The organism is Bradyrhizobium sp. C9, from assembly GCF_002532045.1.
In the GTDB taxonomy this organism is placed as follows: domain Bacteria; phylum Pseudomonadota; class Alphaproteobacteria; order Rhizobiales; family Xanthobacteraceae; genus Bradyrhizobium.
This window is the reverse complement of the sequence record NZ_NWTG01000005.1, coordinates 167,797-398,482: the sequence shown is the minus strand read 5'-3', so window position 1 is coordinate 398,482 and position 230,686 is coordinate 167,797. Positions and strand designations below refer to the sequence as shown.

Annotated in this window: 200 protein-coding genes; 115 read left to right on the top strand and 85 right to left on the bottom strand. The window is 64.2% G+C overall.

The features are described 5' to 3' along the window. Positions 1-16 precede the first annotated feature (16 nt). Positions 17-1,357: a polysaccharide biosynthesis/export family protein gene (locus CO675_RS14700; protein ID WP_158231244.1), complete on the bottom strand. Its 1,341-nt coding sequence runs from the start codon at positions 1,355-1,357 to the stop codon at positions 17-19. A gap of 272 nt (positions 1,358-1,629) precedes the next feature. Between CO675_RS14700 and CO675_RS14695 the strand changes: the two genes are divergently transcribed. The 7 genes from CO675_RS14695 (at position 1,630) to CO675_RS14665 (ending at position 11,695) form a co-directional block, all read left to right on the top strand. Then, a complete protein-coding gene (locus tag CO675_RS14695; RefSeq protein ID WP_097672610.1) occupies positions 1,630-2,610 on the top strand; it encodes a UDP-glucuronic acid decarboxylase family protein in 981 nt (326 codons plus the stop codon). Continuing rightward, a complete protein-coding gene (locus tag CO675_RS14690; RefSeq protein WP_245452758.1) occupies positions 2,592-3,425 on the top strand; it encodes a WecB/TagA/CpsF family glycosyltransferase in 834 nt (277 codons plus the stop codon). Before CO675_RS14695 ends, CO675_RS14690 begins: the two co-directional genes overlap by 19 nt. Positions 3,426-3,438: 13 nt before the next feature. Continuing rightward, positions 3,439-5,724 (top strand): hypothetical protein, encoded by a 2,286-nt coding sequence (locus tag CO675_RS14685; RefSeq protein ID WP_143279011.1) that lies wholly within the window; start codon positions 3,439-3,441, stop codon positions 5,722-5,724. Beyond that, positions 5,721-6,524: a polysaccharide deacetylase family protein gene (locus CO675_RS41425; RefSeq protein WP_097672607.1), complete on the top strand. Its 804-nt coding sequence runs from the start codon at positions 5,721-5,723 to the stop codon at positions 6,522-6,524. The genes CO675_RS14685 and CO675_RS41425 overlap by 4 nt, the downstream gene beginning before the upstream one ends. Then, positions 6,521-7,723: a glycosyltransferase family 4 protein gene (locus tag CO675_RS14675; protein WP_097672606.1), complete on the top strand. Its 1,203-nt coding sequence runs from the start codon at positions 6,521-6,523 to the stop codon at positions 7,721-7,723. Before CO675_RS41425 ends, CO675_RS14675 begins: the two co-directional genes overlap by 4 nt. A gap of 28 nt (positions 7,724-7,751) precedes the next feature. Further along, entirely contained in the window at positions 7,752-10,667 is a 2,916-nt protein-coding gene (locus CO675_RS14670; RefSeq protein ID WP_158231243.1) for an HAD hydrolase family protein, read from the top strand. A gap of 83 nt (positions 10,668-10,750) precedes the next feature. Next, the gene (locus CO675_RS14665; RefSeq protein WP_158231242.1) at positions 10,751-11,695 is read left to right on the top strand and encodes a GumC domain-containing protein; all 945 of its coding nucleotides are present in this window, start codon (positions 10,751-10,753) and stop codon (positions 11,693-11,695) included. A 14-nt stretch (positions 11,696-11,709) separates the two neighbouring features. Here the strand turns inward: CO675_RS14665 and CO675_RS39940 are convergent, their stop codons facing one another. Together CO675_RS39940 and CO675_RS14660 are read right to left on the bottom strand one after the other, a co-directional pair. Next, a complete protein-coding gene (locus CO675_RS39940) occupies positions 11,710-12,018 on the bottom strand; it encodes a hypothetical protein (protein ID WP_143279010.1) in 309 nt (102 codons plus the stop codon). A gap of 179 nt (positions 12,019-12,197) precedes the next feature. Further along, a complete protein-coding gene (locus tag CO675_RS14660) occupies positions 12,198-13,118 on the bottom strand; it encodes a LuxR C-terminal-related transcriptional regulator (RefSeq protein ID WP_097672603.1) in 921 nt (306 codons plus the stop codon). 534 nt (positions 13,119-13,652) lie between these two features. Here CO675_RS14660 and CO675_RS14655 point away from each other — a divergent pair. The 6 genes from CO675_RS14655 (at position 13,653) to CO675_RS14630 (ending at position 19,874) form a co-directional block, all read left to right on the top strand. After that, the gene (locus tag CO675_RS14655) at positions 13,653-14,306 is read left to right on the top strand and encodes a LuxR C-terminal-related transcriptional regulator (RefSeq protein ID WP_245452756.1); all 654 of its coding nucleotides are present in this window, start codon (positions 13,653-13,655) and stop codon (positions 14,304-14,306) included. 430 nt (positions 14,307-14,736) lie between these two features. Further along, positions 14,737-15,687: a PDR/VanB family oxidoreductase gene (locus tag CO675_RS14650; RefSeq protein WP_097672601.1), complete on the top strand. Its 951-nt coding sequence runs from the start codon at positions 14,737-14,739 to the stop codon at positions 15,685-15,687. Between the two features lie 18 nt (positions 15,688-15,705). Continuing rightward, positions 15,706-17,046, top strand: coding sequence for an aromatic ring-hydroxylating dioxygenase subunit alpha (locus CO675_RS14645; RefSeq protein ID WP_097672600.1), 1,341 nt, complete (start codon positions 15,706-15,708; stop codon positions 17,044-17,046). Continuing rightward, a complete protein-coding gene (locus tag CO675_RS14640) occupies positions 17,043-17,519 on the top strand; it encodes an aromatic-ring-hydroxylating dioxygenase subunit beta (RefSeq protein ID WP_097672599.1) in 477 nt (158 codons plus the stop codon). The genes CO675_RS14645 and CO675_RS14640 overlap by 4 nt, the downstream gene beginning before the upstream one ends. 7 nt (positions 17,520-17,526) lie before the next feature. After that, entirely contained in the window at positions 17,527-19,143 is a 1,617-nt protein-coding gene (locus CO675_RS14635; RefSeq protein ID WP_097672598.1) for an ATP-dependent acyl-CoA ligase, read from the top strand. 2 nt (positions 19,144-19,145) lie between these two features. Further along, positions 19,146-19,874, top strand: a complete 729-nt coding sequence (locus tag CO675_RS14630; RefSeq protein ID WP_097672597.1) for an SDR family NAD(P)-dependent oxidoreductase — start codon at positions 19,146-19,148, stop codon at positions 19,872-19,874. Between the two features lie 11 nt (positions 19,875-19,885). On the opposite strand, the gene CO675_RS14625 is transcribed toward CO675_RS14630, so the two are convergent. The 4 genes from CO675_RS14625 to CO675_RS14610 are packed head-to-tail and all read right to left on the bottom strand — an operon-like array spanning position 19,886 to position 24,597. Then, complete coding sequence (locus CO675_RS14625) at positions 19,886-20,368, bottom strand: MarR family winged helix-turn-helix transcriptional regulator (protein WP_097672596.1); 483 nt, start codon at positions 20,366-20,368, stop codon at positions 19,886-19,888. Next, positions 20,368-20,865 (bottom strand): MarR family winged helix-turn-helix transcriptional regulator, encoded by a 498-nt coding sequence (locus tag CO675_RS14620; protein WP_245452755.1) that lies wholly within the window; start codon positions 20,863-20,865, stop codon positions 20,368-20,370. Before CO675_RS14620 ends, CO675_RS14625 begins: the two co-directional genes overlap by 1 nt. Continuing rightward, positions 20,862-22,427 (bottom strand): indolepyruvate oxidoreductase subunit beta family protein, encoded by a 1,566-nt coding sequence (locus tag CO675_RS14615; RefSeq protein ID WP_097672595.1) that lies wholly within the window; start codon positions 22,425-22,427, stop codon positions 20,862-20,864. Before CO675_RS14615 ends, CO675_RS14620 begins: the two co-directional genes overlap by 4 nt. A gap of 10 nt (positions 22,428-22,437) precedes the next feature. Next, entirely contained in the window at positions 22,438-24,597 is a 2,160-nt protein-coding gene (locus CO675_RS14610; protein WP_097672594.1) for a thiamine pyrophosphate-dependent enzyme, read from the bottom strand. A gap of 116 nt (positions 24,598-24,713) precedes the next feature. Between CO675_RS14610 and CO675_RS14605 the strand changes: the two genes are divergently transcribed. From CO675_RS14605 to CO675_RS14585, 5 genes are all read left to right on the top strand, one after another. After that, entirely contained in the window at positions 24,714-25,742 is a 1,029-nt protein-coding gene (locus tag CO675_RS14605; RefSeq protein WP_097672593.1) for a carbon-nitrogen hydrolase family protein, read from the top strand. Positions 25,743-26,318: 576 nt separating this feature from the next. Then, positions 26,319-27,425: a cupin domain-containing protein gene (locus CO675_RS14600; protein WP_097672592.1), complete on the top strand. Its 1,107-nt coding sequence runs from the start codon at positions 26,319-26,321 to the stop codon at positions 27,423-27,425. A 44-nt stretch (positions 27,426-27,469) separates the two neighbouring features. Beyond that, the gene (locus CO675_RS14595; protein WP_097672591.1) at positions 27,470-28,378 is read left to right on the top strand and encodes a fumarylacetoacetate hydrolase family protein; all 909 of its coding nucleotides are present in this window, start codon (positions 27,470-27,472) and stop codon (positions 28,376-28,378) included. After that, positions 28,378-28,809: an acyl-CoA thioesterase gene (locus tag CO675_RS14590; RefSeq protein WP_097672590.1), complete on the top strand. Its 432-nt coding sequence runs from the start codon at positions 28,378-28,380 to the stop codon at positions 28,807-28,809. The genes CO675_RS14595 and CO675_RS14590 overlap by 1 nt, the downstream gene beginning before the upstream one ends. After that, complete coding sequence (locus tag CO675_RS14585) at positions 28,806-29,537, top strand: EthD family reductase (RefSeq protein ID WP_097672589.1); 732 nt, start codon at positions 28,806-28,808, stop codon at positions 29,535-29,537. Before CO675_RS14590 ends, CO675_RS14585 begins: the two co-directional genes overlap by 4 nt. 168 nt (positions 29,538-29,705) lie before the next feature. On the opposite strand, the gene CO675_RS14580 is transcribed toward CO675_RS14585, so the two are convergent. Genes CO675_RS14580 through CO675_RS14565 form a run of 4 tightly spaced genes read right to left on the bottom strand, consistent with a single transcriptional unit; the run spans position 29,706 to position 34,419 of the window. Then, the gene (locus CO675_RS14580; protein ID WP_097672588.1) at positions 29,706-30,419 is read right to left on the bottom strand and encodes an ABC transporter ATP-binding protein; all 714 of its coding nucleotides are present in this window, start codon (positions 30,417-30,419) and stop codon (positions 29,706-29,708) included. Further along, positions 30,416-32,185, bottom strand: coding sequence for a branched-chain amino acid ABC transporter ATP-binding protein/permease (locus CO675_RS14575; RefSeq protein ID WP_097672587.1), 1,770 nt, complete (start codon positions 32,183-32,185; stop codon positions 30,416-30,418). Before CO675_RS14575 ends, CO675_RS14580 begins: the two co-directional genes overlap by 4 nt. Beyond that, positions 32,182-33,225 (bottom strand): branched-chain amino acid ABC transporter permease, encoded by a 1,044-nt coding sequence (locus CO675_RS14570; RefSeq protein ID WP_097672586.1) that lies wholly within the window; start codon positions 33,223-33,225, stop codon positions 32,182-32,184. Before CO675_RS14570 ends, CO675_RS14575 begins: the two co-directional genes overlap by 4 nt. 42 nt (positions 33,226-33,267) lie before the next feature. Beyond that, positions 33,268-34,419 (bottom strand): ABC transporter substrate-binding protein, encoded by a 1,152-nt coding sequence (locus tag CO675_RS14565; RefSeq protein ID WP_097672585.1) that lies wholly within the window; start codon positions 34,417-34,419, stop codon positions 33,268-33,270. A gap of 628 nt (positions 34,420-35,047) precedes the next feature. Between CO675_RS14565 and CO675_RS14560 the strand changes: the two genes are divergently transcribed. From CO675_RS14560 to CO675_RS14540, 5 genes are all read left to right on the top strand, one after another. After that, entirely contained in the window at positions 35,048-35,830 is a 783-nt protein-coding gene (locus CO675_RS14560; RefSeq protein WP_198964602.1) for an aspartate/glutamate racemase family protein, read from the top strand. 136 nt (positions 35,831-35,966) lie between these two features. Beyond that, entirely contained in the window at positions 35,967-37,145 is a 1,179-nt protein-coding gene (locus tag CO675_RS14555) for a thiolase family protein (RefSeq protein WP_097672583.1), read from the top strand. After that, complete coding sequence (locus tag CO675_RS14550; RefSeq protein WP_097672582.1) at positions 37,142-38,383, top strand: SDR family NAD(P)-dependent oxidoreductase; 1,242 nt, start codon at positions 37,142-37,144, stop codon at positions 38,381-38,383. Before CO675_RS14555 ends, CO675_RS14550 begins: the two co-directional genes overlap by 4 nt. A gap of 33 nt (positions 38,384-38,416) precedes the next feature. Continuing rightward, positions 38,417-39,199 (top strand): cyclase family protein, encoded by a 783-nt coding sequence (locus CO675_RS14545; RefSeq protein ID WP_097672581.1) that lies wholly within the window; start codon positions 38,417-38,419, stop codon positions 39,197-39,199. 57 nt (positions 39,200-39,256) lie between these two features. After that, positions 39,257-40,414, top strand: coding sequence for an ABC transporter substrate-binding protein (locus CO675_RS14540; RefSeq protein ID WP_097672580.1), 1,158 nt, complete (start codon positions 39,257-39,259; stop codon positions 40,412-40,414). 85 nt (positions 40,415-40,499) lie between these two features. On the opposite strand, the gene CO675_RS14535 is transcribed toward CO675_RS14540, so the two are convergent. Next, positions 40,500-41,006: a MarR family winged helix-turn-helix transcriptional regulator gene (locus CO675_RS14535; RefSeq protein ID WP_097672579.1), complete on the bottom strand. Its 507-nt coding sequence runs from the start codon at positions 41,004-41,006 to the stop codon at positions 40,500-40,502. Between the two features lie 409 nt (positions 41,007-41,415). Here CO675_RS14535 and CO675_RS14530 point away from each other — a divergent pair, with 409 nt between their 5' ends. The 11 genes from CO675_RS14530 to CO675_RS14480 all read left to right on the top strand — a co-directional run bounded on the left by CO675_RS14530 (position 41,416) and on the right by CO675_RS14480 (position 52,493). Continuing rightward, positions 41,416-42,204, top strand: coding sequence for an SDR family NAD(P)-dependent oxidoreductase (locus CO675_RS14530; RefSeq protein ID WP_097672578.1), 789 nt, complete (start codon positions 41,416-41,418; stop codon positions 42,202-42,204). Between the two features lie 14 nt (positions 42,205-42,218). Then, positions 42,219-43,013 (top strand): MoaF C-terminal domain-containing protein, encoded by a 795-nt coding sequence (locus CO675_RS14525; protein WP_097672577.1) that lies wholly within the window; start codon positions 42,219-42,221, stop codon positions 43,011-43,013. 16 nt (positions 43,014-43,029) lie between these two features. Continuing rightward, positions 43,030-43,419, top strand: a complete 390-nt coding sequence (locus tag CO675_RS14520) for a nuclear transport factor 2 family protein (protein ID WP_097672576.1) — start codon at positions 43,030-43,032, stop codon at positions 43,417-43,419. A 249-nt stretch (positions 43,420-43,668) separates the two neighbouring features. Then, the gene (locus tag CO675_RS14515; protein WP_097672679.1) at positions 43,669-44,934 is read left to right on the top strand and encodes an ABC transporter substrate-binding protein; all 1,266 of its coding nucleotides are present in this window, start codon (positions 43,669-43,671) and stop codon (positions 44,932-44,934) included. 3 nt (positions 44,935-44,937) lie between these two features. Then, positions 44,938-45,801, top strand: coding sequence for a branched-chain amino acid ABC transporter permease (locus tag CO675_RS14510; protein ID WP_097672575.1), 864 nt, complete (start codon positions 44,938-44,940; stop codon positions 45,799-45,801). Positions 45,802-45,807: 6 nt separating this feature from the next. Further along, on the top strand, positions 45,808-46,839 hold the full coding sequence (locus CO675_RS14505; RefSeq protein ID WP_097672574.1) for a branched-chain amino acid ABC transporter permease: 1,032 nt from the start codon (positions 45,808-45,810) through the stop codon (positions 46,837-46,839). Further along, positions 46,836-47,555 (top strand): ABC transporter ATP-binding protein, encoded by a 720-nt coding sequence (locus CO675_RS14500; protein WP_097672573.1) that lies wholly within the window; start codon positions 46,836-46,838, stop codon positions 47,553-47,555. Before CO675_RS14505 ends, CO675_RS14500 begins: the two co-directional genes overlap by 4 nt. Then, complete coding sequence (locus CO675_RS14495; protein WP_198964601.1) at positions 47,552-48,262, top strand: ABC transporter ATP-binding protein; 711 nt, start codon at positions 47,552-47,554, stop codon at positions 48,260-48,262. The genes CO675_RS14500 and CO675_RS14495 overlap by 4 nt, the downstream gene beginning before the upstream one ends. A gap of 135 nt (positions 48,263-48,397) precedes the next feature. After that, positions 48,398-49,354: a helix-turn-helix domain-containing protein gene (locus CO675_RS14490; protein WP_097672572.1), complete on the top strand. Its 957-nt coding sequence runs from the start codon at positions 48,398-48,400 to the stop codon at positions 49,352-49,354. Positions 49,355-49,455: 101 nt separating this feature from the next. After that, entirely contained in the window at positions 49,456-50,862 is a 1,407-nt protein-coding gene (locus CO675_RS14485) for an aldehyde dehydrogenase family protein (RefSeq protein ID WP_097672571.1), read from the top strand. Between the two features lie 41 nt (positions 50,863-50,903). Then, entirely contained in the window at positions 50,904-52,493 is a 1,590-nt protein-coding gene (locus CO675_RS14480; RefSeq protein WP_097672570.1) for a GMC family oxidoreductase, read from the top strand. Between the two features lie 65 nt (positions 52,494-52,558). Here the strand turns inward: CO675_RS14480 and CO675_RS39935 are convergent, their stop codons facing one another. The 3 genes from CO675_RS39935 to CO675_RS14470 all read right to left on the bottom strand — a co-directional run bounded on the left by CO675_RS39935 (position 52,559) and on the right by CO675_RS14470 (position 55,516). Then, entirely contained in the window at positions 52,559-52,936 is a 378-nt protein-coding gene (locus CO675_RS39935) for a hypothetical protein (protein ID WP_143279009.1), read from the bottom strand. A 183-nt stretch (positions 52,937-53,119) separates the two neighbouring features. After that, complete coding sequence (locus tag CO675_RS14475; protein ID WP_097672569.1) at positions 53,120-54,331, bottom strand: ABC transporter substrate-binding protein; 1,212 nt, start codon at positions 54,329-54,331, stop codon at positions 53,120-53,122. Between the two features lie 45 nt (positions 54,332-54,376). Next, positions 54,377-55,516 (bottom strand): acyl-CoA dehydrogenase family protein, encoded by a 1,140-nt coding sequence (locus tag CO675_RS14470; protein ID WP_097672568.1) that lies wholly within the window; start codon positions 55,514-55,516, stop codon positions 54,377-54,379. Positions 55,517-55,596: 80 nt separating this feature from the next. Here CO675_RS14470 and CO675_RS14465 point away from each other — a divergent pair, with 80 nt between their 5' ends. The 4 genes from CO675_RS14465 to CO675_RS14450 are packed head-to-tail and all read left to right on the top strand — an operon-like array spanning position 55,597 to position 60,776. Next, on the top strand, positions 55,597-56,463 hold the full coding sequence (locus tag CO675_RS14465) for a FadR/GntR family transcriptional regulator (RefSeq protein ID WP_097672567.1): 867 nt from the start codon (positions 55,597-55,599) through the stop codon (positions 56,461-56,463). Between the two features lie 56 nt (positions 56,464-56,519). Continuing rightward, positions 56,520-57,329: an enoyl-CoA hydratase/isomerase family protein gene (locus CO675_RS14460; RefSeq protein ID WP_245452754.1), complete on the top strand. Its 810-nt coding sequence runs from the start codon at positions 56,520-56,522 to the stop codon at positions 57,327-57,329. Positions 57,330-57,343: 14 nt separating this feature from the next. Beyond that, entirely contained in the window at positions 57,344-59,572 is a 2,229-nt protein-coding gene (locus CO675_RS14455) for an acyl-CoA dehydrogenase family protein (protein ID WP_097672565.1), read from the top strand. 10 nt (positions 59,573-59,582) lie between these two features. Then, the gene (locus CO675_RS14450) at positions 59,583-60,776 is read left to right on the top strand and encodes a CaiB/BaiF CoA transferase family protein (RefSeq protein WP_097672564.1); all 1,194 of its coding nucleotides are present in this window, start codon (positions 59,583-59,585) and stop codon (positions 60,774-60,776) included. A gap of 9 nt (positions 60,777-60,785) precedes the next feature. On the opposite strand, the gene CO675_RS14445 is transcribed toward CO675_RS14450, so the two are convergent. Continuing rightward, on the bottom strand, positions 60,786-61,280 hold the full coding sequence (locus CO675_RS14445; RefSeq protein WP_097672563.1) for a MarR family winged helix-turn-helix transcriptional regulator: 495 nt from the start codon (positions 61,278-61,280) through the stop codon (positions 60,786-60,788). Between the two features lie 195 nt (positions 61,281-61,475). Here CO675_RS14445 and CO675_RS14440 point away from each other — a divergent pair, with 195 nt between their 5' ends. Genes CO675_RS14440 through CO675_RS14410 form a run of 7 tightly spaced genes read left to right on the top strand, consistent with a single transcriptional unit; the run spans position 61,476 to position 68,377 of the window. Next, positions 61,476-61,802, top strand: a complete 327-nt coding sequence (locus tag CO675_RS14440) for a hypothetical protein (protein WP_097672562.1) — start codon at positions 61,476-61,478, stop codon at positions 61,800-61,802. Positions 61,803-61,815: 13 nt separating this feature from the next. Next, complete coding sequence (locus tag CO675_RS14435) at positions 61,816-63,135, top strand: Rieske 2Fe-2S domain-containing protein (protein ID WP_097672561.1); 1,320 nt, start codon at positions 61,816-61,818, stop codon at positions 63,133-63,135. 12 nt (positions 63,136-63,147) lie between these two features. Next, a complete protein-coding gene (locus CO675_RS14430) occupies positions 63,148-64,110 on the top strand; it encodes a PDR/VanB family oxidoreductase (protein ID WP_097672560.1) in 963 nt (320 codons plus the stop codon). 28 nt (positions 64,111-64,138) lie between these two features. Next, on the top strand, positions 64,139-65,362 hold the full coding sequence (locus CO675_RS14425; RefSeq protein WP_097672559.1) for an ABC transporter substrate-binding protein: 1,224 nt from the start codon (positions 64,139-64,141) through the stop codon (positions 65,360-65,362). Positions 65,363-65,415: 53 nt separating this feature from the next. Next, positions 65,416-66,699, top strand: coding sequence for a CaiB/BaiF CoA transferase family protein (locus tag CO675_RS14420; protein WP_097672558.1), 1,284 nt, complete (start codon positions 65,416-65,418; stop codon positions 66,697-66,699). After that, positions 66,696-67,892: a thiolase C-terminal domain-containing protein gene (locus CO675_RS14415; RefSeq protein WP_097672557.1), complete on the top strand. Its 1,197-nt coding sequence runs from the start codon at positions 66,696-66,698 to the stop codon at positions 67,890-67,892. The genes CO675_RS14420 and CO675_RS14415 overlap by 4 nt, the downstream gene beginning before the upstream one ends. Further along, on the top strand, positions 67,889-68,377 hold the full coding sequence (locus tag CO675_RS14410) for a Zn-ribbon domain-containing OB-fold protein (protein WP_097672556.1): 489 nt from the start codon (positions 67,889-67,891) through the stop codon (positions 68,375-68,377). The genes CO675_RS14415 and CO675_RS14410 overlap by 4 nt, the downstream gene beginning before the upstream one ends. A gap of 200 nt (positions 68,378-68,577) precedes the next feature. Here CO675_RS14410 and CO675_RS14405 read toward each other — a convergent pair whose 3' ends face one another. From CO675_RS14405 to CO675_RS14390, 4 genes are all read right to left on the bottom strand, one after another. Continuing rightward, on the bottom strand, positions 68,578-69,456 hold the full coding sequence (locus tag CO675_RS14405; RefSeq protein ID WP_097672555.1) for an ABC transporter permease: 879 nt from the start codon (positions 69,454-69,456) through the stop codon (positions 68,578-68,580). Position 69,457: 1 nt separating this feature from the next. Then, on the bottom strand, positions 69,458-70,339 hold the full coding sequence (locus CO675_RS14400) for an ABC transporter permease (RefSeq protein ID WP_097672677.1): 882 nt from the start codon (positions 70,337-70,339) through the stop codon (positions 69,458-69,460). A gap of 72 nt (positions 70,340-70,411) precedes the next feature. Continuing rightward, positions 70,412-71,704: an ABC transporter substrate-binding protein gene (locus CO675_RS14395; protein ID WP_097672554.1), complete on the bottom strand. Its 1,293-nt coding sequence runs from the start codon at positions 71,702-71,704 to the stop codon at positions 70,412-70,414. Positions 71,705-71,722: 18 nt separating this feature from the next. Beyond that, complete coding sequence (locus tag CO675_RS14390; RefSeq protein ID WP_097672676.1) at positions 71,723-72,757, bottom strand: ABC transporter ATP-binding protein; 1,035 nt, start codon at positions 72,755-72,757, stop codon at positions 71,723-71,725. Between the two features lie 357 nt (positions 72,758-73,114). On the opposite strand from CO675_RS14390, the gene atzD reads away from it, so the two are divergent. After that, positions 73,115-74,251, top strand: a complete 1,137-nt coding sequence (atzD, locus tag CO675_RS14385; protein ID WP_097672553.1) for a cyanuric acid amidohydrolase — start codon at positions 73,115-73,117, stop codon at positions 74,249-74,251. 76 nt (positions 74,252-74,327) lie between these two features. On the opposite strand, the gene upp (CO675_RS14380) is transcribed toward atzD, so the two are convergent. Next, the gene (gene upp, locus CO675_RS14380) at positions 74,328-74,963 is read right to left on the bottom strand and encodes a uracil phosphoribosyltransferase (protein WP_097672552.1); all 636 of its coding nucleotides are present in this window, start codon (positions 74,961-74,963) and stop codon (positions 74,328-74,330) included. Between the two features lie 265 nt (positions 74,964-75,228). Here upp (CO675_RS14380) and CO675_RS14375 point away from each other — a divergent pair, with 265 nt between their 5' ends. From CO675_RS14375 to pucL, 6 genes are all read left to right on the top strand, one after another. After that, positions 75,229-76,476 carry a GTP cyclohydrolase II gene (locus CO675_RS14375; RefSeq protein ID WP_097672551.1) on the top strand — a complete coding sequence of 416 codons (1,248 nt, stop codon included), beginning with the start codon at positions 75,229-75,231 and terminating at the stop codon, positions 76,474-76,476. Positions 76,477-76,484: 8 nt separating this feature from the next. Further along, positions 76,485-77,729, top strand: a complete 1,245-nt coding sequence (locus CO675_RS14370) for a URC4/urg3 family protein (RefSeq protein ID WP_097672550.1) — start codon at positions 76,485-76,487, stop codon at positions 77,727-77,729. A gap of 14 nt (positions 77,730-77,743) precedes the next feature. Then, entirely contained in the window at positions 77,744-78,373 is a 630-nt protein-coding gene (gene upp / locus CO675_RS14365; RefSeq protein WP_097672549.1) for a uracil phosphoribosyltransferase, read from the top strand. 512 nt (positions 78,374-78,885) lie between these two features. Then, positions 78,886-79,170 carry a hypothetical protein gene (locus CO675_RS14360; RefSeq protein ID WP_097672548.1) on the top strand — a complete coding sequence of 95 codons (285 nt, stop codon included), beginning with the start codon at positions 78,886-78,888 and terminating at the stop codon, positions 79,168-79,170. Between the two features lie 101 nt (positions 79,171-79,271). Further along, complete coding sequence (gene uraD, locus CO675_RS14355) at positions 79,272-80,153, top strand: 2-oxo-4-hydroxy-4-carboxy-5-ureidoimidazoline decarboxylase (protein WP_097672547.1); 882 nt, start codon at positions 79,272-79,274, stop codon at positions 80,151-80,153. A gap of 223 nt (positions 80,154-80,376) precedes the next feature. Next, entirely contained in the window at positions 80,377-81,219 is an 843-nt protein-coding gene (pucL, locus tag CO675_RS14350; protein ID WP_198964600.1) for a factor-independent urate hydroxylase, read from the top strand. 48 nt (positions 81,220-81,267) lie between these two features. On the opposite strand, the gene CO675_RS14345 is transcribed toward pucL, so the two are convergent. Continuing rightward, positions 81,268-83,988, bottom strand: coding sequence for a molybdopterin-dependent oxidoreductase (locus CO675_RS14345; protein ID WP_097672545.1), 2,721 nt, complete (start codon positions 83,986-83,988; stop codon positions 81,268-81,270). Then, positions 83,985-84,806 carry an FAD binding domain-containing protein gene (locus CO675_RS14340; protein WP_097672544.1) on the bottom strand — a complete coding sequence of 274 codons (822 nt, stop codon included), beginning with the start codon at positions 84,804-84,806 and terminating at the stop codon, positions 83,985-83,987. The genes CO675_RS14345 and CO675_RS14340 overlap by 4 nt, the downstream gene beginning before the upstream one ends. Positions 84,807-84,936: 130 nt before the next feature. Between CO675_RS14340 and CO675_RS14335 the strand changes: the two genes are divergently transcribed. Beyond that, entirely contained in the window at positions 84,937-86,286 is a 1,350-nt protein-coding gene (locus tag CO675_RS14335; protein ID WP_097672543.1) for an 8-oxoguanine deaminase, read from the top strand. 54 nt (positions 86,287-86,340) lie between these two features. Here CO675_RS14335 and CO675_RS14330 read toward each other — a convergent pair whose 3' ends face one another. The 4 genes from CO675_RS14330 to CO675_RS14315 all read right to left on the bottom strand — a co-directional run bounded on the left by CO675_RS14330 (position 86,341) and on the right by CO675_RS14315 (position 91,042). Next, a complete protein-coding gene (locus tag CO675_RS14330) occupies positions 86,341-87,420 on the bottom strand; it encodes a BMP family ABC transporter substrate-binding protein (RefSeq protein ID WP_097672542.1) in 1,080 nt (359 codons plus the stop codon). A gap of 71 nt (positions 87,421-87,491) precedes the next feature. Next, positions 87,492-88,409, bottom strand: a complete 918-nt coding sequence (locus CO675_RS14325; RefSeq protein ID WP_097672541.1) for an ABC transporter permease — start codon at positions 88,407-88,409, stop codon at positions 87,492-87,494. Then, the gene (locus CO675_RS14320; protein WP_097672540.1) at positions 88,396-89,487 is read right to left on the bottom strand and encodes an ABC transporter permease; all 1,092 of its coding nucleotides are present in this window, start codon (positions 89,485-89,487) and stop codon (positions 88,396-88,398) included. Before CO675_RS14320 ends, CO675_RS14325 begins: the two co-directional genes overlap by 14 nt. Then, positions 89,471-91,042 (bottom strand): ABC transporter ATP-binding protein, encoded by a 1,572-nt coding sequence (locus tag CO675_RS14315; protein ID WP_097672539.1) that lies wholly within the window; start codon positions 91,040-91,042, stop codon positions 89,471-89,473. The genes CO675_RS14320 and CO675_RS14315 overlap by 17 nt, the downstream gene beginning before the upstream one ends. 543 nt (positions 91,043-91,585) lie before the next feature. On the opposite strand from CO675_RS14315, the gene CO675_RS14310 reads away from it, so the two are divergent. Continuing rightward, complete coding sequence (locus tag CO675_RS14310) at positions 91,586-92,680, top strand: hypothetical protein (protein ID WP_097672538.1); 1,095 nt, start codon at positions 91,586-91,588, stop codon at positions 92,678-92,680. A gap of 108 nt (positions 92,681-92,788) precedes the next feature. On the opposite strand, the gene CO675_RS14305 is transcribed toward CO675_RS14310, so the two are convergent. From CO675_RS14305 to CO675_RS14270, 8 genes are all read right to left on the bottom strand, one after another. Beyond that, complete coding sequence (locus CO675_RS14305; RefSeq protein WP_097672537.1) at positions 92,789-93,289, bottom strand: nucleoside deaminase; 501 nt, start codon at positions 93,287-93,289, stop codon at positions 92,789-92,791. Between the two features lie 424 nt (positions 93,290-93,713). Then, positions 93,714-94,886, bottom strand: a complete 1,173-nt coding sequence (locus tag CO675_RS14300) for an ABC transporter substrate-binding protein (RefSeq protein ID WP_097672675.1) — start codon at positions 94,884-94,886, stop codon at positions 93,714-93,716. Positions 94,887-95,005: 119 nt separating this feature from the next. Next, positions 95,006-95,725 (bottom strand): enoyl-CoA hydratase/isomerase family protein, encoded by a 720-nt coding sequence (locus CO675_RS14295; protein WP_245452753.1) that lies wholly within the window; start codon positions 95,723-95,725, stop codon positions 95,006-95,008. Positions 95,726-95,803: 78 nt separating this feature from the next. Then, on the bottom strand, positions 95,804-97,804 hold the full coding sequence (locus tag CO675_RS14290) for an acetyl/propionyl/methylcrotonyl-CoA carboxylase subunit alpha (protein WP_097672535.1): 2,001 nt from the start codon (positions 97,802-97,804) through the stop codon (positions 95,804-95,806). Positions 97,805-97,820: 16 nt separating this feature from the next. Continuing rightward, complete coding sequence (locus tag CO675_RS14285) at positions 97,821-99,428, bottom strand: carboxyl transferase domain-containing protein (protein WP_097672534.1); 1,608 nt, start codon at positions 99,426-99,428, stop codon at positions 97,821-97,823. Between the two features lie 166 nt (positions 99,429-99,594). Further along, on the bottom strand, positions 99,595-100,011 hold the full coding sequence (locus tag CO675_RS14280) for a Zn-ribbon domain-containing OB-fold protein (protein WP_097672533.1): 417 nt from the start codon (positions 100,009-100,011) through the stop codon (positions 99,595-99,597). Then, positions 100,011-101,192, bottom strand: a complete 1,182-nt coding sequence (locus tag CO675_RS14275; protein ID WP_097672532.1) for a thiolase C-terminal domain-containing protein — start codon at positions 101,190-101,192, stop codon at positions 100,011-100,013. Before CO675_RS14275 ends, CO675_RS14280 begins: the two co-directional genes overlap by 1 nt. Continuing rightward, the gene (locus tag CO675_RS14270; protein WP_097672531.1) at positions 101,189-102,730 is read right to left on the bottom strand and encodes a class I adenylate-forming enzyme family protein; all 1,542 of its coding nucleotides are present in this window, start codon (positions 102,728-102,730) and stop codon (positions 101,189-101,191) included. Before CO675_RS14270 ends, CO675_RS14275 begins: the two co-directional genes overlap by 4 nt. A gap of 132 nt (positions 102,731-102,862) precedes the next feature. On the opposite strand from CO675_RS14270, the gene CO675_RS14265 reads away from it, so the two are divergent. Further along, positions 102,863-103,672, top strand: a complete 810-nt coding sequence (locus CO675_RS14265; protein WP_097672530.1) for an enoyl-CoA hydratase/isomerase family protein — start codon at positions 102,863-102,865, stop codon at positions 103,670-103,672. A gap of 100 nt (positions 103,673-103,772) precedes the next feature. On the opposite strand, the gene CO675_RS14260 is transcribed toward CO675_RS14265, so the two are convergent. After that, the gene (locus CO675_RS14260; RefSeq protein ID WP_097672674.1) at positions 103,773-105,719 is read right to left on the bottom strand and encodes an AMP-binding protein; all 1,947 of its coding nucleotides are present in this window, start codon (positions 105,717-105,719) and stop codon (positions 103,773-103,775) included. A 69-nt stretch (positions 105,720-105,788) separates the two neighbouring features. Here CO675_RS14260 and CO675_RS14255 point away from each other — a divergent pair, with 69 nt between their 5' ends. After that, the gene (locus tag CO675_RS14255) at positions 105,789-106,601 is read left to right on the top strand and encodes an enoyl-CoA hydratase/isomerase family protein (RefSeq protein ID WP_097672529.1); all 813 of its coding nucleotides are present in this window, start codon (positions 105,789-105,791) and stop codon (positions 106,599-106,601) included. Between the two features lie 7 nt (positions 106,602-106,608). On the opposite strand, the gene CO675_RS14250 is transcribed toward CO675_RS14255, so the two are convergent. Further along, the gene (locus tag CO675_RS14250; RefSeq protein WP_158231241.1) at positions 106,609-107,367 is read right to left on the bottom strand and encodes a TetR/AcrR family transcriptional regulator; all 759 of its coding nucleotides are present in this window, start codon (positions 107,365-107,367) and stop codon (positions 106,609-106,611) included. Between the two features lie 560 nt (positions 107,368-107,927). On the opposite strand from CO675_RS14250, the gene CO675_RS14245 reads away from it, so the two are divergent. The 3 genes from CO675_RS14245 (at position 107,928) to CO675_RS39920 (ending at position 121,617) form a co-directional block, all read left to right on the top strand. Next, on the top strand, positions 107,928-108,596 hold the full coding sequence (locus CO675_RS14245) for an invasion associated locus B family protein (protein WP_158231240.1): 669 nt from the start codon (positions 107,928-107,930) through the stop codon (positions 108,594-108,596). 337 nt (positions 108,597-108,933) lie between these two features. Continuing rightward, entirely contained in the window at positions 108,934-120,681 is an 11,748-nt protein-coding gene (locus CO675_RS14240; RefSeq protein WP_158231239.1) for a hypothetical protein, read from the top strand. 618 nt (positions 120,682-121,299) lie between these two features. Then, on the top strand, positions 121,300-121,617 hold the full coding sequence (locus CO675_RS39920) for a hypothetical protein (protein WP_143279006.1): 318 nt from the start codon (positions 121,300-121,302) through the stop codon (positions 121,615-121,617). A gap of 117 nt (positions 121,618-121,734) precedes the next feature. Here the strand turns inward: CO675_RS39920 and CO675_RS14230 are convergent, their stop codons facing one another. After that, the gene (locus CO675_RS14230; protein ID WP_143279005.1) at positions 121,735-122,190 is read right to left on the bottom strand and encodes a PIN domain-containing protein; all 456 of its coding nucleotides are present in this window, start codon (positions 122,188-122,190) and stop codon (positions 121,735-121,737) included. A gap of 287 nt (positions 122,191-122,477) precedes the next feature. On the opposite strand from CO675_RS14230, the gene CO675_RS14225 reads away from it, so the two are divergent. Both CO675_RS14225 and dusA read left to right on the top strand, forming a co-directional pair. Further along, the gene (locus CO675_RS14225) at positions 122,478-122,933 is read left to right on the top strand and encodes a hypothetical protein (RefSeq protein ID WP_097672523.1); all 456 of its coding nucleotides are present in this window, start codon (positions 122,478-122,480) and stop codon (positions 122,931-122,933) included. Between the two features lie 185 nt (positions 122,934-123,118). Further along, a complete protein-coding gene (gene dusA, locus CO675_RS14220) occupies positions 123,119-124,105 on the top strand; it encodes a tRNA dihydrouridine(20/20a) synthase DusA (RefSeq protein ID WP_097672522.1) in 987 nt (328 codons plus the stop codon). A 9-nt stretch (positions 124,106-124,114) separates the two neighbouring features. Here dusA and CO675_RS14215 read toward each other — a convergent pair whose 3' ends face one another. The 5 genes from CO675_RS14215 to CO675_RS14195 all read right to left on the bottom strand — a co-directional run bounded on the left by CO675_RS14215 (position 124,115) and on the right by CO675_RS14195 (position 128,576). Beyond that, positions 124,115-125,032 carry a LysR family transcriptional regulator gene (locus CO675_RS14215; RefSeq protein WP_245452751.1) on the bottom strand — a complete coding sequence of 306 codons (918 nt, stop codon included), beginning with the start codon at positions 125,030-125,032 and terminating at the stop codon, positions 124,115-124,117. Positions 125,033-125,197: 165 nt separating this feature from the next. After that, on the bottom strand, positions 125,198-126,376 hold the full coding sequence (locus tag CO675_RS14210) for a muconate/chloromuconate family cycloisomerase (protein WP_097672520.1): 1,179 nt from the start codon (positions 126,374-126,376) through the stop codon (positions 125,198-125,200). A 68-nt stretch (positions 126,377-126,444) separates the two neighbouring features. Further along, on the bottom strand, positions 126,445-127,314 hold the full coding sequence (locus CO675_RS14205) for an intradiol ring-cleavage dioxygenase (RefSeq protein WP_097672519.1): 870 nt from the start codon (positions 127,312-127,314) through the stop codon (positions 126,445-126,447). A 72-nt stretch (positions 127,315-127,386) separates the two neighbouring features. Beyond that, entirely contained in the window at positions 127,387-127,911 is a 525-nt protein-coding gene (locus CO675_RS14200) for a flavin reductase family protein (RefSeq protein ID WP_097672518.1), read from the bottom strand. Then, positions 127,908-128,576: a nucleotidyl transferase family protein gene (locus tag CO675_RS14195; protein ID WP_245452750.1), complete on the bottom strand. Its 669-nt coding sequence runs from the start codon at positions 128,574-128,576 to the stop codon at positions 127,908-127,910. The genes CO675_RS14200 and CO675_RS14195 overlap by 4 nt, the downstream gene beginning before the upstream one ends. Before the next feature lie 236 nt (positions 128,577-128,812). On the opposite strand from CO675_RS14195, the gene CO675_RS14190 reads away from it, so the two are divergent. Beyond that, entirely contained in the window at positions 128,813-130,390 is a 1,578-nt protein-coding gene (locus CO675_RS14190; protein WP_097672516.1) for a 4-hydroxyphenylacetate 3-hydroxylase N-terminal domain-containing protein, read from the top strand. A 108-nt stretch (positions 130,391-130,498) separates the two neighbouring features. After that, the gene (catC, locus tag CO675_RS14185) at positions 130,499-130,789 is read left to right on the top strand and encodes a muconolactone Delta-isomerase (protein ID WP_097672515.1); all 291 of its coding nucleotides are present in this window, start codon (positions 130,499-130,501) and stop codon (positions 130,787-130,789) included. Positions 130,790-130,808: 19 nt separating this feature from the next. On the opposite strand, the gene CO675_RS14180 is transcribed toward catC, so the two are convergent. The 5 genes from CO675_RS14180 to CO675_RS14160 form a co-directional block, all read right to left on the bottom strand. Continuing rightward, positions 130,809-131,792, bottom strand: coding sequence for a cysteine synthase A (locus CO675_RS14180; protein WP_097672514.1), 984 nt, complete (start codon positions 131,790-131,792; stop codon positions 130,809-130,811). 235 nt (positions 131,793-132,027) lie between these two features. Next, on the bottom strand, positions 132,028-132,612 hold the full coding sequence (locus tag CO675_RS14175) for a TIGR02281 family clan AA aspartic protease (RefSeq protein ID WP_097672513.1): 585 nt from the start codon (positions 132,610-132,612) through the stop codon (positions 132,028-132,030). A gap of 25 nt (positions 132,613-132,637) precedes the next feature. Beyond that, the gene (locus tag CO675_RS14170) at positions 132,638-132,841 is read right to left on the bottom strand and encodes a DUF1289 domain-containing protein (protein ID WP_097672512.1); all 204 of its coding nucleotides are present in this window, start codon (positions 132,839-132,841) and stop codon (positions 132,638-132,640) included. Between the two features lie 256 nt (positions 132,842-133,097). Further along, positions 133,098-134,702: a sensor histidine kinase gene (locus CO675_RS14165; protein ID WP_097672511.1), complete on the bottom strand. Its 1,605-nt coding sequence runs from the start codon at positions 134,700-134,702 to the stop codon at positions 133,098-133,100. A gap of 582 nt (positions 134,703-135,284) precedes the next feature. Further along, on the bottom strand, positions 135,285-136,157 hold the full coding sequence (locus tag CO675_RS14160; protein ID WP_097672510.1) for an NAD(P)-dependent oxidoreductase: 873 nt from the start codon (positions 136,155-136,157) through the stop codon (positions 135,285-135,287). Between the two features lie 204 nt (positions 136,158-136,361). On the opposite strand from CO675_RS14160, the gene CO675_RS14155 reads away from it, so the two are divergent. From CO675_RS14155 to CO675_RS14130, 6 genes are all read left to right on the top strand, one after another. Then, entirely contained in the window at positions 136,362-136,799 is a 438-nt protein-coding gene (locus CO675_RS14155; RefSeq protein WP_097672509.1) for a VOC family protein, read from the top strand. 108 nt (positions 136,800-136,907) lie between these two features. Beyond that, on the top strand, positions 136,908-138,032 hold the full coding sequence (locus tag CO675_RS14150) for an Mrp/NBP35 family ATP-binding protein (protein ID WP_097672508.1): 1,125 nt from the start codon (positions 136,908-136,910) through the stop codon (positions 138,030-138,032). A 200-nt stretch (positions 138,033-138,232) separates the two neighbouring features. Further along, positions 138,233-138,469: a hypothetical protein gene (locus CO675_RS14145; protein WP_097672507.1), complete on the top strand. Its 237-nt coding sequence runs from the start codon at positions 138,233-138,235 to the stop codon at positions 138,467-138,469. Positions 138,470-138,796: 327 nt separating this feature from the next. Next, entirely contained in the window at positions 138,797-139,885 is a 1,089-nt protein-coding gene (locus CO675_RS14140; RefSeq protein ID WP_097672506.1) for a TRAP transporter substrate-binding protein, read from the top strand. 223 nt (positions 139,886-140,108) lie between these two features. Further along, positions 140,109-141,197: a TRAP transporter substrate-binding protein gene (locus CO675_RS14135; protein WP_097672505.1), complete on the top strand. Its 1,089-nt coding sequence runs from the start codon at positions 140,109-140,111 to the stop codon at positions 141,195-141,197. An 85-nt stretch (positions 141,198-141,282) separates the two neighbouring features. Then, positions 141,283-141,612 carry a hypothetical protein gene (locus CO675_RS14130; protein ID WP_097672504.1) on the top strand — a complete coding sequence of 110 codons (330 nt, stop codon included), beginning with the start codon at positions 141,283-141,285 and terminating at the stop codon, positions 141,610-141,612. Between the two features lie 49 nt (positions 141,613-141,661). On the opposite strand, the gene CO675_RS39910 is transcribed toward CO675_RS14130, so the two are convergent. The 4 genes from CO675_RS39910 to CO675_RS14115 form a co-directional block, all read right to left on the bottom strand. Continuing rightward, a complete protein-coding gene (locus CO675_RS39910) occupies positions 141,662-141,994 on the bottom strand; it encodes a hypothetical protein (protein ID WP_143279003.1) in 333 nt (110 codons plus the stop codon). Between the two features lie 302 nt (positions 141,995-142,296). Then, a complete protein-coding gene (locus CO675_RS14125) occupies positions 142,297-143,892 on the bottom strand; it encodes an efflux transporter outer membrane subunit (RefSeq protein ID WP_097672503.1) in 1,596 nt (531 codons plus the stop codon). Continuing rightward, positions 143,892-147,149: an efflux RND transporter permease subunit gene (locus CO675_RS14120; protein ID WP_097672502.1), complete on the bottom strand. Its 3,258-nt coding sequence runs from the start codon at positions 147,147-147,149 to the stop codon at positions 143,892-143,894. The genes CO675_RS14125 and CO675_RS14120 overlap by 1 nt, the downstream gene beginning before the upstream one ends. Positions 147,150-147,194: 45 nt before the next feature. Further along, entirely contained in the window at positions 147,195-148,394 is a 1,200-nt protein-coding gene (locus CO675_RS14115; RefSeq protein WP_245452749.1) for an efflux RND transporter periplasmic adaptor subunit, read from the bottom strand. Positions 148,395-148,785: 391 nt separating this feature from the next. Here CO675_RS14115 and CO675_RS14110 point away from each other — a divergent pair, with 391 nt between their 5' ends. Then, a complete protein-coding gene (locus CO675_RS14110; RefSeq protein ID WP_097672501.1) occupies positions 148,786-149,460 on the top strand; it encodes a response regulator in 675 nt (224 codons plus the stop codon). Between the two features lie 2 nt (positions 149,461-149,462). Then, a complete protein-coding gene (locus CO675_RS14105; protein ID WP_097672500.1) occupies positions 149,463-150,797 on the top strand; it encodes a sensor histidine kinase in 1,335 nt (444 codons plus the stop codon). A 42-nt stretch (positions 150,798-150,839) separates the two neighbouring features. Here CO675_RS14105 and CO675_RS14100 read toward each other — a convergent pair whose 3' ends face one another. The 6 genes from CO675_RS14100 to CO675_RS14075 all read right to left on the bottom strand — a co-directional run bounded on the left by CO675_RS14100 (position 150,840) and on the right by CO675_RS14075 (position 157,364). Next, positions 150,840-152,129, bottom strand: a complete 1,290-nt coding sequence (locus tag CO675_RS14100; RefSeq protein WP_097672499.1) for a M20/M25/M40 family metallo-hydrolase — start codon at positions 152,127-152,129, stop codon at positions 150,840-150,842. 122 nt (positions 152,130-152,251) lie between these two features. After that, entirely contained in the window at positions 152,252-153,856 is a 1,605-nt protein-coding gene (locus CO675_RS14095) for a TRAP transporter large permease (protein ID WP_097672498.1), read from the bottom strand. After that, positions 153,853-154,392: a TRAP transporter small permease subunit gene (locus CO675_RS14090; RefSeq protein WP_097672497.1), complete on the bottom strand. Its 540-nt coding sequence runs from the start codon at positions 154,390-154,392 to the stop codon at positions 153,853-153,855. The genes CO675_RS14095 and CO675_RS14090 overlap by 4 nt, the downstream gene beginning before the upstream one ends. 349 nt (positions 154,393-154,741) lie before the next feature. Further along, positions 154,742-155,776, bottom strand: coding sequence for a GTP 3',8-cyclase MoaA (gene moaA / locus CO675_RS14085; protein WP_097672496.1), 1,035 nt, complete (start codon positions 155,774-155,776; stop codon positions 154,742-154,744). Between the two features lie 279 nt (positions 155,777-156,055). Then, positions 156,056-156,523 carry a hypothetical protein gene (locus tag CO675_RS14080; RefSeq protein WP_097672495.1) on the bottom strand — a complete coding sequence of 156 codons (468 nt, stop codon included), beginning with the start codon at positions 156,521-156,523 and terminating at the stop codon, positions 156,056-156,058. 160 nt (positions 156,524-156,683) lie between these two features. Beyond that, complete coding sequence (locus CO675_RS14075; protein ID WP_097672672.1) at positions 156,684-157,364, bottom strand: HAD hydrolase-like protein; 681 nt, start codon at positions 157,362-157,364, stop codon at positions 156,684-156,686. Positions 157,365-157,440: 76 nt separating this feature from the next. Between CO675_RS14075 and CO675_RS14070 the strand changes: the two genes are divergently transcribed. From CO675_RS14070 to CO675_RS14045, 6 genes are all read left to right on the top strand, one after another. Beyond that, the gene (locus CO675_RS14070; protein WP_097672494.1) at positions 157,441-158,274 is read left to right on the top strand and encodes an SDR family NAD(P)-dependent oxidoreductase; all 834 of its coding nucleotides are present in this window, start codon (positions 157,441-157,443) and stop codon (positions 158,272-158,274) included. A 142-nt stretch (positions 158,275-158,416) separates the two neighbouring features. Further along, the gene (gene rpiA / locus CO675_RS14065) at positions 158,417-159,115 is read left to right on the top strand and encodes a ribose-5-phosphate isomerase RpiA (RefSeq protein ID WP_097672493.1); all 699 of its coding nucleotides are present in this window, start codon (positions 158,417-158,419) and stop codon (positions 159,113-159,115) included. A 23-nt stretch (positions 159,116-159,138) separates the two neighbouring features. Then, on the top strand, positions 159,139-159,672 hold the full coding sequence (locus CO675_RS14060; RefSeq protein ID WP_097672492.1) for a DUF2059 domain-containing protein: 534 nt from the start codon (positions 159,139-159,141) through the stop codon (positions 159,670-159,672). A 67-nt stretch (positions 159,673-159,739) separates the two neighbouring features. Then, positions 159,740-161,125 (top strand): glutathione-disulfide reductase, encoded by a 1,386-nt coding sequence (gor, locus tag CO675_RS14055; RefSeq protein WP_097672491.1) that lies wholly within the window; start codon positions 159,740-159,742, stop codon positions 161,123-161,125. Between the two features lie 477 nt (positions 161,126-161,602). After that, on the top strand, positions 161,603-161,812 hold the full coding sequence (locus tag CO675_RS14050) for a DUF2934 domain-containing protein (protein WP_097672490.1): 210 nt from the start codon (positions 161,603-161,605) through the stop codon (positions 161,810-161,812). A gap of 57 nt (positions 161,813-161,869) precedes the next feature. Then, positions 161,870-162,256, top strand: a complete 387-nt coding sequence (locus tag CO675_RS14045) for a cupin domain-containing protein (RefSeq protein ID WP_245452748.1) — start codon at positions 161,870-161,872, stop codon at positions 162,254-162,256. A 132-nt stretch (positions 162,257-162,388) separates the two neighbouring features. Here the strand turns inward: CO675_RS14045 and CO675_RS14040 are convergent, their stop codons facing one another. After that, positions 162,389-162,646 (bottom strand): hypothetical protein, encoded by a 258-nt coding sequence (locus tag CO675_RS14040; protein ID WP_097672489.1) that lies wholly within the window; start codon positions 162,644-162,646, stop codon positions 162,389-162,391. A 920-nt stretch (positions 162,647-163,566) separates the two neighbouring features. After that, on the bottom strand, positions 163,567-164,493 hold the full coding sequence (locus tag CO675_RS14035; RefSeq protein ID WP_097672671.1) for an alpha/beta hydrolase family protein: 927 nt from the start codon (positions 164,491-164,493) through the stop codon (positions 163,567-163,569). Positions 164,494-164,639: 146 nt separating this feature from the next. Here CO675_RS14035 and CO675_RS14030 point away from each other — a divergent pair, with 146 nt between their 5' ends. The 4 genes from CO675_RS14030 (at position 164,640) to CO675_RS14015 (ending at position 169,415) form a co-directional block, all read left to right on the top strand. Next, a complete protein-coding gene (locus CO675_RS14030) occupies positions 164,640-166,028 on the top strand; it encodes a class II 3-deoxy-7-phosphoheptulonate synthase (RefSeq protein WP_097672488.1) in 1,389 nt (462 codons plus the stop codon). A 43-nt stretch (positions 166,029-166,071) separates the two neighbouring features. Further along, positions 166,072-166,431 (top strand): diacylglycerol kinase, encoded by a 360-nt coding sequence (locus tag CO675_RS14025; RefSeq protein WP_097672487.1) that lies wholly within the window; start codon positions 166,072-166,074, stop codon positions 166,429-166,431. Further along, the gene (locus CO675_RS14020; protein WP_198964599.1) at positions 166,428-167,573 is read left to right on the top strand and encodes an NAD(P)/FAD-dependent oxidoreductase; all 1,146 of its coding nucleotides are present in this window, start codon (positions 166,428-166,430) and stop codon (positions 167,571-167,573) included. Before CO675_RS14025 ends, CO675_RS14020 begins: the two co-directional genes overlap by 4 nt. Before the next feature lie 90 nt (positions 167,574-167,663). Beyond that, positions 167,664-169,415 (top strand): NAD+ synthase, encoded by a 1,752-nt coding sequence (locus CO675_RS14015; protein ID WP_097672486.1) that lies wholly within the window; start codon positions 167,664-167,666, stop codon positions 169,413-169,415. A gap of 2 nt (positions 169,416-169,417) precedes the next feature. Here CO675_RS14015 and CO675_RS14010 read toward each other — a convergent pair whose 3' ends face one another. Together CO675_RS14010 and CO675_RS14005 are read right to left on the bottom strand one after the other, a co-directional pair. Then, on the bottom strand, positions 169,418-170,566 hold the full coding sequence (locus CO675_RS14010) for a DUF2865 domain-containing protein (protein ID WP_245452747.1): 1,149 nt from the start codon (positions 170,564-170,566) through the stop codon (positions 169,418-169,420). A gap of 144 nt (positions 170,567-170,710) precedes the next feature. Further along, positions 170,711-171,019: a hypothetical protein gene (locus CO675_RS14005; RefSeq protein WP_097672484.1), complete on the bottom strand. Its 309-nt coding sequence runs from the start codon at positions 171,017-171,019 to the stop codon at positions 170,711-170,713. 295 nt (positions 171,020-171,314) lie between these two features. On the opposite strand from CO675_RS14005, the gene cysS reads away from it, so the two are divergent. The 4 genes from cysS (at position 171,315) to CO675_RS13985 (ending at position 175,313) form a co-directional block, all read left to right on the top strand. Beyond that, positions 171,315-172,730, top strand: a complete 1,416-nt coding sequence (cysS, locus tag CO675_RS14000) for a cysteine--tRNA ligase (protein ID WP_097672483.1) — start codon at positions 171,315-171,317, stop codon at positions 172,728-172,730. Further along, complete coding sequence (locus tag CO675_RS13995; RefSeq protein ID WP_097672482.1) at positions 172,727-173,233, top strand: GNAT family N-acetyltransferase; 507 nt, start codon at positions 172,727-172,729, stop codon at positions 173,231-173,233. The genes cysS and CO675_RS13995 overlap by 4 nt, the downstream gene beginning before the upstream one ends. Next, positions 173,230-174,828 carry a citramalate synthase gene (gene cimA / locus CO675_RS13990; RefSeq protein WP_097672481.1) on the top strand — a complete coding sequence of 533 codons (1,599 nt, stop codon included), beginning with the start codon at positions 173,230-173,232 and terminating at the stop codon, positions 174,826-174,828. Before CO675_RS13995 ends, cimA begins: the two co-directional genes overlap by 4 nt. Positions 174,829-174,935: 107 nt before the next feature. Continuing rightward, a complete protein-coding gene (locus CO675_RS13985) occupies positions 174,936-175,313 on the top strand; it encodes a VOC family protein (RefSeq protein ID WP_097672480.1) in 378 nt (125 codons plus the stop codon). Positions 175,314-175,483: 170 nt separating this feature from the next. Here the strand turns inward: CO675_RS13985 and CO675_RS13980 are convergent, their stop codons facing one another. Beyond that, positions 175,484-176,089, bottom strand: a complete 606-nt coding sequence (locus CO675_RS13980; protein ID WP_097672479.1) for an LOG family protein — start codon at positions 176,087-176,089, stop codon at positions 175,484-175,486. 213 nt (positions 176,090-176,302) lie between these two features. Here CO675_RS13980 and CO675_RS13975 point away from each other — a divergent pair, with 213 nt between their 5' ends. The 4 genes from CO675_RS13975 to CO675_RS13960 all read left to right on the top strand — a co-directional run bounded on the left by CO675_RS13975 (position 176,303) and on the right by CO675_RS13960 (position 181,087). After that, positions 176,303-178,291, top strand: a complete 1,989-nt coding sequence (locus CO675_RS13975) for an ABCB family ABC transporter ATP-binding protein/permease (RefSeq protein ID WP_245452746.1) — start codon at positions 176,303-176,305, stop codon at positions 178,289-178,291. A gap of 53 nt (positions 178,292-178,344) precedes the next feature. After that, entirely contained in the window at positions 178,345-179,043 is a 699-nt protein-coding gene (locus CO675_RS13970) for a phosphatidylserine decarboxylase (RefSeq protein ID WP_050404685.1), read from the top strand. 179 nt (positions 179,044-179,222) lie between these two features. After that, positions 179,223-180,101 carry a CDP-diacylglycerol--serine O-phosphatidyltransferase gene (gene pssA, locus CO675_RS13965; protein WP_097672668.1) on the top strand — a complete coding sequence of 293 codons (879 nt, stop codon included), beginning with the start codon at positions 179,223-179,225 and terminating at the stop codon, positions 180,099-180,101. Positions 180,102-180,370: 269 nt separating this feature from the next. Continuing rightward, a complete protein-coding gene (locus tag CO675_RS13960; protein ID WP_097672478.1) occupies positions 180,371-181,087 on the top strand; it encodes an RraA family protein in 717 nt (238 codons plus the stop codon). Between the two features lie 62 nt (positions 181,088-181,149). Here the strand turns inward: CO675_RS13960 and CO675_RS13955 are convergent, their stop codons facing one another. After that, positions 181,150-181,770 carry a TerC family protein gene (locus CO675_RS13955; protein ID WP_097672477.1) on the bottom strand — a complete coding sequence of 207 codons (621 nt, stop codon included), beginning with the start codon at positions 181,768-181,770 and terminating at the stop codon, positions 181,150-181,152. 168 nt (positions 181,771-181,938) lie between these two features. Next, positions 181,939-182,232, bottom strand: coding sequence for a hypothetical protein (locus CO675_RS13950; protein WP_245452745.1), 294 nt, complete (start codon positions 182,230-182,232; stop codon positions 181,939-181,941). Positions 182,233-182,549: 317 nt separating this feature from the next. Between CO675_RS13950 and CO675_RS13945 the strand changes: the two genes are divergently transcribed. Further along, a complete protein-coding gene (locus tag CO675_RS13945) occupies positions 182,550-183,377 on the top strand; it encodes an SDR family NAD(P)-dependent oxidoreductase (RefSeq protein ID WP_097672667.1) in 828 nt (275 codons plus the stop codon). On the opposite strand, the gene pdxR is transcribed toward CO675_RS13945, so the two are convergent. Beyond that, complete coding sequence (pdxR, locus tag CO675_RS13940; RefSeq protein WP_097672475.1) at positions 183,355-184,809, bottom strand: MocR-like pyridoxine biosynthesis transcription factor PdxR; 1,455 nt, start codon at positions 184,807-184,809, stop codon at positions 183,355-183,357. The genes CO675_RS13945 and pdxR overlap by 23 nt on opposite strands. Positions 184,810-184,897: 88 nt before the next feature. Between pdxR and CO675_RS13935 the strand changes: the two genes are divergently transcribed. Both CO675_RS13935 and CO675_RS13930 read left to right on the top strand, forming a co-directional pair. Beyond that, entirely contained in the window at positions 184,898-185,305 is a 408-nt protein-coding gene (locus CO675_RS13935) for a cupin domain-containing protein (protein ID WP_097672474.1), read from the top strand. Beyond that, positions 185,302-185,769, top strand: a complete 468-nt coding sequence (locus CO675_RS13930; RefSeq protein WP_097672473.1) for a carboxymuconolactone decarboxylase family protein — start codon at positions 185,302-185,304, stop codon at positions 185,767-185,769. The genes CO675_RS13935 and CO675_RS13930 overlap by 4 nt, the downstream gene beginning before the upstream one ends. 30 nt (positions 185,770-185,799) lie before the next feature. Here the strand turns inward: CO675_RS13930 and CO675_RS13925 are convergent, their stop codons facing one another. The 6 genes from CO675_RS13925 to CO675_RS13900 form a co-directional block, all read right to left on the bottom strand. Then, positions 185,800-186,717: a DMT family transporter gene (locus tag CO675_RS13925; RefSeq protein ID WP_097672472.1), complete on the bottom strand. Its 918-nt coding sequence runs from the start codon at positions 186,715-186,717 to the stop codon at positions 185,800-185,802. Between the two features lie 81 nt (positions 186,718-186,798). Then, entirely contained in the window at positions 186,799-187,350 is a 552-nt protein-coding gene (locus tag CO675_RS13920) for a GrpB family protein (RefSeq protein ID WP_097672471.1), read from the bottom strand. Positions 187,351-187,407: 57 nt separating this feature from the next. After that, complete coding sequence (locus tag CO675_RS13915; RefSeq protein WP_158231238.1) at positions 187,408-188,004, bottom strand: DUF2889 domain-containing protein; 597 nt, start codon at positions 188,002-188,004, stop codon at positions 187,408-187,410. 126 nt (positions 188,005-188,130) lie between these two features. Beyond that, on the bottom strand, positions 188,131-189,000 hold the full coding sequence (locus CO675_RS13910) for a dienelactone hydrolase family protein (RefSeq protein ID WP_097672469.1): 870 nt from the start codon (positions 188,998-189,000) through the stop codon (positions 188,131-188,133). Positions 189,001-189,174: 174 nt separating this feature from the next. Continuing rightward, the gene (locus CO675_RS13905) at positions 189,175-190,731 is read right to left on the bottom strand and encodes an acyl-CoA synthetase (RefSeq protein WP_097672468.1); all 1,557 of its coding nucleotides are present in this window, start codon (positions 190,729-190,731) and stop codon (positions 189,175-189,177) included. Next, the gene (locus CO675_RS13900; protein WP_097672467.1) at positions 190,661-191,425 is read right to left on the bottom strand and encodes a TetR/AcrR family transcriptional regulator; all 765 of its coding nucleotides are present in this window, start codon (positions 191,423-191,425) and stop codon (positions 190,661-190,663) included. Before CO675_RS13900 ends, CO675_RS13905 begins: the two co-directional genes overlap by 71 nt. 94 nt (positions 191,426-191,519) lie before the next feature. On the opposite strand from CO675_RS13900, the gene CO675_RS13895 reads away from it, so the two are divergent. The 5 genes from CO675_RS13895 (at position 191,520) to CO675_RS13875 (ending at position 195,778) form a co-directional block, all read left to right on the top strand. Continuing rightward, positions 191,520-192,704 (top strand): lipid-transfer protein, encoded by a 1,185-nt coding sequence (locus CO675_RS13895; protein WP_097672466.1) that lies wholly within the window; start codon positions 191,520-191,522, stop codon positions 192,702-192,704. 7 nt (positions 192,705-192,711) lie between these two features. Then, positions 192,712-193,167 (top strand): MaoC family dehydratase N-terminal domain-containing protein, encoded by a 456-nt coding sequence (locus CO675_RS13890; protein ID WP_097672465.1) that lies wholly within the window; start codon positions 192,712-192,714, stop codon positions 193,165-193,167. Then, entirely contained in the window at positions 193,164-193,571 is a 408-nt protein-coding gene (locus CO675_RS13885; RefSeq protein ID WP_097672464.1) for a MaoC family dehydratase, read from the top strand. The genes CO675_RS13890 and CO675_RS13885 overlap by 4 nt, the downstream gene beginning before the upstream one ends. Before the next feature lie 221 nt (positions 193,572-193,792). Next, positions 193,793-194,620 (top strand): SDR family NAD(P)-dependent oxidoreductase, encoded by an 828-nt coding sequence (locus CO675_RS13880; RefSeq protein WP_097672463.1) that lies wholly within the window; start codon positions 193,793-193,795, stop codon positions 194,618-194,620. Between the two features lie 12 nt (positions 194,621-194,632). After that, positions 194,633-195,778 (top strand): acyl-CoA dehydrogenase family protein, encoded by a 1,146-nt coding sequence (locus tag CO675_RS13875; RefSeq protein WP_097672666.1) that lies wholly within the window; start codon positions 194,633-194,635, stop codon positions 195,776-195,778. Positions 195,779-195,801: 23 nt separating this feature from the next. Here CO675_RS13875 and CO675_RS13870 read toward each other — a convergent pair whose 3' ends face one another. Further along, complete coding sequence (locus tag CO675_RS13870; RefSeq protein ID WP_097672462.1) at positions 195,802-197,292, bottom strand: methyl-accepting chemotaxis protein; 1,491 nt, start codon at positions 197,290-197,292, stop codon at positions 195,802-195,804. Between the two features lie 898 nt (positions 197,293-198,190). Between CO675_RS13870 and CO675_RS13865 the strand changes: the two genes are divergently transcribed. After that, complete coding sequence (locus CO675_RS13865; protein ID WP_097672461.1) at positions 198,191-199,846, top strand: thiamine pyrophosphate-binding protein; 1,656 nt, start codon at positions 198,191-198,193, stop codon at positions 199,844-199,846. A gap of 85 nt (positions 199,847-199,931) precedes the next feature. Further along, complete coding sequence (locus CO675_RS13860) at positions 199,932-201,203, top strand: NAD(P)/FAD-dependent oxidoreductase (protein ID WP_097672460.1); 1,272 nt, start codon at positions 199,932-199,934, stop codon at positions 201,201-201,203. A gap of 10 nt (positions 201,204-201,213) precedes the next feature. On the opposite strand, the gene CO675_RS13855 is transcribed toward CO675_RS13860, so the two are convergent. Then, on the bottom strand, positions 201,214-201,447 hold the full coding sequence (locus tag CO675_RS13855) for a hypothetical protein (protein ID WP_097672459.1): 234 nt from the start codon (positions 201,445-201,447) through the stop codon (positions 201,214-201,216). Positions 201,448-202,453: 1,006 nt separating this feature from the next. Next, entirely contained in the window at positions 202,454-203,434 is a 981-nt protein-coding gene (locus tag CO675_RS13850) for an NADPH:quinone oxidoreductase family protein (protein WP_097672458.1), read from the bottom strand. A 375-nt stretch (positions 203,435-203,809) separates the two neighbouring features. On the opposite strand from CO675_RS13850, the gene CO675_RS13845 reads away from it, so the two are divergent. The 8 genes from CO675_RS13845 to CO675_RS13810 all read left to right on the top strand — a co-directional run bounded on the left by CO675_RS13845 (position 203,810) and on the right by CO675_RS13810 (position 213,424). After that, entirely contained in the window at positions 203,810-204,583 is a 774-nt protein-coding gene (locus CO675_RS13845; RefSeq protein ID WP_076860523.1) for a motility protein A, read from the top strand. A gap of 28 nt (positions 204,584-204,611) precedes the next feature. Continuing rightward, positions 204,612-205,442 carry an OmpA/MotB family protein gene (locus CO675_RS13840; protein WP_097672457.1) on the top strand — a complete coding sequence of 277 codons (831 nt, stop codon included), beginning with the start codon at positions 204,612-204,614 and terminating at the stop codon, positions 205,440-205,442. A gap of 112 nt (positions 205,443-205,554) precedes the next feature. Next, a complete protein-coding gene (locus tag CO675_RS13835) occupies positions 205,555-207,477 on the top strand; it encodes a potassium transporter Kup (protein WP_097672456.1) in 1,923 nt (640 codons plus the stop codon). A 154-nt stretch (positions 207,478-207,631) separates the two neighbouring features. Beyond that, the gene (locus CO675_RS13830; protein WP_097672455.1) at positions 207,632-209,557 is read left to right on the top strand and encodes a potassium transporter Kup; all 1,926 of its coding nucleotides are present in this window, start codon (positions 207,632-207,634) and stop codon (positions 209,555-209,557) included. A 137-nt stretch (positions 209,558-209,694) separates the two neighbouring features. Then, positions 209,695-210,024, top strand: a complete 330-nt coding sequence (locus tag CO675_RS13825; protein ID WP_097672454.1) for a rhodanese-like domain-containing protein — start codon at positions 209,695-209,697, stop codon at positions 210,022-210,024. Positions 210,025-210,032: 8 nt separating this feature from the next. Next, a complete protein-coding gene (locus CO675_RS13820; RefSeq protein WP_198964598.1) occupies positions 210,033-211,202 on the top strand; it encodes an aminotransferase in 1,170 nt (389 codons plus the stop codon). A 45-nt stretch (positions 211,203-211,247) separates the two neighbouring features. After that, the gene (locus tag CO675_RS13815) at positions 211,248-212,318 is read left to right on the top strand and encodes a polyamine ABC transporter substrate-binding protein (RefSeq protein WP_245452767.1); all 1,071 of its coding nucleotides are present in this window, start codon (positions 211,248-211,250) and stop codon (positions 212,316-212,318) included. Positions 212,319-212,479: 161 nt separating this feature from the next. Next, a complete protein-coding gene (locus CO675_RS13810; protein WP_097672451.1) occupies positions 212,480-213,424 on the top strand; it encodes a pyridoxal-phosphate dependent enzyme in 945 nt (314 codons plus the stop codon). A 22-nt stretch (positions 213,425-213,446) separates the two neighbouring features. Here CO675_RS13810 and CO675_RS13805 read toward each other — a convergent pair whose 3' ends face one another. The 7 genes from CO675_RS13805 to CO675_RS13775 all read right to left on the bottom strand — a co-directional run bounded on the left by CO675_RS13805 (position 213,447) and on the right by CO675_RS13775 (position 219,174). Next, on the bottom strand, positions 213,447-214,382 hold the full coding sequence (locus CO675_RS13805; protein WP_097672450.1) for a lipid A biosynthesis lauroyl acyltransferase: 936 nt from the start codon (positions 214,380-214,382) through the stop codon (positions 213,447-213,449). Positions 214,383-214,399: 17 nt separating this feature from the next. After that, a complete protein-coding gene (locus CO675_RS13800; protein WP_097672449.1) occupies positions 214,400-215,677 on the bottom strand; it encodes a beta-ketoacyl-ACP synthase in 1,278 nt (425 codons plus the stop codon). Between the two features lie 27 nt (positions 215,678-215,704). Continuing rightward, positions 215,705-216,889 carry a beta-ketoacyl-ACP synthase gene (locus tag CO675_RS13795; protein WP_097672448.1) on the bottom strand — a complete coding sequence of 395 codons (1,185 nt, stop codon included), beginning with the start codon at positions 216,887-216,889 and terminating at the stop codon, positions 215,705-215,707. After that, on the bottom strand, positions 216,882-217,358 hold the full coding sequence (locus tag CO675_RS13790; protein ID WP_097672447.1) for a 3-hydroxyacyl-ACP dehydratase FabZ family protein: 477 nt from the start codon (positions 217,356-217,358) through the stop codon (positions 216,882-216,884). Before CO675_RS13790 ends, CO675_RS13795 begins: the two co-directional genes overlap by 8 nt. Before the next feature lie 9 nt (positions 217,359-217,367). Next, positions 217,368-217,667, bottom strand: a complete 300-nt coding sequence (locus tag CO675_RS13785; protein ID WP_021081038.1) for an acyl carrier protein — start codon at positions 217,665-217,667, stop codon at positions 217,368-217,370. 181 nt (positions 217,668-217,848) lie between these two features. Next, on the bottom strand, positions 217,849-218,205 hold the full coding sequence (locus CO675_RS13780) for a hypothetical protein (protein ID WP_097672665.1): 357 nt from the start codon (positions 218,203-218,205) through the stop codon (positions 217,849-217,851). A gap of 87 nt (positions 218,206-218,292) precedes the next feature. Continuing rightward, a complete protein-coding gene (locus CO675_RS13775) occupies positions 218,293-219,174 on the bottom strand; it encodes an ion channel (RefSeq protein ID WP_097672446.1) in 882 nt (293 codons plus the stop codon). Positions 219,175-219,261: 87 nt separating this feature from the next. Between CO675_RS13775 and CO675_RS13770 the strand changes: the two genes are divergently transcribed. Continuing rightward, positions 219,262-219,888, top strand: a complete 627-nt coding sequence (locus tag CO675_RS13770; protein WP_097672445.1) for a ParB-like protein — start codon at positions 219,262-219,264, stop codon at positions 219,886-219,888. Here the strand turns inward: CO675_RS13770 and CO675_RS13765 are convergent. From CO675_RS13765 to CO675_RS13755, 3 genes are all read right to left on the bottom strand, one after another. Next, complete coding sequence (locus CO675_RS13765) at positions 219,849-220,361, bottom strand: MgtC/SapB family protein (protein ID WP_097672444.1); 513 nt, start codon at positions 220,359-220,361, stop codon at positions 219,849-219,851. The genes CO675_RS13770 and CO675_RS13765 overlap by 40 nt on opposite strands. 8 nt (positions 220,362-220,369) lie before the next feature. Further along, entirely contained in the window at positions 220,370-220,948 is a 579-nt protein-coding gene (locus tag CO675_RS13760; RefSeq protein WP_097672443.1) for a peroxidase-related enzyme, read from the bottom strand. Between the two features lie 98 nt (positions 220,949-221,046). Then, the gene (locus CO675_RS13755) at positions 221,047-222,795 is read right to left on the bottom strand and encodes an ATP-binding protein (RefSeq protein ID WP_097672442.1); all 1,749 of its coding nucleotides are present in this window, start codon (positions 222,793-222,795) and stop codon (positions 221,047-221,049) included. A 397-nt stretch (positions 222,796-223,192) separates the two neighbouring features. Between CO675_RS13755 and CO675_RS13750 the strand changes: the two genes are divergently transcribed. From CO675_RS13750 to CO675_RS13720, 7 genes are all read left to right on the top strand, one after another. Further along, a complete protein-coding gene (locus CO675_RS13750) occupies positions 223,193-225,085 on the top strand; it encodes a putative bifunctional diguanylate cyclase/phosphodiesterase (RefSeq protein WP_502693382.1) in 1,893 nt (630 codons plus the stop codon). 88 nt (positions 225,086-225,173) lie between these two features. Beyond that, positions 225,174-225,359, top strand: a complete 186-nt coding sequence (locus tag CO675_RS13745) for a hypothetical protein (protein ID WP_097672440.1) — start codon at positions 225,174-225,176, stop codon at positions 225,357-225,359. A 155-nt stretch (positions 225,360-225,514) separates the two neighbouring features. Beyond that, complete coding sequence (locus CO675_RS13740; RefSeq protein WP_097672439.1) at positions 225,515-226,471, top strand: catechol 2,3-dioxygenase; 957 nt, start codon at positions 225,515-225,517, stop codon at positions 226,469-226,471. Positions 226,472-226,616: 145 nt separating this feature from the next. Continuing rightward, complete coding sequence (soxC, locus tag CO675_RS13735) at positions 226,617-227,894, top strand: sulfite dehydrogenase (protein ID WP_097672438.1); 1,278 nt, start codon at positions 226,617-226,619, stop codon at positions 227,892-227,894. A gap of 34 nt (positions 227,895-227,928) precedes the next feature. Further along, complete coding sequence (locus tag CO675_RS13730; protein ID WP_245452766.1) at positions 227,929-228,426, top strand: c-type cytochrome; 498 nt, start codon at positions 227,929-227,931, stop codon at positions 228,424-228,426. 201 nt (positions 228,427-228,627) lie between these two features. Continuing rightward, positions 228,628-228,933, top strand: coding sequence for a BA14K family protein (locus CO675_RS13725; protein WP_097672436.1), 306 nt, complete (start codon positions 228,628-228,630; stop codon positions 228,931-228,933). 171 nt (positions 228,934-229,104) lie between these two features. Next, positions 229,105-230,592 (top strand): amino acid permease, encoded by a 1,488-nt coding sequence (locus CO675_RS13720; protein WP_198964606.1) that lies wholly within the window; start codon positions 229,105-229,107, stop codon positions 230,590-230,592. The last annotated feature ends 94 nt before the right edge of the window (positions 230,593-230,686 follow it).

Here is a 230,686-nt window from a genome sequence, read left to right as displayed (position 1 = left end):
ATGGTAACGCCACTTGCTATCTGGAAATCGGGCTGGTGAGGTCCTGGCCGCTCGCTTGTTCAGTCCCGGAGGGGGGTGATCTAAGCAGTTCCGCGGTGGCCCGGTCGTTTGACGTGATGCCGGCCGGCATCTCATTCTTGACGTCGATGACGTCTCCGGGCTCAACGGGCGTCGTCTCGTCGGCATCCGATACGACGGCGTGACCGTTCCGCATGCGGGTGATGCTGATCAGGTGCTTGGCGCCGGTGCCGCCGCCGACGTTGCGCCATCTGGCGTCGCGGACAGCGATGGCCGCGGGCAGCGTAATGTCGAGGTCGTTGAGCAGATCGCGTGTCTGCTGCAGTTCGGTCGCGACCTGGCGCTTGAATGCCGCGTCAACCTCCTTGATCCTGAAATCGACGTTTCCCGCATCGACCTGCAGCCGGGAGACGTCCGAGAGCAATCGCCAGACCGTTGCTTCCTGGTTTGCCTCGAGGACGCGGTAATTGAAGTCGTTGTTCTGTGTCCCCAATCCTTGTCGGAGAAGGTTGCCATATCGATCGATTTGCTGACGGATCAGGTCGAGCTGCTTCTTGCCGGCGTTGCCCTGTTCGCTGTTGGCCTCGATCTGTTCCTTTAGCAGCGGCTTTTGCGACCGAAGCAAGTCGATCTGGCCCTGCAGGATCGTAGCCTGGATCCTGAAGACGTCCTGTTCGCTGCCGATGATCCGGAGCGTGTCCTTGTCGTTGGCCGCGTTGCCGAGATCCGGCGGAGCGAAGCTGTCTTTTCCGTCGCGTTGCGCCTCGAGACGAGCCTGGCGGACGAGCATGGTGCGCTTCTGGTTCGTAAGCTGGCGGACACGCTCTTCCGCCAACAGATAGTCGGAGAGTGCGGTCTGGCGCAGTGCGTCGACGGGGCCATATCCTCCAGCGAGCGCCACGGCGCTTTGCGTCGTACTGCCGTAGCGGAAGGGATAAGCGCCCGGCAGCCGCACGTCGCCCAGCACATAGAGCGGCCGCAGTTCGGCGATGCGCACGCCGACCGATCGTGTCCGAAGAAGGCCTTCGGCAAGGAGTTTGTCGTTGATCCGCTCCTGGCATTCAAACACTGTCAGGTCCTTGACCTCGATGGCCGCAGCAAGGGGAAGGCTGATGGTGCCGGCATCATCGATCAGGACGTCACCCGAGAGTTCAGGCTGCCCGAAGACGGTTACCGTGATGCGGTCACCTGGAGCAAGACGGTAGGTTGTCTGTCCCGCCGGCGCCACACCTGCGCACAACAGGACGGAAAGGCACGCCGCCGACAGCGATGTCAGCAAGCGTCGGATCGGCGTCGCCGGGTTGGTACCGGAAGCAATCGGTCGCTGATCACTGTCCACGAAGAACTCCACGCGTGGCCAGCCGGAGTCTGCAGACGCTCCATGGCTGGCAGCTTCAAGACTAGTGGTTGCGTGGGCTGAGTGCAGAAAAACACGGGCTAATGTCGCGCGCGTCAGCGGTACTTCACTGGTGGTACCTCCGGATTCGAGCCGGATAGCTCCTATTCGTTGCGGCTTATCCATGAGCGCAACTGTTGGCGGCGTGCTGGCTCCCTCAAGATCGGGAATGCCGGAGACCTTCCGGCGGACATGCAAACCGGCGGAGACGCAGCTTGAAAAGACGTGTTCTGGTCACCGGGGGGGCTGGATTCCTCGGCTCACATTTGTGCGCGCGACTGCTGAAGCAGGAATGCGAGGTGCTTTGCGTCGACAATTTCTTCACCGGGATGCGCCGGAACATCGAACCGCTTCTCGGCGAGCCGGCATTCGAGGTCATGCGGCACGACGTCACGTTCCCACTCTATGTCGAGGTCGACGAGATCTACAACCTCGCGTGCCCGGCATCGCCAATTCACTACCAGCGCGACCCGATCCAGACCACGAAGACGAGCGTGCTTGGCGCGATCAATATGCTGGGCCTCGCCAAGCGGCTGCATGCCCGTATCCTTCAGGCGTCGACCAGCGAGGTCTATGGCGATCCGGACGTCCATCCCCAGACCGAGGATTACTGTGGCATCGTCAACATCGCCGGACCGCGAGCCTGTTACGACGAGGCCAAGCGCTGCACGGAGACGCTGTTCTACGATTACCGGCGGCAGCATCGGCTGGATATTCGCGTCGCCCGCATCTTCAACACCTACGGTCCGAACATGCATCCGCAGGACGGCCGCGTCGTATCCAGCTTCATCGTGCAGGCGCTCAGGGGCGAGCCGATCACGGTCTTCGGGACGGGAATGCAAACGCGATCATTCTGCTACGTCGACGACTTGATCGATGGTTTGACGCGGTTGATGAACGCGCCGGCGGACATTGAAGGATCGGTCAATCTCGGCAATCCGACCGAGATGACCATGTGCGAACTCGCCGAGCTCATCATCTCGCTGACGGGGTCGCGCTCCAGGCTCGAGTTCCGACCGTTGCCGCAGGACGATCCGCGTCAGCGCCGGCCCGACATTTCCCGCGCGCGTGAGCTTCTGCATTGGGCGCCGGTCGTGAGCGTGAAGGAGGGACTGAGCAGGACCATCGCCTATTTCGACAACCTGCTGTCCGACCCGCGCGAAGCTGACAAGCTCGTGTGGAAGATGCCGCAGTGATTCCCAGGGCCGACCCAGCGCTTGATCGTGGCGACGTGCTCGGTGTCAGCGTGAGCGCCATTACCATGGACGACGCAGTTGCAACGCTCGAGCGCTGGATCGAAGAGCGGCGCCGCGAATATGTCTGTGTCACGGGGGTGCACGGCGTGATGGAATGCCGGAGCGATCCGTCGCTGCGCAAGATCCACGATGAGGCCGGCATGGTGACCCCGGACGGGATGCCGCTCGTGTATTTCCTGCGTCTTGTCGGCAAAAAGCGCACGCGACGGGTCTATGGACCGGACCTGATGCGAGCGATGACGGCAGTTTCCGCAACGCGAGGTTATCGGCAATTCTACTATGGCGGGGATGTCGGCCTTGCCGAGAAGCTCAAGGAAACCCTGGTTCGCTCCGCCTCCGGACTGCAGGTGGTGGGCACCTTCTCGCCGCCGTTTCGCGCACTGACGCCGGAGGAAGACCGCGCGATCGTCGACATGATCAATGCCGCGCGGCCGGACATCGTCTGGGTCGGCCTGAGCACGCCGAAGCAGGAGCGGTGGATGGCAGCGCATCGCGGGCAGATCGACGCGCCGGTGATGATCGGCGTCGGCGCGGCATTCGACTTCCTCGCGGGAACCAAGCGTCAGGCGCCGCTGTGGATGCAGCGTCATGGCCTCGAATGGCTGTTCCGGTTGTGCTCCGAGCCGAAGCGTCTGTGGCGACGCTACGCCTACATCGTCCCGGGATTCTCCTGCCTTGCGGCGGGTGAGCTATTGCGACGCGCCATGCAAGGTCGAAAGTCGGCCGGCGCGATGCCGTCCCGTGAGGCCGGGTGAGTCGAAGGTTGGAATGCGGAAAATCGGAGTGAAAGACCGCCCCTTGGTGCTTGGTGTGGACCGCAATGCGCTCCCGCATCCGGAGCGCCACGTTCTGCAGGAACCCGCAAGCCGGAGCGCCACAGCGTGGGCGGCGATCACGCGCATCATCTTCGGTACGCACGCCCTGGCGTTGGCGGACCAGGCGGTCGTGAGCGGCACCAGCCTTCTGTCGACGGTGCTGGTCGGTCGTTTCACCCAGCCCAGCCAACTCGGCATCTACGCCATTGGTCTGTCCGTGTTGGGATTTGTGCTCGCGTTGCAGGACGCCCTCATCCTGATGCCGTACACGATTCAGCGGCACCGCTCGTCGCGAACCCCCGCGCAGCATGTCGGGCTCGCGCTGCTGCACAATGTGTGGTTGTCCGTGATCGCCATTGTCGTGCTGGCCATCGTGGCCGTCGCGATGATCGCGCTATGGGCCACGAACGATTTGACCTGGCTGGTCTGCACGTTGGTGCTGACCGTCCCGTTCGCATTGCAGCGGGAGTTCAACCGAACGTACGCATTTGCACATTTGAATGTGGCGAATGCCCTGATCCTGGATGCCGGCGTGGCAGCGGTGCAACTGCCTGTGCTGGCTTGGCTCGGATGGACCGACAGGATGTCCGCTGTCAATGCCTCCCTCGCACTGGCGGGTGGCTGCGCGTTGACGAGCCTCGTCTGGCTCTACCTGGCACGACGGAATTTCTCGATTCCGACGGGCCGCGTGCGGCAGGCGACCGCGGAGAGCTGGCGACTTGGCAAATGGCTGTGTGCCGGACAGATCACGGTCACGATCCAGAGCTATGTCAGCTACTGGGTGCTGCCGCTGTTGGTCAGTTTGGCGGAAACCGGCGTTTTCGCAGCCTGCAACAGCATCGCGTCTGTGGCCAACCCATTGTTGAGCGCATTTCGCAACACGCTGACGCCGCGCTCGGTCCTTGCTTTCAAGGAGGGGGGAGTCGAGAGGCTGCGCCGTCAAGCGTCGCGTGACGCGCTGCTGCTCGTCGGTGTCATGTCGCTCTTCTGGGTCGTGATTCTTTTCAGCGGCGACTTCTTGATGAGGCTGGTCTACCACGATCACGGATACGACGGGCGGGGCGACGTCGTGACGATCCTGGCGCTGGCCGTGCTTGCGACTGCCGCCGGGGCGTCGGCCTCGAACGCAATGGCAAGCATGGAACGGCCACGGGCGGTCGTGGTGGCGACGTCGGTCGGAGCCTTCGTCACGGCGACGGCGGTCTGGGCGTTTACCGCCGAATGGGGATTGCTCGGAGCTGCTTACGGGATATTGGCCGGGAGCGTTGCGGGATCGGTGGCCCGCTGGGTCGCATTCCTGACGGTCGCAGCCCGGCCCGGTCCTGCGGATCACGTTCGCGCTCCTATCGTGCAGGTCCTGCAGCAACTCGCGCAACCGAATCCGGCTGTCGATTGGGACATCAGGCAGATCGGAGAAGGATTCCAGGGCCGGATCTACGGCATCCGTACAGGCGGGGACGATGCGGTCTGGCAAGGATATCGCGATCTGGCGGTCAAGCTCTATCCCGACGAGCCGGCCGCGGTCGAAACGGCAAGACGGCAGTTCGATGCCCAGGTGCGGCTGCACGGCTCGGTCGACGGCAGGACGGTTCATGACTGGACGTTGCGCGCGCCATTGCCGCTTCATGTCTCCGAAGCGCCGCCGGCCCTGGTGATGACGATGGCCGCCGGCACGGACCTCAACAAGTCCCTTGCCGCCCATAGCGATCAGCCTCCGGAAGTGCTGGCGGCCATGGCCCGGGTTCTTGTCACCGTGTTGCGGCCGCACTGGGCCACGGGCAGTTCGCACGGCGATCTCTGCCTTCAGAACATCCTTTACGATCCCGCACGACGCGTTCTCACCCTCGTCGATGCCGACAAGCCGGCTTGCGTCGGTGTCGTATTCAACCAACGCTACCCGGCGGCCTATGACCTGGCCGGCCTGCTTTGCGATGTGGCGACCGATATTCGTACCATCGATCGGCGCGTGGCCCTGAGCAAGCGGACGTTTGTGGAAAGCGTGTTGTCGGCCTTCCTGACCATGATGGAAGCACCGGAGCAGGAGCCGGAGCTGATCGCGGAAATCCGCGCCTTTGCGCGAGCAGAGCTCAAGTTGCTCGACCTGCGATGGTCGCCGCGAGGGCTTTTCCGCTTGATTCAGCGTAGCATCGCGATGCCCCGCATTGATCGGATGCTCGCCGCCGCTCAGGCGGACGTCCGGATGGGTCATCGCTTGAGTGTGGTGGGAGGCGGGTCATGACGTTACCGGCCTACATCACGACCAGTTGGGATGATGGTCATCCCCTGGATCATCGCGTGGCCGCATTGCTCTCGAAGTACGGACTGGAGGGTACCTTCTACGTACCCGCGACGACGATCGAACGACAGACCATGTCCGCCATGCAGCTGCGCGCGCTGGGCAAGGGCTTCGAGATCGGCGCGCACACGCTCCATCATGTCGATTTGACGTCCGTGACGACGGAAACGGCCGCGCAGGAGATCGCCGATTCCAAGGCCTGGATCGAGGACAGCACGGGTGTTCGCTGCGAGTGCTTCTGCCCGCCGATCGGCCGCTACCGCAAAGAGCATGTGCGCATGGTCCAGCGAGCGGGATATATCGGCCTGCGCACCGTCGAGCTGCTTGCGCTCGGCTTTCCGCGACCGTTAGCCGGCCTGTTGCACATACCGACGACCGTCCAGGCGTTTCCGCACCGCCGTTCCGGTCTGGCGAGGAACGCGATCAAGCGGATGGCCTTGGGCAACCTTTGGCGCTACATCCGTCACGGCCGCGCCGCAGAATGGCCCGCGCTCGCGGAATCGCTGCTGTCTCAGGTCGTCGCGCGCGGCGGCGTCTTCCATCTCTGGGGACATTCCTGGGAGTTGGAGGAGTTCGACCAATGGCAGCGGCTGGAAGGTGTGCTGCGCCTCATGGGGCAGTTCACCCGGCAGGCGCCAGCGGTCAGCAATGGACAGCTCTGCCGCTTGCCGATGCCGCCCGCCGCCGCGTCCGACCAGGCGGTGGCCGCCGCGGAAGCTGCAGCTGCAGGAGGACGTCGATGAACATTCTCGTGGCGCACAATTTCTACAAGCTCGCCGGCGGCGAGGACCAATGCGTCGCGGCCGAGGTTTCGCTGCTCAGGGCGCACGGCCACGAGGTGACGCAGTATTGCCTCTCCAACGACACGATCGACGACATGGGGCGTCTGCAGCTCGCGGGCCGCACGATCTGGAGCCGGCAGACCATTGCCGAACTGCGGCGATTGATCCGTCTGCATCGACCGCAGGTCGTTCACTTCCACAACACGTTTCCACTGATGTCTCCGGCCGCCTATTACGCCGCGCATGCCGAGCGCGTTCCCGTGGTGCAGACGCTGCACAACTTCCGTCTTGTTTGCGTCAATGCGCTGCTGTTTCGCGATGGCAAGCCTTGTGAGGATTGCCTCGGCAAGGCGACGCTCTGGCGTGGCGTTGCGCACAATTGCTACCGACATAGCACGGCGGCGAGCGCGACCGTCGCGGCGATGCTTGCGACCCATCGTCTGCTGGGGACCTGGCAGCACGCCGTCGATGCGTATGTCGCCCTGAGCGGATTCAGCCGCCGGAAGTTCATCGAAGGGGGGCTTCCCGCGGACAAGATCGTGGTGAAGCCCAACTTCCTCTATCCCGAGCCGCGCGTCGGCGTCGGCGACGGCGGCTATGCTGTCTATGTCGGCCGGCTTTCCGAGGAAAAAGGCATTCAGGCGCTTCTCGAGGCCTGGCGGGGACTCGAAATGCCGCTGAAGATCGTGGGCGACGGCCCGCTCGACGGGCTGGTTCGCGAGGCGGCCGCCCGTAACGCGGCGATCGAATGGTTGCACGGCGTGCCCCACGACGACGTCTACGAGCTGATCGGCGCCGCGTCGGTATTGATCCTGCCGTCGCAATGCTACGAGGGAGCTCTTCCTCGTGTCGTGATCGAAGCGTTCGCCAAGGGCACGCCCGTTATCGTTCCCCGGCATGGCGCGATGGCCGACATTGTCGATGGGCGCAACGGCGCGTGCTTTGCAGCAGGCGATGCAGACGATCTCGCGGCATGTGTACGCTCCCTCTGGTCGGAGGTATCCGCACTGACGGAGATGCGCCGCGCTGCGCGGGAGACGTTTGACCGGTATTTCACCGCCGAAGCCAACTACCAGGCGCTGATGGCGGTCTATGCACGCGCGATCGATCAATATGCCCGACATGATTTGTCCGAAATCGAGGCGGGTTCGGCAGCGTAACCAGTCAGGAACCGGAGCCGAAATAGCGATGTTGGTGCTGGAGCGGCAGGCGATAATCGAGCGATCGGCGGTGGCGCTGGACCCGTTGCTGGCCGAGACCGAGTTCTATTCCGCCTATGATTGGTGCCTCGATCCTCATCTGACGGTCGGCGAAGTGAGCGAGCGTCTTGCCGCGGAGCTTGATCGGCTCGGTTATGTCGAGCCGGGATGGCAGGCGAGGGAAGTTGCCACAAACATATATCTACTTTCATCCTCGCTGTTGAATGGCGTCGAGGAATATCTGCGCGGACACACGCTGCGCGTACCCTCGCAGTTGGCAAAAGGCCGGCTCGGGCGTTTCGCGTTATCGACCTCCGACAAAGTCGCGCAGAAGTGGCCGCAACGGCACAGGACCCAGCTTCGCCGCTGGAAGGAGGAATGGCAGAACGGGCTCGAGGTACTCCTTGCCGGTCTGATGCGATCGGAAGGCGAGGCGGCGCCGTTCGCGGAGGTCACCGGGAAGCTGTCAGCGTTGTTGCGCCGGCAGCTGCCGTCCGGACTGCTCGACGTTCGCCTCGGCATACCGTCCGCGTTCAACCGGCTCGACCTCACACCTGTCGACGTGTTCGAACTGGGGCGACGGTTCATGCGGGGCGTTGCCGACAGGTCGCATCCGGTTCTCGTCCTGGGGCTACGAACGGCTGGTACCTACTTTTCCACTCTGTTGTGCTCCTTCTTCAAGGCCGAAGGTTACGGCCGGGTCGCTGCCCTTACGGTGCATCCGAAGAAGGGCCCGAGCGATTGGGAGCGCAGGCAGCTGTCGGAGCACGCCCGGAAGGGCTTCACGCTGGTAATTGTGGACGATCCGCCCAATTCGGGAGGCACGATCGTTCTTGCCGTCGATATCGCGCGTCAGGCAGGCTTCGACCTTTCCAAGATAAAGGTGCTGGTGCCGACACATCCGGCAACGCCCGGCTGGGCTGCGGCGTTGCCTGACGGCCTGGTGATCACGCTCGAGCCGGAGCGCTGGCGAAAGCAGCAGCTACTGGATCCCCGGATGGTCGCGGAAAGATTGGCCGAATATCTTGCGCCGCGCGGGTTCTCCGATGTTCAGGTGCTCGATAGCTGGCGGGCGGAGGAGCTCGACGGTGGTGTGCAGCACAGCGCGAGCGGCAAGCGAGGCGCGACGCTGCGGCGGATATTCAAGGTGCAGCTGCAGACTGCGCAAGGCGACCGCGAGGTCCGTCACTTCGTGGCGAAGAGCGTTGGACTGGGATACCTCGGTTACCCGGCGTTCCTTGTCGCGCAGCGGCTGTCCGAGTTCGTTGCGCCGGTCCTTGGGCTGCGTGACGGCATCCTGTACAGCGAGTGGCTGCCGCAGCAGCAGGCCGCCATGGACATCGGATTGAATCGCGATTCCTGGATCGACAGGGTGGCCTGCTACGTTGCTGCGCGCACTCGTCTCCTGGCCCTGCCGAAGTCGCGTGTCGCAGGCAAGGCCGTGCACGAGAACGGTTGGACGCTGCTGGCCGAGGCGTTCGGCCGCGCATATGGCGATTTCGTGCTCGATGTACCGATGCGGTCATTGATCCAGCAGCAACTTTATCGATTGCATTGCCCGTGTCCCACGCTGATCGATGGCAACATGGGTGGTGCCGAGTGGATCGTGGGCAGGACGGGTTTGTTGAAGACGGGCTATTTTGGGCATGGCCTCGGCAAGACCCTGCTGAACAGCGTCGATCCGGCTTACGACCTCGCGGACGCCATCTTGAGCTTCGAGCTGTCGCCCGACGAGGAGGAGCGATTGGTCCGCCGTTACGTCGAGCATTCCGGCGACGCATCGGTTGCAGACCGGCTCTTCATCAACAAGCTGCTGGCCGGCGTGTGGGCAATGGAGACGGCGCAGGAGAACCTCTTCAGTGTCGTGCAGTGCGGCAAACAGCAGCAGGAGCAGCACCGGCGCTTCCTCGGCGCGTGGGATTTCTTGACTGCACAGACCGCCCAGTTCTGCGGTGCGCGATGTCGGCCGTCGCGAGCGCTGTCTTGGCACTCGCCGCTTGTCTTCCTCGACATTGACGGCGTCATGGACCGGCGCATCTTCGGTTATCCCAGCACGACGGCGGCCGGCATCGAGGCTCTTTCCCTGCTGTCGAAGCATGACTGTTCGGTCGCGCTCAACACGGCGAGGTCGGTCTACGAGGTCAAGGACTATTGTGAAGCGTACGGGCTGGCCGGTGGCGTGGCGGAGAACGGCGCTTATTTGTGGGACGCCGTTGCCGGGCACGGATTGCCGCTGATCGATCAGGACACGCTGGTTCAGCTCGATGAACTCAGGAGAGCGCTGCGGCAACTTCCTGGCGTTTTTCTCGACGAGCGCCATAGATATTCCATCCGGGCCTACATGATCGAGAAGAAACCCCAGAGCCTGCTATCGCGGATGCGCCGCTTCAGCATCGGTCAGGGCGTTCCGGTCCCGCTGCCAACGCTGATCGTGCGTGATCTGATCGCGACGCTCCAGCTCGACCGGCTCTGCTTCCGCCAAACCACGAGCGATACCGCCGTAGTGGCAAAGAACGTCAACAAGGGGACGGGCCTGACGGCCCTGCGCGATCGGGTCTTGGGACCGGACGTCGAGACCATTGCGATCGGCGACACCGAAGCCGACCTGCCGATGTTTCGGTCGGCTACGCGCAGCTTTGCTCCGGCACAAATCCGCTGCAAGCAAGAGGCGCGGCTGCTAGGCTGCACGATCTCGCGTTATTCTTATCAGCGGGGTCTGCTCGATATCGTCGGCGCTCTTGTCGACCGAAAGGCTGACGGGAGCGCTGGCCGGATAGAACCAGCCGGCCAATCCGACGGCGAGCACCTGTTTCTGGATCTGCTCAGGGTAGCCGACCGCCTTCAGGCCCGCGCGCTGGTCGGTGCGCTTTTCAACAGGGCCGCTTTCAGGATTTTCATACGATGACGTCACTGAGCCATCGGCTACTGGCCAACCGCCTTGGCCACGCGCAAAGATCGGGAGCTCGCACCCGTTCGGGAGATCAGGAAATGTTTGTCGAGACAGGCGCGATCAACGCCCCCCGCATACATTATGAGCAGGTCGTACATGATGCGCTGGGTGTCGTATGGAGGCACCGGCAGCTCGTCATGATAACTGTCGTGCTTGCGCAGGCAGCCTTTCTGGTCGCGTTCATGTTTATGGCATCGCGATACACCGGCGAAGCCACCATTCAGCTCGATTTTGTGCGTAACGAAAATGTTGCCGGCGAGAGACTGCAATCGACGGCGGCCGTCGATGCGGCTGCCGTCGTTGACAGTTCGGCGCGCATCATCCGGTCGCGCGGCACCGCAAGCGCGGTCGTGTCGGCGCTGCGGCTCGACCAGGATCCCGACTACGCGCGCCCGGGCCGCCTGGAGCGAGCGCTCTCCCATGTCTGGCCGTATCTCGGGGCTCATCCCGCGCCAACGCCGCGCGAACTCGCGATCACACGCCTCATGAAGCAGATCACCGTGACCAACGATCCGCGGTCTTACTTGATCGCGATTGCGGTGACCACGTCGAACCCGCAGCGCGCGGCCAACCTGGCGAATTGGGTTGCGTCCGAATATCTGCGCGGGCGGCTGCGCGCACAGGCGACGGAGGCGTATGCTGCGGCCGAGCGGGAATTGGCCGGGCTTTCGGCCGTATTGGGTCCGCGTCATCCCACCTATGTCGGCGCTCAAGCCAAACTCGAACGTCTGAAGGAGGTAATGGAGGGCGCGGAGAAGAATCCGGCGTTCGACAACCAGGACAGCGCGCCGGCGCGTGACATGGTCAGGTTCGCTGCTGGTCAAACGCTACTGCCAGCGGAAGCGGTGATGGTACCCTCCGGTCCCAACGGTCCGCTGCTGTTCGCGCTGACGCTCCTCGCTGCATTGGCGCTCGGTGGCCTGCTGTCGCTGCTCGCCGAAAGGCGCCAACGACGACGGCTTGCCCGTCGGCAGGGCCATTGAGGAGGTTGCTTCTATCAAGCAATCACTTCGCATGGCCCGGTGACGTCAACGAGCGACGAACGCCCGGGGTCGTCAGCAACGACGGCGATCATTGAGCGATCCTGATCGCCGTGATCGTCGCATCCGCGTCCGTCGGCGGGGGATAGACCAAATCGAGGCGAACGGGCTCGAGCACGGGCGATGCGTTGATGCGCGATCATTCGTGAATCCCGCTTGCGTCGTTCGGTTGCACGCAGACGCAGGTGAAGGATGAGCTGGCCAAGCTCAGTCCTGGCATGGTGACGGTTGAGATCAAGACGGGCAGCCGTCGGATCATCAGTCACCTGCTTCTTACCGCCGGTGAGGCAATGGCATGAAACATTGTGGTAAGGATAGAGCAGCCGTCTGCGTGGGCGCTGACCTCGGCATCGGTCATCGCGCATCGCATTCCGTTGATGCGACTCGCCGCCCGACGGACATCCCGCCGAGGTTACCCGGCGAGATGTCAACGGGAAGGATTCAGCTATTTGCGAAGCCGGATCGCCCCGTCGATCTTCGAACTGCCGTTGTGGCCGTGGCCGTTCGTAAGCGGCACTTCGAAATAGTTCGTCGCGTGTTCGATCGCGCCAAGCGGCGCCGGCCGGCCCGCTCTTGCGATCTTGGGAATTTCCCGCTTCGGCGGGAGCGGTCGCTCGGCATCGTTCGCGTGGGGCGCCGAGCCGTGGCTATTCGGCCATGCCGCAGGGCGATGGTGCAAGCCCCAGATCGCGGCCTGCGTTCTGTTCTGCACCCTGATCTTGCGAAGGATCGCCTTGATGTGAACCTTCACCGTGGCTTCGGCAATATTGATCTTGCGGGCGATGCACTTGTTGGAATCGCCCTCGATCAGGCACTGCAGAATCGAGATTTCCCGAGGCGAAAGTTGCCGAGCGAGCCTGTCGTCGGCTTCTGCGGCGGCAGGATCGTCATCGTGGTGGGCGGGCGTATCCTCCGCGTCGCGTTCTTCGGCATCGAGTGCGGACGTCAGGAACGCTGGCGGGAAGACTGTGCCGCCCATCATGACCAGTTCGATGGACTTGATGAACGCATCGCAATTCATCACGTCGATGAAGTATCCCGTGGCACCGGCCCGAAGTGCGGCTGCCAGGTCGCTCACACGATATTGATCCGCGACGACGGCTACGCGTCCGTCGGCGTGGCGGCGCTTGAAGGAGTCGATCTGCTCGATTGTCGGGCGGAAATCGTCGCCGGTGTGAACGATGAGGAGCAGCAATGCCTGACTGGCGGTGGCCTCCTGGAGCGCTTCGACGCCAAGCAAATCGTTGGCATCGGATATCGAAGTCAGGACTTGAAAACTCTCTGAATTCAGAATTCTGGCAAGACCTTCCTTACGAAGACTATTTTCGCCAATAAGTACAATGGAAAAAGGATATCGCCGTCTCATGGAAAGACTCCTGGACGCTACAATGAAACAATGGGCGGGTCGGTTGATTCCGGTTCATTTTGTTGATCATCCACCCAGCTAAAAAAGAACAACGTATGCAAAACGCTTCCTCGGAATTGGCCGATCGGACCAACGAATCTGAGGACGAAAAAGTCTTGAGCCCGCACTAAATATTTAAGAATGTTAGATGCTAATCCCCAATATCCCTATATACCTTTGGTTATAGTCATTGCCTCGGATGTCGTCCGTCGTTTCAGATGTCGATCATCATGAGAAAGAGCCGTCACCCTCAGGACGCGCGCTCCGGGCACCTTTGAGAAACACCCGCTCTGGGTGAGTCGGCCGGCCGCTTCGATCATGCGTTGCCGAAACTACGCCTTTCGGCGCGCTTAGGGCCGTAAATTCACGGGGCGTCCGCGACAACAAAACCTTACGGAAAAGTGTCGTATTGGAGTAGCTTATTAATCAATTGGGGCGGAGCCGAACTGGAGGGCCTACGGAGCTGAACTGGAGGGACTGAGGGATTGGTCGTAAATGCATTTCAGTCGTGTGGTGATTGCTAGCAGATATCCAGTTGTTTTATTGGGTCTGAATTTCCTGCTCGAAGCAGAACGTGATTTCAAGGTTGTCGCTCGTTGCAATGATGCTGCGAGTTGTTTCGAAGCAGTACGGGGTCTAGCGCCCGATATAGCTATTTTGGACATGTCGATGCCTGACATTTTTGAGCAGGCAACGATCGACGTTGGAAATTCCGCGACGCCTGCCGCGCGCCTCGTCTTTCTCGCTACCTCGGTTGAGGATCGGGATCTGGCGATGCTGGCGGCGACCGGAGCGTACGGCGTTGTGCTCCACGACGAGGAGCCGGAGACGCTTATCCAAACATTGCGGCAGGTCGCGGATGGTCAGAAGATGCTGCCGCCGCCTGCGTGCGAGGAAGCTCTCTCCCGTGCTCAAACCGCGATGTCGGAGAAGTATCTTGCAACGCTGACGGAGCGCGAGCGTCAGATCATGAACCTGGTGTCGGAGGGGCTGTCGAACAAGGAGATCGGCCGCCGTCTGAAGGTGGCCGACGGCACCATCAAGGTTCACTTGCACCACATCTTCCGTAAACTCGAGATCAGTAACAGGACAGTTCTGGCGACGCTCGCCGTCTCACATGCCGGGCCAGGCGGCTCTCCATCCAGCTGACACCGGCCTTGTGAGCGGCGATCAGATGCGGCGATGACGAAGGTCTATCGATCGCGGTCGTTGACTTGTCAGAACCGGGCGGCCCTACGTCCTTGCCGCTGAAGCGATCGCCGCCGGTCGTCACCATCGCTTGAACGCCGATGTGTCGATGACGGTCGCCCGCGATGGTCGACCGGGTCGGCCGCCCGCATGATCCAGACACATTGCTACCCTGACCGGCCCGAGAGCGATCGCGCTCACGTCTTGCGGTTTTCTCAGGCCAGGGACCGGAGGCGTCTTGCCCGCCGAACGGATCGTGCGAGCAGCGATCGCCGCGGATGATCTGGCGGGCGCGGCCGGTCGTGTTTCAGTTTCCCCGCCGCAGCGACGATTGACAGGCAATTATTATATGTATAAAACTATGCAAATTCATATAATATGAGATGCCCGAATGGACGCGCATCCGCTCAAGCTCAAAGTGCAGTCGATCTTTGCGGAGACGGCGGTCGTTCGCAGCGTCGTGTTCGGCGTGGAGGGCGGCGTCGCGCCGGAGTGGCAGGCGGGTGCGCACATCCGCGTGTTGCTGCCGAGCGGGGCAGACCGGCCGTACTCCCTGATGGCATTGCCGGACTTGCCTGAAGGCGCAGTGGCGCTCGGGGTGCTGCGGGAGGAGATGTCGACCGGCGGCTCGCAGTTCATGCATGCCCTTCAGGTCGGCGACGTCGTCAGCGCGACCGCGCCGCTCAACAATTTCGGTCTTCACGAGGGCGCCGCGCCGGCGTTGCTGTTTGCCGGCGGCATCGGCGTTACGCCGATCCTGTCCATGGCGTCGGTGCTGAAGGCACAGGGAACCCCATTTCGCCTGCACTATGCCGGACGCATGCCCGGGCTGCTGGCATTCCTGCCGCAGTTGCAGGCGATCTGTTCGGAGCGCCTGGCGGTCCACTACGACAGCGATGCGTCCCGTCTCGATATCGCGGCAGCGCTTGGCGATGCGCCCGCAGATGCCCACGTTTATGTCTGTGGGCCCGCTGGCATGATCGACGCGGTGAAGGCAGGAGCGCTCGCCAGCGGCATCCCGGCCGACCGCATCCATTTCGAGCTGTTCAAGGCGGAGCAGCCCAGCTCCCCGAACCAGCCGTTCGAGGTCGAGCTCAAGTCGACCGGGCAGGTCATCACGGTCGCGACCGATCAGAGCATCATCCAGGCGTTGGAAGCGGCGGGGCTCGACGTGCTCTATGATTGCCGGCGGGGCGATTGCGGCATCTGCCAGTGCGGGGTGATCGCAGGTGTGCCTGATCATCGCGACGTCATTCTCAGCGACGACGAGAAGGCGTCCAACAAGGTCATGCAGATCTGCGTGTCGCGTGCGAAGTCGGACCGGCTGGTGTTGGATCTCTGAGAGGAGGCAAGAGGCGCCATGGCGAAATACGGAAAGGATCCTCGCGCGATCGGCGCCCTGGTGCGCGACGCCGAGGTGCATCGCGACGTCTATATCGATCCCGAGGTGTTCGAGCTCGAGATGGAGCATCTGTTCCCAAACAGCTGGATCTATGTCGGGCATGCCAGCCAGTTGTCGAAGGCCGGCGATTTCATCACCGCCAATATCGGCCGGCAGCCGGTGGTGGCCAGCCGCCATACCGACGGCTCGATTCACCTGTTCTACAATCGCTGTCCGCACAAGGGCGTCAAGATCGCCTCCGAGCCGTGCGGCAATACCGGAAAGTTCTTCCGCTGCCCCTATCATGCCTGGTCGTTCAAGACCGACGGCTCGCTGCTCGCGATCCCGCTGAAGAAGGGCTACGAGGGCACCGGATTCACCGACACCCAGGCGAGCGGCGGGCTGTCGCGGATCAGGAATGTCGTCGTCTACCGGGATTTCATCTTCGCGCGCCTCAGCGAAAACGGCGTCGGCTTCGAAGATTATTTCGGCGAAAGCCTCTCGACCATCGACAACATGGCCGACCGTTCGCCGGAGGGGAAGCTGGCCGTCGAGGCCGCGCCGATCCGCTACATGCACACCTGCAATTGGAAGATGCTGGTCGAGAACCAGACCGACACCTGCCATCCCATGGTGGCGCATGAGAGCTCGGCCGGCACCGCCATCAAGGTCTGGCAACGCGAACAGGGCGAGTCCACCGAGAAGCCGATGGCGGTGCAGCTCTATGGCCCGTTCATGAGCCCGTACGAGTTCTACGAGCAGAGCGGCATCCGGATCTGGCCCAACGGCCATGGCCATACCGGCGTCGCCAATTCCATCCATTCGAACTATTCGGACGTCGAGGGCTATCTCGACCGGATGGTCGCAGCCTATGGCGAGAAGCGGGCCCACGAAATCCTGGGCGAGGTCCGGCACAACACCGTCTATTTCCCGAACATCATGGTCAAGGGTGCGGTGCAGATCCTGCGCAACTTCATCCCGATCGCGGTGGACCGGACACTGGTGGAGAGCTGGGTCTATCGTCTGGTCGGAGCACCCGACAAGCTCTACGAGCGCGCGCTGATGTATAATCGATTCATCAACGCGCCGACCTCGATCGTCGGGCACGACGATCTCGAAATGTACGAGCGGGCCCAGGAAGGGCTGAAGTCGAACGGCAATCAATGGGTCAATCTGCGCCGGCTCTACGAGAGCAACGAGGAGCCCGACGTCACCGCGGTCATCAACGGCACCTCGGAGCGTCAGATGCGCAACCAGTTTCATGCCTGGGCCAAATTCATCACCATGGACATGGACCAGGGCGTCGAGGCCGCGGAATGATCAGCGAAAAGACCATCACCGATTTCATCTATCGGGAAGCCGACCTGCTCGACACCATGCAGTGGCAGGCGTGGCTCGACCTGTTCCACCCGGAAGGGCGCTACTGGATGCCGCTGGAATGGCAACAGCAGGACCCGGTGCTGCAGCCGTCGCTGATGTACGAAGACCTGATGCTGATGAAGGTGCGGATCGAGCGACTGGCCGGCGAACGCACCTTCAGCCAGAAGCCGAAGAGCCGCTGTCATCATCTGCTTCAGGCGCCGCAGATCCTCGTGTGCGATCCGGCGGCCGGCATATTCAGGGCAAAGACGTCCTACATCTACACCGAGACGCGCGGCGATACGCTGGAGCGCTTTTCGGGCTGGGCGTCGCACGATCTCGTCCAAGTCGGCGACGAACTCAAGATCAAGCTCAAGCGCATCGATCTCGTGAACTTCGACGCGCCGTTCGGCAATATCCAGCTTTTCATGTGAGTGCGCCTTGACCACAGCGACCACCGTCTACGCCCGCTTCCGCGAGATCGCCCTCCAGCGGGGTGAAGTGGGCTTCCTCAATGTCCTGCCCGAGACGGCCGAGATCTACGGCATCGCGGCCGGGGAGATCTCGTACCGTGCCATGTTTGAGAGGGTGGAGCGCTGGCGTACAGCGTTCGCTGACCACGGCTACGGCAGAGGCCATCGGGTCGGGCTGCTGCTGCAGAACCGGCCGGTGTTCGTCGAGCTGTGGTTTGCGTTGAACGCGCTCGGTGTGTCGGTGGTGCCGATCAACCCGGATCTGCGGGTCAGCGAGCTCGAATACATCATCGCGCATTCCGAGATGAACGCCGCATTCGTCCTTGCCAAGCGATGCGACGAGGTCGAGACGGCGGCGCGCCAGGCCGGCCGGCCGATTCCGGTGGCGATCGACGGCGGCGAGATTCCGGTCCCGTTCGGCGGCGCACGGGCTGCGAATGCCGGCGACGGCGCGAGTGAATGCGCGCTGCTCTATACGTCGGGGACGACGGGCCAGCCCAAGGGCTGCGTGCTGACCAACACCTATTTCCTGTATTCCGGAGACTGGTATCGCGACGTCGGCGGATTGATCGATCTCAGCGGCGATGGCGTGCGCATGCTCACGCCGCTGCCGCTGTTTCACATGAACGCGATGGCGGTGTCGCTGATGGCGATGCTGACGGTCGGCGGCAGCCTGACGATGCTCGATCGCTTTCATCCCCGCAGCTGGTGGAAATCGGTGCGCGACAGCCGCGCGACCTGCCTGCATTATCTCGGTGTCATGCCGTCGATGCTGATGAGCGCGCCGCCGACGGATGATGACCGCGCACACAGCGTGCGGTTCGGCTTCGGAGCCGGGGTCGACAGGCTGCTGCACGCGCCGTTCGAAGAGCGCTTCGGCTTTCCGCTGCTCGAGGCCTGGGCGATGACCGAGACCGGAAGCGGCGGCGTGATCGCTGCCAATATCGAGCCGCGCAAGATCGGCACCAGCTGTTTCGGCCGTCCGGCGCCGGAGGTCGAGGTTCGGATCGTTGGCGACGACGGCCGCGATGCGGCGGCGGGAATGCCGGGCGAGCTGTTGGTGCGGCACGCGGGGGCCGATCCCCGTTTCGGCTTCTTCAGGGAGTACCTGAAGAACCCGGAGGCGACCGCCGAGGCCTGGAAGGACGGCTGGCTGCATACCGGCGATATCGTCTCGCGCGATGCCGATGGCGATCTTCATTTCGTCGACCGCAAGAAGAACGTGATCCGCCGCTCCGGCGAGAACATCGCCGCGGTCGAGGTCGAATCCGTTCTCAACCGCCATCCGGCGATCCGGCAGGCCGCAGTGGCGGCGACGCCCGATCAGGTGCGCGGCGACGAGGTCGCGGCTGTCATCATCGCTGAAAATCCGGGAGCAGACCGCGCGCTGGCCGAGGACATCGTGCGCTGGAGTCTGGAGCAGATGGCCTATTACAAGGCGCCGGGCTGGATCTCGTTCGTCGATCAGCTGCCGCTGACCGCGACCGAGAAGATCCAGCGCGGCGGATTGAAGGACTTCGTCGCGAGGCTGATGCGCGATGGCGCGTTCTTCGATCTTCGCGACCTCAAGCGGCGGCAGGAGTGATCATGAGCCAGACCCGCACCACACTCATCACCGGCGGCAATTCCGGCATCGGCGAGGCGCTGGCGAAAAAGCTCGTCGGCGAGGGACAGCGGGTCGTCGCGGTCGGCCTCGAGAAGCCGGACTGGACGCACGATCTGCTCACCGCCTATCGCGCGGACCTGACCGGCATCGCGGAGACAAGGGCCATTGCCGAGGAGATCTGCCGGGATCATGCGATCGACTGCCTCGTGCACAATGCCGGAATCATCCTGCCGAACCTCTTGGCCGATGCGAAACCGGAGGACATCCTGACGCTGGCGCAGTTGCATCTGGGCGCACCGATGCTGCTGACCCAGGCGGCGACGGAGGGGATGCGGTCGCGGCGGTTCGGGCGGATCGTGTTCGTGAGCTCGCGCGCCGCCATGGGCGCGGCGACGCGTTCGGCCTATTCGGCGACCAAGGCCGGCGTGCACGGCATGGCCCGGACGTGGGCGCTGGAGCTGGCGTCGAGCGGGATCACGGTGAACGTAGTCGCGCCAGGCCCGATCCTGACCGACAACTTCTGGGGCGTCGTCCCGAAGGACTCCGAGCAGCAGGAGCGGATGGCGCAGAGCGTTCCAGTCGGGCGGCTCGGGACGCGCGAGGACGTCGCGCACGCGATCGGCTTCTTCCTCGACGAGCGCTCGGACTTCGTCACCGGACAGGTGCTCTATGTCTGCGGCGGCACCAGCCTTGCAGGCCTCAGTCCCTGATCGCGAGTCGATCAGATCTGGTTCTGGCGGATGTTCTCGACCATCTTGGCCAGCACGCGGGCGCACACCTCGATCTCGTCGGGATCGATGCCGACGGTCAGCCGGTCGTAATTGTTCTCCATGATCGGCCAGATCTTGCGCAGCAGGGCCTCGCCGTCCGCCGTCAATCCGACGACGCGGCGGCGCTGATCCTCTTCCGCGATCTCGCGCTTGACGAGGCCCGATGACACCATCGACTCGATCATGCGGCTCGCGGTCGACTGCTCGGTGACGGCCAGAACGGCGATCTCGTTGACCGTCAGGGTCTTGTAGATGAACAGCACCGACAGCGTCCGGAACACGACGTTGTTGATGTTGTGCTCGCTGAGATCGCGGTTCTGATCCAGGTTCCAGCGGTTGGCGAGCCGGTTGAAGAGATAGGGAATGTAGCTTTGCAGCTGGTCCCGGGTCCGCGGTGGACCGGATTTCCATCTGCTTCTGGAGTCTTTGGCCATTATCTCTTGCGACCCTGCTTCTTGCTTTCGCTGCCGAGTTTCGAGGAGAGCGACCGCAGCACCGATAGTGCAGCCTCCAGCTCCGGGGCGGGAATACTTTCGAGCCGTTCGCTGAGGTGCCGCTTGTGCACGTCAGCCGCCTTCCTGAACAGCGCTTCGCCTTTCGGCGTCAGGCGCACGATGAAGGACCGGCGGTCTTCGCTCGACATCTCCTTGCTGATCAGGTCGTCGGCCAGCAGGCGCTGCACCAGGCCCGAGACGTTACCGCCGGACACTTTCAGGTTCTGCGACAACTGCCCGAGCGCCATTCCGTGCGGGTAACGATCCAGCTGAGCCAGCACGTCGAACTTGGCCAGCGACAAGCCGAACTCCGAGCTCAGCATGGAATTCAGCGACGCAAACAGCTCACCATGCAGCGACAGCAGTTGCAGCCACAGCCGGGTTTCAATCTGCCCGAATACGGCAGCCGTGCTCTCCTTGAGGGCTGCCGGCATCATGCAAAACTCTTGATGGTCTCGATCACGCCGTCGAGCTCCTTGCCCGCGCTGTCCTTCAGCGCGGCTTCCCGCAGCCGGCGCGCCCAGTCGGCGGCATCGTCGCGCGGCGCGACCAGCTTGATCGCGGCCAGCGTCTTGTCGAATTTCGACAGGCCGCGGCTGTGGGTGTCGGAATAGCCTTTGACGAGGCGCCGGCATTGCAGGATCTCGACGCCCAACTGATAGTTCGCTCGCACGGCCTCCGTCGCGGCCGTGAGCCATTGGTCCCGATGAGCGGTCTCGATGGCGTGACGCAGCGAGCGGCGACGCATGCCGCGAAGTCCCCCGACGGCATAGAGCGCAAGGAACCAGGGCAGCGAGTAGGTCCGTATCCGGCGCCCCTTGTTGACGCGGCGGTCGAGCCAGCCGAGCAGGCGCGGCTTGGCTTGAAGCCAGCGGCCAAGGCCCACCGGCAGCATGCCCATCACCTCTTCCATACGGGGATGCATGAACTCGGTGGTCTGCAGCACCTGGCCTTCGGACAATTCGAGCTCGCCCTCGATCCGCGCCCGGCGGCCGGATCTGGTCTTGAGGTCGGCAACGCGGATGACGTCATCATAGGTCATGGCGTTGGCGAGATATTTCGCGGCGGCCTGGGTGAAGGCGAAATCGCGCCCGGCGCCACCGGCGCTCCGATCGGCGGCGTGGAGCTTGCCGAGGATGTCGAGATATTCGCCGCCATAGGCGACGTCCTGGAAATCGACGACCTTCTTCAGCCCGGCGCGGCCGATGGCCTGAACGGAAGCGGGCAGCTCCTGCGCCAGCCGCGTGGCGAGGCCGGCCAGACGGGGATCCAGAGCTCCCGGGGAGGGGGCGGTGTCAGCCGCCTCCGATTGCGCCGGTGGCGCCGGGTCCGGGGATTTCGACTGCACACGGTCAAACGCCGCCTCGAACGCGCGGACGCTGGCCTGTGCGCCCTTGCCGCCGGTGCGGATCACGTCGAGATAGCTCTCGCGGCCAAAACTCAGCACGCCGGCGCCCGCGAGCGCGCCGAACATCGCGGCCGAGATCACGCTGCCGTTGGCGATCGCCAGCGCGTTCATGTCGAAGATGATCTCGGTCTTGGCGGCGACCCCGATGGCGCCGGTCACCGCGTCCCCGTCGGCAATGCCGTTGCCCGGCGCGATCTTCTCGCCGATCGCGAACGTCCGGTGGTTGGACGCGATCAGCGTGGTGCGGTCCGGCGTCACCAGGCCGCGCAGGATCGAGCGACCGGCTTCCATGAATTCCGCCGCCATCACGACGTCGACGTCGCCCGGCGTCGGCATCAGCGACAGGATCGGCTTGCGGCCGTCGAGCGGCGGCATCGCCTCGATGTAGTAGATCGTGGCGCCGGTGCGCTGGGCAACTCCGGGTACCGAGGTCGACTGCGCGACCCAGCCATGGTTCTCGGCGAGCTGGACGATCCAGTCGGTGAGGACGCCGCCGCCCTGGCCGCCCATCGCGACGATCGCGATCGAGATCGGCCGCTCGGTCGCATCACCTGCGGCGGGAAGCGCCAGCTGGACCGTCTCGTCTCTCATGACAAAGCTCTCATGCTAGCGCCTCGAGCGCCGGACGCCGGCGATCGCGCCGCCGCTGCAGCCAGCCGATCACGGCCATGGCGACCTTCGACTTGAACTTGTCCCAGCCGGTCGGATTGTGAATGACGTCCGCGCGATAGAACGACGGACACAGCACCGCGGCGTCTGCGACCTCGCCGCAATTGCCGCATCCGACGCAGGAATTGTCGATCGCCGCGACGGGATCGTCCCGCAACGGATCGTCGAGCTGCTTGACCGAGAGCGACGGGCAGCCGGAGAGGCGGATGCAGGCGTGGTCGCCGGTGCAGACGTCCTCGTCGACGCCGAAGCGTTCCTTGACGGTGCGAACGCCGTCCTTGATCGCCTTGCTGATCTGCGGCTTCACCCGGCGCTGCTTGTTCAGCATGCATTCGGAGGACGCGACGATGACCTTCGGGCCTTGCTCGTTGGTCGTCAGCGCTTCCTTCAGCGTGTCGCGCATCCGGCCGACATCGTAGGTGCGGTCGATCTGCCGGACCCATTGCCCGCCGATGCCCTTCACGGCCTGCACGATCGAGTTGTTGGTGTTTCGCCGCTTGCTCGTCGCACGCGACGACAGGATGTCCTGACCGCCGGTCGCCGAGGTGTAGTAATTGTCGACGATGACGAAGACGCCGTCATGCTTGTTGAAGACGGCGTTGCCGATGCCGCTGGTCAGGCCGTTGTGCCAGAAGCCGCCGTCGCCCATCACGGCGATCGAGCGCTTGTCGGCCTTGACGTTGAAGGCCGAGGTCGAGGCCGGGCCGAGGCCAAAGCCCATGGTGGTCGCCCCGATGTTGAAGGGCGGCAGGATCGAGAACAGGTGACAGCCGATATCAGCCGAGACGTGGTGCTCGCCGAGTTCGCTCTCGACCAGCTTCATGGCAGCGAAGATCGGCCGCTCCGGACAGCCGGTGCAAAGCCCGGGCGGACGCGCCGGCACGACATGCTTCAGCTTCTCGACCTCGGGATGGTTGAGCACGGGGCTGGCGTCCGGCGCCGGTGGCCTGTTGCCAAGCAGCCTCGGCTCGGTCTTCTCGATGAATTCTCTGATGCCACCGAGCAGCACCTGCGCGGTGTAGTCGCCACCCATCGGCAACACGTCCTTGCCGTGGACGCGCGCCTGGATATCCCGGCGGCGCAGCACCGTGTTGATCGCCTGCTCCAGATATTCCGGCTGGCCTTCCTCGACGATCAGGACGGCGTCCTTGTCGAGGCAGAACTCGGCAACCTCGGTGTCGATCACGGGGTAGGTGACGTTCATGACGTAGAGCGGAATCTGGGTGTTGCCGTAGGCGTCCGACAGCCCGAGATATTGCAGCGCGCGGATGACGTTGTTGTACATCCCGCCCTGCATGATGATGCCGACCTTGCCCTGCTTCGGCCCCATCCATTCATTCAGCCTGTTGTCGCGGACGAAGTCGATGGCCGCAGGCATCCGCGTCTTGATCTTCTCCTGCTCGTGTTCGTAGGCCGCCGGCGGCAGCACGATGCGGCCGACGTCGCGCTTGGGATTGTTCAGGGCGTCCTTGATGGTATGGGCCGGCCTGACATTGTCCTTGCAGGCAAAGCTGCCGTGCATGTGACAGGCGCGGACGCGCACCTCCAGCATGACGGGGGTGTTGGAAACCTCCGAGAGCTCAAAACCCTTCTCGATCAAACTGACGATGCATTCATGGTCAGGACGGGGATCCAGCAGCCAGATCTGCGATTTCATCGCGAAGGCATGGGTGCGCTCCTGCATGATCGAGGAGCCTTCGCCGTAATCTTCGCCGACGATGATCATCGTGCCGCCGGTCACGCCGCCGGAGGCGAGGTTGGCCAGCGCGTCGGAGGCAACATTGGTGCCGACCGTCGACTTCCACGCCACCGCGCCGCGCAGCGGATACATCACGGAGGCCGACAGCATTGCGGCTGCCGCTGCTTCATTGGCGGAGCTCTGGAACACGACGCCGAGATCGTCGAGCACATCCTTGGCGTCGGCCAGCACGTCCATCAAATGCGAGATCGGCGAGCCCTGATAGCCGCCGACATAGGCGACGCCGGATTGCAGGAGCGCCTTGGTGATGGCGAGGATGCCTTCGCCGCGGAAGGTGTCGCCGTCGCCGAGCCGGAGATCCTCGACCTCACGAGCAAAAGACCGTTCAGCCATTGCACCCTCCAGAAATATGCTATAGCATACGTTTACATGTAAAGTAAGTCAACGCTGCGCCACGCCGTGGGCTTTGCTCCAGGCGGCGATCATGAGCCGGCGACAGGGTAGGGCCAATGCTGAAGCTGCCGCGCTTTCGAGCCGCCGCCGTCCAGGCTTCACCTGTATATCTCAACGCCAGCGCGACCGCCGACAAGGCCGCCTCACTGGTGCGTGAGGCCGCGGCGAACGGCGCGCGGCTGGTCGCATTCCCTGAAGTGTTCGTGCCCGGCTATCCCTATTGGAACTGGATCACCGATCCGGTCACCGGCAGCGCCTGGTTCGAGAAGCTCGTCAAGGCGTCGGTGCTGGTGCCGGGTCCCGAGGTCGACGTCGTCCGCAAGGCGGCGCGCGATGCCGGGTGCTACGTCGTACTCGGCGTCAACGAGCGCAGCCCGGTGTCGCTCGGTGCAATCTACAACACGCTGGTGTTCATCGGTCCGGACGGAACGCTGCTCGGCAAGCACCGCAAGCTGGTGCCGACCTGGGCAGAGAAGCTGACCTGGACCGGCGGCGACGGGTCGAGCCTGCGCGTCTATGACACCGAGATCGGGCGTCTCGGCGGGCTCGCCTGCGGCGAGAACACCAACACGCTCGCGCGCTTCGCGCTGCTCGGGCAGGGCGAACTGGTTCACGTCGCAAGCTACATCTCGCTGCCCGTCGCGCCGCCGGACTACGACATGGCGGAGGCGATCAAGTTGCGCGCCATTGCCCATTCCTTCGAAGGAAAGATCTTTACGATCATTTCCTGCTCGACCGTGTCGGAGGAGATCATCGCGGCCATGGAGACGGTCGTGCCCGATGCCCGGGCGCGCTTGCAGCGCAAGTCGAGCGCATTCTCCGGCGTGATCGGGCCGGACGGCCGTTTGGTCGGCGAGCCGCTGATCGACGATGAAGGCATCGTCTACGCCGATATCGATCTCGAGCGCTGCATTCAGCCGAAGCAGATGCACGACATCGTCGGGCACTATAACCGGTTCGACATCTTCGATCTGCGGGTCAATCGCCGTCCGCAAGCACCGCTCAGCCTCGCGGACGGCGAACGTCCGGCGGCCGATGCCGCGGGGCAGGCGGACTTCGTCTCAATTCCAGGCAGGGCGGAATAATGGGACGTGTCGATCGAGCGACGCCACGAATTGCGAACCGTCCTCACCGTCGTCCTGGCGAAAGCCAGGACCCATTACCCCGAATGGTCATTGTCGAGCGGGCTGGGGCCACGATCCCTTTCACAATCGAATGCGGTGGTTATGGGTCCTGGCCTTCGCCAGGACGACAGCTGTGGGCGTGGCGACAGGAGTCGATTTTCCGACGCCACGAATTGCGAACCGTCCTCACCGTCGTCCTGGCGAAAGCCAGGACCCATTACCCCGCATGGTCATCGTCGAGCGATCCGGGGCCACGATCCCTTTCACAATCAAAAGCGGTGGTTATGGGTCCTGGCTTTCGCCAGGACGACAGTTTTGGATGTGGCGACAGGAGTCGATTTTCCGACGCCACGAATTGCGAACCGTCCTCACCGTCGTCCTGGCGAAAGCCAGGACCCATTACCCCAAATGGTCGTTGTCCAGCGGGCTGGGGCCACGATCCCTTTTACAAGCACATGCGGTGGTTATGGGTCCTGGCCTTCGCCAGGACGACGGGCGTGGCGACAGCGCGTCATCAGATAAGACTTGGAGGACAGGATGAGCGAGAACGTCATCGGCCGGGCCAATGTCGAGGATACCCCGGCGCTCAAGGCCTATTACAAGGACCTCGAGAAGTTCGAAGCGGCGGCGCTGTGGACGGTCGCCAACAAGATCGAGCCGTGGCAGCCGCAGTCGGCGTCCGTTCCGGTGCTCTGGCGCTACAGCGATCTGCGTGAGCACGTGCTGCGCTCGGTGGAACTCGTTTCGCCGGAGAAGGCAGGACGGCGGGTGATCTATCTCAACAATCCCGGTCGCCGCGACGTGTCGGCCGCGGTCGGCTGGCTGTATTCAGGCTTGCAGGTGATGCACCCGGGCGAAGTGGCGTCTGCCCATGCGCATTCGGCCTCCGCCCTGCGCTTCATCATGGAAGGCGAGGGCGCCTACACCATTGTCGATGGCCACAAGATGACGCTCGGCGCGCGCGATTTCGTGCTGACGCCGAACGGCACCTGGCACGAGCATGGCGTCGAGGCAAACGGCTCGGTCTGCATCTGGCAGGACGGGCTCGACATTCCGCTCGTCAACGCGCTGGAAGCCAATTTCTTCGTCGTGCACCCGAAGATCCAGCAGGAGGAGTCCGGCTATCCCGTCGACGACATGACCAAGACCTGGGGCAATCCCGGTCTTCGGCCGGCGGGCTCGCGATGGTCGAACGGCTATTCACCGATGTTCAAATATGAATGGGAGCCGACCTACGAGTCGTTGCGGAAGTATGCCGCCGCCACCGACGGATCGCCTTATGACGGTATCCTCATGAATTACGTCAATCCGATCACCGGCGGACATGTGATGCAGACCATCGGCGCCAGCATGCAGATGCTGCGACCGGGCGAAAAGACCAAATCGCATCGCCACACCGGAAGCTTCGTCTATCAGGTCGCCAAGGGACACGGCTACTCCGTGATCGGCGGCAAGCGGTTCGAGTGGCAGGAACGCGACATTTTCTGCGTTCCCTCCTGGGCCTGGCATGAGCACGGCAACGCTTCGGGTAGCGAGGATGCCTGCCTGTTCTGCTTCAACGATCTGCCCGTCATCGAAGGGCTCGGTCTCTACCGGGAAGAGGCCTATGGCGACAATGCCGGCCATCAGCCGGTCGCGGCCTGACGTTTCCCGGCAGAATTCAACCCGAATAATCGGATCAAGCTCTCATGCGTCTTGTCACCTACACCTTGGGCTCCAGCGGCGCCCGGCTTGGGGTTGTCGTCAACGATTTGGTTGTCGATGTCGAGCGCCTCGGTGCGTCACGCGGTCTGGTCTGGCCGGGCGACATGCTCTCGTTGATCGATAACGCCGTCACGCTGCTGCCGGCGCTGAAGGAATGCCTGGATAGCGCCAACGGGGCGCTGCCGGTCGGCGCCGCCGTTCCGATCGAAGATGTGAAGTTGCAAGCACCGATCCCGCGCCCACGGAAGAACATCTTCGGCATCGGGCTGAACTACCGCGCGCATGTCGCGGAATCCGCCAAGAGCCTCGACACCGACAAGGATCTGCCGAAGCAGCCGGTGGTGTTCTCCAAGCCGCCGACTGCCGTGATCGGGCCGGGAGCCGCGATCCAGCACAATGCCAGCATCACTCGGCAGCTCGACTGGGAGGTCGAGCTCGCCGTCATCATCGGCAAGACCGCGACGCGAATCCCGGTCGAGAAGGCGATGGATCACGTCTTCGGCTATTCCGTGATGATCGACATTTCCGCACGCGACAATCGCCGTGCCGGACAGTGGATCTTCTCCAAGGGTATGGACACTTACGCGCCGTTCGGCCCCTGCATCGTGACTGCGGATGAGATTCCCGATCCGCATGACCTCAGGCTCTGGCTGACCAAGAACGGCGTCATGAAGCAGGACTCCAACACCAAATACATGATTTTCGATATTCCGGCCCTGATCGCTGACATCTCGTCCGGCATGACGCTCGAGCCGGGCGACATCATCGCGACCGGAACGCCCGAAGGCGTCGGCGCCGGCATGAGCCCGCAGGAATGGCTGTGGCCCGGCGATGTGGTCGAGGCCGGCGTCGACGGCGTCGGCGTCATCCGGCATCCCGTCGTTGCGATCTGATGACCTCGTTCTCGTTCGATCGCGCGCTGAGGTTCGGGGACTGCGATCCATCGGGGATCGCCTATTTCCCGTCCTATCTGAATATCCTCAACGGCGTGGTCGAGGAGTTCTGGGCCACGATCGGATTTTCCTGGCCGGAGCTGATCACGGTCCGCAGGATCGGGACGCCGACGGTGCATCTGGCCTGCGACTTTTCGCGGCCGTCGAAGTTCGGCGACCGTCTGACGTTCAGCCTCCGCATCGTCAAGGTCGGCCGCGCCTCGCTCCATCTGGCGCATGTCGTGACGGCTGCAGATGGCGAGCGCTGGCGGGCGCGGCAGATCCTTGCCGCGACATCGCTGATCGATCATCACGCGATTCCATGGCCCGATGACGTTCGTGCTGCTCTGCTGTCGCATCTGCAAGCCGGCGAGGAGAGAGCGGCACCATGATCTCGCTGTTCATGACGTTCTCCGATCCGAAAGGCGAGCGACGAATTCACGCGGACGATCTTGCGGCTGCGGCTGCCATGGTGGGGTCTGTTCCGGGGATGGCCGAGGGCCTGCTGTTCACGCCGCTGGAGCAATCGGTCGATCATCCCTACAAGGCGGACGGGCGAGGGCCGGTACTTGCGCTGCAACTGCGTTTTCCGAACCTGTTTGCGTGCGAGGCCGCGATGGATCGCGGCGGCGTGCTCGTAGGCCTCGTGGAAGGCCGCGGACTGCCGAGCCTTGCCGGATTGGACGTGACGCATCAGGCGATGGTGACGCGCGCCTTCCCGGTCGGCGACGCCACGCATGCGAACGGCACGGTTACGCCGTGCAGCTACCTCGTGCATTATCCCGGGCCGGCCGACGACATGAATGCCTGGAATTTGCATTACCTGGAGCATCATCCCTCGATCATGCGCACCTTCCCTGGCGTCCGCCAGATCGAGATCTACACGCGGATCGATTGGGTCGACCGGCTGCCGTCGCGGCGCGTCGACTACATGCAGCGCAACAGGCTTATGTTTGACAGCCCGCAAGCCCTCGCGCGCGCGCTGAGCTCCGACGTGATCAAGCGCATGCGCGCGGACTTCGTCCGGTTTCCGCCGTTCGCGGGCGGCAACAAACATTTCCCGATGCTGACGAGGATTGTGCCAGGCAAGGAGATGGGCGAGAGCGGAACGCCGCGATGATGTCATTGTGCCGCTGAGTTGCCCGACGATGCAAGTGTTGATTCGGAAAATCAGCAGGCGCCGCGCCCAGCCGACAAGCCATTGATATTGTTACGGCCGGCTACTGTGCATGGGGTTGTTTTCGATGTTTTTGGTCGTGCGGCTCGCCGGGACCGCGCCAAACCGACTTCAGTGGCCGCCGAGATAGGCCGTGATCAGCCGGGGATCGTGGATGAGATCCTTGGCAGGACCGGACTGTACGATCTCGCCGGTCTCCAGCACGTAGCCATAGTCGGCGGTTTCGAGCGCGGCGCGGGCATTCTGCTCGACCAGCAGGATGGACACGCCGAGGTCGCGCAAGGACGCGATGGTGCGAAAGATCTCGCGCACGATCAGCGGCGCCAGGCCGAGGCTGGGCTCGTCGAGCATCAGCAGTGCGGGCTTGGCCATCAGCGCGCGCCCCAGCGCGAGCATCTGGCGCTCGCCGCCGGACAGCGTGCCTGCGGCCTGACGTTGCCGTTCCCTTAGCCGCGGAAAGCGATCATAGACCTCGTCCAGTGTCTTTCGGACGCCGGAGCGATCGCGCAGGCTGTAGGAGCCGAGCAGAAGGTTGTCGGCGACCGACATGTCGGAGAACAGCTCGCGCTTCTCCGGAACGAGGCAGAGCCTGCGCTCGACGCGATCCTCGACCGACATCTTACCGAGATCGCTGCCGCGGAACGCCATGCGGCCACGCGATCCGAGCAGCCCGATGGCGGCCATCAGCAGCGTGGTCTTGCCGGCGCCGTTCGGGCCGATCACGGTGACGATCTGGCCCTCGTCGACCGACAGCGAGACGTTACGCACGGCCTCGACGTTGTCGTAGCAGACGGTGACGTCGGTCATGGAGAACATCTCGCTCACGCGACGCCTCCGAGATAGGCCTCTTGCACCCGCTCGTCGCTGCGGATCGCGCTCGGGACGCCCTCGCAGAGTTTGGAGCCGAAATCGAGCACCACGATGCGGTCGACCAGCGACATCACGAACTCCATGTCGTGCTCGACGATGAGGATGGTCAGGTGATCCGCCCTCAGTGAGCGCAGCAGCTCCGCCAGTCTGAGCTTTTCCTGGCGGCGCAGGCCCGCAGCCGGCTCATCCAGCACCAGCAGGGCAGGATCCGCGGCGAGCGCGCGTGCGATCTCCAGGATGCGCTGGTTGCCGAGCGGAAGATTGCCGGCGAGCTCGAACGGCTTGTCGCCGAGCCCGACGCGCTCGAGCTGCATCAGCGCCTCGTGCCGGGCGCTGGCTTCCTCGCGCTGATTGAGGCGAAAGGCGCCGGCGAACAGACCGCTGCGGGTTCGGCTGTAGGTGCCGAGCATGACGTTCTCCAGCAGGCTCATGCGCGGCCGCAGCTTGACATGCTGGAAGGTCCGGGCGACGCCGGCCTTCGCGATGCGGGATTGCGGATCGCGCGTGATCATGCGTCCCGCAAAGACGATTTCGCCCTTGTTGACCCGCAGCGCGCCGGTCAGGCAGTTGAACATCGTGCTCTTGCCGGCGCCGTTCGGACCGATCACCGCAACAATCTCGCCCGACCTCACCTCGAAGCTGACATTGTTGACTGCGACGAGGCCGCCGAACCGGCGCTCGGCGCCGTCGACCTTCAGCAGCAGCTCGCCCGGCCCCGGTTGCGGCCGGCGCGGCAGCGGCGGCGCCGGCTGCGGCCGCTCACGCCCGGTCTTCGGCAGGTAGCGCGCAATCGAAGGGACGATGCCCTGCCGCGCCCATTGCAGGAACAGGATGAACAGCGCGGAGAAGGCGACGATCTCGAGCTGCCCGGATGCGCCCTTGGCGATCAGCGGCAGATAATCCTGCACGCTGTTCTTGAGCAGGGTCACGATGGCGGCGCCGACGACACCGCCGAGCAGGCTGCCGGCGCCGCCGACCATCGTCATCATCAGATATTCGATGCCCATGCTGGCATCGAACGGACCCGGGCTGATGAAGCGGCTCATATGCGCGTAAAGCCATCCGGAGAGCGAGGCCAGGAATGCCGCGATCACGAAGGTCACGAGCTTGATCCGGAAGGCGTTGATGCCGAGGCTCTCGACCAGCGTATTGCCGCCGCGCAGCGCCCGCATGGCGCGGCCGAGCCGCGAGTCCAAGAGATTGTAGCCGAGCAGGAGCACCAGGGCGACGATGCTCCAGATCAGATAATAGATCTGCGCGCTGGAGACGAGCGCGAACGAGCCAACACTGATCGGCGGGATCGACGAGATGCCGTTGAAGCGGCCGAGCCCCTCGACGTTGCCGAACAGGAAGCCGATCGCAAGGCCCCATGCGACGGTCGAGAGCGAGAGGAAATGGCCCTGCAGGCGCAGGGTGACGACGCCGAGGATGGCCGCGACGCCGCAGGTCAGCGCCACCCCGAACAGCAGGCCGAGCCAGGGCGATTGCCCGTTCAACGCGGAGACCCACGCCGTCGCATAGGCCGCGATGCCGACGAATGCGGCCTGTCCGAACGACACGATGCCGCCGACGCCGGTGAGGAGCGCAAGGCCGATGGCGACCAGCGAATAGATGCCGATATAGTTCATCAAGGTGACGCTGAACGGGCTCAGCACGAGCGGCGCGAGCGCGACGCACGCCAGTGCTGCGACTGCTGCGAGCTGCACATGAAGGCGCGTCATTCCTCGATCTCCTCCTCGGAATGCAGCGAGGCGAGCGATCGCCAGATCAGGATCGGGATCAGCAGCGAGAACACGATCACGTCCTTCAAGGCACTGCTCTGGAAGGATGCGAAGCTTTCGAGGATGCCGACCCCGACCGCGCCGATAGCGGCGCCGGGATAGCTGGTCATGCCGCCGACGATGGCGCCGACGAATGCCTTAAGCCCGATCAGGAAGCCGGAATCGTAGAACACGGTATTGACAGGCGCGATCAGTATGCCGGATACGCCGGCCATCAGCGAGCCCAGCAGGTAGGCGATGGTGCCGGCCCGCGCCGGCCGGATTCCCATCAGCCGCGAGCCGGTCCGGTTCACCGCGGTGGCGCGGAGCGATTTGCCGACCAGCGTGAAGTCGAAGAAGAGATAGAGAAGCCCGCTGAAGACCAGCGCTGCGAGCACGATCAGCATGGTCTGGCCCGAGATCAGCACGCCGGCGAACTCCGTCGAGAACGACGTCAGCGGTTCGGTCCGGACGCCCTCGGGGCCGAAGAACAGCAGGCCGAGACCGACCAGCGCGAAATGCAGTGCCACGGAGACCGTCAGCAGCAGCAGCACCGTGCCGTCGGCGATCGGACGGAAGACGATCCGGTCAAGCAGAGGAGCGATCGGCGTGATCAGCATCAGCGCGAGCACGAGCCGTACCGCGAGCGGCGGGTCCATGCGCATGGTGAACCAGGCGATGCCGACGACGACCAGCGGAAGGACGAGATAGAACAGAAGCGCGCGCGGCAAGAGTCGAGCATCGCCGTTGCGAACGAGCGAAATGATCTCGATCAGGGTCGCAAGGCACGCCAGCACCACGACCAGTGCGCCGGTCCCCGGAAACCGCTTGGCATCGAGCGCCGCAAGCGTCAGCGCGGTGAAAGCGGCGATGTCGCCGAACGGAATGAAGATGACCCGCGTCACCGTGAAGATGAGCACGGTTCCGATCGCCACCAGCGCGTAGACCGCGCCGGTGGCGATCCCGTCGATCGCAAGGATGGCCGCGATGTCGCTCGTCATTGAGACGCCGTTCCCCCGTTCTGACCGCCGGCCATCTTCCATCTATGGCGCGTACTTCCAGACGCCACCGGTCAGGCGGACCACCACCAGCGAGCGCTCGTCGACGCCGGTGACCGCACCGGGCTTGAAGTTGTAGACGGCATGCACGCCGGGCAGTTCCTTGGTGCTGAGGATGGCGTCGCGCAGCGCGGTGCGGAATTCGTTCGTTCCAGGCTTCGCGGACTTCAGCGCCCGCTCGGCGGCGTTGGCAAAGATCAGCCAGGCATCGAAGGAGTAGGCGGAGAACCCATCGGTGGTCGGAATGTTGTGGGTCTTCTGGTACACCGCGCGGAAATCGAGCGCGATCTTCTTGGCAAAGTGGTCGTCCGGAAGCTGCTCGGCCACGATCACCGGGCCGGCGGAGACCTGAATGCCCTCGGCGGCCTTGCCGCCGACCGTGACGAAGTCCGGATTGACCAGCGCTACGGTGCCGTAGGTGTTGCCCTTGAAGCCACGCTCGGACAGCGTGATGAGCGGCAGCGCGCCTTGCGTGCCGGAGCCGCCGATCAGCACCGCGTCGGGACGTGCAGCCATGACCTTGAGGATCTGCGCGGTCACCGAGGTATCGGTGCGGGCATAGCGCTCGTTGGTCTGGATCTTGATGTCGTCGGTGGGCTCGGCGGCCTTGGCTCCGTTATAGACGAGGTCGCCCCACGCATCGGAAAAGCCGATATAGCCGATGTTCTTCATGCCGTCGCGCTTCATCCGGTCGGCGACGATCTTGACGAGCAGCGACGCCGGCTGCGGCACGGCGACGACCCATTGCTCCGGCGAGTCCGGAAGCTTGCCGACCGGCGAGATCGAGATCATCGGTACCTTCAATTCGCTGGCGACGGCCGCCATGGCGATGGTCGAAGGGGTCGTCGCGGTGCCGATCAGCAAATCGACCTTTTCTTCTTCCACGAGCTTGCGCGCGTTGCGCGTCGCGGCCGACGGATCGGAACCATCGTCGAGCTGGATCAGGCGGATGGTCTCGCCGTTGATCGTCTTCTTGTATTCATAGGCTGCATTGATGCCGCGCCCATAGGGGATGCCGATCGACGCGCCGTTGCCGCTCAGCGAGGTGACGAAGCCGATCGTGATGTCGGCCTGCGCAGCCGGTGCTGCGAAGACGCCGGCGACAAGTGCGAGTAAGCCCAGGGTCTTCTGCCGCATTTGCGTTGTCCTCCGTTGATGCTGGGTACGAATGTCTGGCAGCCGGGCAGGAGCCCGCGCTGTGCACGAACCGGTTGAAGGCATTGCTGCAGCGCCAGACGCCGGGCGCGGCGAGAAGGAAGTTCGCTGGGCCGGGGCGTCAGCGGCCATGGCGAGGTGCGCCGCGCGAATAGCGGGCGGGTCGGCGGCAACCGGCGTGCATCTGTCGAAACGAAAGAAATCGAGTGCCGCAGCCGCGATGCGCGACCGGCGATGCTGTTGCCGGCCCTTCAGGCCCGACGATAGTCCACGCGATTGAGTTTCTCAAAATCGGTGCCCTGCAACATCATCGTTATTGGCCACCGGCAACGGCCGATGGTCGATTACTTAAAGCCTAAAGTATTCTCCGTGGCGCCGTCAACACGTGTCGCGGGGCTGTCAGAAAAAAATGTTGCTGCATACAATTCCGTCAGAGTGCGCCATTTCCTTCACTTCTTCGTCCCGAAAAATCGGCCTTCCCGTCGCGATGGCGAGACCCCGTCGGCCGGCTCCATGCTGCGCATTTGACGGGTCAATTAGTTTATGGTTGAAATATATCAGTCGGCAGGCCGACGGCCGATGCTCCCGTCACCGTTTGAGGAGAAGGGCGATGCGCATCTTCTGGCAGAGTTTCGTCGATGCGAGCGTGAACGCGCCCTATATGGCGCGGCTGTCGGAGTACCTCAACACGATCGCTGCGCCCGGCACGACGGTTCACGTCGAGGGTATTTCGCCGCCGGATCGCGAGTTCGGCCGGCTGGCCGAATTGCGCTGCGCGGTTCAAGCGATCGACAACGGCATCGCGGCCGAAGAGGGCGGGTTCGACGCCTTCGTGATGGGCCACTTCCAGGATCCCGGTCTTTACGAACTCCGCGCGACGCTCGACATTCCCGTGATCGGGACCGGCGAGGCGACGCTGCTTGCGGCCTCACAACTCGGCCGGCGCCTCGGCCTCGTGACGCTCGATCCCGTCTTCGAGGTCTGGCACTACGAGCAGGCTGAACGTTACGGCCTCGGTGATCGCGTCGTCCACGTGACCGGCCTCGGTTGCAAGCCGGAGGATTTCGCAGGGGCGTTCGCGGGCGATCAGGCGGCTCACGCCCGAATGATCGAGGATTTTATGGCCTGCGCCCTGCCGCTGGTCGAGCACGGCGCCGACGTGGTGATCCCCGCCGGCGTGCTGCCGGGCCTCTTGATCGGGCGGGAGCACGGCCTGAAGGTCGGGCACGCGCCGGTCGTGAACTGCGCCGCGGTGGCGTTGAAGAGCGCCGAGATGTGGGTGCAGCTGAGGCAGCTCAACGGCACCGAGCCAAGCCGCGGGCCGAGCTTCAAGCGTGCCAGTGCCCAGGCACGTGACGATTTCCGGGCGATGCTCGCGCGCAACAAGCGCTAGCGCGCGAACAGCCGACCAGTTCTGGAGAGCCAGATGTGACGAGATCCGAGAAGGTGCCCCTGTTCGAATACGACCCGTGGCGGTATCGATATGAAGCTGATGGTGATCTGAGGCGGGCAGGCAAGGCAGGCGGCTGGTGAAGAATTCGCTGCGCACACCGTATGAGGGCATCGTGATGGCGGCTCCCGTCACGATCCCCTATGCGCGCTATTCGATCGAGAGCGCGCAATGGTGGATCGGCCGCGCGCTGAGCGCGCTGGTCGCGCGGGCCGGTATCAAGGCTTCCGACATCGACGGCCTGTGCGTCTCCAGCTTCACCATGGGGACCGACAGCGGGATCGGACTGACGCAGCATTTCGGGCTGTGCGTCCGATGGCTGGACACCATCCCGCTCGGCGGTGCCAGCGCCATCGCGGCGTTGCGCAAGGCGGCCCGCGCGGTGCAGGCACACGATGCCGACATCGTGGCTTGCGTGGCCGGCGATACCAACCACGTCGATTCCTTCCGCCTGACGCTCGAGAATTTCTCGCGTTTCAACCAGGACGCGGTCTATCCTTATGGTGCCGGCGGCGCCAATGCGAGCTTCGCGCTGATCGCGCGCAACTATATGCGGACCTATGGCGTGACACGCGAAGACGTCGGCAGGATTGCGGTCGCCCAGCGTGCCAACGCGCTGCGCAACCCGCATGCGCTGATGAAGACGCCGTTGACGATCGAGCAGTATCTGGCGGCCCGTCCCATCTCAGACCCCATTCACCTGTTCGATTGCGTCATGCCGTGCGCCGGTGCCGAAGCCTTCCTGGTGATGCGGGACGAGACTGCGGCATCGCTTGGCTTGCCGGCGGCACGATTGCTGTCGACGATCGAGCGGCACAACGCCTTCGCCGACGATCCGATGCAGGTGCGCGGCGGCTGGGCGATGGATGTCGGCGAGCTCTACGCGATGGCCGGCGTAAAGCCTGACGATCTCGATATCGTCCAGACCTATGACGATTATCCGGTCATCACGATGATGCAGTTTGAGGATCTCGGCTTCTGCAACAAGGGCGAAGGCGCGGCCTTCGTTCGTCAGCACGATCTGACCGTTGACGGCGACTTCCCGCACAACACCTCGGGTGGCCAGCTCTCGGCCGGGCAGGCCGGCGCCGCCGGCGCCTATCTCGGGCTCGTCGAAGGATTGCGGCAGGTCCTGGGCGAAGCCGGTCCCACGCAGGTGAAGGATGCCAAGCTCGGTCTGGCCTCGGGCTTCGGCATGATCAACTATGACCGCGGCCTGGCCTCGGGCGCCGTGATCTTTGCAGGGCCCGCGCGATGATCGATCCGATTGAACCGCCCCGGCGCAAGAACCCGTTGCTGCGGACGCGGCTTCCGGCGTCACCGCCGCGAGCGCGCAGCAGGACATCGCACGGGTTCACGCGCGCCGCCGCCGAAGGACGCTTCATGCTGCAGCGCTGCGTGGCCTGCGGCGCCTTCGCCTATCCGGCACGCGAGGCGTGCCCCGCCTGCCTTTCCGGTAGTCTGGCGTTCGTCGATGCGCCGCGCCGCGGCGCGCTGCTGGCCGAGACGACGGCGCGGGTGCCGAGCGACGTCTATTTTCGCGAGCGGGCGCCCTGGCGCATCGGTCTCGTCAAGATGGACTGCGGTCCGACGATGGTGGCGCATCTGCATGCCGACTGCGTCGAGGGCGCGCCCGTCCTGGTGTCGTTTCAGCTCGACAAGGGCGGTCAGGCGGTGGCCTTTGCCCGACCGGAGGGGGAGACTCCCAACATGGCAGACGACCGGCAGTGGCGGGAAATGACGGCCGATCCGAAATTCCGGCGCGTGCTCGTGACCAACGGCCGCAGCCTGATCGGCCAGGAGGCCGTTGCAGCGCTGAAGGCTGCGGGTGCGAAGACAGTGTTTGTCGGCGTTGCTGAACCCTGGCGCCCGTTTGCCGGCGAGCAGTTGTTGCGCGGACAGCAAGGAATCGAGGTCGTGACGCTCGACGCGGCCGATGAGAAGTCCGCGACTGATCTGGCGGCCGACATCGGCGGCAAGGTCGATATACTCGTCAACACGACGGAATATGTGCGGCCCGGCGGTCTGCTCGACCGCAGGGGCACCAGCATCGCGCGGGACGAGATCGACCAGGCCTATCTCGGGTTCATCAACCTCGCGCAGGCCTTCGGTCCGGCGATGCGGATGCGGGGTGCGGACGGCGCCAACAGCAGTGCCGCCTGGGTCAATATCCTGTCGGTCCATGCGCTCGCGAACTGGCCCGCGTTCGGCGCCTACTCGGCATCGCAAGCCGCCTGCCTGTCGCTGTCGCATTGTCTTCGCGCGGAACTGCGGCCCGGCGGCGTCAAGGTGCTGAACCTGTTCACGGGGCCGGTCGACAACGAGTGGTTCCAGACCGTGCCGCCGCCGAAGGTCGCGCCGCGCGCTGTGGCACAGGCGATCGTGTCCGGGCTCAGAGGCGGACTCGAGGAGATGTATGTCGGAGACGTCGCCGAGGAAATCAGGCAGCGTCTTGCCGCCAATCCGAAAGCGGTCGAGCGCGAGCTCGACAAATAAGATCAAATTTCAACCAAGCGGGAGGACGTGACGATGCAAAGCAACAATCTCCTGGAGTTCGCAGGTGCGGTCTCGTCCGGCGCGGTGCGCGTCGTCGATCTGACCTTCACGCTCAATCCGGATTTTCCGGTCATCGTGCTGCCGCCGGAGTTCGGCCAGGCAGCTCCGGTCCGGATCCAGGAGATTTCGCGCTACGACGGCCGCGGCCCGGCCTGGTACTGGAACAACGTGACCTTCGGCGAGCACACCGGCACGCATTTCGATGCGCCGATTCACTGGTTCACCGGCAAGGATCTGCCGAACAATTCCGTCGACACGATGCCTGCCAAGGACATGATCGCTCCGGCGTGCGTGATCGACTGCTCGGCCGGCGCAGCGCAGGATCCGGATTTCCTGCTGACCGTTCCGATCGTCGAGGCCTGGGAGGCGAAGCACGGACGGATTCCCGAGCGGAACTGGGTTCTGCTGCGGACCGACTGGTCGAAGAAGGGCTGGCGCGACTACGCCAACCTCAGGGATGACGGCGCGCACACGCCGGGCCCGAACGCGGCTGTCATGAAATGGCTGGTGGAGCAGCGCGGCATCATCGGCTTCGGCACCGAGACCATCGGCACCGACGCGGGGCAGGCCGGCCATTTCGAGCCGCCTTATCCGGCGCATCACTTCCTGCACGGCGCCGGCCGCTATGGCCTTCAGTGCCTTCGCAACCTCGATCAGCTTCCGGCCACCGGGGCGGTCATAGTGGCTTCGCCGTTGAAGATCCAGAACGGTTCCGGCAGCCCGCTGCGCGTGATCGCGTTGGTTGCGGCGAGCTGAAGCGAGCGGATGGCGCTTGCCCGATAGAAGAAACGCCAATCAAGAAGGACAGGTGCCATGATCTCGATGAAGACGTTGCTGGCCTCCGCCGCGCTGCTTGTTGCCGTTCCGCAGGTCGGGCAGGCGGAGATCCTGGTCGGATTTGTCACCGGTCTCAGCGGGCCGGTGTCGTCGATCGGGATTCCGAACGCAAAGGGACTGGCAGCCGGCGAAGCCTATATCGGCGAAGTCGGCGGTGAGAAGCTGCGCGTCATCCAACTTGACGACGCTTCCGATCCGACGGCCTCGGCGCGCAATGCGCGCAAGCTCGTCGAGCAGGAGAAGGTCGACATCCTCATCGGCACGTCGGGCGCGCCGCAGACGCTGGCAATGGCGACTGCCGCAATCGAGATGAAAACGCCGATGATCGCTGTCTCGCCGATCGCGCCGGTGCCGCCCGGCGATGGCGGGCCCTGGGTCGTGCAGACGCCGCAGCCGACGCCGCTTCTGGTTCAGGGCATCGTCGACCACATGAAGGCGCGCGGGTTGAAGACCGTCGCGTTCATCGGCTTCTCGGATGCCTTCGGCGACCTCATGTACGACTCGCTGTCGCAAAGCGCCAAGGCGGCCGACATCAAGGTGATCGCCAACGAGCGATACGCGAGATCGGATTCGACGGTGACCGCCCAGGTGCTGCGTGCATTGGCGGCGCGTCCCGACGCCATCATGCTCGGCGGCACGGGAACGCCTGGGGCGCTGCCGGTGATCGCCTTGTCGGAGCGTGGCTACAAGGGACCGCTCTACGGCAACCACGGACTCATCAGTGCCGATTTCCTGCGGCTGGCCGGCAAGGCCGCCAACGGAATCATCTGCCCGACCGGGCCGGTGACCGCGGCCGAGCAGCTTCCAGCCAGCAATCCGATCCAGAAGGTTGCCTTGGCATTTCGCGCGGCCTTCGAGAAGGCCAATGGCGAGGCGCCGACCGACTCGTTCTCATCCTACTCCTTCGACGGCTGGCTGGTGTTCGTCGATGCGGCCAAGCGCGCGCTGGCGACCGGCGCCAAGCCGGGCTCGCCCGAATTTCGCGTAGCGCTGCGCGAGGCGCTGTTCACCACCAAGGAGCTGGCTGGGACGCAGGGCGTCTACTCCTACACGCCGGCGGATCGGCATGGCGTCGATGCCCGCGCGCGGATTCTGGTTCAGATCGAGGACGGGAAGTACAAGTTGCTGCCTTGATTGGGCGGCGAGATTGCATCGGAGCGCGATGCGCAGCGGAACATCGGCAAGAGGATTGAGCAGGGCGCCCTGATGCCGGCGTGAGCTACGGCTTTTGCATCGCGTCCCTGACGACGCCCTTGAGCTCGTCGAGCTCGCTGGTCAATCCATCGAGCCGGTCAGCCGGGAATCCGGCAAGCAACTCGGCCAGCCATGAGCCATGGCTCTTGGCCATGCGCCTGAAGGCCTTGCGGCCCTCGACGGTCATGCAAACGATCTGCACGCGCCGATCGAGGTTAGAGGGTGTGCGGGTGATGTAGCCGTCCTCGACCAGACGATCGACGATGGGTGTAAGGTTTCCGGCGGAGACCATCAGGCGCTTCGGCAGCTCTCCGAGCACCAGTCCACTCGGCTCGCGGTCGAGCTGGGCCAGGACGTCGAAGCGCGGCATCGTGAAATCGAATTCCTCGCGGAACCGGCGCCTCAGCTCGCCCTCGATCAGGGTTGTGCAGGCAAGCAGCCGAAGCCAAAGCCGTGTCTGAGCCCGGTACTCGGCCTCCTGATCGACCCCGCTCTTGGGCGAAACAGGTGGGGACTCCTTCGCGACTGCCAAATCAAATCTCCTGCGGCATCCGGCCCCGCTGAGGGCGGCAACCTCGATGTCGACTGCAAGATAGTTCGTGCCAAAAGTAAATTCAAGGCTGGTTCAACGCGCCGTGAGCCCGCTTGCCGATGCGGCGGAATTTGCGGAGCTTGGCGCGCCGAAGGGCGATGCCGGCGGGTTTCCAACGCGCGCCTCGGCGGTCCTTTGGTCAGCAATATACTTTATACTTAAAACAAATGAGAAGCCGGCGGCTTGCGAGTGGAACCGCCACACGCGCCCGCGTCCTAGCGCGGCTGCGCTTGAGTCCAAGACGGGCTCGGTCCGGTGGGTCTATCTGATGGCAACAAAACGTCGTCGGGTAGCCGTTTGTCGTCCGGCTCGACGAAAACGCGGGCGGCATCGGGGGCGAAGCGAACACATGAGATTCAGCGGACGAACGGCCCTGGTCACAGGTGGTGGCACCGGAATAGGGGCGGCCGTTGCACGGCGCCTTGCGTCGGAAGGCGCCAGCGTTGCCGTCATGGGCCGGCGGCGGGAGCCGCTGCAGGCGCTGGCTGACGAGACCGGTTGCTTCGTGGTGCAGGCTGACGCGGCCGACAGCGTCGCGGTGCGGGCAGCCTTGAAGGAGATCCACGGTAAGTTTGGCAAGGTAGACATCCTGATCGCCAATGCTGGAGGTCACGGCGTCGGTCCGACGATCTCAATGACCGACGAGACGTGGTCGCTGGCGACCCGGCTCAATCTTGACACCGCCTTTGTCTGCGCTCGCGAAAGCCTTCCCGATCTGATCGCGCAAAAGGGCGCCGTTGTGGTCGTCGCTTCAATTGCCGGTCTGTTCGCGGGCCCCGATGCGGCAGGCTATGTGACGATGAAGCATGCCTGCATCGGCTTTGGCAAATCGCTGGCGCGCGATTACGGCCGCAAGGGTGTGCGGACCAACATCGTATGTCCCGGCTGGGTCGCGACCGCGATGGCCGACGAGCAGATGCAAGTCATCGTCGAGAAGCACGGGCTCCATTCGATCGACGAAGCTTATCGGCTGGTGACCAAGGACGTGCCGCTCGGCCGCCCGGCGACATCGGAGGAGGTCGCAAACGTCATCTGCTTCCTCGCATCGGATGAGGCGTCGGCGATGAATGGTTCGATCCTGACCGTCGATGGCGGGGCGGCCGTGGTCGACCTGCCGACATTGGCATTCGTCGAGTGAGCGGGAGACAAAAGATGCAGGGCAATGACAGACCCGCTGACTGGAAGAATTTCGATGACTTCGCCGCGGGCATTGCAACCAACCGGCTGCCGACCACGGACGCGCTCGCCGGCCGGAGCCTGAAGATCACGCTGAAGGACGGCCGCGCCATTGACTTGGCCTTTGCCTCGGCTGATCGGCTTCAATGGCGCGACGGCGATGCGACCGGCGCCGACTGGTACGAAGCGATCAACGTGGCGCCGGACGTGGTCTTCATCAACCTCACCTTTGCCGCGCGTCCGACCGAGGATGAAGCCTTCATCGTCAACACCAGGACCCGCCGGGTGCTGTCGGTCCGCGAGCGCGTCCGCGCCGCGGGCGAAGCTCCGGGAGAACCGCGGGTTGCGCAGGCCTACACGCCGGGTGTCGTCGGCGATCCCGCGATTGCGCCCACCGGTTTCGAGCCGGCGCCGTCGCGAGATCTGGTCGGAATGACGGCCCATTACGACTACAGCCCGCAGCATCTTTACGAGCACGTCTATCTCAGCTCGCAGCGCTATGCCTGGCAGAATCTGGTCGGCGTCCAGCGCGGCCATGGCGACGTCGACCTGACGACGACCTACAAGTTCGATCACAACCAGTACGTCTTCGGATTCCGCGAGTTCATCATCCCGGTCGCGTCGATCTTCTTCTACAACTGGGATGCCATGCGCTCGACCGGGAAATTCCTCGGCGTGACGAGCGAGGGCCGGGTCGAGAACAAGCCGGCCGGCGCCTTCATCTCCATCAAGTCCAGAACCAGCTACGACCCCGGCAAGGAGCCGGTGTAAGCGAAGGAGCAATGACGTGGGCCGGAACTTCGACGCGATCAAGGCGCATTACGCCGGATCGGATCGCGGTGATCTCGCTGCCATGATGGCGCCGATCACCGCCGAGACCAGGTGGACCGAGATGGCGGGTTTTCCCTATGCAGGAACCTATGTCGGCGCGGACGCCATCATCGCAGGCGTGTTCAAGCGCATTGGAGAGGAGTGGACCGGCTACACGTTCACGCTCGAGAGATTGATCGACGGCGGCACGACCATCGTCGGGATCGGAACTTATTCAGGGCACCACAAGCCGACCGGCAAGGCAATGCGCGCGCGTGTCGTGCACGTCTGGGATGTGGACGAGGGGCGGGTGGTGCGCTTCGAGCAGTTCACCGACACGAGGCTCGTCGCTGACGCGATGAGGTAGCGGGGCGACCGCGTGCGCCGGGGCTGGGGGCATCGGTCACTCGGCGCACGCGGGCTTCGGACACATACATTGCTCGTTTGTGTCCTAGGCCGATTGCGTCCGAGTCCAAGACGCGCCGGATCGCGCCTGCCTAGTATCAAGATTAATTCGGCCGAACAACGCGCCGCTATTGCATTGCACGACGCGCAAGGGGAAGCGCGGCGGAACAACGAAAACCCACGCGACGTCTGGGGTATGGAGGGGAAACGCATGATATCGAGACAGACGATTCTGGCTGCCGTCATCGCAATGCTCGCGGTCTGCATCGGCAGCGCCGCCTACGCGGCTGATCCAAAGTGCGGTGCCAACACCGGCAAGGCGGCGACCGGCGAGCCGATCGTGGTCGGCGGCATCGTCAGCATCACCGGGCCGGACAATTTCAGCTCGTCGGGGCTCGCCGCGGCGGCCTATTTCAAATGCCTGAATGCGAACGGCGGCGTGAACGGCCGCCCGGTCAAATATCTGCTCGAGGACGACGCCTGGAACCCGGAGCAGTCGTCGCAGGTGGCGGCGAAGCTGATCCGCGATCAGAAGGCGGTCGCGCTGGTCGGCAACATGAGCTTCGTGGATTGCGGCGCCAACCAGGGGATCTACGAGAAGGAAGACATCATGGTGATCGCCGGCGTCGGCGTGCCGCGTGATTGCTTCTTCCAGAAGAACTATGCGCCGACCAATGCCGGCCCGCGCGTCAGCAACACCAAGGCCGTGATGGATGTCGCGCGGACCTATCCCGGCAAGATCAAGCGTGTGGTCTGCATCGCGCCGAACATTCCCAATGTCGGCGAGTGGTCCTGCACCGGCGCGGTCGCCTGGATCAGGAAGCAGGGCGGCGACGGCAAGATCATCGCGTTCGATCCCGGCTCGCTCGACGCGACCTCGATCGTGCTCGAAGCGATGGCGTTCAGGCCCGACGTGATCAGCGTCGGCACGCCCAAGGGGCTGGCGGTTCCGATTTTCGCTGCAGCGGAAGAGCAGGGGCTGGCCGACAAGGTGCATTTCGCAGGTCCGGCCTCGCTCTACAATCCGGACTTCCCGCACGCGATCGGCAAGTACTGGGACGGCAAGGTTACGGTCGACATGGAGCTGAACGCCGCCACTGCCGGCACGCCGGATACGCAGAACTGGCTCGCGGTGCTGGACAAGTATGGCCAGGCCTCCGATCCGAGGGACACCTTCTCGCAGGCCGGCTACCTCGCCGCACGCGTCACGGCGGAAACCCTGCTGAAGATGGATCCCGCCAAGATCGACCGCGCCTCGGTGACGGCTGCGCTGCGCAACGTCAACCGGTTCGAAAGCGACATGTTCTGCTCGCCCTGGTACATCGGCTCCGGACCCCGTCACAATGCCAACCACGCCGGCCCGGTGTCGCAGGTCAAGGACGGCAAGCTGGTGCCGAAACCGGTCTGCATCGAATCGGAAGATCCCGAGCTCGACGACGTGCACGCCTTCGAGAAGACGATCGGCATCGCGAAATAGCCAATGCCCGATTTCACGCCCTTTCTTGTTGCGGGCCTCGCGACGGCCGCCACCTACGTACTCTCCGGTGTCGGCATCGTGGTGCTCTACCGGGCATCCGGCGTGGTCAACTTTGCCCAGGGCGCGGTCGGCGCCCTGGCGGCCTTTATCTCCTGGTCGATCGTCGAGCGCGGCGGTCCGGCCGAATGGTCGTGGATTGGCGGGATCGCCGCCGCGGTCGCGGTGTCATTCCTCTACGGCCGCGTGATCGCACCCCGGCTCGCTTATTCGGATCCGATCATGCGCGCCGTTGCGACGCTCAGCTTCGCACTCATTTTGTTGGGGTTCATGGGATATGTCTGGGGCGAGGCGCCGCGCCGGCTTCGGCTGCCGACCGACACGATGAGCTTCGACCTGATGGGCGTTCGTGTCACGATGACGCGCGCGGTCGCATTCGCTCTCGGCTTGCTGGTCACCTGCGCGGTGATGGCATTTCTGTCCTATAGCCGCGTCGGCCTTCAGATGCGGGCACTGGCCAGCAGCCGCGAGCTCAGCGCGATGCTTGGCGTTCGCGTGTTCCGCGTCGACGGCTGGGCCTGGGTGATCTCGGGCGCGCTGGCCGGCGTCAGCGGCGTGCTGCTCGCCGATCTGCAGCGGCTGAGCGGCCAGGCGCTGACATTCGCCGTCATTCCGGCGATTGCCGCAGCGGTGGTCGGGCGTTTCGCATCGCTGCCGGCAACCGTTGCGGGCGGCCTTGCGATCGGCGTCTGCGAAGCGTTGCTGACGCCGGTGCCGATCGTCGGCCCGTTCCGCACCGCGGTGCCGTTTCTATTCGCGGTCGGCGCGCTGCTGTGGATGCAGCGCAAGGTCGTCTTCGTGTACAGGTGAGCTGACGTGACCGACCAAAGCCTGGAGGGAGTGCCGCCCATTCGCGCCGCCAGATTGCCGCTTCGCGGGATCGCCCTCGGCGTGGCCGCGCTGATCGCCCTGTATGTCCTGCCGGACGCGCTGAGCAATTATTGGCTGCGCACGTTTATCTCCGCCGCGGCGCTGACGATCGCGAGCCTCAGCGTCAGCGTGCTGTTCGCCCAGGTCGGCATGGTGTCGCTGGCGCAGTTCGGCCTGCTTGGCGTCGGCGGCTGGTTCGCGCTGCGCATCTCCCATGGCCTTGGAGTGCCGTTCGAGATCGCGCTGCTCTCCGCGGGCGTCTCGGCGGCGCTGGTCGGGTTGATCGTCGGGCTGCCGGCGCTGCGCATGCGCGGGCTCTATCTTGCGATCATCACCCTGATGATGGCAGGTGCGATCCAGGTGCTGATCAGCGCGTTCGGCTTCCCGGACGGCGGACCCGGCATCCTCGGCAAGAGCACCGGCGCGCGGCTGATGATGGCGCGCCCGCTCATTGCGCAGGGCGATGGAGCCTATCTGCGCTACGCGATCGTCGTCACCGTGCTGTGCTATCTGCTGGTGCTGGCGCATGTCCGCGGGCGGCCGGGCCGCGCCTGGGCCATGATCCGCCGCAGCGAGGTCTGTGCGCTCGCCGGAGGCGTCGACATCGTGGCATACAAGGTGTGGGCCTTTGCGCTCGCCGGTTTCCTCGCCGGCGTCGCGGGAGCGGTGCTTGCCGGGGGTGTCGGGCAGCTCGACGGCAGTGCGTTTCCGGCGAGCCAATCGATCATGCTGTTCGCCCTGACGATCGTCGGCGGCGCCTATTCCTGGTTCGGCCCGATCATCGCCGGATTGATGTTGCGTGCCTTTCCGGCGCTGCTCAACGATTTCCGCGTCGACGGCAATATCGCGACCATGGTGTTCGGCATTGGACTGCTGCACGCCTTGATCACGGCGCCGCACGGCATCGCCGGCCAACTGTCTGACCTGGCCGGGCGGCTGCGCCGGGCCGTGGGTGGCGAACGGAAGGCCGGTCCATGATCGAGATCGACGACCTGACGGTGCAGTTCGGCGGCGTGCGTGGCTTGAGCGCGCTGACGGCGCGCCTGCCTGAGCCGGTCACCGGCCTGGTCGGGCCGAATGGCGCCGGCAAGACGACGCTGATCAATGTCCTGTCCGGATTTGTACGCCCCACCACGGGGCGGGTCGGCATCGACGGACAGGATTTGAGCGACATCGCGATCCACAAGCGGGCCGCATTCGGGATTCGCCGTACGTTCCAGAATGAGCAGGTGGTCGAGAACCTGACTGCGGCCGACAACATCAATGCCATTCTCGACAATGTGCCGACCGATGGGCAGCCGCGCGCTGCACTGATTGCGCAAGCGCTGGAGTTCGTCGGCCTTGCCGCCAAGGGCAACGTGCTCGGCCGCGACCTCAACGCCTATCAGCGCCGGATGCTGGAGATTGCTCGCGCCATGGTCGGCCGTCCACGGCTGATCATGATGGACGAGCCGGGCGCGGGTCTCGCGCAGCATGAGAGCGAGCATCTGCGCGATGTCATCAGGCGGCTTCACGGCCATTGCGGGGCGCAGGTGCTTTTGGTCGATCACGATGTCGACCTGATCTCGGCGACCTGCACGGCAACGTTGGTGCTCGATTTCGGCTCGGCGATCGCCTATGGGGCGACGGCAAGCGTGCTGGCCGAGCCGAAGGTCCGTGCGGCCTATCTCGGTGTTCTGGAGGACGCGACGTGAGCATAGGCCTCGTAGTGCAGGGCCTCGATCTCGCCCGCAGCGGCAAGACCGTCCTGCACGGCGTCGATCTGTCGCTCGCGCCCGGACGGATCACCGCGCTGCTGGGCGCCAACGGTGCCGGCAAGAGCAGTCTCGTGCTGGCGATCGCCGGCGCGCTTCCGGCGACCTCCGGCGAGATCACCCTCGATGGCCGCTCGATCAGGGGCTTGCGGCCGGAGGCCATTCGCGCCAGCGGGCTGGCCGCCGTCCCGGAAGGACACCAGGTCCTGAACGAGCTGAGCGTCGAGGACAATCTCAAGGTCGCCGGCAGCCATCTGCCGCGCGCCGAGATGAGATCGGCGATCGATGTTGCACTCGGCACCTTTCCCGAATTGCGCGAACGTCTTCAGGCCAGGTCAGGCAATCTGTCGGGGGGACAGCAGCAGATGGTGGCGCTGGCGCAGGCGATCATCGCAAAGCCACGCTATCTGCTCGCCGACGAGTTGTCGTTCGGTCTCGCCCCCGTCGTCGTTGCCCGCCTGGTGCCGGTGTTGCAGGAGCTGGCCGCGCGGGGCGTCGGCGTGCTGCTGATCGAGCAGTTCACGCACATCGCCCTCAAGATCGCCGATGCGGTCTATGTCATGGAACGCGGCAGGATCTGCTTTTCTGGCGAGCCGCGGCAATTGATCGACAATCCCGCCATCCTGCACAGCGCCTATCTCGCATGAGCAAGCCGTCGCTGCGCGACCGCTGGTCGCGGCGCCGTGCCCACTCTCCCTGCCGGAAAGGCGTTGACACGGCAACGGAGGTGCTTAACATGTTATCAAAAGCGCCGCCCGACGGCGTTTCCCAGGGAGGAGCGCATGCAGCTCCAGGAGTTTAGCAGCTGGACTCCCGAAGTCTGGGGCCAGCCGCCTTTGGAGGAATGGAGGGACAAGCTCCGGTCCGTGTGCGGACGGTTCAATCCGTTCGGCCAGGAGGAGCGCGGCTTCGTCAATGGCGGCGTAGTGCTACGCGATGCCGCGGGCATGGAGATCGTCCAGGTCGCAACCGACGTCGACGTGGTTCGCCGCGCAGAGCGCGACATCCGCCAGGACTATGGCGAGCACTTCTTCCTGCTGGTTCAGCTCCAGGGGGTATGCGGGGTCGAGCAGCAAGGCCATCAGAGCATCATCTCGCCCGGCGACTGCATCCTGGTCGATTCCTCGCTGCCGTCGAACTTCTTCTTCAACGGCCAGTTCAGCAATCATTTGTCGGTGCATCTGCCGCGGCAATTGCTGCTGTCGGAGAAGCCGAACGACTTCGAGGTGTCACGGCGGCTCGGCGCCGAGGATCCGATGTCGACCATGCTGCGTGCGCTGGTTGCCAAGATGTTGCAGCTGCCGTCGAGCCACAAGCGCTCCGGCGAATTGCGGCAATTGCTGCTGCAGGCGACCCGGCAGGCATTCGCCGCGGATTCGCCGGACACCCCGCTATGTCCGAAGGAGCGGGCGTCCGGCCGGCTCGAATTCGCGCGCGCCCTGGTGGACCGCCATCTCACGGCGGAGTGGCTGACTGCGCAGTGGCTCGCCAATCGTCTCGGCGTCTCGATGCGCACCTTGCAGGAGGATTTCAGCGCGGTCGGAACCACCGTCACCAGCTTCATCCGCGATCGCCGGCTGCGGCTGGCCAAGGATCGCCTGCTGGAACGGCAGCGCGGCTCTGACGGCGGCACCATCGCCGAGATCGCCTATTCGTCCGGCTTCAACGATATTTCCTATTTCAATCGCTGCTTCAAGCGGGCCTTCGATTGCTCGCCGACCGACGTCACGCGCCGATAACCTGCTGCGCTCCCGTCCAAGCGAAACCGCGCTCCTCTCCAAGACATTGGCCGTGCGATGGCTTTTGCTGAAGCCAGTCGTTGTCGTGAGGAGAAGATTGCATGCAGCGCTGGAGCTTGCTTATCGACGGGCGCCGGATCGAAACAGATCGTTTCCAGGACGTCCTCAACCCGTCGACCGGCGCCGTCGTCGGCGGAATGCCGCTCGCGACGGCGTCCGATCTCGACGCCGCGGTTGCGGCCGCCTCCAGGGCGTTTGAAATCTGGAAGGACCGGCCCGATAGCGAGCGTGCGGATGCCTGTCGCGCGATCGCCGATACGATCGAGCAGCATGCCGAGGAGCTCGCGCGGCTCCTGACGCTCGAGCAGGGCAAGCCGCTGAACGGGCTCGGGTCGCGCTTCGAGATCGGTGGCGCCGTGGCCTGGACACGCTATACCAGCGGTCTGTCGCTGCCGGTGGAGGTCCTGCAGGACGGTGCGGAAGGACGCGTCGAGTTGCATCGCAAGCCGATCGGGGTCGTCGGCTCGATCACGCCGTGGAATTGGCCGGTCATGATCGCGTGCTGGCATATCATCCCCGCGATCCGCGCCGGCAACACCGTGATCATCAAGCCGTCGCCATTGACGCCGCTGAGCACGATCCGTCTGGTCGAGCTGATCAATGAGAAACTGCCGGCGGGCGTGGTGAATGTCGTCACCGGCGACAACGAGATCGGCAGCCTGATGTCGGCGCATCCCGGAATCGGCAAGGTGACGTTCACGGGATCGACGGCGACCGGCCGAAAGATCATGCAGAATGCGGCGGGCAGCCTGAAGCGCCTGACGCTCGAGCTCGGCGGCAACGACGCCGGGATCGTGCTGCCGGATGCCGACCCGAAGAAGATCGTCGAGGGGCTGTTCTGGGGCGCATTCATCAACGGTGGGCAAACCTGTGCGGCGCTGAAGCGGCTCTATGTCCATGACAGCCTCTATGACGAGCTGTGCCGCGAGCTCGCGGCCTATGCGAAACAGATCGTCGTCGGCGACGGTCTCTCCGAGACCTCGACACTTGGCCCGGTGCAGAACCGCCGGCAGTTCGAGATCGTCTCGGCTTTCGTCGAAGAGGCGCGAAAGAAGGGCGGCCGCGTGCTGGTCGGCGGCGATCCATCGGACGGCCCCGGTTACTTCTATCCTGTGACGCTGGTTGCCGATGTCGATCACGGCTGCAGGCTGGTGGACGAGGAGCAGTTCGGCCCGGCTCTGCCGATCATCCGTTATTCCGACGTCGCGGATGCGATTGCCAAGGCCAATGCAAGCGCGATGGGGCTCGGCGGCTCGGTCTGGGGGACCGACCTCGCGCGCGCGAAGGCGGTCGCGCAACGCATCGAATCGGGATCGGTCTGGATCAACAAGCACGGCGCCATTCAGCCGAACGCGCCGTTCGGCGGCGTGAAGCAGTCAGGTTTCGGCGTGGAATTCGGGGTCGATGGGTTGAAGGAGTTCACCACGGTCCAGACCGTGTTTGTCTAACTGGGGAACAGGTCGGAAGCGGCCGCGTCGTAGGGAGTGATATGCAGGAGTACGACTATATCGTCGCCGGCGGCGGCTCCGCTGGCTGCGTGCTGGCGTCCCGTTTGTCTGAGGATCCGCGCAATCGCGTCTTGCTGGTCGAGAGCGGACAGCGCGACACCGACCGGTTCATCCATATCCCCGCAACCTTCTTCAAGGTGCTCGAGAAGGGACGGGATGCCTGGATCTATGCGTCCGAGCCTGAGAAGGGCCTGAACGGGCGCCCGTCGATCGTGCCCCAGGGGCACGTCATCGGCGGCGGTAGTTCGGTCAACGCGATGGTCTACATTCGGGGATCGCGGCGGGACTACGACACCTGGTCGCAAATGGGATGCCGCGGCTGGAGCTACGATGAGGTGCTTCCGGTCTTCCGCGATCTTGAAGCCAACCAGCGGCTGTCCGGCGCGTATCATGGCACGAGCGGCAAGCTCAATGTCTCCGATCGTGCCTACGGCCATCCGCTATCCTGGGCGTTTATCCGCGCCGCGCAGGAGGCGGGCATCCCCTACAACGAGGATTTCAACGGCGCGCGGCAGGAGGGGGTCGGCTTCTACCAGACGACCACGAGCCGCGGACGCCGCCGCAGCGCCGCCGAAGCCTTCCTGCGCGAGGCAGAGCGCCGCGCCAACCTGACCATCAGGACCGCGACGCGGGTCCACAAAGTGGTGTTCGAAGGCAAGCGCGCGAGCGGCGTGCTGCTCGAGGACGGTTCGACCATCAAGGCGCGGCGCGAAGTGATCCTGACTGCCGGCGCGCTGGCGACGCCGAAGATCCTGCAGCTGTCGGGGATCGGACCTGCGGCGCATCTGCGCGAACATGGCATCGAGATCGTCTCCGATCTGCCCGGGGTCGGCGAGAATTACCAGGATCATCTGGAGGCGACCGTTCAGTGCGAGACGAAGGATCCGATCTCGATCTTCGGCGAAGACAAGGGCGTTCGCGCCGCATCGCACATGATGCAGTATCTTCTCACCAAGACCGGCCTGCTGACATCGACGGTCGTGGAGTCCGGCGGCTTTGCCGATACCGCCGGGACCGGCGAGCCGGACATCCAGTTTCACGTCTTGCCGACGTTCAACGGCTTTGCAGACCGGCCGTCAGAGCCCGGACACGGCATCTCGATCGGCCCCTGCGTGCTGCGCCCGCAGTCCTGCGGAACCGTTCGCCTGAGATCGCCGAATCCGGCCGACCCGGCGCTGTTCGTTGCCAATTCGCTGGCAGAGCGGGCGGATGTCGACACCCTCGTGCGAGGCGTCCAGCTTGCCATTCGTATTTCCGAGGCGCCATCGCTGGCGCGTCTGATCAAGCGGCGCGCTCTGCCGAAGCCCGGCGTGGAGAACGACGTCGATGCGCTCGCCGACTATGTGCGCGCGATCTCGAAGACTGTGTTCCATCCCTCGGGAACGGCGAAGATGGGTGCCTCCGGCGACCCGATGGCGGTCGTCTCCGAACAGCTTCTGGTGCGCGGGGTCGAGGGCCTCCGGATTGCCGACGCCTCAATCATGCCGCGGCTCGTCTCCGGAAATACCAACGCACCGACCATGATGATCGGGGAGCGGGCCGCCCGCTTCATTTTGGAGGCGCGGCCTTGACGCGCGCCTCCTGAGACAGCCGGCTCCATCGTTGCAGCGGTATCTTGCGCGGCAACGAGGCCGCGTCAAAGCTTCGCCGCCTCCACCAGCCCAGCCGCGATCGCGTCGCGGCCGAAGCAGGTGTCGGCGCATTTGCGCGCGCGCAGCCCGGGGCCACTCGGCACGGACTCGATTTCGACTCCGCCGAGCGGGTCGAGTACAAAGCGCAATAGGCTTCCCGGAGAGCATCCGGACATTCGAGCAACGCACCAATTTGTTTTGCGTGAGGTGGGCACTTGCAGGTCAAAACGCGCATCAGCGTGCGCAAATTCGGCTAGTTTGAAGTGCGCACGTTCGTAGGGCATGCCTGTTGAATGCCAAGGTAAATTATTGAAATATAGCTCCCATGATGGATTGGCGCGAGAGTTCAAGTTTTTCAACCGATTGGAAGGCGGCGTGTGCATGACGTGTGCACCGGGAGATCAAGAAAAATCCTGTCACCACCTATGTGAAACAAACTTCCGAGGTGAGGGGGCGGCATCGGCCCCGGGGGATGCCTGCAACCAATGTCGTTGACGAACATTTCCCGAGCCTCCTGTCTTACCGACCCAGCGAGGGTCTACGGTGGCTTTCGCCCGAGGTCCGGTCTAGTCGGCCGATAGAGGGGCGCCGGTCAAGGACCAGCTCCTTCCGTCAAATGTCGCAATCCGCAGAGTCCTGAATGGCGTGTAGTCACCGGGCTGGGTGCTGATCGTGACACCTGGGAGCATCATCGGCAATCGCTCGCCATTCAGCGAGGTAGCTTGCTTGATAAGGTTCTCGCGGGTCAGGTCGTCGCCGCATTTGCGCAGCGCCAGCGAGACGGCGTGCATGTTCATGTAGGCGACCAGCACGGAATAATCGTCTGGATTGGCTGACGGCGCGTATTTCTTCAGAAAGTCCTTGTAGGCGTTGACTTCGTCGTCATTGGCCCAGGCCGGATCGCCCGGCTGCTTGAGAAACTGTGTCGTGACCAACCCCTTCGACGCTTCAAGGCCTGCGGGTTTCAGGATGGTTTCGACCGATGCCGTGGAGCCACCGATCACGTGCAGCGGTTTCCAGCCGAGCTCGTAGACCTTGCGGATCGATTGCGCGGCGGCCTTCGACGACGACTGCTCGATCAGCGTGTCGACGCCGGCAGCCTTCAGCTGGACGATCTGCGAGTCGATCGTCGGGTCGGCAAGTTCGTAGGAGGCCTGCGCGACGATCAGATCGGCCTTCGGACCGAGACCGGCGCGGAGGCCCCTGAGATAGTCCTTGCCGTAGTCGTCGTTCTGATACAGCACGCCGATCCTGGCGTCGGGCTTTGCGGTCAGGATGTACTTGGCGACGACGCGGCCCTCGGTTTCGAAGTCCGGGTAGAGCGGGACCGTCCACGGGAAGGTCTTGGGATCGTTGAAACGCCGTCCGCCGGCGGTGATGAACAGCTGCGGCACCTGCTTGGCGTTGAGGTATTTCTGGATCGCGACGTTGGGCGCGGTGCCGATCGTACCGACCTCAGCCAATATGCCGACGTCTTCGATCAGCTTGCGGGATTGCTCGACCGCTTTTGGCGCGCTGTAGGCATTGTCGAGCTGGGTGAAGTTGACCTTGCGGCCATTGATGCCGCCCTTCGCATTCAGCATTTCGAAATAGCCGACCACGGCGCGCCCGGCGCCCGCGCCGAACGCGGAGGCGGGGCCGCTCAGCGGCGTCGATTGGCCGAGCTTGATCTCGGTATCGCTGGCGCCGGGTCCATAGGCTTTCTGCGCGTAGATGGGCGCCGCAAGCAGCGCCGACAGCGCGGCGGCCGCCAACGCCCGGTCGATGATGTGGTTCAAGGTCGTTTCTCCCTGTAGTTGGTTTCTTGTTGCAATCGATCCGTGTCAGCGCAGCAGCTCGCGGGCGATCACCACGCGCTGGATCTGGTTGGTGCCTTCGAAAATCTGGGTCAGCTTGGCGTCGCGCATCATGCGTTCGACCGGGTAATCCATGGTGTAGCCATAGCCGCCGAAGATCTGGACCGCGTCGGTCGTCACCTTCATGGCCATGTCGCTGCCGACGCATTTGGCCATGCTGGCAAGCACGTTGAGCCGCTTCCAGTCGCCGGCATCGCCGGCGCGGGCGCATTCATAGACCAGCGCACGGGCCGCCTCGATCTGCATCGCCATGTCGGCGAGCATGAACTGCACGCCCTGGAACTCGGCGATCGGCTGTTTGAACTGCTTGCGCTCTTTGGCGTAGTCGATGCAGGCATCGAGCGCGCCTTGCGCGAGGCCGACCGACTGGGCGCCGATGGTCGGGCGGTTGAGGTCGAGCGCACGCATCGACGCGCGAAAGCCCTTGCCTTCCTCGCCGACGAGGTTTTCGGCCGGCACCCGGACATTGTCGAAGAAGATCGGGGTGTTGGGCGCGCCGCGAAAGCCCATCTTGCGCTCGTGGCGGCCGAAACTAATGCCCGGCATCTTCTTCGGCTCAACGATGAAGGCGCTGATTCCGTCCGCACCGGCGCCATCGCTGGTTCGCGCCATCACCACGATGTAGTCGGCGACGACGCCGTAGCTGCACCATTGCTTGCGGCCGTTCAGGACGTAGCTGTCACCGTCCTTCCGCGCGCGGGTGTTGAGCGCGGCGACGTCGGAGCCGGCCTGTGGCTCCGAGATCGCGATCGCCGTTACGACCCCGCCCTGGGCGATGATCGGCAAATATTTCTGGCGCTGCTCTTCCGAACCGAAATGCAGCAGCGGCATGATGAACATGGTGTTGAGCGCCGCGATCGATGCGCAGGCTGGCGAGACCTTCGAGATCTCCTCGCGCGCGATGCAGGCCATGGTGAGGTTGCCGTTCGGGCCGCCATAGCGCTCCGGCACCCAGAGCTGCATCAGTCCCATCTCGCCGAACAGCTTGACCAGCTCGAGCGGGAAGCGGTCGGTCTCGTCGATTTCGGCGGCGATCGGCGCCACGTGCCTTACGACCATTCTGCGCAAATTGTCGCGGAAAGCGACCTGCTCATCGGAAAAACTCATACCACTCCCCGCTTGTTTTCTTTGCCGGAAGCCAAAAAGGGACTTCCATTGAATGGGTGATCCATTTAATAATTCACTGCATGAGCACCAAGTCAAGCCCCCGCGCGCCGCAGCGCCCCCGCACCGCCTCGCCGAACCGCAGGGAGCGGGCCACCGATCTCCGTGCGGCCGGCACCGCGGCCACGCCGACGTTCAAGCCGATCCACACCAGGCGGACGTTCGAGGAGATCTGCGAGCGCATTCGCGAGCAGCTGGCGCTCGGCGTGCTGAAGCCCGGCGACAAGCTGCCGGCCGAGCGCGAACTCGCGCAGCAGCTCGGGGTCAGCCGGAATGTGTTGCGGGAAGCGCTGCGCAGCCTGGAGATGGCTGGCGTGCTGCGGCTGCAGAAGGGCGTCAAGGGTGGGGCCTTCATCCAGCAGGGCGACACCCGGCGCATGAACGAGGTCATGCGCGACATGCTGAGCCTCGGGACGATATCGGTGCGGGAACTGTCGGAGGCGCGGGTGCACGTGCTCGACCTCGTGGTGCAGCTGGCCTGTGCAAATGCGCGGCGCGCCGACCTCGATGCGCTGGAAGCCAATATCGAGCGGACCGAGCTTGCGACGAAGGAAGGCCGGCTGCTGGACCGGGTCGAATGCTCGCGCGAATTCTACAAGTTGCTCGCGGCCTCGACCGGCAACAAGGTGATTGCGATGATCGTGGATTCGGTCACCGAGATACACATGCGCTTCGTCTACGCCAAGGTCGCTTCCAGCGGGGTCGCGATGGCGCGGCTGGCGGAGAAGCGACGGCAGTTCCTGGCGGCGCTCAGCGAGCGAGACGTGGCGCTGGCGAGCCGGCTGCTGCGCTCGCACCTGGAATCCGTGCAGCGCATGCTGGAGCAGGACCCTGGCGCCATGTCGCTTCACGTCGCATTGGCTGACGTGCAACCCGGGTTGCGCCGGTAGCGCGCAGCGCCGGCGAATAGATCAACACTCAAACGGCAATAACAATGGAGGCAAACGTGTCCAACTACGCCAAGTATGAATGCCTGACGGTCGAGGTCGCGGATAAGGTCGCGACCGTGACCTTGAATCGCCCGCAGGCACGCAATGCCATCAACCAAAAGCTGATCCGCGAGCTGCGGACGATCTGGGACGACCTCGCCGACGACCACGCCGTCAATGCCGTGGTGCTGACCGGCGCCGGTGACTTCTTCAGCGTCGGCGGCGACGTGAAGGCGATGTCGGAGCGTCCGGGCGGCGACGTGCTCGAAGAGGGCGAGGTGCATGATCCCATGATCAGTCGGCGCGGCGTCACCCGCCAGCTCGAGCTCGACAAGCCGATCATCGCGGCAATCAATGGCGACGCCATCGGCTTGGCTGCGACCCATGCGTTGCTCTGCGATATCACCGTGATGGCCGAAGATGCGCGGATCGGCGACACCCATGTCTCGCGTGTCGGCCTGGTCGCGGGCGACGGCGGCACGGTGATCTGGCCCTTGCTGATCGGCATCAACAAGGCCAAGGAATTCCTGATCCGCGGCACGCTCCTGAAGGGCAAGGAGGCGGAGCGGATCGGGCTGGTCAACCATGTCGCGCCGCGCGCCGAAGTGTTGGCCAAGGCCCGCGAGATTGCGGTCGAGCTCGCCAACGGTCCGACCTGGGCCATTCGCTGGACCAAGCTGTCGATCAACCAGATCGTCAAGGAGCGCGTGAACATGCTGCTGGAGGCCTCGATGGCACTGGAGCAGGTGACGTTCGAGACCGCCGACCACAAGGAAGCGACGATGTCGTTCAAGGAGAAGCGCAAGCCGAGATTCGGTCAGGCGTAGCTCGGGGCTGAACAATGACGGCGCCTGACGCATCGAATGACGATGTCGCAGGGATGCTGCGCGATTCCTTGCGCGGCTTCCTCGATGAGCATTGGCGTCCGCGCGGTGCGACGGCGTCGTCCTCGCCGGACGAGGTATCGGCGATCTGGCGCAAGCTGGTCGGGCAGGGCGTCGCCGCGCTTGGCGCAGAGGGCGGTGAAGGCGGGCTCGCCGAGATCTTCGTCGTCATGGCGGAGCTCGGCCGAGCCGGGTGTCCGGCGCCGATGTGGTCAGCGGCGCTCGCCAATCTGGCGGTCGCCGGTTCGCGGGTCGACGTCGTGGCGGGTCTGCTGGAGCGGCTGCATTCCGGGACGGCGATCGTCGCCTTCTCATTCGGGGCGCTGGACCGCGATCCGGGCACGGGTTCGATCGCGGCCACGGAGCTCAAGGCAACGGGTGTGCTCCGCTTCGTCGAGGCAGCGGGTGGCGCCACGCATCTTCTGGTCGGGCTCGATCAGGCCCATCTTGCGCTGATCGATCTTGGCGGTCCCGGTGTCGAATGCGTCCCGACCCGCGCGATGGGGGCGTGGGGGTTCTACGAAGTCAGGCTGACCGCCGCGCCGCTCGCGCGCATTCCGGTCGGGACGGTCAATCTGGACGATCTCCGCATCAAGGGCAGAGCGGCGCTGACCGCGCGCGCTTACGGCGCGGCGCGGCGTGCGTTTGAGCTGGCCGTGGACTACGCCAAGGAACGGCGCCAGTTCGGCCAACCGATCGGCAAGTTCCAGGCGATCCAGCACAAGCTGGCGAACTGCCTGATCGCACTCGAAGGCGTCAGGCTGATCCTCGAGCATACCGCCAGACTGCATGATGACGGCTGCGACGACTGGCGCTACTTCGCCGATTGCGCTTCGGCATTTTCCGTAAATGCGCTGCGGCAGGTATCACTGGAGACCCAGCATACATTCGGTGCAATCGGCTATGCCGAAGAGCATGAGGCGCCGATCCATTTCAAGCGCGTGCACCTCGATACGATCGGGATCGGTGGCGCCTCGGATGCAAAGCACAGACTGGCCGCGCGACTGTTGGATGCGGGCGGCGCCGGGCTGCCGCAATACAACCTCGGGTCCGCCGGAAATGCATTTCGTGAGCAGGTCCGGCGCTGGCTCGCACAAAACTGGACCGGGGATGCGAAGGAGGCGTTCGATCAGAGGCCGTTCGCCAAGCGCGAGTTCGATGCGAGCTTTGCCCGATATATCGGCGAGACCGGATGGATTGGCCTCGGATGGCCGGAGCAGTTCGGCGGCCAGGCCCGCTCGCCGCTGGAGCAGATCGCCTTCATGGAGACGATGGAGCAGGGCGAGGCACCGCGGATCGGTGCGGCGATCCAGGCCAACGCGCTGATGATGTTCGGCACGGCAGAGCAGCAGCAAAAGTATCTTCCGGAAATCCTGCGCGGCGAAGCCATGCACGGCATGGGCTACAGCGAGCCCCAGGCGGGTTCAGACCTGGCGGCGTTGCGCACCAGCGCGACCAGGGACGGCGATCACTGGGTGATCAACGGCCAGAAGATCTGGACCACCACCTGGTGGGGAAAATACATGTTCCTCGCCGCGCGGACCGACAAGGACGCCAAGCCGCCGCATGCCGGCATCAGCATGTTCATCGTGCCGATGGATGCGCCGGGCATCACCATCCGTCCATCCGTCACCATGTATGACGGCACGTTTGCCAACATCTTCTACGACAATGTGCGGATTCCCGCCGAGAACCTGGTTGGTGAGGTCAATGGCGGCTGGAAGGTGCTGACCGGCGCGCTGGCTTTCGAGCGAGGGCTGGTCGGTGGCGGCATCGTCCTGAAGGTCGCGCACGCCTTCGAGCAGCTGCGCTTGCGTGTGATCGGTGATCGGTCCCTGGCCGATAACCCGATCGTCCGCGACAAGATGGCGACCTTGGCCTCAGAGATCGAGATCGGCCGCCAGTTGATGATGCATTGTGCCGAGCTTGCCGCCGATGGTGCGACGCCGCCGGAATATGGCGCGATCAGCAAGGTGTTCTCGGGAGAGCTGATGGAGCGCTTTGGCGAGGCTGCGCTCGACATTCTCGGCATGCGGGCCGCGCTGTCCGAACAGATGCCGGGCGCGATCGACAATGGCCGCTTCGAGCAAAACCTGCGGCACTCGCTGATGTGGGTGATCAGCATCGGGACCAACGAGATTCAGCGTAGCCTGATCGCGCAACGCGCGCTCGGGCTGCCGAGATAGGAGAGATCGGATGCAGAAGGATGGCGACAGGGCGCCGCTCGCCGGTGTGCGGGTGCTGGATTTTTCCATCATGGTGGCAGGCCCTTATTGCGCGCGGCTGCTCGCCGACGTCGGTGCCGAGGTCATCAAGATCGAGCCGCCGGAAGGCGACGACATGCGGCTGCGGACGCCGCTGCGCGAAGGCCACAGCACCTATTTCGGTCAGCTCAATGCCGGCAAGCGCAGCCTGGCGCTGGACCTGAAGAGCGCCGATGCCATCAAGCTCGTGCATCGCATGGTCGCGGAGGCGGATATCCTCGTCGAGAATTTCCGTCCGGGCGTGATGGACCGGCTCGGCCTCGGCTATGATGCGCTGCGCGAGATCAACCCGCGCCTGATCTATTGCTCGATCTCGGGCTATGGCCAGGCAGGCCCCGCCGCCGAGCGCGCGGCCTACGCCATGATCGTGCACGCCGAAAGCGGGTTCGACACCTCGCTGATGCGCTATGCCGGCGACCGGGAGCGTCCCGCGGCAGGTGCGATCTTTGTCGCGGACATCCTCGGCGGCATCTTCGGCTACTCGGCGATCCAGACTGCGATGGTCCAGCGCGAACGTACCGGGAAGGGGCAGCGCGTCGATGTGGCCTTGATGGACTGCATGCTCAACCTGCTGGTCTATGAACTCCAGGAAGCCCAATTCCCGATCCGCTCGCCGCGTCCGACCTATGGGCCGGTCCGCACGCGCGATGGCGATATCCTGATCGCCCCGGTCACGCCGCGCAATTTTGCTGCGCTATGTGAGGTGACGGGGCAGGACGAGCTGGCGAACGATCCGCGCTTCACCACTATTCCGGCGCGCGGCGCCAACTGGACCGCCATGATGCAGGTGATCGAGCAATGGACCGAGCGCCACACCGTCGCTGAATGCATCGCGGCGCTGGATCGTGCCGGAGTTCCCTGCGCCGAGTACCGGACGCCGGGTGCCGCGCTGACCGACGCCCATCTTCATCAACGTGGTGTGTTCGGGACGGTCTCGGATGGTGCCGGCGAATTCGTCGGCGTCAATGCGCCATGGCAGATGTCGGGGGCCGATACGTCGATCGGAAGTCAGGTTCCCGGGATCGGCGCGCAGCGGGACGATGTGCTGTCGCGAATTCTCGGATTATCGCCGGACGCAATTGCGGCGCTCGCGGCCGCGGGCACGTTTGGTAGGACGCCGGCCTAGGCTGCGATCTCAGCTGTCGGACGGAGCGTCCGGCGGCGGAGCCTTCGCGATCGCCAGCAGGCATTTCAGGAAATGCGCGCGGTCCTCCTTGGGCAGGGGCGCCAGCATGATGTTTTGCAGCTCGGCCGCGGCCGGGATGACGGCCAGAAGCGCTTCCTCGCCCTTGGCGGTGATCTGCACCTGGAGCGAGCGGCGGTCATCCGGATTGTTCTTCTTCGAAACCAGTCGGCGCGCCACCATCCGCTTCAACATCTCGCTGAGCGTGTTGCGATCGCAACTGATCCGGTCCGCCAAAATCGATGGAGTGAGAGGACCCAATTGGTACAGCGCCATCAGCACGCCGAACTGCCGCGGCGTGATGTCGCTCTGGCGCGTCATGCTCTGATAGAGCCCGTCATAGCGGGCCTCCAGCAGCCGCAGCAGAAATCCGACGCCGCCTTCAAGCTGCCAGTCGCGCGCAATGTCCGTGGCCGAACTCGGCTTCATACCCTTGTCGGCTGCCATGCCGTCGTTGGACTCCGATTTTTCGAATTCGCGTTAGCCGTTAGCAGCTTGGCCTGACGTCCTCAACCCTGCGGTGAACCGCCCCCGGTCTGTTCGCGGCACGACGCAACTGCTTTCGGCCTTGTCACGCATTTTGCAATGTAGTACGTATACGTATCAAATGCGATGCCAAGACATCGTTCAGGGAGGTTGAACTTGGACCTGCGTGAGCTGCTGTCGATTCCCTATTTGCTCGAGGCCGAGGCGGTCGAAACCGAGCCGGGGCACTGGCGGGTTCGGCTTGCCTATCCGGAACTGCCGGGATGCACGGCGGAAGCCGCCGTCGTCGAGGACGCCCTCCGGGAGCTGGAGCGGAGCCGCATTGAATTGATCGTCGGCCTGGTGGAGGAGGGCAAGCTGCCTCCGATTCCACGCAAGCCGCTCACCGGGTCCGACCCGCTTTGGACCGCTCAGGATCTCGGACTGTCTGACCGCGTCGCCGCGCTTCTCGGCGGCGCGGCGGGCCCGGCCACACGCAATTGAAGGAGGCAAATCCATGCTCTCGCGCGAAGACAATGAACGCCTGGTGAGGGTCGGCAAGGGAACACCGCTCGGCGATCTGTTTCGGCTTTACTGGATTCCCTTCTTGCCGTCGGCGGATCTCACCAAGGACGGACAGCCCAAGCGCATCCGGCTGCTCGGCGAGGATCTGGTCGCCTTCCGCGACACCGAGGGGCGGGTAGGGCTGGTCGATCAGGCCTGTCCGCATCGCGGCGCGCCGCTGATCTTCGCGCGAAACGAGGATTGCGGGCTGCGCTGCGTCTATCACGGCTGGAAATTCGACGTCACCGGCGCGGTGACGGACATGCCGGCCGAGCCGGTGCGCAGCCGCCTCAAGGAGCGGGTCCGGATCAAGGCCTATCCCTGCAAGGAGCGCAATGGAATGATCTGGACCTATATGGGTCCCGACCAGGCCGAGTTGCCGCCGCTGCCGAATCTCGAATGGAATCTGGTGCCGGCCGAGCAGGTGCACATCTCGGTCCGCGTCCAGGAGTGCAACTGGCTGCAAGCGGTCGAAGGCGAGATCGACTCGGCGCACGCGCCGCTCCTTCATGGCCGGCTCGACGCCCAGGGCACGACCAGCGCCTGGATCCAGAAGCGCGACCTGCGGCCGACCTTCGAATGCATCAAGCAGGATTTCGGCATGAGCATCGCTGCGCGGCGCAATTACGATGCCAACACCCTGTACTGGCGGGTCAACCAGTTCATGCTGCCGTTCTATACGCTGGTGCCGCCGCTGTCGCCGTTCCCGGATCTGAGCGGGCACGCCTGGGTGCCGATCGACGACGAGAACACGCTCTGCATCATGTTCTCCTATCATCCGTCGGAACCGCTGCTGGAGAAAACGCGGCAGGTCTTCGCCGAAGGCCACAAGGGCCGCGAGAGCGGTCATGCCAGCCGCCACGCGCTGGTTCAGCACCCGGTGACGGTTCCGTATGCAGGCTACTGGACCAAATACAATCCGCGAAACGGCTTTCAATTCGACTATGAGGCGCAGCGCACCACCTGGTTCTCGGGCCTGCCGGGGCTCTGGGTGCAGGACGGAGCCTGCCAGAGTGGCGTCTCGCCGATCTTCGATCGCACCAGGGAGACGCTCTGCTCGAGCGACACGGGAATTGCGATGACGCGGCGCTTCATTCTGGAGGCGCTCGGCGCCTATCGCGATCACGCCGTCAAGCCCAAGGGTGTCCTGGACCCCGACGTGTTCATGGTGCGGGCGGTGTCGCTGCGGCTGCCGCCGGAGGATTCCTGGGTCGACGTCGGTGCGCCGTTCATGCGAGCGAAGCTCGGTGCCGATTTCGGCTACGAGCTGTGAGCGCACCCCGCCATGGCTGAAATGACGCAGGACGTGCTGGTCAAACGCATCGGCTACGAGGCCGAGCGGATCAATTCCTATGAGTTGATCGAGCGCAGGGGCGGAGAGCTGACGCCGTTCACGGCCGGCAGCCATATCGACCTGCATCTGGCGAACGGCATGATCCGCAGCTATTCGCTCGTCAACGATCAGCGCGAGCGCCACCGCTATGTGATCGCCGTCAGCAAGGATGTCGAGAGCCGGGGCGGCTCCAGCTTCGTCCACGACTCCACGAAGGTCGGGGATATCATGACGATCTCCAGACCGCGCAACAATTTCGTGCTGCACGAAGAGGCAGAGCATTCGGTCCTGATCGCCGGCGGCATCGGCATCACGCCGCTATTGTCCATGATCCGGCGCCTGGAGACGATCGGACGGCACTGGGAGCTGTTCTACGCCGCGAGGACGCGCGCCGCCGCAGCATTCCTCGACGAGCTCGACATATTCCGATCCGACCTCCATTCCAGGATACATCTCGATCTCGACGATGAGCGATCGGGGCGTCTGTTCGACCTGCCGGCGATTGTCGGCAATGCGCCGGCCCACGCGCATCTTTATTGCTGCGGTCCGGTGCCCATGCTCTCGGCATTCGAGGCGGCGACGGCCGAACGGCCGGCCAATCGCGTCCATGTCGAATATTTCCAGGCCCGGGAAGCGCCCTCAACCGATGGGGGCTTCAACGTCAAGCTGGCGCGAAGCAATCGCACGATCGCGGTCGAGCCCGGCAAAACGATCCTCGATGCGTTGCTGGATGCCGGTGTCACCGCCAACTATGCCTGCGCCGAGGGAGTGTGCGGCACCTGCGAGACGCGCGTGCTCGAGGGCATACCCGATCATCGCGACCAGTTTCTGAGCAAGGAAGAGCAGGCGGCGAACACGAGCGTCATGATCTGCTGCTCGGGCGCCAGGTCCCGCACGCTCGTGCTCGATCTCTAGAACAACAACATATGGCGGGTGGAAACAAATGAAGTATCTTTCGCAAATTGCCGCAATCGCCTTTATGGCCGCTTGCACCAGTTCGCCCGCATCGGCGGACGCTGCGCGCTCCCTCAAGATCGGCGTGCTCAACGATGCGTCCGGCCCTTACTCGGACAATGCCGGCGAAGGTTCGGTGACCGCGGCCAAAATGGCGGCCGAGGATTTCATGCGGATTCATCCCGACTTCAAGGTCGACGTCGTTTCGGCCGATCACCAGAACAAGGCGGACGTCGGCGCCGCGATCGCGCGCCGCTGGATCGATCAGGAGAAGGTTGATGCGGTTGCCGACGTGCCGAACTCGGCCGTCGGGCTCGCCGTCAACGAAGTCGTGCGCGGCACCAGGGCGGCGCTGATTGCGTCGAGCGCGGCGTCCTCCGACCTGACCGGGAAATACTGCTCGCCGAACACGATCCAGTGGACGTTCGACACCTGGGCGGCCTCGCACACGATCGGTGCCTATCTCGTGCGTCACGGCGGCAAGAAATGGTACTTCATCGCGACCGACAATGCGCTCGGCAAGTCGATGGTGCGCGACGGCACGGCGGTGATCGGCACCGGCGGCGGCACCGTGCTCGGATCGGTCAATGTGCCGATCAACAATGCGGACTATGCCTCGTTCATCCTGCAAGCCGAGAGCTCCGGCGCCGACGTGATCGCATTCGCGACCGCGGGCGGCGACACGGTCAGCCTGATCAAGCAATCCGCCGAGTTCGGGCTGAAACAGAGCGGGCGCACCTTCGCGGCGCTGTTGACCACCACCAACGATGTCGAATCGAGCGGCCTTGCTGTCGGGGAGGGGCTGATCATCACCCAGCCGTTCTACTGGGACCTCAACGATGCCAGCCGTGCCTGGTCGGCAAAGTTCAGCGCGCGTCAGCACGGCCAATCGCCGACCGCGTTTCACGCCGGCGTCTATTCCTCGGTGCTGGCCTATCTCAACGCGGCGTTGGCGGCAGGAACCAATGATGCGCCTGCCGTGATCCGGAAGTTGAAGGAGAAGCCGATCGACGACGCCTTGTTCGGGCCGGTCGTGGTGCGCGCGGACGGCCGCGCCATTCACAACATGTACATCCTGAAAGTGAAGAGCCCGAATGCGTCGAAGAGCAAATGGGACCTGCTGGAGCAGGTCGGCATGCTGTCCGGGTCGGAGGCGTTTCGGCCGCTTGACCAGGGCGGATGCTCGCTCGTCGAGCCACCGAAGAGCAATTGACGCCGCCGCCCGCGACCTTCGGATCAACACTTCTCAAACTGACGGACCTCCCGATGCTGGATCAACTTGAAGCCGACTTCCCTGAGCACACGCCGCGCCCTGCCGACGCGCCACGGGCGCTACAAGGGGTCCGGGTGATCGATTTCTCGCATTTCATCGCGGGACCGTTTGCGACCATGATCCTCGCCGACATGGGCGCCGAAGTGATCAAGGTCGAAGTGCCGGGCCGTGGTGATGATTTGCGCCGCTATCCTCCGATGCATCCCGATCTCAGGCACGGTGCGCCGTTCCTCTGGACCAACCGCAACAAGCGCAGCGTCGCCGTCGATCTCAAGTCCCCTGAGGGCCTCAAGGTCGCGCGCGAGCTGATCGCGACGGCGGATGTCCTTGTCGAGAACTTTTCGGCTGATGTGATGGCGCGGCTGGGGCTCGACTATGAGAGCTGCCGCAGGATCAGACCGGAGATCGTCTATTGCTCGGTGTCGGCCTATGGCCGCGACGGGGCGTTTTCGGACCGCCTCGGGTTCGATCCGATCGCGCAGGTCGAGAGCGGCTTCGTGTCGATGAACGGCTACGCCGACCGCGAGGGCGTGCGCGCATTGTCGCCGGTCATGGATATCAGCACCGCGATGATGGCAAGCAATGCGATCCTTGGCGCGTTGTTCGCACGCGAGCGGAGCGGGCAGGGCCAGGCCATCGAGGTTTCGTTGTTCGAGAATGCCGTCCTGATGACCGGCTATGCGACCATGCAGTCGCTATTCAACAATGCCGATCCGAAGCGAAGCGGCAATACCAGCCCGGACACCTGTCCGTCGGGCGTGTTTCAGGCCAGCGATTGCGCCTTCTATATCAACTGCGGCAACGACAAGATCTTCCAGCGCCTGATGGCGCAGGTTCTCGAGCGCGAGGATCTCGCGGCCGCCGGGATCTATGCAACCGGCCCCGATCGAATCCGTCGGCGCGACGAGTTGTTCGCAATCCTCGGCGAGGCCTTTGCCCGGCAGCCCTGGCCGCACTGGCAGTCGCGGATGCGGGCGGCCGGAGTGCCCTGCGGCCAGGTGCGCACCGTCGGCGAGGCGATCCGCTCCCCGGAGGCAAGGGAACGCGGGATCGTTACCCGGATCCCGCACGAGACGCTGGGCTGGGTTCCGAACGTGAACCTGCCGATCCGCTATTCGCGGACGCCGATCGTCGATCCGATTGCGGCACCGGCTGTCGGGCAGCACACCGAAAATGTGCTGCGCGAGTTGCTCGGCTACGATGAGGCGGAGATCGCGCGGCTTGCCGCAGGTGGAGCCTTCGGCGGCCAGCCCTCACGACAGGACGCCAAGTCGTGACGGCGCGCGCGAGAGACGAGCGGACGCTGCGGGGCCGTGTGGCCGTGATCGGGATTGGCGAAACGGAGTATTATCGCCACGGCGCTTCGCCCGACCCGGAATTCAAGCTTGCGCTGAAAGCCATTCTGGCAGCCTGCGAAGATGCCGGGCTCGATCCCCGCGAGATCGACGGGTTCTCGTCCTACAGCGACGATCGCAGCGAAGCCTCACGGCTGGCCGCGGCGCTGGGGACGCATCGATTGCGCTCCGCCACCATGCAATGGGGCGGAGGCGGCGGCGGCTGCTGTGCCGCGGTTGCCAACGCGGCGGCCTCGATCGCCGCGGGTCTCGCCGATTGTGTCGTGGTGTTCCGCTCGCTGGCGCAGGGCCAATATGGCCGGTTTGGACAGGCGGGCGGGATCCACACCGTTTCGGGCGAACGGTCCTACCTGATGCCTTATGGCGTGCTGGCGCCGCCGCAGCGCTTTGCCATGCGGGTGCGGCGCTACATGCACGATCACGGCGTGCGGCAAGAGGCGTTGCGCGCGATTGCGCTCGCCGCCTATCACCATGCGCAGGCCAACCCCCGCGCCGTGATGCACGGCAAGCCGCTGGACGCCGAGAAATACGATGCGTCGCGCTGGATCGTGGAGCCGTTCCATCTCTACGACTGCTGCATGGAAAACGACGGCGCCGCAGCCTTGCTGCTGGTTCCGGCGGAGCGCGCCGGCGACTTCCGGCACAAGGGCGTCTATGTGCTCGGCGCGGCCTTCGGATCCGGACATCGCGCGGCCGCGACGGCGCACAACGCGCCGCTCTACGCCACGGCGAGTTTCGACACCGTCGCCCCCGATCTCTACCGCATGGCCGAAGTAGGGCCCTCCGATGTCGGCGTGGTCCAGGCGTACGAGAATTTCACTGGCGGCGTCGTGATGGCCTTGGCAGAGCACGGCTTCTTCAAACCGGAGGACGCCAACGAATTCCTGACCGTCGACAATTTGATCGCGCCGTCCGGGCGGCTGCCGCTCAACACCAGTGGTGGCAATCTTGCCGAATGCTACATGCACGGCCTCGAGCTCGTGCTGGAAGCCGTTCGGCAGGTACGCGGAACGTCGACGAACCAGGTTCCACGAAACGACGTCGCATTGGTCATCGGCGGCCCGATGGTGACGCCGGCCAGCAACCTTATCCTGGGCTCGGAGGCGACGTTATGAGTGGGGCCGCACGTGCGCACCATCTTCCTGCCGGGCTGCCCATCCCGGTCAGCGAGCCAGATGGGCTCTCGGCACCCTACTGGGCGGGCTTGCGCCTAAACCGGCTATTGGTGCAACGGTGTGACCGCTGCACTACCTGGCAGTTCGGACCGGAATGGATCTGCCATCATTGTCACGCCTTTGATCTCACGTGGACTGAGGTCGAACCGATCGGACGCATCTTCAGTTGGGAACGCGTGTGGCATCCCTCGCATGCGGCGTTGAAGCAGCACGGCCCGTATGTCGCGCTGCTCGTCGAGCTGCCGCACGCCGGCCGCGTACGGATGGTGGGCAACCTCCTGGGCGATCCCCGGCAAACCCTCGTCATCGGAACTGCGGTCGCAGGAGTCTTCGAACATCACCTGCAGTCCGATCCAGCCTATTCGCTGCTACAATGGCGCCTCCAACAAGGCCCCGCAGTGTCGGAGAGCCAATCGGCGGATTGACATGGTCTGTGGACTGAAGAGAAAGATTCACACTGCAGGGAGCGCTGTGTGATCAGTTTTGCTTGGGTCTCCCTGTCTTTCGTTGGCTTAAGTTGATCGATGATCTCCGGGGCCGCGACGGCGCGGCTGACCAGGCCAATCTTCGCCGTCATCTCAGGGGCAGTGTCGGGCTGACGATCGAGACGCGCAGGAGCCCCATTCTACACCATTCCCTTGCCTGCATCCGATCCGTGACGCCTTTGTCGGGCCTGAAGCACAAGTATGACAAGCAGCGCCAGGAAAATGACGAGAAACGAAACGGCACTCGTCAGTGTTCCAAGCGCATAGATATCTGGCTTTGTAACGGTGGTCGTCAAGCCCTGCAAATCAAGCGGTAACGTATTGACGGAACCGATGGTCTGGCTTGAGCGTGCAAGTTCATCCCAGGACAAGGTAAATCCAAACAGGCCGATACCGACGACAGACGGCAATATGATCGGCAGCACAACGTGCCGAAATGTCTGCCACGGCGTTGCGCCAAGGTCGCGTGCCGCCTCTTCGAGACGGCTGTCGAACCGGTTGAAGATCGCAAACATGATCAGAAGGCCAAATGGCAAGGTCCAGGTCAAATGCGCGCCAAGGCCGGACGTAAACAGGCCCATGGCCGTTGTCCAATCTCCGACCCCGCTCTTGATGATGAAATCGTCAAGCAGGCGGAATTCCAGGGCGATGCCAAGCGATGTGATGATCGACGGCATGATCAGGCTTGCGATGGCAACATAAAACAGGAAGGTCGCGCCGCGGAACGATCTCCGGAAGGCCATGCCCGCTGACACGGAGAGAACGACCGTGAGCGCCATGACGACGAGGCCGAGCTGAAGCGATCGCTTGAAGGATGCTCCGATGTCGACGATGCCCGAACCGGAGAAGACCTTGCCGAACCACACGAGGGACACGCCATTCATGGGAAAGGTCAGGCCACCATCGGGTCCCTGAAACGACAGGATGTAGATCGCAAACATCGGTCCATAGAGAAACAGGACGTAGGCGGTGAAAAATGCGGCGAGGAGATAGAAGGATCGCGGTCGCTTCTCGCCCATCTCATAATTCCTTACGAACATCGACGATTCGGGTCAGCGCCGAAATGATCAGGATTGTGATGCCGAGCAGGATGACCGCATTGGCTGCGGCCGCCGGGAATTGCAGCGCGTTCAGGCGGGCCTCGATGATCTTGCCTGCAGATGCAATCTGTTGGCCGCCCATCACCCCTATCGTGACAAAATCACCCATCACGATCGTGATCACGAAGATCGAGCCAATCACGATTCCGGGTTTTGCCAGAGGAATAACGATGTTCACGAGGGTCTGCCATCCGGTGGCGCCGGCATCATAGGCGGCTTCGATCAACCGCTTGTCGATGCGGATCATCGAGTTGAAGATCGGCACCACCATGAAGAATGTGAAGAGGTGCACGAGGGCAAGTACGACGGAAAACTCCGAGAACAGCAGCCACTCCACCGGTTGGTGGATCAACCCGGCACCCTCGAGGCCTCTGTTGACCAATCCATTCCGGCCGAGAAGCGGAATCCACGCGATCATGCGGATGACGTTCGACGTCCAGAACGGGATGGTGCAGAGCAGGGTGAGGACGATCTGCCAAGTCTTCGACCGGACGTGGAACGCAAGAAAATAGGCGACCGTAAACCCGATCAGAAGGGTGAGGACCCAGGTCAGCAAACATAACTTCAGGGTCTTGAGATAGGTCTTCAGGATGGTGCAGAGATTTGGCAGATCGGCAATGCATCCCTCGAACGTATCGCTGTAACCACGCAGGCTGAACGCCGGAATCATCTCATACTCATTGTAGTCCCACGCGCTGACAATCGTCACAAACAGCAACGGCAGCAGAAAGAACAGCGCGAAAACGAGCATCATCGGTGTGGCCTGAAGCCACGCAACGAAGGTCTTGCGGTCTTGCATCATTGAACGGCCGATCGCAGTAATGGCGAAGGAGGACCTGCCGAGCGCGTCGCCCGGCAAGTCCTCTGGATTGTATCAAGCGGCGATAAATTCATTCCACTTGCGCACCATGTAGTCGTTCTCGTCCATCACCGCATTCCAGCAGGCGACGGCGCCCATGCGGTCATCGTAGGATCCGCCGTCGCGCGTGGCGCCGGCCTTCTCGAGGATGGTGCCGTCGGGCGCCTTGATGTCGCCGACAGCGGCTTTGCCCTCCATCCAGTAACCCCATTCGTCCGCCGTCATGTTGGCCTTCGCAGTCGACAGTACAGCCGAATAGTAACCCTGGCGGTTGAGATAGGCGCCGGCCCAACCCGATAAGTACCAGTTCACGAATTCATAGGCCCAGTCGAGCTTTGGCCCCGTAACCGCCTTCGATACGCAGAACCCCGACGCCCATGAGCGATAGCCTTCCTTGAGCGGCTGGAATGTGCAGGCGATTCCCATCGAGCGCACCTTGGTGACCGCGGGCGACCACATCGACTGGATGACGGTTTCACCCGAGGCCATCAGGTTGACGGACTCGTTGAAATCCTTCCAGAATGCGCGGAACTGGCCAGCTTTCTTGGCCTCCGTCATGATCTTCATGGTGAGATCAATCTCGGCCTTCGTCATGTTGCCCTTGTCGGCATAGGTGTGCTGACCGCCGGCTTCGACGACCATCGCGGCATCCATGATTCCGATCGACGGAATGTTGAGGATCGAGGCCTTGCCCTTGAATTCGGGATTGAGCAATTCGGTCCACGATGAAATTGGCCGCTTGATCAGATCGGGCCGGATGCCAAGCGTGTCGGCGTTATAGACAGTGGGGATCAGCGTCACGAACTCGGTCGGCGTCTTGGAGAACGTCTTGGAGTTCGCGCCCTCGAGATAGAGCACCTTCCACGGTGCGGTGCCCTGGTCGCCGATCTTCTTGCCGTTCGGCAATTGACCCTTGGTGAACACCGGCGTGATATTGTCGAACTCCTTGATCTTCTTGGCGTCGAGGGCGAAAATATTGCCCGACGGCACAAGCTTCTTCAGCGAGAAGTACTCCGTATCCAGCACATCGAACGAGTTGGGCTGGGTGATCACACGTTTGGTCACGTCGTCGGTGGTTGCCGTGATGTATTCGATCTTGATCCCGGTATCTGCCAAACACTTCTTCGAGATCTCGTCACCTTCGTTCACTGCTGTTCCGAGATAACGCAGCACTTTCGGATCGGCTGCATGGACATAGGGAAATCCGGTAAGTGCGCCTGAGCCTGCCGCGATGCCGGCGACGCCGGCCGCGCCCTTCAGCACGGCCCGGCGGCTGACGCGACTGTTCAATTTCGAAGATTTGCTCATGTTGATCTCCCTCTGATATCACGCCGCTTTTTCAGGCGAACGCGCGGTTACTGAACTGGTGGTCTTGAGGAGGTGGGCCTGTATCGGATCCCATGTGGCGAGGACGCGTTCACCAACAGCGTAGTTGGCCGCGTCGAATTGGGTCTCCGTGATTTGGGCCGAGATTTCGGATCGATCCTCGATCGCAATGACGACGCGGACATAGGTTCCCTGGTATTCGACCTCGCTGATGACGCCTGCAATGGATGGACCGGCGATCGCTTCGTTCGGCCGTTTCAGCATCAGCCTGTCAACCCGAACGGCGTAGGTCTCGGGGCCCACGGCAATGACGTTGTGGCCGCCGATGAATCTCGCCGTGAACTCGGTTCGGGGGTGGTTGAAGATCTCGCGCGGCGAACCCTGCTGCTCGATCTGGCCGCCATTCATCAAAACGACGATATCGGCCAGGGCCATCGCCTCGTCCTGGCCATGCGTCACATGGATAAAGGTCAGCCCAAGCTCGCGCTGCAGCTTCTTCAATTCTGCCCGCATCCGCAGTCGCAAGAACGGATCGAGTGCCGAAAGCGGCTCGTCCAGCAGCAGGATCTGGGGTGATGTGATCAGCGCGCGCGCGAGCGCGACGCGCTGCTGCTGGCCTCCGGAAAGCTGGGACGGCAGCCTCGCCGCATAGGGCTGCATATCGACGAGCTCCAGCAACTTCCTGGCTTCGGCATGGCGTGCAACCTTGGCAACGCCTTTCATTTTCAAGGCGAACGCCACATTGTCGATAACGGAGAGATGCGGGAACAGCGCGTAAGACTGGAACATCATCGCCGTACTTCGATCGGCAGGGGGCAGGTTGGTCACATTCTTCGGACCGACAAGGATGTCGCCTGAAGTCACCGATTCATGGCCGGCGACCATGCGCAGCGTGGATGTCTTGCCGCAGCCGGACGGCCCGAGCAGGCAACAATAGGCGCCGGCCGGAATCTTGAGGTTGATGGCGTCAACGGCGGTGACGCCGCCGTACATCTTCGTCAGTTGCACCAGTTCGAGCGCCGCCGTTATCGTCATCCGCACCATTCCGCATCGTCTTGCCGGGCCCCAACGCTTGGCGCCCCGGCACGCTATCCGTCGTGGAATGCAACAGATGTGCCAAAAATTGCGACACACGAGACAAAAACTGGGCAAATCCCGCCGCTCGACGAAGTCGGCTGCGCGGCTTTCGACCAGGACCCGGGACCGTTGCCGTGTCGCCGGGCTTGCACAACTTTGCTCAAGGATTGCAAGCGGTTGAGGCGATGCTGAAAATGACTGCTTAGCCAACAGCCAGTTTGAGGCGATCAGAGGGGTTCTGCACGCCGAAGCGCCGGCGGACGTTATGGCGCGCCATATGCTTTGGTGAGAGCCGGGGTGGGCGAGGGGGAGAGCATGCGCACAAAATCGGTCAATGTCGTTCGCATTTCCACCAAAGGGCCCGGTGATGTCTCCGGCCTACTGAGTCTGGTCCAGCAAGGCAAAATCGATCCAGGGTCGATCGTCGCGATATTGGGCAAAACTGAGGGCAATGGTGGTGTCAACGATTTCACCCGAGAATATGCCGTTTCAGCTCTGAGTGCCGCCTTGGCTCCCTATCTTGATCTGCCATCGCAACACGTTGAGCAACGGATCGCGTTTGTGATGTCGGGTGGTACGGAAGGTGTGCTCAGTCCACATATCACCGTCTTCACACGTGACGATGTCGTGCATCGCGGGTCCGAAGGCATTTCCGGGAAGCGCCTCAGCATCGGAATGGCGCATACTCGGGATTTTCTGCCCGAGGAGATCGGGCGCGGCGTGCAGGTCAGGGAGACGGCAAGGGCAGTGACGGCCGCCATGGCCGAAGCTGCGATCGTCGATCCACAGGACGTCCATTTTGTTCAGATCAAGTGTCCGCTTCTGACCAGCGATCGCATCGAGGCAGCGATGGCGCGGGGCAACGAGACCGTGACCAACAGCGCATACGGCTCGATGGCGTATTCGCGTGGTGCATCGGCATTGGGCGTAGGCGTCGCGCTTGGCGAGATTGAAGTCGGGATCGAGGACAGAGACGTTCTTCGGCGGTTCGATCTGTTCTCGTCGGTCGCATCCACGTCGGCAGGCATCGAGCTGATGCATAATGTGGTCATTGTGCTCGGCAATTCGGCATCGTCAGCCGCGCCATTCGCAATAGGACACGCCGTGATGCGCGACGCAATCGATTCCACGGCCGTGATCGATGCGTTGAAGAGCGTGGGACTGCACACTGAACACGGCTCCACGCCGCCGACGGCCGCCCGCGAGCTCGTCAACATCTTTGCCAAGGCGGAAGCCTCGCCAAGCGGGAGCATCCGCGGATTTCGTCACATCATGCTCGAAGACACCGACATCAGCTCAACCCGGCACGCCCGCGCCGCGGTAGGCGGATTGATCAGTGGCTTGTCGGGGACCGGCGCCGTCTATGTTTCCGGCGGAGCCGAACATCAGGGTCCGCCTGGCGGCGGACCGGTGGCTGTGATCGCTCGACTATTGGCCAATTCATCCGGCTGAGGAGCGCGCTGCTGATGCCGATGCGCGCGCCAATTTCGATTGATGATCGCTTCACTGCGAAGGCGCTGCCTCGCACTTACCTGGTGCCGAACATTCTGTCGCCGGCATCGCCCAAGCCAGGCACGATATAGCCGTGATCATTCAGTCTCTCGTCGATAGCGGCTGTCCAGATCGGGACGTCAGGACATTCATCCTGAAACCGGGCAATCCCCTCGGGGGCTGCGAGCAGGCAGACGAACCGAATGTCTCGCGCACCTCGCGATTTGAGCAGACTGACCGCGGCGCAGGCCGAATTTCCGGTGGCCAGCATCGGGTCCAACAGGATCACGATGCGCTCCGAGACGTCCTGCGGCGCTTTGAAGAAGTACTCCACGGCCTGAAGCGTTTCGGGGTCGCGGTACAGGCCGATATGCGCAACGCGCGCTGACGGAACGAGCGCCAGCATTCCGTCGAGGAAGCCGACACCTGCCCGCAAGATCGGAGCCAGCGTGAGCTTCTTGCCTGCGATTTTTGGCGCCTGCATTGCCGCGACCGGCGTCTTGATGTCGACCATCTCCAATGGCAGATCCCGGGTGACCTCGTAGCAGAGGAGCATTCCGATCTCGTTCAGAAGCTCGCGAAAGCCCTTGGTTGAGCGATCCTTGTCGCGCATCAGCGAGAGCTTGTGCTGGACCAGGGGGTGACTGACGAGATTCACGCTTTGCTTGGTCATGAGATCGCTCTATCCGGGGTGGCGCGTGGGATGTTGCAAGGAGCGTGCCCCATGCCGCGTGTGCTGCTTCGTTCGCCCCGCGGGCAAATAGAGGCGGGCACGGCTGCACGGGTCATCATCGCGTCGTAGGTCCTAAGGTTAATGCCCACGGCCGTTCGAAACGGCCGTTGTATTCAGGCGTAATTCGGCCATACTGGAGAATCCTTCGATTGCCGGCAACGGGGGCTTGTCCGCCCGGCCGGCAGTCGACATTTGTTGGTGCGTGATGACCCGTTCTAATCGAACCGATCATATTCGGATTACGTCCCATCCGGCGCCGGGCGCCAAGATTGAATTCCCGATTCATTGGGGAGCGGCCACCGCGCGTGAACGTGGGCCCGTGATTGGGACGGTCTCACGCCCGCAGCAACGCAACGTCATCGGCACCCATAGCGGTTCCTATTCGATCTATCGCGCGCTGGCGGTCTCGTCGGGCGCGCTCGATCCGATCCGGCGTCCGGACCTGACCAACACGCAACCAGCCGCCACGATTGGGCCATTCCCGCAATGGACGGATCCGAACCGGATCGTCTCGCTTGATCCGTGGGGGCACCTGGCTGCAGAGGCGTTCTCGAAAGAGATCGCGGAGGGCGTCGATATCCGTCCGAGCATTGCGATCACCCGCGCCCGCCTCGATCTGCCGGAATTGCATGCCGCGATATCGGCCGGTCGGCTCAAGCGCGACGGTGCTGTCGTTCACGAGAGTGGCAGCATTTCCGTCGTCAAGATCGCGATCGACCCGGTCTGGTATCTCCCGGGAATCGCGGCGCGCTTCGCCACGACCGAAAGCAATCTGCGCCGGCAGTTGTTCGAACAGACGGCCGGCATGTTTCCGGAGCTGGTGACTCGGCCTGACCTCCATGTGTTCCTGCCGCCGATCGGCGGCACCACGGCCTATTTGTTCGGCGATGTCGCCAAACTGCCGGACCACGGCACCAGCATCACTTGCCGCGTGCATGACGAATGCAATGGCTCCGACGTGTTCGGCTCGGACATCTGCACTTGCCGTCCATACTTGCTGCACGGCATCGAGGAATGCGTGCGCGCCGGGCAGACCGGCGGGCTCGGCATCATCATCTACAACCGCAAGGAAGGCCGCGCCCTCGGTGAGGTGACCAAATTCCTGGTCTACAATGCGCGCAAGCGGCAGGAAGGCGGTGATGCCGCCGCCCAGTATTTTGAGCGCACCGAATGCGTTGCGGGCGTCCAGGACGCGCGATTCCAGCAGCTGATGCCGGACGTCGTGCACTGGCTCGGACTGAAACGCATCGACCGCTTCGTCTCCATGAGCGACATGAAATATGACGCGCTGGTGAGCCAGGGCATCGACGTCGTCGAACGCGTGCCGATCCCCGACGACCTGATACCGGCGGATGCCCAGGTCGAAATCGTTGCGAAGAGGGCTGCCGGCTACTACGCGCCGGACGAGCCCGCCCAGCGCGACTTCGTCGGCCGTTCGCTCGACAAATATTGAGCGCGGCCATGTCCTCCGTGAAGTCCGAGGCGACGGCGGCCCTGTCATTGCTCAATGCCGGGGCGGTACGGGAGCGCGCGCACCGGCTTCTTGCCATCGGCCTTGAGGACCAGCTCCCGAACTTCCGCGTCCACCTCGACCGCATTGACGCGACGGCCGAACTGGTGGTGCAGACCACGCGAGAGGCATATCCCTCGCTGGCCGTGCCGTTTCATTCGCGCTGGCGGCATTTTTCAGTGAATGGTGTCGATCGCTGGGCGGACCTGGCCAGCCGGATCGCATGGCCGGATCGCGCGACACGGGCTCGTGCCGAATTCGACCTGGCTATGGTGAGCGTCTTTCTGGACGCCGGCGCCGGGCCGTCATGGCGTTACAGCGACCCGGTGAGCGGATCGGCCATTGGCCGTTCGGAGGGATTGGGACTGGCCAGCCTTGCGATGTTCGCCGGCGGCGCATTCTCGTCGGATCCGCGACAACCGCTTCGGGCCGATGCCGATGTGCTGGCGAATTTGTCCGTGACGGACCTCGTGCGCGGCATGCAGGTGTCGGATACCAATCCGTTGGTCGGCATTGAAGGCCGGGTGAATTTGTTGCGCAGTCTCGGCCGGCTGCTGGCGTCGAAGCCGGGTGTCTTCGGACGCTTCGATACACCGCGGCCCGGCGGGCTCTTCGACCGGCTGGCATCGCTGGCCGACGATCGTAAGCTTCCAGCGCCCACGATATTGTCGGAGCTGCTAAGGGAGTTCGGGCTGATCTGGCCGTCGCGGCTGACACTCGGCGGAATCGCACTCGGTGATTGTTGGAAGCATCCGATGCTGACGACCGGAGACGCGACCAGCCACCTCATGCCGCTGCACAAGCTGTCGCAATGGTTGGCCTACTCGCTGATCGAACCGCTGCAGAATGCAGGCATTGCTGTGACCGACATCGACGGGCTGACCGGCCTTGCCGAGTATCGCAACGGCGGCCTCTTCGTCGACAATGGCGTGCTGATATTCCGCGACGACGGCGATGCGGTCCGGGAGCATGACGTTGCTTCACCGCTTGTCGTGGAGTGGCGGGGGCTGACGGTGGCGTTGCTCGACCGCGTCGCGGACAATGTGCGGCGTCGCCTCGGGCTCGATGCAGCCGCTCTGCCGCTGGCGAAAATTCTCGAAGGTGGAACCTGGGCGGCGGGCCGACGGCTGGCGCGTGAACGCCGCGCCGACGGATCGCCTCCGATCAAAATTATCAGCGACGGCACGGTATTTTAGGGCAGGGGCTCGACATGGAAGGCGTCACGATCGTTAGCCACCCGCTGGTGCAGCACAAGCTGACACTGCTGCGCAAGAAGGATACCTCGACCAAGTCGTTTCGCGAACTCCTCAAGGAGATCGGGATGCTGCTATGTTACGAGGTGACCCGCGATCTGCCGCTGACCGATGTCGATATCGAGACGCCGCTGGCGAAAATGAAATCGCCGGAGATATCGGGCAAAAAGCTCGTGTTCGCGCCGGTGCTGCGTGCCGGCGTTACTTTTGCGGAGGGCATGCTCGACCTCGTGCCGACTGCGCGCGTCGCCCATATCGGCCTTTATCGCGAACCCGAGACATTCGTGGCCGTGGAGTATTTCTTCAAAGCCCCGAGCGATCTGCACGAGAGACTCGTGATCGTGATTTCTCCGGTGCTGGCGACAGCCAATCTGTCTGTTGCGGCGGTGGATCGGCTGAAAGAGCGCGGTGCCAATGACGTCCGGTTGGTCAGTCTGATCGCCGCGCCTGAAGGGGTCGAGCGCATGCGTGGCATTCACCCGGATGTGCCGATCTGGCTTGCCGCGATCGATGAAGGGTTGGATGAAAACGCCTTCATCCTGCCGGGCCTTGGCGATGCGGGTGACCGTGCCTACGGTACGCGATAGTCGAGTCCGGTAGTCCTACCAATCGCAAAATCTCTGCTGTCAGCTCGCACCAGGTCTCGAAGAGAAGGGCTCCGGCCGGGATTAGTTCTAATGTCCGGCCGGCGCTGAATACCCACCGGTGTAGTAGGACGGAGCGGGACTGCTTGCCCTGGAAGGCTGCCACGCTGCATAGGCGTCGGCGGGACGTGCCTGCGGTTGATATGTCGGTGTAGCTTGGGGCCTGCGGTGACGTTCTGTGGCTGCAGCGCTCTGCAGGGTCAATGCAAGCAACAGACCTGTCGCGACAGCGTAAGCGTGCGTCCTCATCTGGGTATCTCCCTTGCGCTCTATGGCCGGTGATATCGGCGGCTCGTTACTGGGCAAATAGTGCTTGCAGGGGCGTTCCTCAGGGTGGGTACAATCACGATGCGGTGCGCAAAATAATTGGGCGCGACTAAATTTTTGGCAGGGTTTATCGTTTGCCGACGCCAACCAGTAACAATCCTCGAGCGTACCGTCCAAGAAGGCAGCCGATGAGAACGAAAATCCTACTGGTCATGCTGTTGGCCGTTTCCCCGGCATCGGCAGAGACGCGGCCGACACCCAAGACCCTTCCAAAAGGCACGGCCGGGCCGGCGGATGTTTGCGCTCCGATTGGCCGGACCGCGAAGGGCGAACTGGTCTACGCGATGAAATGCGAGGATGTGCCGCCGCCACCGGCCGCCGCGCCGGCGGCCGAGGCCAAGCAAGCTGCGCCGCCGCCCGAACCGGAAACGCAGCGGACCGGATTGTTCGGCTGGTCTTACGATCGGCGCTAGCAGGGGGACCGGCACGCCTCAGCGGCGCGTATCACCTTGGACGGCAGTCCAGCGCACTCCAGGTCGAAGCGTCATCCATCGAATGGACAATCGGACGACCCATGACGACATTGCCCGATCTCAACAACGCCAGCCGAGATGATTTTGTCGCGGCTCTTGCCAACGTCTTCGAACATTCGCCCTGGGTTGCGGAGCAAGTTTCGATGAAGCGGCCGTATGCCGGCATCACGCAATTGTTCATGGCGATGAAAGCCGCCGTCGAGCGGGCGCCGGCTGAACTACGATTGGCATTGATCAAGGCGCATCCCGATCTTGCCGACAAGACGCAGCGTGTGGCGGGTCTCACCAGCGAGTCCAATGCGGAGCAGAACAGCGTGGGGCTCGATCGGCTGTCCGAGGCGGAGTACGACGCGTTTCAACGGGTCAATAGTGCCTACCACGCCAAGTTCGGCTTCCCCTACATCGTCTGCGTGCGCCGCCACACCAAGGATTCGATCCTGCGTGACTTCGCGCGCCGACTGCCGAACGACGCCGATGTCGAGATGCAGAACTCCGTAGAGGAGATCTGCCGCATCGCGGCGCTAAGGCTCGACCAGACGGTGACGGCCGACGACAGGCTCGCCGTGCATGGGCGCCTTTCGACCCATGTGCTCGATACTCACAGCGGCAAGCCGGCAGCGGGGGTTATGGTCGAGCTGATCGAACTCGCGGAACTGGGCGCGAGCCGCACGGTGACGCGGACCTCGACGAACGCCGACGGACGTACCGATCAACCCCTGATCGGCGGGCGTCCGGTTCCCGCAGGACAATACGAGCTGCTGTTCGAGGTCGGCGACTACTTCGCCAAGCGTGGCGTGCCCTTGTCCAATCCGCCGTTCCTGGACAAGATACCGTTGCGTTTTTCGGTCTGCGAACCCGAAGGCCATTTGCATGTACCGCTGCTCGTGACGCCATGGAGTTACGCGACCTATCGCGGAAGCTAGCCACAGAATCGCAAGCGGCTGATGACTGCTGAAAGGAGCGGCAGGGATGGTGAAGATTCCGGCAGCGCGGCCATACCACGGGTGCCGCATCCGGTGATCGGACCTGGTCTATCCATGACGCGGTGGGTGGCGCGAGCTTGCCGATGGCACAAACGTTGCTCAATACTGGCCACGATGGGCGGCAAGCGATGCCGGCCCCGGAGCCATGGCTGGAGGCTTTGACGTGCCGCTGATCAAGAACAGATATGGAAAGGGCCGCGTGCGCGTGATGCGGATTCACCGCGACGGGGAACGGCAGGAGGTCAGTCAGCTCAACATCAAGGCGATGGTCGAGGGCGATTTCGGCCGCACCTATACCGATGCCGACAATACGATGACGGTCTCGACCGACACCATCAAGAACATCGTCAATGTCGTCGCGCGCGAAAACACCGGGCTTTGCGCCGAGGAGTTTTGCCGGGTGCTGGCGAGGAGATATCTCGACACCTATCCGCAGATTTCATCCGTCGCGCTCACTTCGCACGAGACCCGATGGACCCGCCTGAGTTTCGACGGCAAGCCGCATCCGCACAGCTTTGTGCTCGACGGCAACGGCCGTCCGACGGTAGAGGTCACGATGACTCGGGATGGCGCGTCGACGCTGGCGTCGGGCGTCGATGGGTTCGCATTTCTGAAGTCGACCCAATCTGGCTGGGAAAGTTATGTCAAGGATCGCTACACGACGATCCCGGAGACCGCGGATCGCATCTGTGCAACCAGCATGGTTGCGTCGTGGACGTGGTCCGCAAAGCCAGCGAGCTATCCGGCGGCGAATGCAAAGGTCCTCGATACCTTGCTGAAGGTGTTTTCGACCACCTACAGCAGGAGCGTGCAGGACAGTCTTTACCGCATGGGCGAGGCGGCGCTTGCCGCGATCCCTGAGATATCGGAGATCAGCATGGCCTGCCCCAACATGCACTTCATCCCGATCAATCTTGCGGCCTTCGGACTGGACAACAACAACGACGTGTTCCTGCCCACCGACGAGCCCCATGGGCAGATTGAGTGTACGGTGGGACGGGGGTAGGCGATTGCGCTCCCGCCGGTGCGGGTTCGATCCCGGCGGCATGAGTTGCTAGCCAAATTTCTTCAGCAGCGCCGGAAACAGCCGGTCAGGCTTGAAGGGAACGTCGGTAAAGCGGATGCCGGTCGCGTCGGCGATGGCGTTGCCGAGCGCGGCGGCGACGGGGTTGTAGGGGCTCTCGCTCATCGACTTCGCCCCCATCGGGCCGACACTGTCTGATGTGTCGGCAAAATAGACCTCGGTGCGCGGCACGTCCGCGAAAGAAGGTACGTGATAATCCCGGAACTTTGGATTGATCACACGGCCGTCGTCGTCGATCACCAGTTCTTCATAGAGCGCCGCGCCGAGCGATTGTGCGACCCCACCCTCGACCTGACCGCGGCACTGCATTGGGTTAGCGACGCGGCCGGCGTCCGCGGCCTGCACGCTCTTCAGGATTTTCAGCGCGCCGGTGCCCTTGTTCACGGCGACGCGAAACCCCTGCACGTTGAAGGCAACCGACCGCGGCGTTCCGCCCGACGTACCGCTTGCTTGCAGGGTCTGACCACCGGCGCGTGCCGATCGCGCAAGCTCAGTGTAGGGCAGTCGTTGCCTGCCGCAAACCGCGTGATCGGCCTCCAGCACGCAGACGCTCGGATCACTTCCGATCATCTGGCAGGCCAGCGCCTTCAGATCGCGCGCCAGGTTTTCGGCGGCTGCTTGCGTTGCACTGCCGGCGACGAAGATTCCGGCGCTGCCGTAGGCACCGGTGTCGTGGCCGCCATGCGCGGTGTCGGACTGCCGCAGGAGGATGTGGTCGACCGACGTTGCGAGCGCGGTCGCTGCGATCTGACGATGGACCGTACTGGTGCCGTTGCCGAATTCGGCGGTGCCGACGGTCAGCTCGAAGCGTCCGTCGTCGCATAGCTTGATCCCGCAGTCCGCGATGTGGCCAGCTGGCGGCACGGTGTCGATCATGGTCAGCGCGATGCCATCGCCGATCAGCCAGTCGGTGGAGAGCGGGGGGTGGGACGCATCCGCCGCCATCGCGTGCTCGACCAGATCCAGACACTGGTCGAGACCATAGGAGCCGTACTTCACGTCGTGATATTCCGAGCCGGGCGGCGAGAGCATGGGATCGCCCGGCCTGACTACGTTGCGACGGCGCATATCCAATGGTGAGATGCCGAGTTGCCTGGCGAGTTCGTCGATGGCGGCCTCGACAGCGATCAGCGTCTGGGGCAGCCCATAGCCCCGGAAGGCGCCTGCCGGCAGCGTGTTGGTGTAGCAGGCGACGGCGTCGACCTTCTTGTTCGGGCAATTGTAAACGCTAATGCATTCGCTGACGGAATGGAACAGTACCGGACCGGCATGATTGCCGTACGCACCGGTGTTTGAGAGTACGTCGAGTTGCAGCGCGGTCAGCCTGCCGTCACTGTCTGCACCGGCCTTTACGGTGACGCGCATCGGGTGCCGTGTCGAGGTCGCGATGAATTGCTCTTCCCGCGTGAACTCGAGCTTGACCGGCCGGCCGGTGCGGAGCGCCGCGAGCGCCAGGATATCCTCGACAAGCATCTCCTGCTTTCCACCAAAGCCGCCGCCGACACGCTCGCAGAACACCCGGACTTTGTCCGGCGGCAGCTTGAAAATGCCGGCGAGCGCGCGACGGGTGAGGAATGGGACCTGTGTGCTCGAGCGGACGTTGAGAACCCCCGAGGCGTCAAGCCACGCCAGCCCGCCATGGGTCTCCAGCGCCGCATGCTGGACGCGCTGGGTGGTGAAGGTGCCTTCATAGGTGACCGCCGCCTCGGCGAGGCCTCGCGCGACATCGCCAAATTCACCGTGCGTTTCGGCGACGATGTTGCGTGCGGCATTGGCGACGCGGTGCATGGTCGTCTTGTCGCCATGAATTGGCGGGGCGCCGTCGGTGATTGCCGCGATTGGATCGAATACGGCGGGAAGGATCTCGTAGTCGACCTTGAGGCGGCGGCATGCGTCCTCTGCGGCAGCTTCGCTCTCCGCAACCACCGCGGCTACCTTTTGCCCGACAAAGCGAACAATCGTGTCGAGCACCCTGGTGTCGTCGGGATCCATCCAGTCGCGCTCGTGGCGTGCAGTCGAGAACAGGCAGTCGGGCGCATCCTCATGCGTCAGCACCGCATGAACGCCTGCGACCTTCAATGCATCCGTCTTGTCGATCGCGACGATTCTTGCGTGGGCATGAGGTGAACGTAGGAGCTTGATGTGAAGCAGGCCGTCGATCGCCGTATCAAAGGTGTAAGGCGCGGCGCCGCGTACGATGAGCGGACCGGCCGGGGCGGGGAGGCTGCGGCCAAAGGCTGGGCCGGCCGCGGCATCCTCGATGTTGGTCGTACCCTCGAGTGCGTCCTGGATCGAACGATAACCGGTGCAGCGACAGATATTGCCTTTCAGCGCAGCGGCCAGATCCTGTCTTTGTGCCTGATTCAGCGAGGCGCAGGTCAGGATCATGCCGGCGGTGCAGAAGCCGCACTGAAACCCTTGCGCATCGAGGAACGCCCGCTGCAGCGGATGCGTGCCGCCGATGCCGCCAAAGCCCTCGATCGTGGTCACCGCATGGCCATCGGCGCGGAATGCGGGGATCAGGCAGCTATGGACCGGCTCGCCGTCGAGCAACACCGTGCAGGCGCCGCAGTCGCCGGCATCGCAGCCCTTCTTGACGCCGGGATGACCGAGCTCGCGTAGAAATGTACGCAGACATTGTCCGGGACGAGGTGGATTCGAGAACGTCTTGCCGTTGATCTCGAAGGTCATGGGTGCGCCTGCAATTCGTCGCGGATCTCCTCGGCAAGCCGCAACGTCATGTGCTTGCGCCACAGCGGCCTGCCGTGGACGTCGGCGTGGTAGAGGCCATCCGCAATGCGCCGGAGTATCGTGTCACTGAGTTGGTCGGCAGGAGGCAAGGCAGGAAACGACAATTGCACAGGCCGGACCGTCGAGGCGGTAATGGTCAGTGTGAAGGTGCCGTTATTGGCGACGCTGCCGATCAGCAGCGCGGCTGAGCGGCCGACCGGCGTCAGCGAAATCTGGCGGAATGCCGAGCGCCGCTTCAGGGCAGCGATCGGTATATCGATTTGCCGCAGCAGGTCACCGGGGGCCAGCACGTTTGCATGATCGCCGGTCACAAAGTCCACGACCGGGATGGTTCGCTCGCCGCCGCGGGCTGGCCAGATCGTGCACACGCCATCGAGTGCCGAGGTCAGTGAGATCATCGGTCCCGCCGGGAGCGACATGCAGATGTTGCCGCCGACGGTCGCGGTCTTCCAGATCTTGAACGAAGCGAGAAAAGCACGGCAGCACTGGTTGATCAGCGGCGCGGCCATCCAGTCCGGCGGGCAGGCCAAGGCATCGAGCTGCGCGACCGTACAGGTCGCCGCAATGCTCAGATGCGTGTCACCAATCGTGAGGCCCGGCCAATTCAGCTCAGCGAGATCGATCAGGCGGGTGAGATGCACCTGGGGCTCCGAGAAAAGCCAGGTCCCGCCCGCGAGCCAGGCATCGCCTGCCGTCCAAACGGGCAGTTGCGCCCGCGAGAGCGGACGGACGACCTCGGTGATGGTGTTCAAGTCCATGGATACGCCAGCGCTTTCAACGAGATGCATCATTGACTATGAAGTCTTGCAAGAGCAACGCCAAGTCGCGGGACGTGGGATGGTCCTTGCAGGCTACGAATGGCGTTCGCCGGCTCGGGAGACGAAAATGATGGATCAAATGCAGACAATCTGGATCAAGGATCCCCTGTCGATCCTGGCCAACGAAGCCGAACGCGGCGTTGTGGTCCGTGGCGGCAAGATCGTCGAATGCGTGGGCGCCGGGCATGAGCCGTCGACGGCGAATGCTGCGGTCTACGACGCGAGCGCCCATGTCGTGCTGCCCGGGCTGATCAATACCCATCATCATTTCTATCAGACGCTGACGCGGGCGCTGCCTGGCGCCATGGATCGCGAGTTGTTTCCCTGGCTGCAGGCGCTGTATCCGGTGTGGGCGCGACTGACCCCGCAATCGCTCGAACTCGGCGTCAGCGTCGCGATGTCCGAGTTGCTGCTGTCCGGTTGTACCACGACCACCGATCACCACTACGTCTTTCCGGCGGGCCTCGAGGAGGCGATCGACATCGAGGTCGCGGTGGCCAGGCGGCTGGGTATCCGTGTGCTGCTCACCCGCGGCTCGATGAATCTCTCGCAGAGCGACGGCGGGTTGCCGCCAGACAGTGTGGTGCAGGACGAGGATACGATCCTTGCCGACAGCGAGCGGCTGGTGTCGAAGCATCATGAGCGCGGCGAGGACGCGATGGTGCAGATCGCGCTGGCGCCATGTTCGCCGTTCTCGGTGACGTCGTCGCTGATGCGTTCGACCGCTGATCTTGCCCGCAAGCTCGACGTCCGGCTGCACACGCATCTTGCCGAGACAGAGGACGAGAATAGATTTTGTCGGCAGATATATGGCTGTCGCCCGCTCGATTACCTCGAGCAATGCGGCTGGTTGAATGCCCGGACCTGGCTGGCCCACGGCATCTTCTTCGAGGCGGAGGAGATGAAACGGCTGGCTGCCGCCGGAACGACGGTCAGCCATTGTGCCTGCAGCAACCAGATCCTGGCCTCGGGTTGCTGTCCGGTCTGCGAGATGGAGGAGGCCGGCGTCGCGATCGGGCTCGGCGTCGACGGCTCTGCATCGAACGACGGGTCGAACCTGATGCAGGAAGTCCGTGCCGCGTTCCTGATGCAGCGCGCCCGCTATGGTGTCACGAAGGTCAGTCACAGGGATGCACTGCGATGGGCGACCAGGGGTTCGGCCGCCTGTGTCGGCCGTCCCGAACTCGGCGAGATCGCGGTCGGCAAGGCGGCTGACCTCGCGCTGTTCAAGCTTGACGAGTTGCGCTTTTCCGGTTCCGGCGACCCGCTCGCCGCGCTGGTGCTCTGCGGCGCGCACCGGGCCGATCGTGTGATGGTCGGTGGCAGATGGGCCGTGATCGACGGAGCCGTTCCCGGGCTCGATGTCCCGGACCTGATCCGCCGCCACAACGCGGCCGCCGCTGCGATGCGCGGCGTATAGTTCGCAAGGCGGGACGCCCGGGCGGAAATGCCCGAGCCGAACCCCTTGTCGAGTCTACTTCCCGGGAATCTTGTCGTCGATCCCCTTGATGTAGAAGTTCATGCCGAGGATCTGGGTATCCTCGAGATGATCGCCGCCCTTGCATTCGACTTCCTTGCCGTCCTGCGCGACGACGGGACACTTGAATGGATGCAGCTTGCCGGCGGCGATGGCGGCCTGGGTGTCCTCCGCCATCTTCTTCACGTCGTCGGGCATGTTGGTGTAGGGAGCCATCTCGAACATCTTGCTTTCAAGGCCGCCCCAGGTGTCTTCGGACTTCCAGGTGCCGGCGAGCTCGGCCTTGACGCGTTCAATGTAGTAGGGCGCCCAGGTGTCGAGGATCGAGGTGAGCTGCGCCTTGGGACCAAACTTGATCATTTCGGAGTCCTGGCCGAACGCGAGCTTGCCGCGTTCGCCGGAGACCTGCATTGCCGCCGGGCTGTCGGTGTGCTGCATGATCAAATCGGCACCCTGGTCGAGCAGCGCCTTGGCCGCATCGGCTTCCTTGCCGGGATCGAACCAGGAGTTCACCCAGATGATCTTGACCTTGATGTTCGGGTTGACGGTCTGGGCGCCCAGCATTGTCGCGTTGATGCCTGATACAACCTCCGGAATTGGGAAGGAGCCGATATAGCCAAGCACGCCGGCCTTCGACATCTTGGCCGCGATCTGACCCTGGATGTAGCGGCCCTGGTACCAGCGCGCCGAATAGGTCGACATGTTCTTGTCACGCTTATATCCCGAGCAATGCTCGAAATGCACATTGGGATATTTCTTGGCGACCTTCAGCGTCGGATCCATGTAGCCGAACGAGGTGGTGAAGATCAGCTTGTTGCCGGCGCGTACGAGCTGTTCGATCGCGCGTTCGGCGTCCGGTCCTTCCGGCACGTTCTCGAGGAATGTCGTTTCGATCTTGTCGCCAACTTCCTTCACAAGAGCCTGGCGTGCCAGTTCGTGCTGGTAGGTCCAGCCGAGGTCGCCGACCGGTCCGAGATAGATAAAGCCAACCTTCAGCTTGTCGGCGGCGCAGGCGCCGCCGCTGTTGATGCATCCGGCCAGGAGGACCGCGGCCGCCGCAAGCAATGTTCTCTTCATCTCAATCTCCAAACGGGGAAACCATAGTTCGGAACGTGGGCGCCCCATCGCGGCACGTACCGACATCAAAGCTAGCGGTCCGGCACGAACACGGTTCCGAGCGCAGCGGGCGCCGTCGAGCCGCCGGTGCGTGCGCGCGAGAGCAGAACCAGAACGATGATGGTCGCGAGATAGGGCAGCGACGACATGAACTGCGATGGAATTCCGATGCCGGCGCCCTGCGCGTGGAGCTGGAGAATCGTGACGGCGCCAAACAGGTAGGCTCCAACGACCAGCCGGGCCGGCCGCCAGCTTGCGAAAACGGTCAGCGCCAGCGCGATCCAGCCGCGGCCCGCCGTCATGCCGGGAATGAAGAAGGGCGTGTAGGCGAGCGGCAGGTAGGCTCCGGCAAGCCCGGCGCAGGCGCCGCCGAACATCACCGCATAGAGCCGGATCCGCAGGACCGGATAGCCGAGAGCATGGGCGGAGGTGTGGTTGTCGCCGCAGGCGCGCAAGATCAGCCCGGTCCGCGTCCGGTACAGGAACCACCAGACGCAGACCACCAGGGCGATCGAAAGATAGACAAATCCGTCCTCGCCAAACAGGACGCGCCCAGCCAGCGGAAGGTCGCTGAGGCCCGGGATGTGGAGGTGCGGTGCCGGCGCGATGCGCTCGCCGACGAAGCCCGCGCCGATCAGGCCGGACAATCCGATCCCGAGGATGGTCAGCGCGAGGCCGGTTGCGACCTGGTTGACCGCGAGCCCGAGCGCCATCAGCGCAAAGATCAGCGACATCAGGATGCCGGCGACGATGCCGCAGAGTGCGCCGACGATGATCGAACCGGAGAGCCAGGCGCCGCCGAAGCCGCAAGCGGCGCCGACGATCATCATGCCTTCGACGCCGAGGTTGAGCACACCCGAGCGCTCGGTCACGAGTTCGCCGGTGGCTGCGAGCAGCAGCGGCGTGGAAGCTGCCAGCACCGACAGGATGATGGCCTCAATGAGCCCCACTTTGCACCTTTGGCGATGTGGAAATAAGCCGAAAGCGGTAGAGGATCAGGGAATCGCAGGCGAGCACGTAGAACAGCAGGATGCCTTGGAACACCTTGGTGACGTCCAACGGGATCTTCATCGCGATCTGGGCCTGCTCGCCGCCGATAAAAGTCAATGCGAGGAATAATCCTGCAATTAATATTCCAATTGGGTTCAGCCGCCCGAGGAAGGCGACGATGATCGCAGTGAAGCCATAACCCGGCGAAATGCCGGGCTGCAGATGGCCGACCGGGCCGGCCACCTCGATGATGCCGGCGAGCCCGGCCAGCGCGCCGGAGATTGCAAAGGTCAGCAGCACCAACTGGTTGGCGTTGAACCCGCCGAACCGCGCTGCCCTCGGCGCGGCGCCGACGACCCGGATCTCGAAGCCCTTGATGGTCCGTCCGAGCAGCACTGCGCCGGCGGCCACCACGAACAGTGCGATGATCGAGCCAAGATGCAGCCGGCCGCCTTCGATCAGCGTCGGCACGGTTGCTACCGGATCGAACTCGGCGGTGGTCGGGAAGTTGAAGCCTTGCGGATCACGCCAGGGACCGCGCACGAGATAGTCCAGCAGGAGGTCGGCAACATAGACCAGCATCAGCGAGGTCAGGATCTCGCTGGCGCCGAACCGCACCTTGCAGATCGCCGGAATCAGCGCATAGAGCGCGCCCGCGACCGCGCCGAGCGCGAGCATCGCCGGCAACACCCAGTTGCCCGCGTCGGTGCCCTGGGTCTTCACCGCTAGCCAGCTCCCGGCCACCGCGCCGATCAGGAATTGGCCTTCGGCGCCGATATTCCAGGCGTTGGCGAGATAGCACAACGACAGGCCGATCGCGATCATGACCAGCGGCGTCGCCTTGACCGCGATTTCCTGCAGGGAGTAGCCGTCGGTCAGAGGATCGATGAAGTAGACGGCGAGCGCGGCAATCGGGTTCTTGCCGAGCACGGCAAACACGACGCACAACGTGACGATCGTGAGCCCGATCGCGATGAGCGGCGAGATGAGCGCGATCGTGGTCGAGCGCTCGGCGCGCTTCTCAAGCACGAGTTGCATGAGGTGCCTCCGGCGCTTCGATGCTGCTGCCGCCCATCAGCAGGCCAAGCGTCTCGCGGCTGGCTTCGGCGGTCGGCACGGGGACCGACAAACGGCCATGGAACATCACGGCGATGCGGTCGGTGATTTCGGCAAGTTCGTCGAGATCCTGGCTCGTCACCAGCACCGCGGCGCCGCCTGCGGCAAGATCGAGCAGCGACTGCCGGATCACCGCGGCCGCCCCCGCGTCGACGCCCCAGGTCGGCTGGTTCACGATGAGCACGACGGGACCGCGGAGGATTTCGCGTCCGACGATGAATTTCTGCAGGTTGCCGCCGGACAGGCTCGCCGCCTCCGGGTCGCGCTTGGCCTTGCGCACGTCGAAGGTCTCGGTGGTGCGGTCGACGGTCTTCAGGGTTGCCGCCGTGTTCACGAAGCCATGAAACACCATGTCGCCGATGGCATGGCCGGTCAGGAGGGCATTTTCCGAGAGCCGCATGCGCGGTGCCGTACCGTGGCCGAGCCTTTCCTCCGGGATGAAGGCGGCCCCCAGCCTGCGGCGCCTGGTGATCGACAGATGTCCCGCCGCGTGTCCGTCGATCACGATCGTGCCAGGGTCTTTCGCCAGCCGTTCGCCGGAAAGGGCTGCGAACAACTCGTCCTGTCCGTTACCTGCAACACCGGCAATGCCTAGTATTTCACCACCGCGGAGCTCGAACGAGATGTGCTCGAGCCGCACACCATGCGGATCGTCGGGTGCAAGGCTGAGATCGTTGACCAGCAGGCGCGGCACGGTGATCTGCCGGCTGGCCGCCGCCTTCACCTCCTTGATCTCGCCGCCGACCATCATGCGTGCGAGCGATGCCGCAGTCTCGGCCTTGGGATTGCAGGTCTCGACCTTCCGCCCGCCGCGCAGGATCGTTGCGGTGTCACAGAGCCGTTTCACCTCTTCGAGCTTGTGGCTGATGTAGAGAATCGCGCGGCCTTCGGCCTTGAGCCGGTCCAGCACGATGAAGAGCTGATCGGCCTCCTGCGGCATCAGCACGGCGGTCGGTTCGTCGAGGATCAGGAATTGCGGGTTCTGCATCAGTGCGCGCACGATCTCGATACGCTGCCGCTCTCCGACCGAGAGCTGCCAGACCTCCCGCTTCGGATCGAGTGGAAGCCCGTAGGTGCGGGACACCTGCTCGAGCCGCGCCGAGATGTCCTTGAAGGCCTCCTTGCCGTCGAGGCCGAGGGCGACATTCTCGGCGACCGTCAGATTGTCGAACAGCGAGAAATGCTGGAACACCATGCCGATGCCGTGTGCGCGTGCATCTGCCGGGCCCGACAGCACGATTGTCCGGCCCTGCCAGCGAATCTCGCCCTCGCTCGGCTGGATCAGGCCGTAGATCGTTTTGACCAGCGTCGACTTTCCGGCGCCGTTCTCGCCGAGCAAAGCATGGATCTCTTGTGGCCGAATATCGAGATCGATCTTGTCGTTGGCGAGAAACGTACCGTAGCGCTTGGTCAAGGCGACCGTCTGCAGAAGCGGCGTGGCACCTGTGTGCTGCGCGGCAGATGTCGTGTCTAGCATCCCGGGATATCGCGTGCGTGAGAAGAGCAGGCAGCAATAGTGGGCCAGTTTTGACGCACGCGTAAGTAGGGAAAAAGCGTCATCGCTTGCTCAAGCCTTCGGCAGATTGAGGCTTTTCCGTAGATTTGCGGGGACATCCGTCACTCGAGCCGCCATTCACTCCGGGGAGTATTGTTGCGGAACTGCAACTGTCGATCCAATTCGAATGGGGGCAGTCAACGATGACGCGAAGTTGAGCACAGCGCAATTGCAGGATTCCGATGGATCTTCCGCGCTCCAGCAGTGCTCTCCGCGGTGCGCAGAAATGTCGCGGAAATCGAGCAATGATGGGCATAATTTGAAATTTTCCGAATTTCATCGAAGGCGAATCTCGCGGCCATCAACGTACAAGAAAACTGGTCGGGCGCGGCTGATCTCGCGGCGCCGCTGATCAAACGCGCGTCAGCACGTGGAAAAACTTCAGGCTTCCCGTTCGCCCCGAAGCTGCGCAACCCTCTTGTGCAAGCACGAATTCCTTGCGCTTCACTCTGGGGGTCTTTCACGATGTTCAACATTCGCCGAACCTTGTCGGCCGCCGTACTGTCATTGGGGTTGATACCGGCCGCCAATCTCGCCAGCGCCGCTGATCTGCCGGTCAAGGCACCCAAGCCGGCAGCTGATCTGCCATTCTTCCTGGTCATCGACGACCGCGTGACCTACTCCTACATCTTCTCCGGCACAGATCCGGGCGTATTCTCCGTCCGCCCTGACGGCAGCATCAACGGAAAGACCGCCAAGCAGGTCTACTCGTTCACGCATTTCGATATCTGGGCCTACGGCCAGAACTTTTTCACCATCTCGATGTACAAGTCGGATCATAACGACCCGGCGTCACCGTGCTCGAATGTCGGTGTGACCATCACGGGAGCTCCAGCAACCTGCGCCGGCGCGACCGAGATCTACGGCCTGTTCCGCTCGACCTTCGGCTGGAATCAGATCTTCAACACGAAGGCGTTCAGCATGGGGCCGCTGAACAACATCTCGTTCGAAGTCGGCATGGACGCCAACACGGAGAACAACTTCCTCGCGCCCGCCAAGCGGGACGCCGTCGCCGGTCTCCAGTTCGAGTTCAATCTTCCGTACAAGGGTTACGTCAACGTGTCGCCGTTGATGTACTACGAGTTCTCCAATCACAACGCATTCGACCAGTGCGGCCTGTTCGGCCCGGGCGTGCCCGGCGTGAGCTGCATCAGCGACGGCAATACCAAGTTCAAGCCGACCTGGGCCGTCGAAGTAAACTACTACATGGATCTCGGCTTCCTGCCGGAGAACATGCAGTATTTCTCGATCAGTGGCCGCGCGGGCTGGTACGGCAAGAAGGGCACTGAGAACGAACCGATGGCGTTCAATCCAGTCACCAACGTCAGCACCGCAGTCGAGCTCAACTCCGAACCGATCCGTCTGACCTTCGACGCGAGCAAGGCGCTCTGGGGTCCGAAGTATTCACATTTCGTGGACGTCTGGGTGGCCTACCGCTACTGGCAGAACAAGTTCGGCCTCGACCACGCCAAGAGCGTTGTCTGTAACGTTGCCCCGGGTGTCAGCAACAATTCCTGCACCGAAGAATCGCTCTATTCCGGCATCTCGGTGAAGTTCTGATCCACCTGACCGTTCCACCGGTGGATCCCCGGTGGCGCCGCGACACACCGCGGCGCCACTTTCCACGTGCCTGTACAAGGGATTTCGGCCGACAGGTTCGCTGCGCGACTATCGAGTCCAGATGCCCTCGTGTACGACCGCGGCTTCGTCTTCAAGCAATGGGCCGATGACCTCGGTCTTGCGTTGACCGCTGTCGAACACGTTGCGACAGGGCAGATCGAGCGTCGGATTGTCGGGGTGATTGCCGGTCAGATCGCGCAATCGTTGTTCGCCCAGCCCGTAGACCACGCGACCGATGCCCGCCCAATAGATTGCGCCGGCGCACATCGCGCAGGGCTCGGCGGATGAATAGAGCGTCGCGGCTACCAGCACTTCCGCGGACAGCGTCGTGCATGCCATTGTCGCCAAAAGTCGCTCGGCATGAGCCGTGCCGTCGCGCGACGGCATGAAGCCGTTCTCGGCCTCAAGCAGGACGCTGCCGTTCCGATCGACCAGAACGGCCCCGAACGGATGATTGCCATGGCTGACCGCCCGGCGCGCAATCGTGAATGAGTGTCTGAGAAAGTGCTCGTCGTCCTGCGCATGGTTGGGGTGGTCCGTCTCTGTCATGAAACATCTCCTTGCCGCCGCAAACCCATCGCCAGGCCAGGGGAGCAGGTTTGTGAGCCGGCTCGTTCTCTGGCAACAAGGTACTACGATGGCATTATCGTCGGCGATGCCAAGTGCGCTGACTGATCCTTTTGCCAGTTTCCACAATTGGTGGAACAGGAACGCAGCGCGAGGTCGAACTCGCAACCGTGAGGGCGGGGTTCGCCTGCGCGGCATGCCACCTCTGGATCCTGTTGCCTCGCTCGGGCCGGTTCAACCAGATTGTCCCGATCCCGTCGGCTACGACCAGTTCGATTGGTGATGATGCCATGGTCATAAACTGATCGTCCGTCCGATGTTCGGGTTGACTTGCCTTGCCGGCGCCCGGACGTCCGTGCGGTCAAGCAGTGGCCTTCGCTCTCTCTTTTGCCCCGATCAGGTCGTTTCACTTCTTGAGAAGCGCGCACTTCGATTCGCTGACCGGCCGATAGGCGTCCTCACCCCGGATCGTTTTGACGATCTCGAGATAGTCCCACGGCTCCTTCGAGTCTGACGGCTTCTTCACGCGCGCCAGGTACATGTCACGGATCACCCGCCCGTCCTCGCGCAGCTTGCCGCCATGTACGAAGGTGTCCTCGACCGGAAGTTCGCGCATCTTGGCCATGACCGCGGCAGGATCATCGGTACCGGCGGCCTTGATTGCCTTGAGATAGTGCAGCACAGAGCCATAGACGCCGGTGTGGATCATGGTCGGCATGACGTTGGTCCGTGCGAAGAACCTCTTTGACCAGGCGCGGGTCTTGTCATCCATGTTCCAGTAGGAGGCCGTCGTCATGTAGGTGCCTTGAGCGGCCTGCAGGCCGACAGCGTGCACGTCGGTATCGAACATCAGCAGGCCAACGAGCTTCTGGCCGGCCTGTACCAGGCCAAATTCACCGGATTGCTTGATGGCATTGTCCGTATCCTGGCCCGCATTGGCAAATGCCACGACATCCGCTTTGGAGTTCTGCGCCTGCAGCACAAACGACGAGAAGTCGGCCGTGTTGGTCGGATGCCGTACGCTGCCGAGCACCTTGCCGTCCAGCTCCTTGATGAAGCGCGTTGCGTCTTTCTCAAGTTGCTGTCCGAAGGCGTAGTCGGCGGTGACGAAGAACCAGGACTTGCCGCCCTCCTTGATGACCGCTGACGCGGTCACCTTGGATAGCGCGTAGGTATCATAGGAAAAATGTACGGTGTTTGGGCTGCACAGCTCGTCGGTTAGGGAGCTCGCCCCCGGGCCGGAGAGCAGCGCAATCTTGTTGCGCTCCCGCACCATGTTGTGAACGGCGATCGCAATTCCCGAGTTAGGAATGTCGGCGACCGCGTCGACCTTGCCGTTGTCGAACCAGTCGCGCACGATCTGCAGGCCGACGTCGGTCTTCATCTGGTGGTCGGCGCTGACGATTTCGATCGGCTTTCCGAGCACTGTCGGGCCAAACTCCTCAACGGCCATTTTCGCCGCCTCGACGGAGCCGGGGCCGCTGTTGTCGCGTCCCCAGCTTGAAAGGTCCGTCAGCACACCAATCCGGACCACATCATTCGAGATTTGGGCGGAGGCGGTCGACGCTGTCGCAACCATGATGGCGAAAGTCAGGAAAGTCCTCTTCACGTGTGCTCCCTCATTATCTTCTTATGGAAAGTGGAATGTCGGTCGCGCGGACAGGATGTCTGCGCGCCGATTGTTGCGTGGTATTGCAGCTACCGTTCATCGAAGCGTGGCTCACGCTTTTCCAGGAATGCGTTGATGCCTTCGTGGGCATCGGCGTGCGTGAGCAGGAACGGAAACCCGTCGATTGCGTGGCGCATCTCGTCGCCACCGAGACCGCGATTGTAGAAGGACTTGGCCATCTGCACGGCAAGGCGTGGCTGCGAGGCGATGCGTTCCGCGAACGCGACTGCGTCGGAGAGAAGGCGTTCGTCAGCGACGACGCGGGATACGAGTCCGAGGCGGCTGGCTTCCGCGGCGTTGACGGGGTCGCCGAGCATGCTCATCTCCTTGGCTTTCGCACGCCCAACAATGTCCTGGAGGCGCACGATCGCGAAGCCGGGCAGCAACCCCAGCTTGATCTCGGGTACGGCAAAGCGGGCACTCTCGGCCGCCAGGATGAAGTCGGATGCGATGGCAAGCTCGAATCCGCCGCCATAGGCAATCCCGTTCACGGCGGCGATCACCGGCTTGAGTGCTCGCTCCGGAGCGCTCAGGACCTTCATGGCGTCGATGAAGAAGGCGCGCGCTTTCTCCGGATCGAAATCGAAGGTGCCGATATCGGCGCCGGCGCAGAATGCCTTGCTGCCGGCACCGGTGATGATGCTGACACGGACCTCATCGTCCTCGTCGGCCCGTTGCAGGCCTTCACAGATGCCGGCGCGAACGCCTGGTGTCAGGGCGTTCAGCTTGTTCGGTTCGTCGAGCGTCAAGATCGCGATCTTGCCCCAGACGTCGTAGTTCACGCTTCCAAATCGCAACATATGCTGTCCTGATAGTTCATAAGGCGGCTACTGCGGGATGGGTTCGGGCTCGACGATGGCGACGACGGCGTTTCGCTCGACGGTATCGCCCGGTTTGAAGTGGACTGCGGTCACCACACCGTCCACCTCGCTGGCAATACGCAATTCCATCTTCATGGATTCCATGACGACGGTCGGATCGCCTGCCTTCACGCGGCTGCCGACCGTGACGTTGATCTTCAGCACCACACCGGTCATCGGGGCGCGTAGCTCGCCGCTGATCTCAGCGCTGGCGCTGATGTGTCGGAGGTAGGGGATCGCGGTCATTGTATGGGCGCCGCGCGGATCGTGCACGAAGATCGCATCGTCCTTCTGTGCGATCCGCATGATCTCGCAGCGCGAGTTGACCGCGGCGGCGAACATGTCATCGGCAAGCTGCGAAAGCTGCACCCGAACCCTGGCATCGTCGACGCCGATCAGCATCGAGCCGTCTGGTCGCAAGGATGCAAAGCGGATCTCCGCGCTGTCACCTGTGGCCTCGAGATGAAGAATGGGGATCGGTGACAAGCCGTCATCGGCTGCCGTCATCTGCCAGCCGGTCAGACTGCTGGATTGCCAGGGATTGTCGGAATCGGTTGCGCGCTGGCGCATCATCCAGAAATACGCGCCGACCGCCAATGCTTCCGGGTCAATATCTTCCGCGGCGGTCACAAGCGCATCGATCCTCTCATCGATCAGGCGGGTATGAAACGTCGCGGCCCGGGTCGCGGGCAGAGCGATCAGCCGGCGGAGAAAGTCCCGGTTGGTGATGACGCCGAAGATCGAGGTCTCGCCGAGTGCGCGATCAAGCTGGTCGAGCGCCTGATCGCGGCTGGTGGCGTGGGCAATCAGCTTGGCGAGCATCGAGTCGTAATAGGGCGTAACGGTCGACCCGCTTTCGACGCCGGTCTCGACGCGAATGCCGCCGGACGGGAACCTGACGTGGGCGAGTTCTCCGGTGGACGGCATGAAGCTGTCGTTCGGATCTTCGGCACAGATGCGCGCCTCCACCGCGTGGCCCTGGCACGCCACTTCGTCCTGTCTCACGGGCAGTCCTTCGCCGGCGGCGATGCGGAGCATGGCCTCGACGATGTCGATGCCAGTGACCATTTCGGTGACGGGATGCTCGACCTGGAGCCGGGGATTGACCTCCAGAAAGTAGTAGTCGGTGCCGCTGACGATGAATTCGACCGTGCCGACACCACGATATCCGAGCCTGCGTCCGAGCCGGACGGCGTCGTCGAGGATGCGTTGGCGAAGGGAAGTAGCAAGGTTGGCAGCTGGCGCTTCCTCGATCAGCTTCTGGTGGCGGCGCTGCAGCGTGCATTCACGCTCGAACAGATGGATCACGTTGCCGTCGCCGTCCCCCGCGATCTGGACCTCGATGTGCCGGCCCTGCAGGATCAATTTCTCGACGATCAGTCCTGCGTCGCCGAAGGCATTTCTGGCCTCTCGCATCGCAGACTCGATTTCGTCGCCAAGCCGGTCGTAGGTCGAGATCGCCCGCATTCCCTTGCCGCCGCCACCGGCCGCGGCCTTGAGCATGACAGGCAGTTCGAGCCGGCGGACGATGCGTTCGATTTCGAGGCGATCCTCGCTCGGAGCTTCGCTGCCGGGTACCGTGGGGACGCCGGCGGCGGCGGCTTCGCGTTTCGCGGACGCCTTGTCGCCAAAACGCTCGATGGTTTCCGGCGTCGGTCCGATGAAGACCAGACCGGCCGCTTCGACCGCGCGGGCAAAGGCGGTGTTCTCGGCCAAAAACCCGAACCCTGGGTGGACCGCTTCCGCGCCCGTGGCTTTCGCGGCGGCGATGACGGCATCGATCCGCAGATAGCTTTCCGAGGCCGCCGCGCCGCCGATCTCGATGGATTCACCAATGGCCTTGACGTGCAGGGCGTCGGCATCTGCGGTGGAGTGCACGGTTGACGCCGCAATGCCAAGGCGTTGGCAGGTGCGGGCGATGCGGCAGGCGATTTCGCCTCGATTGGCAATCAGAACTTTCCTGAACATTGCGGATCCCCTGCGTCTACATCCGGAACACGCCGAAATCGGTGCGCTGGCGCGGAACGCGCCCGGCGAGGTCGAGCAACAGCGCCATCACATTGCGGGTTTCGAGCGGATCGATCACCATGTCGCACCAGGTGTTGCGGGCAAAGTTGTAGGCATTGGCGAAATCCTCGAATGTTCTCCGTGTCGGAGCCATGTAGGCCTCGCGCTCGCCCTCCTTCCAGGTCGTGCCCTCGCGCTTGTGCACCTCGTCGCGAACCATCGCGAGCGTCGTCGCTGCTTGGTCGGGTCCCATGATGGCGGAACGGGCATTTGGCCACATCATCATGGCATTTGGCCGGAACGCCCGGCCGCACATGGCGAGGTAGCCCGCGCCGTAGGCATTGCCCATGATCAGCGTGTATTTCGGGACATTGGCGCTCGCCATGGCCGTGATCATCTTCGCACCATTCTTGGTGATGCCGCCTTCCTCGGCTTCACGGCCAACCATGAAGCCCGTGACATCGGCCATGAACAGCAGGGGAATGTCGCGCTTGCAGCACAGTTCGATGAAGTGCGTGGCTTTCAGCGCACTTTCGGAGAACAGCACGCCATTGTTGCACAGGATGCCGATTTCGAAGCCCATGATCCGCGCGAAGCCGGTCACAAGCGTATCGCCATAGAGCGGCTTGAACTCATGGAATTCGCTGCCGTCGACGAGACGCGCGAGGACATCGCGATTGTTGGTGGGAATGCGCGGATCCGAACTGATCAGGCCGTAGATTTCGTTGGGGTCGAATTGCGGCTCGCGTACCGGAGCGACGGTCCGGCTTTGCCGGGGAATTTCACCGAGACTGGCGACGATCTCGCGCGTGATGGCAATTGCATGGGCGTCGTTCTCGGCGAGATGGTCGGTGACGCCGCTCACTCGACTATGCATCTCGCCGCCGCCGAGTGCCTCGATGCCGACCTCCTCGCGGGTCGCCGCATAAACCAGCTGCGGTCCGCCGAGAAACATGGCGCCCTGGTTTCGGATGATCACGGTCTCATCGCTCAAGGCGGGGATGTAAGCTCCGCCCGCGGTAGAAGGACCGTGCACCACTGCAATCTGCGGGATGCCTTCGGCTGACATTCTGACCTGGTTGTAAAAGATCGAGCCAAACTGGCCATCGTCAGGGAAGATATTGGGCTGGTCGGGCAGGTTGGCGCCGCCGGATTGAACCAGGGTCACGCAGGGCAGGCGGTGCTGCCAGGCGAAGCGTTGGGCGCGCACATGCTTCTTGCAGGTGATACCGTAGTAGGTGCCGCCCTTTACGGTGGGCTCGTTGGCGATGATCATGCAGGGACGATCGGAGATCATTCCGACCCCGGTAATGATGCTGCCGCCGGGCGGCACGCCTTCGTACAGGCCTTCGCCGGCCAGTTGACAGAATTCGAGGAACGGGGATCCGGGATCGATCAGCGCCGCGATCCGCTCGCGCGGCAATAGCTGATCGCGTTCCTTGTGAAGCTTGCGCGCCCGCTCCGGGCCGCCGAGCGTAGCCGCAGCCCGGCGCCGCCTGAGGTCCGCCACGCGTTCAGCATAGGCGCTGCGGTTACGGGCATATTCCGCGGTCGAGGTGACGATGTCCGATTTCATGATTGCCATTGCTGGTGGTCCTGGCGGCTGCGCGACAAGCCCATCGGTGGCTTGCCGCTGGTGTAGATCGACCGGCGGGTTCGGGATGCGAGGGCCGCAAAATAGTGGCTTCCGCAAATTCTAACAGTTGTTAGAATCGATCGCGCGCGGATGCAAGCAGAACTCATGCGGGTCCTCAGGCTTTCCGGAAGCGCGGCAGAGTTATGTCGTCGGAGACCTGGTCGAATGCGAGCTCGACCTCCATGTCGAAGGTGACGTCCTCCGGATCGCTCCCGGTCAGGGTGCTGATCATGCGCGGCCCTTCCGCGAGTTCGACCAGCAACACGGCGTAGGGGACATCCTCTTTGAATGCGGGGCCCGGAGCCCGGTAGACCACGCTGAAGGAATGCACCTTGCCGCGGCCGGTTGCCGGTCGATGCTCGAGATCGTCGCTGCCGCATTCGCGACATGTGGCTTGCTGGTAATACTGCACGTTACGGCATCGGCGGCAGTGCTGCAGCAGGAGTTTGCCGTGTCGCAAGCCATGCCAGAATGTGACCGTATCGGCATCCGGCGCGGGCAGGGGCTTTCGGACTGAATCCTCGGATGCCATCACAACGTTCCCTCCGTGCCGAGGACGGTCGTGGCGTTGGTGGCAAATCCCGCGCCGAGGCTGTGCACCAGCCCAAGCGCCGCGTTTTCGACCTGCCGCTCGCCGCATTGACCGCGGAGCTGCGCGATCACCTCATGGAAGTGGAATAGGGCGCCCGGCATTCCGGAATGTGCGAATGACAGCAAGCCGCCATGGGTGTTGGAAGGTATTTGGCCGCCGTAGCTCATCTGTCCGTCGGCGACGAACGGACCGCCTTCACCCTTCCGGCAGAAGCCGAGGTCCTCAAGCATCATGACCACGGTGCCTGTGAAGCAATCGTAGATTCCGGCGACATCCATATCGCTCGGCTGGTAGCCGGCCATTGCATACGCCCTCCGGCTGGATTCCACGGCACCGGTCGTGGTCAGGGATGGCATCAGGAAGATGTGCTCGTGGGTGTAGCATTCGCCGCAACCGAGGACGTAAATCGGACTGCTGATCCCGAGGGCCTTTGCATGTTCGGCCGACGTGAGGACAAATGCCGCGCCGCCGTCCGAGATCAGCGAGCAGTCGAGCTTGTGATAGGGCGTGGTGACCATCGGCGAATTCAGCACGTCCGCTGTGGTGATCGGTGTCGACTGCTGCGCGCCGGGAGTTCGCGCCGCGTGACGGCTGTGCACGACGGCGACCTCCGCCAGCTGCTCGGGCGTGGTGCCGAACTCCCTCATATGCCGGTGTGCGGTCATTGCGAAGGTGTTGGCAACCGGAATGCCAAAGGGCATCTCATATTGCTGATCCCGGCTTTCCGTGAGCGAACGCAGCGCCAAGTCTGGCGTCAGCCCCGTCATGAGACTATCGGCTGCGACCAGCAGCACCACGTTGGCGAGGCCGCCGTGAATGGCGGCCGCACCAATGCTGAACATCGTCGCCGCCGTGGCGCCGGACACCTGCAATGTGTTCGAGAAGGTCGGACGGATTCCAAAGTACTCGCTGAAGGCAACGCTGAAGCGATGGAACGGGGAGGCGAAGGCATGGCTCGAGAGAACACCGTCCACCTCGCTCTTGGCGACGCCGGCATCCGCAAGTGCGTTTGCTGCGGCCTCCGCCGCAAGCGAGAGCGGACTGCGGCCTGGCACCTTGCCGACCGCCGACAATCCGATACCGATGACGGCAACTTTTCCTCTGAGACTGGTATCGCTCATGTGGAAGCCTTCAAGCGGCGCTCGAGTTCGTGGCGCTGAACCTTGCCGCTCGTCGAGCGCGGGAATTCACCAAAGGAAATGAAGCGGAATTCGCGCGGCCGCTTGTAGCTCGCCAGCTCCCGGCGGCACAGCTCGGTGAGCTCAGCCTCTGTCATGCCGGTCCCTTCGCGGCACGCGACAAAGGCGACGGGCGCTTCTCCCCACCTTGGGTCAGCGGCGCGGACGACTGCGACTTCCGCGATGCGGTCGTCGCCGAGCAGGACACGCTCGATTTCGGCGGGATAGATATTCTCGCCGCCCGACTTGATCAGGTATTTGGCGCGGTCGACGAAATCGAGCGATCCGTCGGCGTTGCGTCTGAACACGTCGCCCATGTGAAACCAGCCGCCGCGGAAGTCGCGCGCGTTGGTCTCGTCCGCGCGCCAATAGCCGGAGAAGAGTGTCGGGCTGCGAATGGCCAACTCGCCGGGCTCGCCGGCCGCGACCTCATTGTCGGAGGTATCAACCAGCTTGATCTGACAGAACGCATTTTGCCGCTTGGACAGGCTGGCCGGTACATCGCCTGGCGCAATCAGCGCCCGCGTCGCTGGCGGCAGGCCGGTCTCAGTCGAACCGAAGCTGTTGAGATAGGGGGCGCCGAGCAACTGAGTGACCTCGGCAATGGCGTGCGGGGCGACCAGGTCCGCCATGGCTCCGCACACCCGAACGCCCTTCACCTTGGTGCGATGCGTTTTCAGACCATCGATAAGGGCCTCGACCATGCCCGGAATGAGGACCAGCCAGCCAATGTGATGTTGGGAGACGGCCGTCAGCATAGGTTCCAGCTGGAAGCCGTCGATCACGACCACAGTTCCGCCGCGCAGCAGGGTGGCGAGCGCGTGATCAGTCGATGCCATGTGGAACAGCGGGGCCCATGCGACGAACGTGTCGTGTGGAGCAATGCCGAGCTCGGAAGAAAACACCAGCGCCCGCATCACCATTGCGCGGTGCGAAATCACGGCACCTTTCGGCAGGCCGGTCGTTCCGCTGGTATACAGAATGACGAGCCCATCTTCCGGTTGGGCGACAGACGCGGATGCGCGCCCCTCCTGTCGCGCGAGCTCGCTTTCGTATTGAGGTCCGATTTGCAGGATCGGATTAGCCTTGGTGGCCGGCGGGAGGTTTGCAGCGAGGTCGGCCTCGACCAGGAGCAGCTTGGGCGACACCAGCTCGATGCAATAGGAGAGCTCGCGCTCCGACAGCCGCCAGTTAAGACAGGCCGTGATGATTCCGAGATTGGCGGCCGCCAGCTCGATCTCGAGATATTCCGGACGGTTGCGCGACAGCAGCCCAAGCCGGTCGCCCCGTTGCAGGCCGCGCGCGGCAAACAAGGCAGTTAACCGACGCACCCGATCCCGCAACTCGCCATAGGTCACGTGCCGGTCGCGGGATTCGATTGCAAATCTGTTCGCATGGAGCTCAGCACAGGCCTCGAACAGGGCACCGACGGTTCCGATGCCGGATCCGCCGTCTGTCTGGATACTGAATCCGGTTTCCATCAACGTTTCCTCGAGCGCTGTCTTTCGACATTCTTGTTTCGAACCAGCGCTTGCACCGGCCGACCACAAATTCTAACATCTGTTAGAAACAATTGGTAGCGCTTCTTATGCGCCAACAGCAGGAAGATCAACATGTCCTATCGATACGCGGCTTACACGAAGTTGAAGCTCGACTATCCGGCCGAACGGATCCTACGGATCACCTTCGACCGACCGGAGACTTACAACTCCGTCGACGCCGAGACCCACACGCAGCTCACTCACATCTGGAGAGACATCGACAGCGACCCCGACATCAGCGCCGTGATCGTCACGGGGGCGGGGAAGGCCTTCTCGGCCGGCGGCGATTTCGAGCTGATCAGGTCGCTGCTCGACAATCCGGCCGCGCGGATGGCGACCTGGAAAGAGGCCAAGGATCTCGTTTACAACGTCATCAACTGCAACAAGCCCATCATCTCCGCGATCAACGGCGTCGCCGTGGGAGCCGGCCTCGTCGTCGGAATTCTTGCCGACGTGTCGATCTGTGGCAAATCGGCGCGGATCGTGGACGGGCATACCAGGCTCGGTGTCGCCGCTGGCGACGTCGCCTGCATCATCTGGCCGCTGCTCTGCGGACTGGCGAAGGCCAAATACTATCTGCTCACTTGCAAGCCGCTGTCGGGTGAGGAAGCCGAGCGGATCGGCCTGGTCTCTCTGTGTGTCGAAGATGCGGAACTGCAAGGCATCGCACTGGAAACAGCGCAAGATCTCGCCGCCGGCGCACAGAGTGCGATCCGCTGGACCAAATACGCGTTGAATAACTGGCTTCGCGTCAACGGGCCGCTTTTCGATACCTCGACCGCCCTTGAAATCCTCGGCTTTGCGGGCAATGAGGCCCGCGAAGGGCTGGCCTCGCACCTCGAAAAGCGCAAGCCGGCGTTCCCCAAGGACTGCCCGATCTAGGATCGCCTGTTCCTCGTCAAGGCAACTGGCCTGTGGTTGCCTTGACGCCCTGCTTCGCGTTATGCGGCTCCGCCTGGCACGGGCTAATCCGCGTCGGTCGCTATCCCTTGAGCTTCTGGCGGATGTGGTCGATGGCCTCAGGGTTGGCGAGCGCCGATAGATCGCCGGGGTCCTTGTCTTCGAAGACAGCGCGGAGCACGCGTCGCATGATCTTCATGTTGCGTGTCTTGGGCAGGTCATCGACCAGCAACACCCTTTCCGGGCGGTACGAGGTGCCCATTCCGTGCACCAGGGCTTGGGCGAGCTGTTCCGATAGCGCGCGAGAATCTTTTGTGCCTGGGCTCGGCACGCAAGCACACACGATGGTGGAGCCTTTGACCGGATGGGGGACGCTGAAGACTGCAGCTTCCGCGACCTTGCCGGTTGCGGTCAACACGCCCTCGAGCTCCGCCGGACCGACGCGCTTGCCCGAGATCTTGAGAGTGTCGTCGGAGCGGCCAAGAATGTAATAGAGGCCGTCCTTACCGCGCATGGCAAAGTCGCCATGCACCCAGATGCCCGGAATCGTGTTCCAGTAGCTCTCGAGATAGCGCTGGTCGCCCTTCCAAAGGCTCTTGGTGAGCCCGATCGATGCATGACGCAGCACCAGCTCGCCAACCTCACCGTCGAGGACCGGGCTACCCGCCATGTCGACGATATCCGCGCCGACCCCGAGGGCCGGCCGGGAGAACGAACATGGGTTCATCGGATGGTTCGGCGTGCCGGTGAAGATGCAGCCGCCGACTTCCGTTCCGCCGGAGATATTGATGATTGGAATCTTCGACTTGCAAACGTGTTCGAAGAACCATCGCCACGGGGTCTCCGTCCAGGCCTCGCCGCCCGAGGCCGTTATCCGCAGGCTGGAGAGGTCGTACCGCTCGACCTCGTCGCCATGGCGCATCATGCCACGCACGATAGTCGGTGAAACCCCGAGATAAGTGACCTGGTGATCGGCGATCAGGCGCCAGAAGCGTCCCGTATCGGGATAGTCGGGGGTCCCCTCGGCGACGAGCAGCCTGCCGCCAACAAAGCTTGGAATGCAGGCGCACATCGCACCTACCATCCATCCCATGTCGCTGAAGAAGAAGAACAGGTCCGTTGGCTTGAAGTCACCGCAGATGATCATATCCCGCGTCACCATTGAGCCAATAAAGCTGATATGCGTCCACACGCAGCCCTTCGGCTCGCCGGTCGTTCCGGACGTGTAGAGGAGGATGGCGGGATCTTCCGCGTCCATCTCGACGGTCGGAAGGTTTGTCTCCTCTTTCGCGATCTCATCCCACCAGTGGTCACGTCCCACCTGCATGGGCGTGTCGATACCGAGCCCGCCGCGGTCGGCTACGATCACATGCTGGACGCTTGGTGCGGTCTCGAGTGCCTCGTCGAGAGCCGATTTCAGCGGAGCCGGGGCGCCCCGGCGCCAGGTGCCATTCGCGGTGATGACCGCCTTCGCTTCACCGTGGTTGAGCCGCGCCCGGATCGGATCCGGACCGAAGCCGGAGAACAACGGCATCACGATGGCCCCGATCTTCAGGATCGCAAAGAAGGCCACGAAGGTTTCGGGCAGGTTGGGCATGTAGATCGCAACGACGTCGCCCTTGCCAATTCCGAGCTTGCGCAGGCCGGAAGCGAGCCGCCCGACGGCGGATCCGAACTCGGCGTAGCTCAGTCGTCGCTGCTCGTGCCTGTCTTCACCTTCCCAGATCAGGAATGTCCTGTCCCAGACGTCGGTTCCACGGTGCTTGTCGATGCAATTGAGGACGATGTTCGTGGTCCCCCCGACGCACCAGCGCGCCCACGGTTCGCCCCGCGCAAGATCCAGGATCTTCTCGGGCCTGCGATAGAAGCGGACGTCGCAGAATTCGAACACCTCCTGCACGAGCCAGGCGGGATCAATCTCGGCTTTGGCCGCCAGCGTGTCGTAGGTCGGCTGCCCCGTGGCGCGAAGGAACGCGCTCAGGTTGCTCTTCGCCACCAGTTCCGCGGGGGGCGTCCAGAGATACGACATCTTGTTTCCTCCTGCCTCGAGAGCTGCGCCATGTTCTTGCATCTGGCGTGCGGCGATGTATTCTAACAAATGTTAGAATTCAAGGAAGAAGATATCGTGGGTGAAAAAGAGCAAGTCCGCTATTCGGTCGAAGACGGCATCGCGACCGTCAGCATCGAGCGTCCGGAACGCAAGAACGCGCTCTCGGTTGAGGCGATGAACGGCCTGACCGACGCGTGGAGCCGGGTCGAAGACGACGCCTCCGTCCGCGCGATCATCCTCACCTCAGCGGATTGCGGGGTATTCTGCGCGGGGTTGGATCTGAAGCAGGCCGCAGAGATCCGGGCGAGGGACGGGGTAGATATTCTGACGCTGATGCGTGATCCCATGCAGCATGCGATGCAGAAGGTCTCCAAGCCCATCATTGCTGCCATGACGGGATCCTTGATGGCCGGCGGGATGATGCTCGCGCTGAAGTGTGATTTGAGGATCGGGTTACGCGGCACCCGCGCGGGGATAACCGAGGTGAAGATAGGGCGGGGGTCCCCGTGGGCGGTGCCAATGCTATGGATGGTGCCGCAACCACTCCTGATGGAGATGGTTCTGACCGGCGAGACGATCCCGATCGAGCGGCTCGCTGAACATGGGTTCTTGAACTCGCTTGAGGACACGCCGAAAGCCGTACGCGAACGTGCGCTTGGACTTGCGCGAAAGATCGTCGAGGGCGCGCCATTATCGGTCAAGGCGGCCAAGGCGAGCGTGCTTGCCGCGATGGACCTGGGGCTTGCACAAGGCCTCATCGGGGCCGAGCAGTTGCACGCCGAGGTCTATGCCAGTCTGGATGCGATCGAAGGGCCGAAGGCATTCGCAGAGAAGCGCAAGCCGGTCTGGAAGGGCAGATAGATCGGAATCAGGGTTTATTGACGCCTTCGAAGATCAGCGTCTCCGTGCGACGGGCCAATTCGAGCACGGCATCCCTGTTTTCCAGCCTGAACCACTCGATCGTCCAGTTGAGAGCGCCGATCACGAACATACGCAATGGCACCACTTCCATGTCGGCGCGGATCTCGCCGGCGCGGCGGGCATCGATGAAGAGTTGGTCCCAATATTCCGCGTATGCGCGCCGCAGCGGCCGGTGCGGCTTCTTCAGTTGTTCCGGCAGTTGCCCGTAGATTCGAATGTTGGCTGAAGTGAAGTCGCTCGTCTCGAGCAGCGCGACGAGATGGGCTTCGATCGCAAGACCGATCTTGCGCCGGTGCGAAACTTTTCCGGCACGTTCGACCGAGTTCTTCACGGTCTCGAACACGTGGCGGAGGCCGCGGTCCAGCACTTCGTCGAGAATCTGCTCCTTGGAATCGAAATGGTAGTAGATGCTGCCGGCCTTGATCTTGGTCTTTGCTGCAATCTGGCGCAGGGTCGTAGCCGAAAATCCCTGGCGGCGAAACAGCTGTGCCGCTGAGTGCAGGATGAGGTCACGCGATCGCTCGGACTTGGATGTTGCAGCCGCAGAACTATTTTCGGGCTTGCCCCGTCGGCTTGCGGACGGTGCTTTCGGCCGGCGCGCTGCAGGTCTTGAGCCTGACCGGTCACCGGAATGCGAGGATGACCGCACCGCTTTCATGCTTACCGCAAGCTCCATCTCGAAATATTGGCCTGCCGGCTCGTGCAACCAATGATCGCTGTCGAAGCAGATTCCGCAGTGTATGGCAACATCTGACAGACGGATCTGTGATTGGTCATGCTCCATCGTTCGCCAACTTGCTCGGGCAGCCAGTCGGCCCCGGCTCTTTCCTGCGACGCCGCGCCTCCGCCGTCCTGTTAAAACTGGCTCGATCTGGCTGACGTCGAGTTGGAATGAGAGCTAAAGCTTTTCAATCGGTTAGAAGGTGCTTGCACGATGCGCGCCCGGGCAGATCAAAAAGAAGTCGGTTGAAGGCAAGTGCGAGCGAATACTCCGTGTCGGCCATCTTGCGAGCCCGATCGCGTCGGCGGAGGTCGTGTACGACTTGGAGAAATGCGCGGTGCGGAGATTTAACGATCTTCATTGCCGAGCGGTCCTCGGCAGCCCCGGCAAGCACGCTCGGATAAATCGCACCAGGGTTGACGTCGGGATCGATCCGTCGATCGCTTCGACGCTCCGCTACTCGCTGGCTGCGATTTCTTTGTTTACGTCACGCCGCCCGCATGTAAATTTTCTGCATTGGTCGATAATTTTTAATGGGGGCTTCGATGCGTTCGTTTCCAGCAATGCGCGTCATTCTGTTCGCCGCGCTCTCGGCGGGCGCAGCGCAATTGAGTGCCGCCCAACAAACTCACGCTCAGGCTCCCGCACTGCCGCAGCCCACGCGACCGGCTGCGCCGCGGCCGCCGGCACCGCAACCTTCGGCAGTTCCTGCGGCTCCGGCTGCTTCACCGCAGCCAACTCCGAGCGAAGCTTCACCCGTGAGTTCGCTGCCGCAGAATACGACAGCAACTTTCGGCGATTGGGTGATGCGCTGTAGCCGCATCGATAGCGGCAGCACGACGAATTGCGAGGTTGCGCAGACCTTGCAGGTCCAGGGGCAGGGACCGATTGCCGAGATCGCATTCGGTCGTCCGCCCGGCAATCCATCCGCCGGAATGAGGATCGTGGTCGTGCTACCGAATAATGTGACGTTCGCCGGGCCCGTTCAGATGTCGGTCGATGAAAAAGACAAGGCGGTGGACCTCACATATCGGCGTTGCCTGCCGTCCGGCTGTTTCGCCGATACCGAGGCGCGTGACGACGTTCTTGTGAAATGGCGTGCTCAAACCGGCCGCGGCCGTCTTGCCTTCAAGGATGGCAGCAATCGTGACCTCACACTGCCGTTCTCGTTTCGCGGGCTGGCGCAAGCGTTGGACGCGATGACGAAGCCGTAGCTGATCCATTTTGGGAACTTGAATGGCCCAAAAGCCACACCGGATGACCAAACGTGTCTGTCCGTGACGAATTGCGACCTGCTCAGTTGCAGATTATCAGGTTCGCGCGTAGCAATTGTTTCGTTAATTTTCGATGATCGGCTGCAGGTTTCCCAGGCGCAGCCGATAGCAAAGTGCCTTTGCTACTCACGACCGTACGACCAAGGTAATTTTATTCGAGGGTAACGTGCGCAACCCAACAGCTTGGGGAGCGGGTACGTCCACGCAAAACTATATTAGCATTCATGTCCCGTGGACGTCGACGCCGCGTAAACTGAAGTTCCGTTGGTCCTTGCCCTTGCGCATTTTGTGCGCGTTGGCGCTGCTGCTCTTCACCGTCATCGATGCGCCGTCGCCTGCATTGGCAGATTGCCAACAGGATACGCCGGTTGGCGGAACGACCACCTGCTCCGGTGCACCGGCGACTTTCCCGAATGGCGGCGCCGGCCCGGCCGGCGGAAACACGACGCTCGACGTCAACAATCTCGCAGGAAACATCGCGCCGAATGGCGGCACCGCGAGCGCCAACATATCGGTCGGCGGTGGGAAAGCGTCCAACGGAACGAGCCTGCCGATTCACGGGACGAACGGTTCCGGCGGATCGAGTGCGCCAGACGTTGCGGTGAATTTCGTAGGCCCCGGAGTCGGCTTTCAGGCGACCAGCACAAATGCCGCCGGCATCGTGGCGCAAAGCGTCGGACAGGCAGGAGGTGATGGCGGAACCGGCTTCGGCGCGTTGGTCTTGCTCGTGCCGGTTCCTGGTATCGGCGGCAATGGTGGCTCCGGTGGTGACGGCGGCAATGTCACCATCACGACGACCGGTGGCGGATTGATTTCGACAACAGGCACCAATGCCCACGGCATCCTGGGCCTCAGCGCCGGTGGTGCCGGCGGCGCTGGCGGCAACGGTGACACCTTCGGCTCAGTCGGCGTCGGCGGCGACGGCAAGAACGGCGGAGCGCCGAAATCAGTCACGATCAATAATGTGCTCGACATCGCAACGCACGGCGCGGGCGCGGCCGGAATCTGGGCGCAAAGCGTCGGCGCTGCCGGTGGCGCGGCCGGCTCCGCGGACGGTCTCAATATTGCCGGCATCGGCGGCTCGGGCGCGGCCGCCTCTGACGGAGGGACGGTCAAGGTTACGACCGGCGGCACGATCACGACGGTGGGCGACAATGCATTCGGCATTTTCGCACAGAGCATAGGCGGCTTTGCCGGCTCGGGCGGCGGATCGATCGGTGCGCTTTCGTTCGGTGGCAGTTCCTCGAGCGCAGGTAAGGGCGGTTCGGTCTCCGTCACGACAACAAGTGGATCGATCGGCACCAACGGAACGGGTGCATCGGCGATCTACGCGCAGAGCGTCGGAGGTGGCGGCGGCGCGGGCGGCAATGGCGGCGGCGTTGTCGGCTTCGGCGGCGGCGGTTCGACCGGCGGTGCCGGCGGCAACGTCTTTGTCAGCAACAGCGCCACGCTCACCGTTATCGGAAATCAGTCGACAGGCATCTTTGCGCAGTCGGTCGGCGGGGGCGGCGGCACCGGCGGCGTCGGCGTCGGCTACATTGGCGGCGGTGGCAATGGTGGCGGCGGCAATAATGGCGGAACCGTCGAGGTCCACAATTTCGGCGCGATGACGCTGACGGGAACCGGCTCCTATACCAATGCGTCGAACTCGACGACGGCGGCCGGCATCTTCGCACAGTCGATCGGCGGCGGCGGCGGTGATGGCGGCTTCGCGCTCGGTGCATCGGGGCTTGGCGGTCGCGGCGGCGCCGCCGGCGACGCCATGAAGGTCACGGTCGATAACAACGCCAACATCTCCCAGAACTGCACGTCCTGTATCGCCGCCGATGCGATCTTTGCGCAGTCGATCGGCGGCGGCGGCGGCAATGGCGGCGGCTCGGTCGGTGTCTTTGCGATCGGTGGTGCCGGCGGTGGTGGCGGCTCCGGCGGCGAGGTCGTCGTCGGGTCGAACAACGCTGCGCTGGTGACGCATGGCGATTTCTCGCGCGGCATTCTCGCGCAATCGATCGGAGGCGGCGGCGGCAACGGCGGCTTCGGCGCGGGCCTGATCTCGCTGGGCGGCGATGGCGCCGGCGGCGGCATCGGCGGCGCCGTCACGGTCACTGCGAGCGGCTCGATTCATACTTTTGGCGCCAATTCGGAAGGCATTCTCGCGCAGTCGATCGGCGGCGGTGGTGGCAGCGGCGGTGGCGCGGCCGGGCTTGCGGCGCTCGGCGGCAAGGGCGGTGCGGGCGTCAACGGCAGCGCGGTCACCGTCACCAATTCGGCGACCATCATCACGGAGAAGGATTTCTCGACCGGTATCACGGCGCAATCGATCGGCGGGGGCGGCGGCAACGGTGGGTTCGGCGCGGCAGCGCTGTTCTCAGTTGGTGGTTCCGGCGGCTCAGGCGGCAGCAGCGGCGGCGTCGTCACCGTGACGAACAACGGATCGATCACGACAGGCGGCAATGACGCGGCCGGCATCCTGGCGCAGTCGGTCGGCGGCGGCGGCGGCAATGGTGCCGGTGCGGTCTCCGCAGGCATCTTTATCGGCAACGGCATTGGCGGCAGCGGCGGCGCCGGCGGCAACGCCAACAATGTCTGTGTCAACGCCAATGCAGCCTGCAACGCTATCGGTGCGATCTCGGCGAGTGACATTACTACCAGTGGCGCCCGCTCGTCGGGCATCGTCGCACAATCGATCGGCGGCGGTGGCGGCAACGGCGGATACGCAGTGGCCGTCTCGGTTGGCGTGTTCGGCAGCGAATCGTTCGCGCTGGGCGGCAAGGGCGGACCTGGCGGCACCTCCGGCAACGTGTTCGTCGGCGCCAATGGCAGCATCACGACACATGGCGTGAGCTCCAACGGCATTCTCGCGCAATCGATTGGTGGTGGCGGTGGCGATGGCGGCTTTGCGGTCTCAGCGACCGGCGGTGCCACCTTCGCCTCCGTTGGATTGGCGTTCGGCGGCAATGGCGGTCATGGCAACGACGCCTCAGCCGTGACCGTTTACAGCACGGCCAACATCACGACCACCAACGACCTCTCCAACGGCATCTTCGCGCAGTCGATCGGAGGCGGCGGCGGCAATGGCGGTTTCTCGATTGCAGGCGCCGCAACCAACGGCGTTGCGGTTGCATTGGACAAGAGCGGCAGCGGGGCCAATGGCGCTGACGGTAAGGCCGTCACCGTGACCAGCATCGGCAACATCTCGACTGGCGTCTCCGGCGGCGCCGGCGCCGGATCGAACGGCATCCTCGCGCAGTCGATCGGTGGCGGCGGCGGCAACGGCGGATTTGCCGGTGCGTTCAGCGGTGCGGGCCTCGCCAGCGTCAATCTTTCGTTCGCGTCGAGCGGCGGCACGGGCGGCGCCGGCGGCGTCGTGACCGTCAACAACAACAGCGCTGCCACGGCAAGCAATACGATCGAAACCTGGCAGGCCAACTCGAACGGCATCCTTGCCCAGTCGGTTGGTGGCAAGGGTGGCAATGGAGGCTTCTCGCTGTCGGGCGGCGGTGCCGGCTATGGTGCGGTCAGCGTCGGCCTCGGCGGCGATGGCGGCTCCGGCAGTAACTCCGATGTCGTCACCGTCACGAGCTATGGCGCGGTCACGACCCATGGCGATCATTCCGATGCGGTCGCCGCACAATCGATCGGCGGTGGCGGCGGCAATGCCGGCTTCGCGATCGCAGCTTCCGGGTCCGGAATGGCGAGCGCCGGCATTAGCCTCGGGGGCACCGGAGGTGCTGGCTCCGACGCCAACACGGCCAAGGTCACGTCGACCGGTGCGATCACGACGTCGGGTCTCTCTTCAAATGGCCTGGTGGCGCAGTCGATCGGCGGCGGTGGCGGCAATGGCGGCTTCGCGATTGCGGCCTCCGGCTCTGAAAACGGCGCGCTCTCGCTCGCGTTCGGTGGGGCAGGCGGCAGCGGCGGCACCGCAGGTCTCGCCAGCATCGACTCGACCGGCAATATCACCACCAGTGGTGCGCAGTCCGCAGGCATCCTCGCGCAATCGATCGGCGGCGGTGGCGGCAATGGCGGCTTCGCCGTCAGCGGCACGCTCACGATCAGCAGCGGCGGCTCGGCGTCGTTTGCGTTCGGTGGCGACGGCGGCGCCGGCTCGAAGGCGGGCGCCGTTCACGTCGGCAGCACTGGCAACATCTTCACGTCGGGGCCGAGCTCGGACGGCATTCTCGCGCAGTCGATCGGCGGCTCTGGCGGCAAAGGCGGCTTTTCCGGCTCGTTGGCACTCGCCAGCGGTGCTGCGATCGCGAGCGCGGTTGGCGGCAACGGCGGCTCATGCACCGGAGGGGGACAGTGCAATTCCGGTGGCGCGGTCGATGTGACGAGCATCGGCAACATCACGACCACGAAAGACAGCTCGATGGGCATCTATGCCCAGTCGGTCGGTGGCGGCGGCGGCAATGGCGGCTTCTCGTTGGCCGCTTCGGCGACCATGGACTACAACTCGGTTGGCAAGTCCAAGGGCGGCACTGGCGGCACCGGAGGCACCGGCGGCACGGTGACGGTCACCAGCATTGGCGAGGTGCACACGCAGGGCAGTGAATCGACCGGTATCTTCGCGCAGTCCCTGGGTGGCGGCGGCGGCAACGGCGGCTTCGCGATCGGTGCATCGCTGTCTTACAGCGGTTCGACTGACCTGAACTCAGTCGGCGGCAACGGTGGCACCGGGAACAATTCGAGCAAGGTTACGGTCACGACGCAACAGACGTCGGGGACCGACCTGACCGGCCTTTCGGTGAAAACCGAGAAGGACAATTCGGTCGGCATCCTGGCGCAGTCGATCGGCGGCGGCGGCGGCAATGGCGGCTTTTCGATCGGTGTCAGCCTGTCGGCGGGCTCAGACGCCGCCAACAACACGGTCGGCGGCAGCGGGGGCGCGGGTGGCAGTTCCGGCACGGCCGGCATCCTGATGGTCGATGTCACCAACCACGGTGCTATCAGCACTGCAGGCCGGAATTCCAGCGGCATCGTCGCGCAGTCGATTGGTGGCGGTGGCGGCAATGGCGGTTTTGCGATTGCTGCGACGGCGACCGTGTCGGACTCGAAGGGATCGGCACAGGCGATCGGAGGCAAGGGCGGCGCCAGCAACAATACCAGCGGCGACGTTCACGTCACCAATGTCGGGAACGTCACCACCGGCGGCGATCTGTCATTTGGCATTCTCGCACAGTCGATCGGCGGCGGCGGCGGCAATGGCGGGTTTGCGATCGCGGGATCGCTCTCGACCAACGGCGCAGGCGTGACCAACGCGACGGGCGGCGATGGCGGCGGCGGCAACGCGGCTGGTAACGTCCTCGTCAAGTCGGATGGCACCATCCTCACCACTGGCAACGGCTCAGGCGGTATCGTTGCGCAGTCGATCGGCGGAGGTGGCGGCAGCGGCGGCTTCTCCGGAGGGATTGCGCTTGGTCTCGGCGGCGACGCCACCACCAACACCATGGGCGGCAAGGGCGGTCCTGGTTCGGATGGCGGAACGGTCACGGTTCAATCGGGGCTGAACGGCTCCGGATCGCTCATCCTGACACTCGGCGACAACGCGGCCGGCATCACCGCGCAATCGATCGGCGGCGGCGGCGGCAATGGCGGCTTCAGCGTCGGCACCGCGTTCAGCTCGAGCGACAAGAGCTCGACCAATACCGTCGGCGGTTCGGGCGGCAACGGCGGCATGGGCAAGGATGTCACGGTCACCAACGCCGCACAGATCATCACGACGGGCTTGCTGTCTCACGGCATTCTCGCCCAGTCGATCGGCGGCGGCGGCGGCAATGGCGGCTTTGCGGTGAGCGGCTCCCTCTCCGTTGGAACCGACTCCGCGGCGAGCACGACCGGCGGCGGCGCCGGCACCGGCCAAAAGGCGGGCGCTGTGACGGTGACGAACTCGGGGGCGATCTCCGTCGGCACGCTGGGTCCGCGTGACGGCACGATCGCTATTCTGGCGCAATCGATCGGTGGCGGCGGCGGCACCGGCGGTTTCGCAGGTGGCGTGTCCGTCAGCTCGAACGGCAAGGCGATCAACAACACGACGGGCGGCAATGGTGGCAGCGGTGCGGACGCCAACACCGTCACGGTCACCAACAGCGCCGCATTGTCGGCGAATGGCGCAAATGCCGGCGGCATCGTCGCACAGTCGATTGGTGGCGGCGGCGGCAATGGCGGCTTCTCCCTGGGGGCCGCGGCCTCGTCAGCCAAGGGCGTGAACCAGGGTGTCGGCGGCCAGGGCGGTTCAGCGGGCCTCGCGATGGCCGTCGAAGTCGACAACAATGTTGGCGGCACGATCGACACCAAAGGCGCCTTTGCCCATGGCATCGAAGCCCAATCGATCGGCGGCGGCGGCGGTAATGGCGGCTTCTCGATTGGCGCCGGCCTGTCGTTGAACGGCGATGCCCAGTCTACTGTTGGCGGCGGCGGCGCAGGCGCCGGCAGCACCGGCGGCACGGTCACCGTCAAGAATTTCGACACCATCACCACCGACGGCTTCAACGCGCACGGCATCTTCGCGGAATCGATTGGCGGCGGCGGCGGCTCCGGCGGTTTCTCGGTCAGCGCTTCGGTCAGCGCCAACGGCTCCGCGCTCGACAACTCGGTCGGCGGCAATGGCGCCGGCGGCGGCAACGCCATGCTGGTGACGGTCGAGAACTCGGCAAGGATCGTGACCAAACAGGACAGCTCGATCGGCATCCTGGCGCAGTCGATCGGCGGCGGTGGCGGCAGCGGCGCGTTCGGAATCTCGGCGGCGGGATCGACCGCGAATGCCGGCAGCCAGAGCGTCGGCGGCAATGGCGGCACGGCCGGCATCGGCGGCGACGTCACCGTGAACAACCATGCAGGCGGCGTCATCATGACGTCGGGCATGTACTCCTACGGCATCGAGGCGCAATCGATCGGCGGTGGCGGCGGCAATGGCGCGTTTTCGATCGGTGCCGCGGCCTCGCTGAACAACGACTCGAATGCGAAGGTCGGCGGCGGCGCCGGAGGGGCGGCCGGTGGCGCCGGTGTCGTCACCGTCACCAACGACGCCAATATCGGCACGACCGGAAAGGGCGCCCTCGGCATCTTCGCGCAGTCGGTCGGTGGCGGCGGCGGCGCCGGCGGGTTTGCGATCGGCGCCAGCGTCAGCGCTAGCGGTGCGAGCCTCGGCAGCACGCTCGGCGGTGCGGGTGCCGGCGGCGGCGCTGGCAACTCGGTGAATGTCACAAACACCGCGCAGATCGCGACCACCGGCACCAGCGCGACCGGCATCTTTGCGCAATCGGTGGGCGGCGGCGGCGGCAATGGCGGTTTCGCGATCGGCAGTGGCGTCTCGCAGGCGAAGTCGGCCAGTTCCTCCGTAGGCGGTTCAGGTGGTGGGGGAGGCATCGGTCTTGACGTCACCGTCACCAACACGTCGACCGGGCTCATCTTTACTGACGGTGCAATGGCCCACGGCATCCAGGCGCAGTCGATCGGCGGTGGTGGCGGCAACGGTGGATTTGCGGTCGACGGTACGCTCAATCTCGGCGGCGACGCGAGTTCGACCGTCGGTGGCGGCGCGGGCGGCGGCGGCGGCCTGGCCAGCGCGGTGAAGGTCACCAATGACGGTCAGATCGTTACCAACGGCGCCGCATCGATTGGCGTCTTTGCGCAATCGGTGGGCGGGGGTGGTGGTTCGGGCGGTTTCGCCGGCGCGTTCAATGTCGGCAATGGATCGACCCTCACCAACACGGTCGGTGGCTCGGGCGCCGGTGCCGGCAATGGTGGGCAGGTCACGGTCGATAACACCGGGTTGATTCACACCACGAACGATCGCTCGATCGGTGTGCTCGCACAGTCGATCGGCGGCGGTGGCGGCAATGGTGGCTTCTCGCTGGCCGCCTCGGGATCGGGCGGCAACAGCACGACCACAAGCATCGGCGGTGGCGGCGGTGGCGGTGGCTCGGCCGATCTCGTGTCGGTGACCAATTCGGGTCAGATCGTGACCGAAGGCAAGCTCTCCTACGGCATCTATGCGCAGTCGGTCGGTGGTGGCGGCGGCAATGGCGGCTTCACGGTGGCCGGCACACTGGCAAGCGGCTCGGGTGGCATGGTGTCGAACGTTGGTGGCGGTGGAGGCAATGGCGGCAATGGCGGCGCGGTCACGGTCACCAATACGGGTATCATCGTCGTCAAGGGCGCAGGCTCGGTCGGCGTGCTCGCGCAATCGATCGGCGGAGGCGGCGGCTCGGGCGGATTTGCCGGCGCGCTCAGCCTCACCGGCGGTGGTGGCGGGCAGATGTCAAACAACGTCGGCGGCCACGGCGGTAACGGTGGCGACGGCGGCGATGTGACCGTCAAGAGCACGGGCAGTATCCAGACGTTGGCCGACGATTCGGTTAGCGTGCTGGCACAATCGATTGGCGGTGGTGGCGGCAACTCGGCCTGGGCGATCTCGGCGCAGAACGGCGGCGCACTCGGTGCAGAAGTGAACGTCGGCGGCTCTTCGAACGGGGCGGGCGGCGCCAAGGGCAAGGTGATCGTCGACGTCAGCGGCGGTGTGCTGCTCACCTCGGGTGCGCTGTCCTACGGCATGTTGGCACAATCGATCGGCGGCGGCGGCGGCAATGGTGCGATCTCGGTTCCGGATCCGCTGACGACGATGGGCGGTGGTATCACCGCGATGGTCGGCGCCACGGGCGGCATCAGCGGTAACGGCAATCTTCTGACCACCACCAATGCCAATCCAACGACGACAACAGGCGAAGGCGCAATTGGTCTGATCGGTCAGTCGATCGGCGGTGGCGGCGGCGCGGACGGCGCCACCGGAGACATCTCGGTCGGTACCGGTGTCGGTGTGCTCAAGGCGATCGCCGGTGGGACCAGCACCAATGGCGGCTCGGGTGCCGCGGTCGCATTCAGCAATACCGGGAACATCATGACCTCGGGCAATCTGGCGGCCGGGGCGGTGGTGCAGTCGGTCGGCGGTGGCGGCGGCAACGCGATCCTGGCATTCGGCGTGGTGACCGGAACGCCGCTGGGGATTGCCCTTACTGCTGGAGGTTCGGAAGGCGCCGTCGGCAATGGCGGAACGGTCAATCTGCCGAGCTTCACGGGGGCTGTCGCAACGTCGGGTGCGCTCGCCGCTGGCCTGATGGCGCAGTCGATCGGCGGCGGCGGCGGCTATGTCGGCTTCACGACACCGACCGGCACCAACGTGGGTGCCAACGGCGTCAGCTTCGCGGTGGGCGGGCTCGGCGGCGCGGGCGGTCTTGCTCAATCGGTGACCTTCAATGCGACGCAGACTGTCTCGACGAGCGGTGTCGGTTCGGTAGGCCTGCTCGGCCAATCGATCGGCGGCGGCGGTGGCTTCGCCGGCTTCTGGAGCGGCGGCAGCGAGAACCCCACGGTCTCGAGCTTCGTCATCGGTGCGATCGGCGGCGCCGGCGGCAAGGGCGACGCGGTCAATATGGGCGCCGGCGGCTCGGTGTTCACGACCGGCACGGGGGCGATCGGTGTGCTCGGGCAATCAATCGGCGGCGGCGGCGGTGTCGCCGAGGCCTTCGGCGTTGGCTCGTCGGGAGGCGTCAAGATCGGCGCCGGTGGCGGTGCCGCGGGCGATGGCGGAGCCGTGACGATAGCAACGCAGTTGGTCTCGACGACTGGCAACGGCGCCCACGCGGTCGTCGCGCAGTCGATCGGCGGCGGCGGCGGCTTGCAGATGGCATTTGGTTCGGATGGCACTGCGACCGCATCGGCGGTCACCGGCGGCGTGGGCGGCGGTGGCGGCAATGGCGGCAACGTCAGCGTGACCACGAATGGCGCGATCACGACGACTGGCGCCGGTGCACACGGGATCATCGCGCAGTCGATTGCGGGCGGCGGCGGCATCGTCGGCGGTGGCGCTTTTGCAAATGCGCCCGGCGCGAGCGGACCGTTCGCCGGCAGCGTCGGTGGGGCGGGCGTCGCGGGCGCGGTGACCATCAACGCACAAGCGAATGTTGTCGTGACCGGTGCCGGTTCGAGCGCGATCTACGCCCAGTCGGTCAACGCTCTGGGTGTCGGCGGCAACATCGGCATCACGCTCGGCAACGCCGGGCTCGGCACCGCTCAGTCCGTGCTCGGCAGCGGCGACGGTGCAACGACGACCAATGCGGTGACCATTGTCGGCGGCGCAAACAACACGCTGACGAGCTACGCCCTGCTTGCGACGATGGCCGGCATCAACGGCACGGCGGTGAGGGGCGGGGTCGGCAACGAGGCGATCACGAGTTTCGGTCACATGATCGGATCGATCGACCTCGGGACCGGCACGAACTCGATCGACAACAAGCCCTACAACAACAATCCGTCGCTGATGGCTGGTGTGTTCGACGCCGGTGCCGCCATCAATCTCGGCGGACCTGCGGCCGGCAACGTCCTGACCAACGAAGGCCTGCTTTCGCCGGGCGCCTTGTTCAACGTCTTGACCACCAATCTGAATGGAAACTTCGTGCAGACCGCAGCTGGTTCCTGCGGCGCCTTCGGCCTGCCGACCAGCACCTGCGGGTATTTCGGCGTCGATCTGGATCTGAAGTCTGCCACCGCGGATCGGCTGAACGCGACGGGAACGGCGAATGTCTCTGGCGCTGTCGTGGTCAATATCGGCAATGCGGGTGACGCTACACCGGGCACCAATACATTGACGATCATTTCGGCTGCCGGGGGCGAGACCCATCCAAACCTGATTGCGCAGGCTCAACAGACCGCTGTTGCGCAGTACTCGCTGGTCTATCCGAATGCGACTGATATTGATCTGAAATACTCGATCGACTACTCGCCCTCCGGCTTGACCCAGAACCAGCATTCCGTCGGCAACGCAGTCAACGCCATCCAGACAGCGCATGTACAGACCTTCCGTCCGATCGCGGCGGCATTGTTCTATCAGCCGACCGTGGACGTGCTGGGTGCGGTGTACGACACGCTGTCGGGCGAAGGCGTGGCCGCAGTCGAGCAGACCGCGATCTCGGCCAACGACATGTTCCACTCGTCGATCCTGAGCCAGGCCCGGTTCTGGATGTTCGACAATGACAGGAACGATCCCAACAGCCTGACCTTCTATGACGGGGGGCGGATGAGTTACGCGGCGGCGCCCGGCAATGGTTTCCCGAATTACGCGAAATCTCCGGGCCAGCGGACCTGGCGAATCTGGACGACGCTGAACGGAGGTGACTGGCGCTATTCGGGCAATCCGACGATCGGAACGGCGGCTACGTCATCGGCGGGCGGTGGATTCACCAGCGGTCTCGACTATCAGTTCGATCCGACCCTGATGGCCGGTGTCGCGGTCGGGTATGGCAAGGCGTGGGTCAAGATACCCGGGCGCGATACCAACGACAGCGTCGAGGGCAGCCACATCGCAGGCTATGCTGCGAAGCGCTTCGACAACGCCTATGTCATGGGCTCGCTCGGCCTTGAATACTTCACCAATACCGAGAGCCGCTTCGCAGCTATCCCGGGCACGGTGTTGCCGCCGCTATTCGGGTCGTCAGTTGCGCCAATTCCGGGATTTGCCGAACATCTGCTCGGGACCTTCAACAGCTACTCCGTCAGCGGCATGTTCGAGGGGGGTTACAAGTACCGCTTCGGCGACTACAATGTGACGCCGCTGGCCGGCCTGAATTTCACGTCGTACTGGATGAATGGCTTCACCGAGAACAACAACGGCGCGCCGAGCTTCATCGGCCTGTCGTTCGCGAGCCGGAACGTCAACTCGGTCCCGACTTTCATCGGCGCACAGATCGATACCACCCAGTTGCTGGCGAATGGCGGCTCGCTCTACGCTTGGGCGCGTGCCACCTGGGTTCACGAATTCCTGCCGCACCGGACCGTGAACCCGTCGTTCATCGCGGCGCCAGGATTTGACTTCGTTATCGATGGCGCGCTGGCTCCGACCGATCTGGCTCGCATCAATCTCGGCGCGAAGGTCGCGCTGGATCGAAACGTCTCGGTATCGGCCGATGTGAGAGCAGACCTGTACCGGACGCCGAGCATTGCGGGCTTCATCGGAGCCAAGGTCTCCTGGTGACGAGCCGTCTTGCAGAAGCTTCATGACGCCTTCATTCCTCGCGGTCCTTGCGGCGGCAGAAGGTTTCGGCCACGTAACGATTCTTACCTGGACGCGCCAGTTCCCGGACGGCAACTGAGTGAAGCTGGCCACGGTCGTGTGCACTCCCCAAATCGTGTGCGCTACGTGTGCACTCAAAGGTCAAAACGGGTACAAGCGTGTGCAAATTCGGCTAGTTTGGCGTGTACACGTTCATGGTTCATCCTGTTGAGACCTAAGGTAAGTAATTGAAATCGCAAGACTATCGATTCTCTGTGGCTCCGATGATGGACGGGACGGACAAGCGCGATTTTTGCGCGATCGCAACAGGTTAGTGCGAGTGCACCTGCGTCTCGTAGCAAAATCATAGCAAATGCATTCGCGTCTTTTGGTGATGGCTTCGAGCCATCTCTGATCGCATCAACACAATTCTCTGTAGTTGCTCTATAATCAACTCGCTCAGGTCAACGACGAGATCGGCGCTCGCGGCGCGAAAGCGGACCGGAGGTCTGAGCCGGGCCAAAAAGGCGATGATGGACGCTTGGCCTGATATGAAAGGGGCAGTTGCCAAGCGGCGGCTGAAGTACGCAGGGGCACGCCATGACAATGCATATCCGTGTCCAGATCATCAGATGGATCAGTGATGATTTTCCGGGATATGCCGAGTGCCGCTTCGCGGATAGGTTCGATAGAGAATGGACAATAATCGAAAAGGCGCCAGTGCTCACTGTTGCTCACTTGGCGCCCGACAGCGAATTTCCTCAGCCCGGTCTTGTTGCGTGCGAAATCATAGCAAGACATCAAGATGACGCTGGGCGCGAGATAGCTGATGTCACTACTTCGATCCCTTGGGGCACAAAAGCCACCGATGGAACCACCAGCTTCCAGTTATATACCGAACAATTGCGATCGGAATGAAGCGATAAGGCTTTGGCGCGCGAGCGCGTGCTCGGGCAGCATCCGCACCGACAACCACGTACGTTGACTGGTTAGGGATGCCGCTGATGAGATCGCGCGTCTTCGCTTCCAAGTCGCTCAAGTGAGCGATCGTAGCCACTCAGAAAACTGATTCGGCGACCAGACTTTGACGGTGAAGCCAAAGCGCTTCACTCGTCCTGGTAGCCTGGTTTCGTTCGTCACAAGCACTTCCGCCTCAGCGTCCGCAGTGGCGGCGATAAGCGCATCCTCGGCATGCTTCGGATTGCCGCCAATCATTGCATCGAGCCGACCTGTATCGTCGCCCCAACTAGCATCGTCCCACTTGGAAACATCCCAAACGGCACCAGCGGTCGGCACCTTCACGAAGGTGATAGCTAACTCCAGCACGGCCTCGCGCTTTGCTTGGTCCTTGATGAGGCTTAGCTCGTCCAGCTGGACGTGTGTTGTGAGCAGATCGAGTTGGCCGGCTCTGACCGCGCGATCCACTTGCTCAAACAGAGCTGAGTTTTCGAGCAGCAAATCGTAGACGTTGCTATCTAGCATGACGCGCATTTGGGTCATCCTTCGCACTTGATTTGCTACGAATCGCAAGGCCCGTCGCGCGAGCCGGTTCCGTAGCAAATTTGGTAGCAAAGGACTGCCAAAACTGGCTAGATAATCGAACCATCCCTAAAAAAACCCAACGAAATCAGTATAGATGCAACGCGTCGAAAAAGCTCAGCACGCGCATCTAGTTGCGTTGCTAGACAATGCCCGTGGCACACTATTGGCACACCGACGGTTCGTGGAGCCAATCCCAGCACCTCACTTCTGTTCACCCGCCATCATTTTGGGGCGCCATGTCGACGCAGTTGTCATTTCGAAAATTGAACGGGGGGTGGAATGCGGAGCCGAATGCCCCGTATCCGAGAGTTGCCGTATCAGGTCACGATGTAGTTCTCCGCTTCTTGCTGAACTCTTTTCAATTCACATGCTTTGCGGAGGAAGATGAAGGAGTACTGCGTTTCGTGAACTGCTCCCGGTATCGCCTGGGCGCCACAAATGACGAAGGTTGGTATCGCGGGCAATGTCGCTACAGCAAGTTGGCGCCGGAGTGGGGCGAGTTCTACGAGATCGCAGGTCCGGACCCTCACTTGATGGACCCAATGGATTGGAGGATTGCGGGTGGTGCTGCGAATCCGGCGCGTCACTTCCTGTTCTATTTTCGCGATAACACCTTCGAGTGCATCGCCGCTGATTGGGTTTTCGAGCGCGCTTCAGACAACGCGCTGGTCCAGCGTTTACGGGTGGGATGAGGGCGACACTCTCTCGCGGCACACTAAATGTGCGCCATAAGTTGCGGTGGTAAGACCCGCGGCACACTTTTGGCACACCGAATGCGGTCTGGAATCCGAACCAGCAGATATGCGCTTGAATATGCTGAGGAAAAATTCTGTCGGTTTCCATTGCATTGGACCGGCAATCCAGTTAAGTCATTGATATGAAATATAAATTCAGTGTTGCCCCCATGATGGATTGGACCGACCGGCATTGCCGGGTCTTCCATCGGCTGATGTCGCGGCGGGCGCGGCTTTATACGGAGATGCTGACCACCGGCGCTGTGATCCACGGCGACCGGGCGCGGCTGCTCGGCTTCGATACCAGCGAGCATCCGGTGGCGCTGCAGCTCGGCGGTTCCGATCCGCGCGATCTCGCGACCGCCGCGCGGATCGGCGAGGATTTCGGCTATGACGAGATCAATCTCAATGTCGGCTGTCCGTCCGATCGGGTGAAGGACGGCCGGTTCGGCGCCTGCCTGATGGCGGAGCCCGCGCTGGTCGCCGAGGGCGTCGCGGCGATGAAGCGCGCGGTGAAGATTCCCGTGACGGTGAAGTGCCGGATCGGCATCGACGACCAGGATCCGGAAACGGCGCTCGATACGCTGGCGCGCGGCGTGATTGCCGCCGGCGCGGATGCGCTCGTCGTGCATGCGCGCAAGGCCTGGCTCAACGGATTGTCGCCGAAGGAGAACCGCGACATCCCGCCGCTCGACTACGATCGCGTCTATCGCCTCAAGGCGACGCTGCCGGATGTGCCCATCATCATCAATGGCGGCATCACGAGTATCGCCGAAGCGAAGCAGCATCTGGCGCATGTCGATGGCGTGATGCTGGGGCGGGCGGCGTATCAGGAGCCGTGGCGGCTGCTGTCGGTCGATTCCGAGCTGTTCGGTGAAACGTCGCCGCACGCCGCGATGAAGGACGTGTTCGCGGCGATGCTGCCCTATATCGAGCGGCAACTGGCCGAGGGCACGCGGCTGCATTCGATCACGCGCCATTTCGTCGGCGCTTTCCATGGCGTACCCGGTGCGCGCGCGTTCCGCAGGCACCTTGCGGAGAACGGCGTTCGGCCCGGCGCCGGGATCGACGTGCTGCGCGATGCAATCGCACGCGTGGACGATCGCGCGCCTGCGTCGGTCGCGGCCTGACGGCGCCGGTTACTGCTTGCGCTGACGCCGCGTGACGTCCTGCGCGACCTTCAGGAAATTGAAGAGATGCGGCATCCGGTTGTCGCGCCGGTAGTTCAGCGACAGCGCGGTGCCGGGATTGTGTCCCTCATAGGCGCGATAGGCGACGCCGGGGCGTTCCGCCTGTGAGACCGATTGCGGCACCAGCGCGATGCCGACGCCGACCGACACCAGGCTGATCGCGGTTTGGTAATCCTGGGCCAGCACCTGCGATTTCGGAATAAAGCCCTCTTCGAGGCAGATGTTGAGGATGTGGTCGGCGAAGCTCGGGCGCGGCTTGCGCGGATAGAGCACGAATGTCTCGGCCTTGAGCGCCGCCAGCCGCGTGACCTGCTGCTCGAGCAGCGGCGAAGTATCGGACAGAGCCAAGATCAACGGCTCCTGCAGCAGCGGCTCCGACTTCAATTCCTCGTCGTCGAGCGAGGGCCGGGCGACCGCGATATCGATCTCGCGCTGGATCACCGCGCGCTTCTGCTCGGCATTGTTCATCGCCGACAGCGCGAGCTCGACGTCGGGATAGGCTAAGCGAAACGCCTTGATCACGTTGGGCAGCACGCCATAGGTCGCCGATCCGACGAAGGCGACGCGCAGGTGCCCCGAAAAGCCTTCCCCGATCCGCTTGATCTCGCGATGGGTCCGGTCGAGCCGCTCCAGCACATCGCGCGCACGTTCGAGCAGCACGCTGCCGGCCTGGGTCAGCCGGATCTGGCTTCGGCTTCGGTCGATCAGCACGACGCCGAGATCGCTCTCCAGCTGCGCAATCTGCCGGCTGAGCGGCGGCTGGGCGATCGCGAGCCGCGATGCGGCACGGCCGAAATGCAATTCCTCGGCGACGGCGACGAAGTAGACCAGCCGCCTCAGATCCATGACGTCGTCGCGATCGGTCACGGTCAGCCGGGTGTTCGTTCGCGCGCTTCCGCTGAAGCTGCGGGAAAGGCCTGTCGGGTTTGATATCGCGTGGTCATCGGCGCATGATCGAGACAGTGGTTCCAGCGCGAAGACTGAGGGGGCGTCCCCGGATTGTCAATTATCCGCGCGGCCGACGCCATCTCCCTAATCCTTCCGGGCGAAGGCACGGATCTTGTCCTCGTCGACCTCGACGCCGAGGCCCGGGCCATCGGGCACGCAGATCTCGAACTCGTCGAATCTGATCGGGTTGACGACGAGATCCTCCACCAGGATCCGCGGGCCGAAATGCTCGCTGCCCCATTCGAGTCTGGGGAGGGTGGCGAATGCAGCGAGATGTGCGGCCGCGCCGATGCTGCTCTCCAGCAGGCAGCCGCCATAGAGTTCGAGGCCGTGCGCGCCGGCGACCGCGGCGGCACGCTTCATTTCGAACAGGCCGCCGCTCTTCACGAGCTTCAGCGAATAGACGCTGCCACAGCCCATCGTGGCGACGCGGGCGATTTCCTCCTTGGTGAAAGCGGCCTCGTCGACCAGCAACGGGATGGAGGTGCGCGCCGCGACACGCGCCATGGCTTCCAGCTGCAGCGCCGACACCGGCTGCTCGATCAGCGCGACGTCCAGTTCCTCCAGCGCGGGCATGAAGCGGATGCATTCGGCCTCGGTCCAGCCCTGGTTGACGTCGACGATCAGGCGCACCTCGTCGCCGAGGCCGGCGCGCAGCGTCTGCAGCCGCTTCAGATCCGCCTGCGGGCGGTTGAAGCCGAACTTGATCTTGAACTGGCGGTGTTCGCGGCGCCGCAGCTTCTCCTTGGCTTCCTCCAGCTCCTGGCCGCTGTCGCCCGAGGCCAGCGCCCAGATCACTTCCATGCGCTCGCGAACCGCACCACCGAGCAGCGCGCTGGCGGGAAGGCCGAGCGTCTTGCCGGCGGCGTCGAGCAGGGCGGACTCGATCGCGCCCTTGGCGGCGAAATTGCGGGTCGCAGCCTTGCTCATGCGCAAGGCATTGGCTTCGAAGGCGAGGGCAGGCTGCCCGAGCAGCGCCGGCGCCAGGTAATTCGTGGCCGCGGCCTTGATCGATTCCACGCTCTCCTCGGCCCAGCGCGGCCCGCCGAGCGTCGAGGCTTCGCCGATACCGGTCACGCCATTATCGAGCAGCACGCGCACCAGCACGTAGCCCTGGTGTGTGACTTCCGTGTTCGAGAGCTTGTGCCGCCGGCGGGTCGGTGCTTCCACGATAGTGGCGCGGATACTGCGGATTGCGGTGTCCCTCGCGAGGCTCCGCACCTGCTCCACGGGCTCGGCGATTTCGATCACGGCACGACTCATCTGTCCTCACAGGTCAGTTCAAGGTGAACCCTGCCAGGCGTTCCCGGCCTGGCAGGGCGTGGTGCGTATCACTCGGCCGCGACGAGGCGCTCGACCGCGGCCTTCTTGAGCTTGAAGTCGAAATCGAGAACGAGGTCGGTGTCGGCGCCCGCTGGGGCCTTGGCAAACTTGCCGATCAGGCTCTGCTTCACGGCGAACACCGAGTCGTTGTCGAGATACTTGGTCTCGGAATCGTAGATCTGCGAGATCAGTGACTGATAGCCGTCCTTGGAGAGCATGAAGTGGATGTGGCCCGGACGCCAGGGATGGTGACCCATGTATTTCAACAGCTCGCCGCCGGCGCCGTCGTAGGGGATCGGGTAAGGCTCGGGACGCAGCGCCACGAAGGCGTATTCGCCGTTGGCGTCGGTCGTGAAGCGGCCGCGCAGATTATAGGCCGGCTGCTCGGGATCCTGCAGATCATACAGGCCGTTCGGCGCGTCTTCCCAGACGTCGATGGTGACGCCCTCGATCGGCCGGCCTGCGGTGTCGCTGACGCGCCCCGAGACCTTGACGGTCTGCGCGTTGTCGAACGTCTTCTTGATGATGGAGGCGCCCTTCGGCAGCACCGGCGGGTTCTCCCGGTAGAACGGCCCGAGCACGGTGGACTCGCTCTCACCGTCGGTGACCCTGTGGTCGAGCATGTCGACCAACACCTCGACGCCGAGAATGTCGGCGATTAGGATGAACTCGTTGCGCTTCTCGTCCGAGATGTCGCCGGCACGCCGCAGGAACTCGCAGGCGGCGAACCACTCGGCGAAGGTCAGGTCGACCTCCTTGCAGAACGCGTGCATGTGGCGGATCAGGCTCGTCATGATCTGACGGTTGCGATCCGGAATGTCGTTCGAGAGCGCGGCGATCACGTGGTCGGTGATGGTGTCCTTGTTGACGTTCAGCATGGTCGTTTCCTCCTTTTCTTGCAGTTTGGATCAAACTTGCATCCCCGTTTTCGGGAATATCTTCTGGCGGTCTCACCAGATAAATTCGTAGGCCGCATTCTCCAGCATCGCGGGCGCCGGGTGCGGATCGGCGAGGCTGCCGAAGCGGCCGCGGCAGAACAGCAGCGGCTTTTTGCCGGACTCCAGCGCCATCTCGCGGACATGGCCGAGGAAGATGGTGTGGTCGCCCGCAACGATCTCGTCCGCAAGATCGGTCACGAAATACGCCGCCGCATTCGCGATGACGGGCAGCTCGTTGCGGCGTTCGAACACGTCGCAGAGGTCGAGCTTCGGCTTGCCTGCGAAATGCCAGGCGAGATCCTCCATGCCCTCGGCGAGCACGCTGACCGCGAAGCGGCCGGTGCTCTGGATGTTGCAAAGCATCTTCGCGCTCTTCGCGATCGAGATCGCGACCAGCGGCGGATCGAGCGAGACCGACATGAAGGCGTTGGCCGTCATGCCATGGTCGCGGCCCTCGCAATGCGTGGTGATGATGGTGACGCCGGTGCCGAATTGGCCGCAGGCATTGCGCAGCTCGCGCGGATCGATGGCGGTCATGGGTTGATGACCTCGAGTTGGGCCAGGCTGGATCGATTGCCAGGCGATGTGGTCACGATGCCCCGCCAGTTTTCGAGCGCCGCGGCGGCGGCGGCAAGGCCGGATCGCCGCAGCGAACGGATCCGGCTGCTGGAGACGATCTCGCCATTGCCGCAGCGCACTGGCGGCAGGACGCGCGTGTCGAAGTGCTGCCGCAGCAACTGCGCGGTGCCGCCTTTGCAGGACCCGAAGCGAAAATCCTCGCCGACGATCACTTCACGCGGCTGCAGACGCCGCAGCTCGGCGAGGAACTCGGTCGCAGTGCGCCGGACATAGATCTGGTTGAATTCGGCGACGACGACATGATCAGGTGCGAATGTTGCGATGCGCTCGAGCTTTTCGTGCAGCGGGATCAGCGCCTCGGCTTGGCCGAAATACACCTTCGGCGGCGGATCGAAGGTGTAGACCACCGCGGGAACGCCGCGGCGTCGCGCGGCCGCAATGGTCTGCCGGAGCAGTTCCTGATGGCCGCGGTGGACGCCGTCGAACGCGCCGATGGTCACAACGCTGGCGTCGAGGGCCAATTCCCCATCGCGATGGAAAGCGACAGTAGCGCTGTCAAAACCCCTGGCCGAGTTTTTGCCCATGGCTCGCTCCGGTTTCCGCTCCCTTGCCGTGCCGTGCAATTGCTGCGTCAGCTGCGGCGTTGCGTCGGCCGAACGATCATCGCCGTCCAGTCCGTGCCACCCGAGTCATAGCCCGAGCCGAGGCGGTCCGCGCGGTATGGTGTGATACCTTTCGTCCGCTCCGCCTGAGCGCGTAGCTTTTCCGCCGATGTCACGCCGACCAAGAGCGTGACGGGATGGTTCGGGCCGGTGTGGCAACGCCCGCCGGTCCAACGACACAAGCGGAGGAGAAACCCATGACTACAGCAGCTGCCCTGCGGGCCGATAGCCCTGCGTCGACCACCAGCGTGTATACGGGCGCGGAATTCCTGGACAGCATCCAGGACGGCCGTGAAATCTACATCTACGGCGAGCGCGTCAAGAACGTCACCCAGCATCCGGCCTTCCGCAACTCGGCGCGGATGGTGGCGCGCTGGTACGATCGCTTCCACGAGAAGAAGGATCAGATCGGCGTCCTGACCGACACCGGCTCCGGGCAGCTGACCCATCCGTTCTTCCTCGGCTCGCGAACGGCCGACGACCTGATCAAGGGGCGCGACGCCATCGCCGAATTGCAGAAGGTCGCTTATGGCTGGATGGGCCGCTCGCCTGACTACAAGGCGGCGTTCCTCGGCACCCTGGGGGCGAACTCAGGCTTCTATGGTGAATATGCCGGCAATGCGAAGAAGTGGTATGCCCGGACCCAGGAACGGCTCGACTTCTGGAATCACGCCATCGTCAACCCGCCGATCGATCGCGATCGCGCCATCGAGGACGTGCGCGACGTCTTCATGCATGTCGAGAAGGAGACCGATGCTGGCCTGATCGTCTCAGGTGCGAAGGTGGTTGCGACCGGCTCGGCGCTGACGCACTACAATTTCATCGCCCATTACGGCATCCCGATCAAGGACAAGTCGTTCGCGCTGATCTTCACGGCGCCAATGGATGCCAAGGGCGTCAAGCTGATCGCCCGCTCATCCTATGAATTCACCGCGGCCGCGACCGGCTCGCCGTTCGACTATCCGCTGTCGAGCCGCTTCGACGAGAACGACTCCATTCTTGTTTTCGACAAGGTGCTGGTGCCCTGGGAGAACGTCTTCATCTATGGTGACGTCGACAAGATCAACCAGTTCTTCCCGGCGTCGGGCTTCATCCCGCGCTTCACGCTGCATGGCGTGACGCGGCTTGCCGTCAAGCTCGACTTCATCGCGGGCCTGTTCTCGATGGCGGTGGAGGCGACCGGATCGAAGGATTTCCGTGGCGTGCAGACGGCGGTGGGCGAGGTGATCGCCTGGCGCAATCTGTTCCACGGCATGTCGGATGCGATGGTGAAATCGCCGATCGCCTGGCAGGGGACCGAGGGCTACAATCTGCCCAACCTGAACTACGGGCTGGCCTATCGCGTGTTCGCACCGATGGCCTATCCGCGGATCAAGGAACTGATCGAGCGTCACGTCGCGAGCGGCCTGATCTACCTGCCGTCGAGCTCGGCCGATCTCGAGAGCGAGGCGATCCGGCCTTATCTCGACCGCTTCGTGCGCGGCTCCAACGGCTATGCCGCGATCGACCGGATCAAGCTGCTCAAGCTGCTCTGGGACGCGGTCGGCTCCGAGTTCGGCGGCCGGCACGAACTCTACGAGCGCAACTATGCGGGCAATTACGAGAACCTTCGCGTCGAGACGTTGATGGCCGCGAGCGCGACCGGCGACCTCGGCGCCATGCAGGATTTCGTGCGCAATTGCATGAGCGACTACGACGTCTCGGGTTGGACGGCGAAGGATCTCGTCAATCCCGATGACATCAACCTCGTCAGCCGCGGTCTGGTGCAGGGCTGACGATAGCATTGCCGATCTGATAGAGAGAGATGGAGTCGCCGCGATCTCGCGGCGGCTCCTATCCGTTTCGCGTTACCGCCTCATCGCCCGCAAGGAGAGTCGATCATCATGCTGTTTCACGTCGAAATGGACGTGCGGATCCCGCACGATCTCCCGGCCGAAAAGGTCGATGCGCTGAAGCAGGCCGAGCGTGCCCGTGCCATGGAGTTGCAGCGCATGGGGGCCTGGCGCCATCTGTGGCGGGTGGCCGGGCGCTACGCCAATGTCAGCATCTTCGATGTGTCGGGCGCGCAGGAATTGCACGATATCCTGTCCGGCCTGCCGCTGTTTCCGTTCATGGAGATACAGGTCACGCCGCTATGCCGGCATCCTTCGTCGATCCATGACGACGATCGCTAGCGGCAGGTTCGCTCCCGCTTCACGTCATCCAGGGCGGCACCGGGAGGTTCTTCTTGCGCAGGAAGTCCGGATTGAAGAGCTTGGACTGGTAGCGCTGGCCACCGTCCGCAAGGATGGTGACGATGGTCTTGCCTGGACCAAGGTCGCGGGCAAGCCGCATCGCTCCGACGACGTTGATCGCGCTCGAACCACCCAGCACCAACCCTTCATGTGCGACCAGGTCGAACAGGACGGGTAGCGCCTCCTCGTCAGTGATCTGGTACGCCATGTCGATCGGCGCACCCTCGAGGTTCTTCGTCACACGGACCTGGCCGATACCTTCCGTGATCGATTCACCTTCTGTCGTCAGCTCGCCCTTTGTGAACCAGTTGTAGAGGGCGGCGCCCATGGGATCGCTGAGCGCGATCTTCACGTCGGGATTTCGCTCCTTGAGGGCACGCGCAATGCCGCCCAACGTCCCGCCGCTGCCGACGGCACAAGTGAAGCCATCGACCTTTCCATTCGTCTGTTGCCAGATCTCGGGACCAGTCGTCCGATAGTGGCCATCGCGGTTGGCGACGTTGTCGAATTGGTTGGCCCAGAATGCGCCGAGCTCCTCGGCGAGGCGACCGGAAAAACGGGCATAGTGGTCCGGATGGGAAGACGGCACCGCGGGCATCAGGCGCAGATCGGCGCCGCAGAGCCGCAGCATGTCCTTCTTCTCCTGGCTTTGCGTATCGGGCATCACGATCACGGATCGATAGCCGCGCGCGTTGGCGACGAGCGCAAGGCCGATGCCGACGTTGCCGGCCGTGCCTTCGACGATGACGCCGCCCGGCTTGAGGAGGCCGCGCTGCTCGGCGTCGTTGATGATGGCGAGGGCGGCACGATCCTTGATCGAGCCGCCCGGATTAACAAATTCGGCCTTGCCGTAGATGTTGCAGCCCGTGATCTCCGACGCCGCGCGCAGCCTGATCAACGGTGTATTGCCAATGGAGTCCAGAAAACCGGATCGAACGTTCATGGTTGCCCCACCTGGCCAAACAGCAGATTGATGCTATTTTTTCTTCGCTTTCGGAAACTCTATTTGTCGTTCGACGTATGAGAATGGAAATCGTATCTCCAGCCGTGTCGCTGTCAGACACGCAGCGTGTCGACATGCAGGAGCACAAAGTGAAGCTCAGTAGAGCCACTTTTCATGTGCCGTACAATGTTGGTTTTTCGACAGCGCAACTGCAATGCGTTGATCGCAGCGCAGCCTAGTCGACAACCGTGCGCGGACGGCGGTGACGGGCCGAGTTGTTGATGCTGCCCGTGACGTCGGGGTATCCGGTGAGGCTCAGCGTATCGGAACGGACACCCCAACTCTCGAGCCGGTCGAGGAAGCTCATGCCGAGCAGGTTGGTCTTCATCTGCCCGCGTTGCACCACCAGCGCAGGCACCGATTTCTCGACCAGCTTGCCGACCGCGAGACGATCGAGCGTCAGCCGCGCCGCCTTGGTGTGACCGCCGGCGGTCTCCAGGTCGACATTGTATTCGAGCATGTCGGTCGGCAGCCCGATCGCCTTGGCGGTTTCCCAGGTCAGCACCACCGAGGTCGCGCCGGTGTCGATCACCATCGGCGCGCTGACGCCGTTGATCTTGGCGCGGAACGCGAACTCGCCGCCCTGGCTACGTGCGATCTGCACGGCGGGGGCAGGGGCGGCGGCCGGCGCTGAAATGCTGCTGCCGAAGATCTGGGTCAGATTCTGCCGCGCGCGCGCGATCTGGTCGGGATCGCCATAGGCGACAACGGCGCCGGCGGTTGCCATCAAGAGCAGGATGACAAGGAGGATGCGGGTCACGGTGCGGCTCCGGTCGCGGCGGTGCTTACGCGCGCTTCGGACGCGGCTCCATGCGCTCGAGCCCGGCCTCGGTCATCCGCGCCGGCAGCGTCGCCATGACCGACAGCCGCTCCGCGCGGTCCATCTTGTGCCAGCGCGCGATCTCCGGGAGCGTGCGACCGCAGCCGAAGCAGAGCTTCGTCCTGGGGTCGATCATGCAGACTGCGATACACGGCGTTTCTGAGCTCATTCTTCGACTGTTGAACCGTTTCACTCGCCAGTGCAAGTCGGTCGAATCCGGATGCGCCATCACGCCCCGGCTTTTTGTCGCGAGTATGGTCCCGGCGCGAACGCCTGGCGCTTGCTGGCAAAGCGTTTTCAAGCGAAGTGGACACCGGTTCGCGTAAAGAAAACGCGTCAAAACCAAAATCTAGAGCCCCGTTCCGATTCCATCGGAACGGACAAGGCTCTAGCGAAAACCGCGTCACGATTGTCCGCGACATGCTCTACAATCCGGTGCCGGCACTCATGATCGACTTGCGACGCACGCGTTTCCTGTCGGCGCCCATCGCGGGCTCGGCGGGCTCCGGCTGCATCGGCGGCGCTTCTTCCGTCATCGGCGCCAGCGCGCTCATCACCCGCTCCGGCGGCAAGGTCACGATCACCTCGGTGCCGATGCGCAGCTTCGATTTCAGCGTGAAGGTGCCGCCATGCATGTCGATCAGGCTCTTGGCGATCGGCAATCCAAGGCCCGCGCCCTGTTCCGCCGACTTGATCGAGTTGGAGCCCTGGCCGAACGAGGCCAGCACGACCGGGATCTCGTCCTCGGCGATGCCGCTTCCGGTGTCCTTGACGCTCAGATATTGCCCGCCCGACGCGGTCCAGCCGACCTTCAGCCAGATCTCGCCGCCCTGCGGGGTGAACTTGATCGAGTTGGAGAGCAGGTTGAGTACGACCTGGCGGATGGCGCGCTCGTCGCCCCAGATCCTGGGCATGCCGTGCTCGAATACCTCGTGGATGGTGATGCCGCGGCTGGAGGCGCGCAGCTTCAGGAGATGGTGGCAGTCGGCGACGACATGCACCAGCGCCACGGCCTCTTCGTTCAGCTCGTAGCGGCCGGCCTCGATGCGCGACAGGTCGAGGATCTCGTTGATGAGATTGAGCAGGTGCACGCCGGAATTATGAATGTCGGCGGAATATTCCTTGTAGACCGGCACCGCGTGCGCACCAAAGATCTCGCTCTTCATCACCTCGGAGAAGCCGAGGATGGCGTTGAGCGGCGTGCGCAATTCGTGGCTCATCTGGGCCAGGAAGCGCGACTTGGCGACGTTGGCGGATTCGGCGCGGTGCCGCGCCTCGTCGGAGATCGCCTTGGCCTGTTCCAGCTCGCCGATCAGCGCGTCCTTTTCGGCGCGGGCTTCCAGCGTCGCCAGCGTAGTCGAATGCAGGCGGTGGGCCAGCAGCGCGAAATAACCTTCGGCGGCAAGTGCGAGCAGCGCCAGCACGTAATTGTCGAACGCGCCGTTGAGCACGAGGTCGAGCGCGATCCCGACCGTCACCGGAACGGTCGCCGCCAGCGCTGCGATCGGCAGGCTCGCCGCCAGCATGCTGGAGACCGCGATCACCAGCAGCATCAGGAACATCATCAGCGTGTTGGACGCGAGATCGCGCCCGGCGGGATGGATCAGGATCGCGGTCCAGCACAGGCCGTAGAGCAGGTCGAGCAGCACGAAGCGCGTGCGCCATTTGCGGGTCACCGCGACCGAAGTCGGCTCGGCGAGGAAGCGGTAGCAGCTGCGGATGATCGCGAGGTGGACGCAGAGGATGCCGACGGTCCAGGCGCCGGCTACCATCGGCTTCATCCAGAGGCCGAACAGCACGCCGGTCGCCACCACCAGCAGCATCACGACATAGGACGCCGAGATCCGGGTCTGGGCATATTGCCGGAGCAGTTCGGCGTCGAACGCCGGGCGGGTTCCACTGGTTGACGTTAACCGATCCCGTGCCTCGCGCACCCGCTGTGCTGCGACGCGCCGGTTGTTCACCGGCACCGTCACCTGAGGTCCTGCCGGAAGCTGTACAACTTCAGGCTTTTCTGCGGGATTACTCATCAACAACACAAATCCTGCCCGCGAACCGCGCGGGCTTTTTGCATTGTCTATCTGTGACGCCAATTCATTAAGCGTTACCTTAAAGAGCTAAAGAAAAGCGTTAACCGGAGGTTAAATTAACTTTTCTGCGGGGCGTAACGGACCCGCACAAAATCCGTCGCGGGGCCGACTCGCGGACTGAGCTGCTGTCGGTTTGATGGACATCGACTTAAGCCAATCCCACCTTGCGTTCGAACTCAATGGGACTGACGCATCTGAACCGCCCCGGGTTTGCCGGAGGCTCCAACTCCAGAGAGGATGGAGCCATGACGAGCAAGAGGACGAACAAGCATTCACCCGAGGTTCGGACCCGAGCGGCCGACGGCGTCTACGCAATTTCGGAATAATGGAAATGTGCCCCTGATTTGCCCGACGTGTCAAGCGCCATATCGAATGCCGGCGGCCGGTCGGCTACTGTGCATGGGGTTGTTTTCGATATTTTGGCAGCGCGCATCCCCAGAGGGGGAATTCTCCTTCGCGTGACGACGCTGCATGGCAGGTGACCCGCGGGCGCGGGTCACCATCGCCGTATTCGGGCGGGCGTTAGCGCTGCAGCCGCGCCAAGAGGCTCGACGTATCCCAGCGCTTGCCGCCCATCTTCTCGACCTCGGCATAGAACTGGTCGACCAGCGCGGTGGCGGGGAGGGTGGCGCCGTTGCGGCGGGCTTCCGCCAGCGCAATCGAGAGGTCCTTGCGCATCCACTCGACCGCAAAGCCGAAATCGTACTTGCCCTCGTTCATGGTCTTGTAGCGGTTTTCCATCTGCCAGGACTGCGCCGCGCCCTTGGAGATGGTCTCGATCACGGCGGCGACGTCGAGGCCGCTCTTCTTGGCGAAGTGGATGCCCTCGGAGAGGCCCTGCACGAGGCCTGCGATGCAGATCTGGTTGACCATCTTGGTCAGCTGGCCGGCGCCTGCCGGTCCGAGCAGCTTGCACATCCGCGCATAGGCGCCGGTGATGACAGGCTCGGCGCCCGCATAGGCGGCTTCGCTGCCGCCGCACATCACCGTCAGCACGCCGTTCTCGGCGCCGGCCTGGCCGCCCGACACCGGCGCGTCGACGAACTTGAAGCCGGCCTTGGTCGCCGCGGCATCGAGCTCGCGGGCGACCTCGGCGGAGGCGGTGGTGTGATCGACGAAGGTCGCGCCCTTCTTCATGCCGGCAAAGGCGCCGTCGGGGCCGATCGTCACCGCGCGCAGGTCGTTGTCGTTGCCGACGCAGCACATCACGAAATCCTGACCTTCGGCGGCGGCCTTCGGGGTCGGCGCCGTCTTGCCGCCGAACTTGTCGGCCCATTCCTTCGCCTTCGCCGCGGTCCGGTTGTAAACGGTGACCTCATGGCCGCCCTTTTTCACGAGGTGTCCCGCCATCGGGAAACCCATTACGCCGAGACCGAGGAAAGCGACTTTAGCCATGTCTGTTACCTTGTGATTTGCCGTGGTGATCGCCCCTTGAAACCGCCGGAAAACGTCGCGGCGGGCAGGGCATTTTCGTCCAGGGAAGGGAGCCGCACCATACCCCCTGCGCAGCGGAGGGCAACGGCTTCGTTGGATGGCAGACCCCGGTTTTGTGCTAGGATCGCCCCACCAAAGAACCTCACAAAAAAGGGAGTGTCTCGCATGGGCATGAGCGTCGGTGTGCTCGATCATTTCAATATCCGGACCCGGAATCTCACCGCCGCGGTGCGGTTCTATGAGGACATTCTGGGCCTGGAAAAGGGCGCGCGGCCGAACTTCGCGTTCCCCGGTGCGTGGATGTACAGCGAGGGCAAGGCGGTCGTGCACCTGGTCGATATTTCCGCGACCGACGAGGCACAAAAGCCTGACTCCGGCGTCGTCCATCACGTCGCCTTTGCCAGTCAGGGCTTTGACGGGATGCGGAAGCGGCTGCAGTCCAAGGGCATGGAATTCGACTCGCGCCAGGTTCCCGGCGGCGACCTCTGGCAGATCTTCGTCAACGACCCCAACGGGGTCATGATCGAGCTGAACTACGAGGCCGCCAAGGAGGGCGGCGCCGCAGCGCCGTCCGAGCGGCGGGACGACGTCGGAGCGAGGTAGCCTTTTGCGCCGCAACGCTCTATGGGTCGTCTCCTGGGCGTGATCCGGAAAAGTGTGAAGCGGTTTTCCGACAAGATCACGCCCCGCTTAAAAGCCAGGAGATGCGCGGTGAGCGTGACGCAGCAACAGGTTCTCGATTGTCTTGCCAAGGTGATATCGCCGCGCGGCACCGCCTTGACCAACGCCAATGTGCTGTCGGCGATCACGGTCACCGACGGCAAGGTGTTCTTCTCAATCAATGTCGATGCCGCGGAAGCCCGCGCCTGGGAGAGCGTGCGTGCGCAGGCCGAGAACGCCGTGCGCGCCATTCCCGGCGTCAGCGTCGCGATGATCGCGCTGACCGCGGAGCGCAAGGCCGGTGGCGCGGCGCCCGGGCCGGCCGGCGGCGTCCAGCCTGCGTCCGCGCACCGTCATCCGCACCCGCCCGGTGCGCAATCGCCGATGGCGCGCCAGGCCGAGATTCCCGGGATCTCCGCCGTCATCGCGGTTGCCTCCGGCAAGGGCGGGGTCGGCAAGTCGACCACGGCGCTCAACCTTGCGCTCGGTCTGCGCGACATCGGCCTGCGCGTCGGGCTGCTCGACGCCGACATCTACGGCCCGTCGGTGCCGCGGCTGACCGGCATCCGCGAGAAGCCGCAGCTCAACGACGACAAGAAGATGATCCCGCTGCAGCGCTTCGGCCTGTCGATCATGTCGATCGGCTTCCTGGTCGAGGAGGACACCGCGATGATCTGGCGCGGGCCGATGGTGATGTCGGCGATCACCCAGATGCTGCGCGACGTCGCCTGGGGCACGCTCGACGTGCTGGTCGTCGACATGCCGCCCGGCACCGGCGATGCCCAGCTCACGCTGGCGCAGAACGTCCCGCTCAAGGGCGCCGTCATCATCTCGACGCCGCAGGACCTCTCGCTGATCGACGCGCGGCGCGGCCTTGCGATGTTCAAGAAGGTCAATGTGCCGGTGCTCGGCATTGTCGAGAACATGAGCTATTTCCAGTGCCCGCATTGCGGCACGCGCTCGGACATCTTCGGCCATGGCGGCGCCCGCCACGAGGCCGAGAAGCTCGGGGTGCCGTTCCTCGGCGAAGTCCCGCTCCACATCGCGATCCGCACCGCCTCCGATTCCGGCAACCCGGTGGTCGAGAGCGAACCGGACGGCCCGCATGCAGCGATCTACCGCGCGATCGGCAGCAAGGTCCGCGAGCAGCTGCAAGGCGTGATCGCCGCCGCCTGAGCCCGCGCTACGGCCGATGGGCCTGAAAGGCCGGGATGCCGGCGGCCTTTCTTCACAGGCCCGTCGCCCCTGGACGATTGCTGAATCGCGTCCGGCCTGTATGTTTGTCCAGCACTGGCCGAATCGTACCACCGTTCCGTCAATTGAAGGCGGGCACGGGCAGCCGACATACGGGGAGGGGCCGTGAGGCGACCAGCGACATGGCAGCATCACGCGAAGCAAACAAGCAACGCCGCAAGCACCTGACGCGGGAGAAGCGCGAAGAGGCCTCCCGGGCGGCGTTCAACCTTGCGAAGAAATCCGACTCGATCGGCGAGGCTGCCGAGGCGATCGCCAAGACGTTTGGCGTCAGCAAGACGACCGCGCAAAGCTGGATCCGGCGGGGGCGGCATTTGGCCGACAAAGCCAAGAAGGCGCGAGAGGCGACGCGGCGCTGATGGCCACGGGCGCCGGGTGGTTGGGCGCCGGCCGGGCGGCCCGCACGCGGCGATTTACCGCGTGACGGCGGCAAGCTCCGCGAGCCGCTGCAAGCCGTCGCCGCAGCAGTCTGAGCCTGCATTTTCCGGCAAATTTCCCGCCTCATCAGACTTTCGTTTAATTGGTGCGGTCATGCCATTGTCGCGTTTCCGTGAGGCCGTCTTCCGTGTTAAAGGGCCGATCGAGAGCGCCTCGGCGGGCCTTTTTGCGAGTGTTCTGCTTGCAAGCCTTCCGCCGGAGAACTGCTTGCGGTCACTGGGAAACGCCCCTCAAGGAGAAGCCTTACGATGAAGCGTCGTGATTTTTTGAAAGTGTCTGCGGCCGGTGCTGCCGCGACGGCGGTTGCCGCGCCGGCGATTGCGCAGTCCTCGCCTGAAATCAAGTGGCGCCTGACCTCGAGCTTCCCGAAGTCGCTGGACACCATCTACGGCGGTGCCGACCAGGTGGCGAAGTACGTCGCCGAAATGACCGACAACAAGTTCCAGATCCAGGTGTTCGCGGCGGGTGAGATCGTTCCCGGCCTGCAGGCGCTGGACGCGACCTCCAACGGCACCGTCGAGATGTGCCACACCGTGTCCTACTACTATGTCGGCAAGGACCCGACCTTTGCGATCTACGCGTCGGTGCCGTTCGGCCTCAACGCCCGCATGCAGAACTCCTGGTGGTACCAGGGCGGCGGCGAGGCGCTCGGCAACGAGTTCTTCAAGAAGTTCGGCGTGATCGGCTTCCCCTGCGGCAACACCGGCACCCAGATGGGCGGCTGGTTCCGCAAGGAGATCAAGACGGTCGCCGATCTCTCCGGCCTCAAATTCCGGATCGGCGGCATCGCCGGCCAGGTGCTGCAGAAGGTCGGCGTGGTGCCGCAGCAGCTCGCCGGCGGCGACATCTATCCGGCGCTGGAAAAGGGCACCATCGACGCCGCCGAGTGGGTCGGTCCCTATGACGACGAGAAGCTCGGCTTCCAGAAGGTCGCCAAGTATTACTACTATCCGGGCTTCTGGGAAGGCGGCCCGACCGTGCACGCCTACTGCAACCTGGAAAAGTGGAACGCGCTTCCGAAGAACTACCAGGCGATCCTGACCAACGCGACCGCCAATGCCAACACCTGGATGGCTGCGCGCTACGACATGCAGAACCCCTCGGCACTGAAGCGGCTGGTTGCCGGCGGCACGCAGCTGCGTCCGTTCACCAACGAAGTGCTTGAGGCCTGCCTCAAGGCGACCAACGAGCTGTGGGGTGAAATCTCGGCCAAGAATGCCGACTTCAAGAAGTCGATCGACGCCATGCAGGCCTACCGTTCCGACCAGTATCTGTGGTGGCAGGTCGCCGAATACACCTTCGACAGCTTCATGATCCGCTCACGCACCCGCGGCTGATCAGTCTGATTTCTTCGACTTAAGTAGCCCGGCCTTCGCGAGAAGGCCGGGCTTTTTGCGTCTGGTATTCAGGGAGGGGATGTTCCATGCTTGTGCCCAAGCCTCGACACGAAGGCGGCGCGCGATCGGCCATTGGTCGTCGCGACGAAGAAAAGGCGAGCGCGACGACGGTGAAGCGGGTCGACGCTCCAATGACACAACCAGACAAGGGTAGGATTCAACAATGAAGCGAAGAGATTTCATCAAGGTCACCGGTTTAGGCGTTGCAGGTGCGGCCACGATTGCGGCGCCCGCGATCGCGCAATCGATGCCCGAGCTCAAATGGCGCATGACGACAAGCTGGCCGAAGTCGCTCGACACGCTGCATGGCGGCGCCGAGCTGATGGCCAAGGCGGTGGGTGAGGCCACCGACAACAAGTTCCAGATCCAGACCTTTGCCGCCGGTGAGATCGTGCCGGGCCTGCAGGTGCTCGACGCCGTGCAAAGCGCAACCGTCGAGATGGGGCACACCGCCTCCTACTACTATTTCGGCAAGGACCCGACCTTCACCTTTGGCTCGTCGGTGCCGTTCGGCCCGAACTCGCGGCTCAATCAGGCATGGTACATGCTCGGCGGCGGCAAGGAGCTGCTCAACGAGTTCTACAAGAGCTACAACGTCACCTCGCTGCTCGCAGGCAATACCGGCTGCCAGATGGGCGGCTGGTTCCGCAAGGAGATCAACAGCGTCGACGATCTCAAGGGCTTGAAATTCCGTATCGGCGGCTTCGCCGGGCGCGTGATGCAGAAGCTCGGCTGTGTCCCGCAGCAGCTTGCGGGCGGCGACATCTATCCGGCGCTGGAGAAGGGCACGATCGATGGTGCGGAGTGGGTTGGTCCCTATGACGACGAGAAACTCGGCTTCTACAAGGTCGCGCCGCACTACTACTTCCCAGGCTGGTGGGAAGGCGGCCCGATGCTGCTTGCGATGGTCAATCTCGACAAGTGGAATGCGCTGCCGAAGTTCTATCAGAACGTGCTGGAGCAGGCCGGCCATTTCGCCAACAATTGGATGATGGCGCGCTACGACCAGGCCAACCCGCTCGCGCTGAAGAAATTGCTTGCCGCGGGCACCAAGCTGCATCCGTTCCCTGCGCCGGTGATGGAAGCCTCCTTCAAGGCCGCCAAGGAACTGCACAGCGAAGTTTCGGCGACCAATGCCAACTTCAAGAAGGTGTACGAATCGCTGACGTCGTTCTCCAACAGCGGCTACCAGTGGTTCCAGGTCGCCGAAGTCGGCTACGACAACTTTATGGCACGCCACTCCCAGGCCTGACGCCACGGACCTTCAGCGCAAGCAAGAATCCCGGGGCATGGCTCCGGGATTTTTGCCTTGAGCCGGTTGGGGGCCAGCCAAGCGAATGCCTTTCGGCACGATTCGTGCTAGCGTTACGCAGGAGCGTGAATCAGGGCGCCACATGCGTTTCCTCGGTCTTATCCTGCGGACGTTGTTTCTGACCCTTGTGGTGGTCATCACTGCTCGCGTCGCAAGCCCGCAAAACGAAACCATCTGGTCGGCCTACGAGACGCCGTCGGATTTGTTTCGCATCATCCTGGGCGCCGCGGTTTGCCTGTTGGTCGCCGTCCAGATCTTCAGGTATTCCAGAGATCCCGCGGACATGCGCAGATGGGTCGTCATCGGTGGCGCCGCGGTGCCGCTGGCGCTGGTCTGCGCGGTCGTCATCTGGTAGCCGACCGCGCTGATCCCGTCGGCCCAGCAGGGCAACCAAGCTCCGTCGATCAAAACGGAAACGGGAGTGACCGCACCGGAACACGGCTCTCGAAGCCCATCCCGGTGGCCGGTCCGGTCCGGTAGTGGCCGTTATAATGCCCTCCGCCTGGGCAGTAATTTGGATCCTGTCGCTCCTGATCGTCGATTGTCCGGCGATAGCGGCGCTGCTGATAGCGCGTCTGCCAGCAATGGCAGTTCTGGTCACACGCGAGCCGTACCTGAACGACGTTTGCGGGGCCTTGCTGCGACAGCCGCGTGACCTGAACAGGCGCCGCGCGGGTAACCGACGCCATCATGGCACCGGCCGCAGCGATGAGAAGCAGACGCGTTGCATTTTTCATATGGATCTCATCGAGCCGATCAGCGTGAATCCCGGAAGCCAAATCAATGCGGGGGCGTGGCCGCTATTTCCTCGGCGATCGCTTTGGCGGCGCTGCCGGAGGCGTCGGTACGGCAGCCGGCGTCGTGCGAACCACTGGGTTCTTCTGCTCGGTGGGACCGCCGAGATTGCTTGGCTTTTTCGGACCGCCGACCGCGGTTTGTGCGGCCGCCGACCCCGCAGAGAGCGCAAGAAGAATTGCCGCCAAGGTGAGCATGTTTTTCATTCGTCGGTTCCTCCAGTCAGTAGCCTCGTAGGCGCGTGTCAGCGGGCAGGAGGCCCGTTTTCGCTGACCTGCTGCGGGGTGGCGGCGGGCAAGTCCTCCAGGACGCATTTGCGCCAGTCGTCGGATGCGCAGTTCGTCGGCCAGCCGCCACCAAGCGCCATGAAGAGCGCGGCGCTGTCCGAGAGCCGCGTCGCCTGGGCCTGCACGCGGACCACCGCCGCCGTCAGATAGACTTGCTGGGCATTGAGCACGACCACCTGATTGACCTGCCCGAGAGCGAGCTGCTTCTGAATGATGTCGAGGCTGGCCTTGGCGGCGAGCTCGGCCTTGACCGCAGCCTGCAAGGCGCGCGCGTCGGCCTGCAGGCTGCGCAGGGCGTCGGCGACGTTTTGCATCGCCGTGACGACAGCCTGGCGATAGAGCGCATCCGCCTGATCCACGGCGGCCTCCGCGGCCTTCTGCTTGTGGTAGAGCGTCAGGCCATCGAACAGCGGCTGGGTCGCGCTCGCGGCGATGACATAGAAGCTGGTCCCCGGCGTGAACAGCTCGGCCAGGCTGAAGCCGGCGGCGCCGGCATTGCCGGTGATCGTGATGTTGGGCAGCCGCGCGGCGATCGACACGCCGACCTGGGCATTCGCCGAGTGCAGCAGCGCCTCCGCGGCCCTGACGTCCGGGCGCTGGGCGATCATCTTGCTCGGCAGGCTCACCGGCAGATGTGCGGGAAGCGCCAGGCGGTCGAGCGTGAACTTCTGCAGGATTTCATCGGCTGAGAATTGCCCGGCCAGCGACGTCAGCAGGTCGCGCTGGACGGCGAGCTGCTTTTCGAGCGGCGGCAGCAGTTGCTCGGACTGGGCCAGCGCGGCCTCCTGCGCCAGCACGTCGACCTGGGCGGCGCCGCCCGCGCTGAACTGGTTCTTCACGATCTCCAGAATGCCGCGTTCGATCTTCACGACGCGCTGGATCGCGGCAATCTGGCCGCGCAGCGATGCTTCCTGGATCGCCGCGGTGACGACGTTGGCCGTCAGGGTGAGGTAGGCGGCTTCCAGCTGGAACAGTTGCTGCTCGGAGATCGCGTCGAGACTCTCGACCGCGCGAACGTTCTGGCCCCAGATGTCCGGCACGAAGCTGACGTTCAATTGCGCGGTATGAAGCGAAAAAACCGAGGGTGACTGGCCGCCCGGGCCCGAACCCGACGCGCCGGAAATCTGCTGTTGGGACGGCGTGTAGTTTGCGCCGAGCTGCGGGAAGAACAGCCCGCGCTGGGCCAGCGCATTGTATTGCGCGATCCTGATCGACGCTTCGGCCGCCTGCAAAGACGGGTTGTGCTCGACCGACATCTTGATCAATTCGTCGAGCGGCTTCGAGCGGAATGCTGTCCACCACCGCAGCGACACGTCCTCTCCGCTGACGAAGTGCTGCTTGGGCACGCTGGGGCCCCCGGCACTCGTGTTGGGGGAAGCCAGCTTCTCAGGCGTGTAGCGATCGACATCCGGTGCGGGCGGCGGCACGAAGTTCGGACCGACCGCGCAGCTTGCCAGCAATAGCCCGGCGGTCCCGGCGCCAAGCGTCGGACGCAGGGCGCGCCTTCCGCACAGCGCGAGTGCGGCAACAATTCTTGCGACGGTCTCGGACATCAGGCGCCCCCTTCATGCGCCGCTTCGGGCGGCGCTGTGGCAGCTGCTTGGTCGGGAGAGGCGACAGGCTCGCGCGACAGGAAGATCTTGCGCAGCGCAGGCGCCACGATCAGCAGCAACAGCGGACCGATGAACATGCCGCCGACCACCACGGTCGCGAGCGGCCGCTGCACCTGGCTGCCGATGCCATGCGACAGGGCCGCGGGGAACAGGCCGACTCCGGCGGAGAGGGCGGTCATCAACATCGGCCGCATGCGCTGCTCGGCGCCGTTGAACACCGCCTCCGCGATGCTCATGCCCGAAGCTCGCAGCTCGCGGAAATAGGTGATGTTGAGAATGCCGTCCATGACGGCGACGCCGAACAGCGAAATGAAGCCGATCGCCGCCGAAATGCTGAAGTCGAGAGCGGAGAGATACAGCGCGATCAACCCGCCGCCGATGGCGAATGGTATGCCGGCGAGCGCCAGCAGGCTGTCGCGCAGCGAGTTGAACAGGCTGTAGAGCAGCACGAAGATCAGCAGCAGCGTCACCGGCACCACGATCATCAGCCGCGCCTTGGCGGCTTCGAGATTGTCGAACTCGCCGGACCAGATCATCCGGTAGCCGCTCGGAAGCTGCACCGCCTCGGCGACGCGCGTCTGCGCCTCCGTCACCGTGCTGCCGAGGTCGCGGCCGCGCACACTGAACTTGATCGGGATGTAGCGCTGGCTGCGCTCGCGATAGATGAACGACGCACCGGTATCGAGCGACATGTCGGCGAGCTCGCTCAGCGGAATATAGGCGTTGGTGCCGGATGGCGTCTGGTAGGCGACCTTGATCTCGCGCACCTCGTCGATGCTCTGGCGGAACTTCGGATCGAGCCGCACCACCACGCCGAACTGCCGGTCGCCTTCCAGCACCGTCGTCGCGCTGGTGCCGCCGAGCGCCGCCTGGACGACGGTTGTCACGTCGCCGGTATTGAGACCGTATCGCGCAGTCTTCTCGCGGTTCACCTTGATATTGAGGTTGGGCTGCCCGACCAAATGGAAGATGCCGAGGTCGGCGACGCCGCGGATCTTCGCCATCTCCTGCGCGACCTTGGTCGCGAGCTGTTCGAGCACGGCGAGGTTGGGACCGATGATCTTGACCGAGTTCGCGCCCTTGACGCCCGACAACGCCTCCTCGACGTTGTCCTGGATGTATTGCGAGAAGTTGAAGGTGACGCCGGGCAGTTCCTCGTCGAACTCCTTCTGCAATTCCTCGGTGAGCTTCTCCTTGGTCAGTCCGGGCGGCCACTGGTCGAACGGCTTGATCGGCGCGAACAGCTCGACGTTCGAGAATGGAGAGGCGTCGCTGCCATTGTCGGGACGGCCGTGCTGTGACACCACCGTGATGATCTCGGGGTGACGCAACAGGATCTCGCGCATCTTGCGGGTCGGCTCGGTGCCGGCGTCCAGCGACATGGTCGGCGGCATCGAGGCGCGGATCCAGAAATTGCCTTCCTCGAGTGCGGGCAGGAATTCGCTGCCGAGCCGGCTCGCAGCAAGGCCGCTCAGTCCGAGGAAGATGATGCCGGCTGCGATCGCGACCCTCAGATGCGTCAGCGACCAGCGCAGCACGGGCGTGTAGGCCTTGCGCAGCGAGCGCACGATGATGGTTTCGGTTTCCTCGATATGCTTCGGCAGCAGCAGCGATGCCAGCACTGGCGTCACTGTGAATGTCGCCAGCAGCGCGCCGGCGAGCGCGTAGCCGTAGGTTCGCGCCATCGGTCCGAAGATCTGGCCTTCGACGCCCTGCATGGTGAACAGCGGCACGAACGCGGTGACCGTGATGGCCGCGGTGAAGAACACCGCCTTGTCGACCTGCAATGCGCTGACGAAGATCATGCGCAGCCGCTCGGTCCAGCCCGGCGCGGGCTGGCCGTTTCGCGCCGTGGGATCGTCTCCCCAGTAGCCCTCGGCGAGGTGTTGCAGCACCCGCAGCCGATTCTCGGGGCTGGACTGGAAATTGCGGAAGATGTTCTCCATCATGATGACGGCGGAATCGACGATGATTCCGAAGTCGACGGCGCCGAGCGACAGCAGATTGGCGTCCTCGCCCTGCAGCACCAGGATGATGATCGCGAAGAACAGCGCGAACGGGATGTTGGCGCTGACGATCAGCGCGCTGCGCAGATCGCCCAGGAAGACCCATTGGATCACGAACACCAGCAGGCAGCCGAACATCAGATTGTGCAGCACGGTGTGCGTCGTCACATTGACCAGCGAGGTGCGGTCGTAATAGGGGACCACCTTGACGCCGGCCGGCAGGGTGCCGTCGCTGTTGATCTTGGCGACTTCCTCCTCGACCTTCGGCACGATGTCGTTGGTGTGCTGGGTGCGTCCCATCACGACGATCGCTGCGGCGACGTCGTCGTTCTTGTCCTTTCCGGCGATGCCGAGCCGCGGCACATAGCCGACCGAAACCTTGGCGACGTCCTTGATCTGGATCGGCAGTCCGTTGGATTGGGTCAGGACGACGTTCTCGATGTCCCGGACCCTGTAGCCCTTGGTGATGTCGTCATCGCCGCCTGAATTGATCAGGCCGATACCGCGGATGTTGACGGATTGCTGGCCGATCGCGATCTCGCGACCACCGACATTGATGTTGGCGTTGCCGAGCGCGCTGATCAGCTGCGGCACGGTGATGTTATAGGCTTCGAGCTTTGCGAGATCGGCGTCGACGTTGAACTGCTTGGTGGTGCCGCCCCAGGAATTGATCTGCACGACGCCCGGTATCGTCATCAACCGGCGGGCGACGACGTAATCCTGTAGCGTCCTGAGATTGGTCAGGCCGAAATTCGGCGGACCGACCAGCTGGTAGCGGTAGATCTCGCCGACCAGGCTGGACTGCTGGATCTGCGGAATTTGGTTGCCGGGGAGCTGGACGTTCTGCGTGAGGTTGTTGGTCGCCTGCGAGAGCGCGAAGTAATAGTCGACGCCGTATTTGAAGGTGACCCGCACGAACGACAGGCCGTAGAACGAGGTCGAGCGGATGTTGACCACGCCCGGCGTCGAGTACAGCCCGACCTCCATCGGGATCGTATAGTACTTCTCCATCTCCTCGGCGGAGAGGCCCGCGGCCTGGGCCGTGATCTCGAGGATGACAGGCGCCGGGTTCGGATAGGCCTCGATGTTCAGCTTGGTGAACGCAGCGAATCCGGCGGCGCAGAACACGGCGAGGCCGAGCACGATGACGGCGCTTCGGGTCAGGCCGAACTGAAGGAGGCTCTTGATCAAGATGCTGCACTACTCTCGAGCGGACGAAGGCGCGGTTGGCACGGGCTAGCCGGTGGCCGCGTTGGCGAACTTGTTGCTGAGGAAGATCGCGCCGGTGGAGGCAACCTTCTCGCCGGCTGCGAGGCCGTTGAGGATCTGCCGCCAGCCGTCCTGCTCCATTCCGATTGTCACCGTGCGGCGGTCGAACTTGCGGCCGTCGGTCGTGACCCACACCGTCATCGTTCCGTCGCCCTCGCGCACGATGGCGTCCAGCGGAACGCTCACCGACAGCTTTGGCGGCTCGGTTTCGATCGTGAAGCTCGCCAGCATGCCGGCGCGCAGCTTGTGCTGGGGATCGTCGATCACCGAACGCACCAGCTGGCGGTGCGAGTTCGGATCGATGTTGAGGCCAAGCGTGGTCACGCGGCCGCGAAACACCTCGCTCGGATAGGCCGGCACCCGCACCTCGACCGGTTGGCCGATCCGGTAGGAGGGGGCATCGGTCTCGATCACATTGGCGACCATCCACATCGTCGAGATGTCGGCCAGCGAATAGGGCGCGGGCGCATTGCCGGGCTGCACAAACAGACCCGGCGCGGCATTGCGCGCAATGATCCGGCCCGAGATCGGGCTCGGCACCACCAGGATGGAATCGACCTTGCGGTCGGCGACGATGCGGTCGATCTCGGCGTCGGTCTTGCCGAAGATGCGCACCGCGTCGCGCCCGGCCTTGTAGTTGCCTTCGGCGGTCTGCTGATCCGACGTCGCCTGATCGACGTCCTTTTGCGCGCCGCCGCCGGTCTTCAAGAGCTGCCTGACCCGCGCCAGCGTCCTGGTCTGCAGTTCGAGCACGCCGGCCGAGGCGAGCAGCGACGACTCGGCCTGCAGCAGATCGGGGCTGTCGATCGTGAACAGCCTGTCGCCCTTGGCAACCTCGTCACCGACATTGAGTGGCGTATCGACGATCCTGCCGGGATTTGGCGTAAACGCCTGCACCAGCATGTTCTGATTGAAGTCGATCGAGCCGACCGCGTTTTTCAGGGTTCGGAACGAACGCTGCTCCGCGGCCATGGTCTTCAGGGACGCCGCCTGCTTGTCGCTCAGCGCGACGTATTGCTGCTCGACGTTGACGTCCTGCGGCGCGGTCTCCTGGGCGGCCTTCGCGTTCACCACACCATCGGCGCGCGTCGTGAGCCAGGCGCCGGCGAGAAGCGCCGCCAGGACTGGCATCGCCGCAAAGCCCATATACTTCATTCGAAATGACATCGCCCGCCGCCAATACTGCATGAAAGTCTCGCGCGAGAGACGAGGTCCGGCCGCATGGCGGGCCGTCGTCCGATCTCCCGGTGAGACAGATGAACAGTTATCAGGGCTAGCTGACGCCAGCCTTACATTTGCCCTTTTCAAGGGTGCGCCGCGGCCCGCGAATTTGATTGCGGCGGGGGCCGGTTTATCTATTTTGCGTGGGAATAGGAGCTGCCGCGCATAGCTCAAGAATGGCGCTGTGAGCGGTAATCCGGGCGTTATGCTTAAATGCGTATCGTTTGCACGTCGGGATTGCTCAACGCGCGATCCGTTGCGGAATTGGCGCTTGGCTGGCGCATCGCAACAAGGTGTGCAAACGGAAGACCGATCGAATGAAAACAGGACTGCTGCGATGCGCCTTCTGATCGTCGAGGACAATCTCGAGCTCTCGCGGCTGCTCGCGAGCGGGCTGGTGGCGGCGGGATATGAGTCCGATATCGTTAACAGCGTTGCCGAGGCGCGTGATGCGCTGCGTAGCGTCACCTATGCTGCCATGATTCTCGATCTCGGGCTGCCCGACGGTGACGGCCTGTCGGTGCTGTCGGAGCTGCGCCGCAAGACCGACCCCTTGCCGGTCCTGGTGTTGACCGCGCGCAACGGCCTGCAGGATCGGGTCAACGGCCTGCGCAGCGGCGCCGACGATTATCTGGCGAAGCCGTTCGCGCTGGAAGAGTTGGTGGCGCGGCTCGAAGCCATCCTGCGCCGACCCGGCCAGCTGCTCGGCTCATCGCTGAAGCTCGCCAATCTGGTCTATGACACCGAGAGCAAGCAGGTGTTCGTCGACGGCGCTCCGTACGTCTTCTCCGCCCGAGAGACGTCCGTGCTCGAGATCCTGCTGCGGCGGCAGGGACGGGTGGTCCCGAAGAAGAATGTCGAGGACCACATCTTCGGTCTGTCGGGCGAGGTCGCCTCGAATGCGGTCGAGGTCTACGTGTCGCGGCTGCGCAAGCTGCTCACCGAGCACCGTGCCAAGGTCATCATCCACACCATTCGCGGCGTCGGCTATCTGATGGCGGAGGAGAAATAGCGGTGTTCCGCTTCACGTCGCTGACCTCGCGTATCGTATTCCTGCACATCGTGGCGGTCGCGGTCGCTGCGATCTTCCTGCCGCTGTTGCTGCTGTGGCTCTTGAATTCGGAGATCAACCAGCTGCATCGCGAAGCGATGCGCGACCAGGCCGCCGATCTCGGCCAGAACCTCGTGGTCGATTCCGCCGGCAAGGTGCAGCTCAACCTGCCGGACAGCCTGAGGGGGCTCTATTCCGACGCCTATGGCCGCTATCGCTACGACATCTACGATGCGGACGACAATCTGCTGTTTTCGTCGCATCGCGGAGCGCCGCGACTGCCGGCCCTGGCCGACCGGATATCCGGCGCCAGCGTCACCCAGCTCGTCGGCGGCCAGACGCTGCGCATCCAGGTCGCCGAGGACCTGTCGCATCGCGACGTCATCATCGATGACATCGTTTCCAACTTCTTCCGCCGGGTCGGCTGGATCACCATCCCGATCCTCCTGATCCTGCTGGCGACCGACATCCTGATCTTCCGCCGCGCCGTGATTCCGCTGCTGCGAGCTTCGGAGGAGGCCAGGGCCATCGGACCGGCCAGGACCGACATTCGTCTGCCGACGGAGGGGATTCCGAGCGAGATCCTGCCGCTGGTGACCGCCGTCAACCAGGCCTTCGATCGTCTGGAGGACGGCTTTCACGTGCAGCGCCAGTTTACCGCCGATGCCGCGCATCAGCTGCGTACCCCGCTGGCGATCCTGAGGACCCGGATCGAGACACTGGACGTAGCCAAGGGGACCAAGGAGCTGCATGCCGACATCGAGAGCATGAGCCGTATCGTCAGCCAGCTGCTCGAGATCGCCGAGCTCGATACGCTGGTGCTGGACCCCGGCGAAACCGCGGATTTGCGCGCGGTGTGCGCCGAGGTGGTCGGCTCGATTGCGCCCTATGCGCTGGCGCAGCGGAAGGACATCGCGCTGCGCGGCACCGAGGGTCCGGTGCGGGTCAAGGGCAATGCCGAGATGCTGCAGCGCGCGATCTTCAACCTGGCCGAAAACGCCATCAAGTACACCGCCGATGCGACCTCGGTCGATGTCGAGGTGCACGAGGACGGCTCGGTGCAGGTGCGCGATTGCGGGCCAGGGATTGCGCCGGCCGAGCAGGGCCTGGTGTTCCAGCGCTTCTGGCGCGGCGATTGCCAGCGCCAGCGCACGGACGGGGCGGGCCTCGGACTCTCCATCGTCCGTGGCGTCGTCGACGATCACGACGCGACGATCAAGGTCGAGAACCTGCCGTCCGGCGGAGCCCAGTTCACGCTGAGCTTCCGCCTCGCCGAGGCAGAACCGGCGGTCGCCTGAACGGCTCGGCCGCAACGCCTCTCGTGCTGCGGGCCTGCCCGTCTACTTCACCTTGCCGTCGGACAGGTCCATGATCATGCGCGTGGTCAGATACAGGCGCGGCACGATGCTGTTGACCTGTACATATTCGGCATCGTTGGAGTGTGCGCCGAAGCCCGAGAGGCCCATGCCTTCGACCACTGCTCCCTTGCTCTTGAGGGCGGCAAAGGCGGCGTCGGTGCCGCCGCCGGTGGCCCGCTCGGCCACGTTCAGCGGCATGCCGAGTTCCTGATAGATCGCCTTGCCGTGGCCGGCCACGCGGCGCGAGGCGTCGTTGGCTTCGAGCGGCGGGCGGCGGACCTCGAACTTCACGTCCACCCTGGAGTCGGGCAGCAGGCGATTCTTGATCTTGTCCTGCAGGGCCGTCTCGAGCTCGTTGAAGTCGGACACCTTGAGCGCACGCGCATCGGCCTGGGCGGTGGCTTCGGCCGGGATCACGTTGCGGTTGGTGCCTGACTTGGAGACCGTCCAGTTCAGCTTGAGGCCCTGCTCGGGCTTCGACAGGTCCTTCATCTGCAGCACCTGGTGCGATAGCTCATAGAGCGCATTCACGCCGCCTTCGGGCCTGGCGCCCGCATGCGATGACTTGCCATGCACCGTGAGATAGGCCGAGCCGATGCCGCTGGTGGCGAGGCGGAGCGTGCCGCTGGCGTCGCTGCCTTCGAACGAGAACACGGCATCCTGCTCTGAGGCGACGCGGGTGATGGTGCTGCGCCAGCCGGGCGAAGAGATCTCCTCGTCGCCGTTGATGAGCACGGTGAGCGTGCCGTAATCCTTGAAGCCCAGCTTCTGCAGCAGCGCCACGCTGTGGAGGATGGTGGCGATGCCCTGCTTGTCGTCGGCGATGCCGAGACCGTAAGCCTTGTCGCCATCGACGCGGAAGGGTTGGTCCTTGAGCATGCCCTTGAGATACACCGTGTCCATGTGCGCGATCAGCAGGATTTTCGCGCTGCCGGTCCCCTTGAAGACGGCTTGCACGGCCGGGCCGATCTTCTCCGGCGTGTCGTCCAGCCGATAGATGTCGGTGGTTTGCAGGATGTCCACCGTGCCGCCGAGCTCCTTGAGTTGGCCGGCGATGCGCGCGGCGATCTGGTTGAGGCCCTCGAGGTCCTTGCTGCCGGATTCGATCTGCACGAGGTCGCGCAGGGTGTCGAGCAGCGGCTGCTGCTCCTGTTGCGCCAGTGCGCGAATGTCGGCCGCCGGCGCGGCATGCGCCACGGCGGCGGCAAACGCCAGGCCGAGCGAGGCGACGAGCGGCCGAACCAAAGAGCGGACGGGATACAGTGGGGACATGGGGCGGCGATCTGCGGTTGGAGGACGATGCATGTCCCCGCGTCTTCACAGGACTCGCCGCCGCCGTCAACGGTTCCGGCGTGCCCTGGTTGCGCAAGGCACGCCGAACAAGCTGACGCCGGTTACTGCTTCGGTTGTCCGAAATCGAGCGGCGGCAGCTCGATCTGAGGCACCTCGATCTTGACCTTGTTGAGGTCGACATCGAGCGGCTTGTCGAGCAGCCCGGTGACGACGACCGGGAATGCGATCACCAGCGCCACCATGATCGCCTGCAGTCCGATCCAGGGCATTGCGCCCCAATAGATGTCGGAGCTCTTCACTTCCTTCGGCGCAACGCCGCGTAGATAGAACAGCGCGAAGCCGAACGGCGGATGCAGGAACGAGGTCTGCATGTTGACGCAGAGCATCACGCCGAACCAGATCAGCGCGGCGTCGGGGCCGACCACCGGCGCCAGCACCTTCTGCGCGATCGGCGCGATCATCGGCAGGATGATGAAGGCGATCTCGAAGAAATCGAGGAAGAACGCCAGGAAGAAGATGAAGATGTTGATGAAGATCAGGAAGCCCCAGACGCCGCCGGGCAGTGAGGTCAGGTGGTGCTCGAGCCAGGTGCCGCCGGAGACGCCGAGGAACACGACCGAGAAGCAGGTCGAACCGATCAGGATGAAGGTGACCATGCAGGTGATGCGCATGGTGGTCTCATAGCCCTGCTTGATCAGGTCGCGCAGGTCCGGGATCTTGACGGCCTCGAGGCAGATCCAGACCACCGCGAGATAGGTGACCGCGAAGGCGAGCCTGAAGATCAGGTTTTCGCTGTAGAGCATCGCGATGATGGTGCCGATGCCGCCGGCGATCACGCCTGCTATCAGCACCTTGCGGCCGGTCGCGCTGAAATCCTTGTGGTGGATCGCGGCGAGCACGATGGCGCCGACCGCACCCATGGCGCCGGCTTCCGTCGGGGTCGCAAGGCCCATCATCATGGTGCCAAGCACGACGAAGATCAGCACCGCGGAGGGGATGATGCCGAGCAGGCATTTCTTCCACAGCGCCCAGCCGGTCAGCGTGCGGGCCTCGATCGGCACCGCGGGCACATGGCTCGGCTTGAAGATGCCGAGCAGGAAGGTGTAGCCGGCGAACAGCAGGATCTGGAACACCGACGGGCCCCAGGCGCCGAGATACATGTCGCCGACCGATTTGCCGAGCTGGTCGGCGAGCACGATCAGGACGAGAGAGGGAGGGACAAGCTGCGTGATGGTGCCGGAGGCGGCGAGCACGCCGGTGATGTAGCGGATATTGTAACCGTAGCGGATCATCACCGGCATCGAGATCAGCGCCATCGCGATCACCTGCGCCGCCACCGTGCCGGTGATGGCGCCGAGGATGAAGCCGACGATGATCACGGAATAGCCGAGGCCGCCGCGGATCGGGCCGAACAGCTGGCCCATCGAATCCAGCATGTCCTCGGCAAGCCCGCATCTCTCCAATATCGCGCCCATGAAGGTGAAGAACGGGATCGCGAGCAGCAGCTCGTTGGAGAGCACGCTGCCGAAGATGCGGCCCGGGATCGCCTGCAGGAAGTTGAGGTCGAAGAAGCCGAGATAGATCGAGAGAAACCCGAACGACAGGCCGACCGCGGCGAGCGTGAACGCCACCGGATAGCCGATCAGCATCGCAACGATCAGGCCGCCGAACATCAGTGGCGGCATCATCTCCAGCGTAATCGTCATTGCGTCGGCCTCTCGTACTTCGCGTCGATCGTCACATAGCCTTGCAGCGCGGCGATCCGCTTGATCACCTCGGAGACGCCCTGTAACGCAAGCATCACGAAGCCGGACGGGATAACGAACTTGATCGGCCAGCGCAGCAGGCCGCCGGCATTGCCGCTCATCTCGCCGACCGCATAGGCCTGGTGGAAGAACGGCCAGGACAGGTAGGCGAGCAGCAGGCAGGCCGGGATCAGGAAGAACAATGTGCCGATCATGTCGAGCCAGAGCTGGCCGCGTTCGGACAGCATCAGATAGAGGATCTCGACGCGGACATGCTCGTTGCGCTTGAAAGTGTAGGACGCGCCGAACATCACGAGGATCGCGAACATGTACCACTGCGCCTCGAGCCAGCCGTTCGAGGAGTAGCTGAACGCGTAGCGGATCATGGCATTGCCGGCGCTGACCAGGCAGGCGATCAGCACGAGCAGATTGCAGATGGTGCCGATCTTCTCGTTGAGTCGGTCGATGGCCTGACTCAGTGCCAACAATGGGCGCATCACGATCTCCGCGGTCGCGCGATCTGCGCGCCGAACATCTTCTCAAGCATCATCTGGCCGCCGCGCGCACGCGCACGGAGCCACGGCTCACCTTCAGGAGCAGTTGCAAGCGATCGTCCTCCCCCGAAAATCCGCTTCCGCCGTTGTTAGCTGCTCTTGGCTGCCGGATTGTCGGCAGATGCCGACAGGGGGCAGCGGCCTATCCGGCCTGGCGAGCGTGAAAGCCGGGGCACCAAATCAGCGCCGTGTAGCGCCGTCAATCGGAAAATGGGCAAATTGACGGCGCGGCAAATCGTTGTCCCGCCTTGGTAATCGGGGGAGGGAGCAAGTGTCGGCAGCGGGTCTTAAACTAGCCGCCGGTGACGCTCATGTGGCGGCTGACGCTCGGGCGGTTGTGGCGGCGGTCGATGATGAAATCGTGCCCCTTCGGCTTCAGCCCGATGGCCCGGTCGATGGCCGCCGACAGCAGGTCGTTGTCGTCGGAGGCGCGCAGCGGCCGGCGCAGGTCGGAAGCGTCCTCATGGCCGAGGCAGGTGTGCAGCGTGCCGGTGCAGGTGATCCGCACCCGGTTGCAGGATTCGCAGAAATTGTGGGTCATCGGCGTGATGAAGCCGAGCTTGCCGCCGGTCTCTGCGACCCGGACATAACGGGCAGGGCCGCCGGTGTCGTCGGCGAGATCGGTCAGCGTGTAGTGCTTCTCGAGCCGCGCGCGCAGCAGCGACAGCGGAACGTATTGATCGATGCGGCCTTCGCCGATGTCGCCCATCGGCATCACCTCGATCAAGGTCAGGCCCATGCCCTTGCCATGCGCCCATTCCATCAGCGCAGGGATCTCGTCCTCGTTCATGTTCTTCAGCGCGACCGCGTTGATCTTGACCGCGAGCCCCGCCGATCGTGCCGCCTCGATGCCCGACAGCACCTTGTCGATGTCGCCCCAGCGGGTGATGGCCCGGAATTTTACGGGGTCGAGCGTGTCGAGCGAGACGTTGACCCGGCGCACGCCGCAATCGGCCAGTTCCTGCGCGAAGCGCGCGAGCTGCGAACCGTTGGTGGTCAGGGTCAATTCGTCGAGCGCGCCCGTCGAAAGGTGGCGCGACAGCGAACGCACCAGGCCCATCACATTGCGGCGGACCAGCGGCTCGCCGCCGGTGAGGCGGATCTTGCGCACGCCCTTGGCGACGAAGGCCGAGCAGAGACGGTCGAGTTCTTCCAGCGTCAGCAGATCGGCCTTCGGCAGGAAGGTCATGTCTTCCGACATGCAGTAGAAGCAGCGCAGGTCGCAGCGGTCGGTGACGGAGACGCGCAGGTAACGGATCGTCCGGCCGAACGGATCGGTCATCGGACGAAACAGCGTGTCGGACTGCGCCTGCGTGGATCCGTTCATTCAACCCAAGCCTTCAAGCCAAGCCTTCAACCAAGGCGTTCCCAGAGCGCCGGGCCGTGACGGGCCCTGCACGCGCAATCTATGCATGTTGGCACGCCGTCACAATGCGTTCCAATGGATGATCCGCAACCTGCGAAGCCAATTGCAAAGCGATAGGCGAGACAGATCGCGCGATACATGATCGCAATCGCCGATGTGTCTCCACAAAAACCAAAAACCCGGCTTTGGGCCGGGCTCTTGTGCAGTGCAATCTCGATCAAATACGCGCAGCTTTGCGCGTCAGCGCGTAGGCGCGGCGGCCGGCGGCGGTGCCGTAGCGTCCGGGGCGGCGGCAGGCGCCGCTGCGGCAGCCGGCTTCGGCTTCTTCTTTTTCGGCCGCATCGCCTTGTGCCCGCGCGGCGGCGGACCGGCGGGTTGCAGCTCGGCGAACACCGGGCTCGGATCGAGCGTGGTGGTGGCCGGGCTGGTGAAGTCACCCGGCGTGCGGGTCACAGTCACCGGCACCGTCGCCGGCTGGAACTTCGGCATATTGAAGGTGACGGCGAAGTTGGCCTCCGGCGCCGGGACCGACACGGTGCAGGGCGTCTTGCAGCCCGGTCCGAGCGAGGTCACGGCGTCGGCGCCTTGCGGAGCCGAATCCAGCTGCACCTGCATCGGCGGCGGTGCCGACTTGAACGAATCCAATGAGAACGAAGAGCAGCCGGCCAGGCTCAGCCCGGCGGCCGCAATCACGATGATACGACGCATGATCCACACTCTACTGCGGCAATCAGCCACAATCCCCGGCCCGACCATAGGAGCGTCGGAACAGAGGTGCAACAGGGGGAGGTCTGTTCGTTAAAGGATGGTTAATGGAAAATTCGCATGGCAAATTATTGCCAAGCAATATCAATGTGTTGCGGAAAATTTATGCGGCGCCGAGGCTGGCGACGGCGTCCGGCAGGTCGCGCATGTGGCTGATCAGCCGGTCCGGTTTCAGTTCGGTCATCGGCACGTCGGTATAGCCGAAATCGACGCCGATCACCGGGACGCTGGCGCGCCGCGCGACCCCGACATCGGGACCGGCATCGCCGACCATGACGGCGCCGGGCAGCTTGCCGCCGGCGCGGGCAACCGTCTCGCGCAGGAACGCCGGATCGGGTTTCGCGACCCCGAACGTGTCCTGGCCGCAGATCGCGGCAAAGCGCGGGGTGAGGCCGAGCCGGTCGAGCAGCAGCTTCGACAGCCACTCCAGCTTGTTGGTGCAGACCGCAAGGAGATGGCCCTTGGCCGCAAGCCGGTCGAGCGCGGCCTCGAGCCCGTCGAACGGGCGCGAGCCGTCGGCGATATGCTCGGCGTAATAGTCGATGAAATCCTTGGTCAGCCGATCGAGGTCGGCGAGGCTGACCGCGCGTCCGTCCACCTCGAGCCCGCGCTCGAGCAGCTTGCGCGCGCCGGCGCCGATCATGTTGCGGGCCGCCGACAGCGGCACCGGCCGCAGGCCTTCGCGGTCGAGCACATAATTCAGCGCGCTGATCAGGTCAGGCGCGGTGTCGACCAGCGTGCCGTCGAGATCGAACACGATGATGGGGGGAGAGGAGGCGGACATCTGTTTCTGGCTATCGGGCTGCGCGCCGCGATGCAAGAGTAGATGTGGGCGCGTCGTGAAATTGGGGGAGGCTCGGATGCGGGAACTTGGCGGAAAGGCCGCTTTTGTCACCGGTGCGGCCAGTGGAATCGGCCTCGCCATGGCAACCGCGTTCGCGCGCGAGGGCATGAAGGTGATGCTCGCCGACATCGAAACCGGTGCGCTCGACAAGGCCGTCGATGCGCTGCGGGCCGGCGGCGCCGATGTTCATGGCGTGGTCTGCGACGTCGCCGATCCCGCGAGCGTCGACCGTGCGGCTGAGGCATCGTTCCGCGCTTTCGGCAATGTCCACGTCCTCTGCAACAATGCCGGCGTCGCAGCCGGTGGCGGCATCGATCAGATCTCGATCGAGAATTGGCGCTGGGTGATCGACGTCAACCTGATGGGCGTCGTGCACGGCATCAAGAGCTTCCTGCCGCATATCCGCGGGCACCGCCAGGGCGGTCATATCGTCAACACCGCGTCGATGGGCGGAATGAATGCCGGTCTCGGCTTCAGTCCGTACTCGGCGAGCAAGTTCGCGGTGGTGAGCATGTCGGAGGGACTGGCCTGGCAACTCGCGCCTGACGGCATCGGGGTCAGCGTGCTGTGTCCGAGCTACGTGCGCACACGGATCGGCGAGAGCGGGCGCAACCGACCCGAGCGGTATGGGCCGACCCGCGCGCTGGCGCCAGGCAGCGCGGCGTCCGCGATGGTCGCGGAGATCGCGCGGCAGCTCGATGCCGGGCTCGATCCGGCCGCGGTAGCCGTGCGGGTCGTGGCCGCGATCCGCGAGCAGCGGCTCTATGTTTTCACCCATCCGGGGATGCGGGCCGAGGTTGAGGACCGTTTTGCGGCGATTTTGACCGCAATCGACGCCTTTCAGGCGTGATAACCGCCCGCGGAGCAGGTTTCCGAATAGGCGCTGGACAGGCCCGGATGGCGCTATTCCTGCCCGTGAATCGAGGCTAGATATGCGCCCGCCGGGCCGCCCGATGGCGCGCCCGTAACGGACAACCGAGGGGCTATCGGCCGTGGACATGGACGCACTGAAACGCCAGGCGGCGGCGCGCGCGCTCAAAGAGGTGCGTGACGGCATGAAGCTCGGGCTCGGCACCGGGTCGACCGCCAAGCATTTCGTCGAGCTGCTCGGCGAGAAGGTCCGATCAGGCATGAAGGTGATCGGCGTGCCGACCTCGGAAGCGACCCGCGCGGACGCGATCCGCTGCGGCGTCCCGCTGACCACGCTGGACGAGGTCGATCACCTCGACCTCACCATCGACGGCGCCGACGAGATCGACCACGCGCTCAATCTGATCAAGGGCGGCGGCGGCGCGCTGCTGCGCGAGAAGATCGTGGCGGCCGCCAGTGATCGCATGATCGTGATCGCCGACGACAGCAAATGGGTCGACGTGCTCGGCCGCTTTCCGCTGCCGGTCGAGGTGATCCCGTTCGGGCTCGCCGCGACGAAGGCCGCGATGGCGCGGGCGTTCGCCGAGGCCGGCGTGTCCGGCCAGATGATCGTCCGTAAGGGCAAGGACGGTCACGTTTTTGTCACCGATGGCGGCCACTGGATCGTCGATGCGCATCTCGGCCGGATCGGCGACCCACCGCGTCTTGCCGATTTGCTCAGCGTGATCCCGGGCGTGGTTGAACATGGCCTGTTCATCGGGCTCGGCAGCGTCGCCGTCCTGGCCGGCGCACAGGGAATTCGGGTTGTTGAACGGCGATAGCGCCGCAAGCAAGGAGACTTGGAATGAAGCGTTTTTCGGGACTTTTGTCGGCAGCGGCCCTGGCGGCTGGACTGGCGCTCGCGGCCGCACCGGCCATGGCGCAGCAGCAGCTGCCTCCCATGCCCAAGGTCAAGCAGTCGACCCCTGCGGCGATTGCGGCTGCCAAGGAAATCCTGACGATGAAGAACGTGGCCGTGATGTATTCCGGCGCCGTTCCGGGAATTATCGAGAAGACCAAGACCGGCCTGCTGCAGCAGTATCTGAACTACCAGAAGGATCTCGACGAGGTGGCGGTGATCGTCGCCAAGCAGTTCGCGGGCGGCGAGAAGGAGATCGGCGAGGGCATGGCGCAGATCTACGCCGCCGAGTTCACCGAGCAGGAGCTGAAGGACCTCGTGACGTTCTACAAGACCCCGCTCGGTCAGAAGCTTTTGACCGCGGAACCCACGGCAATCAACGGATCGCTGCAATATATGCAGCAGTGGGCGCAGCAGTTCGGCGTGATCGTCAACGGCCAGTTCAAGGCCGAGATGAAGAAGCGCGGCAAGGATATCTAAGCGCGCTTTCGGAGCGTCCGTGATGCCTCGCCCCGCTTGCGGGGCGAGGGCGAAGAGAGAGGTACCCATGGCCGAGTTTGACGTCGACCTGTTTGTCATCGGTGGTGGTTCGGGCGGCGTTCGTGCCGCCCGCATCGCCGCCAATTATGGCGCCAAGGTCATGGTGGCCGAAGAGTACCGGATGGGCGGCACCTGCGTGATCCGCGGCTGCGTGCCGAAGAAGCTGTTCGTGATCGGCAGCCACGTCCACCAGGAGATCGAGGATGCGGTGGGCTTCGGCTGGAGCATCGGCCAGGTCTCGTTCGATTGGGCGACGCTGGTCGCCAACAAGGACAAGGAGATCGCCCGGCTCGAGGGCGCCTACACCAGCAATGTCGAGAAGTCCGGCGCCAGGATCGTCAAGACCCGAGCGGTGCTGGAAGATGCCCACACTGTCCGCCTCGCCACCGGCGAGAAGGTGACGGCGAAATACATCCTGATCGCCACCGGCGGCGCGCCCAATCACGGCCCGGCCGTTCCCGGCATCGAGCACGTGATCTCCTCCAACGAGGCGTTTCATCTCAAGCAGCTGCCGAAGCGGATCGTGATCCAGGGCGGCGGCTACATCGCGCTGGAATTCGCCGGCATCTTCGCCGGCTTCGGCTCTGACGTGACGGTGGTCTATCGCGGCGACAACATCCTGCGCGGCTTCGACGAGGACGTGTGCAAGCATGTCCGGAGCGAGATGGAGAAGCGCGGCATCACCATCATCACCGGCTGCACGGTGGCGAAGGTCGACAAGCACGGCAAGGATTACACGACCCATCTGTCCAATGGTTCGAGCATCGCCTCCGACCAGGTGATGTTCGCGATCGGCCGGCATCCCAATGTCAGGGGTCTCGGGCTGGAGGCCGCCGGCGTCGCCATCAATCCCGCCAATGGCGGCATCCAGGTCGACGGCTGGTCGAAGACCTCGGTCGACAACATCTACGCGGTCGGCGACGTCACCCACCGCACCAACCTGACCCCGGTCGCGATCCGCGAGGGTCATGCCTTCGCCGACACCGTGTTTGGCAAGCGGCCCGTGCAGGTCGACCACGCGACGATCCCGACCGCGGTGTTCTCGCAGCCGGAGGTCGGTACCGTCGGTCTCACGGAGGAAGAGGCGCGCGCACAGTACAGCCACGTCGACATCTACAAGACCGATTTCCGGCCGATCAAGGCGACGATGTCCGGCCGCGACACCCGCGTGCTGATGAAGCTCGTGGTCGACGGGGCGAGCGACCGCGTGCTCGGCTGCCACATCGTCGGCGATGCTGCCGCCGAGATCACGCAAGCCGTTGCGATTGCCGTGAAGATGAAGGCGACCAAGGCGGACTTCGACGCCACCGTCGCGCTGCATCCGACCGCCTCCGAAGAGCTGGTGACGATGCGCACCCCGACCGCGCGCCACGTGCGCCAGGCGGCGGAGTAGCTGTAGCCCGCAGGCCGGCGCTGCCGTCCTGGTGCTCTCCTGGCGACGAGAAGCGGCGAACGGGCCTCTCTGATAGCCCAACGCCGCCCGCTTAAAATACATGCGAGCGGCGTTGTCTCTAGCCCCAGGAAGGTGATGGCAAAATCCTGATAATCTTAAGTCTGCAGAAGCGCGCAAAGGTTTCATACCTCAGAAGGGGTAGGTTGCCTCCGCAACACCGGCGCGCTGCGGGCGGCCGCACCTGGTGTGAGGGAACTAGGGTACCTTTGCTGACGTGCATATCCACTGGGGACTTTTCGTCGGAGCCGCTGCTCGCGCGCTCAAATCAAATGCAGTTTCCGGCAGATGGCCCGTGCAACGGCGCTTGTACACAGACGGTCCGATACCAGTGCGGCGATCTCGCGCGCGTTGGAACCATGCGCTATGCTGGCAGTTCCACTCCAAACAGTTTGATGTCTCAAATTGAGGGAGCCGCTCATGACAGGCCCAACCGAGCAGGAGATTCGGACCCGCGCCTACGAATTGTGGAAGGACGCCGGCGAACCGCCGGGCCAGATGGATCAACTCTGGTACAAGGCCGAACGGGAACTACTGGCGCGAAAGGCCGCCAACGGTGAAGCGCGTTGCGAGATCAACGGGCACAACGGGCCGACATCGTATCCGGAGAAGTTGAGGGGCGTGCATTGAGTGCGTCGCGCGGCTGAGCTAACGAGCCCGGCAGGCTGGCCCGGACCCGGAGGCATCATGAGCGATGCGATCGATCTTTCGCAGAAGCTTTCGACATTCGCCGATCACTGGTCGCCGCGCACGGTGGCGCAATTCAACGCCTGCGACGTCATGGTGGTGAAGGTGCAGGGCGAGTTCGTCTGGCACAAGCACGACGACACGGACGATTTCTTCCTGGTGCTGAAAGGCGTGCTCGACATCGAGCTGCGCGATCGGGCGGTGACGCTGCACCCCGGCCAGATGTTCGTCGTACCGAAAGGCGTCGAGCATCGGCCCGTCGCGCGGGAAGAGGTGCATTTGTTGCTGATCGAGCCAACGGGGACGCGGCGGTGTGAGAGTGGCGGCGGGCTTGGACGGGATTGCAACCGCGGCCGTCAACACCAAGCTTTGGTTTTTGCCGCCTAGTGCGCGAACTGCAGCCCCATGGCTTCCAGGGCTATGCGCAGCACCACGGTCGTGGCGATAATTGCGCCAATGAGCCAAAGCATCTTTAGGCCTGCGGAGTGTTTGATGTCCGCATTCTGCGGATCGCTCGGGTCATATGTGATCCGCGTCTGACGACCAACGGGCCAGAGTGCGACGTTCGAACCTACTTTCGAGATAAAAAGTCACTTCCTGGCCGTCTGTTGTCTGAAATCGAATTTGCGGATGCGGCACGCGCATCGCTATTCCCCTCATGGGCAAATCGATGACGGTCCCCCAAGCCGTGGCTGTACGGCGTTGCTCGCCGAAGGGATCAGCGAAGCGCCAGTACAAGGCCACGCATATGATCGCGATCACGATGTCCGTAAGCATGACGGCTTCCGAATAGAAGAGATCGACAGGATCGTACGAAGCGTAACCTGGGTTGACAACAAGGCGTGCGCCAAGGCGCGAAATTCTCAAACCAAATCAACGCGATCACCCTTGTCCACTCCTGGTGCGGAAAATATTCCGCTTGGCGTTTGACCCAACTCAGATGTTCAATGTGCCCGTCTCACCCGATCGAGGGGCGCTGCGCATCGTCAGGAGTGTTGCGGTGAGATGCGGTGGACGCCGGGCATGCGAGAGACGACTTGCACGCGAGGCGGACGGCGAAATCGTGTGGTCCTGACGCCCTCACGGCAGGTGTCTTCGTGCAGAACGCATTGCGTCATGCACGGGCGGTGACAAGCAAGCCCAGTCTCACCGGGGAGAGCACGTATAAGCCGTAACCCATCGCGCAGGGAAAGCCGGGATGTTTCCGGTTACACCTGTGGTCCGACCTCCGGTGCTTTTTATTTGCACCGGACCCATGGGTGCGATCGGCACCCGGCTTTCCCTGCGCCCTCTGATTGGAGAGAGCGCGAAACGAAGAGCAGAGCTCGGGCGATTGATGTCGCGAGAATGGGAACGTGTGACTCGACGGCAGCGCCACATCATCGGCGTCGTCCCGGCGCAGGCCGGAACCCATAACCACAACTGCCAATTGTTAGGTACCGCCGGAACGACGCATCCCGTTCACAACATCTGCTGCGGCGTAAGGGTCCCGGCCTGCGCCGGGACGACGACTGAATTTGAGACGCGTAGTGTGCCTCGCAACTGCGCCACACATTCATCGTCGTCCTGGCGAAGGCCAGGACCCAACCCCGAGTGCTTATTGTTGCGCGACGCCCGGGCCGCGATCCCGTTCACAGGCAAATTCGGTGGTTATGGGTCCTGGCTTTCGCCAGGACGACGGAGAGGGACGATTACGCCTATCCCTCCGCCTCGAGCCATTCCGCGGCGCCGCGCCAGAGGGCGTCGCGGTGCTCGCTGCGGAAGAAGCCGAAATGGCCGATTGCTTTCGCGCCGGCATCGGCCGGGCTGATCGCGATGATCTCCGGGGTGATCGAGGTGAAGGCGGAGCACAACAGCTCGACCGCCGGCCGCGTCGCCCAGGTGTCGTCGGTGATCGCGAGCGCGCGGAGCTTGCCCTTGAATTTCGGAAAGTTCTCGCGCGCTGCAAGCGTGGCATCGTCGAGCAGATAGCGCTCGCGCATCACCCAGCCGCGCCACTGCTCGAACACGCCCCGCGGCAGGTCCATGCCGAGGCCGGCCCAGCCGGGCACATAGCCGAGCGTGCGCGCCAGCGGCAGGCCGATGCCGTTCATGAAGGCGACGACGCGGTAGCGCTCGGGCGAGGCCATCAGCTTCCAGGTGGCGGCCTGCGAGGCGATCAGCAGCGCGCGCGGAATCTCGGCGTTGTTGGCAAGCAGCCCGAGCGCCTGGCCGCCGAAGGAGTGGCCGACATAGGCGAAGGGCAGGTCGCGGTAGCGGTAGCGCATCCAGTTCACCGCCGCGGTGGTGTCGAGCGCGGCCCAGTCCGCCATCGTGGCCTTGAAGCCGGCCAGCGACTTCGGCTTGTTGAGGCCGGTTGCCGCCATCGGCCGCGAGTCGCCGGTGCCGCGGTAGTCGTAGGTCAAGACCGCTGCGCCGCGGCGGGCGAGGTAGCCGGCAAAGCCGCGATAGACCTTGCGGGGCACGGCGGTCGCCGAGTTGATCAGGACGGCGCGGCGCTTCCGGCCGCGCGGCAGGAACAGCGTCGCGGCGAGCGGATAGCCGTCCGCGGCCGGCACGACGATATCGTCGCTAAAAACGTCGTCCAGCGTGGCTTGGGCCACGGCAATTTGGCTGGCATTCATGGTATGGTCCAGCAAATGCGAATTCGTATTTTCCTGCAAGAGTTTGACGGGATTGCAGGAATCCTTCTAGCGGGAGGGCGGGCGGCTGTGTATAAGCCGACCTTTCCCGTCGATTAAGTCGCGGTTTTTGCTCAGGAGTTGACCTCATGTCCGAGCGGTGGACACCCGATAGCTGGCGCGCCAAGAAGGTGCTGCAGGTGCCCGATTATCCCGATGCCAAGGCATTGGCCGATGTCGAGGCCCAGCTTGCGACCTTTCCGCCGCTGGTGTTCGCGGGCGAGGCGCGCAGCCTGAAAAAGGCGCTGGCGCGGGTCTCTGCCGGCGAAGCCTTCCTGCTGCAGGGCGGCGACTGCGCCGAGAGCTTTGCCGAGCACGGCGCCAACAACATCCGCGACTTCTTCCGCGTGCTGCTGCAGATGGCCGTGGTCATGACCTATGCCGGCGCGCTGCCGGTGGTGAAGGTCGGCCGCATCGCCGGCCAGTTTGCAAAACCGCGCTCGTCGCCGACCGAGAAGCAGGGTGATGTGGAACTGCCGAGCTATCGCGGCGACATCGTCAACGACATCGCCTTCACGCCGGAAGCGCGGATTCCCGACCCGCAGCGTCAGCTGATGGCCTATCGCCAGTCCGCGGCGACGCTGAACCTGCTGCGCGCCTTCGCGACTGGCGGCTTCGCCAATCTCGGCAGCGTGCATCAGTGGATGCTCGGCTTCCTGAAGGATTCGCCGCAGTCCCGCCGCTACAAGGAGCTGGCCGACCGCATCTCCGACGCGCTGAACTTCATGCGCGCCTGCGGCCTCGATCTCGAGAGCCATCCGGAGCTGCGCGCCACCGATTTCTACACCAGCCACGAGGCGCTCTTGCTCGGCTACGAGCAGGCGATGACGCGGGTCGATTCCACCACCGGCGATTGGTACGCGACCTCGGGCCACATGATCTGGATCGGCGATCGCACCCGCCAGCTCGATCACGGCCATGTCGAATATTTCCGCGGCATCAAGAACCCGATCGGCCTGAAGTGCGGTCCGTCGCTGAAGCCGGACGAGCTGTTGAAGCTGATCGACGTGCTCAACCCCGACAACGAGCCCGGACGGCTGACGCTGATCAACCGCTTCGGCGCTGACAAGGTCGGCGACCATCTGCCCGGCCTGATCCGCGCCGTGCAGCGGGAGGGCCGCAAGGTGGTGTGGTCGTGCGATCCGATGCACGGCAACACCATCACATCGACCTCCGGGTACAAGACGCGGCCGTTCGACCGCGTGCTGTCGGAGGTGAAGGCGTTCTTCCAGATCCATGCCGCGGAGGGCACCCATGCCGGCGGCGTGCACCTGGAGATGACCGGGCAGGACGTCACCGAGTGCATCGGCGGCGCGCGCGCCATCACCGACGAGGATCTCAACGACCGCTACCACACGGTCTGCGATCCCCGTCTCAATGCCGAACAGTCGATCGACATGGCCTTCCTGATCGCCGAGCTGCTGAAGCAGGAGCGCGCGGGCAAGGTCAAACCGATGCCGGCCGCCGCTGGGTTGTGATTTGGGGCAAGTGATTTGAGGGCGGTGACTTGAGGGCAGTGACTTGCTGAGGTTCTGGCGAGCCACCATCAACTCGCGCAACGGGCTGGCATTCGCCATTCGCTCGGAGCAGGCGATCCGCGAAGAGGTGGTGGCACTGGTGCTGTCGCTGCCGCTGGCTTGGCTGGTCGGCGCCACTGTGATGCGCCGGGTCGAGCTGATCGCAACCGTGGTGCTGGTGCTCGTGATCGAGCTGCTCAACACCGCGATCGAGAAGCTCGCCGATCGCCTCACCATGGATCACGATCCGCAGATCGGCCGGGTCAAGGACATGGGCTCGGCTGCCGTCGGCGTCGCGCTCGTGATGGCCGGGCTGTTCTGGCTATTCGCTCTCGCCGAACGCCTGGGCGCATTCTCGTCGTGAGCGCCAACAGGCCGATCAAGCTTGCGGTGATCGGACGTGGACTGATCGGGTCGGCCGCCGCGCGCCACCTGAGCAAGATGGGCCATGACGTCGCGCTGATCGGGCCCGATGAGCCGGTTGATTTTTCGCGCCACGACGGCGTGTTCGGCAGCCACTATGACGAAGGCCGGATCACGCGGACCTACGATCCGCAGCCGTTCTGGCGGCAGATGAACCGTGCTGCGATCGCGCGCTATAGCGAGATTGCAGCGGAAAGCGGCATCGAATTCTACCGCGAAGCCGGCGCGCTTCACGTCGGCGATCGCGAAACCACCGATGTCGCCTCGGTCGGCCAAGTCTGCGCCGACGAAGGGATCGTGTGCGAAGCCTATCAGGATTGCGCGCTCGCGGATCGGTTTCCGTTCCTGAAATCAACGGCGGGAATGCTGGGCTATTTCGAGCCGCGCCATGCCGGATACATCTCGCCGCGCCGCCTGGTCCGGGCGCAGACGATCGCGGCCGAGCGTGCCGGCGCGCGGATCGTCAATGAGCCTGCACTGGGGATTTCGGAAAGCGGCTCCGGCGTGACGATCCGGACTCGATCGGGCAGTGTCGAGGCCGAGCGTGTGCTGGTTGCGGCCGGCGGGCACACCCAATCGCTGCTCGGCCGATCCATGGGCTTCACGGTTTATGCGCGCACTGCGGCGCTGTTCCGGCTCGGTGCGGCGGAGGTGCAACGCCTCGCCGGCATGCCGTCGATGCGCTGTCTCGGGCCCAAGGGCGACAATCCGTATATCCTGCCGCCGATCCCCTATCCGGATGGCCAGACCTGGCTCAAGCTCGGCGGCGATCCCGTTGACCGTGCGCTCGAGAGCGAGGCTGAGATCAAGGACTGGTTCCGATCGGGCGGATCGGTTGATGTGGCCGACCGGCTACAAGGCCAGATCCTTGACCGGATTCGCGACCTCAAATTTTGGGAACGCCGCATCGTGCCCTGCATGACCACCTTCGGCGACACCGGCTTGCCGAGCATCGGACCGCTTTCCGAGCGGGTCACGGTCGCATTCGGCTGCTATGGCAAGAGCGCGAAATGTTCGGACGAATTGGGCCGGCTGGGTGGCATGGCGCTGCTCGGCGAGGTGAGGGCAGAGCTTGCCCCCTGACCGGCGCCTCAGATCCCAGTGCGATTTCTGCAATCGCACCATGATCGGACGACCATTGCAGTTTGCCGCTGTGCGGGACAACATAAAGCTATGAGCGAACAACAGATCAAGATCACCCTGGCGCAACTCAATCCGACGGTCGGTGACGTCACCGGCAACGCCGCAAAAGCGCGTGCGGCGCGCGAGAAAGCGAAGGCCGACGGCGCCGACCTCGTGGTGCTGTCTGAACTGTTCATCGCCGGCTATCCGCCGGAGGATCTGGTGCTCAAGCCGGCGTTCCAGTCGGCCTGCCGCGCCGCGATCGAGGAACTGGCGCGCGAGACCAGGGATGGTGGCCCGGCTGTTCTGATCGGCACGCCCTGGGTCGAGGACGGCAAGCTCTACAATGCCTGCGCGCTGCTCGACGGCGGCAGCATCGCGGCGTTGCGTTTCAAGGCCAATCTGCCGAATTACGGCGTGTTCGACGAGAAGCGGCTGTTCGCGCGCGGCCCGGCATCGGGTCCGGTGACGGTGCGCGGCGTGCGCATCGGCGTGCCGATCTGCGAGGACATCTGGCTCGAGGAATCCGAGGATTACGAGAACGTCGTCGAGTGCCTGGCCGAGACCGGCGCCGAGATCCTGATCGTACCGAACGGCTCGCCCTATGCCCGCGACAAGGCCGACCTCCGCCTGTCGATCGTGGTGGCGCGCGTCACCGAGAGCGGGCTGCCGCTGGTCTATCTCAACGAGATGGGCGGCCAGGACGAGCTGATCTTCGACGGCGCCTCGTTCGCGCTCAATGCCGATCTCACCGTGGCGGCGCAACTTCCGGCGTTCGAGGAGAGCATTACGACGCTGACCTGGCGCAAGACTGCCGATGGCTGGCGCTGCAACGGGCCGATCACGCCGCAACTCGAGGGCGACAAGGCCGATTACGCGGCCTGCGTGCTGGGCTTGCGCGACTATGTCCGCAAGAATGGTTTTCCCGGTGTGCTGCTCGGCGTCTCCGGCGGCATCGACTCGGCGCTGTGCGCCGCGATCGCGGTCGATGCGCTGGGCGCCGACAAGGTGCGTGGCGTCATGCTGCCGTTCCGCTACACTGCGCAGGTCTCGCTCGACGATGCCGCCAAGCTCGCCGCGGCGCTCGGCATCCGCTACGAGATCCTGCCGATTGCCGACGCCGTCAACGGCTTCGAGACAATTCTCGCGCCGGTGTTCAAGGGGCTGGAGCGCGACATCACCGAGGAGAATCTGCAGGCGCGCGCCCGCGGCACGCTGTTGATGGCGATCTCCAACAAGACCGGCGCGATGGTGGTGACGACCGGCAACAAGTCGGAGATGTCGGTCGGCTATGCGACGCTGTACGGTGACATGAATGGCGGATTCAATCCGATCAAGGACATCTACAAGACCGAGGTGTTCCGCCTGTCGAGTCTGCGCAATGCCTGGAAGCCGGACGGCGCGCTCGGGCCGTCGGGCGAGGTGATCCCGGTCAACATCATCATCCGGCCGCCGACCGCGGAATTGCGCGAGAACCAGACCGACCAGGATTCGCTGCCGCCTTATGACGTGCTGGATGCCATCCTCGAGCGGCTGGTGGAGCGCGAGGAGCCGCTGGCGACCATCATCGAGGCCGGTTTCGACCGCGATGTGGTGACGCGCATCGATCGCCTGCTCAACATCGCCGAATACAAGCGGCGGCAGGCAGCGCCCGGAGTGAAGGTGACGCGGAAGAATTTCGGCCGCGACCGCCGCTATCCCATCACCAACCGCTTCCGCGATTTCGGCAAGGCGCTGCCGGCGCCGGACGAGACGCTGGTGACGCGCACCTCGCGCGCGTCGGCTGAGGCGTTCGAGGGCTGAGACTACTGCTTCTTCGGGATGAAGGTCGGGCCGACCGTGCGAATCTGGCCGTCGCTCGCCGGCGCGGCCGGCGCGGTGGCGTCGGCGGCGGCAGGTTGCTGCGGCTGAGCCGCCGCTGCGGGCGCGCCCTTCTTGCCGGCGGCGGCCTTGGTCTGCGCGCGCTGCTGCATCTTCCGCGCGCTCTCCTCGGTGACGATGATGTCGCCCTGCTGCGCGGCGGACGCCTGGTCGTCGACCGCCTTCAGCGCCTCCGCCCAGCTCTGGCCGGCCGCCTTGCAGGAGCAGGACGGATTGAACTCGGTGCGGTACTTGAAGGCGTTCGGCAGCGACGAATAGGACTGGCCGTTGATCGAGACCGCCTGGTTGATGTCTTCGCCGGGATTGCGGTAGGCGAACAGGCTGGCCTCCGCGGCCGGGCACTGCGCCTTGCAGATCTGTTCGTCGGCGGCAAAGCGGGCCTGACTGGTTGCAAACGAGATCGGGAAATAGGCGCCGTCGCAGGTGCGGACGCAGACGGTGCGGAAGGTGCCGGACTGCCCGCCATATTGCGCGTCGGGCGGGGGCAGCGGATTGGGATTGCCGCCACCGCCGCCGCCGAACAGGTTCTCGATGAAATTGCCGGGGCCGCGCGCGGCCGCCGCGTATTGCGGGCCGCAATTGTTCTGCGCCAGCGCGGTCAACACCGAGCGGCGCTGGTTCTCGCGGTCGGCGCCGCCGAGTCCGCCGGTGCGCAGCCGCTCGAGATTTGCGGTCATCTGGTCGAGATTGGCGCGCATCTGCTGGATCTGGTTGTTGACCGGTCCGCACTGCGCCGAGTTGTTATTGAAGAGGGACAAGAATCCGGAGCTGTCGCAGCCCATGCGCCTGGCCTGTGCGGTCACGCGATCCAGTTCGCCCTGCTGCCGGGTGGCGGCGTCCTGATAGCGACGGATCTGCTCGTCCTTGGCCGGATCGCCGCCGCCGCGATCGATCGCCGCCAGCTGGCCTTCGAGCCGGGCGCACATCGGATTGGCTTGCGCGCCCTGGGGCGCCGGGCCGGGCGGGCCCGGGGGCACCTGCGCCAGGGCATCCGCGGCGGGCAGCGCGATGCCGCCGAGCACGGCGCAAGTCAGGAACCAGCGGGAGAAGCGAGAACGGGAGCTATTGGGCATATCCGGCCATTAAAACGACGCCGCGCGGCGATCAACGCCAAAGCGCGCAGGCAAGGCCGCTGCAATAGCCGTTTCTCGGGGCAGCGTCACGTCGTTTCCGGGGCGCCGGTGTGGCAATAACCCCCGTTTGTCCAGCGGCTTGGCTCAGCGCTGGCAGGTGATGGCGACATATTCGCCGCAGCTATTGCCGCTGCATGTCTCGCCCGTGGCGTGCGGAACCGCGCCGGTGATCTCGTCGGGATCGACGCGGCGGTAACTGGTGGCCTGCGCAAAATCGCGTGACCGGCAGTAGGCGCGGGCGGCGGACGCGCCGCAGCGGTCGCCGTGGGCGAGGCACTGGTCGATGCCGTAGCCGTCGGCCTGGTTGGCGACGATGAAAACGCGGCTGTCGGCCAAAGCGGCCGAGGAGACAAGGACGAACGTGGAGGCAATCAGTGCTGAAATGGGCCGCATGGTGCACCAGTGAAAACGGCGGGGAATCCGCTGGCCCTCCCGTACGCCCAATTCCTTAATAATGATTAACCAAGAGGGCGTTGCCGTGATTTCGGTGCGGTGGGCGCTGCATAACGCCCGAAAACTGCCCCTTGACGCGCTCAGGAGGCCGTGAGACACGATGGAACCATGAACGGCCACCTCGCCATCTGCAGCATTTGCCGCGAGATTATGAGCTAGCGATTCGCTGGCTGAGGCCGTCTTTTCTCAATCACCTGAGAATCACTGGACGCCCGGCCGCAAGGGACGGTGATCCATGGAATTGCGCCTTTACGACACGTTGACCCGGGAGAAGCGGCCGTTCGTGCCGCTCGATGCGGACAATGTCCGCATGTATGCCTGCGGACCGACGGTCTACGACTTCGCCCATATCGGCAACGGCCGTGCCGCCGTTGTCTTCGACGTGCTGTTCCGCGCGCTGCGCCATCGCTATGGCGCCGAGCACGTGAAGTACGTTCGCAACATCACCGACGTCGACGACAAGATCAACGTTCGTGCCGCGCGGGACTATCCCGGCGTGCCGTTGAACGAGGCGATCCGCAAGGTCACCGAGCTCACCTATCAGCAGTACCAGGACGACGTCACGGCGCTGGGCTGCTTACCCCCGACCGTGCAGCCGCGCGCCACCGAGCACATCCCGGAGATGCGCGCGATCATTGACAAGCTGGTCGCCGGCGGCTTTGCCTATGTCGCCGAGGATCACGTGCTGTTTTCGCCGCAGGCGATGAACGCGGCCAACTCCACGCTGCCGCGTTACGGCGCGCTGTCGAAGCGCTCGCTCGACGAGATGATCGCGGGCGCCCGCGTCGATGTTGCGCCCTACAAGCGCGACAACACCGACTTCGTGTTGTGGAAGCCGTCGAAGCCCGGCGAGCCGTCCTGGCCGTCGCCGGCAGGTATTGCGGTGGAGGGGCGGCCCGGCTGGCACATCGAGTGCTCGGCGATGGCCTGGAAGCATCTCGGCGAAAAATTCGACATCCACGGCGGCGGCATCGACCTGGTGTTCCCGCACCATGAGAACGAGCTCGCGCAGACTTGCTGCGCGTTCCACACCGACCGCATGGCCAATGTCTGGATGCACAACGGCTTCCTGCAGATCGAAAGCGAGAAGATGTCGAAGTCGCTCGGCAACTTCTTCACGATCCGCGATCTCTTGGCGGATTGGCCGGGCGAGGTGCTGCGGCTCAGCATGCTGAGGACGCACTACCGTTCGCCGCTCGACTGGACGTTGAAGAGTGCGGAGGAAGCCGCAAGGACGCTCGACGACTGGTACGCGGTCGCTGCCGACGCCGAGCCCGGTGCGCCGTCGCCGGCGATGGTCGAGGCGCTCTACGACGACCTCAACACCGCGCAGGCCATGGCCGTGCTGCACGGCTTGCGGAATGCTGCCGCGACCAGTGAAGCGAGCCGCAAGGAATTTGCCGGCTCGCTGCGGCTGCTCGGCTTCCTGTCGGAGAGCGCGGCGGCGTGGAAGAGTCGCAAGGAGCAGGCCAGCGGAGTCGACGCCGCCGCGGTCGAGGCGCTGATCGCCGAGCGCACCGCGGCGCGGGCGCGGAAGGACTTCAAGGAATCCGACCGGATCCGCGATCAGCTCGCCGCGATGGGCGTGACGATCAAGGACGGCAAGGATGCCGAAGGAAAGCCGATCACGACCTGGGAGGTTGCGCGATGAGTCGGTCCGCACCCGCATTGCGCCCGTATCTGCCCGACGATGCGCCGCTGCTGGCGGCGATCTTCGCGGCGTCGATCATGGACCTGACCGGCGACGATTACAGCGAGGCGCAGCAGGAAGCCTGGGCAATGGCCGCCGACGACGAGGCGGCCTTCGGCAAGAAGCTCGCCGGGCAGTTGACGCTGATCGCGACACTGCAGGGCGCGCCTATTGGATTTGCCTCGCTGAAGGGGGCCAATCACATCGACATGCTCTATGTACATCCGAGCGCGGTCGGGCAGGGTGCAGGCAGCGCGCTGTGCGACGCCCTGGAGAAGATCGCGAGCGCCCGCGGCACCAAGGCCCTCAGGGTCGATGCCAGCGACACCGCACTCGAATTCTTCCGCAAGCGCGGCTACGTTGCGCAGCAGCGCAATACGGTCACGATCGGCGACGAGTGGCTCGCCAACACCACGATGCAGAAGACGCTCGACGGCGTTGCTGTGCCCGGAGGCCACGCATGAGCCGCGAGCGCCTCTATCTGTTCGACACCACGCTGCGCGACGGCGCACAGACCAATGGCGTCGATTTCACGCTGCAGGACAAGCAGGTGATCGCGGGCATGCTCGACGCACTCGGCATCGACTATGTCGAGGGCGGCTATCCCGGCGCCAATCCGACCGACACCGAATTCTTCAGCAGGAAGCCAGCGTTCGATCACGCGCGCTTCACCGCGTTCGGCATGACGCGACGGCCCGGTCGTTCGGCATCGAACGATCCCGGGCTCGCCGGCATCCTCGAGGCCAAGGCGGATGCGATCTGCTTCGTCGCCAAATCCTCCGCCTACCAGGTCCGGGTCGCACTCGAGACCACCAACGAGGAAAACCTCGCCTCGATCCGCGACAGCGTCGCAGCCGCAAAGGCGCTCGGCCGCGAGGTGATGGTCGACTGCGAGCATTTCTTCGACGGCTATAAGGAGGACTGCGACTATGCGCTCGCCTGCGCCACGGCGGCCTATCAGGCCGGCGCGCGCTGGGTGGTGCTGTGCGACACCAATGGCGGCACCATGCCGCACGAGATCGAGACCATCGTCGCTGACGTCGTCAAGCAGGTGCCCGGCGCCCATGTCGGCATTCATGCCCATAACGACACCGAGCAAGCGGTCGCCAACTCGCTCGCAGCGGTGCGGGCCGGTGCGCGGCAGATCCAGGGCACGCTCAACGGCCTCGGCGAGCGCTGCGGCAACGCCAATCTCTGCTCGCTGATCCCGACCTTGAAGCTGAAGCAGGAGTTTGCCGACAAGTTCGAGATCGGCGTCACCACCGAGAAGATGGCGACGCTGATGAAGGTGTCGCGCACGCTCGACGACATGCTGAACCGCGCGCCCAACCGCCATGCCGCTTACGTCGGCGAGAGCGCCTTCGTCACCAAGACCGGCATCCATGCCTCCGCGGTCATGAAGGATCCGCAGACCTATGAGCATGTGCTGCCGGATTCGGTCGGCAACCACCGCAAGGTGCTGGTTTCGGATCAGGCCGGCCGCTCCAACGTGATGGCCGAGCTCGACCGCGCCGGCATCGTCTATGACAAGGGCGATCCGCGGCTGACGCGCCTGGTCGAGGAGCTGAAGGAGCGCGAGGCCGCGGGCTTCGCCTATGAATCGGCGAACGCCTCGTTCGATCTCCTGGCGCGCCGCACGCTCGGCAAGGTGCCGGAATATTTCAAGGTCGAGCAGTTCGACGTCAATGTCGAGCAACGCTACAACGCCAACGGCCAGCGCGTCACCGTGGCGCTTGCGGTGGTGAAGGTCGACGTCGACGGCGAGCGGCTGATCTCGGCCGCCGAAGGCAACGGTCCAGTCAACGCGCTCGACGTGGCGCTGCGCAAGGATCTCGGCAAGTACCAGAAATACATCGATGGCCTGAAGCTGATCGACTACCGCGTGCGTATCCTCAATGGCGGCACCGAGGCCGTTACGCGCGTGCTGATCGAAAGCGAGGACGAAACCGGCGAGAGCTGGACCACAGTGGGCGTGTCGCCCAATATCATCGACGCCTCGTTCCAGGCGCTGATGGATTCGGTGTTCTACAAGCTGGTGAAGTCGGGCGCGCAGGCGTGAGTGATTGATTCGGCATTCCGGGGCGATGCAAAGCATCGAACCCGGAATCTCGAGATTCCGGGTCTGGTCCTGCGGACCATCCCGGAATGACAGCGGGAGAGGTTTTCATGATCGACCACGTCTCAATCGGCGTCAGCGATCTCGAACGCGCCGCGCGGTTCTACGAGCCGACGCTGGCCGCGCTCGGCCTGAGCCGTCTCGTCACCCGGCCGGCGACGATCGGCTTCGGCAAGGCCTACCCCGAATTCTGGATCAACCTGCGCGCCACGATGGCGCAGGTCGCGCATGAGAGCGGCACGCACATCTGCCTGCGCGCAAAAACCACCACCGAGGTCGATGCGTTCCATGCCGCCGCGCTGGGGTCAGGCGGCCTCTCCGATGGTCCCCCGGGCCTGCGCCCGCACGACCGCGTGCGGTACTACGCCGCCTTCGTCCTCGACCCCGACGGCAACCGCATCGAGGCCGTGACGTTTCCGAGCGAGTGATCTTGGATGAGCACTTGCTGCAATCCGTCATCCTGAGGCGCGAGCGGAGCGAGCCTCGAAGGATGCATCGGCCACCAGCGGGGCCGTCGATCCCTCGAGACGCCGCTTCGCGGCTCCTTAGGATGACGGGCATGGCTGCGCGGATCGAAGAGACCGCTGGAGGCTTTGGCCTACAGCCGTCGCGCCACTTCGGGCGCGAGATCCTTCGCAGCCTCGGGCGTGCGCGCCACTGCCGAACGCAGCCGCGGCAAGATGTCGTCGACGCGGTCGGCCATCAGCACGTTGATCGGCAGCGTCGCGCGGATGAACTCGGTCGTGCGCATGTGGCTCAGCAGCGAGAGCAGGGGCTCCCAGAAACCATCAATGTTGGCGAGCAGGATCGGCTTGGAGTGACGGCCGAGCTGCTGCCAGGTCAGTTGCTCGACGAGCTCCTCCAGCGTGCCGATGCCGCCGGGCAGCGCAACGAACGCATCCGAGCGCTCGAACATCAGCCGCTTGCGCTCATGCATGTCGGGGGTGACGATCATCTCCTGAACCGAGGTCAGCGCATTCTCGCGCGCCCGCAGGAACTCCGGAATGATGCCGGTGACGGAGCCGCCATGATCGAGGGTGGATTTCGCGACCGCACCCATCAGGCCGATCGAGCCGCCGCCATAGACCAGGCGCACGTTGTTGTCGGCAAAGGCCTTGCCGAGTGCGATGGCAGCTTCAACGAAGCGGGGATTGTTACCGGGGCCGGAGCCGCAATAAACACAGACAGTCTTGATTTGGTTCATACGATCCTTGTGGCACTGCAGCGTAAACAGGGTCAAGACTCGCATATGGGGATTGAGAGCCAAAAAATCCCGTAAATTCCCGCGAATCGCGAACAATTTTCGTCATAAGCCTGTACGCCACGTTGAAACGATCTATATGACGGGCACAATGGCAAATCGTGGAAAAGATGTGGCCGCGGACCGCCGCGCCATGACGTCGCGAGCGGGCTCCTGATGGTGCCGCCGCAACAGACTGTGACCGCGGCCGATCAGCCCACGGCCACGACGCCGGCCGCCGAGAAGGGGACGCTGCTCGGCACCCTCGTTCATCTCTGGCCCTACATCTGGCCCGGCGATCGCGCCGATTTGAAGATGCGCGTGATCTGGTCGGTGGTGCTGCTGCTGTTCGCCAAGCTCGCGACGCTGTCGGTGCCGTTCACCTTCAAATGGGCGATCGATGCGCTGAACGGCACGGGCTCGGCGCCGGTCGCGACCTCGAACTGGATGGTCTGGCTGATCGCCTCGCCGGTGCTGATGACGATCAGCTACGGCGCGGTACGCATCATCATGGCGGTGCTGACGCAGTGGCGCGACGGCATCTTCGCCCGCGTCGCAATGCACGCGGTGCGGCGGCTCGCCTACATCACCTTCGTGCACATGCACGAACTGTCGCTGCGCTTCCATCTCGAGCGCAAGACCGGCGGGCTGACCCGCGTGCTGGAGCGCGGCCGCTCCGGCATCGAGACCATCGTGCGGATGGTGATCCTGCAGCTGATCCCGACCATCGTCGAGGTCACGCTGCTGGCGGCGGTGCTGCTGTGGCAGTTCGACTGGCGCTACGTGCTCGCGGTGCTGATCACGGTCGTCGTGTTCATGTACTACACCTACATTGCGACAGAGTGGCGGATCGAGATCCGCCGCAAGATGAACGATTCCGACACCGAGGCGAACACCAAGGCGATCGACTCGCTGCTCAACTACGAGACGGTGAAGTATTTCGGCGCCGAGGAGCGCGAGGCGAGGCGCTACGACCGCTCGATGGAGCGCTACGAGCAGGCCAGCGTGAAGACCTACACCTCGCTCGCCGTACTCAACACCGGACAGGCCATCATCTTCACCGCGGGGCTGACCGCCACCATGCTGATGTGCGCGTTCGGCATCCGCAACGGCACCCACACCGTCGGCGATTTCGTGCTGATCAATTCGATGATGATCCAGCTCTACCAGCCGCTGAACTTCATGGGCATGGTCTATCGCGAGATCAAGCAGGCGATCATCGACATCGAGAAGATGTTCGACGTGCTGGCGCGCGATCCCGAGGTGAAGGATGTTCCAGGCGCCAAGCCGCTCGTGGTGTCGTCCGGCAGCGTGCGCTTCGAGGACGTCCGCTTCGCCTATGAGCCCGACCGCCAGATCCTGAAAGGCCTGAGCTTCGAGGTGCCGGCCGGCAAGACGGTCGCGATCGTCGGCCCTTCCGGCGCCGGCAAGTCGACGATCTCGCGACTGCTGTTCCGGCTCTACGATGTCTCGAGCGGCCGCATCCTGATCGACGGCCAGGACATCAAGACCGTGACCCAGGCCTCGCTGCGCTCGGCGATCGGCATGGTGCCGCAGGACACCGTGCTGTTCAACGACACCATCCGCTACAACATCCGCTATGGCCGCTGGGATGCCGGCGACGACGAGGTGGAGGAGGCGGCGCGGCTGGCGCAGATCGACGGCTTCATCCGGATGTCGCCGCAGGGCTACGAGACCCAGGTCGGCGAGCGCGGCCTGAAACTCTCCGGCGGCGAGAAACAGCGCGTCGCCATCGCGCGCACGGTGCTGAAGGCGCCCCCGATCCTGGTGCTGGATGAAGCGACCTCGGCGCTCGACAGCCACACCGAGCACGAGATTCAGGGTGCGCTGGAGCGGGTGTCGCGCAACCGCACCTCGCTGGTGATCGCGCACCGGCTGTCGACCATCGTCGGCGCCGACGAGATCATCGTGCTGGACCAGGGCCGGATCGCCGAGCGCGGCACCCATGCGCGGCTTTTGGCCTCGGACGGCCTCTACGCCAGCATGTGGAACCGGCAGCGCGAGGCCGAAGAAGCCCGCGAACGGCTGGCCAAGGTCGATGACGACGGCAGCGCGCCGAATCGCTTGCCGCCCGTGGTCACCGATTCGTCTGACGATTCAACCCCTGACGCGGGTGAGAAACCCTTGCCGACCGCCGCGGAATAGTCGATTTAGGGCCTCTCCCGCCAAACGGGGCGGGGAAACGCAAGCGAGCTCTGATGTCGATCGCCAATTCCATCCGCGCACAGATCCCGCCGATCCACCCCGAGGGCTATCCGTTCATCGGCGGCTTCGCCCTGGCGAGCCTGATCCTGTTCTGGATCTGGACCCCGCTGGGCTGGATCGGGACGCTGCTCACGGTCTGGTGCGCGCTGTTCTTCCGCGATCCCGTGCGCGTGACGCCGCTGCGCGACGGCATCGTGGTGTCGCCGGCCGATGGCCGCGTTTCCATGGTGGTGCAGGCGCTGCCGCCGGCCGAGCTTGGCCTCGGCGACAAGCCGCTGCCGCGGGTCTCGGTGTTCATGAGCGTGTTCAACTGCCATGTGAACCGCAGCCCGGTGGCCGGCCGCATCGACCGCATCGCCTACCGGCCCGGCGCCTTCATCAATGCCGAGCTCGACAAGGCGAGCGAGGACAATGAGCGCAACTCGCTGGTGATCTCGAGCGCCAATGGCCGCATCGGCGTGGTCCAGATCGCCGGCCTCGTGGCGCGCCGTATCGTCTGCTTCGTCAAGGAAGGCCAGTCGATCGGCGCCGGCGAGCGCTTCGGCCTGATCCGCTTCGGCTCGCGGCTCGACGTCTATTTGCCCGAGGGCACCAAGGCGCTGGTCTCGGAAGGCCAGACCGCGGTTGCCGGCGAGACCATTCTGGCGGATTTCCGCAACGCCGACCCGGGCCGCACCTACCGCGCCGATTAACCCTGTTTCGGCAGCCTGAAGCTCCCATTCCGCTCGGAATCGGAGCGGGCGCTCCGGTTTGCCGTGTTAGCGCGTCTTCTTAGCGCAAACCGCTATCCATTTCGTTGGAAAGCGCTTAACCAGCCGGTTCCCGCCGCGATGGCGGAGCCGGGCCATGCTTGCTATATTGACAAGCCATGATGCCATCCGATCCCAACTCCACCGAGTTTCGCCGCCGCCGGTTCCGCCCGATCCCGGTGCGGATGCTCGTGCCCAACATGATCACGCTGCTGGCGATCTGCGCCGGCCTCACCGCGATCCGGCTGTCGACGGAAGGGCGGATGGAGCTGGCGGTTGCTGCCATCGTGTTCGCCGCGATCCTCGACGGCATCGACGGCCGCGTCGCCCGCATGATCAAGGGCCAGTCGAAATTCGGCGCCGAGCTCGACAGCCTTGCCGACTTCGTCAATTTCGGCGTCGCGCCGGGCCTGATCCTGTATTTCTGGCAGCTGCATGAATTGAACAATGGCGGCTGGATCGCCGCGATGGTGTTCGCGATCTCCGGCGGCCTGCGCCTGGCGCGCTTCAACGCCTCGATCGACGACCCGAACAAGCCGGCCTTCGCCGCCAATTACTTCACGGGCGTGCCGGCGCCGGCCGGTGCGATCACCGTGCTGCTGCCGATCTATCTCGCCTTCCTCGGCGTGCCGATGCCGCCGGCGACGCTGACGGCGTTCTATACGCTCTTGATCGCCTTCCTGATGGTGTCGCGGCTGCCGGTGTTCTCCGGCAAGACCGTGAAAATGCGCGTGCCGCCGGAGATGGTGCTGCCGGTGTTCGTCTCGGTGGTGTTCTTCGTGGCGCTGCTGATCGGCTATCCCTGGCACATCCTGTCGGCGGGCTCGGTCGCCTATTTGATCAGCCTGCCCTGGGGCTGGAAATCGTATCGCGACCAGGAGCGCCAGCTTGCCGCGCAGATGCAAGGTGCGAGCGCGCCGGTGGTGGCATCGCCTGCGGCTCCCTATGCGGCGCCGATCGCGGATGCGGACAACGACGATCGTCCGACGCATCTGCACTGAGGCTCTCTCAATCCGTCATCCTGAGGTGCGAGCGGAGCGAGCCTCGAAGGATGCACGGCCACCACTGGGGCCGTCGACCCTTCGAGACGCGCCGCGCGCTCCTCCAGCGACAACGGCTTCGCCGTTGCGCGGGGGTGACGGTGAGGGAGTTGCTTCCGTCCTCCTCTCCCAAATATCAGCCATGAGCGTGGCTCGGTTGGGTTCGCCTGCGATCTCGGCTATAGGCTGGGACGGCCCAGCGAACGCCAAAAAATCAGGAGAGAAACGCCGTGACATCCGCTTCCGCCCCGCTGCCTGCTTCCGTCCTCGAGGCGCTGGCGCGCTACGACACGCCGACGATCTGCAATGCGATGGAGATCGTCGCGCCGGAGCGCCGCCTGATCGGCTACACCGTGAAGCCGCTGGTCTGCCCGTTCCCGACCTTGCCGCCGATCGTCGGTTACGCACGCACGGTCGCGATCCGCTCGGTGCTGAAGTCGGGCCTCTCGGCCGAGGAGCAGTCGAAGCGCCGCATCGAATATTATGAATATGTCGGCACCGGCTTCGGTCCGCGCATTTCGGTGATCCAGGACATCGACGGTCCCGACGTCGGCTACGGCGCGTTCTGGGGCGAGGTGCAGAGCGCCGTGCACAAGGCGCTCGGCTGCCTCGGCGTCATCACCGACGGCTCGATCCGCGACATCCCGCAATGGGCGCCGGGCTTCCAGGCGCTGGCCGGCTCGATCGGCCCGTCGCATGCCTGGGTGCACGCCGAAAGTTTTGGCGGCGAGGTCCGCGTCGCCGGCATGACGGTGCGCTCCGACGACCTGATCCACGCCGACAGCCACGGCGCGATCGTGATCCCCTACGACATCGCGGCCAAGCTGCCGGAGGCCGCCGAACTCTGCGGCCGCCGCGAGACCCCGATCCTCGATATCGCACGCAGCAAGGACTTCACGCTCGAGAAGTTGAAGGAAGCGCTGAAGCGTTCGGCGGAAATCCACTGAGGCAACGCGCCTGTTCGAATTGCGGAACGGCGGGCCATGAGGCCCGCCGTTTTGTTTTCAGCTCAGCCCGGTGCGACCTTCGCGATCTCGGACGCCCCGCGAATGGTCATGTCGACGGCGACGTAGAGGATCACGGCGAGGCCCACATAAGCGATCCAGCGGTGGTTCTGCAGCAGCTTTGCGATAAAGGTCGCGGCAGCGCCCATCATCGCGATCGAGAGCGCAAGGCCGAACACCAGCACGATCGGCTGCTCGCGCGCTGCACCCGCAACCGCCAGCACGTTGTCGAGCGACATCGAGACGTCGGCGACGATGATCTGGGTCGTGGCCTGCCACAACGTCTTGCGCGGCGCCTCCGCGCCCTCGGTGCCGTCCACGGCCGCGGTCTCGTGCGCGCTGGCGCGCAGCTCGCGCCACATCTTCCAGCACACCCACAGCAGCAGAATTCCGCCGGCCAGCAGCAGACCGACGACCTGCATCAATTGCGTGGTGAGTAGCGCGAACAGGATGCGCAGCAGCGTTGCGGCGGCGATGCCGATCAGGATCGCCTTGCCGCGCTGCTTCGCCGGCAGGCCGGCCGCGGCGAGGCCGATCACGACGGCGTTGTCGCCGGCCAGCACGAGGTCGATGACGACGACCTGCAGCAAGGCGCTGAGGGCGTCGAGTGAAAACAGTGCGGACATGAGCAATGCTCCCCTTGAGGTCGGGGAGTGGACCATTCGACGGCGTCGTCGTGCAGACGGCGAATTCGCCACGATGCCGGTCAGCATCGCGGGTCGAAGCAGGGCCACTCCAACTGAGTTCCAGTCCGACATCGCAGCTTGTGGCTGCCAGAGGGGCCCGGCCTGGGATTACGGTCGTGATGCCGGACGCAGCGCCGCCTGTTCCTCGAAGAACAGCGCCGCCTGATCCGGCTCGCCGAGGATCGCCGCCGCACACCCCATGAAGGTGAATGCTCCGGCAAAATCCCACAGCGTCAGGTTCGCCACGCTCGCACGCATGTGGGTCACGCGCGCCGCCAGCGCGGCAATGGCTGCCTCTGCGAACAACACGAGGCTGAGCGCGGGCAGCACGAGTGCGGGCTCAACCAGACGAACGGTCAGGATGATCGGCAGCGCGGTCAGCACCGCGAATAACAGGAGCATGCCGAATGGCTCCAGCGAGGGAGCCTTCCGCGAGAACCTGTCTGGAATGGTCGAGGACATTCCGGTCCTTTGCCGATCCCGGCCTTGTCGTTCATCCCAACGATATCAGAATGCATTCGCGTTGACGCGCGACGCGGCGCCGCGCGACCGCAGGCCGCGCGACAGACTGCGCACCTGATGGCGATGGAGGAGGGCCGCGGGCGGGCCATTTCAGCGCGGTTTTGGGGCCGATCGCGCCGCGGCGTGCCATGGCAAAGTCCAACCCGCGCATTTATCTTTGCTGGGAGCGCTGGGAGAACGACCGAAGGGCAATGACCATGAACATGGCAGGCAAGACCGTGCTGATCACCGGTTCCACCGATGGCGTCGGCCGCTACGTTGCGATGAAGTTGGCCGCCGCCGGCGCCCGGGTCCTGATCCATGGCCGCGATACCAAACGGGCGCAGACCCTTGCCGACGAGATCAAGCGGGTCTCCGGCCGCGAGCCGATGTTCTATCAGGCCGATCTGTCCTCGCTCGCCGAGGTCCGCGAGTTCGCCCAGCTGGTGCTCGACGACCAGGAGCGGCTCGATGTTCTGGTCAGCAATGCCGGCATCGGCTCGCAGAATGACGGGCCGGCGCGGCAGACCAGCAAGGACGGCCACGAGCTGCGCTTCGCGGTGAATTATCTCGCCGGCTTCCTGCTCGCCCATCTCTTGCTGCCGCGGCTGAAGGAGAGCACGCCGGCGCGCATCGTCAATGTTGCTTCGCTCGGTCAGCACCCGATCGACTTCGGCGACGTGATGATCACGAAGAATTACAGCGGCGCCCGCGCCTATGCGCAGAGCAAGCTGTCCCAGATCATGTTCACCATCGATCTCGCCGCCGAGCTCGAAGGTTCCGGCGTGACCGTCAATTCGCTGCATCCGGCAACCTACATGAACACCACCATGGTGCGCGCCAGCGGCGCGACGCCGATCTCGACCGTCGAGCAGGGCGGCGACGCCATTTTGCGTCTGGTCCAGGACGACGACGTCACTGGTAAAAGCGGGCTGTTCTTCGACGGCAAGCGCGAGGCCCGCGCGCATGCGCAGGCTTACGATGCCGAGGCGCGCAAGCGGCTAAGGGCGCTGAGTCTTGCGCTCACCGGGCTGCGGATTTCCTGACGCGGCGCGACGCTGGCGCGCCTTGAGTGCGCACTTCGGCGCGGATCGCCTCGAACAGGCGCTTGCAGGCGGCCTGCACGCCGCGATCAGGCACGGTTGAGATGCCAAGCAGCAGGCCCGGCTGCGTGTGTTTCGATGAGAGATACCAGGGCGAGAGCGGGGCGGGCGCCAGCCCATGCGCCAGCACCTGCCGCGCGATCGCGACATCGTCGGCGTGGTCGGGCAGCGTCAGCATGGCCGCAAGGCCGGCCACCCGGACGTCGTTGCTCCACGGCCGCAATGCGGCCGTCAACGCGTCACGGCGCTTGCAATAGTCGCGCTTGGCCCGCCGGAGGTGACGGATGTAGTGGCCGTCGCGCATGAATTCCGCGGTGGAAAGCTGCACGGCTGGTCCGGGAGCAGGGGCAAGGCATGTCGCGACATCGGCGAACTGCGTTGCCAAATGCTCGGGCGCAACCAGGAAGCCGAGCCGCAGCGTCGGCGAGATGGTCTTGCTGAAGGAGCCGAGATGGATCACACGGCCGGCGCGGTCGAGCGAGGCAAGCGCGGGCGCGGCGCGGCCATCGAGCTGCAATTCGCCGAGATAGTCGTCCTCGATGATCCAGGCGCCGGTTTGCGCAGCCCAATCGAGCAGTTGCGCGCGGCGGTTGGCTGACAGCGGCGGCCCGAGCGGGGCCTGCTGCCCCGGCGTCACGACCGCGAGCGCCGCGTCGGATGCGTGCTTGAGGCCGCAATCGACATCGACGCCGTCGCCGTCGACCGGGATCGGGACCGGCTCCAGCCGGGCGAGCTCGAGCCCCTTTCGGGTCAATGGAAATCCCGGGTCTTCCATCCATGCGCGGCGGCCTTCGAGGCCGAGCACGCGCAGCGCGAGGCCGAGTCCGCCGGTGAAGCCCGAAGTGATGACGATCTGCGCGGGAGAGCATTCAAGCCCGCGCGCGATCGCAAGGTGCGCGGCGATCTCCCGCCGCAATTCCAATTCGCCGCGTGGATCGATGGTGCGGGTCACCGCGCTCAATTCCGCCCGCACGGCGCGGGCGCGGATTCGCGCCAGCAGCTTTGCGGGGAGAGCGTCCTGCGCGGGAACGCCCATCCGGAAGTGACCCTGACCGCTAAGGTCATGAAACATCTCCACGACCGATCCGGGCGCGACTGGCGCATCGGGTTTTGCAATCTTGCTCGGCCGGCTGGCGACGGTGGTGCCGTTCGCCTTCGACGACACGATGTGCTGGGCGTCCGCCAGTTTGTCGTAGGCCGCCCGCACGGTGCCGCGCGCAACGCCAAGCTGGGCGGCGAGGTCAAGCCAGGACGGCAGCCGGGCGCCCGGCACCAGCACGCCATTGTCGATCGCCGCCGCAATCGCCCTGCGGATCTGCTCGGAGAGCGGCGTCCTGGCCGAGCGGTCGAGCGCGATGGGAAGCGGGTTGGGCATGGCCCGTGGTACACCAATTCGGTTCATTCTTGGTGCTTCTTTTCGGGCCCGCGCGCCCGCATTGATCCGACAGCAATGGAGGCACGAGATGAAGACCTTATGGACGACGCTGCTGGTCTGCGCCGCGCTTGCGACCCCGGCAAACGCGCAATCGGTGACGCCGAAATTCGAGCATGCCATCACCAACATTCCCGGCAAGTCACTGATCGCGGTCGAGGTCAACTTCCCGCCGGGCGAGCCCTCGGCGCCGCATCATCATGCCAAGTCGGCGTTTCTTTATGTCTATGTTCTCCAGGGCGCGATCGAGAGCCAGCTGGAGGGCGAGGCTGCGCACATCTATCGGGCCGGCGACAGCTTCTTCGAGCCGCCCGGCGCCCATCACGTGCTCGGGCGCAACGCCAGCGCGACCGAGCCGGCCAGGATCCTTGCGGTGTTCGTCGTCGACAGCAACGACAAGGCGCTGACCGTGTTCGACAAGGAAGGACACAAGCCGTGAGCATGCGTGTCGACTACAACAAGGTCGCGCCCGCGGGCATCAAGGCGCTCGGCGGCGTCTATGGCTACCTCACCCAATGCGGCCTCCCGGCGGCGCTGGTCGAGCTCGTCTACCTGCGCATCTCGCAGATCAACGGCTGCGCCTATTGCCTCGACATGCATACGCGCAGCTTGCAGAAAATGGGCGTTGCGATCGAGAAGCTGGCGCTGCTGCAGGCCTGGCGTGAGGCGGTAGTTCTGTTCGACGCCGAGGAGCGCGCGGCGCTGGCCTGGGCCGAAACCGTCACGCGTGTGGCGGAGACCGCGATCCCGGATGCGGATTACCGGGCGGCCCGCGCGGTGTTCAACGAGAAGCAGCTGGTCGACCTGACTATCGCGATCGGCCTGATGAACACATACAACCGGATCGCAATCGGCTTCCGCAACCCGCCGCAGGCCGTGCGCGAGCATTCCGCCGCGGCGTGATCGCGTAGTGTGGATTAGTCCCCCGAATTGCTAGCTCTGACGTTGCGCGAGATAGAAGCCGGCCAATACCGTGACCAATCCGGCAGCCTGCAGCGTGGTCGGCGGCTCGCCGATCAGCAGCCATCCCAGCAGCAAGGTCAGCACCGGCACGGTCGCAGGAAAAACCGCCGCGCGGGCCACGCCGAGCCGCTGGATCGACAGCGCGAACAAATACATGGCTGCGGGCCCGGCCAGGATGCCCTGGGCGACGGCCTGCAGCGCATTCTCGTGCAGGCCGATGGCCGCGTCGCGGGCGAGCCCGCCCGAGGCAGCGTACAGCGGAAACAGCGAGAGCGACAGCACGCTGATGACGGTCGCCACCGAGAACGCGGACACGCGCCAGTAGCGCACCAGCGTGGCGAAGCCTGCAAACATCAATCCGGTCGTCACGAAGATCAAATCGCCCATCACGGCGCTCAATCCCATATGGCCGATCGACTCGCTACCGATGACGGCAAGGCCGACAACGATGACGACGGCGCCGGCGACCCGGGAGGGTGAGATCTGTTCCTTCAACAGGACGACCGCGAGAAACAGTCCGCCCAGTGTCGCGCAGGAAGGCTGGATCACGCTGCCGTGTCCCAAAGGCACGAACATGAAGCCGGCATAGCTGATCAGCGACATCACCGGGCCGCCCAACATCATCAGCGCCATGCCGCGGCCCCAACCGATGCCGCAGAGGTCCTTCAGGCCGGCGCGCACTACGAGCGGGATGAACACGATGCCCGACCACAGGAAGCGATGCATCAGGAGGTCCACGGGCGTGAACCCGACTTTCAGGCCGTGCCGGGTCGCCACGAAGCCGAGAGCCCAGCACAGCGCCGCGCCGAGGCCGCATGTGACCCCGAGCAGAATGGCTTTTTTATCGGGAAGGGCTGCCGTCTTGAGGTCGGCCGCATGTTTGTCCATGCCGGACGACTACGTGAGCTGCCAGGACGGATCAACCCATCGCGATGCAGGGCTGACTGGCGCAATAGCGGTCGGCTGGTGCTATTGGTCTCGTGCCGCTGCGCGCCATGCCCGCGCCTTGGCGGTGGTCTCCGCGACGAAAGCATCCTTGCCGGTCCGATAGGCTTCGATGTCGTCTTTTGAGGCGGCGGCGAGGGCCCGCTTGATCTCGGCGTAGGCGCGGGCCGCCTCGCCATGCGCGCGCAGATAATCGCGAAACACCAGGCGTGCCTCCCAATTCGGATGAGATGGCTCCATCATATGCAGATGGTGGGTCCACGGACCCGGAGGTCCCTTGCGAAAGAACAATTCGCCGGGGATCCATGACGCGTATTCAGGCATGTAGACATAGCCGAGCGCCTCAACCGGCTCGATGCATCGTTGCTTGGCCGCTTCGAGGCTGCGCACCCCAACCAGCAGGTCGATGATGGGCTTCGACGGCAGACCTGGAACGGCGGTGCTGCCGACATGCTCGATGGCCAAGGTGGACGCGCCGAGAGCTTGCTCGATCCGCCCGCGCTCCTGCGCGAACAAGCCAGGCCAGTTTGGGTCATAGTCGGAGACGACGATCGACCCGGCGCCGTATTTCTCCACGTTGACCCCCTGATTGCTTCTCACAGAGTATCACGCAGGCAGCGGCCGTGGCGTCGCTCACGAACCCTGCTTCACCTCAACGGGCTTCTTCGCAAACTGCGGAAACGTCTCGGCCACGACCGGCCCATCGAGCCGCCACGAATAGCAGCCGCCGACGAAGAACGGCGGCTCGGTGACGCCCTGCTGGTGATCGAGCGCGCCGCGGCCCTGCGGGTCCTTGCCGGAGGTCGCGGTCTGGAACAGCGTCGTCACCGCCGGACCCAGCAGCTCGGCGAGATGGGTGCAGCTCTCGAGCTTGCCGATCTTGTTGCGGACCAGCTCGCGCCAGCCCTTGCCGATGCGTTCGCCGACCAGGCGCTGCAGGATGCCTTCGACGTCGAGGCAGGACGGGTAGGGCGTCGAGGCCATCGTGGTGCCGGTCTCGCGGATCGTGAAACTGTCGTCGACCGCAAGCCGCAGCCTGATGTCGTGCACGGGATCCTCGGGCTGCTGCAGGCCGCGATGCTTGTCCTGCCGCGCATAGGGCTTGGTGTCGACCAGCCGCGCCTCGACTTCCCACAGCCCGTCGTCACGGAGGTAGCCGAGACATTCGACGGAGCGGCGGTGCATCAGGCGGCGGGGCTTGCCGTCGGCATTGGTATCGGGTGCGGACATCGGAACTCGCTGGATTGAAGCTAGAACCGATCCAATCGGTCGCATGTGCCGATGTCAACGGATGCTGGTGAATGGCGTCATGAATCCCCGTCATTCCGGGGCAATGCGTGAGCATCGACCCGGAAGCTAGCGTCCGCTCTGCAAGCTATCCGTCAGGAAGTTGCGAACCGCCTCGGTTGCCCGTCGTGCCGCCTCGGCGTTGTATTCGATCCAATGTCCAAACGCCATGCGTCCAGGATTCATCACGGGGCGATCAAAACCGTGAACGGCGTTCGGAAGGCTGACCAATTTGACGGCCGTTGCACTTGCGGGTCGCAAATTCATCATCGTGCGGCAAACCGATTGCTTCGACCAATCGTCATCCTCTCCGTTCAGGATCAACAACGGTTTTGCTGTGTCCAGGCTTGACCCGTAGCAGGGATAAAACGCGACGCCGGCCTTGAAGTCGAGCCCCGGAGCAATTTCAAAGATTTGATCATCGCGTTTCCTGAGCGCTGCAAGTGTCGCAACGCCACCGGCAGAAAAACCCAATAGAGCAACGCGGTCCTTGTCCACATAGGGCTGCTTGCTGAAGAAGGACAAAGCGCCGAATGCGTCCTGCATGCGATAGGCCGCCGTGTCGGTATCGCAGGTATCCTTGAGACCTCTCGTCGTAAAGCTGTCGACGACCAGAACAGCGTATCCCCACGACGTGAGTGCGTCAGGCCAAAAATTATGCGCAAGGTGAGGATCGAACAAAGATCCTAACCCCGCGCAGCCATGCAGCACGATGACGGCGGGAAACGGTCCCAGCCCATCTGGCTTTTGGATGTACCCATGGACTGATCGTGGCGCCGGCGGGAAGATTGGTATGCCGTCGGCGATCTTCTGCCGCGCACCGGGCGTGGCTTGCAAGAATTGCGCGCCATCGAATTGGACAAGCTCGGCCGCGGCCGCCGAGCCTGCCGCGCTGCACGACAAGAAAATGCTGATGATAAGGGTGCGCAGCGGATGCATCGCGTGATCTTCACATTTCACCGGAAGTTATGAAAGCCCCTCCACCTTTTGCTCAGGAAAGCGTGACGGCGCGGGCGTGCCCACATCACATTACGACAGGTTCGCCGTTGGCTGGCTTGTCCTTGTTCAACTCGCGTCAATCAGGCGATGGCTGGGCCCTGATGGGGCCGCGCCTCAGCTCACGCGCCGCTCGCGGTTCTCCCAATACGGCTTGCGCAGCTCGCGCTTCAAAATCTTGCCGGCGCCGGAGAGCGGCAGCGGGGTCGCCGTGATGTCGACGCTGCGCGGGCATTTGTAGCCGGCGATCAGCGCCTTGCAATGCTCCATCAGTTCGTCCGGCGTGGCGCTGGCGCCGCTCTTCATCACCACGACAGCGTGGACCTGTTCGCCCCAGCGCTCGCTCGGGATGCCGATCACGGCGCATTGCGCCACCGCCGGGTGCTGGGCCAGCGCGTTCTCGACCTCGGCCGAATAGACGTTCTCGCCGCCGGAGATGATCATGTCCTTGACGCGGTCGACCACGTAGACGAAGCCGTCCTCGTCCATGTAGCCGCCGTCGCCGGTGTGCATCCAGCCGTCGATCACGGCGCGTGCAGTCTCCTCGGGTCGCTCCCAATAGCCCATCATCACCATATCGCCGCGCACCGCGATCTCGCCGACGGTGCCCAGAGGCACCACCTCGTCCTCGGCATCGACGATCTTGACTTCGGCGCCAAGCGTGGCACGGCCGGCGCCGCGATGCCGGCCCTTGGCGCGGCCGTCGCCGATATGCTCCTTCCAGTGCAGCAGCGTCGCGATCGGCGACAACTCGGTCATGCCATAGGCCTGGGTGAATTCGACGTGCGGCAGCGCCTTCATGGCGCGCATCATCACGGCATCGCTGATCACGGAAGCACCGTAGGAGATCCGCTCCAGGGACGACAGGTCGTAACTGCCGAGCGTCGGGTGATCGACGAACATCTGGATCATGGTCGGCACCAGCAGCACGTCGGTGATTCGCTCCTTCTGCACGGCGGCCGCGACGCCGTCCGGCGTGAAGCCCTGGATCACGACATTGGAGCCGCCCGACAGCAGCACCGAATACATCGCCGCACCATTGGCGAGGTGGAACATCGGCGCGGCGTGCAGGTAGATCGAGGTGCCTGGCCACAGGCCTTCGCCGAGCGCGTTCAGCGCATTGGCCATCAGATTGCCGTGGCTCAGCATCACGCCCTTGGAGCGGCCGGTGGTGCCGCCGGTATAGAAGATGCCGGCGAGGTCGTCGCGGGTGCGCATCGCGTCCGGCATGGGTTCGCTACGCGCGATCAGCGTCTCGTAATCCTCCATGCCCGCCGGCGTCTCGCCCTCATCGGCATAGACCAGCTTGAGGCCAGGGATGGCGTTCGCCAGCGTCGTGCCGACCGGCGCAAACGCCTTGTCGACGAACAGGACCGTCGCGCGGCAGTCGCGCAATGCGTCCTCGTTCTCGATCGGCGACCAGCGGATGTTGAGCGGCACGATCACGGCGCCGGCCCAGCCGACGGCCAGATACAGTTCGAGATAGCGGTCGGAGTTCAGCGACAGGATCGCGACGCGGTCGCCGTTGCCGGCGCCAAGCGAGCGGATCGCGGCGGCGAGGCGGGCGACGCGCCTGCCGACCTCGCGCCAGTTGCGCCGCCGCTCACCGCAGACGACCGCGAGTCCGTTTGGATTGACCTGCAGCGCCCGCCGCAGTCCGTGTGTGATGTTCACTCCTGTCCTCCCTTGATGCGTTTCCCTTGCGAGGCGGTTTGTCCGCCTTCTTGCGCGTTGTTCCTTTGGCGATGCCGTCGGTAAGGCGGATCGCGAATTCCTCGGCGACGGCCCGTCCGGTTAGTTCACCGCCGGGCTGGAACCAGTGGCCGATCCAGTTCAGCGAGCCGGCGATGGCGAACGCCGCGAGCTTCGGGTCGCAGGGTTTCACCGAACCGTCCGCGATGCCAGCGGCGATATAGTCGCGGAAGGCGCGGTCGATCCGCCGTTTCGCGGTCTGCACGGTCTTGCGGTTGTGCTCGCTGAGATCGCGGAGGTCGAAGCGGACCAGGCTCTTGCCGTAGTCCGTCGTCATCAGCTCGGCGTAGCGGATGGTGAGCTTGCGCAGCTTGTCGAGGCCGCTGCCGACGCCGGCCGAGGTCTCGGCGATGCATTCGTCGACCAGCTCGTGGCCGATCGACCAGCACTCGAACAGGATCTCGTCCTTGCCGCGGAAGTAATTGTAGAGCGCAGGCTTGGTGATGTTCAGGCGCTTGGCGACGTCGTTCAGCGTGGCGCGGTGATAACCCTGTTCGAGGAACAGCTGCACGGCGGCGCGCAGCACGGCTTCGCGCTTTTCGTCGCGGGCGCGGCGCCGGCTCTCGAACGGCAGCCAGGGCGACTCGGTGCTGGAAGGGGGGAAGCGGGCGTCCATCGCGTGGCTGTTGTCGCATTGACTCCGGAAGGGTGCCCGTATATTACCCATGGGTAATAAATAGTCCAGTGGGTAATTTCCGGGAGGATCCGCGATGACGTCACGCACCTATGTTGCCGGGGTCGGCATGATCCCGTTCGTCAAGCCCGGCGCCAATGCGCCGTATCATGTGATGGGCGCCGAGGCGGCCAAGCTCGCGCTCGCTGACGCCGGGCTCGATTACGGCCGTGTGCAGCAGGCCTATGTCGGCTATGTCTACGGCGACTCCACCTGCGGCCAGCGGGCGCTTTATCCGGTCGGCATGACCGGCATCCCGATCGTCAACGTCAACAACAACTGCTCGACCGGCTCGACCGCGCTGTTCCTGGCGCGGCAGGCGATTGAATCGGGCGCCGCCGATTGCGTGATGGCGCTCGGCTTCGAGCAGATGAAGCCCGGCGCGCTCGGGGCCGTGTTCACTGACCGTCCCAGCGCATTCGACGATTTCGACGCTGCTGCAGACAAGCTGGTCGATGCCCCCGGCGTGCCGCTGGCGCTGCGCTATTTCGGCGGTGCGGGCCTCAGTCACATGAAGAAATACGGCACGCCACTCAGCGCTTTTGCCAAAGTGCGCGCGAAGGCGAGCCGTCACGCCAAGAACAATCCGCTGGCGCTGTTCCGCAAGGAAGTCACCGCCGACGACGTCATGAACGACCAGGTGATCTGGCCCGGCGTGATGACGCGGCTGATGGCCTGTCCGCCGACCTGCGGCGGCGCCGCCGCGATCCTGGTCTCGGAGATGTTCGCAGACCAGCACGGCCTCAACAAGAGCGTCCGCATCGCCGCGCAGGCGATGACGACCGACACGCCGTCGACCTTCGGCGCGTCGGACATGATGCAGGTGGTCGGCTACGACATGGCGCGCGATGCCGCGAAGAAGGTCTATGAAGCCGCCGGCATCGGGCCTGATGATCTCGACGTCGTCGAACTGCACGATTGCTTCGCCCATAACGAACTGATCACCTATGAAGGGCTCGGCCTGTGCGGCGAGGGCGAGGCCGCGAAGTTTATCGACGACGGCGACAACACCTATGGCGGCAGGATCGTCACCAATCCGTCCGGCGGGTTGCTGTCGAAGGGCCATCCGCTCGGCGCCACCGGCCTCGCGCAGTGCTACGAGCTGACGCGGCAGCTGCGCGGCACGGCGGCTGCAACGCAAGTGGAGGGCGCGCGACTCGGGCTGCAGCACAATCTCGGTCTCGGCGGCGCCTGCGTCGTGACGCTCTACGAACGCGCCTGAGGCAGCCATGGTCGATCAATCCGCCGTCGGGCGTACGTTCACGCCCGTGACCGCGCGCGTCGAGCCGGGGCGCCTGCGCTTTTTCCTCGACACGCTCGGCGAGACCAATGCGGTCTATCGCGACGGCAGCGCCGCGCAGGCGGCAGGCTTGGCGGCGGCGCCGGTGCCGCCGACCTATCTGTTCTGTCTGGAGATGATGGACGCGGCTGAGCCGTTCGAGTTCCTGACCGCGCTCGGCATCGATCTCGCCCGCGTGCTGCATGGCGAGCAGCGCTTCGACTATCACGCGCCTGTGGTGGTCGGCGACACCCTGACCTTTCGGCCGCGCGTCACCAGCGTGACCGAGAAGAAGGGCGGGGCGATGACGCTGATCGTGGTCGAGACCGCGGCCACGAACCAGGCCGGCGTCCATGTCGCCGATACCTCGCGCACCATCGTGGTGCGCAATGCGAGGCCGTCATGAGCAGCAGCGTTCCCGCGGTCGGCGACCGCATCGTCCACAAGGCGTTTCCGCCGATCACCCGGCATCGCCTCGCGCTGTACTGCGGCGCTTCCGGCGATCACAACCCGATCCATGTCGACATCGACTTCGCGAAAGCGGCCGGGTTTCCCGACGTGTTCGCGCACGGCATGCTGGTCATGGGCTATCTCGGCCAGGCGCTGACGGACGCGGTCGCGCCGTCACGGATCCGCTCGTTCTCGACCCGCTTTGCCGCGATCACCCAGCTCGGCGCCGCGTTGACCTGCGAGGGCACGGTGACCGAGCTGATCGAGCAGGGCGGCGAGAAACGCGCGAAACTCGCGCTCACCACGAAGGATCAGAACGGCGAGATCAAGCTCGCGGGGGAAGCGGTTATCGCGCTGTAGGGTGGTGACCTGTCGCCACGAAGAAACTGCGCTCCCTCGCCCCGCTCTTGCGGGGAGAAGGTTGGGGTGAGGGGTTGTCTCCGCACACACGGAGGCAACAGGAGTCGCGGAAGCTCCCCCTCACCCGGAACGCATCTGACGATGCGTTCCGGCCTCTCCCCGCAAGCGGGGCGAGGCGGAGCCGAGCCCGCGGAAAATGATGTTGTTCTAGGGAGAATCTGATGTCGAAACTGCAAGGCAAAGTCGCGCTCGTCTCCGGATCGGGCCGCGGCATCGGGCGCGCGATTGCGCTGAAGCTCGCGCGCGAGGGCGCGAAGGTCGTGGTCAACGACCTCGATGCCGAGCCGGGCAATGCCGTCGTTGCCGAGATCAAGGCCATGGACGGCGAGGCGATCGCGGTCAATGGCAGCGTGGTCGAGGCCGGCTTTGCCGATCGCTTCGTCGGTGCGGCCATCGAAACATTCGGCGGCCTCGACATCATCGTCAACAACGCCGGCTATACCTGGGACTCGACGATCCAGAAGATGTCGGACGAGCAGTTCCAGGCGATGCTCGACGTCCATCTGGTCGCCCCGTTCCGGATCCTGCGCGCCGCGTCCGAGCCGATCCGGGTGATGGCGAAGAAGGAGGCCGAGGCCGGCCGCGAGGTGTTCCGCAAGGTCGTCAACATCTCCTCGATCGCGGGCCTCTACGGCAATGCCGGGCAGGCGAGTTATTCTTCGGCGAAGGCGTCGTTGATCGGGCTGACGCGCACGATGTGCAAGGAGTGGGGCCGCTACAAGGTCAACGTCAATTGTGTGGCATTCGGCCTGATCAACACCCGCCTGACCCAGCCGATCGAGAGCCAGCAGAAGACCATCGACGTCGGCGGCCGCGACATCAAGGTCGGCGTCCAGCCGCAGATGCTGGAGGCGATGGGCCGGATGATCCCGCTCGGCCGCGGCGGCACGCCGGAAGAGGCGGCGGACGCGGTCTATCTGTTCTGCGCCCCGGAATCGAACTACATCAGCGGGCAGGTGATCGTCGCCGGCGGCGGTCTGTTGATTTAGCACGAGGGAATGATGCACTACCGATCGTCATGGATGACCGAGGAGCTGGACACCTTCCGTGACCAGTTCCGCAAATTCCTCGCCAAGGATCTGGCGCCGCACGCCGAGAAATGGCGCGAGCAGAAGCTGGTCGACCGCTCGGCCTGGCGCGCGCTCGGCGAGATGGGCGCGTTGCTGCCGAGCGTGCCGGAGGCCTATGGCGGCCTGGGCGCCACCTTCGCCTATGACGCCGCCGTGCTCGATGACCTCGAGAGCACGGTGCCGGAGCTGACCACCGGCGTTTCCGTGCACAGCGCGATCGTCGCGCACTACATCGTCAATTACGGCTCGGAGGAGCAGAAAAAGCGCTGGCTGCCGAAGATGGCGTCGGGCGAGATGGTCGGCGCCATCGCGATGACCGAGCCCGGCACCGGCTCCGACCTGCAGGCCGTCAAGACCACGGCGAAGAAGCAGGGCAATTCCTACGTCATCAACGGCCAGAAGACGTTTATTACCAACGGTCAGGCCGCAGACCTCGTGATCGTCGTCGCGCGAACGGGTGCACCGGGCGCGAAGGGCATCTCGCTGATCGTGGTGGAGACCGCAGGCGCGGAGGGATACCGGCGCGGCCGCAACCTCGACAAGATCGGCCTGCACGCCTCAGACACGTCCGAGCTGTTCTTCGACAATGTCACGGTGCCGCCTGAAAATCTGCTCGGCAATGAGGAGGGCAACGGCTTCGTCCAGCTGATGCAGCAATTGCCGCAGGAGCGGCTGTCGCTGGCGATCGGGGCAGTCGCCTCGATGGAACGCGCGGTCAAGATCACCGCCGAATACACCAAGCAGCGCACCGCCTTCGGCAAGCCGCTGATCGAGTTCCAGAACACCGCGTTCACGCTCGCCGAGCGCAAGACCGAGGCGATGATCGCCCGCGTGTTCGTCGACTGGTGCGTCGACCGCCTGGTCGCCGGCGATCTCGATACCGTGACGGCGTCGATGGCGAAATGGTGGTGCTCGCAGAAGCAGGTCGAGACCGCCGACGAATGCCTGCAGCTGCATGGCGGCTACGGTTACATGCAGGAATACCCGATCTCGCGCATGTTCATCGATTCCCGCATCCAGAAGATCTATGGCGGCACCAACGAGATCATGAAGGTGCTGATCGCGCGCTCGCTGTAGGCAAGCGCGCGACCTCAGCCGCATTACATCGCGCGCACGTTCTTCAGGAACTTGTCGACCTGGACTTCGAGCTCAGACGCGTTGCTGGCGAGCTCGCCGGAGGCCGCCAGAACGTTCTCGGCGGCCTTGCTGGCATCGTCGATCGCCTTGGTCGTTCCGTTGATGTTGGCGGTGACCTCCTTGGTGGCCGCGGCCTGTTCCTCGACGGCACTGGCGATCACGGTCGAGATCTCGCTGATCTGGACGATGACCTGCGAGATCGCCTTCAGCGCCGTGGCGGTGTTGCCGGTCGCGGTCTGCATCTCGTTGATCTGCGCCGAAATGTCTTCCGTGGCCTTGGCGGTCTGGTTGGCCAGCGCCTTCACCTCGGATGCGACGACGGCAAAGCCCCGGCCAGCCTCGCCGGCACGTGCGGATTCGATCGTGGCGTTGAGCGCGAGCAGGTTGGTCTGGCCGGCGATCTGGCTGATCAGCGCGACGACGTCGCCGATCTTCTGCGCCATGGTCACGAGGCCCGAAACCAGTCTGTCGGACTTCTCCGCTTCCTCGACCGCCATACGGGCGATGCGGCTCGCCTCGGTCACTTGGCGGCTGATCTCGTTGACCGAGGACGACAACTCTTCCGACGCCGACGCAGCACTCGCCGTGCGCTGATTGACGAATTCGGCGGTCGTCGTCAGCGATCGCGCGGTGCCCTGCATCTGCGTCGAAGCCGACGCCAGCATCCCGGCAAGGCCCTTCACATCCTTCTCGAAGTCGTCGGCGAGCTTCACATTGCCCGTCACAACCGACCAGCTCAGCATCGCGCCGGTATAGTTGCCGCGCTTGTCGGTCAGGCCGGAGACCCGAAGGTCGAGCGTTTCCGGGCCGAGCCTGATCTTGGCCGCGTGTGGCAGGTTCTTCGGATCGCCGACGATGCGGCGCTGGTGCGCCGGGTTCTTGTGGAAGATGTCAAACGAGTTGCCGAGGATCTTCTGCGGCGCCACCGGGAGCAAATGCTTCACGGTGTCGAGCGTCTTGAGGCTGGTTTGGTTGATATAGGTGATGTTGAAATCGGTGTCGCACATCATGATGTTGATCGGCATGTTGTCGAGCATTTGCAACAGCCGCTCGGTCTGGGTTTCAAGCCGCGCCTTCTCGGTCGCGAGCTCCCACGTCAGCATCGGCCCGCTGTAGCGGCCACGCGAGTTGGTCATCGCCGTCACGGTGAGATCGAGCGTCTCGCCGCCGATGGTGATGCGCGCCTTGTGCGGCAGGTTCTTCGGATCGGACAAGAGCCGGCGCTGATGCTGCGGGTTCTTGTGAAAGATGTCGATCGACTGTCCGATCAGCGCGTCGACCTTCACCGGCAGCACGTGCTCGATCTTCTTCAGATTGTGCCGCGTCGACTCGTTGATGTAGGTGATCCTGAAATTGTCCAGCTCGCAGAGCATGACACTAATCGGCATGTCGTCGAACAGCCTGTAAGAACTGTCCGAGCCGATCACGCTTGCGACGCCCTTCATCCCTAACATGCATTGCCTCCAGCATTGATATCAATCGGTCAACTGAAAACGATGCACCCGATCGGCGGCAGAACGCCTTCCGCCGCGGGACGGCGGGCGGGTGCGATACACGATTTACAATTTTTGACTGCGCGAAACCGTAGGCGATTCGAGTTCCATCATGAAGTGCATGCTGTGTGCCGCGCGCGATCGCGCAGCACCGAACGCGCGATGCGTGCAATGAGTTCAGCCGAAATCGACGCGCTAGAATGCGATTTTCCGCGAAATCCGCGCGATCCTGCATCGAACAGTGCGAAGCGACCGTTCGCTGCACCGTAGTCTTACGGAAGCACACGCGCGCGCTTCGAATGATTGTTATCGTGCATATGACGCGATGGAGCATGCAGTTTGTGCCACGCTGTTGTCACGTGCGCCGCAACGCACTGGCTTTCTCGCGTCCCGTGCGGCTGCCGCGTGCCGTCGGTCTTTGCGATGCCCGTGGATCATCTCTCATGCGTGCGCGCTGCTGCGGCGGTTGGTGCCGTGTGATGACCACGAGGCTGCCGTATCGCCGATGGGTTGCAGTTGAAAGAAACACGCACAGGTTGATCGGGGCGCCGCGGTACCCGATCGAACTTGCGGCCGGCGACGGAACATGTCGTCCGCAAGCTGACGGCGAGGGCGCTCTGAAATCGGCGCGAAGTTACCTTTCCGCTCTCCGGCCGGGCCACGAGGATCCCGCCGGCGATCGTCCGCTCTGCGGAAATCGACGACGAAAGCGCGATGCCCATTGCCTATCGCATGGCTTGCCCCGCTTCGCCGGCGCGAGGGGGGCTTCGGCCTTGCGCCATAATCTCGTCTATCATACCCCCGTCGGACCACGTTCCGCGCGAGCCGCAAGCGCGCGCCAATGCCGCAGGGAGCCCTCATGACCAAAAGCAACGCCCGCACCGGAGGCCAGATCCTGATCGACCAGCTGGTCGCGCAAGGGGTGGAGCGCGTCACCTGCGTGCCGGGCGAGAGCTATCTGGCGGCGCTCGACGCGTTGCACGACAGCCCGATCGACGTCGTGATCTGCCGTGCCGAGGGCGGTGCTGCGATGATGGCGGAGGCCTATGGCAAGCTCACCGGGCGTCCCGGCATCTGCTTCGTGACCCGCGGCCCGGGTTCGACCAATGCCGCCCACGGCGTGCACATTGCGATGCAGGATTCCACCCCGATGATCCTGTTCGTCGGTCAGGTCGACACCGGCATGCGTGAGCGCGAGGCGTTCCAGGAGCTCGACTACAAGGCGGTGTTCGGCACCATGGCGAAATGGGCGGTCGAGATCGATCGTCCGGATCGCATTCCGGAGCTGGTCGCGCGCGCCTTCCGCGTCGCGCTGCAGGGCCGCCCCGGTCCGGTGGTGATCTCGCTGCCGGAGAACATGCTGACCGAGACCGCAGCGGTCGCCGACGCGCCGAAGGTCGAGCCTGCGCAGAGCTGGCCGGCGCCGTCGGATCTCGAACGCCTCGGTGCCATGCTCGCCGGCGCGAAGGCGCCGATCGTGGTGCTCGGCGGCTCGGCCTGGACTGCAGAGGCGGCCAAGCGCATTGCGCGCTTTGCCGAGCGCTTCGACCTGCCGGTCGCGACCTCGTTCCGCCGCGCCTCGCTGTTCGACGCCGACCATTCGCATTATGCCGGCGATCTCGGCATCGGCCCGAGCCCGAAGCTGAAGGATCGCTTCACGGGCGCCGACGTCATTCTCCTGATCGGCGGACGCATGTCGGAGATGCCGTCGTCGTCCTACACGCTGCTCGACATTCCGGTGCCGAGCCAGAAGCTCATTCACGTCCATCCGGGCTCCGAAGAGCTCGGCCGCGTCTACCAGCCGGCGCTGGCGATCCAGGCGACGCCTGCGGCCTTCGCCGCCGCGGTGGAGAGCATGAAACCCGCAGCCGCGCCCGCCTGGAAGGGCGAGGCGGCCAAGGCGCACGCGGATTATCTGGCCTGGACCGACAAGCCGCGCGAGCTGCCGGGCCATTTCCAGTACGGCGAGGTTGTGACCTGGCTGCGCGATCGGCTGCCGAAGGATGCGATCGTCTGCAACGGCGCCGGCAACTACGCCGGCTGGATCCATCGCCACCATCGCTTCCACGCGTTTGCCGCGCAACTGGCGCCAACCTCGGGCTCGATGGGCTACGGCGTGCCGGCGGCCGTGATGGCCAAGCGGCAGCATCCGGATCGCGTCGTCGTCGCGTTCGCCGGCGACGGCTGCTTCCTGATGAACGGGCAGGAGTTCGCCACCGCCGTGCAGTATGACGCGCCGCTGATCGTCGTCGTCATCGACAACGCGCAATACGGCACCATCCGCATGCATCAGGAGCGCGACTATCCCGGCCGCGTCGTCGGCACCCAGCTCAAGAACCCGGACTTCGCGCTCTACGCCAAGGCATTCGGCGGCCATGGCGAGCGGGTCGAGCGCACCGAAGACTTCGCGCCGGCGTTCGAGCGGGCGCTGGCCTCCGGCAAGCCGGCAATCCTGCACTGCCTGGTCGATCAGCGCGCGCTGTCGGTCGGCAAGGATTTTGTGCCGCAAGCATGATCCGGAAAAGTGCGAAGCGGTTTTCCCCGCGACAAACGCGTAGTGTTTGCGCGAAGATCATTCTTGAACAAGAGGCGAAGCGCTGATGCCTGAGTCCGCCGGCCGTCACATTGCGATCATCGGCGCCGGCGCGGTCGGCGTGATCAGCGCCATCGAGGCATTGCGCGCGGGCCATCGAGTCACGCTGATCGATCCGGGCGAGCCCGGCGGCACCCAGGCCGCGAGCTATGGCAATGCGGGCTGGCTGTCGTCGCATTCGGTGATCCCGCCGGCCGAGCCCGGCACCTGGAAGAAGGTGCCTGGCTATCTGATGGACCCGCTCGGACCGCTTGCGATCCGCTGGTCGTATCTGCCGGAGGCGTTGCCGTGGCTGATCAAGTATCTGCTGTCGAGCCGCACCGAGGCGCAGGTCGAGGCCACCGCGCGGGCGATGCGCGATCTGCTCAAGGACGCGCCGCTGCTGCACAAGCAGCTTGCGGAGGAGGCCGGCGTGCCCGAACTGATCGAGCGGCGCGGAGTGATGCACGTGTTTCCCTCACGCGCGCCGTTCGACCGCGACCTCGGCTGGCGCATCCGCAAGCGCGTCGGCATCGAATGGCTTGAGCTCGATGAAGACGAAATGCGTCAGCGCGAGCCCGATCTGCATCCGCGCTACAAGTTCGGCGTCGTGGTCGAGGAGGCCGGCCGCTGCCGCGATCCCGGTGCCTACGTCGCAGCGCTCGCTGCGCACGCGATCGCGAGCGGCGCGGAGCGCATCGCCGCCAAGGCGACAGGTCTCAAGCTTGCGGGCGACCGGTTGGTCGCCGTGGTCACCGCGCGTGGCGAGATCGCCTGCGACGCCGCGGTGGTCGCCGCCGGTGCGCGCTCGAAGCAGCTGACCGCATCGATCGGCGATCCGCTGCCGCTCGAGACCGAGCGCGGCTACCACGTCATGATCGAGCATCCGGAGTCCGGACCACGCAATTCGATGATGGCCTCGGACGCCAAGATGGTGGTCAACTGGACCGACAAGGGCCTGCGCGCCGCCGGCACCGTGGAGATTGCGGGGCTCGACGCCGCGCCGAACTGGAAGCGCGCCGAGATCTTGCGCCAGCATCTCCTGAGCATGTTCCCGAAACTGCCGCGGGACATTCCACCATCACGGATCAAGACCTGGTTCGGCCATCGCCCGAGCATGCCCGACGGTCGGCCCTGCATCGGCCATAGCCGCGCCTCGCGCGACGTGGTCTATGCGTTCGGCCACGGCCATGTCGGCCTGGTCGGCTCGGCCCGCACCGGCCGGCTGGTCGCGCAACTGCTCAGCGGCAAGGCGCCGGAGATCCCGCTTGCGCCGTTCGCGCCGTCACGCTTTTTGTAGGAATGAAACCTCAGCTCTCGCCGGCCCAGGCCGCGATCGCGGCCGGCGCGATCACGCGTCTCGGCGTGTGTGGATTGATCGTTCCGGCGCTGACGTCTTGAGTTTGCGCAAGCAGGGTGCGCGCAAACGCCTTGGCATCCTGCTCGGTCGTGAAGGTGCGGGTCTGGCGCGCGAAGCGGTGGTGTCCGGCGTCAGGGTTGCTCACGGCGAACGAGACGTACCAGATGGCCTTGTCCGTCTTCATCGCGCGTCTCAGGCTACGGTGGTTCGCCCGCGCGATCGGGACGTGGTGCTGGATGTTCGATGTGCAAAAAGTGCCAAGGGAAGAATCCTGAAATACAACAGATGACGGCTAATTGGCTCTTCGGCGGACAGGAACGCTACAGGATCGGCGCTGATACCGATACGGGCGGCATATTACCTCTCAACCGATGGGTGAAATGTCAATGCGCCGCAGCGGTGTTGGTTCCTGCGATGCAATGGCAAGCGTTGGGACGGCGCGCTCGGGTCACCCGAGGGGCCCGCCGGATCCAGGATCGTAGAATTGTAGGATGAGTTTCGCTTCGCTCTACCCATCCTACGAGACGCGGGTCCTTGGTTCAGATCGTTCGGCTTTTCAGAATTTAACTTGACGCCGCACCCAACTCAGATGTTCAATGCGCCCGTCTCACCCGGCACGAGGGGCGCTTCGCGGTCGTCACGAACGCGGGTCGAGATGCGGTGGACGCGAATTGCGCAACTGACGAGTGCGCATGAGGCGGACGGTGAAGTCGTGTGGTCCTGACGCCCTAGCGGCAGGTGTCCTTTCGCAAGACGCAAAAGCGTTTTGCGAAGGCGGTGACAAGCAAGCCCAGTCTCGCCGGGGAGAGCACGAAGTAAGCCGTAACCCATCGCGCAGGGAAAGCCGGATTGCTCCGGTTACACCTGTGGTCCTACCCCCCGAGCTTATCTCCATTGCTCGGGGCCCATGGGTGCGATCGGCACCCGGCTTTCCCTGCGCCCTCTGTTCGCAGAGCGGCAAAACGAAGAGCAAGACTCGGACAATCATGTCGCGAGAATGCGGATATGTGACTCACAGACCGTGCAAAAATTTCGGTGTCGTCCCGGCCTTGAGCCCGGACCCATAACCACGAATGCGAATTGGATTGCAGAGTTGTGGCCACAGCTCATCCCAACAACACAACGCTGTGGTTATGGGTCCCTGCTTTCGCAGGGACGACAGCGAAGACGGGGCGATAGCGGAGCCTCTCTCACTTTCCGATCCGCACCACCATCTTGCCCAGCGCCGCGCGGGTCTGCATCGTCGTGAACGCCGCGCGGAAATCGTCAAGCTCGAACACCTTGCCGACAACCGGCGTCAGTCGGCCGTCGTTCAGCCATGCCGACAATTGCGTCATCACGCGCGCCTGCGCCTCCGGCTCGCGGCGCGCGATCTGAGCGGCGTCGACGCCGATCAGGAGGCCGCCCTTCAACAGCGGCAGGTTGAACGGCAGAGCGGGGATCTGGCCTGCCGCAAAGCCGACCACGACATGGCGGCCGTTCCAGGCGATCGAGCGGAACGCCTGCAGCGAGACCTCGCCGCCGACCGGATCGAAGATCACATCGGGTCCATGGCCGCCGGTTGCGTCCTTCAGCGCGTCGCGCCAATCGGGCTTCGTATAGTCGACGACAGCGTCGGCACCGAAGCTCGCGGCGAAGCTGCGCTTCTCATCGGTCGAGGCCGCGGCAACGACGCGCGCGCCGAGCAGCTTGCCGACCTGGATCGCGGCGATGCCGGTACCACCGGCGGCACCGAGCACGAGCAGCTGCTCGCCTGCCTTGAGCGAGCCGCGCTCGCTGAGCGCGTACAATGCGGTGAGGTAATTGGTGCGAAAGGCCGCGGCGGCCTCCATCGACAGACCGTCGGGCATCACTTCGACGGCGGCCGGCGGCACCACGATGGACTCGGCCAGCGCCCCCGAGCGCGCCGCGCCCATCACCCGCATGCCCGGCGTGATGCCGGCAACGTCGCCCGCGACCTCGTCGACCACGCCGGCGAATTCCGCACCAGGCGTAAAGGGCAGGGCATCCTTGGTCTGGTAGCGGCCCTCGACCTTCAGCCCATCGACGAAGCCGATGCTCGCGGCGTGGACCCGGACGCGGATCTGTCCCGGGCCGGGTTCGGGCGTGGCGATCTCCTTCAGTCCGATCTGATCGATGGGTGCGTATTGCTCGACGACGACCGCCTTCATGCTGTCCTGCTCGTTGGTTCGTTTCCTCTGGAGCCTTTTCCGTTCCGATTGAATCGGAACGGGGCTCCGGATTCTTGTGTTGATGCGTTTTCTTCCCGCGAACCGGTACCCACTTCGCTCGAAAACGCTCTTGGCGAACCTATCCCATGTCCGTTGTTCTACGGGGAGACCTTTTGCGCATGCAGCGGCGGCGTCCCATGCGGAAAGCCAACATCTTCAACGACATCACGAAAAGGCAGCCGTTTACCCGTTGTTATCCCTACCAAATTCGGTAACGCGTCCTTAATGGCATTAACGTTAGGGTTTTTCCACGCGGCCCGCCTTGGGCTGCGCGCCGTCCAGGACAGGCGGGTTGCGTTCGCGTTGGAGTTTTTCATGGATATCATGACAGGCGCCGGGCTGTTGGCCGGCATCATCGTCATCGCGGTGATGATGTTCATGGGCGGCGACCTGCACATGTTCATTTCCGAACATGCCATGATCATCATCTTCGGCGGCTCGATCGCGGCGACGATGATCCGCTTTCCGCTCGGCGTGATGTTGCACGGGCTGCCGCTCGGCGCCAAGTTTGCCTTCACCATGAGCCGTCTCTCGGCCCGCGACCTCGTCGACGAGCTGGCCCGCATCGCCGAGATCGCCCGCAAGCAGGGCCCGGTCGGCCTGGAAAAGGTCGAGACCGACGAGCCGTTCCTTGCCAAGGGCATCCGCTACGTCGCCGACGGCTACGACCTCGAATTCATCCGCGACAACATGGAGCGCGACCGCGACAATTTCCTGATGCACCTCGACGAGGGCAGCAAGATCTATCGCGCGATCGGCGACTGCGCCCCGGCTTTCGGCATGATCGGCACGCTGATCGGCATGGTGCAGATGTTCGCCAACATGACCGACCCCTCCAAGCTCGGCCCGTTCATGGCGACGGCGTTGCTCGCGACGCTGTACGGCGCGCTGGTGGCCAACCTGTTTTGCCTTCCGATCGCCGACAAGCTGCACGGCAAGCTGCTCGACGAGGAGACCAACCGCACGCTGATCATCGACGGCATCCTGATGATCCGCGATTCCAAGAGCCCGGCGCTGGTGCGCGAGATGCTGCTGGCCTATCTGCCGGAGAAGCATCGCCACGAGGAAGGCGAGCCGGTTCCGGCTTGACCGGCCGGCGCTTTCGGGAAACGCAGCGATGGCCAAAAAGAAGCGCGGCGACGCCCATACCGGAGGTCACGGCTGGTTCGTGACCTTCGCCGACCTGATGGGCCTGATGATGAGCTTCTTCGTGATGCTCGTCGCGTTCTCCACCATGGACAACAACAAGCTGAAGATCGTCGCGGGTTCGATGCGCGACGCCTTCGGCGTGCAGACCAATGTGCGCTACTCAGGGATCGTCGAGTCCGACGGCCTGCCGACGCGGCCGAAGCTGAAGAATGTCGAGCACATCTCGCCGGAGGAATCCTCCGCCAATCCGACGCCGGACGAGAAGGAGCGCAGCCAGATCAACGGCGCGCGGCTGAAGATCGACCGCGAATTCGCGCTCGCCTCGGCCTCGCTGCGCCAGGCGCTGCAGGACATGCCGGAGCTGACCGAGATCTCCAAGAACATCATGTTCGAGGAGACCAAGGAGGGGCTCAACCTCGAGATCGTCGACCAGGACGGCCGCTCGATGTTCGCCGACGGCTCCAGGGAGCCGTATGAGCGCACCCGCCGGCTGATCCAGAAGCTCGCCGCGCCGCTGAAGGCGACGCCGCTGCGGATCGCGATCGTGGGGCATACAGCCGCAGGCTTCGTGCCGGCGCGCAGCGATTACGACGCCTTCGACCTGTCCGCGGACCGCGCCAATGCGGTGCGCCAGATCCTGGAGCGGGAAGGGCTGCCGCCGTCCCACATCTTCGCGGTTTCCGGCAAGGCCGACGGCCAGCCGCTGTTTCCAGACGACCCGACGCTGCCGGCGAACCGTCGCGTGACCATCACGTTGATGCGGGAAAATCCGCCACTGCCGCCGGATCTGAAGCCGTAGCTCCGGGTTACCCTGCTACCGCCGTCGGCCGGGTTGCTCGGTTGACAGGCGGGGCGGAAGCGTCGATAGCCGCGCGGGTCAAAATCAACCGATCGAGCGTTCCAACCTCGCCATGGCTGTCAGCGTCTCATCAACCGAAGCCCAGGAAACTCAAGGAACAGGTCAGGGCAAAGGCCAAGGTACCTCCGGCTTCTGGGCCCTGACGCTGGGCAGCATCGGCGTGGTGTTCGGCGATATCGGAACCTCGCCGCTCTACGCATTCCGCGAGGCGGTCGGCGGCGCCGCGCACGGCCAGCCGGTCACCCGCATCATGGTGCTGGGTGTGCTCAGCCTGATCCTGTGGGCGCTGTTCACCGTCGTCACCGCCAAATACGTCCTGCTGCTGCTGCGTGCCGATAATAACGGCGAGGGCGGCACGCTGTCGCTGATGGCGCTCGGCCAGCGCGCGATCGGACGGCGCAGCTGGCCGCTGCTCGCGCTCGGCGTGGTCGGCGCCTCGATGTTCATCGGCGATTCCATGATCACGCCGGCGATCTCGGTGCTGTCGGCGGTCGAAGGCCTCAAGCTCGCCACGCCGCATCTCGAGCACTATGTGGTGCCGCTGACGATCCTGATTCTCGTGCTGCTGTTCTCGGTGCAGCGCACCGGCACCGCGCGCGTCGCCTCCGCCTTCGGGCCGGTGATGGTGGTGTGGTTCGCCTCGCTCGCGGTGATGGGGCTGGTCCACATCATGGACGATCCGTCGGTGCTGGCGGCGATCAATCCCTATTACGCGATCCAGTTCCTGCTGACCCACGGCACCGTCGGCCTGGTGACCTTGGGCGCGGTGTTCCTCGCGGTGACCGGTGGCGAGGCGCTGTATGCCGATCTCGGGCATTTCGGCCGCAAGCCGATCCAGTCCGGCTGGCTGTTCTTCGTGCTGCCGTCGCTGCTGCTGAACTATTTCGGGCAGGGCGCGCTGGTGCTGTCCGATCCCGCCGCGATCGAGAACTCGTTCTATCGCATGGTGCCCGACGTGTTGCTGCTGCCGCTGATCGGGCTCGCCACCGCTGCGACCGTGATCGCAAGCCAGGCCGTGATCACCGGCGCCTATTCGCTGATCAGCCAGGCGGTGCAGCTCGGGCTCTTGCCGCGCTTCGAGGTCCGCTATACCTCGGAGACCCATGCCGGGCAGATCTATCTGCCGCGGGTCAACCGGATGCTGCTGATCGGCGTGTTGTTGCTGGTGCTGCTGTTCCGCACCTCGAGCGGGCTCGCCTCGGCCTACGGCATCGCCGTCTCCACCACCATGGTCGCTGACGGCATCATGGGCTTCATCGTGATCTGGAAGCTGTGGAATTGGCGCGTGGCGTCGGCAGCCGCATTGATCTTGCCGTTCGTGATCGTCGACATGACCTTCTTCAGCGCCAATCTCCTGAAGCTGTTCGAGGGCGCGTGGGTGCCGCTGCTGTTCGGCGTCGTGATGGCGACGATGATCTGGACCTGGCGTCGCGGCGCCGCGATTCTCATCGCCAAGACCCGCCGCATCGAGGTGCCGCTGCGCGACCTGATCCACAGCCTGGAGAAGCGGCCGCCGCATATCGTCAAGGGCACCGCGGTGTTCCTGACCAGCGATCCCAGCTTCGTGCCGACCGCGCTCTTGCACAATCTCAAGCACAACAAGGTGCTACACGAGCACAATGTGATCCTGACCATCGAGACTGCACCGACGCCGCGCGTCGACCTGTCGGAGCGCGTCACCATGGAGAAGGTCAGCGACAAGTTCACCGCGGTGCGGCTGCGCTTCGGCTATATGGAATCGCCGAACGTGCCGAAGGCGCTCGCGATCGCGCGCAAGCTCGGCTGGCAGTTCGACATCATGTCGACCTCGTTCTTCGTGTCGCGTCGGTCGCTGAAGCCGTCCGCCCAGTCCGGGATGCCGCAGTGGCAGGACCACCTGTTCATCGCGATGAGCCGGTCTGCCAACGATGCCACCGACTATTTCCAGATTCCGACCGGCAGGGTCGTTGAAGTGGGTACCCAGGTAACTATTTGAGCTGACAGCGAATTCCGGCGTTGAAAAGCCTTGATCTATGCGTGGTACGCATGGTGGAGGCCTAAATCCGTGCTAACCTATGCATTCCTGCCGGGAGTATAGGCCTGCAACCCGGCATTGTGCAGTGCGGCAGAAGACAGAGGCGCAGCTTCCCATGTCATCCGAGAGTGCGATCACCGCGGCGGAAACGCCCGCGGCAAACGGCCATGGCGAGGCGCATTCAACCGCCACCTTCAAGGCGCTGATGCTCGGCAGCATCGGCGTCGTCTATGGCGACATCGGCACCAGCCCGCTGTACGCGCTGCGCGAAGCCGTCGTTGCGGCTGCCGGCGGCGAGGGCGCCGTGACGGCGCATGCGGTGCTCGGCGTGCTCAGCCTGATCCTGTGGGCGCTGATTGTGGTCGTCACCCTCAAATATGTCGTGATCCTGCTGCGTGCCGACAACAATGGCGAGGGCGGAACGCTGGCGCTGATGGCGCTGGCGCAGCGCGCGGCCACCAAGGGCGCCGCTGCGATCGTGCTGCTCGGCATCATCAGCGGCGCGCTGTTCTACGGCGATGCCGTCATCACGCCGGCGCTGTCGGTGCTGTCGGCGATCGAAGGCATCAAGCTCGTCACCTCCACATTCGATCCCTATGTCGTCCCGCTCACGGTGGTGATCCTGGTCGCCCTGTTCGCGGTGCAGTCGCGCGGCACCGCGCGCGTTGCGGCGTTCTTCGGCCCGGTGATGTGCGTGTGGTTCGCCGTGATCGCGATCGCGGCGCTGCCGCAGATCGTGCGGCATCCCGAAGTGCTGTACGCGTTCAACCCGATCCTGGCGGTGTCGTTCATGCTGCATCACGGTGTGATCGGCTTCATCACCCTCGGTGCCGTCTTCCTCGCGGTGACCGGCGCGGAGGCGCTCTATGCCGACCTCGGCCATTTCGGCAAACGCCCGATCCAGACCGCGTGGCTGTTCATCGTGCTGCCGTCGCTGGCGCTGAATTATCTCGGGCAGGGCGCGCTTCTCATCGGCGATCCCAAGGGCATCGAGAACCCGTTCTTCCTGATGTTCCCGGACTGGGCGCTGATTCCGATGGTCGCGCTTGCGACCATGGCGACCGTGATCGCGAGCCAGGCCGTCATCACCGGCGCCTACTCGCTGACCCGACAGGCGATCCAGCTCGGCCTGATGCCACGGTTCGAGATCCGCCACACCTCGGAAGCGCATTCCGGCCAGATCTACATGCCGCGCATCAACCGCTTCCTGTTCATCGCGGTGATCGTGCTGGTGCTGATGTTCCGCTCGTCGAGCGCGCTGGCGTCGGCCTACGGCATCTCCGTGACCGGCACCATGGTGGTGACGGCGATGATGGGCTTTGTGGTGATCTGGAAGGTCTGGCGCTGGTCGCCGATCGCCGCCGCGGCGCTGGTCGCGCCGTTCCTGTTCCTGGACATCACGTTCCTGGCCGCCAACCTGCTCAAGGTGTTCGAGGGCGGCTGGGTGCCGCTTGCGCTCGGCGGGGCCATGATTGTGGTGATGTACACCTGGCGGCGCGGCAGCCGGCTGTTGTTCGAGAAGTCGCGCAAGCTGGAATTCCCGCTCGCCGATCTCGTCGCGATGCTGGAGAAGCGGCCGCCGCAGCGGGTCTCCGGGACAGCGGTGTTCCTGACCAGCGATCCCATCAGCGCGCCGACCGCGCTGATGCACAGCCTCAAGCACTACAAGGTGCTGCACGAAAAGAATGTCATCCTCACTATCGAAACTGCGCCGACGCCGCGTATCGATCCGTCCGAGCGGGTGCGGATGGAGCAGCTGACCGAGACTTTCTCCAAGGTGACGCTGAAGTTCGGTTTCATGGAGCAGCCGAACGTGCCGAAGACGCTGGCGATCGCCCGCAAGCTCGGCTGGCAGTTCGACATCATGTCGACCTCGTTCTTCCTGTCCCGCCGTGCGCTGAAGCCGGCGGCGCATTCGGGCATGCCGAGCTGGCAGGACCATCTGTTCATCGCGCTGAGCCGCTCCTCGAACGATGCCACCGACTATTTCCAGATCCCGACCGGGCGGGTGGTCGAGGTCGGCACCCAAGTCACGATCTAGGGTCAACGATCCGGCGTTTCCGCACGGCATCTAACCCGTTTCGGGCGCTTGATTTTCTCCGCGCGAGAGGCGACTTTGCGGCCCGGACCGGCGAGCCGCGCGACGCTCGCCCAAGCTGATGTCGGGAGGATATTTCCGTGGCGGACCACAAGGTGGAAGATTTGTTTCCGGACGAGGTGTCGAAGGGCATAGCGGAAGGCCGCTATCTCCTGGTCGATGTCCGTGAGCCCAATGAGGTCACTGTTGAGGCCTATCCCGACGGCGTCGTAGTGCCGCTGTCGACGTTTGACCCGGCCGCGATACCTGATCCGCAGGGCAAGCAGGTGGTGTTCGCCTGCCGCTCCGGCAAGCGCTCGGTGACGGCCTCGCTGGCCGCCCAGGCCGCGGGCCTGCCCTATGACAAGCATTTGGCGGGCGGCATCATCGGCTGGAAGGCGGCGGGACTGCCGACCAAGACGGGCGGCTGATCCCTGACATGACCTCCATGAACAAGGTCTTCGCGGACCTTCCCGTCACGATCTTCGAGGCGATGTCGCAGGCTGCGCGCGACAACAACGCCATCAATCTCGGCCAAGGCTTTCCCGACGATCCCGGCCCGGAGGACATCCGCCGCGCCGCCGCGGACGCGTCCATCAACGGCTACAACCAGTATCCGTCGATGATGGGCATTCCGGAGCTGCGTCAGGCGATCGCATCGCATTACGGCCACTGGCACGGGCTCAAGCTCGATCCGATGACCGAGGTGATGGTCACCTCCGGCGGCACCGAGGCGCTGACCTCCTCGATTCTCGCAGTGGTCGAGCCGGGCGACGAGGTGGTGTGCTTCCAGCCGGTCTACGATTCCTATCTGCCGATCATCCGCCAGGCCGGCGGCATTCCGCGGCTGTTGCGGCTCGAGCCGCCGGAGTGGCGGCTGAACGAGGAGATGCTGCGCAGCGTCTTCAACCACAAGACCAAGGCGGTGCTGTTCAACAATCCGCTCAACCCGGCGGCGGTGGTCTATCCGCGCGAGGACCTCGAACTGCTGGCGCGGTACTGCCAGGAGTTCGACGTGGTCGCGATCTGCGACGAGGTCTGGGAGCACGTCGTGTTCGACGGCCGCGAGCACATCCCGCTGATCACGATCCCGGGCATGCGTGACCGCACCATCAAGGTCGGCAGCGCGGGCAAGATCTTCTCGCTGACCGGATGGAAGATCGGCTTCGTCTGCGCTGCGCCGCCGCTGCTGCGCGTCGCCGCCAAGGTGCACCAGTTCCTCACCTTCACAACGGCGCCCAATCTGCAGGCGGCGGTGGCGTACGGCCTCAACAAGCCGGACGACTACTTCCTCGACATGCGCAAGGACATGGCGCGGAGCCGCGACCGCCTGACCAAGGGGTTGGAGAGCATCGGCTTTCCGGTGCTGAAGTCGCAGGGGACCTACTTCCTCACGGTCGACCTGTCGCCGCTCGGGCTCAATGAGACCGATGCGGAGTTCTGCTGGCGAATTGTGCAGGATTACAAGGTCGCGGCTATTCCAGTGTCGGCGTTCTACGAGCAGGATGCGGTGACGTCGGTCGTCCGCTTCTGCTTTGCCAAGAGGGACTCGACGCTCGACACCGCGCTGGAGCGATTGTCCGACGCAGTACATCGTCGCAAGAGGTAGACCAGAATGCAGAAGCAGAGCCGTCGTCTCGCCAGCCTCGCAGGCATGATCGCCACGGTTCTGTTGTTCGCTGTCTCTGCGAGTGCGGAGGAGCGCACGGTCAACTTCTACAACTGGTCGAACTACATGGCACCGGGAGTCCTTGAGGACTTCACCAAGGAAACCGGCGTCAAGGTCGTCTACGACACGTTCGACGCCAACGAGACGCTGGAGACGCGGCTGCTCGCGGGCAAGTCGGGCTACGACGTCGTGGTGCCGACCGGCTATTTCCTGCAGCGCCAGATCACCGCGAAGGTGTTCCTGAAGCTCGACAAGTCGAAACTGCCGAACCTCGCCAATGCGTGGCCCGTGGTGACGGGTCAGCTCGCGACCTACGATCCCGGCAATAATTTCGGCGCCAACTACATGTGGGGCACCACGGGCATCGGCTACAACGTCAAGGTGGCGGAGAAGATCCTCGGGCCCGATGCGAAGATCGACAGCTGGGACATGGTGTTCAAGCCGGAGAACCTCGCCAAGTTCAAGGATTGCGGCATTCACATGCTGGATTCCGCCGACGACATCCTGCCGGCGGCGCTGAGCTATCTCGGCCTAGATCCGAACTCGACCAAGCAGGCTGACCTCGAGAAAGCCGCCGATCTCGTCATCAAGATCCGGCCCTATGTGCGCAAATTCCACTCGTCCGAATATCTCAGTGCGCTGGCCTCGGGTGAGATCTGCTTCGTGGTCGGATGGTCGGGCGACATCATGCAGGCGCGCAGCCGCGCCGCGGAAGCCAAGACCGGCGTCGAGATCGGCTACACGATCCCGAAGGAGGGCGCGCAGATGTTCTTCGACAATCTCGCGATTCCGGCGGACGCGAAGAATGTCGCGGAAGCCTATGAGCTGATCAACTACCTCTACCGTCCCGACGTCGCGGCGAAGAATTCGAACTTCCTGTCCTACGCCAACGGCAATCTGGCGAGCCAGAAGCTGATCGATCCGAAGATCTTCAACGACAAGAACATCTATCCCGACGAGGCGATGCAGAAGAAGCTGTTCGTGATCACGGCGCGCGATCCGGCGACCCAGCGGATCATCAACCGGCTGTGGACGCGGGTGAAGACCGGGCGCTAAGGCTGCATGTGGGCACGGCGGACGTTCGGCTATTGCCTGTGACGAGCTAAGATATTTCGGGCGCTCACAAGATAAATCGAGCAGTCACAACAGCTGATTGGACACCTGTGCGGCGCGTCCGATAGCCCTCGATACTCCTTGAGATTGCCGCAGAGGCCAGGATGCCCCGTCAGCCGATTCATTTGGTTCGTGATGATCTCGAGTTCATTGCGGGGCGGGCGCTGGAGACACCCATACGATCCTGCGCCGCGTTGGACGCAGTGACTGGGCGAACAATCCTCATCAAAGACGAGACCATTCAACATGGCGGCTCGTTCAAGTTTCGAGGAGCAATCCTTGGGACGAGGAACGCCGAGCGAGGAGTTGTCGCCGCAGGATCAGGAAACTTTCCGATTGCGGTTGGCCTGGCCGCCCAGGTGCTGGACAAGCCCGCCTGTTTGGTCATGCCCGCGGACGTAGCGGCCTTCAAGAGGGAGCAGGCCCGAGAAACCAGAGCTGAGATAAAAATCGTCGAGCGGTCGGAGTTGGTCGATTGCGCTCGAATGGAGGCCCATCGACGCGGTTGGCGTAACCTGCACGCTTTCGAAGACGTCGAGATGATTGCTGGAAGCTTCACGGTGGGTTCGGAGATCGCAGCTGCCATTCAGGCAAGTGGCCCAGCCTCTGATGCCGTGATTGTTGCCTGCGGCGGCGGCGGGCTGGCCGCAGGCGTTGCCCTTGCTTTGCGCTCCCGGTCTATTCCGGCCGCAATCTATGTTGCAGAACCGGAGACCCACCAGCGCTACGCGCGTGCTCGCGAGATTGGCATTCCGATCCGGATTGATCCTCCTGGAGATACGGTATGCGATGCCTTGCGCTCCCGCCAGATCGGAGTGAGGGCCTTCGAAATTCTGCAATGGTCGAATGTTCAGGTGTGCGCCGTCAGCGATGAGCTTGTGCAATACGCTGCCCGGTTGCTTCTTGGGACCTGCGGCATCCGGGTCGAGCCCAGCGGCGCCTTGGCGATGGCGGCAGTCTTGGCAGGCGTCGTCGACAGCGAGCGATCGCGTGTATGGGTCATCGCTTGCGGAGGGAACGTACCGTCGCTCGATCGCGAAGGTCTGTGATGCCAATGGCGGCGTCGGACCGTTATCGCCAGCGTCGGTGCAGCCAGAGCCACTGATCCGGATATTCGCGGACCCAGCCCTCGACGATGTCGGTGATCGCCTGCATCGTGCCCTGGATATCGATCTGGCCGGAAGCGTCGAACACCGGTTTCACTTCCTCGGTGACCTCGCCGCGGAAGCGGCCGTCGGGCAGGCGGATGATCCGGGTACCGTGGATCGGGCACTCGATCTGCCGGCGCAGGCGCGCCAAGAGCGGGTTAGCAGTGGTCTTGCGGCCGAAGAAAGTGACGGGAACGCCGTTGGTCAAATACTGGTCGACCAGCATCGCGACGTGCTGGCCGTTCTTCAGCGCCTGCGCCAACTTCAGCGGCGCGTCGCGGCCTGCCGGCACCAGCGTGCCCAGGTTGACCGCGCGGATGCGTTCGATGGCGCGATCGGCGGCTTCGATGTTCGGCCGCCGGAACAGAATAGTAGCATCGAGCCCATGTGCCGCCGCGGCAATCGGAGAGAGCTCCCAGTTGCCGAGATGTGCGGCAAAGAACAAGGCCGGCTTGCCGTCGTCCCGCAACTGGTCGAACAGCTGCTTGCTGCGCGCCGAGAACTCGACGCGGCCCGGTTTGTCGGGATTCTGGGGATCGTGGTCCCAGATGCGGTCGATGTGCGCGAATTCAGCGCCGATGCGTCCGAGGTTGTGCCAGACGCCGGTCAGGATCTCTTCGATCTCCTGCGGTGACTTCTCCGGGAAGGCGGCCGTCAGATTCTCGCGGCCGATGCGGTCCTCGCGCAGCCGGCGGCCGATGAAATGCGCGGCGCGGCCGAAGAACCGTGCGGTCTTCTCCGGATCGAAATAGCGCGTGGTGCGCAGCAGGCCGATGGTCAGCCCGCCGATCGCGGCATCGGTCACAGGCTTTGCGGCATCACGCAGATGCGCGCGGGCGCGAAGGAGCAGGCGTTTCATCTGATGCGGCGAGGGCGCTAGGCCGGCTCGCGCGTCAGGATCAGCGAAGCGTTCTGCCCGCCGAACCCGAACGAGTTCGACATCACGGCGGTCACCTTGGCGTCGCGCGCCTTGTTGCCGACCACGTCGAACGGGATCGCGGGATCGGGCACCTCGTAGTTGATCGTCGGCGGAATCCGCTGATGCTCGAGCGTGAGCAGCGAGAAGATCGCCTCGACCGCGCCGGCTGCCGAGATGGTGTGGCCTACCATCGACTTGTTCGACGACACCGGAATGTTCTTGGTGTGCTCGCCGAACACGGCTGAGGTCGCAAGATACTCCATCTTGTCGTTTTCCGGCGTCGAGGTGCCGTGCGCGTTGATGTGATCGATCTGCTCGGGCTCCATGCCGGCGTCGGCCAGCGTCTTGCGCACGCAGCCGATCGCCGGCTTGCCGTCCGGGGCAGAGCGGGTGCGATGGAAGGAGTCGGTCAGCTCGCCGCAGCCGGCGACGACGCCCAGGATGCGCGCGCCGCGCGCCATCGCCGCGTCGTAGCTTTCCAGCACCAGCGCGCCGGCGCCTTCGGCCATCACGAAACCGTCGCGGTTCTTCGAGAACGGCTTCGAGGCGCCCTGCGGCGGATCGTTCTGGGTCGAGAGTGCGGAGAGCAGCGAGAAGCGCACCATGGCTTCGGGATTGACCGAGCCGTCGGTCGCGACGCACAGCGTTGCATCGGTTTCGCCGCGGCGGATCGCCTCGACGCCGAGCTGGATCGCAGTCGCACCGGACGCACAGGCGGTCGAGAGCGAGATCGGCGACCCCTTGGTGCCGAAGGTCTCGGCGAGGTTGAGCGCGACCGAACCGAAGGTGAAGCGCCGGTGGAAGTGCGCGAACTTGCCGCCGCTGCAGGTCGCCAGATAGTCGATGATGCCAAAGTCCTTGGTCGGAACCTCGCGGGCCACTTCGAGCCGCTGCGGCCACTCGGTCTCGATCGGTGCGACCGCGAGAAACAGCGGGCCGGGGAAGTCGCCCTTGCTGCCGATGCCGGACTGCTCCAGCGCCTCTTCGGTCGCAATCTCCGCCAGACGCTGCGACAGGCTGGTCGAGGAGAACGGATCGACGGTGACGAAATCGACGGCGCCGGCCATCGTCGTCTTCAGGCTGTCGAGCGGGAAGCGCGTCACGGTCTTGATACCGGACTCGCCCGCGCTGAGGCGCTTCCAATTGTCGGTCTTGCCGCCGCCGAGCGACGTCACGATTCCCATGCCGGTCACGACGACGATCGGTCGGCCGAATTTATCGCGTGGTGCTGTCATGGTGTCCCCGTCGGTGCTAGCGCCGAATTACTTGACGGCCTCGACCAGTGCCATTCCTTCGCCCTGCCAGTGGCCGACCCCCAATACGACAATCTGGGTTGGCGCCCCGGTCTTTTCAACCTCCAGCCCGGTCGGGTCGTTGGCTGGATAGAGCGCGCCGCGGGAAATCGACAGCGCAGCCAGCGCGAGGCCGAGCGGGAACTGCGCCTCCATGGTGTGTCCGAAGGTCGTTCCGGTGGCGCGCACGGCAAGGCCGGGATGCTGCCCGAGGAATTCGCGCTCCTCAGCGGTCGCGGGCTCGGCGCCGGTCGCGCCCGTGATCAGCATGGCGTTCTCGTTGCTGACCCCGAGTTGCGGCCACAGCGTCTGCAGCGACTTGGTCACTGCGCCGGGCTGCTTGCGCTTGGCAAGATCGGCGACGACCTTGGTCAGCTTGGCGTACGGCTTGGCGCCGCGCGCCTCGGCGTGCTCGCGCGATTCCATCACCAGGAAGGCGCCGGCAGAGCCGATGGCGAAGCCCGGGTTGTTCCGGCGGGCCCAGACCGACGCGTATTGATCCTTGAGGGCGAAGTCGCCGAACGAATAGAGCATCAAGAGGTCGCCGCGATCGCCGTTATGGGCCGCGCCGACCAGCGCGATGTCGCTCTGTCCGGCCCCGATGCGTGCGACGGCGATCCGCGCGGCATCGATGCTCGAGGCTTCCTCGCCCATGAAGGTGCGCGACGTCCCGCACACGCCGTGAACGATCGCGATGTTGCCGGCGAGCAGGTTGGAGAGCTGCGCCAGGAACAGCGTCGGGCGCAGCTCGTTCATCAGCTTTTCGTTGAGGACGGCAGGCGGCAGCTTGCCCTGCGCATCGGCGTTCATGATCGCGAGGTCGACATTGAGATCACGCTCGCCGCCACCGGCTGCGATGATCATGTCCATCCGCGACAGGATTTCCTGATTGCCTTTGACGCCGGCGGAATCAAGCGCGAGCCCGGCCGCGTAGGTGCCGATCCGCTGCCACGTCTCCATCTGACGCTGATCGCCCTTCTTGGGGATCTGCGCGTCGAAGCTGACGGGGGCGATCGGATGGATCACGTAGGGCGCGAGACGCTTCTCATCGGCATTGACGCGCCTTTCGCCGAGCGCCTCCCAATGCGCATCCAGCCCCTCGCCGAGCGAGGAGAGCAGGCCGACGCCGGTGATCCAGACTTCCTTCTCAGCCATTACTCATTGCCTGCAGCGGAAACCCGATCTTGTTGGCGAGCGCATCCATATGCACACGCAAGTCCGGGCTGGGGAAGGGGATATGGCGGAAGGTCAGCTCGGCGTTGCACTTGAGCTCCTTGCCGACGCGGACCTTCGCCGAGGTCACGGTGAAGCCTGAACCTTCGTGTTCGATCCTGGCTTCGATCGTCAGCGTCGAGGCGGGGCTGACGAAGCCACGCATCTTGGCTTCCTTGACCATGGCGAGGAAAGGCATGCGCTCGAACTTGGTCAGACCGAGGATCAGCCAGCCCGAGCTCTGGGCCATTGCTTCGGTGAGCAGCACGCCGGGCATGATCGGGTAGCCCGGGAAGTGCCCCGCGAACACCGAATGGCTGTCCGGCGGGACATCCGCCTCGACGACAATGGTCTTTGCGTCGAGGTTGAGGTCGACGATCCGATCGATCAGCTGAAAAGTTTCAAGCTGCATGACGGGCGATTACGAGGCCGAGCCCGTGCCCGCGTTCTTGGCCGCAACCAACTCGTCGATGCGGTCGGCGAGATTCTGCAACACGAAGTACTGCTCCGTCGTGGCCTTGCCGTCGTTGACCTCCTGGGTCCACTTCTCAAGCGGCATCTTGATCCCGAAGGCCTTGTCGATGGCGAAGGCGATGTCGAGGAAGTCGAGGCTGTCGATCCCCAGATCGTCGATCGCGTGGCTCTCCGGCTTGATCGTATCGCGCGGGATGTCGCAGGTCTCCGCGATAATGTTGGCGATCTGCTCGAATGTGGAGGACATCATTAAGCCTTTGATATATTGACGGTAATTCCGGGTCGGCTCGGAGGAGGCGGGCGCGGTGCCCCGGATTGCCTGATTGCTGCTGCCGGAGTCGTGTGCCCGTATATCGGAGCAGGGCCGTTAGTTCAATGGAGCTTGGCCGGCCTGGCGAGGACGGTTTTTGGGTACGGTTCCGGCCCGCCTAGCTGCGCGGCATCACCGTAATCTTCGCGCAATCCCGGCGTCCCATCAGCACGCAATCCTGGGTCTTGCGCAAATCGGCGATGCTCATGGCGAGCCAGATACCGATCGCGGTGAGCGCTACGGTGAAGGCGAAGGCAGCGATGTTGGCAAGCATGCGCTGGCGGAAATCGTCCGGCTCCTCGCGCGGCTTCTCGTAGCGGGAGAGGTCGTTCGCGACGGAAACGGGAGCGACGGAGGCCGGGCGGGTCGATCGGACCGGCTCCTCGCGCTTGCCGGGCGGCTGCGCCGAGGTGCGCGGCCGGAATTTGAGCACCACGTGCTCGTCATCCGAGGAAATTGGCCGCTGCGTCTTCACTGTTGTCAGTCCGGTCGCGTCGCCGCTCATGTTTAGCATGTTCGCTGCGCTTCACACCTAAAATCTTGATGCGCGCAGAGGTGGTATTTATCCTTCGATGGTCTCGTGGAACCGACTGTAGTCGATCCGCAGTCGGCCGTCGTCGGTCGCCTTCAGGATCTCGGCATAGCGATGGCCGAAGCGGATGTCGGAATGTTCGTACGATTTTCGCGCATGCACAGTTTGCGCTGCAACGTCGTCAAGGCCCGACACGAAGAGGCCGATCCCGGCATTGACGGCGTTAAGCTCCGCGGCGTCGAGGCCGTAGAGCGGGCTGTCCTGGTCGATCACATGAAACAGGGTCCAGCTCAGCGCCAGCGCCGGGCTCTCGCTGCGCAGGAGCGGCAGTTCGTAGAACCGGCGGTAAGGCATGCCTTCCTTGCTGACGCCGTTCTTGAACAGCCACAGCCGCGCGGTGGCGTTGGCGATGATGTTGTGCCGCTCGTTGGCCAGGCGGATCATCAACGTGAGCTGGCCCTCATGGTCCGAGATCACGGGATTGTCGGCGAACAGCAGCCGCGCGCTCGGCCGCGAAAATCGGGCGAAGATCAGCCCGGTCATCAGCGACATCGAGAAGATGCCGGTGAAGAGCTCGATGGTGGCGATGAAGTGCCCGTAGTGCGTCTGCGGGTGCATGTCGCCATAGCCCGCGGTCGAAAGTGTCTCGATGCTGAAATAGAGGTAGTCGACGTATTGGCCGTCAGGCACGTTGGCGATTGGATGATCGCCGAGCCAATACAACAAGGCGAAGACGGCGTTGAAGCTGATGAACACCAATGCTGCACCGCCAATAAACGCGGGCCAGGATGCCGTCATGCAGCGATGGCTGATGTCTGCCCAGAAACTGAGCTCCAACCCCTCGGTCACGACCTCGCGGTTGCCGAGACGGATCGTGCGCGCCTTCACGCGGTCGCTTGCTCTCAATGCCATTCGGCCGAACCGGCTCTTCCGCCTGCCTGCGTCACCATGTCATAATGGAACCCATTCCGGAGTGCCGGTCAAACGGGAGTACAAATCATGGCCCATACGCGCGAGCCTTACGTCAAACCGGTCCCGATCCTGTCGTTGCGGCCGACCCAGATGACGGTCGGCATGCATGAGGTGAAGGAGAAGCGGAAGCGCTGGCGCGAGCACAAGTCGGACAAGAAGCGCGCCGAGTTGCTTGGCAAGCACATGATACCGGTCGTCCATGGTCCCGATGATCGCTACTACGTGGTCGATCACCATCATATGGCGCGGGCGCTGCACGAGGAGGGCGTCAAGGACATCCTGGTCACGGTGATCGGCGATCTCACGATGGTCGAGCGTGACGTGTTCTGGGGCGTGATGGACAACAAGCGCTGGGTCTATCCCTACAACTCCAAGGGCGAGCGCTGCCACTTCAAGGACATTCCGAAGTCGATCAAGGATCTCAAGGACGATCCATTCCGCAGTCTGGCCGGCGAGATGCGCCGGGCCGGCGGCTTCGCCAAGGACACGACGCCGTTCAGCGAATTCCTGTGGGCCGATTTCCTGCGCCGCCACATCCCGCGCAAGACGGTGGAGAACAATTTCGCCAAGGCGCTAGAGAAGGGGCTGGCGCTGGGTCGCAGCGGGGGAGCGGTCTATCTGCCCGGCTGGTGCGGACCGGCATCCGACGACTGACCCGGTACGGCCTCCGGTTCGGCTGGATCTACCTTGCCGCCGAGCACGTGGTGCAGCCACCGCTCGGTCCGCTTGCCGAAGGTCAGCAGCAGGAATGCCAGCAAGAGCGCGGTGAGCACGATCGGCCAATGTCCGGCGCCGCAGACGATCCCGACGCATGCGGCGAAGAACGCGCATGCGGCGCTCGTCAGACCGTGGACGTGAAAACGGTCGCCCCGCCGGACGATCACGCCAGCGCCGAGAAAGCCGATCCCGGTCAACACGCCCTGGATCACGCGGCTGACCGCATCGGTGAATTTCCCGGGGTCGACCCCATGCAAGGCCAGCAGCACGACGGTCGCCGTCGAGAGGCTGACGAGGCCGAGCGTCTTCAGGCCGATCGGCTTGCCGCGCAGGTCGCGGTCGAGCCCGATCGCGCCGCCGGCAAGCGTGGCCGCACCGAGGCGCAGGATGATCTCGCTCCAGTCCGCCAAGGCGCCCTCTATTTCGGTTGCCGGCCGAGCATGTAGAATTCGCTGTTCGGCCGCATGCCGGTGACGTTCGCGAGCCGGTTGGAGAGCGCGAAGAACGCCGCGACCGCGGCGATGTCCCAGACGTCGTCGTCGCTGAAGCCGTGGGTCGCGAGCGCGGCGAAGTCCGTCTCCGAGACCTCCTCTGCCGCGCGGCTGACCTTCATCGCGAAGTCGAGCATCGCGCGCTGCCGCGGCGTGATGTCGGCCTTGCGGTAGTTGACCGCGATCTGGTCGGCGATCTCGGGGTTCTTGGCGCGGATGCGCAGGATCGCACCGTGGGCGATCACGCAATACTGGCACTGGTTGGCGGCGCTGGTCGCCACCACGATCATCTCGCGCTCGGCCTTTGAGAGGCCGGAGTCCTTCTCCATCAGCGCGTCGTGATAGGCAAAGAAGGCGCGAAACTCGTCGGGGCGATAGGCCAGCGTGAGGAAAACGTTCGGCACGAAGCCGGACTTCTCCTGCACCGCCAGGATGCGGCTGCGGATGTCCTCGGGGAGCTTGTCGAGAGCGGGCGTCGGGAAGCGTTTTGCGGTCGGCTGCGTCATGAGATGGTTCCGGCGTGCCGCGGGGACGCGGCGTCACGCGAAACCATAATGGATGACGGCTTGGGCGCAAGGCGCATGGGCGCCCTGCCATGATGACGTCAGCGCAGCGGCTTCTTCAGGAGCGAGAAGCGGTCCGGATCGAGGCCCAGTGACGGCTGCAGCATCGGCGCCTCGGCGGGCGCCATGGTGCGCGCCGGCGGCGGCGCGTTGAAGCTGGCATCGCCGCTCGGCGAATCGCGATGCGAGGTGGCGCCGCGCCAGCGCTCAAGCACGGCGCTGACGAAGTGCATGTCGTGGCCGGCGGTGACCGACGGCACCGTTGCGATGGTGGCTTCGCCGCGCGGCAGCTGGTGCGGCGGCACCTCCTTGAAGCGCAGCCGGGTCGGCAGCGCCACGCCTTCGCCGAACGCCAGCACTTCGCGGGTGCCGAGCGAAGGCACGAACGACAGCAGATTGGCGGCGGCATCCGACACCGCGGAGCGCAGCAGCGCCTGGTCGCGGTCGTTGGCGAGACGCATCGTGAACAGCGTGTTGCACTGGGAGATGATGGTGGCGTCGAGCTCGGCCGGACGCTGGGTGATCAGGCCGAGATAGACGCCGTATTTGCGGCCTTCCTTGGCGATCCGCGACACCGCCTTGCGGGTCGGCCCGAAGCCGATGTTGCGGTCCGCGGAGGCGTAGCGGTGCGCTTCCTCGCAGACGAACAGCATCGGCGAGACGCCGTCGCTCCACAGCCCGAAATCGAACGCCATGCGGCACAGCACCGACACCACGGAATCGACGACTTCGGCCGGGAAGCCCGCGAGCTGCATGATGGTCATCGGCTTGCCGTTGGCGGGCAGGCGAAACAGATGGCTGATCACCTCGGCCATGGTATCGCCGCCGACATTGGCATTGTCGAACATGAAGGCGTAGCGCGGATCGTTGCGCACCGCGTCGATGCGCGAGATCAGCTTGTGATAGATGATGCGCGAGGAGCGGTTCTCGAGCTTGCCCATGCGCTCGTCGATCAGCGAGATCAGGTCGACGAGGCGATAGGGCACCGGCGTATCGACGGTGTAGCCGACCTGCTTGGGGTCGACCCGCTTCAGCCCGAGACCGACCCTGTCGGAGTTCTGGTACTGGGTGTAGATGCCCTTCGCCATCGGGATCACTTCGGCGAGGATATCGAGCTCTTCGGGCACGCCAGGCCGGCCGCCGAACAGCACGTCGACGATCTCTTCGAAGTTGAACAGCCAGAACGGCAGCTTCAGGTTTCGCGGGTTGAGCACTTGCGCGCGCTCGCCGAAGCAGCGACCGTATTCGTTGTGCACGTCGAGCAGGAAGATGCGCAGGTTCGGCCGCGACTTCAGGATCTCGTTGAGCAGCAGCGACACGCCGGTGGATTTGCCGACGCCGGTCGAGCCGAGCACCGCGAAGTGCTTGGACAGCATTTCCTCGACGTCGACATAGGCGATAACCGAACGATCCTGCTGCAGCGTGCCGACATTGATCTGGTCTGAGCCGCTCGGCGCATAGACCGTGCGCAGCTCCTGGTTCGTGATCAAATCGGTGCTGTCGCCGATGGTCGGATAGTGCGTGACGCCGCGCTGGAATTTCGGGCGGTCGCCGCCGAGGATTTCGCCGAGCAGGTCGACTGAAGCGGTCGCCATGTATTCGTCGGACGCCGCCAGGTTCTCGCACGACACTTCGGTGATCATGGCGACGATGACCGAGCTCGCGCAGCGGATACTGACGAACCGGCCGACGGTCGCGCGCATTTCTGACAGCTGCATCTGGCCGCCAGCCAGCAGCCCGACCCGGGCCTGCGAGCCACGCACAGAGATCACACGTCCAAAGGATGTCACAGTTCCAGCCTGGCTCGTTGGCAAAATCTAAATGTCCGGACCAATATGCGCGCCCGGGTTTGGAAAAACCGTTAAATCGCCGGGGTTGCACATCGGCTAAATCTACACCTTCCCGGTGACGATTTGTTTCTATCGTGCCGCGAGATTGCGCGTCGTCGCGTGCATCGGCGGCGAAATCGTCGCTTTTCGGCACAGCCGGGCTCGTTTCGTTGTTTTTCCGTTAAGGCGGGATTCACCATCTCCGCGGAGGGCATCGGCGGCTCCGTAGGTTTACGGGAGTTTCGGCGCGATGTGTTACGTTCTGTCTCCAGGTATCGTGTAACCGATTGCTAACTGCGAGTTGTAACGACCTTTCCATCAGTGCTGCGTAACGATGCCGCGCTCGGGAGAGATCAGCGTGCGTATCGAACACCGCAATTCATCGTCAGGAAATGCCGACGCCGGCACGACCAAGGGGCTGGCGTTCTGTGCCGGCATGCTGGTCGGCAGCCTGCTTGGAAGCGTGACCGCGCAATGGAGCGAGCGCGAAGGCTTGCTGATGGCGGCCTTTGCGATCATGGCCGTGATCGTCTTCCTGCTGCTGAAGCGGCATGAAATCTCCGACGCGCGGCTCGCCACCGAACGTCGCAATCTCACGACCGCGGTGGACAATATTCCGCAGGGGCTCGTGCTTTACGATGCGTCGGCGCGCATCATCATCTGCAACCACCCTTACATCGAGATGTTCGGGCTCTCACCCGATGTCGCGAAGCCCGGCTGCACCATGCAGCGGCTGATCGCGCACCGGCAGGAGACCGGCTCGTTCGACGGCGACGTCGACGCGTTCTGCGATGCCATCATCCGCAACGTGAAGCTTGGCAAGGCGACGCGTCAGTTGACCGAGGCGCCGGGCGGGCGGGCGATCGAGATCGTCAACAAGCCGCTGCCGGAAGGCGGATGGGTAGCGACCATCGAGGACGTCACCGAGCGGACGCGCACCGAGAACAAGATCGCGCACATGGCGCACTATGATGCGTTGACCGATCTGCCCAACCGCCTGCTGTTCCGTCAGCGCCTCGAGCAGGCGTTGAACGCGATCCGGCCGGACGAGCAGCTCGCGGTGATGTATATCGACATCGATGAGTTCAAGAGCGTCAACGACGCGCTCGGCCATCAGATCGGCGACGAACTGCTGAGGGCAATCGCCGAACGTCTGCGCTCCTGCGTCGGGGAGACCGATATCGCGGCGCGGCTCGGCGGCGACGAGTTTGCGGTGATCCAGACCGCGGTCCGCGATCAGACCGAGACCATGCAGCTGCTGGCCGCGATCTATCAGACCATCCGCCAGCCGATCGATTGCAGCGGGCACCTGATCACGACCGACGCCAGCATCGGCATCGCGGTCGCGCCCGCCGACGGCCTCGACCTCGATCAATTGCTGCGCAACGCCGACCTCGCGCTCTATGGCGCGAAGAGCGATGGCCGCCGCACCTACCGATTCTTCGAAACCGGCATGGATGCGCGCGCCAAGGCGCGGCGCAGCCTCGAACTGGAATTGCGCCAGGCCATCGCCGACAGCAGCTTCGAGCTGCACTATCAGCCGCTGCTGCATCTGGAGGACGGCAAGGTCAGCTGCTGCGAGGCACTGGTGCGCTGGCGGCATCCGGAACGCGGCACCATCTCGCCGGCGGATTTCATCCCGGTCGCCGAGGATACCGGCCTGATCAACGATCTCGGGCACTGGGTGCTCAACACCGCGTGCCGGGAAGCGGTGAACTGGCCGGATCACATCAACGTCGCGGTCAACGTGTCTCCGATTCAGTTCAAGAGCCAGACGCTGGCGCTGAACGTCGCCGCCGCGCTCGCAGCGTCGGGGCTCGCGCCCTCGCGGCTCGAGCTCGAGATCACCGAGGCCGTGCTGATCCGCGACGACGACGCTGCGCTCGATATCCTGCATCAGCTGCGCGAGCTCGGCGTCCGCATCGCGCTCGACGATTTCGGCACTGGCTATTCTTCGCTGAGCTATCTGCAGCGCTTCCCCTTCGACAAGATCAAGATCGACCGCGCCTTCATCAAGGATCTCGCCGGGACCGGCGCGTCGTCCACGATCGTCCAGGCCGTCGTGAACATTGCCGCCGCGAGCGACATGACGACGACTGCGGAGGGCGTCGAGACCGAGCAGCAGCGCAACCTGCTTCGCATCCTCGGCTGCACCGAGATGCAGGGCTATCTGTTCAGCCGGCCGGTGCCGGATGTCGAGATCCGCAAGCTCTTGTCGTCGCATCGCGAGAGGGCCGTCTCGGTGGCCTGACCGCCGGCCGCCTCAATATGTGATCTCAGCCACGGAATGCCGCGCGAGCGCCGGCCATCTTGTTGATACGCAACAAGAGGGCTCCGCCATGTACATTCTCGTGAATGCGCTTCTCGTTCTGGCGATCGCGTTCTTCTTCTTCCTGCCGATGACCGATCGCCGCAGCGCGCGGATGAAGCTCTGCATGGTGTGCGCGCTCGCGGTCGCGTTGACGGTGTCGGCGACCTTGTCCCGGCCGCACGGTCCGGCGCCGGTGATGGTGTCGAAGGGCTAGGCACGGACGCCGGCTTCAACGGGCGCTGCAACTTCCCGGGTCAACATTTTGTTGACGGGACCTAATCCTTTGTACACTAGTACAAATCGACGCACCGAAGCTCGCTCGCCAGGGCGGGAAGCCGTCGATCGGGCGTCTTCGCGGGGAGACCGTCCATGCAGCCGGAACCGATCTTCGATCTCGCTCATCTCGGGCACATGGAGCTGCTGACGCCGAAGCCGGACGAGAGCCTGAAGTTCTTCGTCGATGTCATGGGCATGACCGTCAGCGGCCGGAACGGTGAGTCGGTCTACCTGCGCGGCTGGGACGATTACGAGCGCTATTCGCTGAAGCTGACCGCATCGAAGACATCAGGCATGGAGCACATGGCGCTGCGGGCGCGCAGCCCGCAGGCGCTCGAGCGCCGCGTCGCCGCGCTGAAGGGCTCGGGCTTCGACATCGGCTGGATTGAAGGCGACATGGGGCAGGGACCGGCATTTCGCTGCCGCGATCCCGACGGCCACGTCATCGAGCTCTACTACGAGACCGAATGGTACGAGGCGCCGGCCGAGCTGAAGCCCGCGTTGAAGAACCAGGCGCAGCGCTTTCCGGCGCGCGGCGTCAATGTCCGCCGGCTCGACCATCTCAACTGCCTCGCGGTCGACATCAAGGCCAATCGCCTGTTCTTCGAGACCTACCTGGGATGCCGCACCACCGAGCAGATCGTGCTCAACGACGGCACGGAAGCCGCGATGTGGATGACGATGTCGAACAAGAGCTACGACTTCGCCTATACGCGCGACCACTACGGCAAGATGGGACGTTTCCACCATGTCACCTACGCGCTGGACAGCCGTGAGGAGATCCTGCGCGCGGCGGATATCTTCCTCGAGCACGGCGTGCATATCGAGACCGGGCCGCACAAGCACGCGATCCAGCAGACCTTCTTCCTCTATGTCTATGAACCCGGCGGCAACCGCGTCGAGGTCGCCAATGCCGGCGCACGGCTGATCCTCGCGCCGGACTGGAAACCGATCGTGTGGACCGAGGAGGAGCGCAAGAAGGGCCAGGCCTGGGGGTTGAAGACGATCGAATCGTTCCACACCCATGGCACGCCGCCGGTGAAAGAATAGAGCGCGCGTTCACCGCGCCGTCGTGCAATCCACGCGTTCGGCATCACGCATCTCATTGCGGAATGCTGCACTGCGCGCGGCAGCATTGCCTCGCGTCGGGCGTTTGGTGTTAGGCTGCACTTCGTAACGTCAGAGGAAAACGTCGATGAGCGAACACACGACGGACAAGCGCGTGCGAGAGGCGTCTCGCAGGCGATTCCTTCAAGCTGGCGCAGCACTGGCTGGTGGCTCCGCGATATCTGGAGTTGCCGGTTCTACCGCGCTTGCCGAACAGGGGAATAATCTTCCGCCCAGCGTGCCGGAATGGATGAAAGCGCCTGGTGACCCGATGGGAAGCCAGCCCTACGGCACACCATCGGTTCACGAGAAGGGCGTCGTCAAGAACATCTCGAAGACGCTGCCGCAATACATCTCCGCGTCGGGCCGCACGCCGTTGCAGGAGCTCGACGGCATCATCACGCCGAACGGTCTGTTCTACGAGCGTCATCATGGCGGCGTGCCGACGATCGATCCGGCCGAGCACCGGCTGATGCTCCACGGCATGGTCGATCGCTCGCTGGTGTTCACGATGGAGGACATCCGCCGCTTTCCGTCGCAGTCGCGCATCCACTTCCTCGAGTGCTCCGGCAATCCGGTCTACACCAAGCCCTACGGCAAGACGGCCTCCGACCTCGTCGGCCTGCTGAGCTGTGCGGAATGGACCGGCGTGCCGCTGAAGACGGTGCTGGACGAAGCCGGTGTGCAGGCGGGCGCCAAATGGATCGTCGCCGAAGGCGCCGATGCCGCAGCACTGACGCGCTCGATCCCGATCGAGAAGTGCCTCGACGACGCCATGCTGGTCTACAGCCAGAACGGCGAGCGGCTGCGTCCGCAGCAGGGCTATCCGCTGCGCCTGTTGCTGCCCGGCTTCGAAGGCAACATGAACGTGAAATGGCTGCGCCGGCTCAAGGTGGTCGCCGAGCCGGCCTATTCGCGCGAGGAGACCTCGAAATACACCGACCCGATGCCGGACGGCACGTCGCGCGAGTTCACCTTCTACATGGAGGCCAAGTCGATCATCACGCGGCCGTCCGGCGGCCAGAAGCTGACCACGCACGGCTTTCACGAGATCACCGGGATTGCGTGGAGCGGTCACGGCAAGATCAAGAGCGTCGAGATCTCGCTCGACGAGGGCAAGAGCTGGCAGCAAGCGGCGCTGCAGGAGCCGGTGCTGACGCGCGCGCTAACGCGCTTCCGCTTGCCCTGGCATTGGGACGGCACTCCCGCAGTGATCCAGAGCCGCGCCATCGACGAGACCGGCTACGTGCAGCCGACGCTGGCGGAATTGGTGGCCGTGCGCGGTCTCAACTCCTTCTACCATAACAACGCGATCTGGCCCTGGCGCATCGATGCGAATGGCGAGGTGACCAATGCCCAGGCTTAAGCTCAGACCCGCGCTGCTGGCCGGCGCGATCGCGATGCTCGGCGCAGCTGTCCATGCCGAGGAGCGCTACGGCATCGGCCGCGTCGCGACGCCTGCGGAGATCGCCGGCTGGAACATCGATATCGGCCGCGATGGCTCCAACCTGCCACCGGGCAGCGGCAGCGTCGAACGCGGCCGTACCGTGTTCGCCGAGCAATGCGTGGCGTGCCATGGCGACAGCGGGCAGGGCGGCGTCGGCGACCGCCTGGTCGGCGGACAGGGCACGCTGGCGAGCCCAAAGCCGATCCGTACCGTCGGCAGCTACTGGCCCTATGCTCCGACCCTGTTCGACTACATCCGCCGTGCGATGCCGCAGAACGCGCCGCAGTCGCTGAGCAATGAGGATGTCTACGCGGTGTCCGCCTACATCCTCAGCCTCAACGGCATCGTGCCAGCCAATGCGGTGCTCGACGCGAAGTCGCTCGCCGCCGTCAAGATGCCGAACCGCGACGGGTTCGTCTCCGACCCGCGGCCCGACGTGCATAATCGGTGAATTGCGGGCGGGGCTGCCGTCGCGCGTCGCGGTCGTCGTGCGGCGACGGCGGCTCCTCGCGGCTTTGTGACCTTGCGGCCCCTGCATCGGGAGTTCGGCCGTCACCACATTGGATCCAGGCACAGGGACGGCGATGCTGCCCGTGCGCGGTTTCTCGTTCAGTGTCTTGGGCAAATTCAATAGATGCATCGGAGAGGTCCTATGGCCGGACTCAAGGCCGTCGCAGCCGCTGTGCTGCTCGTGGGAATGACGTTCGCGCCAGTCTCGGCCCAGATGTCCGAGCCGGCGCTTTTCGACGCGCAGAATCCGGGGCGGAGCGCGATCAACGGCGGTGCCCTGACGCCGTGGGGCGAGGCCCAGCAGGCAGCGCAACGCGGCGGCAACCCGGCGAATGCCTATGGCGCCATACCGGCGGCGCCATCGCCCTCGTGCGCGCGCTATCGTTCGTTCGATCCTGCGTCCGGCACCTTCCTTGGCCGCGACGGTCGCCGCCATCCCTGCCAATAAGGCCCCGCATCCGCGCCTGGCCGTCGTTCTTGACGGTCGTTCTTGGCGGTGGATAAGCGCGGGCTGTCTCCCGGTGCCCGAACGCCTGGACGCCCGGCGCGTTATAGTCCGCTGATCGTGTCGGGTCCCGCCGGGCCCGCGCGGCGGAGGGCAACTGGCGTGACAGACACCTTGGCCGGCTTCTGGGACCGAAAGTCGACCGCGGAACTGTTGCGGGAAGCGGCGCGTGCCGACGGCGACGCGGAGACGCCGGTCTTCAAGCGCTCGCTCTCGGCGTTGCAACTGGTCACGCTCGGCATCGGCGGCATCATCGGCGCCGGCATCTTCGTGCTGACCGGCCACGCGGCCGCCGCCAATGCCGGACCCGCCGTCACGCTCTCCTTCATGCTTGGTGCCGTCGCCTGTGCCTTCGCCGGCCTGTGCTACGCCGAGATGGCGTCGACCGTACCGATCTGCGGCAGTGCCTACACCTACGCCTATGCCACGCTCGGCGAACTGATCGCCTGGATCATCGGCTGGGACCTGATCCTCGAATATGCGGTCGGCGCCATCGCGGTTTCGGTCGGATGGTCCGGCTATTTCGTCAGCTTGATGCGCGATTTCGGCATCAACCTGCCGCAGCAATTCACCTCGGCGCCGCTTGCCTACGATGCCAACAGCGGTGCGTGGTCGTCGACCGGCGCGGTCATCAACATTCCGGCGATGGCGATCATCGCTTTCGTCACCGCACTGCTCGTGGTCGGTATCCGCGAGTCCGCGCGCTTCACCGGCTTTGTCGTCGTGGTGAAGCTCGTCGTCATCGCGTTGTTTCTCGCCACCGCGGCCTCCTCGGTATCGCTGACGAACTGGGTGACGGCAGGCAATCCGGAAGGCGCACTGATCCCGCCGAATGCCGGTCCCGGCGTATTTGGCTGGTCCGGCGTGGTCCGCGGCGCGGCGGTGGTGTTCTTCGCCTATATCGGCTTCGACGCGATCTCGACCGCGGCGCAGGAGGCGAAGACGCCGGCGCGCGACATGCCGATCGGCATTCTCGGCTCGCTCGTGATCTGCGCCGCGCTCTATGTCGCGGTCGGCTTCGTGCTGACCGGCATCGTGCCGTACGACAAGCTCAGCGTGCCCGATCCGATCGCCGTCGGTATCGATGCCGTCGGCATCGGCTGGCTCGGTCCGTTCATCAAGCTCGGCATCCTGTTCGGACTGACGTCGGTGATCCTGATCATGCTGCTGGCGCAGCCGCGGATCTTCCGTGCCATGGCGCATGACGGACTGCTGCCGCGTATCGCCGCCAGGATCCATCCGCGGTTCCAGACCCCCTATGTCTCGACCATCTTCGCCGGCAGCGTCGCTGCAATTCTCGGCGGGCTGCTGCCGATCGGGCTAGTCGGCGAGCTCGTCTCGATCGGCACGCTGTTCGCGTTCACCGTGGTCTCGATCGGAACGCTGGCGCTGCGCCTGCGCGATCCGGACTTGCCGCGTCCGTTCAGGGCGCCGGCGATCTGGCTGGTGGCCCCGGCTGCCGCGGGAACCTCGCTGTTCCTGATGTGCGGCTTGCCGCTCGACACCTGGATCAGGCTCGCGGTGTGGCTCGTGATCGGGCTTGTGATCTATGCGGCTTATGGCCGGCGCCATAGCCGCCTGCGGGCGCGGGGCGGAGCGTAGGCGAGGTGCGAGCCTTGCGGCGCAATTGCGCCGCTGGGCGAGCCTCGTAGGATGAATCGGCCCCCGGCCGGGCCGTCGACCCTTCAAGGGCCGC

Excerpts from the sequence above, each read along its gene's own strand:
- CO675_RS14685 (WP_143279011.1), top strand. The coding sequence starts at position 3,439 with ATGCGGAAAATCGGAGTGAAAGACCGCCCCTTGGTGCTTGGTGTGGAC.
- CO675_RS41425 (WP_097672607.1), top strand. The coding sequence starts at position 5,721 with ATGACGTTACCGGCCTACATCACGACCAGTTGGGATGATGGTCATCCC.
- CO675_RS14675 (WP_097672606.1), top strand. The coding sequence starts at position 6,521 with ATGAACATTCTCGTGGCGCACAATTTCTACAAGCTCGCCGGCGGCGAG.
- CO675_RS14670 (WP_158231243.1), top strand. The coding sequence starts at position 7,752 with ATGTTGGTGCTGGAGCGGCAGGCGATAATCGAGCGATCGGCGGTGGCG.
- CO675_RS14665 (WP_158231242.1), top strand. The coding sequence starts at position 10,751 with ATGTTTGTCGAGACAGGCGCGATCAACGCCCCCCGCATACATTATGAG.
- CO675_RS14660 (WP_097672603.1), bottom strand. The coding sequence starts at position 13,118 with ATGAGACGGCGATATCCTTTTTCCATTGTACTTATTGGCGAAAATAGT.
- CO675_RS14655 (WP_245452756.1), top strand. The coding sequence starts at position 13,653 with ATGCATTTCAGTCGTGTGGTGATTGCTAGCAGATATCCAGTTGTTTTA.
- CO675_RS14650 (WP_097672601.1), top strand. The coding sequence starts at position 14,737 with ATGGACGCGCATCCGCTCAAGCTCAAAGTGCAGTCGATCTTTGCGGAG.
- CO675_RS14645 (WP_097672600.1), top strand. The coding sequence starts at position 15,706 with ATGGCGAAATACGGAAAGGATCCTCGCGCGATCGGCGCCCTGGTGCGC.
- CO675_RS14640 (WP_097672599.1), top strand. The coding sequence starts at position 17,043 with ATGATCAGCGAAAAGACCATCACCGATTTCATCTATCGGGAAGCCGAC.
- CO675_RS14630 (WP_097672597.1), top strand. The coding sequence starts at position 19,146 with ATGAGCCAGACCCGCACCACACTCATCACCGGCGGCAATTCCGGCATC.
- CO675_RS14625 (WP_097672596.1), bottom strand. The coding sequence starts at position 20,368 with ATGGCCAAAGACTCCAGAAGCAGATGGAAATCCGGTCCACCGCGGACC.
- CO675_RS14620 (WP_245452755.1), bottom strand. The coding sequence starts at position 20,865 with ATGATGCCGGCAGCCCTCAAGGAGAGCACGGCTGCCGTATTCGGGCAG.
- CO675_RS14615 (WP_097672595.1), bottom strand. The coding sequence starts at position 22,427 with ATGAGAGACGAGACGGTCCAGCTGGCGCTTCCCGCCGCAGGTGATGCG.
- CO675_RS14610 (WP_097672594.1), bottom strand. The coding sequence starts at position 24,597 with ATGGCTGAACGGTCTTTTGCTCGTGAGGTCGAGGATCTCCGGCTCGGC.
- CO675_RS14605 (WP_097672593.1), top strand. The coding sequence starts at position 24,714 with ATGCTGAAGCTGCCGCGCTTTCGAGCCGCCGCCGTCCAGGCTTCACCT.
- CO675_RS14600 (WP_097672592.1), top strand. The coding sequence starts at position 26,319 with ATGAGCGAGAACGTCATCGGCCGGGCCAATGTCGAGGATACCCCGGCG.
- CO675_RS14595 (WP_097672591.1), top strand. The coding sequence starts at position 27,470 with ATGCGTCTTGTCACCTACACCTTGGGCTCCAGCGGCGCCCGGCTTGGG.
- CO675_RS14590 (WP_097672590.1), top strand. The coding sequence starts at position 28,378 with ATGACCTCGTTCTCGTTCGATCGCGCGCTGAGGTTCGGGGACTGCGAT.
- CO675_RS14585 (WP_097672589.1), top strand. The coding sequence starts at position 28,806 with ATGATCTCGCTGTTCATGACGTTCTCCGATCCGAAAGGCGAGCGACGA.
- CO675_RS14575 (WP_097672587.1), bottom strand. The coding sequence starts at position 32,185 with ATGACGCGCCTTCATGTGCAGCTCGCAGCAGTCGCAGCACTGGCGTGC.
- CO675_RS14570 (WP_097672586.1), bottom strand. The coding sequence starts at position 33,225 with ATGACGAGCGACATCGCGGCCATCCTTGCGATCGACGGGATCGCCACC.
- CO675_RS14565 (WP_097672585.1), bottom strand. The coding sequence starts at position 34,419 with ATGCGGCAGAAGACCCTGGGCTTACTCGCACTTGTCGCCGGCGTCTTC.
- CO675_RS14560 (WP_198964602.1), top strand. The coding sequence starts at position 35,048 with ATGCGCATCTTCTGGCAGAGTTTCGTCGATGCGAGCGTGAACGCGCCC.
- CO675_RS14550 (WP_097672582.1), top strand. The coding sequence starts at position 37,142 with ATGATCGATCCGATTGAACCGCCCCGGCGCAAGAACCCGTTGCTGCGG.
- CO675_RS14545 (WP_097672581.1), top strand. The coding sequence starts at position 38,417 with ATGCAAAGCAACAATCTCCTGGAGTTCGCAGGTGCGGTCTCGTCCGGC.
- CO675_RS14540 (WP_097672580.1), top strand. The coding sequence starts at position 39,257 with ATGATCTCGATGAAGACGTTGCTGGCCTCCGCCGCGCTGCTTGTTGCC.
- CO675_RS14530 (WP_097672578.1), top strand. The coding sequence starts at position 41,416 with ATGAGATTCAGCGGACGAACGGCCCTGGTCACAGGTGGTGGCACCGGA.
- CO675_RS14525 (WP_097672577.1), top strand. The coding sequence starts at position 42,219 with ATGCAGGGCAATGACAGACCCGCTGACTGGAAGAATTTCGATGACTTC.
- CO675_RS14515 (WP_097672679.1), top strand. The coding sequence starts at position 43,669 with ATGATATCGAGACAGACGATTCTGGCTGCCGTCATCGCAATGCTCGCG.
- CO675_RS14510 (WP_097672575.1), top strand. The coding sequence starts at position 44,938 with ATGCCCGATTTCACGCCCTTTCTTGTTGCGGGCCTCGCGACGGCCGCC.
- CO675_RS14500 (WP_097672573.1), top strand. The coding sequence starts at position 46,836 with ATGATCGAGATCGACGACCTGACGGTGCAGTTCGGCGGCGTGCGTGGC.
- CO675_RS14490 (WP_097672572.1), top strand. The coding sequence starts at position 48,398 with ATGCAGCTCCAGGAGTTTAGCAGCTGGACTCCCGAAGTCTGGGGCCAG.
- CO675_RS14485 (WP_097672571.1), top strand. The coding sequence starts at position 49,456 with ATGCAGCGCTGGAGCTTGCTTATCGACGGGCGCCGGATCGAAACAGAT.
- CO675_RS14480 (WP_097672570.1), top strand. The coding sequence starts at position 50,904 with ATGCAGGAGTACGACTATATCGTCGCCGGCGGCGGCTCCGCTGGCTGC.
- CO675_RS39935 (WP_143279009.1), bottom strand. The coding sequence starts at position 52,936 with ATGCACACGCCGCCTTCCAATCGGTTGAAAAACTTGAACTCTCGCGCC.
- CO675_RS14470 (WP_097672568.1), bottom strand. The coding sequence starts at position 55,516 with ATGAGTTTTTCCGATGAGCAGGTCGCTTTCCGCGACAATTTGCGCAGA.
- CO675_RS14465 (WP_097672567.1), top strand. The coding sequence starts at position 55,597 with ATGAGCACCAAGTCAAGCCCCCGCGCGCCGCAGCGCCCCCGCACCGCC.
- CO675_RS14455 (WP_097672565.1), top strand. The coding sequence starts at position 57,344 with ATGACGGCGCCTGACGCATCGAATGACGATGTCGCAGGGATGCTGCGC.
- CO675_RS14450 (WP_097672564.1), top strand. The coding sequence starts at position 59,583 with ATGCAGAAGGATGGCGACAGGGCGCCGCTCGCCGGTGTGCGGGTGCTG.
- CO675_RS14445 (WP_097672563.1), bottom strand. The coding sequence starts at position 61,280 with ATGGCAGCCGACAAGGGTATGAAGCCGAGTTCGGCCACGGACATTGCG.
- CO675_RS14435 (WP_097672561.1), top strand. The coding sequence starts at position 61,816 with ATGCTCTCGCGCGAAGACAATGAACGCCTGGTGAGGGTCGGCAAGGGA.
- CO675_RS14430 (WP_097672560.1), top strand. The coding sequence starts at position 63,148 with ATGGCTGAAATGACGCAGGACGTGCTGGTCAAACGCATCGGCTACGAG.
- CO675_RS14425 (WP_097672559.1), top strand. The coding sequence starts at position 64,139 with ATGAAGTATCTTTCGCAAATTGCCGCAATCGCCTTTATGGCCGCTTGC.
- CO675_RS14420 (WP_097672558.1), top strand. The coding sequence starts at position 65,416 with ATGCTGGATCAACTTGAAGCCGACTTCCCTGAGCACACGCCGCGCCCT.
- CO675_RS14410 (WP_097672556.1), top strand. The coding sequence starts at position 67,889 with ATGAGTGGGGCCGCACGTGCGCACCATCTTCCTGCCGGGCTGCCCATC.
- CO675_RS14405 (WP_097672555.1), bottom strand. The coding sequence starts at position 69,456 with ATGGGCGAGAAGCGACCGCGATCCTTCTATCTCCTCGCCGCATTTTTC.
- CO675_RS14400 (WP_097672677.1), bottom strand. The coding sequence starts at position 70,339 with ATGATGCAAGACCGCAAGACCTTCGTTGCGTGGCTTCAGGCCACACCG.
- CO675_RS14395 (WP_097672554.1), bottom strand. The coding sequence starts at position 71,704 with ATGAGCAAATCTTCGAAATTGAACAGTCGCGTCAGCCGCCGGGCCGTG.
- CO675_RS14390 (WP_097672676.1), bottom strand. The coding sequence starts at position 72,757 with ATGACGATAACGGCGGCGCTCGAACTGGTGCAACTGACGAAGATGTAC.
- atzD (WP_097672553.1), top strand. The coding sequence starts at position 73,115 with ATGCGCACAAAATCGGTCAATGTCGTTCGCATTTCCACCAAAGGGCCC.
- upp (WP_097672552.1), bottom strand. The coding sequence starts at position 74,963 with ATGACCAAGCAAAGCGTGAATCTCGTCAGTCACCCCCTGGTCCAGCAC.
- CO675_RS14375 (WP_097672551.1), top strand. The coding sequence starts at position 75,229 with ATGACCCGTTCTAATCGAACCGATCATATTCGGATTACGTCCCATCCG.
- CO675_RS14370 (WP_097672550.1), top strand. The coding sequence starts at position 76,485 with ATGTCCTCCGTGAAGTCCGAGGCGACGGCGGCCCTGTCATTGCTCAAT.
- upp (WP_097672549.1), top strand. The coding sequence starts at position 77,744 with ATGGAAGGCGTCACGATCGTTAGCCACCCGCTGGTGCAGCACAAGCTG.
- CO675_RS14360 (WP_097672548.1), top strand. The coding sequence starts at position 78,886 with ATGAGAACGAAAATCCTACTGGTCATGCTGTTGGCCGTTTCCCCGGCA.
- uraD (WP_097672547.1), top strand. The coding sequence starts at position 79,272 with ATGACGACATTGCCCGATCTCAACAACGCCAGCCGAGATGATTTTGTC.
- CO675_RS14345 (WP_097672545.1), bottom strand. The coding sequence starts at position 83,988 with ATGACCTTCGAGATCAACGGCAAGACGTTCTCGAATCCACCTCGTCCC.
- CO675_RS14340 (WP_097672544.1), bottom strand. The coding sequence starts at position 84,806 with ATGGACTTGAACACCATCACCGAGGTCGTCCGTCCGCTCTCGCGGGCG.
- CO675_RS14335 (WP_097672543.1), top strand. The coding sequence starts at position 84,937 with ATGGATCAAATGCAGACAATCTGGATCAAGGATCCCCTGTCGATCCTG.
- CO675_RS14330 (WP_097672542.1), bottom strand. The coding sequence starts at position 87,420 with ATGAAGAGAACATTGCTTGCGGCGGCCGCGGTCCTCCTGGCCGGATGC.
- CO675_RS14320 (WP_097672540.1), bottom strand. The coding sequence starts at position 89,487 with ATGCAACTCGTGCTTGAGAAGCGCGCCGAGCGCTCGACCACGATCGCG.
- CO675_RS14315 (WP_097672539.1), bottom strand. The coding sequence starts at position 91,042 with ATGCTAGACACGACATCTGCCGCGCAGCACACAGGTGCCACGCCGCTT.
- CO675_RS14310 (WP_097672538.1), top strand. The coding sequence starts at position 91,586 with ATGTTCAACATTCGCCGAACCTTGTCGGCCGCCGTACTGTCATTGGGG.
- CO675_RS14305 (WP_097672537.1), bottom strand. The coding sequence starts at position 93,289 with ATGACAGAGACGGACCACCCCAACCATGCGCAGGACGACGAGCACTTT.
- CO675_RS14300 (WP_097672675.1), bottom strand. The coding sequence starts at position 94,886 with ATGGTTGCGACAGCGTCGACCGCCTCCGCCCAAATCTCGAATGATGTG.
- CO675_RS14290 (WP_097672535.1), bottom strand. The coding sequence starts at position 97,804 with ATGTTCAGGAAAGTTCTGATTGCCAATCGAGGCGAAATCGCCTGCCGC.
- CO675_RS14285 (WP_097672534.1), bottom strand. The coding sequence starts at position 99,428 with ATGGCAATCATGAAATCGGACATCGTCACCTCGACCGCGGAATATGCC.
- CO675_RS14280 (WP_097672533.1), bottom strand. The coding sequence starts at position 100,011 with ATGGCATCCGAGGATTCAGTCCGAAAGCCCCTGCCCGCGCCGGATGCC.
- CO675_RS14275 (WP_097672532.1), bottom strand. The coding sequence starts at position 101,192 with ATGAGCGATACCAGTCTCAGAGGAAAAGTTGCCGTCATCGGTATCGGA.
- CO675_RS14270 (WP_097672531.1), bottom strand. The coding sequence starts at position 102,730 with ATGGAAACCGGATTCAGTATCCAGACAGACGGCGGATCCGGCATCGGA.
- CO675_RS14265 (WP_097672530.1), top strand. The coding sequence starts at position 102,863 with ATGTCCTATCGATACGCGGCTTACACGAAGTTGAAGCTCGACTATCCG.
- CO675_RS14260 (WP_097672674.1), bottom strand. The coding sequence starts at position 105,719 with ATGTCGTATCTCTGGACGCCCCCCGCGGAACTGGTGGCGAAGAGCAAC.
- CO675_RS14255 (WP_097672529.1), top strand. The coding sequence starts at position 105,789 with ATGTTAGAATTCAAGGAAGAAGATATCGTGGGTGAAAAAGAGCAAGTC.
- CO675_RS14245 (WP_158231240.1), top strand. The coding sequence starts at position 107,928 with ATGCGTTCGTTTCCAGCAATGCGCGTCATTCTGTTCGCCGCGCTCTCG.
- CO675_RS39920 (WP_143279006.1), top strand. The coding sequence starts at position 121,300 with ATGACAATGCATATCCGTGTCCAGATCATCAGATGGATCAGTGATGAT.
- CO675_RS14230 (WP_143279005.1), bottom strand. The coding sequence starts at position 122,190 with ATGCGCGTCATGCTAGATAGCAACGTCTACGATTTGCTGCTCGAAAAC.
- CO675_RS14225 (WP_097672523.1), top strand. The coding sequence starts at position 122,478 with ATGTCGACGCAGTTGTCATTTCGAAAATTGAACGGGGGGTGGAATGCG.
- dusA (WP_097672522.1), top strand. The coding sequence starts at position 123,119 with ATGAAATATAAATTCAGTGTTGCCCCCATGATGGATTGGACCGACCGG.
- CO675_RS14210 (WP_097672520.1), bottom strand. The coding sequence starts at position 126,376 with ATGAGTCGTGCCGTGATCGAAATCGCCGAGCCCGTGGAGCAGGTGCGG.
- CO675_RS14205 (WP_097672519.1), bottom strand. The coding sequence starts at position 127,314 with ATGCTGAACGTCAACAAGGACACCATCACCGACCACGTGATCGCCGCG.
- CO675_RS14200 (WP_097672518.1), bottom strand. The coding sequence starts at position 127,911 with ATGACCGCCATCGATCCGCGCGAGCTGCGCAATGCCTGCGGCCAATTC.
- CO675_RS14190 (WP_097672516.1), top strand. The coding sequence starts at position 128,813 with ATGACTACAGCAGCTGCCCTGCGGGCCGATAGCCCTGCGTCGACCACC.
- catC (WP_097672515.1), top strand. The coding sequence starts at position 130,499 with ATGCTGTTTCACGTCGAAATGGACGTGCGGATCCCGCACGATCTCCCG.
- CO675_RS14180 (WP_097672514.1), bottom strand. The coding sequence starts at position 131,792 with ATGAACGTTCGATCCGGTTTTCTGGACTCCATTGGCAATACACCGTTG.
- CO675_RS14170 (WP_097672512.1), bottom strand. The coding sequence starts at position 132,841 with ATGAGCTCAGAAACGCCGTGTATCGCAGTCTGCATGATCGACCCCAGG.
- CO675_RS14165 (WP_097672511.1), bottom strand. The coding sequence starts at position 134,702 with ATGAGTAATCCCGCAGAAAAGCCTGAAGTTGTACAGCTTCCGGCAGGA.
- CO675_RS14160 (WP_097672510.1), bottom strand. The coding sequence starts at position 136,157 with ATGGCTAAAGTCGCTTTCCTCGGTCTCGGCGTAATGGGTTTCCCGATG.
- CO675_RS14155 (WP_097672509.1), top strand. The coding sequence starts at position 136,362 with ATGGGCATGAGCGTCGGTGTGCTCGATCATTTCAATATCCGGACCCGG.
- CO675_RS14145 (WP_097672507.1), top strand. The coding sequence starts at position 138,233 with ATGGCAGCATCACGCGAAGCAAACAAGCAACGCCGCAAGCACCTGACG.
- CO675_RS14140 (WP_097672506.1), top strand. The coding sequence starts at position 138,797 with ATGAAGCGTCGTGATTTTTTGAAAGTGTCTGCGGCCGGTGCTGCCGCG.
- CO675_RS14135 (WP_097672505.1), top strand. The coding sequence starts at position 140,109 with ATGAAGCGAAGAGATTTCATCAAGGTCACCGGTTTAGGCGTTGCAGGT.
- CO675_RS14130 (WP_097672504.1), top strand. The coding sequence starts at position 141,283 with ATGCCTTTCGGCACGATTCGTGCTAGCGTTACGCAGGAGCGTGAATCA.
- CO675_RS39910 (WP_143279003.1), bottom strand. The coding sequence starts at position 141,994 with ATGAAAAATGCAACGCGTCTGCTTCTCATCGCTGCGGCCGGTGCCATG.
- CO675_RS14125 (WP_097672503.1), bottom strand. The coding sequence starts at position 143,892 with ATGTCCGAGACCGTCGCAAGAATTGTTGCCGCACTCGCGCTGTGCGGA.
- CO675_RS14115 (WP_245452749.1), bottom strand. The coding sequence starts at position 148,394 with ATGTCATTTCGAATGAAGTATATGGGCTTTGCGGCGATGCCAGTCCTG.
- CO675_RS14110 (WP_097672501.1), top strand. The coding sequence starts at position 148,786 with ATGCGCCTTCTGATCGTCGAGGACAATCTCGAGCTCTCGCGGCTGCTC.
- CO675_RS14100 (WP_097672499.1), bottom strand. The coding sequence starts at position 152,129 with ATGTCCCCACTGTATCCCGTCCGCTCTTTGGTTCGGCCGCTCGTCGCC.
- CO675_RS14095 (WP_097672498.1), bottom strand. The coding sequence starts at position 153,856 with ATGACGATTACGCTGGAGATGATGCCGCCACTGATGTTCGGCGGCCTG.
- CO675_RS14090 (WP_097672497.1), bottom strand. The coding sequence starts at position 154,392 with ATGCGCCCATTGTTGGCACTGAGTCAGGCCATCGACCGACTCAACGAG.
- moaA (WP_097672496.1), bottom strand. The coding sequence starts at position 155,776 with ATGAACGGATCCACGCAGGCGCAGTCCGACACGCTGTTTCGTCCGATG.
- CO675_RS14080 (WP_097672495.1), bottom strand. The coding sequence starts at position 156,523 with ATGCGTCGTATCATCGTGATTGCGGCCGCCGGGCTGAGCCTGGCCGGC.
- CO675_RS14075 (WP_097672672.1), bottom strand. The coding sequence starts at position 157,364 with ATGTCCGCCTCCTCTCCCCCCATCATCGTGTTCGATCTCGACGGCACG.
- CO675_RS14070 (WP_097672494.1), top strand. The coding sequence starts at position 157,441 with ATGCGGGAACTTGGCGGAAAGGCCGCTTTTGTCACCGGTGCGGCCAGT.
- CO675_RS14060 (WP_097672492.1), top strand. The coding sequence starts at position 159,139 with ATGAAGCGTTTTTCGGGACTTTTGTCGGCAGCGGCCCTGGCGGCTGGA.
- gor (WP_097672491.1), top strand. The coding sequence starts at position 159,740 with ATGGCCGAGTTTGACGTCGACCTGTTTGTCATCGGTGGTGGTTCGGGC.
- CO675_RS14050 (WP_097672490.1), top strand. The coding sequence starts at position 161,603 with ATGACAGGCCCAACCGAGCAGGAGATTCGGACCCGCGCCTACGAATTG.
- CO675_RS14045 (WP_245452748.1), top strand. The coding sequence starts at position 161,870 with ATGAGCGATGCGATCGATCTTTCGCAGAAGCTTTCGACATTCGCCGAT.
- CO675_RS14040 (WP_097672489.1), bottom strand. The coding sequence starts at position 162,646 with ATGCTTACGGACATCGTGATCGCGATCATATGCGTGGCCTTGTACTGG.
- CO675_RS14035 (WP_097672671.1), bottom strand. The coding sequence starts at position 164,493 with ATGAATGCCAGCCAAATTGCCGTGGCCCAAGCCACGCTGGACGACGTT.
- CO675_RS14030 (WP_097672488.1), top strand. The coding sequence starts at position 164,640 with ATGTCCGAGCGGTGGACACCCGATAGCTGGCGCGCCAAGAAGGTGCTG.
- CO675_RS14015 (WP_097672486.1), top strand. The coding sequence starts at position 167,664 with ATGAGCGAACAACAGATCAAGATCACCCTGGCGCAACTCAATCCGACG.
- CO675_RS14010 (WP_245452747.1), bottom strand. The coding sequence starts at position 170,566 with ATGCCCAATAGCTCCCGTTCTCGCTTCTCCCGCTGGTTCCTGACTTGC.
- CO675_RS14005 (WP_097672484.1), bottom strand. The coding sequence starts at position 171,019 with ATGCGGCCCATTTCAGCACTGATTGCCTCCACGTTCGTCCTTGTCTCC.
- cysS (WP_097672483.1), top strand. The coding sequence starts at position 171,315 with ATGGAATTGCGCCTTTACGACACGTTGACCCGGGAGAAGCGGCCGTTC.
- CO675_RS13995 (WP_097672482.1), top strand. The coding sequence starts at position 172,727 with ATGAGTCGGTCCGCACCCGCATTGCGCCCGTATCTGCCCGACGATGCG.
- cimA (WP_097672481.1), top strand. The coding sequence starts at position 173,230 with ATGAGCCGCGAGCGCCTCTATCTGTTCGACACCACGCTGCGCGACGGC.
- CO675_RS13985 (WP_097672480.1), top strand. The coding sequence starts at position 174,936 with ATGATCGACCACGTCTCAATCGGCGTCAGCGATCTCGAACGCGCCGCG.
- CO675_RS13980 (WP_097672479.1), bottom strand. The coding sequence starts at position 176,089 with ATGAACCAAATCAAGACTGTCTGTGTTTATTGCGGCTCCGGCCCCGGT.
- CO675_RS13975 (WP_245452746.1), top strand. The coding sequence starts at position 176,303 with ATGGTGCCGCCGCAACAGACTGTGACCGCGGCCGATCAGCCCACGGCC.
- CO675_RS13970 (WP_050404685.1), top strand. The coding sequence starts at position 178,345 with ATGTCGATCGCCAATTCCATCCGCGCACAGATCCCGCCGATCCACCCC.
- pssA (WP_097672668.1), top strand. The coding sequence starts at position 179,223 with ATGCCATCCGATCCCAACTCCACCGAGTTTCGCCGCCGCCGGTTCCGC.
- CO675_RS13955 (WP_097672477.1), bottom strand. The coding sequence starts at position 181,770 with ATGTCCGCACTGTTTTCACTCGACGCCCTCAGCGCCTTGCTGCAGGTC.
- CO675_RS13950 (WP_245452745.1), bottom strand. The coding sequence starts at position 182,232 with ATGCTCCTGTTATTCGCGGTGCTGACCGCGCTGCCGATCATCCTGACC.
- CO675_RS13945 (WP_097672667.1), top strand. The coding sequence starts at position 182,550 with ATGAACATGGCAGGCAAGACCGTGCTGATCACCGGTTCCACCGATGGC.
- pdxR (WP_097672475.1), bottom strand. The coding sequence starts at position 184,809 with ATGCCCAACCCGCTTCCCATCGCGCTCGACCGCTCGGCCAGGACGCCG.
- CO675_RS13935 (WP_097672474.1), top strand. The coding sequence starts at position 184,898 with ATGAAGACCTTATGGACGACGCTGCTGGTCTGCGCCGCGCTTGCGACC.
- CO675_RS13925 (WP_097672472.1), bottom strand. The coding sequence starts at position 186,717 with ATGGACAAACATGCGGCCGACCTCAAGACGGCAGCCCTTCCCGATAAA.
- CO675_RS13915 (WP_158231238.1), bottom strand. The coding sequence starts at position 188,004 with ATGTCCGCACCCGATACCAATGCCGACGGCAAGCCCCGCCGCCTGATG.
- CO675_RS13910 (WP_097672469.1), bottom strand. The coding sequence starts at position 189,000 with ATGCATCCGCTGCGCACCCTTATCATCAGCATTTTCTTGTCGTGCAGC.
- CO675_RS13900 (WP_097672467.1), bottom strand. The coding sequence starts at position 191,425 with ATGGACGCCCGCTTCCCCCCTTCCAGCACCGAGTCGCCCTGGCTGCCG.
- CO675_RS13895 (WP_097672466.1), top strand. The coding sequence starts at position 191,520 with ATGACGTCACGCACCTATGTTGCCGGGGTCGGCATGATCCCGTTCGTC.
- CO675_RS13890 (WP_097672465.1), top strand. The coding sequence starts at position 192,712 with ATGGTCGATCAATCCGCCGTCGGGCGTACGTTCACGCCCGTGACCGCG.
- CO675_RS13885 (WP_097672464.1), top strand. The coding sequence starts at position 193,164 with ATGAGCAGCAGCGTTCCCGCGGTCGGCGACCGCATCGTCCACAAGGCG.
- CO675_RS13880 (WP_097672463.1), top strand. The coding sequence starts at position 193,793 with ATGTCGAAACTGCAAGGCAAAGTCGCGCTCGTCTCCGGATCGGGCCGC.
- CO675_RS13875 (WP_097672666.1), top strand. The coding sequence starts at position 194,633 with ATGCACTACCGATCGTCATGGATGACCGAGGAGCTGGACACCTTCCGT.
- CO675_RS13870 (WP_097672462.1), bottom strand. The coding sequence starts at position 197,292 with ATGTTAGGGATGAAGGGCGTCGCAAGCGTGATCGGCTCGGACAGTTCT.
- CO675_RS13865 (WP_097672461.1), top strand. The coding sequence starts at position 198,191 with ATGACCAAAAGCAACGCCCGCACCGGAGGCCAGATCCTGATCGACCAG.
- CO675_RS13860 (WP_097672460.1), top strand. The coding sequence starts at position 199,932 with ATGCCTGAGTCCGCCGGCCGTCACATTGCGATCATCGGCGCCGGCGCG.
- CO675_RS13855 (WP_097672459.1), bottom strand. The coding sequence starts at position 201,447 with ATGAAGACGGACAAGGCCATCTGGTACGTCTCGTTCGCCGTGAGCAAC.
- CO675_RS13850 (WP_097672458.1), bottom strand. The coding sequence starts at position 203,434 with ATGAAGGCGGTCGTCGTCGAGCAATACGCACCCATCGATCAGATCGGA.
- CO675_RS13845 (WP_076860523.1), top strand. The coding sequence starts at position 203,810 with ATGGATATCATGACAGGCGCCGGGCTGTTGGCCGGCATCATCGTCATC.
- CO675_RS13840 (WP_097672457.1), top strand. The coding sequence starts at position 204,612 with ATGGCCAAAAAGAAGCGCGGCGACGCCCATACCGGAGGTCACGGCTGG.
- CO675_RS13835 (WP_097672456.1), top strand. The coding sequence starts at position 205,555 with ATGGCTGTCAGCGTCTCATCAACCGAAGCCCAGGAAACTCAAGGAACA.
- CO675_RS13830 (WP_097672455.1), top strand. The coding sequence starts at position 207,632 with ATGTCATCCGAGAGTGCGATCACCGCGGCGGAAACGCCCGCGGCAAAC.
- CO675_RS13820 (WP_198964598.1), top strand. The coding sequence starts at position 210,033 with ATGACCTCCATGAACAAGGTCTTCGCGGACCTTCCCGTCACGATCTTC.
- CO675_RS13815 (WP_245452767.1), top strand. The coding sequence starts at position 211,248 with ATGATCGCCACGGTTCTGTTGTTCGCTGTCTCTGCGAGTGCGGAGGAG.
- CO675_RS13810 (WP_097672451.1), top strand. The coding sequence starts at position 212,480 with ATGCCCCGTCAGCCGATTCATTTGGTTCGTGATGATCTCGAGTTCATT.
- CO675_RS13805 (WP_097672450.1), bottom strand. The coding sequence starts at position 214,382 with ATGAAACGCCTGCTCCTTCGCGCCCGCGCGCATCTGCGTGATGCCGCA.
- CO675_RS13800 (WP_097672449.1), bottom strand. The coding sequence starts at position 215,677 with ATGACAGCACCACGCGATAAATTCGGCCGACCGATCGTCGTCGTGACC.
- CO675_RS13795 (WP_097672448.1), bottom strand. The coding sequence starts at position 216,889 with ATGGCTGAGAAGGAAGTCTGGATCACCGGCGTCGGCCTGCTCTCCTCG.
- CO675_RS13790 (WP_097672447.1), bottom strand. The coding sequence starts at position 217,358 with ATGCAGCTTGAAACTTTTCAGCTGATCGATCGGATCGTCGACCTCAAC.
- CO675_RS13785 (WP_021081038.1), bottom strand. The coding sequence starts at position 217,667 with ATGTCCTCCACATTCGAGCAGATCGCCAACATTATCGCGGAGACCTGC.
- CO675_RS13775 (WP_097672446.1), bottom strand. The coding sequence starts at position 219,174 with ATGGCATTGAGAGCAAGCGACCGCGTGAAGGCGCGCACGATCCGTCTC.
- CO675_RS13770 (WP_097672445.1), top strand. The coding sequence starts at position 219,262 with ATGGCCCATACGCGCGAGCCTTACGTCAAACCGGTCCCGATCCTGTCG.
- CO675_RS13760 (WP_097672443.1), bottom strand. The coding sequence starts at position 220,948 with ATGACGCAGCCGACCGCAAAACGCTTCCCGACGCCCGCTCTCGACAAG.
- CO675_RS13745 (WP_097672440.1), top strand. The coding sequence starts at position 225,174 with ATGTACATTCTCGTGAATGCGCTTCTCGTTCTGGCGATCGCGTTCTTC.
- CO675_RS13740 (WP_097672439.1), top strand. The coding sequence starts at position 225,515 with ATGCAGCCGGAACCGATCTTCGATCTCGCTCATCTCGGGCACATGGAG.
- soxC (WP_097672438.1), top strand. The coding sequence starts at position 226,617 with ATGAGCGAACACACGACGGACAAGCGCGTGCGAGAGGCGTCTCGCAGG.
- CO675_RS13730 (WP_245452766.1), top strand. The coding sequence starts at position 227,929 with ATGCTCGGCGCAGCTGTCCATGCCGAGGAGCGCTACGGCATCGGCCGC.
- CO675_RS13725 (WP_097672436.1), top strand. The coding sequence starts at position 228,628 with ATGGCCGGACTCAAGGCCGTCGCAGCCGCTGTGCTGCTCGTGGGAATG.